Origin of the sequence: Pseudomonas imrae (genome assembly GCF_046352735.2) — a bacterium.
Taxonomy (GTDB): domain Bacteria; phylum Pseudomonadota; class Gammaproteobacteria; order Pseudomonadales; family Pseudomonadaceae; genus Aquipseudomonas; species Aquipseudomonas imrae.
This window is the reverse complement of sequence record NZ_CP110853.2, coordinates 4749735-4976635: the sequence shown is the minus strand read 5'-3', so window position 1 is coordinate 4976635 and position 226901 is coordinate 4749735. Positions and strand designations below refer to the sequence as shown.

Annotated in this window: 216 protein-coding genes, 7 tRNA genes, 3 rRNA genes and 1 pseudogene (2 of these 227 cut by a window edge); 134 read left to right on the top strand and 93 right to left on the bottom strand. The window is 57.9% G+C overall.

Translation table 11 applies throughout. The features are described 5' to 3' along the window. The 4 genes from dgcA to OQ460_RS22700 all read left to right on the top strand — a co-directional run. Positions 1 to 1445, top strand: the 3' portion of a protein-coding gene (gene dgcA / locus OQ460_RS22715; RefSeq protein WP_410019521.1) for a dimethylglycine demethylation protein DgcA. The gene continues 616 nt to the left of window position 1, outside the view; the window shows 1445 of its 2061 coding nt (coding positions 617–2061); its start codon lies off the left edge, out of view; it ends in the stop codon at positions 1443 to 1445. A 103-nt stretch (positions 1446 to 1548) separates the two neighbouring features. Next, on the top strand, positions 1549 to 3489 hold the full coding sequence (dgcB, locus tag OQ460_RS22710) for a dimethylglycine demethylation protein DgcB (RefSeq protein ID WP_410019520.1): 1941 nt from the start codon (positions 1549 to 1551) through the stop codon (positions 3487 to 3489). Next, positions 3489 to 4709 carry an electron transfer flavoprotein subunit alpha/FixB family protein gene (locus OQ460_RS22705; protein ID WP_410019519.1) on the top strand — a complete coding sequence of 407 codons (1221 nt, stop codon included), beginning with the start codon at positions 3489 to 3491 and terminating at the stop codon, positions 4707 to 4709. Before dgcB ends, OQ460_RS22705 begins: the two co-directional genes overlap by 1 nt. Before the next feature lie 15 nt (positions 4710 to 4724). After that, a complete protein-coding gene (locus tag OQ460_RS22700) occupies positions 4725 to 5495 on the top strand; it encodes an electron transfer flavoprotein subunit beta (protein ID WP_410019518.1) in 771 nt (256 codons plus the stop codon). A gap of 178 nt (positions 5496 to 5673) precedes the next feature. On the opposite strand, the gene OQ460_RS22695 is transcribed toward OQ460_RS22700, so the two are convergent. The 5 genes from OQ460_RS22695 to gbcA form a co-directional block, all read right to left on the bottom strand. Beyond that, complete coding sequence (locus OQ460_RS22695) at positions 5674 to 6063, bottom strand: hypothetical protein (protein ID WP_410019517.1); 390 nt, start codon at positions 6061 to 6063, stop codon at positions 5674 to 5676. Then, a complete protein-coding gene (locus OQ460_RS22690; RefSeq protein ID WP_410019516.1) occupies positions 6060 to 6536 on the bottom strand; it encodes a hypothetical protein in 477 nt (158 codons plus the stop codon). The genes OQ460_RS22695 and OQ460_RS22690 overlap by 4 nt, the downstream gene beginning before the upstream one ends. A gap of 4 nt (positions 6537 to 6540) precedes the next feature. After that, on the bottom strand, positions 6541 to 6933 hold the full coding sequence (locus tag OQ460_RS22685; protein ID WP_410019515.1) for a hypothetical protein: 393 nt from the start codon (positions 6931 to 6933) through the stop codon (positions 6541 to 6543). Beyond that, positions 6930 to 8333 carry a PAAR domain-containing protein gene (locus OQ460_RS22680; RefSeq protein ID WP_410019514.1) on the bottom strand — a complete coding sequence of 468 codons (1404 nt, stop codon included), beginning with the start codon at positions 8331 to 8333 and terminating at the stop codon, positions 6930 to 6932. The genes OQ460_RS22685 and OQ460_RS22680 overlap by 4 nt, the downstream gene beginning before the upstream one ends. Positions 8334 to 9280: 947 nt before the next feature. Continuing rightward, positions 9281 to 10576 (bottom strand): glycine-betaine demethylase subunit GbcA, encoded by a 1296-nt coding sequence (gene gbcA, locus OQ460_RS22675; RefSeq protein ID WP_410019513.1) that lies wholly within the window; start codon positions 10574 to 10576, stop codon positions 9281 to 9283. Positions 10577 to 10858: 282 nt separating this feature from the next. Between gbcA and gbcB the strand changes: the two genes are divergently transcribed. After that, positions 10859 to 11959: a glycine-betaine demethylase subunit GbcB gene (gbcB, locus tag OQ460_RS22670; protein ID WP_410019512.1), complete on the top strand. Its 1101-nt coding sequence runs from the start codon at positions 10859 to 10861 to the stop codon at positions 11957 to 11959. Here gbcB and OQ460_RS22665 read toward each other — a convergent pair. After that, positions 11956 to 12783: a nitrilase-related carbon-nitrogen hydrolase gene (locus OQ460_RS22665; protein WP_410019511.1), complete on the bottom strand. Its 828-nt coding sequence runs from the start codon at positions 12781 to 12783 to the stop codon at positions 11956 to 11958. The two genes, gbcB and OQ460_RS22665, sit on opposite strands and share 4 nt — an antisense overlap. After that, entirely contained in the window at positions 12780 to 14225 is a 1446-nt protein-coding gene (locus OQ460_RS22660; protein ID WP_410019510.1) for a purine-cytosine permease family protein, read from the bottom strand. The genes OQ460_RS22665 and OQ460_RS22660 overlap by 4 nt, the downstream gene beginning before the upstream one ends. A gap of 266 nt (positions 14226 to 14491) precedes the next feature. On the opposite strand from OQ460_RS22660, the gene OQ460_RS22655 reads away from it, so the two are divergent. Further along, complete coding sequence (locus OQ460_RS22655) at positions 14492 to 16309, top strand: flavin monoamine oxidase family protein (protein ID WP_410019509.1); 1818 nt, start codon at positions 14492 to 14494, stop codon at positions 16307 to 16309. Positions 16310 to 16364: 55 nt separating this feature from the next. On the opposite strand, the gene OQ460_RS22650 is transcribed toward OQ460_RS22655, so the two are convergent. Then, a complete protein-coding gene (locus OQ460_RS22650) occupies positions 16365 to 17405 on the bottom strand; it encodes a threonine aldolase family protein (RefSeq protein WP_410019508.1) in 1041 nt (346 codons plus the stop codon). 90 nt (positions 17406 to 17495) lie between these two features. On the opposite strand from OQ460_RS22650, the gene OQ460_RS22645 reads away from it, so the two are divergent. The 9 genes from OQ460_RS22645 to OQ460_RS22605 all read left to right on the top strand — a co-directional run bounded on the left by OQ460_RS22645 (position 17496) and on the right by OQ460_RS22605 (position 28150). Then, positions 17496 to 18224: a TraX family protein gene (locus OQ460_RS22645; protein WP_410019507.1), complete on the top strand. Its 729-nt coding sequence runs from the start codon at positions 17496 to 17498 to the stop codon at positions 18222 to 18224. 171 nt (positions 18225 to 18395) lie between these two features. Then, positions 18396 to 19649, top strand: coding sequence for a serine hydroxymethyltransferase (gene glyA / locus OQ460_RS22640; RefSeq protein ID WP_410019506.1), 1254 nt, complete (start codon positions 18396 to 18398; stop codon positions 19647 to 19649). 22 nt (positions 19650 to 19671) lie between these two features. Beyond that, positions 19672 to 20922, top strand: coding sequence for a sarcosine oxidase subunit beta (locus tag OQ460_RS22635; protein WP_410019505.1), 1251 nt, complete (start codon positions 19672 to 19674; stop codon positions 20920 to 20922). Between the two features lie 14 nt (positions 20923 to 20936). After that, the gene (locus OQ460_RS22630) at positions 20937 to 21239 is read left to right on the top strand and encodes a sarcosine oxidase subunit delta (protein ID WP_410019504.1); all 303 of its coding nucleotides are present in this window, start codon (positions 20937 to 20939) and stop codon (positions 21237 to 21239) included. Further along, complete coding sequence (locus OQ460_RS22625) at positions 21236 to 24253, top strand: sarcosine oxidase subunit alpha (RefSeq protein WP_410019503.1); 3018 nt, start codon at positions 21236 to 21238, stop codon at positions 24251 to 24253. The genes OQ460_RS22630 and OQ460_RS22625 overlap by 4 nt, the downstream gene beginning before the upstream one ends. A 124-nt stretch (positions 24254 to 24377) precedes the next feature. Next, a complete protein-coding gene (locus OQ460_RS22620) occupies positions 24378 to 25010 on the top strand; it encodes a sarcosine oxidase subunit gamma (protein WP_410019502.1) in 633 nt (210 codons plus the stop codon). Positions 25011 to 25202: 192 nt separating this feature from the next. Further along, entirely contained in the window at positions 25203 to 26060 is an 858-nt protein-coding gene (purU, locus tag OQ460_RS22615; protein ID WP_410019501.1) for a formyltetrahydrofolate deformylase, read from the top strand. A gap of 167 nt (positions 26061 to 26227) precedes the next feature. After that, positions 26228 to 27427 (top strand): formaldehyde dehydrogenase, glutathione-independent, encoded by a 1200-nt coding sequence (gene fdhA / locus OQ460_RS22610; protein WP_410019500.1) that lies wholly within the window; start codon positions 26228 to 26230, stop codon positions 27425 to 27427. A 153-nt stretch (positions 27428 to 27580) separates the two neighbouring features. After that, positions 27581 to 28150, top strand: coding sequence for a DUF2780 domain-containing protein (locus OQ460_RS22605; RefSeq protein ID WP_410019499.1), 570 nt, complete (start codon positions 27581 to 27583; stop codon positions 28148 to 28150). Here the strand turns inward: OQ460_RS22605 and OQ460_RS22600 are convergent. Beyond that, the gene (locus OQ460_RS22600; RefSeq protein ID WP_410019498.1) at positions 28147 to 29034 is read right to left on the bottom strand and encodes an acyltransferase; all 888 of its coding nucleotides are present in this window, start codon (positions 29032 to 29034) and stop codon (positions 28147 to 28149) included. The two genes, OQ460_RS22605 and OQ460_RS22600, sit on opposite strands and share 4 nt — an antisense overlap. A gap of 175 nt (positions 29035 to 29209) precedes the next feature. On the opposite strand from OQ460_RS22600, the gene OQ460_RS22595 reads away from it, so the two are divergent. From OQ460_RS22595 to creD, 4 genes are read left to right on the top strand one after another with little or no spacing between them, the layout of a single operon-like run. Further along, a complete protein-coding gene (locus tag OQ460_RS22595) occupies positions 29210 to 29710 on the top strand; it encodes an ATP-dependent zinc protease (protein ID WP_410019497.1) in 501 nt (166 codons plus the stop codon). A gap of 59 nt (positions 29711 to 29769) precedes the next feature. Continuing rightward, positions 29770 to 30447, top strand: coding sequence for a two-component system response regulator CreB (gene creB, locus OQ460_RS22590; RefSeq protein ID WP_410019496.1), 678 nt, complete (start codon positions 29770 to 29772; stop codon positions 30445 to 30447). Then, complete coding sequence (creC, locus tag OQ460_RS22585; RefSeq protein ID WP_410019495.1) at positions 30447 to 31886, top strand: two-component system sensor histidine kinase CreC; 1440 nt, start codon at positions 30447 to 30449, stop codon at positions 31884 to 31886. The genes creB and creC overlap by 1 nt, the downstream gene beginning before the upstream one ends. Positions 31887 to 31938: 52 nt before the next feature. Continuing rightward, positions 31939 to 33315, top strand: a complete 1377-nt coding sequence (gene creD, locus OQ460_RS22580; RefSeq protein ID WP_410019494.1) for a cell envelope integrity protein CreD — start codon at positions 31939 to 31941, stop codon at positions 33313 to 33315. Between the two features lie 82 nt (positions 33316 to 33397). Here the strand turns inward: creD and OQ460_RS22575 are convergent, their stop codons facing one another. From OQ460_RS22575 to OQ460_RS22545, 7 genes are all read right to left on the bottom strand, one after another. Next, positions 33398 to 33598, bottom strand: coding sequence for a hypothetical protein (locus OQ460_RS22575; RefSeq protein ID WP_410019493.1), 201 nt, complete (start codon positions 33596 to 33598; stop codon positions 33398 to 33400). Continuing rightward, on the bottom strand, positions 33595 to 34698 hold the full coding sequence (locus OQ460_RS22570) for a PepSY-associated TM helix domain-containing protein (protein WP_410019492.1): 1104 nt from the start codon (positions 34696 to 34698) through the stop codon (positions 33595 to 33597). The genes OQ460_RS22575 and OQ460_RS22570 overlap by 4 nt, the downstream gene beginning before the upstream one ends. A gap of 72 nt (positions 34699 to 34770) precedes the next feature. Further along, on the bottom strand, positions 34771 to 37200 hold the full coding sequence (locus OQ460_RS22565) for a TonB-dependent siderophore receptor (protein ID WP_410019491.1): 2430 nt from the start codon (positions 37198 to 37200) through the stop codon (positions 34771 to 34773). Between the two features lie 149 nt (positions 37201 to 37349). Further along, positions 37350 to 38318, bottom strand: coding sequence for a FecR domain-containing protein (locus tag OQ460_RS22560; protein WP_410019490.1), 969 nt, complete (start codon positions 38316 to 38318; stop codon positions 37350 to 37352). Further along, positions 38315 to 38833, bottom strand: coding sequence for an RNA polymerase sigma factor (locus tag OQ460_RS22555; protein WP_410019489.1), 519 nt, complete (start codon positions 38831 to 38833; stop codon positions 38315 to 38317). Before OQ460_RS22555 ends, OQ460_RS22560 begins: the two co-directional genes overlap by 4 nt. A 103-nt stretch (positions 38834 to 38936) precedes the next feature. Further along, on the bottom strand, positions 38937 to 39644 hold the full coding sequence (locus OQ460_RS22550; RefSeq protein ID WP_410019488.1) for a PolC-type DNA polymerase III: 708 nt from the start codon (positions 39642 to 39644) through the stop codon (positions 38937 to 38939). Further along, positions 39641 to 41575 (bottom strand): putative nucleotidyltransferase substrate binding domain-containing protein, encoded by a 1935-nt coding sequence (locus OQ460_RS22545; protein WP_410019487.1) that lies wholly within the window; start codon positions 41573 to 41575, stop codon positions 39641 to 39643. Before OQ460_RS22545 ends, OQ460_RS22550 begins: the two co-directional genes overlap by 4 nt. A 246-nt stretch (positions 41576 to 41821) precedes the next feature. Between OQ460_RS22545 and OQ460_RS22540 the strand changes: the two genes are divergently transcribed. Next, positions 41822 to 42268 (top strand): response regulator, encoded by a 447-nt coding sequence (locus tag OQ460_RS22540; protein ID WP_410019486.1) that lies wholly within the window; start codon positions 41822 to 41824, stop codon positions 42266 to 42268. A 98-nt stretch (positions 42269 to 42366) separates the two neighbouring features. Here the strand turns inward: OQ460_RS22540 and OQ460_RS22535 are convergent, their stop codons facing one another. Beyond that, on the bottom strand, positions 42367 to 44544 hold the full coding sequence (locus OQ460_RS22535) for a malate synthase G (RefSeq protein ID WP_410019485.1): 2178 nt from the start codon (positions 44542 to 44544) through the stop codon (positions 42367 to 42369). Positions 44545 to 44965: 421 nt separating this feature from the next. Between OQ460_RS22535 and OQ460_RS22530 the strand changes: the two genes are divergently transcribed. Next, on the top strand, positions 44966 to 45478 hold the full coding sequence (locus OQ460_RS22530; protein ID WP_410019484.1) for a glycine cleavage system protein R: 513 nt from the start codon (positions 44966 to 44968) through the stop codon (positions 45476 to 45478). 222 nt (positions 45479 to 45700) lie between these two features. Here the strand turns inward: OQ460_RS22530 and rarD are convergent, their stop codons facing one another. The 5 genes from rarD to OQ460_RS22505 form a co-directional block, all read right to left on the bottom strand. Beyond that, on the bottom strand, positions 45701 to 46585 hold the full coding sequence (rarD, locus tag OQ460_RS22525) for an EamA family transporter RarD (RefSeq protein WP_410019483.1): 885 nt from the start codon (positions 46583 to 46585) through the stop codon (positions 45701 to 45703). Between the two features lie 61 nt (positions 46586 to 46646). Then, positions 46647 to 47621, bottom strand: a complete 975-nt coding sequence (locus tag OQ460_RS22520; protein ID WP_017138020.1) for a serine/threonine protein kinase — start codon at positions 47619 to 47621, stop codon at positions 46647 to 46649. 178 nt (positions 47622 to 47799) lie between these two features. Then, positions 47800 to 49704 carry a PhoX family protein gene (locus OQ460_RS22515; protein ID WP_410019482.1) on the bottom strand — a complete coding sequence of 635 codons (1905 nt, stop codon included), beginning with the start codon at positions 49702 to 49704 and terminating at the stop codon, positions 47800 to 47802. 78 nt (positions 49705 to 49782) lie between these two features. After that, positions 49783 to 50547: a TOBE domain-containing protein gene (locus OQ460_RS22510; RefSeq protein WP_410019481.1), complete on the bottom strand. Its 765-nt coding sequence runs from the start codon at positions 50545 to 50547 to the stop codon at positions 49783 to 49785. A 64-nt stretch (positions 50548 to 50611) separates the two neighbouring features. Next, positions 50612 to 51349, bottom strand: coding sequence for a ComF family protein (locus OQ460_RS22505; RefSeq protein ID WP_410019480.1), 738 nt, complete (start codon positions 51347 to 51349; stop codon positions 50612 to 50614). Between the two features lie 92 nt (positions 51350 to 51441). Between OQ460_RS22505 and bioB the strand changes: the two genes are divergently transcribed. The 9 genes from bioB (at position 51442) to OQ460_RS22460 (ending at position 62399) form a co-directional block, all read left to right on the top strand. Further along, positions 51442 to 52497, top strand: coding sequence for a biotin synthase BioB (gene bioB, locus OQ460_RS22500; RefSeq protein WP_410019479.1), 1056 nt, complete (start codon positions 51442 to 51444; stop codon positions 52495 to 52497). An 83-nt stretch (positions 52498 to 52580) separates the two neighbouring features. Then, positions 52581 to 53759 carry an 8-amino-7-oxononanoate synthase gene (gene bioF, locus OQ460_RS22495; RefSeq protein WP_410019478.1) on the top strand — a complete coding sequence of 393 codons (1179 nt, stop codon included), beginning with the start codon at positions 52581 to 52583 and terminating at the stop codon, positions 53757 to 53759. After that, entirely contained in the window at positions 53752 to 54483 is a 732-nt protein-coding gene (locus tag OQ460_RS22490) for an alpha/beta fold hydrolase (protein ID WP_410019477.1), read from the top strand. The genes bioF and OQ460_RS22490 overlap by 8 nt, the downstream gene beginning before the upstream one ends. Then, entirely contained in the window at positions 54476 to 55288 is an 813-nt protein-coding gene (bioC, locus tag OQ460_RS22485) for a malonyl-ACP O-methyltransferase BioC (protein ID WP_410019476.1), read from the top strand. Before OQ460_RS22490 ends, bioC begins: the two co-directional genes overlap by 8 nt. Beyond that, the gene (bioD, locus tag OQ460_RS22480) at positions 55285 to 55965 is read left to right on the top strand and encodes a dethiobiotin synthase (protein ID WP_410019475.1); all 681 of its coding nucleotides are present in this window, start codon (positions 55285 to 55287) and stop codon (positions 55963 to 55965) included. The genes bioC and bioD overlap by 4 nt, the downstream gene beginning before the upstream one ends. A gap of 107 nt (positions 55966 to 56072) precedes the next feature. Then, on the top strand, positions 56073 to 56354 hold the full coding sequence (locus OQ460_RS22475) for a pyrroloquinoline quinone biosynthesis protein PqqE (RefSeq protein ID WP_410019474.1): 282 nt from the start codon (positions 56073 to 56075) through the stop codon (positions 56352 to 56354). Positions 56355 to 56670: 316 nt separating this feature from the next. Beyond that, the gene (locus OQ460_RS22470; protein ID WP_410019473.1) at positions 56671 to 58476 is read left to right on the top strand and encodes a phenylacyl-CoA dehydrogenase; all 1806 of its coding nucleotides are present in this window, start codon (positions 56671 to 56673) and stop codon (positions 58474 to 58476) included. A gap of 231 nt (positions 58477 to 58707) precedes the next feature. Next, on the top strand, positions 58708 to 60492 hold the full coding sequence (locus OQ460_RS22465) for an acyl-CoA dehydrogenase C-terminal domain-containing protein (RefSeq protein ID WP_410019472.1): 1785 nt from the start codon (positions 58708 to 58710) through the stop codon (positions 60490 to 60492). 128 nt (positions 60493 to 60620) lie between these two features. Continuing rightward, positions 60621 to 62399, top strand: coding sequence for an acyl-CoA dehydrogenase C-terminal domain-containing protein (locus OQ460_RS22460; RefSeq protein ID WP_410019471.1), 1779 nt, complete (start codon positions 60621 to 60623; stop codon positions 62397 to 62399). Between the two features lie 226 nt (positions 62400 to 62625). Here the strand turns inward: OQ460_RS22460 and OQ460_RS22455 are convergent, their stop codons facing one another. Then, entirely contained in the window at positions 62626 to 63546 is a 921-nt protein-coding gene (locus tag OQ460_RS22455; protein ID WP_410019470.1) for a LysR family transcriptional regulator, read from the bottom strand. Positions 63547 to 63764: 218 nt separating this feature from the next. Between OQ460_RS22455 and OQ460_RS22450 the strand changes: the two genes are divergently transcribed. Both OQ460_RS22450 and OQ460_RS22445 read left to right on the top strand, forming a co-directional pair. Beyond that, positions 63765 to 65045, top strand: coding sequence for an aspartate aminotransferase family protein (locus OQ460_RS22450; RefSeq protein ID WP_410019469.1), 1281 nt, complete (start codon positions 63765 to 63767; stop codon positions 65043 to 65045). 225 nt (positions 65046 to 65270) lie between these two features. After that, a complete protein-coding gene (locus tag OQ460_RS22445; protein WP_214997315.1) occupies positions 65271 to 65429 on the top strand; it encodes a YqaE/Pmp3 family membrane protein in 159 nt (52 codons plus the stop codon). A gap of 4 nt (positions 65430 to 65433) precedes the next feature. Here OQ460_RS22445 and pqqE read toward each other — a convergent pair whose 3' ends face one another. From pqqE to OQ460_RS22390, 11 genes are all read right to left on the bottom strand, one after another. Beyond that, positions 65434 to 66615, bottom strand: a complete 1182-nt coding sequence (gene pqqE / locus OQ460_RS22440) for a pyrroloquinoline quinone biosynthesis protein PqqE (protein ID WP_410019468.1) — start codon at positions 66613 to 66615, stop codon at positions 65434 to 65436. Beyond that, positions 66557 to 66832 (bottom strand): pyrroloquinoline quinone biosynthesis peptide chaperone PqqD, encoded by a 276-nt coding sequence (pqqD, locus tag OQ460_RS22435; RefSeq protein WP_410019467.1) that lies wholly within the window; start codon positions 66830 to 66832, stop codon positions 66557 to 66559. Before pqqD ends, pqqE begins: the two co-directional genes overlap by 59 nt. Continuing rightward, entirely contained in the window at positions 66829 to 67581 is a 753-nt protein-coding gene (gene pqqC / locus OQ460_RS22430) for a pyrroloquinoline-quinone synthase PqqC (protein WP_410019466.1), read from the bottom strand. The genes pqqD and pqqC overlap by 4 nt, the downstream gene beginning before the upstream one ends. Before the next feature lie 10 nt (positions 67582 to 67591). Then, a complete protein-coding gene (pqqB, locus tag OQ460_RS22425) occupies positions 67592 to 68503 on the bottom strand; it encodes a pyrroloquinoline quinone biosynthesis protein PqqB (RefSeq protein WP_410019465.1) in 912 nt (303 codons plus the stop codon). Positions 68504 to 68577: 74 nt separating this feature from the next. Next, entirely contained in the window at positions 68578 to 68652 is a 75-nt protein-coding gene (gene pqqA / locus OQ460_RS22420; RefSeq protein WP_003194766.1) for a pyrroloquinoline quinone precursor peptide PqqA, read from the bottom strand. A gap of 159 nt (positions 68653 to 68811) precedes the next feature. Next, positions 68812 to 71238 carry a pyrroloquinoline quinone biosynthesis protein PqqF gene (pqqF, locus tag OQ460_RS22415; RefSeq protein ID WP_410019464.1) on the bottom strand — a complete coding sequence of 809 codons (2427 nt, stop codon included), beginning with the start codon at positions 71236 to 71238 and terminating at the stop codon, positions 68812 to 68814. A gap of 48 nt (positions 71239 to 71286) precedes the next feature. Beyond that, the gene (locus OQ460_RS22410) at positions 71287 to 72081 is read right to left on the bottom strand and encodes a carbon-nitrogen hydrolase family protein (RefSeq protein ID WP_410019463.1); all 795 of its coding nucleotides are present in this window, start codon (positions 72079 to 72081) and stop codon (positions 71287 to 71289) included. Between the two features lie 12 nt (positions 72082 to 72093). Then, positions 72094 to 73785, bottom strand: a complete 1692-nt coding sequence (locus tag OQ460_RS22405; RefSeq protein WP_410019462.1) for a flavin monoamine oxidase family protein — start codon at positions 73783 to 73785, stop codon at positions 72094 to 72096. Positions 73786 to 73930: 145 nt separating this feature from the next. Then, positions 73931 to 74392, bottom strand: coding sequence for an Lrp/AsnC family transcriptional regulator (locus tag OQ460_RS22400; RefSeq protein ID WP_410019461.1), 462 nt, complete (start codon positions 74390 to 74392; stop codon positions 73931 to 73933). Between the two features lie 719 nt (positions 74393 to 75111). Continuing rightward, positions 75112 to 76212, bottom strand: coding sequence for a hypothetical protein (locus OQ460_RS22395; protein ID WP_410019460.1), 1101 nt, complete (start codon positions 76210 to 76212; stop codon positions 75112 to 75114). Between the two features lie 2 nt (positions 76213 to 76214). Further along, on the bottom strand, positions 76215 to 77093 hold the full coding sequence (locus OQ460_RS22390) for a hypothetical protein (protein WP_410019459.1): 879 nt from the start codon (positions 77091 to 77093) through the stop codon (positions 76215 to 76217). A gap of 849 nt (positions 77094 to 77942) precedes the next feature. Here OQ460_RS22390 and OQ460_RS22385 point away from each other — a divergent pair. Both OQ460_RS22385 and OQ460_RS22380 read left to right on the top strand, forming a co-directional pair. Then, on the top strand, positions 77943 to 79421 hold the full coding sequence (locus OQ460_RS22385) for an McrB family protein (RefSeq protein ID WP_410019458.1): 1479 nt from the start codon (positions 77943 to 77945) through the stop codon (positions 79419 to 79421). 17 nt (positions 79422 to 79438) lie between these two features. Then, the gene (locus OQ460_RS22380; RefSeq protein ID WP_410019457.1) at positions 79439 to 80704 is read left to right on the top strand and encodes an McrC family protein; all 1266 of its coding nucleotides are present in this window, start codon (positions 79439 to 79441) and stop codon (positions 80702 to 80704) included. Here OQ460_RS22380 and OQ460_RS22375 read toward each other — a convergent pair. The 10 genes from OQ460_RS22375 to OQ460_RS22330 form a co-directional block, all read right to left on the bottom strand. After that, the gene (locus OQ460_RS22375) at positions 80693 to 81295 is read right to left on the bottom strand and encodes a very short patch repair endonuclease (RefSeq protein WP_410022085.1); all 603 of its coding nucleotides are present in this window, start codon (positions 81293 to 81295) and stop codon (positions 80693 to 80695) included. The genes OQ460_RS22380 and OQ460_RS22375 overlap by 12 nt on opposite strands. Next, positions 81267 to 83684, bottom strand: coding sequence for a DNA cytosine methyltransferase (locus OQ460_RS22370; protein WP_410019456.1), 2418 nt, complete (start codon positions 83682 to 83684; stop codon positions 81267 to 81269). Before OQ460_RS22370 ends, OQ460_RS22375 begins: the two co-directional genes overlap by 29 nt. Before the next feature lie 268 nt (positions 83685 to 83952). Continuing rightward, positions 83953 to 84534 (bottom strand): plasmid mobilization relaxosome protein MobC, encoded by a 582-nt coding sequence (gene mobC / locus OQ460_RS22365; protein ID WP_410019455.1) that lies wholly within the window; start codon positions 84532 to 84534, stop codon positions 83953 to 83955. Between the two features lie 421 nt (positions 84535 to 84955). Continuing rightward, positions 84956 to 85216: an antitoxin VbhA family protein gene (locus OQ460_RS22360; protein ID WP_410019454.1), complete on the bottom strand. Its 261-nt coding sequence runs from the start codon at positions 85214 to 85216 to the stop codon at positions 84956 to 84958. Positions 85217 to 86399: 1183 nt separating this feature from the next. Further along, positions 86400 to 87476, bottom strand: coding sequence for a type IV secretion system protein (locus OQ460_RS22355; RefSeq protein WP_410019453.1), 1077 nt, complete (start codon positions 87474 to 87476; stop codon positions 86400 to 86402). A gap of 1 nt (position 87477) precedes the next feature. Next, positions 87478 to 87750 (bottom strand): EexN family lipoprotein, encoded by a 273-nt coding sequence (locus OQ460_RS22350; protein ID WP_410019452.1) that lies wholly within the window; start codon positions 87748 to 87750, stop codon positions 87478 to 87480. Continuing rightward, entirely contained in the window at positions 87747 to 88133 is a 387-nt protein-coding gene (locus OQ460_RS22345; RefSeq protein ID WP_410019451.1) for a hypothetical protein, read from the bottom strand. Before OQ460_RS22345 ends, OQ460_RS22350 begins: the two co-directional genes overlap by 4 nt. A gap of 243 nt (positions 88134 to 88376) precedes the next feature. After that, positions 88377 to 88631 carry a hypothetical protein gene (locus OQ460_RS22340; RefSeq protein WP_410019450.1) on the bottom strand — a complete coding sequence of 85 codons (255 nt, stop codon included), beginning with the start codon at positions 88629 to 88631 and terminating at the stop codon, positions 88377 to 88379. Between the two features lie 32 nt (positions 88632 to 88663). After that, positions 88664 to 89437 carry a helix-turn-helix domain-containing protein gene (locus OQ460_RS22335; RefSeq protein ID WP_410019449.1) on the bottom strand — a complete coding sequence of 258 codons (774 nt, stop codon included), beginning with the start codon at positions 89435 to 89437 and terminating at the stop codon, positions 88664 to 88666. Further along, entirely contained in the window at positions 89434 to 89676 is a 243-nt protein-coding gene (locus OQ460_RS22330; protein WP_410019448.1) for a plasmid-related protein, read from the bottom strand. The genes OQ460_RS22335 and OQ460_RS22330 overlap by 4 nt, the downstream gene beginning before the upstream one ends. Positions 89677 to 90204: 528 nt before the next feature. On the opposite strand from OQ460_RS22330, the gene OQ460_RS22325 reads away from it, so the two are divergent. The 3 genes from OQ460_RS22325 (at position 90205) to OQ460_RS22315 (ending at position 92518) form a co-directional block, all read left to right on the top strand. Then, positions 90205 to 90984 carry a GNAT family N-acetyltransferase gene (locus OQ460_RS22325; protein WP_410019447.1) on the top strand — a complete coding sequence of 260 codons (780 nt, stop codon included), beginning with the start codon at positions 90205 to 90207 and terminating at the stop codon, positions 90982 to 90984. 354 nt (positions 90985 to 91338) lie between these two features. Beyond that, on the top strand, positions 91339 to 91863 hold the full coding sequence (locus OQ460_RS22320; protein WP_410019446.1) for a hypothetical protein: 525 nt from the start codon (positions 91339 to 91341) through the stop codon (positions 91861 to 91863). 145 nt (positions 91864 to 92008) lie between these two features. Further along, complete coding sequence (locus OQ460_RS22315; RefSeq protein WP_410019445.1) at positions 92009 to 92518, top strand: hypothetical protein; 510 nt, start codon at positions 92009 to 92011, stop codon at positions 92516 to 92518. A 342-nt stretch (positions 92519 to 92860) separates the two neighbouring features. Here OQ460_RS22315 and OQ460_RS22310 read toward each other — a convergent pair whose 3' ends face one another. The 5 genes from OQ460_RS22310 to rpsU all read right to left on the bottom strand — a co-directional run bounded on the left by OQ460_RS22310 (position 92861) and on the right by rpsU (position 98859). After that, the gene (locus OQ460_RS22310; RefSeq protein ID WP_410019444.1) at positions 92861 to 93925 is read right to left on the bottom strand and encodes a site-specific integrase; all 1065 of its coding nucleotides are present in this window, start codon (positions 93923 to 93925) and stop codon (positions 92861 to 92863) included. A 125-nt stretch (positions 93926 to 94050) separates the two neighbouring features. Continuing rightward, positions 94051 to 94127: transfer RNA gene (locus OQ460_RS22305), tRNA-Ile, on the bottom strand. Positions 94128 to 94320: 193 nt separating this feature from the next. After that, positions 94321 to 96171 carry an RNA polymerase sigma factor RpoD gene (gene rpoD / locus OQ460_RS22300; protein WP_410019443.1) on the bottom strand — a complete coding sequence of 617 codons (1851 nt, stop codon included), beginning with the start codon at positions 96169 to 96171 and terminating at the stop codon, positions 94321 to 94323. Between the two features lie 67 nt (positions 96172 to 96238). Continuing rightward, entirely contained in the window at positions 96239 to 98197 is a 1959-nt protein-coding gene (dnaG, locus tag OQ460_RS22295; RefSeq protein WP_410019442.1) for a DNA primase, read from the bottom strand. 446 nt (positions 98198 to 98643) lie between these two features. Beyond that, positions 98644 to 98859, bottom strand: a complete 216-nt coding sequence (gene rpsU / locus OQ460_RS22290) for a 30S ribosomal protein S21 (protein ID WP_002551877.1) — start codon at positions 98857 to 98859, stop codon at positions 98644 to 98646. Positions 98860 to 99062: 203 nt separating this feature from the next. On the opposite strand from rpsU, the gene tsaD reads away from it, so the two are divergent. Beyond that, the gene (tsaD, locus tag OQ460_RS22285) at positions 99063 to 100088 is read left to right on the top strand and encodes a tRNA (adenosine(37)-N6)-threonylcarbamoyltransferase complex transferase subunit TsaD (RefSeq protein ID WP_410019441.1); all 1026 of its coding nucleotides are present in this window, start codon (positions 99063 to 99065) and stop codon (positions 100086 to 100088) included. Between the two features lie 34 nt (positions 100089 to 100122). Here tsaD and plsY read toward each other — a convergent pair whose 3' ends face one another. Further along, positions 100123 to 100692 carry a glycerol-3-phosphate 1-O-acyltransferase PlsY gene (plsY, locus tag OQ460_RS22280; RefSeq protein ID WP_410019440.1) on the bottom strand — a complete coding sequence of 190 codons (570 nt, stop codon included), beginning with the start codon at positions 100690 to 100692 and terminating at the stop codon, positions 100123 to 100125. A gap of 73 nt (positions 100693 to 100765) precedes the next feature. Here plsY and folB point away from each other — a divergent pair, with 73 nt between their 5' ends. Then, the gene (gene folB / locus OQ460_RS22275) at positions 100766 to 101119 is read left to right on the top strand and encodes a dihydroneopterin aldolase (protein ID WP_410019439.1); all 354 of its coding nucleotides are present in this window, start codon (positions 100766 to 100768) and stop codon (positions 101117 to 101119) included. Continuing rightward, on the top strand, positions 101110 to 101652 hold the full coding sequence (folK, locus tag OQ460_RS22270; protein WP_410019438.1) for a 2-amino-4-hydroxy-6-hydroxymethyldihydropteridine diphosphokinase: 543 nt from the start codon (positions 101110 to 101112) through the stop codon (positions 101650 to 101652). The genes folB and folK overlap by 10 nt, the downstream gene beginning before the upstream one ends. A gap of 29 nt (positions 101653 to 101681) precedes the next feature. On the opposite strand, the gene OQ460_RS22265 is transcribed toward folK, so the two are convergent. The 11 genes from OQ460_RS22265 to OQ460_RS22215 form a co-directional block, all read right to left on the bottom strand. Next, positions 101682 to 102911, bottom strand: coding sequence for a multifunctional CCA addition/repair protein (locus tag OQ460_RS22265; RefSeq protein ID WP_410019437.1), 1230 nt, complete (start codon positions 102909 to 102911; stop codon positions 101682 to 101684). A gap of 63 nt (positions 102912 to 102974) precedes the next feature. Beyond that, the gene (locus tag OQ460_RS22260) at positions 102975 to 104537 is read right to left on the bottom strand and encodes a SpoVR family protein (RefSeq protein ID WP_410019436.1); all 1563 of its coding nucleotides are present in this window, start codon (positions 104535 to 104537) and stop codon (positions 102975 to 102977) included. Further along, positions 104534 to 105805 carry a YeaH/YhbH family protein gene (locus tag OQ460_RS22255; protein WP_410019435.1) on the bottom strand — a complete coding sequence of 424 codons (1272 nt, stop codon included), beginning with the start codon at positions 105803 to 105805 and terminating at the stop codon, positions 104534 to 104536. The genes OQ460_RS22260 and OQ460_RS22255 overlap by 4 nt, the downstream gene beginning before the upstream one ends. Positions 105806 to 105941: 136 nt before the next feature. After that, positions 105942 to 107864: a PrkA family serine protein kinase gene (locus tag OQ460_RS22250; protein WP_410019434.1), complete on the bottom strand. Its 1923-nt coding sequence runs from the start codon at positions 107862 to 107864 to the stop codon at positions 105942 to 105944. 285 nt (positions 107865 to 108149) lie between these two features. Continuing rightward, complete coding sequence (gene glpE, locus OQ460_RS22245; protein WP_410019433.1) at positions 108150 to 108479, bottom strand: thiosulfate sulfurtransferase GlpE; 330 nt, start codon at positions 108477 to 108479, stop codon at positions 108150 to 108152. A 33-nt stretch (positions 108480 to 108512) separates the two neighbouring features. Next, a complete protein-coding gene (locus OQ460_RS22240) occupies positions 108513 to 109364 on the bottom strand; it encodes a symmetrical bis(5'-nucleosyl)-tetraphosphatase (RefSeq protein WP_410019432.1) in 852 nt (283 codons plus the stop codon). Continuing rightward, complete coding sequence (gene apaG / locus OQ460_RS22235; protein WP_410019431.1) at positions 109364 to 109744, bottom strand: Co2+/Mg2+ efflux protein ApaG; 381 nt, start codon at positions 109742 to 109744, stop codon at positions 109364 to 109366. Before apaG ends, OQ460_RS22240 begins: the two co-directional genes overlap by 1 nt. 184 nt (positions 109745 to 109928) lie before the next feature. Then, positions 109929 to 110741: a 16S rRNA (adenine(1518)-N(6)/adenine(1519)-N(6))-dimethyltransferase RsmA gene (rsmA, locus tag OQ460_RS22230; protein WP_339531977.1), complete on the bottom strand. Its 813-nt coding sequence runs from the start codon at positions 110739 to 110741 to the stop codon at positions 109929 to 109931. Beyond that, positions 110738 to 111727: a 4-hydroxythreonine-4-phosphate dehydrogenase PdxA gene (gene pdxA / locus OQ460_RS22225; protein ID WP_410019430.1), complete on the bottom strand. Its 990-nt coding sequence runs from the start codon at positions 111725 to 111727 to the stop codon at positions 110738 to 110740. Before pdxA ends, rsmA begins: the two co-directional genes overlap by 4 nt. Next, positions 111724 to 113064: a peptidylprolyl isomerase gene (locus tag OQ460_RS22220; protein ID WP_410019429.1), complete on the bottom strand. Its 1341-nt coding sequence runs from the start codon at positions 113062 to 113064 to the stop codon at positions 111724 to 111726. The genes pdxA and OQ460_RS22220 overlap by 4 nt, the downstream gene beginning before the upstream one ends. Further along, on the bottom strand, positions 113039 to 115810 hold the full coding sequence (locus OQ460_RS22215) for an LPS-assembly protein LptD (RefSeq protein ID WP_410019428.1): 2772 nt from the start codon (positions 115808 to 115810) through the stop codon (positions 113039 to 113041). Before OQ460_RS22215 ends, OQ460_RS22220 begins: the two co-directional genes overlap by 26 nt. 130 nt (positions 115811 to 115940) lie before the next feature. On the opposite strand from OQ460_RS22215, the gene OQ460_RS22210 reads away from it, so the two are divergent. The 3 genes from OQ460_RS22210 to OQ460_RS22200 are packed head-to-tail and all read left to right on the top strand — an operon-like array spanning position 115941 to position 118406. Next, entirely contained in the window at positions 115941 to 116966 is a 1026-nt protein-coding gene (locus OQ460_RS22210; protein ID WP_410019427.1) for an aminoglycoside phosphotransferase family protein, read from the top strand. Continuing rightward, entirely contained in the window at positions 116963 to 117637 is a 675-nt protein-coding gene (gene murU, locus OQ460_RS22205; RefSeq protein ID WP_410019426.1) for an N-acetylmuramate alpha-1-phosphate uridylyltransferase MurU, read from the top strand. The genes OQ460_RS22210 and murU overlap by 4 nt, the downstream gene beginning before the upstream one ends. Before the next feature lies 1 nt (position 117638). Beyond that, on the top strand, positions 117639 to 118406 hold the full coding sequence (locus OQ460_RS22200; protein WP_410019425.1) for a DnaJ domain-containing protein: 768 nt from the start codon (positions 117639 to 117641) through the stop codon (positions 118404 to 118406). A gap of 20 nt (positions 118407 to 118426) precedes the next feature. Here the strand turns inward: OQ460_RS22200 and OQ460_RS22195 are convergent, their stop codons facing one another. Next, positions 118427 to 119398: an alpha/beta hydrolase family protein gene (locus OQ460_RS22195; protein ID WP_410019424.1), complete on the bottom strand. Its 972-nt coding sequence runs from the start codon at positions 119396 to 119398 to the stop codon at positions 118427 to 118429. Between the two features lie 77 nt (positions 119399 to 119475). Here OQ460_RS22195 and OQ460_RS22190 point away from each other — a divergent pair, with 77 nt between their 5' ends. From OQ460_RS22190 to trpE, 10 genes are all read left to right on the top strand, one after another. Continuing rightward, entirely contained in the window at positions 119476 to 121866 is a 2391-nt protein-coding gene (locus OQ460_RS22190) for a PAS domain-containing sensor histidine kinase (protein WP_410019423.1), read from the top strand. Positions 121867 to 121887: 21 nt separating this feature from the next. Continuing rightward, positions 121888 to 122517: a response regulator gene (locus OQ460_RS22185; protein WP_410019422.1), complete on the top strand. Its 630-nt coding sequence runs from the start codon at positions 121888 to 121890 to the stop codon at positions 122515 to 122517. A gap of 225 nt (positions 122518 to 122742) precedes the next feature. Then, on the top strand, positions 122743 to 123855 hold the full coding sequence (locus OQ460_RS22180) for an ABC transporter ATP-binding protein (protein ID WP_410019421.1): 1113 nt from the start codon (positions 122743 to 122745) through the stop codon (positions 123853 to 123855). A 45-nt stretch (positions 123856 to 123900) separates the two neighbouring features. Then, positions 123901 to 124941, top strand: a complete 1041-nt coding sequence (locus tag OQ460_RS22175) for an ABC transporter substrate-binding protein (protein WP_410019420.1) — start codon at positions 123901 to 123903, stop codon at positions 124939 to 124941. 165 nt (positions 124942 to 125106) lie between these two features. Beyond that, positions 125107 to 126354 (top strand): ABC transporter permease, encoded by a 1248-nt coding sequence (locus OQ460_RS22170; protein ID WP_410019419.1) that lies wholly within the window; start codon positions 125107 to 125109, stop codon positions 126352 to 126354. A 12-nt stretch (positions 126355 to 126366) separates the two neighbouring features. Beyond that, positions 126367 to 127191: an ABC transporter permease gene (locus OQ460_RS22165; RefSeq protein WP_410019418.1), complete on the top strand. Its 825-nt coding sequence runs from the start codon at positions 126367 to 126369 to the stop codon at positions 127189 to 127191. A gap of 86 nt (positions 127192 to 127277) precedes the next feature. Beyond that, positions 127278 to 128426: an iron-containing alcohol dehydrogenase gene (locus OQ460_RS22160; RefSeq protein WP_410019417.1), complete on the top strand. Its 1149-nt coding sequence runs from the start codon at positions 127278 to 127280 to the stop codon at positions 128424 to 128426. 84 nt (positions 128427 to 128510) lie between these two features. Then, entirely contained in the window at positions 128511 to 129185 is a 675-nt protein-coding gene (gene rpe / locus OQ460_RS22155; protein ID WP_410019416.1) for a ribulose-phosphate 3-epimerase, read from the top strand. After that, entirely contained in the window at positions 129182 to 130000 is an 819-nt protein-coding gene (locus OQ460_RS22150) for a phosphoglycolate phosphatase (RefSeq protein ID WP_410019415.1), read from the top strand. Before rpe ends, OQ460_RS22150 begins: the two co-directional genes overlap by 4 nt. Before the next feature lie 68 nt (positions 130001 to 130068). Next, positions 130069 to 131550 (top strand): anthranilate synthase component I, encoded by a 1482-nt coding sequence (gene trpE / locus OQ460_RS22145; RefSeq protein WP_410019414.1) that lies wholly within the window; start codon positions 130069 to 130071, stop codon positions 131548 to 131550. 63 nt (positions 131551 to 131613) lie between these two features. Here the strand turns inward: trpE and estP are convergent, their stop codons facing one another. Beyond that, positions 131614 to 133554 carry an esterase EstP gene (gene estP, locus OQ460_RS22140; protein ID WP_410019413.1) on the bottom strand — a complete coding sequence of 647 codons (1941 nt, stop codon included), beginning with the start codon at positions 133552 to 133554 and terminating at the stop codon, positions 131614 to 131616. Positions 133555 to 133977: 423 nt separating this feature from the next. Here estP and OQ460_RS22135 point away from each other — a divergent pair, with 423 nt between their 5' ends. The 4 genes from OQ460_RS22135 to OQ460_RS22120 are packed head-to-tail and all read left to right on the top strand — an operon-like array spanning position 133978 to position 137161. Further along, on the top strand, positions 133978 to 134571 hold the full coding sequence (locus OQ460_RS22135; RefSeq protein ID WP_410019412.1) for an aminodeoxychorismate/anthranilate synthase component II: 594 nt from the start codon (positions 133978 to 133980) through the stop codon (positions 134569 to 134571). Positions 134572 to 134580: 9 nt separating this feature from the next. Then, complete coding sequence (trpD, locus tag OQ460_RS22130) at positions 134581 to 135630, top strand: anthranilate phosphoribosyltransferase (RefSeq protein ID WP_410019411.1); 1050 nt, start codon at positions 134581 to 134583, stop codon at positions 135628 to 135630. Next, positions 135627 to 136463, top strand: a complete 837-nt coding sequence (trpC, locus tag OQ460_RS22125) for an indole-3-glycerol phosphate synthase TrpC (RefSeq protein WP_410019410.1) — start codon at positions 135627 to 135629, stop codon at positions 136461 to 136463. Before trpD ends, trpC begins: the two co-directional genes overlap by 4 nt. Before the next feature lie 2 nt (positions 136464 to 136465). Continuing rightward, the gene (locus tag OQ460_RS22120) at positions 136466 to 137161 is read left to right on the top strand and encodes a lipoyl protein ligase domain-containing protein (protein ID WP_410019409.1); all 696 of its coding nucleotides are present in this window, start codon (positions 136466 to 136468) and stop codon (positions 137159 to 137161) included. Here OQ460_RS22120 and crp read toward each other — a convergent pair. Next, positions 137158 to 137802, bottom strand: a complete 645-nt coding sequence (gene crp / locus OQ460_RS22115) for a cAMP-activated global transcriptional regulator CRP (RefSeq protein WP_410019408.1) — start codon at positions 137800 to 137802, stop codon at positions 137158 to 137160. The genes OQ460_RS22120 and crp overlap by 4 nt on opposite strands. A gap of 254 nt (positions 137803 to 138056) precedes the next feature. Between crp and OQ460_RS22110 the strand changes: the two genes are divergently transcribed. Continuing rightward, a complete protein-coding gene (locus OQ460_RS22110; protein ID WP_003194686.1) occupies positions 138057 to 138479 on the top strand; it encodes an OsmC family protein in 423 nt (140 codons plus the stop codon). 64 nt (positions 138480 to 138543) lie between these two features. On the opposite strand, the gene coq7 is transcribed toward OQ460_RS22110, so the two are convergent. The 6 genes from coq7 to hemJ all read right to left on the bottom strand — a co-directional run bounded on the left by coq7 (position 138544) and on the right by hemJ (position 143050). Further along, positions 138544 to 139191 carry a 2-polyprenyl-3-methyl-6-methoxy-1,4-benzoquinone monooxygenase gene (coq7, locus tag OQ460_RS22105; protein WP_410019407.1) on the bottom strand — a complete coding sequence of 216 codons (648 nt, stop codon included), beginning with the start codon at positions 139189 to 139191 and terminating at the stop codon, positions 138544 to 138546. A gap of 126 nt (positions 139192 to 139317) precedes the next feature. Further along, positions 139318 to 139656 carry a histidine triad nucleotide-binding protein gene (locus OQ460_RS22100; RefSeq protein WP_410019406.1) on the bottom strand — a complete coding sequence of 113 codons (339 nt, stop codon included), beginning with the start codon at positions 139654 to 139656 and terminating at the stop codon, positions 139318 to 139320. Positions 139657 to 139728: 72 nt separating this feature from the next. Beyond that, positions 139729 to 140517: an SDR family NAD(P)-dependent oxidoreductase gene (locus OQ460_RS22095; protein ID WP_410019405.1), complete on the bottom strand. Its 789-nt coding sequence runs from the start codon at positions 140515 to 140517 to the stop codon at positions 139729 to 139731. A 63-nt stretch (positions 140518 to 140580) separates the two neighbouring features. Continuing rightward, positions 140581 to 141534: a DUF805 domain-containing protein gene (locus OQ460_RS22090; protein ID WP_410019404.1), complete on the bottom strand. Its 954-nt coding sequence runs from the start codon at positions 141532 to 141534 to the stop codon at positions 140581 to 140583. An 83-nt stretch (positions 141535 to 141617) separates the two neighbouring features. Then, entirely contained in the window at positions 141618 to 142586 is a 969-nt protein-coding gene (locus tag OQ460_RS22085; RefSeq protein WP_410019403.1) for an NAD(P)H-dependent flavin oxidoreductase, read from the bottom strand. A 35-nt stretch (positions 142587 to 142621) separates the two neighbouring features. Then, a complete protein-coding gene (gene hemJ / locus OQ460_RS22080; RefSeq protein WP_410019402.1) occupies positions 142622 to 143050 on the bottom strand; it encodes a protoporphyrinogen oxidase HemJ in 429 nt (142 codons plus the stop codon). Positions 143051 to 143185: 135 nt separating this feature from the next. Between hemJ and argC the strand changes: the two genes are divergently transcribed. Both argC and erpA read left to right on the top strand, forming a co-directional pair. Beyond that, on the top strand, positions 143186 to 144220 hold the full coding sequence (gene argC, locus OQ460_RS22075) for an N-acetyl-gamma-glutamyl-phosphate reductase (RefSeq protein WP_410019401.1): 1035 nt from the start codon (positions 143186 to 143188) through the stop codon (positions 144218 to 144220). Between the two features lie 163 nt (positions 144221 to 144383). Then, a complete protein-coding gene (erpA, locus tag OQ460_RS22070; RefSeq protein WP_003176443.1) occupies positions 144384 to 144734 on the top strand; it encodes an iron-sulfur cluster insertion protein ErpA in 351 nt (116 codons plus the stop codon). A 67-nt stretch (positions 144735 to 144801) separates the two neighbouring features. Here erpA and OQ460_RS22065 read toward each other — a convergent pair whose 3' ends face one another. Together OQ460_RS22065 and OQ460_RS22060 are read right to left on the bottom strand one after the other, a co-directional pair. After that, a complete protein-coding gene (locus OQ460_RS22065; RefSeq protein ID WP_410019400.1) occupies positions 144802 to 145893 on the bottom strand; it encodes an anhydro-N-acetylmuramic acid kinase in 1092 nt (363 codons plus the stop codon). 3 nt (positions 145894 to 145896) lie between these two features. Further along, positions 145897 to 147306 carry a peptidoglycan DD-metalloendopeptidase family protein gene (locus tag OQ460_RS22060; protein ID WP_410022084.1) on the bottom strand — a complete coding sequence of 470 codons (1410 nt, stop codon included), beginning with the start codon at positions 147304 to 147306 and terminating at the stop codon, positions 145897 to 145899. 210 nt (positions 147307 to 147516) lie between these two features. On the opposite strand from OQ460_RS22060, the gene tyrS reads away from it, so the two are divergent. From tyrS to bfr, 55 genes are all read left to right on the top strand, one after another. After that, positions 147517 to 148716: a tyrosine--tRNA ligase gene (gene tyrS, locus OQ460_RS22055; RefSeq protein WP_410019399.1), complete on the top strand. Its 1200-nt coding sequence runs from the start codon at positions 147517 to 147519 to the stop codon at positions 148714 to 148716. 552 nt (positions 148717 to 149268) lie between these two features. Continuing rightward, positions 149269 to 150805 (top strand): 16S ribosomal RNA (locus tag OQ460_RS22050). A 125-nt stretch (positions 150806 to 150930) separates the two neighbouring features. Further along, a tRNA-Ile gene (locus OQ460_RS22045) sits at positions 150931 to 151007 on the top strand. 28 nt (positions 151008 to 151035) lie between these two features. After that, positions 151036 to 151111: transfer RNA gene (locus OQ460_RS22040), tRNA-Ala, on the top strand. Between the two features lie 225 nt (positions 151112 to 151336). After that, positions 151337 to 154230: ribosomal RNA gene (locus OQ460_RS22035) — 23S ribosomal RNA — on the top strand. Positions 154231 to 154386: 156 nt separating this feature from the next. Continuing rightward, positions 154387 to 154502 (top strand): 5S ribosomal RNA (gene rrf / locus OQ460_RS22030). The 16S, 23S and 5S rRNA genes sit together here with 2 tRNA genes alongside, the layout of an rRNA operon. 199 nt (positions 154503 to 154701) lie before the next feature. Next, positions 154702 to 155661 (top strand): bifunctional biotin--[acetyl-CoA-carboxylase] ligase/biotin operon repressor BirA, encoded by a 960-nt coding sequence (gene birA, locus OQ460_RS22025; RefSeq protein ID WP_410019398.1) that lies wholly within the window; start codon positions 154702 to 154704, stop codon positions 155659 to 155661. Further along, entirely contained in the window at positions 155651 to 156400 is a 750-nt protein-coding gene (locus OQ460_RS22020) for a pantothenate kinase (protein WP_410019397.1), read from the top strand. Before birA ends, OQ460_RS22020 begins: the two co-directional genes overlap by 11 nt. Positions 156401 to 156407: 7 nt before the next feature. Beyond that, positions 156408 to 156854: a hypothetical protein gene (locus tag OQ460_RS22015; protein ID WP_410019396.1), complete on the top strand. Its 447-nt coding sequence runs from the start codon at positions 156408 to 156410 to the stop codon at positions 156852 to 156854. A 142-nt stretch (positions 156855 to 156996) separates the two neighbouring features. Then, a tRNA-Tyr gene (locus tag OQ460_RS22010) sits at positions 156997 to 157081 on the top strand. A 24-nt stretch (positions 157082 to 157105) separates the two neighbouring features. Then, positions 157106 to 157179 (top strand) — tRNA-Gly (locus tag OQ460_RS22005). Between the two features lie 26 nt (positions 157180 to 157205). Beyond that, a tRNA-Thr gene (locus OQ460_RS22000) sits at positions 157206 to 157281 on the top strand. A 160-nt stretch (positions 157282 to 157441) separates the two neighbouring features. Continuing rightward, positions 157442 to 157517: transfer RNA gene (locus tag OQ460_RS21995), tRNA-Trp, on the top strand. 45 nt (positions 157518 to 157562) lie between these two features. Further along, positions 157563 to 157931 carry a preprotein translocase subunit SecE gene (gene secE / locus OQ460_RS21990; protein WP_076952596.1) on the top strand — a complete coding sequence of 123 codons (369 nt, stop codon included), beginning with the start codon at positions 157563 to 157565 and terminating at the stop codon, positions 157929 to 157931. 9 nt (positions 157932 to 157940) lie between these two features. Continuing rightward, positions 157941 to 158474, top strand: a complete 534-nt coding sequence (gene nusG, locus OQ460_RS21985; protein WP_003176436.1) for a transcription termination/antitermination protein NusG — start codon at positions 157941 to 157943, stop codon at positions 158472 to 158474. 117 nt (positions 158475 to 158591) lie between these two features. Then, positions 158592 to 159023, top strand: a complete 432-nt coding sequence (gene rplK / locus OQ460_RS21980; protein ID WP_003176435.1) for a 50S ribosomal protein L11 — start codon at positions 158592 to 158594, stop codon at positions 159021 to 159023. Continuing rightward, the gene (gene rplA / locus OQ460_RS21975) at positions 159023 to 159718 is read left to right on the top strand and encodes a 50S ribosomal protein L1 (protein ID WP_003232403.1); all 696 of its coding nucleotides are present in this window, start codon (positions 159023 to 159025) and stop codon (positions 159716 to 159718) included. The genes rplK and rplA overlap by 1 nt, the downstream gene beginning before the upstream one ends. A 199-nt stretch (positions 159719 to 159917) precedes the next feature. Further along, on the top strand, positions 159918 to 160418 hold the full coding sequence (rplJ, locus tag OQ460_RS21970) for a 50S ribosomal protein L10 (protein ID WP_003176433.1): 501 nt from the start codon (positions 159918 to 159920) through the stop codon (positions 160416 to 160418). 78 nt (positions 160419 to 160496) lie between these two features. After that, entirely contained in the window at positions 160497 to 160862 is a 366-nt protein-coding gene (rplL, locus tag OQ460_RS21965; RefSeq protein WP_410019395.1) for a 50S ribosomal protein L7/L12, read from the top strand. A 219-nt stretch (positions 160863 to 161081) separates the two neighbouring features. Further along, complete coding sequence (gene rpoB / locus OQ460_RS21960) at positions 161082 to 165155, top strand: DNA-directed RNA polymerase subunit beta (protein WP_122540638.1); 4074 nt, start codon at positions 161082 to 161084, stop codon at positions 165153 to 165155. Between the two features lie 64 nt (positions 165156 to 165219). Continuing rightward, entirely contained in the window at positions 165220 to 169419 is a 4200-nt protein-coding gene (gene rpoC / locus OQ460_RS21955) for a DNA-directed RNA polymerase subunit beta' (protein WP_410019394.1), read from the top strand. Positions 169420 to 169635: 216 nt separating this feature from the next. Then, complete coding sequence (gene rpsL, locus OQ460_RS21950; protein WP_002555494.1) at positions 169636 to 170007, top strand: 30S ribosomal protein S12; 372 nt, start codon at positions 169636 to 169638, stop codon at positions 170005 to 170007. Positions 170008 to 170126: 119 nt separating this feature from the next. Further along, a complete protein-coding gene (gene rpsG, locus OQ460_RS21945) occupies positions 170127 to 170597 on the top strand; it encodes a 30S ribosomal protein S7 (RefSeq protein ID WP_002555493.1) in 471 nt (156 codons plus the stop codon). Between the two features lie 30 nt (positions 170598 to 170627). Beyond that, a complete protein-coding gene (gene fusA / locus OQ460_RS21940; RefSeq protein ID WP_410019393.1) occupies positions 170628 to 172733 on the top strand; it encodes an elongation factor G in 2106 nt (701 codons plus the stop codon). A 30-nt stretch (positions 172734 to 172763) separates the two neighbouring features. Next, complete coding sequence (tuf, locus tag OQ460_RS21935; RefSeq protein WP_003176426.1) at positions 172764 to 173957, top strand: elongation factor Tu; 1194 nt, start codon at positions 172764 to 172766, stop codon at positions 173955 to 173957. Between the two features lie 158 nt (positions 173958 to 174115). Next, positions 174116 to 174427 carry a 30S ribosomal protein S10 gene (gene rpsJ, locus OQ460_RS21930; protein WP_003186070.1) on the top strand — a complete coding sequence of 104 codons (312 nt, stop codon included), beginning with the start codon at positions 174116 to 174118 and terminating at the stop codon, positions 174425 to 174427. An 81-nt stretch (positions 174428 to 174508) separates the two neighbouring features. Beyond that, positions 174509 to 175144 (top strand): 50S ribosomal protein L3, encoded by a 636-nt coding sequence (gene rplC, locus OQ460_RS21925; RefSeq protein ID WP_003194649.1) that lies wholly within the window; start codon positions 174509 to 174511, stop codon positions 175142 to 175144. A gap of 12 nt (positions 175145 to 175156) precedes the next feature. Next, positions 175157 to 175759: a 50S ribosomal protein L4 gene (rplD, locus tag OQ460_RS21920; RefSeq protein WP_003210082.1), complete on the top strand. Its 603-nt coding sequence runs from the start codon at positions 175157 to 175159 to the stop codon at positions 175757 to 175759. Then, the gene (gene rplW / locus OQ460_RS21915; protein ID WP_002555488.1) at positions 175756 to 176055 is read left to right on the top strand and encodes a 50S ribosomal protein L23; all 300 of its coding nucleotides are present in this window, start codon (positions 175756 to 175758) and stop codon (positions 176053 to 176055) included. The genes rplD and rplW overlap by 4 nt, the downstream gene beginning before the upstream one ends. A gap of 14 nt (positions 176056 to 176069) precedes the next feature. Then, on the top strand, positions 176070 to 176894 hold the full coding sequence (gene rplB, locus OQ460_RS21910; protein ID WP_003176423.1) for a 50S ribosomal protein L2: 825 nt from the start codon (positions 176070 to 176072) through the stop codon (positions 176892 to 176894). 16 nt (positions 176895 to 176910) lie between these two features. Continuing rightward, a complete protein-coding gene (gene rpsS / locus OQ460_RS21905) occupies positions 176911 to 177186 on the top strand; it encodes a 30S ribosomal protein S19 (RefSeq protein ID WP_002555486.1) in 276 nt (91 codons plus the stop codon). Positions 177187 to 177197: 11 nt separating this feature from the next. After that, a complete protein-coding gene (gene rplV / locus OQ460_RS21900; RefSeq protein ID WP_003103908.1) occupies positions 177198 to 177530 on the top strand; it encodes a 50S ribosomal protein L22 in 333 nt (110 codons plus the stop codon). A 13-nt stretch (positions 177531 to 177543) separates the two neighbouring features. Then, entirely contained in the window at positions 177544 to 178230 is a 687-nt protein-coding gene (rpsC, locus tag OQ460_RS21895; protein WP_003176422.1) for a 30S ribosomal protein S3, read from the top strand. A 12-nt stretch (positions 178231 to 178242) separates the two neighbouring features. After that, positions 178243 to 178656 carry a 50S ribosomal protein L16 gene (gene rplP / locus OQ460_RS21890; RefSeq protein ID WP_021209374.1) on the top strand — a complete coding sequence of 138 codons (414 nt, stop codon included), beginning with the start codon at positions 178243 to 178245 and terminating at the stop codon, positions 178654 to 178656. Continuing rightward, positions 178656 to 178847 (top strand): 50S ribosomal protein L29, encoded by a 192-nt coding sequence (rpmC, locus tag OQ460_RS21885; protein ID WP_002555481.1) that lies wholly within the window; start codon positions 178656 to 178658, stop codon positions 178845 to 178847. Before rplP ends, rpmC begins: the two co-directional genes overlap by 1 nt. Positions 178848 to 178849: 2 nt before the next feature. Then, entirely contained in the window at positions 178850 to 179116 is a 267-nt protein-coding gene (rpsQ, locus tag OQ460_RS21880; protein WP_003176419.1) for a 30S ribosomal protein S17, read from the top strand. Between the two features lie 23 nt (positions 179117 to 179139). Next, positions 179140 to 179508 carry a 50S ribosomal protein L14 gene (rplN, locus tag OQ460_RS21875; protein ID WP_002555479.1) on the top strand — a complete coding sequence of 123 codons (369 nt, stop codon included), beginning with the start codon at positions 179140 to 179142 and terminating at the stop codon, positions 179506 to 179508. A gap of 11 nt (positions 179509 to 179519) precedes the next feature. Further along, positions 179520 to 179834, top strand: coding sequence for a 50S ribosomal protein L24 (gene rplX / locus OQ460_RS21870; protein WP_029299388.1), 315 nt, complete (start codon positions 179520 to 179522; stop codon positions 179832 to 179834). A gap of 20 nt (positions 179835 to 179854) precedes the next feature. Then, complete coding sequence (gene rplE, locus OQ460_RS21865) at positions 179855 to 180394, top strand: 50S ribosomal protein L5 (protein ID WP_410019392.1); 540 nt, start codon at positions 179855 to 179857, stop codon at positions 180392 to 180394. A gap of 13 nt (positions 180395 to 180407) precedes the next feature. Further along, positions 180408 to 180713, top strand: coding sequence for a 30S ribosomal protein S14 (gene rpsN, locus OQ460_RS21860; RefSeq protein ID WP_003176414.1), 306 nt, complete (start codon positions 180408 to 180410; stop codon positions 180711 to 180713). A 208-nt stretch (positions 180714 to 180921) separates the two neighbouring features. Next, positions 180922 to 181314 (top strand): 30S ribosomal protein S8, encoded by a 393-nt coding sequence (gene rpsH / locus OQ460_RS21855; RefSeq protein WP_010566853.1) that lies wholly within the window; start codon positions 180922 to 180924, stop codon positions 181312 to 181314. Positions 181315 to 181326: 12 nt separating this feature from the next. Further along, positions 181327 to 181860: a 50S ribosomal protein L6 gene (gene rplF, locus OQ460_RS21850; protein ID WP_003176412.1), complete on the top strand. Its 534-nt coding sequence runs from the start codon at positions 181327 to 181329 to the stop codon at positions 181858 to 181860. A gap of 10 nt (positions 181861 to 181870) precedes the next feature. Next, entirely contained in the window at positions 181871 to 182221 is a 351-nt protein-coding gene (rplR, locus tag OQ460_RS21845) for a 50S ribosomal protein L18 (protein WP_003186037.1), read from the top strand. Positions 182222 to 182224: 3 nt separating this feature from the next. Beyond that, complete coding sequence (rpsE, locus tag OQ460_RS21840; protein WP_003176409.1) at positions 182225 to 182725, top strand: 30S ribosomal protein S5; 501 nt, start codon at positions 182225 to 182227, stop codon at positions 182723 to 182725. A gap of 2 nt (positions 182726 to 182727) precedes the next feature. Beyond that, positions 182728 to 182904, top strand: a complete 177-nt coding sequence (rpmD, locus tag OQ460_RS21835; protein WP_028621547.1) for a 50S ribosomal protein L30 — start codon at positions 182728 to 182730, stop codon at positions 182902 to 182904. 3 nt (positions 182905 to 182907) lie between these two features. Further along, the gene (rplO, locus tag OQ460_RS21830; RefSeq protein WP_003176407.1) at positions 182908 to 183345 is read left to right on the top strand and encodes a 50S ribosomal protein L15; all 438 of its coding nucleotides are present in this window, start codon (positions 182908 to 182910) and stop codon (positions 183343 to 183345) included. Further along, the gene (secY, locus tag OQ460_RS21825; RefSeq protein WP_084379729.1) at positions 183346 to 184674 is read left to right on the top strand and encodes a preprotein translocase subunit SecY; all 1329 of its coding nucleotides are present in this window, start codon (positions 183346 to 183348) and stop codon (positions 184672 to 184674) included. It begins immediately after the preceding gene. Between the two features lie 27 nt (positions 184675 to 184701). Then, positions 184702 to 184818: a 50S ribosomal protein L36 gene (rpmJ, locus tag OQ460_RS21820; RefSeq protein WP_002555468.1), complete on the top strand. Its 117-nt coding sequence runs from the start codon at positions 184702 to 184704 to the stop codon at positions 184816 to 184818. A gap of 129 nt (positions 184819 to 184947) precedes the next feature. Next, the gene (rpsM, locus tag OQ460_RS21815; protein WP_003194635.1) at positions 184948 to 185304 is read left to right on the top strand and encodes a 30S ribosomal protein S13; all 357 of its coding nucleotides are present in this window, start codon (positions 184948 to 184950) and stop codon (positions 185302 to 185304) included. 30 nt (positions 185305 to 185334) lie between these two features. Next, positions 185335 to 185724 (top strand): 30S ribosomal protein S11, encoded by a 390-nt coding sequence (gene rpsK / locus OQ460_RS21810; RefSeq protein ID WP_002555466.1) that lies wholly within the window; start codon positions 185335 to 185337, stop codon positions 185722 to 185724. An 18-nt stretch (positions 185725 to 185742) separates the two neighbouring features. Continuing rightward, positions 185743 to 186363 carry a 30S ribosomal protein S4 gene (gene rpsD / locus OQ460_RS21805; protein WP_410019391.1) on the top strand — a complete coding sequence of 207 codons (621 nt, stop codon included), beginning with the start codon at positions 185743 to 185745 and terminating at the stop codon, positions 186361 to 186363. A 22-nt stretch (positions 186364 to 186385) separates the two neighbouring features. Then, on the top strand, positions 186386 to 187387 hold the full coding sequence (locus tag OQ460_RS21800; RefSeq protein WP_003176403.1) for a DNA-directed RNA polymerase subunit alpha: 1002 nt from the start codon (positions 186386 to 186388) through the stop codon (positions 187385 to 187387). A 41-nt stretch (positions 187388 to 187428) separates the two neighbouring features. After that, positions 187429 to 187815, top strand: a complete 387-nt coding sequence (gene rplQ, locus OQ460_RS21795; RefSeq protein WP_003176402.1) for a 50S ribosomal protein L17 — start codon at positions 187429 to 187431, stop codon at positions 187813 to 187815. A 236-nt stretch (positions 187816 to 188051) separates the two neighbouring features. Then, a complete protein-coding gene (locus OQ460_RS21790) occupies positions 188052 to 189500 on the top strand; it encodes a catalase (RefSeq protein ID WP_410019390.1) in 1449 nt (482 codons plus the stop codon). 155 nt (positions 189501 to 189655) lie between these two features. Continuing rightward, positions 189656 to 190120: a bacterioferritin gene (gene bfr, locus OQ460_RS21785; RefSeq protein WP_339530084.1), complete on the top strand. Its 465-nt coding sequence runs from the start codon at positions 189656 to 189658 to the stop codon at positions 190118 to 190120. 68 nt (positions 190121 to 190188) lie between these two features. On the opposite strand, the gene uvrA is transcribed toward bfr, so the two are convergent. Next, positions 190189 to 193023, bottom strand: a complete 2835-nt coding sequence (uvrA, locus tag OQ460_RS21780) for an excinuclease ABC subunit UvrA (RefSeq protein ID WP_410019389.1) — start codon at positions 193021 to 193023, stop codon at positions 190189 to 190191. A 178-nt stretch (positions 193024 to 193201) separates the two neighbouring features. Between uvrA and OQ460_RS21775 the strand changes: the two genes are divergently transcribed. Together OQ460_RS21775 and OQ460_RS21770 are read left to right on the top strand one after the other, a co-directional pair. After that, on the top strand, positions 193202 to 194596 hold the full coding sequence (locus tag OQ460_RS21775) for an MFS transporter (protein WP_410019388.1): 1395 nt from the start codon (positions 193202 to 193204) through the stop codon (positions 194594 to 194596). Positions 194597 to 194605: 9 nt separating this feature from the next. Continuing rightward, positions 194606 to 195121 carry a single-stranded DNA-binding protein gene (locus OQ460_RS21770; RefSeq protein WP_410019387.1) on the top strand — a complete coding sequence of 172 codons (516 nt, stop codon included), beginning with the start codon at positions 194606 to 194608 and terminating at the stop codon, positions 195119 to 195121. 66 nt (positions 195122 to 195187) lie between these two features. Here OQ460_RS21770 and OQ460_RS21765 read toward each other — a convergent pair whose 3' ends face one another. Continuing rightward, a complete protein-coding gene (locus OQ460_RS21765) occupies positions 195188 to 196012 on the bottom strand; it encodes an alpha/beta fold hydrolase (protein ID WP_410019386.1) in 825 nt (274 codons plus the stop codon). A 314-nt stretch (positions 196013 to 196326) separates the two neighbouring features. Between OQ460_RS21765 and tam the strand changes: the two genes are divergently transcribed. Continuing rightward, entirely contained in the window at positions 196327 to 197088 is a 762-nt protein-coding gene (gene tam, locus OQ460_RS21760; RefSeq protein ID WP_410019385.1) for a trans-aconitate 2-methyltransferase, read from the top strand. Between the two features lie 13 nt (positions 197089 to 197101). On the opposite strand, the gene OQ460_RS21755 is transcribed toward tam, so the two are convergent. Beyond that, positions 197102 to 197662, bottom strand: coding sequence for a cysteine hydrolase family protein (locus OQ460_RS21755; protein WP_410019384.1), 561 nt, complete (start codon positions 197660 to 197662; stop codon positions 197102 to 197104). A gap of 96 nt (positions 197663 to 197758) precedes the next feature. Here OQ460_RS21755 and OQ460_RS21750 point away from each other — a divergent pair, with 96 nt between their 5' ends. The 3 genes from OQ460_RS21750 to OQ460_RS21740 all read left to right on the top strand — a co-directional run bounded on the left by OQ460_RS21750 (position 197759) and on the right by OQ460_RS21740 (position 200790). Continuing rightward, the gene (locus tag OQ460_RS21750) at positions 197759 to 198751 is read left to right on the top strand and encodes a GlxA family transcriptional regulator (protein ID WP_410019383.1); all 993 of its coding nucleotides are present in this window, start codon (positions 197759 to 197761) and stop codon (positions 198749 to 198751) included. Positions 198752 to 198932: 181 nt separating this feature from the next. After that, complete coding sequence (locus OQ460_RS21745) at positions 198933 to 200042, top strand: DUF3182 family protein (protein ID WP_410019382.1); 1110 nt, start codon at positions 198933 to 198935, stop codon at positions 200040 to 200042. After that, on the top strand, positions 200032 to 200790 hold the full coding sequence (locus OQ460_RS21740; protein ID WP_410019381.1) for an alpha/beta hydrolase family protein: 759 nt from the start codon (positions 200032 to 200034) through the stop codon (positions 200788 to 200790). The genes OQ460_RS21745 and OQ460_RS21740 overlap by 11 nt, the downstream gene beginning before the upstream one ends. On the opposite strand, the gene OQ460_RS21735 is transcribed toward OQ460_RS21740, so the two are convergent. From OQ460_RS21735 to OQ460_RS21720, 4 genes and pseudogenes are all read right to left on the bottom strand, one after another. Beyond that, the gene (locus OQ460_RS21735) at positions 200791 to 201762 is read right to left on the bottom strand and encodes a lysylphosphatidylglycerol synthase domain-containing protein (RefSeq protein WP_410019380.1); all 972 of its coding nucleotides are present in this window, start codon (positions 201760 to 201762) and stop codon (positions 200791 to 200793) included. Then, positions 201759 to 203045 (bottom strand): cardiolipin synthase ClsB, encoded by a 1287-nt coding sequence (clsB, locus tag OQ460_RS21730; RefSeq protein WP_410019379.1) that lies wholly within the window; start codon positions 203043 to 203045, stop codon positions 201759 to 201761. Before clsB ends, OQ460_RS21735 begins: the two co-directional genes overlap by 4 nt. Continuing rightward, a complete protein-coding gene (locus tag OQ460_RS21725; RefSeq protein ID WP_410019378.1) occupies positions 203042 to 203806 on the bottom strand; it encodes an endonuclease/exonuclease/phosphatase family protein in 765 nt (254 codons plus the stop codon). Before OQ460_RS21725 ends, clsB begins: the two co-directional genes overlap by 4 nt. A 205-nt stretch (positions 203807 to 204011) precedes the next feature. Next, a pseudogene (locus OQ460_RS21720) lies at positions 204012 to 204180 on the bottom strand (DUF72 domain-containing protein); the annotation flags it as partial. Between the two features lie 611 nt (positions 204181 to 204791). Here OQ460_RS21720 and OQ460_RS21715 point away from each other — a divergent pair. Further along, positions 204792 to 205679 carry a sugar nucleotide-binding protein gene (locus OQ460_RS21715; RefSeq protein WP_410019377.1) on the top strand — a complete coding sequence of 296 codons (888 nt, stop codon included), beginning with the start codon at positions 204792 to 204794 and terminating at the stop codon, positions 205677 to 205679. Positions 205680 to 205777: 98 nt separating this feature from the next. On the opposite strand, the gene OQ460_RS21710 is transcribed toward OQ460_RS21715, so the two are convergent. The 5 genes from OQ460_RS21710 to OQ460_RS21690 form a co-directional block, all read right to left on the bottom strand. Then, on the bottom strand, positions 205778 to 206476 hold the full coding sequence (locus OQ460_RS21710) for an OmpW/AlkL family protein (protein WP_410019376.1): 699 nt from the start codon (positions 206474 to 206476) through the stop codon (positions 205778 to 205780). 116 nt (positions 206477 to 206592) lie between these two features. Next, on the bottom strand, positions 206593 to 207111 hold the full coding sequence (locus OQ460_RS21705; protein WP_410019375.1) for a DUF3299 domain-containing protein: 519 nt from the start codon (positions 207109 to 207111) through the stop codon (positions 206593 to 206595). Between the two features lie 11 nt (positions 207112 to 207122). After that, positions 207123 to 208388 (bottom strand): ABC transporter permease, encoded by a 1266-nt coding sequence (locus OQ460_RS21700; RefSeq protein WP_410019374.1) that lies wholly within the window; start codon positions 208386 to 208388, stop codon positions 207123 to 207125. A gap of 1 nt (position 208389) precedes the next feature. Continuing rightward, positions 208390 to 209100: an ABC transporter ATP-binding protein gene (locus OQ460_RS21695; RefSeq protein WP_410019373.1), complete on the bottom strand. Its 711-nt coding sequence runs from the start codon at positions 209098 to 209100 to the stop codon at positions 208390 to 208392. Positions 209101 to 209106: 6 nt separating this feature from the next. Continuing rightward, positions 209107 to 209718, bottom strand: coding sequence for a DUF2796 domain-containing protein (locus OQ460_RS21690; protein ID WP_410019372.1), 612 nt, complete (start codon positions 209716 to 209718; stop codon positions 209107 to 209109). 137 nt (positions 209719 to 209855) lie between these two features. Here OQ460_RS21690 and OQ460_RS21685 point away from each other — a divergent pair, with 137 nt between their 5' ends. Continuing rightward, positions 209856 to 210203 (top strand): hypothetical protein, encoded by a 348-nt coding sequence (locus OQ460_RS21685; protein WP_410019371.1) that lies wholly within the window; start codon positions 209856 to 209858, stop codon positions 210201 to 210203. A gap of 3 nt (positions 210204 to 210206) precedes the next feature. Here the strand turns inward: OQ460_RS21685 and trxA are convergent, their stop codons facing one another. The 3 genes from trxA to OQ460_RS21670 are packed head-to-tail and all read right to left on the bottom strand — an operon-like array spanning position 210207 to position 212243. After that, complete coding sequence (trxA, locus tag OQ460_RS21680) at positions 210207 to 211079, bottom strand: thioredoxin (protein WP_410019370.1); 873 nt, start codon at positions 211077 to 211079, stop codon at positions 210207 to 210209. A 31-nt stretch (positions 211080 to 211110) separates the two neighbouring features. Then, positions 211111 to 211791: a class I SAM-dependent methyltransferase gene (locus OQ460_RS21675; RefSeq protein WP_410019369.1), complete on the bottom strand. Its 681-nt coding sequence runs from the start codon at positions 211789 to 211791 to the stop codon at positions 211111 to 211113. Continuing rightward, the gene (locus OQ460_RS21670) at positions 211788 to 212243 is read right to left on the bottom strand and encodes a YbaY family lipoprotein (protein WP_410019368.1); all 456 of its coding nucleotides are present in this window, start codon (positions 212241 to 212243) and stop codon (positions 211788 to 211790) included. The genes OQ460_RS21675 and OQ460_RS21670 overlap by 4 nt, the downstream gene beginning before the upstream one ends. Positions 212244 to 212383: 140 nt before the next feature. Here OQ460_RS21670 and nrdR point away from each other — a divergent pair, with 140 nt between their 5' ends. The 11 genes from nrdR (at position 212384) to OQ460_RS21615 (ending at position 220560) form a co-directional block, all read left to right on the top strand. Next, entirely contained in the window at positions 212384 to 212848 is a 465-nt protein-coding gene (gene nrdR, locus OQ460_RS21665) for a transcriptional regulator NrdR (RefSeq protein WP_410019367.1), read from the top strand. Then, entirely contained in the window at positions 212845 to 213981 is a 1137-nt protein-coding gene (gene ribD, locus OQ460_RS21660; RefSeq protein WP_410019366.1) for a bifunctional diaminohydroxyphosphoribosylaminopyrimidine deaminase/5-amino-6-(5-phosphoribosylamino)uracil reductase RibD, read from the top strand. The genes nrdR and ribD overlap by 4 nt, the downstream gene beginning before the upstream one ends. Before the next feature lie 34 nt (positions 213982 to 214015). Continuing rightward, a complete protein-coding gene (locus tag OQ460_RS21655; protein WP_120734218.1) occupies positions 214016 to 214678 on the top strand; it encodes a riboflavin synthase in 663 nt (220 codons plus the stop codon). Positions 214679 to 214693: 15 nt separating this feature from the next. Beyond that, a complete protein-coding gene (gene ribBA, locus OQ460_RS21650) occupies positions 214694 to 215785 on the top strand; it encodes a bifunctional 3,4-dihydroxy-2-butanone-4-phosphate synthase/GTP cyclohydrolase II (protein WP_410019365.1) in 1092 nt (363 codons plus the stop codon). Positions 215786 to 215875: 90 nt separating this feature from the next. Further along, a complete protein-coding gene (gene ribE, locus OQ460_RS21645; protein ID WP_048724761.1) occupies positions 215876 to 216352 on the top strand; it encodes a 6,7-dimethyl-8-ribityllumazine synthase in 477 nt (158 codons plus the stop codon). Next, entirely contained in the window at positions 216349 to 216849 is a 501-nt protein-coding gene (gene nusB / locus OQ460_RS21640; protein ID WP_410019364.1) for a transcription antitermination factor NusB, read from the top strand. The genes ribE and nusB overlap by 4 nt, the downstream gene beginning before the upstream one ends. Before the next feature lie 18 nt (positions 216850 to 216867). Next, on the top strand, positions 216868 to 217833 hold the full coding sequence (thiL, locus tag OQ460_RS21635) for a thiamine-phosphate kinase (protein WP_410019363.1): 966 nt from the start codon (positions 216868 to 216870) through the stop codon (positions 217831 to 217833). 38 nt (positions 217834 to 217871) lie between these two features. Next, positions 217872 to 218600, top strand: a complete 729-nt coding sequence (locus OQ460_RS21630) for a substrate-binding periplasmic protein (RefSeq protein ID WP_410019362.1) — start codon at positions 217872 to 217874, stop codon at positions 218598 to 218600. A 129-nt stretch (positions 218601 to 218729) separates the two neighbouring features. Further along, the gene (gene ribA, locus OQ460_RS21625; RefSeq protein WP_410019361.1) at positions 218730 to 219347 is read left to right on the top strand and encodes a GTP cyclohydrolase II; all 618 of its coding nucleotides are present in this window, start codon (positions 218730 to 218732) and stop codon (positions 219345 to 219347) included. Continuing rightward, on the top strand, positions 219344 to 219763 hold the full coding sequence (locus OQ460_RS21620) for an MFS transporter (protein WP_410019360.1): 420 nt from the start codon (positions 219344 to 219346) through the stop codon (positions 219761 to 219763). Before ribA ends, OQ460_RS21620 begins: the two co-directional genes overlap by 4 nt. Beyond that, positions 219763 to 220560 carry a cobalamin-binding protein gene (locus OQ460_RS21615; RefSeq protein ID WP_410019359.1) on the top strand — a complete coding sequence of 266 codons (798 nt, stop codon included), beginning with the start codon at positions 219763 to 219765 and terminating at the stop codon, positions 220558 to 220560. The genes OQ460_RS21620 and OQ460_RS21615 overlap by 1 nt, the downstream gene beginning before the upstream one ends. 3 nt (positions 220561 to 220563) lie before the next feature. On the opposite strand, the gene OQ460_RS21610 is transcribed toward OQ460_RS21615, so the two are convergent. From OQ460_RS21610 to OQ460_RS21585, 6 genes are all read right to left on the bottom strand, one after another. Beyond that, on the bottom strand, positions 220564 to 222450 hold the full coding sequence (locus tag OQ460_RS21610; protein ID WP_410019358.1) for a TonB-dependent receptor domain-containing protein: 1887 nt from the start codon (positions 222448 to 222450) through the stop codon (positions 220564 to 220566). A 146-nt stretch (positions 222451 to 222596) separates the two neighbouring features. Then, entirely contained in the window at positions 222597 to 224495 is a 1899-nt protein-coding gene (gene dxs, locus OQ460_RS21605) for a 1-deoxy-D-xylulose-5-phosphate synthase (protein WP_410019357.1), read from the bottom strand. 110 nt (positions 224496 to 224605) lie between these two features. Next, positions 224606 to 225493, bottom strand: coding sequence for a farnesyl diphosphate synthase (locus tag OQ460_RS21600; protein WP_410019356.1), 888 nt, complete (start codon positions 225491 to 225493; stop codon positions 224606 to 224608). Then, a complete protein-coding gene (locus OQ460_RS21595) occupies positions 225490 to 225732 on the bottom strand; it encodes an exodeoxyribonuclease VII small subunit (RefSeq protein ID WP_410019355.1) in 243 nt (80 codons plus the stop codon). The genes OQ460_RS21600 and OQ460_RS21595 overlap by 4 nt, the downstream gene beginning before the upstream one ends. Positions 225733 to 225919: 187 nt before the next feature. Continuing rightward, positions 225920 to 226648 carry an SDR family oxidoreductase gene (locus tag OQ460_RS21590; RefSeq protein ID WP_410019354.1) on the bottom strand — a complete coding sequence of 243 codons (729 nt, stop codon included), beginning with the start codon at positions 226646 to 226648 and terminating at the stop codon, positions 225920 to 225922. A gap of 200 nt (positions 226649 to 226848) precedes the next feature. Continuing rightward, positions 226849 to 226901, bottom strand: partial view of a LacI family DNA-binding transcriptional regulator gene (locus tag OQ460_RS21585; RefSeq protein ID WP_410019353.1) — the final stretch only. 946 nt of this gene lie beyond the right edge of the window; the window shows 53 of its 999 coding nt (coding positions 947–999); its start codon lies off the right edge, out of view; the stop codon is at positions 226849 to 226851.

The following is a 226901-nucleotide window of genomic DNA, read 5'->3' as shown; positions in this document are numbered from 1 at the left end:
TGTTGAAGGCCGTACGTGCCGAGGTCGGTGATGACTTTTGCGTGGGCATGCGCCTGTGCGGCGACGAGTTCCATCCGGATGGCCTGTCCCACGAGGACATGAAACAGATCGCCAAGTACTACGACGACACCGGCATGCTGGACTTCATCGGCGTGGTTGGTTCGGGTTGCGACACCCACAACACCCTGGCCAACGTCATCCCGAACATGAGCTATCCACCGGAGCCGTTCCTGCACCTGGCGGCGGGGATCAAGGAAGTGGTCAAGGTCCCGGTGCTGCACGCGCAGAACATCAAGGACCCGAACCAGGCCACCCGTATCCTCGAAGGTGGCTACGTGGACATGGTCGGCATGACCCGCGCTCACATCGCCGACCCGCACCTGATCGCCAAGATCAAGATGGGCCAGATCGACCAGATCAAACAGTGCGTGGGCGCCAACTACTGCATCGACCGGCAGTACCAGGGGCTGGACGTGTTGTGCATCCAGAACGCCGCGACCTCCCGTGAATACATGGGCGTGCCGCACATCATCGAAAAAACCACCGGGATCAAACGCAAGGTGGTGGTGGTCGGCGCCGGCCCGGCAGGGATGGAAGCCGCACGCGTGGCCGCCGAGCGCGGGCATGAAGTGACCTTGTTCGAGAAAAAGGAATTTATCGGCGGGCAGATCACCACGGCGTCCAAGGCCCCGCAACGCGACCAGATCGCCGGTATCACCCGCTGGTACCAATTGGAGCTGGCGCGCTTGAAAGTTGACCTGCGCCTTGGCGTGGCGGCAGACGCGGCGACCATCCTCGATGTGCATCCGGATGTGGTGGTGCTGGCCGTCGGCGGGCACCCGTTCATTGAGCAGAACGAACACTGGGGCGCGGCCGAAGGGCTGGTGGTCAGCAGTTGGGATGTGCTCGACGGCAAGGTGGCACCGGGCAAGAACGTGCTGGTCTACGACACGATTTGTGAGTTCACCGGTATGTCCGTGGCCGACTTCCTTGCAGACAAGGGTTGCCAGGTCGAAATCGTCACCGACGACATCAAGCCGGGCGTGGCCGTGGGCGGAACCTCGTTCCCTACCTACTACCGCAGCATGTACCCCAAGGAAGTGATCATGACCGGCGACATGATGCTGGAGAAGGTCTATCGCGAGGGCGACAAGTTGGTGGCGGTGCTGGAGAACGAATACACCGGTGCCCAGGAAGAGCGGGTTGTCGATCAAGTGGTGGTCGAGAACGGCGTGCGCCCGGATGAAGAGATCTACTATGCGCTCAAGCCGGGCTCGCGCAACAAGGGGCAGATCGACGTCGAAGCCTTGTTTGCGATCAAGCCGCAACCGTGCCTGAGCGAGCCGGGCGAGGGGTACTTGCTGTTTCGCATCGGCGACTGCGTGGCGCAGCGAAACACCCACGCCGCGATCTATGACGCCCTGCGCCTGTGCAAGGATTTTTAAGAACAGTCGCAAGCGGCAAGCTTCAAGCTGCAAGAAAGAGCAATGGGTAACCGGCTTTGACTTGCCGCTTTTAGCTTGAGGCTTGCCGCTTGAGGTCACCTCAATGTTGAACACCCTTCTTCCCATCCTGCTGTTTGCTGCCCTGGGCCTTTCCGTCCTCGGCGCACTGCGCCGGGTGAACATGTGGCGCCGCGGCCGCGCGTCCAAAGTCGACCTTCTCGGCGGCCTGCTGGCCATGCCCAAGCGCTACATGGTTGACCTGCACCATGTGGTCGCCCGCGACAAATACATCGCCAATACCCACGTCGCCACGGCGTTGGGCTTTGTGTTGTCGGCGCTGCTGGCGATCCTGGTGCACGGCTTTGGCCTGCACAATCGCCTTCTTGGTTATGGGCTATTGCTGGCATCGGTGTTGATGTTTGTCGGCGCCACGTTCGTGTATTTGCGCCGCCGCAATCCACCGCCGCGCCTGTCGAAAGGCCCGTGGATGCGCCTGCCGAAAAGCCTGATGGCGTTCTCTGTGAGTTTTTTCCTGGTGACCTTGCCGGTGGCCGGGATTCTGCCGGCGGACTTCGGTGGCTGGCTGCTCGCCGCGTTATTGAGTGTGGGTGTGCTGTGGGGCGTGTCGGAAATGTTCTTCGGCATGACCTGGGGCGGCCCGATGAAGCACGCCTTTGCCGGGGCCTTGCACCTGGCCTGGCACCGCCGCGCGGAGCGCTTTGGCGGTGGCCGCTCCACCGGTTTGAAAGCGCTGGACCTGACCGACAAAAGCGCACCGCTGGGTGTCGAAAAGCCCAAGGACTTCACCTGGAATCAACTGCTGGGCTTCGACGCATGCGTGCAATGCGGCAAGTGCGAAGCCGCGTGCCCGGCGTTCGCCGCCGGCCAACCGCTGAACCCGAAAAAACTGATTCAGGACATGGTGGTTGGCCTGGCGGGTGGCACCGATGCGAAGTTCGCCGGGAGCCCTTATCCAGGCAAGCCGGTGGGCGAGCACAGCGGCAATCCGCACCAGCCGATCGTCAACGGCCTGGTGGACGCCGAAACCCTGTGGTCCTGCACCACCTGTCGAGCCTGTGTGGAAGAGTGCCCAATGATGATCGAGCACGTCGATGCGATCGTCGACATGCGCCGCCATCTGACCCTGGAAAAAGGCGCAACCCCGAACAAGGGCGCTGAAGTCCTGGAAAACCTGATCGCCACTGACAACCCCGGTGGCTTTGCACCGGGCGGGCGGATGAACTGGGCGGCGGATTTGAACCTGAGTCTACTCAGTGACAAGAAAACCACCGACGTGCTGTTCTGGGTCGGCGATGGTGCGTTCGACATGCGCAACCAGCGCACCTTGCGAGCTTTCGTCAAAGTGCTGAAGGCGGCCAAGGTCGATTTCGCCGTACTTGGCCTGGAAGAGCGTGACAGCGGCGACGTCGCCCGGCGTCTGGGCGATGAAGCGACGTTCCAACTGCTGGCGACACGTAATATCCAGACCCTGGCCAAATACAGCTTCAAGCGCATTGTCACCTGCGACCCCCATAGTTTTCATGTGTTGAAAAACGAATACGGCGCTTTTGACGGCAACTACCTCGTGCAGCATCACAGCACTTACATGGCTGAGTTGATCGGCGCTGGCGCACTGAATCTGGGCCAGCACAAAGGCAACAGCGTGACCTATCACGACCCGTGCTACCTGGGCCGCTACAACGGTGAGTACCAGGCACCGCGTGACGTGCTGCGGGCGCTGGGTATCGAGGTCAGGGAAATGCAGCGCTCGGGTTTCCGCTCGCGCTGTTGTGGTGGCGGTGGCGGTGCGCCAATCACCGATATTCCCGGCAAGCAACGGATCCCCGATATGCGCATGGACGATATCCGCGAGACCGGCGCTGAATTGGTGGCCGTGGGGTGCCCGCAATGTACGGCGATGCTTGAGGGGGTGGTCGAACCGCGCCCTTTGATCAAGGACATTGCCGAGTTGGTGGCGGACGCGTTGCTCGAAGATGCCGTCGCCAGCACATCCACCAAACGCGAACCTGCGGAGGTGCATTGATGAGCGACATTATCCGCCGCGACCCACGGGCCGAATGGATCGCCCGTAACCGCCTGCATCCGCTGCACGCGGCCATGCAGCCGGTACAGCACAGCTGGATGGGACCTAACGGCATCGTGCGCAAAAATGTACATGGCGTCGGTTTTATCGGCCCCAATGGCATCAAACGCATTGATCGCAGCGGCGCCCAGCAAGGCGGTGCGGCCAAGCGTGTGGCAGCGGCGCAGGTGCAACTTCCGTTGCATCAGATTGCGACCCCGGCGTTCTACATCAACGTGGTGCCGGACATGGTCGGCGGTCGCCTGAGCAGTCACGACCGTGACTTGCTCGGCCTGGCCCGACAGCTGGCGGGCAGCGATGGCGCGGTGCTGGCCGTGGTGTTCGGCGAGCATAAGGAAAGCGCCTTCGACACAGCTGGCGTGGACCGCCTGCTGGTGCTCGACGGGCAGGCCTATGACGGTTATTCACCGGAACAGCGGGTCCAGGGCTTGCGGGCTGTGGATAACCAGTTCCACCCACGGCATTGGCTACTGCCGGACAGTCGCAGCGGCGGCGGTGAACTGGGCCGACGTTTTGCGGCCAGCATCAAGGAGCGGCCCGCCACCCGCGTGTGGCAGGTCAAGGGCCAGGAGTGCATTGGCCGTGCCGGCGCGGGGCAGGAGGATTTGGTGCGCACGCTGCCGCGAATGATCCTGGCGGCGGTGGAGTGCGCGGATCCGGTCAGCGACACCCGCCACGAAGTATTGCCCGTGGAGTTATCCACAGCCCAGGCGCGCAGCTTGCCGCGTATCGAGGATCTGGGTGCCGTGGCGGTGGATCCGGGAGCGGTTCCGATGGCCGAAGCCGAGTTTATTTTCTCCGGTGGCAACGGCGTCAAGGATTGGGATTTGTTCCACAAGACCGCCGCCGCCCTGGGCGCAACCGAAGGTGCATCGCGGGTTGCGGTGGACGATGGCTTCATGGCACGCGATCGTCAGGTTGGCGCCAGTGGCACCTGGGTCACGGCCCGGGTGTATGTGGCCGTGGGGATTTCCGGGGCGATCCAACACCTGCAAGGCATTGGTGCCTGCGACAAGGTGGTGGCGATCAACCTTGATCCGGGGTGCGACATGATCAAGCGTGCCGACCTGTCGGTGATTGGCGAAAGTGCCGCGATTCTGCAAGCCTTGGTCACGGCGGTCGAAACCTACCGCAACGGCGCCACGCGCGATGCGGCTTAAGCAAAGGATATAGCCATGACGACCAATGTAATCAGCCTGGTGTCCATCGGCGCCCACCCGACTTCCGGCCGGCCACGTCGTGCCGACCAGGATGCGCGTGCGGTGGAGCTGGGTTTGCAGCTGGCTGGGGATAACCTGCAAGTGCTGCACGCCGGCGACATTGCCGAACCGACCCTGCGCGCCTACCTGGGCATGGGGCTTGCGCAACTGTATGTGCTGGAACAACCAGAGGGCGCCGACGCCTTGCCGGTACTCAGCGATTACTTGCGCGGCTCCGAGACCCAGGTCGTCCTCACCGGCAGCCAGGCGGAAACCGGTGAAGGTTCGGGGATGTTGCCGTTCCTGTTGGCCGAGCAGTTGGGTTGGCCGCTGATTGTTGGCCTGGCCCAGGTGGAATCCATCGACGCAGGCTTGGCCCATGTGCTGCAAGCCTTGCCACGCGGTCAGCGGCGCCGCTTGAAGGTGCGCTTGCCGTTTGTAGCCACGGTGGACAACGCGGCCCCCAAACCTCGGCAAAGTGCGTATGGCCCGGCCCGGCGTGGCGTGCTGGAGGCTCATGAAGTGCAGGTGATGGAGGACGAGTTACTCACAGGCGCCATACTGCAGCCGGCCAAGCCCCGGCCCAAGCGCTTGAAGGTGATCAAGGCCAAAAGTGGTGCTGATCGGATGAAGGCTGCAACGGCCAAGGCCAGTGGCGGCGGTGGGCAAGTACTCAAGGGGGTGAGTGCCGAAGAGGGGGCTCAGGCGATCCTCAAGCTGTTGATCGAGGAGGGGGTGGTTCGCTGATTGCCAGCAAACGATGACTTTTCCATCTGCTGTTCTGTATTGGGGCAGCACGCCTGATCGCCTGCTCATGGCTGGTATACCCCGGAATCTGCTTGGTGCACCGGTCTTGGCCCAGTGATGTACCAGGTCACGGCTGGAAGGTTTGAGGACTGTTTCAATCTGGAGCGTAATCATCTAGTCATCTGAACTTCAGCAGTACAGCTACGGCGGCCATCCAAGAAAAGGCAACGATCTTCATCGTGATATCGATGATCAGAAAGCGTTTCAGATGAGGAGGGAAGTTTTCAAGATCGGCAGAGTTTACATCTCCCATTTGGATGTAGGCCTTCGGCCATATCACCATCCCAGTGATTGTTGCTATCTCGAGAAGGGACCAAATCAATCCTCGCTTGCCCAGGCTCGATCCCCAAAGATAAATATAACGGCTGTTTTTCAAGGCATCCTTCATAGCGTCCAAGTGGCGGCGGCTCAGGTATAGGCTGTATAAAATGCTTGCAAGCCCGAGCAAACCCGGGCCACCGGTAATAATGACTGCAAGCCAAGGCGACCAAGTGTCGATACTGGTCACGGCTGAATAAGTTCGTAGACTTTGTCACCCATGTATTCGCCACCCATACCACCAAGAGTTGTACCCACCCAAGCGCCAGTCCCAATTAAAGCCGCCACACACACAACCCCTCCTAAACCCGTAGAAACGCCAAGCGCTACGCAGATTGAACCGCTGGCAGACTTGGCCATTCCTCCTGCTAAAGTTCCGCCAATGGTGGACATGCCAAACTTCCCCCCTTCCGTAAACCTGACCCTCGTACAAGCCTCCCCGGAATCCCCATTACACACCTGCGCAATCGCCAGCAACGACGACACCCCACCCACCCCAATTCCGATATACCCGCCAGTCTTCATGTACTTCTGCGCACGACCGATCGCCTCCACATGACCTGCATACCCCGGAATCTGCCCCGATGCACCGGCCTTGTCCCAGTGATGTACCAGGTCAAGACTGGAAGGCTTGAGGACTGTTTCAATTTGGAGCGCAATCATCTAGTTATTTGAACTTCAGCAGTACAGCTACAGCGGCCATCCAGGCCAAGGAGGTGAGCATGAGCGTTATATTGACGATCAGATGCCGTTTCAGGTGAGGCGGGAAGTTTTCAAGATCGACAGGGTTTACATTTCCAATGTGGATATCGGCCCTAGGCCACACGACCATCCCTGCGATTTTGGCTATTTCATAGAGGGACCACAACAAGCCCCGTTTCCCCAGACTTGGGCCCCAAAGATAAATATAACGGCTGTTCTTCAAGGCATCCTTTATGGCGTCCAGATGGCAGCGGCTTAGGTACAGACTATATGCAATGCCAGCAACTGCGAGCAGGCCTGGGATACCGCCGACAATCCAGAAAGCTAACCAAGACTTCCAGAACTCCTCAGTCATCATGGAAAACTCTTTTCGTACAGTATCTCACCGGCCATTTCGCCGCCCTTCTCACCGACGGTCGTACCTCCCCATGCGCCCGTCCCAACTAAGGCTGCGACACATACTACCCCCGCGATACCGGTAGAGATGCCAAGTGCCAGGCAGATCGGAGCACTGGCAATTCCGCCTGCCCAGCCACCCACAATACCACCAGCAGTAGACAAGCCGAACTTACCCCCTTCAGTAAACTTCACTCTCTTACAAGCCTCCCCGGAGTTCCCATTACACACCTGCTCAATCGCCAGCAACGACGACACCCCACCCACCCCAATTCCGATATACCCGCCAGTCTTCATGTACTTCTGCGCACGACCGATCGCCTCCACATGCCCGGCATACCCCGGAATCTGCCCCGGCGCACCGGCCTTGTCCCAGTGATGCACCAGGCTCTTGCTGGAAATACCCAGCGCTGTTTTCAACTTCGGGTGATCGCCGAAAGTTGTCTGGCCACGCAGGCGGGTGGAGTTCAGCAGGTGGGCGTCCAGCTGTTTGAACAGGTGCTGGCGATCGGCGAAGAATTGCGCTGATTTGAGATGACCGTGCCGGCGATAGTTTTCCTGATGCAAGCGCTCCATGGCCTGGAGCGTGTCGCGCAGGTTGGCCAGGTGCTTTTCCATCATCACGGCGCTGACGCCCAGCCAGGTCGAACCCTGGCCGGAAAAGCTGGCGATTTCGGCAGCGTGCCGATGCAGGAAGTCAGCCTCCTCTGGCGTGAGGGGCGCGAGGGTTGCCTCGACTTGCTGGGCGGCCTGCATCAGCTGTGCTTCCTGGTAGGTACAGGAAGTGTTTCGGGGATCGCCGAGCACGATCATCGAGCCGGCTTTTACATCGCCAATCTTCGGGTTGAGCGCGTAAAACTTGCTCATCACACTTGGATCAGGCACAGGAAAAAGCATGGCCTCCAGTGCTTCGCGGGGCATGCTTTTGGAGGGCACGTAGAAGCCCGGTTCCTCGCCTTGCACGTCCGTGAACGTGAATGGTGCTGGGTTGTTTGGTGCTGTGTAGGAAGTCGCAACCGGGCGGCTGGTTCGGGTTGGCGGAGCCGGCTCAGCGGCACGTCCGGTGGATTGCGATGAATAACCTTCATTGCTGTAGCTGACGGTGAATACCGACGGAATCAGTTGGGCCCGACACGGGCAACTGCTGAAGCTGTCCAGCGTGCCAGCCATATGCCGGCCATGACTGCTTATATGGGAAATGCCGCCGAGAATCGTATACGCCTGCCCGTCCTTCCCACAGGTAACCCGGTCTCCTTCGCACGCATGAAGCAGGCCATAGAGACTGACCCTGTTGTCACCCTCCAGAACTTCGCCACCGCAGCTGGTTTTGTCACCCCGGCCAATGAAATACCCTGTATCCATCCGTGCGTCTCTCCAGTTCGCAAGCCAATTAGCGGAACTGGAGATGAAACGACGGGGGACGCGCCCGTCACAAGCCCACGGGCTGGGTTGTCAGTGATGAAAAGGAAGGTTCATCCAGAGGCATCTACCGGTGTCCTACGGCGCTGTCTTACTGCGTAAAGACGCATTTGAATCAGCTATGGAAAGACAGCGGAACGTTGTAGTCCGCACGAGCCAAACGCCTGCAGGCACCACTGAGATCAGATACACACTGTATTACCCACAATCTCTGTTGGCGCATCTGTGGATAACCTGTTCGCGGCTCTTTGCATCCCAGGAAAACAAAGGCCTGCAGCCCGCTGTACGAAAAACCACCAACCTAACTTGCGGTTTTTGCTCAAATTTTCCTGTGGAAAAAGCAAAAACGCGATTTCGACTTGCCCCCAAAGTCTGTTGGCGCTTCTGTGGATAAGATGTTTGCTATCCGCTACAGGCCATGTATACAAAGGCTTTCAGTCGATTGATCAAAATATGCTCAATATTGCTCATTCAGCGCAAAAGTCTCTTCAACGCCTCGATTTTGCTTGGTTTCAGCAGGTTTTCCACAGAGCGGCCGAAGTTGCCCCCAAAGTCTGTTGGTGCTTCTGTGGATAAGGTGTTTGCGCTCCGCTGTAGGCCATATAAAACGTGGCGTACGAGCTTTAGATCAAAAAATGATCAGGTGAGAATGAAATTGAGGTTTTTGAATAAGTCACGGATTTTCTTGGTTTTATTTCGAGAGCGAACCGTACTTGCCCACAATTGCTGTGGGTGGCTCTGTGGATAAGTTGTTGGGTAAAGGCTGGGAGCGTGAATACCAGAGGGTTTGCGAGCTATAGGATGTTTTTTGTACAGCGCAACCCTGAGTGTGGGAACGGGCTTGCTCCCACACAAGCCCGTTCCCACATTTTTGGTCGGCGGTGGGTCAGTTATTCGTGTGCGGCCACGCCCTTGAGGTATGGCGCTGGCTCGGCCCCCAGGTTGTTGAGCATCCGCTCGCTGTACCAATCAACGAAATTCACCACGCCAAATTCGTAGGTCTTGGAGTACGGACCGGGTTGGTAAGCGGTGGAGTTGATTCCGCGCTGGTTCTCTTCGGCCAGGCGACGGTCCTGGTCGTTGGTGGCGTCCCACACCTGACGCATGCGCTCCACGTCGTAGTCCACACCTTCCACGGCATCCTTGTGCACGATCCATTTGGTGGTGACCATGGTTTCCTGGGCGCTGAGCGGCCAAACGGTGAAGACGATGATGTGATCGCCCATGCAGTGGTTCCACGAATGGGGCAGGTGCAGGATGCGCATCGAGCCCAGGTCCGGGTTTTTGATCCGGCCCATGAGTTTCTGGCAGCCTTGCTTGCCGTCGAGAGTCATCGACACGGTGCCCTTGAGCAGCGGCATACGTACGATGCGGTTGCGCAGGCCGAAGCTGGCGTGGGCGTACGGGATTTTTTCAGCATCCCAGGCGGCGGCTGAGGCGGCCACGTGGTCCTTGAAAGCCTGGTCGGCGCGGGGGTCGGTAACGTCGTCCCACTCCAGCAGGGTTTTCAGCAACTCGGGGTGTGAGGCGTTGCAGTGGTAGCACTCGCGGTTGTTTTCCAGCACCAGCTTCCAGTTGGCCTTTTCGAACAAGGTGGTTTGAATCGCCACCTTGGTGTTCTCCATGTCATACGGTTCCATGTAATGCTTCAACGTCGACAGAAAGTCATCGATCGCCGGCGGGTTCTCGGCCAGGCTGATAAAGATATAGCCACCGGCGGTCTTCACGTTCACCGGCTTGAGGCCGTATTGCTTCATGTCGAAGTCGGCACCCATCTCGGTGCCGGCGAACAGCAGGCGACCGTCCAGTTCGTAGGTCCACTGGTGATAGTGGCAAACCAGTTTGGCGACCTTGCCCTTGTCGCTGGTACACAAGCGCGAACCACGGTGGCGGCAGACGTTGTGGAACGCGTGAACCACGCCTTCGGCACCACGGATCACGATGATCGGGTTCTTGCCCACTTGCAGGGTCAGGTAGTTGCCCTTGGTGGGGATTTCGCAGGTCATGCCGGCGATCAACCACTCTTTCTGGAAGATCTCCTGCATATCGATATCGAACAGCCGCTCATCAGAGTAAAACGGCTGGGGCAGGGAAAAGGTGCGCTCGCGCTCTTGCAGCATCTGCGCGGTGGCCTTGCGTGCGGGTTCCAGCGGATCGCCCAGGCTTAAAGTTGCGGTGACGTCCATCGTGTGTGTCCTCAAGGCCATTCTGTGTGGCCGGGATAAGTGGCTACGGTTAGTGCAATGCAAGGCGTAAAGAAAGCGTCATTGTTGGCTGCGAGTGTGGGCCCGGCGTTGCCCGTAACCTTGTCCATGAGCGACATGGCCCACTCTGTTCCCGACGCGCAACCCCCTTGGTACAGGGGCTGGTCGCGATAAGTATGTGAATGTCGCAGATAGGTAAATGGCAGGTGTAAGCCTTACGCAGAATCGCCAGCATAAAGCCGACGTACGGCCGTGGAGAACAGCATGTCCAACAGTTTCCTGAATCCGGTCACCACCCAGACCTGGGTCAATGGTCGGCACATTGTCCGTTGCGTCAAAGTTATCCAGGAAACCTGGGATGTGCGCACCTTTTGCTTTATGGCCGACCAGCCGATCCTGTTCTTTTTCAAGCCCGGGCAATTCGTCACCCTGGAGCTGGAAATCGAAGGCCAGCCGATCATGCGTTCCTACACGATTTCCAGTTCGCCGTCGGTGCCCTACAGCTTCTCGGTGACCATCAAGCGTGTGCCCGGCGGCAAGGTGTCCAACTGGCTGCACGATACGTTGCTTGAAGGGCAAGAGTTGGCGGTACACGGGCCGGTGGGATTGTTCAATGCCATCGACTTCAGCCATCCGAAAGTGCTGTACCTCAGCGGTGGCGTCGGTATTACGCCGGTGATGTCCATGGCGCGCTGGTATTACGACACCAACGCGAATGTCGACATGGTGTTTGTCCACAGTGCTCGCTCACCCAAAGACATCATCTACCACCGCGAGTTGGAGCATATGGCGTCGCGGATCGATAACTTCAGCCTGCACCTGATCTGCGAAAAGCATGGGCTGGGCGAACCATGGGCCGGTTATCGGGGGTATCTGAACCAGAAAATGCTCGAACTGATGGTGCCGGATTTCTTGGAGCGGGAAGTTTTCTGCTGCGGCCCTACGCCGTATATGAACGCGGTCAAGCGCCTGCTGGAAGCCAATGGTTTCGACATGAGCCGCTACCACGAGGAATCCTTTGGCGCGACACCACCAGAAGCCCGTGCCGATGCGGTGGAGCAAGCGGAACAAGCGGCGGATGCACCGGAAATCGACTTGGCGGATTTGCATCAGGTGGAGTTCATTTCGTCGGGCAAGAGCATCCGCGTGGCACCGGGCGAAACTGTCCATGCCGCCGCCGCCAAGCTTGGCCTGCTGATCCCCAAAGCCTGCGGCATGGGCATTTGCGGCACCTGCAAAGTGATGAAACTAGGCGGCGAAGTGGAGATGGAGCACAACGGCGGGATCACCGAGGAAGATGAAGCCGAGGGTTACATCCTGTCGTGCTGCAGCGTGCCGAAGGGTGATGTGCGGATTGAGTTTTAAGGCGAGGGCAAGTAAAGCCCAGGGCGCCGGTCCTGATGCACGTGGTTATGTGCGCTGATGTACTTGTCCCTGGCCTGCGCCAGGGGCAGGTCGGCCACCAGTCGCTGCTCATGTCGATGGGCGTTGCCGCCCGCCTGTGGATAACCGTCGGCATCGACTATCACCGAGCCGCCCACCCAGTCGATGCCGCGTTCTTCGCCATGGCGGTCGCAGGCGGCGATAAACATGCGGTTGACCGCCGCATTGGCCTGGACCCGCACGATTTCCCCTGGTCGCTCGCTGGCCGGGCGCGGCGCATCCGGCCAGTTCACCGGGGCACATAGCAGCTCGGCACCGGCCAGCGCAGGCAATCGCACCCATTCGGGCAGCTCCAGGTCGTAGCAGATAACCATGGCGATACGCCCGACAGCCGTTTGCACCACGGGTGGCGGCGCGGTGCCGGGGGTGAAGATCAGTTTTTCACGGTTCCACAGGTGGGCCTTGCGGTACACCGTCAAGCGGCCTTCGGGCTCGACCAGCGCAGCGCTGTTGGCGACTTGCCCATCGTCCAGGCGTTCGCAAAAACCGCCAACGATGATGATATCGAGCTCTGCCGCCAGGCTTTTCCACAGGCTGAGCGTCGGGCCATCCAATGCCTCGGACAGTTCGAACGCTTCCTGGCGATCCTTGAACACATAGCCGCTTTGCATCAGTTCCGGTAACACCACCACCTGCGCGCCCAGCATCGCGGCGTCATTGATGGCCCTGGCGCCAAGGTTGCGATTGTGTTCGGTCTCCCCAAGGCGAGGCGCCAATTGTTGGCACACAACCCTTACGGTGCTCATTGCGCGGATCCTTCCAGAATGGCCTCGCTGGCGATAATGGCCCGACGTTCGGCATCACGGTCGAGGTTGCGGCTCATCAAGCAGTAGAGGCTTGCGGAAACGGCCAGGCCGACAACAAATGCTACATCGGCACCCCCGAGTGCCACGGCAACCGGACCTTGATAGAAGCTCAACGACATGAACGGCACCATTGCCAGCAACCCCATGCAATAGGCAACCAGGCCCGCGCAACCCCATTGGCCATAGATTCCGCCGGCATTGAAGATGTCACTGATTGCGTATTGGCCTTTGCGTACTACATAGAAGTCCGCCAGGTTCACCGCTGTCCAGGGCACGAGGAAGTACAGCATCAGCAGCACGAAGGTGTTGAAGCTATCCAGGTAGCTATCGGGAATACTCAGGGCGATCATGAAGATCACCGCCGCCACCAGGCCGATACCAATGATGCGACTCTTGAGCCGTGGCTGGATCTTCACAAAGCCGTCGATGGCGCTGATACCAGTGAGCATGGCGCCATAGCAATTGACTGCCATGATGCCGATCAGCGCAGGCACTGCAATCAGTACGGTAAAAGTGCCAAAGCCCGGAATCACCTGGTTGCCCACGGCGCGCACACTGCCGATGGCGTCGGGAGAGGGCAGGGCGGAGGCGAGGAATGCACCCAGGGACATCAACCACAAGGCCGAGCCGGCGGCGCCCAGATACGTCCAGAAGATCACGCTGCGCGATGGGGTTTTATGCGGCAGATAACGTGAGTAATCGGAGACATAGACGGCATAGCTGATTTGATAGCCGGCAGCGGCGCTGAGCTGGATCAGAAACGCCGACCAGGAAAAGTGCGCATCGGCCACCGCCGCATCGGCAGACAGGCTTATCAGCGCCGAGACGGTGAGTATGGCGAACACGCTGATCATCACGTAGGTCAGCCAGCGTTGCACGGTGTGCAACAGATCGTGGCCGACCACCGCGATGACCACCGCCAGGATGATCATCAAGGCATACCATGGCGCCCGGTTCCCGGGCAGGACGGTATTGATGGCGTCGGTGGCCAGGATCACGTTGAACACATTGAAGCCGATGTACACAAAAACCACCGCGATGAACGGCACGATCGCCCCGCGCAAGCCGAATTGGGCGCGCGACTGAATCATCTGCGGCAAGCCCATGCGCGGACCCTGGTTGGCATGGAAGGCCATGGCAAAGGTGCCCAGGCCCACTCCGATGACAATCGCCAGGATTGAATACACCAGGCTCAGGCCCAGCGCTGCACCGGTGAACCCGGTGACCATGGTGGTCAGGACAAAGTTACCGGTGAACCAGAAAGGCCCCTGGTGCCAGACTTTGCCATGGCGCTCGTTGCGCGGGACATAGTCAATGGAGCGGGTCTCGATCTTCAGGCCGGTTGCGACGGGGGAAGTCGTTTCTTGAGAAGGCGCGTTCATAGGTTCACGGTTGTTTTTATAGTGATTGAATAACGGAGCATCGGGTAAGTGTTGGGCTTATTGAATCGTGATCTATAAATAATTACTTCAGACTTTCCTTAAGTAAGCCGACGCCGTGCAAACAGCCATCAGCCCCGGTGTGCTTATTTCGAAGCGATGTATCCGCAGCCGGGCTCATCTTCTACCCTGAGTATCGAACCGTCGCTGTCACCTTTAGCCTTGTATTGAAGGGTGGACTTTTTTCCCTCTTTGCAAGGATGCCTGTCATGTCGGCTGTTCCCTCTCGTGTGAGAAATGCTTCCCGGTTGTTGACCCTCGGGGTTACAGCACTGATTCCGGATTTTCCCTTTCATTACGCCAACTACCTGCAAAAGGCGCGGGTTTCGAATTCGGCGTTGGCCCATATCGACCCTTGTGCCTACGGTAAACAAGTGCTGATTGTCGGTGCCGGCGTTGCGGGCCTGGTCGCGGCTTATGAAGCAATGCGCATGGGCTTGCGTCCGGTGGTAGTCGAGGCCTCCGACCGCATGGGCGGCAGGCTCTATTCCCGCGTGGTAGGCGACGTTGGTGATCCTGAAAACAGTGTGATCTGTGAACTGGGAGCCATGCGCTTTCCCAAGTCGGGCAAGGCCCTGATGCACTACTTCGACAAGGTAGGCATGACAGCCAATTCGACCGACTTTCCCAACCCCGGCGCACCGGTGACGGCCAGTACGGTGGTCGATTACAACAACCAGCAAACCTACTACGAAGGCGATGACCTGCCTGCCAACTACGAGGACATTGAACATAAATTCTTCGACGTATTTCTTGAAATCGACCCCATCCGGTTTACCGAAATGGAGCAGGCGATGTCTGAAGGCCGCATCGACCAGGCGCTGATCAAGTCGATCTGGAACGCCATCCTGGAGGAGGGCTGGGATAACCTGAGCTTCTTTTCCGCCATGGTCGAGAAGGCGGGATGGAGCCGCGCAGATATCGATCTGTTCGGCCAGATAGGTTTTGGGACGGGTGGCTGGAACACGGACTATCCCAATTGCTTCTTGGAAGTGTTGCGGGTTTTGTACACGGGCCTGGATACCAACCATCTCTTGATGTACGACGGTTCTGCCGAACTCCCCAGGCGTTTGTGGAGCCAATCACCGCAAGCCCTGGGTGACTCGATGGCGCACTGGCCTGCTGGTGCCACGGTAAAAAGTCTCAGCGAAGAGGTCATCGGCAGTCCCTTCAATCAGGAAGTGCGACAGGTCGAACGCCAGGCCGATGGCAGCTTCAAGGTGCTTATCCATAACAACGTTTCGGGGCTGGACACCTGCCACAGCTTTGAAAGTGTGGTCTACACCCCGCACGTACGGATTCTCGACAAGTTTCGCTACATGAGCGGCAAGGACCGGTTGGCGGCCATGGACAGCCTGTTGTCCCGGCCAACCTGGGAAGCGGTGATGTACACCCATTACATGCAGTCGGCGAAGATATTCGCGGCGACGCAGACGTCATTCTGGAAGGAGACCGGGCCTGATGGGCACTACAAGATGAGCGTCACCTTGTCCGACCGTATCACGCGTGGCACCTATCTGTTGGATTACTCGGGCAGCACGGGAGCCCACAAAGGCAGTGGCCTGTTTCTTTCCTATACCTGGAATGATGACAGCCTGAAGTTCCTGGGCGATCGTTCGGCTCCATTGCCGACGCATGTCGACCTCTGTACTTCGTTATTGGATGAAGTGTACCGAGACTCGGACCTGAACCTGGCTTCGCATTTCGCAAGCCCGGACCCGTTTGTAGAGATCAATTGGGAAGAGCAGCCGTTTTTCCTGTGTGCCTTCAAAATGAATCTGCCGGGGCAATATGAATATCAGCGCAGGTTGTTTTCGCAGTTTATGAGCGGGGTCGACGAGGGCAGTCCGGACGGTTTTATTCTGGCCGGGGACGATGTGTCCTGGACGGGAGGCTGGGCCGAAGGGGCGGTGACGACCGCGTTGAATGCGGTGAACAAATTGGCGGTCAGATTTGCGGGCGGGGCCTACGATCAAAACCCGGGGCCCATCGATCAATGGGAGCAGCTCAAGCCCATGCCACTTTGAGTGGGTGGATCCAACAGAATGCCTGCTATCGCGGGCATTCTGTTGCGGCGAGCGATCAAGCGCCCATCACTTCCCGGATGTCTGCCGCCAGTTCCCGCACGCGGGCCTCTTCGGTGTCCCATGCACACATGAAACGTGCGCCACCTTTGCCGATAAATGTGTAGAAGCGCCAGCCTTTGGCCGTCAGCGCGGCGATGGCCGGCTCCGAGAGTTGCAGGAATACGCCGTTGGCCTGCACCGGAAACATCAATTCCACGCCGGGGATATCCGCCACCAGGCTGCTCAGCAGTTGGGCGCAGTGGTTGGCGTGGCGTGCGTGTTTGAGCCAGGCGTCGTTTTCCAGCAGGCCCACCCACGGGGCCGACAAGAAGCGCATTTTCGACGCTAGCTGGCCGGCCTGTTTGCAGCGATAGTCGAAGTCTTCGGCCAGTTTGTGGTTGAAGAACAGGATCGCTTCGCCGACGGCCATGCCGTTTTTTGTACCGCCAAAGCACAGTACGTCCACGCCCGCCTTCCAGGTCAGGTCCGCCGGCGAGCACCCGAGGAATGCGCAGGCGTTGGAGAAACGCGCGCCGTCCATGTGCAGGTTCAGGCCCAGTTCCTTGCAGGTGGCGCTGATGGCGCGGATTTCTTCTGGGGTGTACACGCTGCCGACTTCGGTGGCCTGGGTCAGGGTCACCACGCGGGGCTTGGGGTAGTGGATATCCTGGCGCTTGAGGGCGATCTCGCGGATTGATTCGGGGGTCAGCTTGCCGTTTTCGGTACGCGCGGTGAGCAGCTTGGAGCCGTTGGAGAAAAACTCCGGCGCGCCGCATTCGTCGGTTTCGACGTGGGCAGTTTCCGAGCAAATCACGCTATGGTAGCTCTGGCACAGTGAAGACAGGGCCAGGGAGTTTGCGGCGGTGCCGTTGAAGGCGAAGAATACTTCGCAATCGGTTTCGAACAGTTTGCGGAAACCGTCGGCGGCGCGGTGGGTCCATTCATCATCGCCATAGGCGCGTTGATGGCCCTGGTTGGCGAGTTCCATGGCAGCCCAGGCCTCCGGGCAGATGCCGGAATAGTTGTCACTGGCGAATTGTTGGCTCTTGTCGGTCATGGCCCGTTCCTGTGGTCGATGTTGGTGCGCACTTTAACCAAGAATGTCTGGCGCACGCACGTACTGTAAATGCAAAGTCGTTGGGGAATTATGCACGGTACTGAAACGATGCCTGTCGGACGTGTCCGTGATGGCGCTTTGGATTTGCTGAAATGGCTGGCGCTGCTGTGCATGGTGCTCGATCACCTGCGCTATGTCGGCTTGAGCCTCGATGGGCTGTATGTCCCTGGCCGGCTGGCGTTCCCGTGGTTTTGCCTGGCGATTGCGGCCAATTTGCAGCGGGTCGCAAACGCGCCCGTGAACGGTCGATGGCGGTACCTGGGGTGGTTGCTGCTGTTCAGTCTGATCAGTGAAGTACCGTACCGGATGTTTATCGCCGATGCCGATACGTTGAACGTGCTGCCGACCCTGGCCCTGGGCTTGCTCGTTGCGCGGGGTTGGCAGCAGAAGGCGATTTTTGACAGAGGATTGGCGCTGATTGCCGTGACAGTGGCCGCTGTATTCTCCACACAGCTGATGTTCGGTTTTTTCGGCGTATTGCTGCCGCTGGCCATGCTGTTGGTGTTCAGTCGCCCCTGGTACTTCAGTGTGGTACCGGGGTTGGTGTGTGTGGCTGCCAATCAATGGCAGATGTTGCTCAATAGCGCCAACGGCGTGGCGCTGTCGGGGTTGGCGATGTGCCTGATTGCGCCTTTGGCCGGGTTGGTCTTATTGCGACATGGCAAAAACGCCTCGCCCCCGGCCATGCGCCGCTGGGCCTATGCCCTTTACCCGCTGCATTTCCTGCTGTTGCTAGTGGTACGCCAAATCACCATCTAACCCCTTGTGGGAGCAAGCCCGCTCTCACATTTGTTCTGTGGCGCTCGTGCAATGTCGTAAACGCACCTTTGCGTGGCGTCCGTAGGCATTTGACCTGTCTGCGCCAGCCCTACCATCGCATCAAAGGGCCCTGCACGGGCCTCAACAATACGAAAGGCTGGGAGAGACGCGATGTTCAGCAAACAAGACCAGATCCAGGGATATGACGACGCACTGCTGGCGGCGATGAATGCCGAGGAGCAGCGTCAGGAAGATCATATCGAGCTGATCGCGTCGGAGAACTACACCAGCAAGCGCGTCATGGAGGCCCAAGGCAGCGGCCTCACCAACAAATACGCCGAAGGCTACCCGGGCAAGCGCTACTACGGCGGCTGTGAGCACGTGGACAAGGTTGAAGCCCTGGCCATCGAGCGCGCCAAGCAGCTGTTCGGTGCCGATTACGCCAACGTCCAGCCGCATTCGGGCTCATCCGCCAACAGCGCGGTGTACCTGGCCCTGCTGCAAGCCGGTGACACCATCCTCGGCATGAGCCTGGCCCACGGCGGCCACCTGACCCACGGCGCCAAGGTGTCGTCTTCGGGCAAGCTGTACAACGCAGTGCAATATGGGATCAATACCGACACCGGCCTGATCGACTACGACGAAGTCGAGCGCCTGGCCGTCGAGCACCAGCCGAAGATGGTCGTTGCCGGTTTCTCCGCCTATTCCAAGACCCTGGATTTCCCGCGCTTCCGCCAGATTGCCGACAAGGTCGGTGCGCTGCTGTTCGTCGACATGGCCCACGTCGCCGGCCTGGTCGCCGCCGGCCTGTACCCGAACCCGCTGCCATATGCCGACGTGGTCACCACCACCACCCACAAGACCCTGCGCGGTCCACGTGGCGGGCTGATCCTGGCCAAGGCCAACGAAGAGATTGAAAAGAAGCTCAACGCTGCGGTATTCCCCGGCGCCCAGGGCGGCCCGCTGATGCACGTGATCGCTGGCAAGGCGGTGTGCTTCAAGGAAGCCCAGGAACCCGGCTTCAAGGTCTATCAGCAACAGGTGATCGATAACGCCCAGGCCATGGCCGGCGTGTTTATCCAGCGCGGCTACGATGTAGTGTCCGGCGGTACCGATAACCATCTGTTCCTGGTCAGCCTGATTCGTCAGGGCCTTACCGGCAAAGAGGCGGACGCCGCCCTCGGTCGTGCGCACATCACCGTCAACAAGAACGCGGTGCCCAATGACCCGCAGTCGCCGTTCGTGACCTCGGGCCTGCGCATCGGTACGCCGGCGGTGACCACCCGTGGTTTCAAAGTGGCGCAGTGCATCGAGCTGGCTGGCTGGATCTGCGACATCCTCGACAACCTCGGCGATGCCGATGTCGAGGCCAATGTGGCCAAGCATGTGTCCGCCCTGTGCGCTGATTTCCCGGTTTATCGCTGAGCGCGGTTTTGGAGTAATGACTATGCAACGCTACTCAGGTTTCGGCCTCTTCAAGCACTCACTCAGCCATCATGAAAACTGGCAGCGCATGTGGCGTACGCCCACGCCGAAAAAGGTCTACGACGTGGTCATCGTCGGCGGTGGCGGGCATGGTCTGGCTACCGCTTACTACTTGGCCAAAGAGCACGGCATCACTAATGTGGCCGTGGTCGAGAAAGGTTGGCTGGGTGGTGGTAACACCGCGCGCAACACCACTATCGTTCGATCCAACTACCTGTGGGACGAATCGGCGCACCTTTACGAACATGCGATGAAACTGTGGGAAGGCCTGTCCCAGGACCTGAACTACAACGTGATGTTCTCCCAGCGCGGCGTCTACAACTTGTGCCACACCCTGCAGGATATTCGCGATTCCGAGCGACGCGTCAGCGCCAACCGCCTCAATGGTGTCGATGGCGAACTGCTCAATGCCCAGCAAGTGGCCGATGAGATTCCCTACCTCGACTGCTCGAAAAACACTCGCTACCCGGTCCTTGGCGCCACCGTGCAACGGCGCGGCGGTGTGGCCCGTCACGATGCCGTGGCCTGGGGCTTTGCCCGTGCGGCTGACGCACTCGGCGTGGACCTGATCCAGCAGACCGAGGTCATCGGTTTTCGCAAGGAAAACGGCGTGTGCATCGGCGTGGAAACCAACAAGGGTTTTATCGGCGCCAAGCGCGTCGGTGTGGTGACGGCGGGTAACTCCGGGCATATGGCCGGGCTTGCGGGTTTCCGCCTGCCGATCGAATCCCACCCGCTGCAAGCGTTGGTGTCGGAGCCGATCAAGCCGATTATCGACAGTGTGATCATGTCCAACGCCGTACACGGCTACATCAGCCAGTCGGACAAGGGCGACCTGGTCATCGGTGCCGGTATCGACGGTTACAACGGCTACGGCCAGCGCGGCTCGTACCCGGTGATCGAGCACACCATCCAGGCCATCGTCGAGATGTTCCCGGTGCTCTCGCGGGTGCGCATGAACCGCCAATGGGGCGGCATCGTCGACACCACGCCGGATGCCTGCCCGATCATCTCCAAGACGCCGGTGCCAAATATGTTCTTCAACTGCGGTTGGGGCACCGGTGGCTTCAAGGCCACGCCGGGCTCGGGCAACGTGTTTGCCGCCAGCCTGGCCAAGGGTGAAATGCACCCGCTGGCCGCACCTTTTTCCATCGACCGTTTCCACAACGGTGCGTTGATCGACGAACACGGCGCTGCGGCTGTCGCCCACTAACAGGAGAAATTCCTATGTTGCATATCTTCTGTCCTCACTGTGGCGAACTGCGCTCCGAAGAGGAATTCCACGCTTCCGGCCAGGCGCATATTCCGCGTCCGCTGGACCCCAATGCCTGCACAGATGAAGAGTGGGGCGACTACATGTTCTTTCGCGACAACCCCCGCGGCCTGCATCACGAGTTGTGGATCCATGCCGCCGGTTGCCGCCAGTATTTCAACGCCACCCGCGACACCGTCACCTACGAAATTCTTGAAACCTACAAGATTGGCACCCAGCCGCAATTCACCGCCAAGGCTTCTGGAGAGAAGGTATGAGCCAGATCAATCGCCTGTCCAACGGTGGCCGGATCGACCGTAATAAAGTCCTGACCTTCACCTTCAACGGCCAGAGCTACAAAGGCTATGAAGGCGACACTCTGGCTGCTGCCTTGCTGGCCAACGGCGTCGACATTATTGGTCGTAGCTTCAAATACTCGCGTCCACGGGGCATCTTTGCCGCCGGTGCCGAGGAGCCGAACGCGGTGCTGCAGATCGGCGCCACTGAAGCCACCCAGATTCCCAACGTGCGCGCTACGCAGCAGGCGTTGTATCAGGGCCTGGTTGCCACCAGCACCAACGGCTGGCCGAGCGTCAACAACGACATGATGGGCATTCTCGGCAAAGTCGGCGGCAAGCTGATGCCACCGGGTTTCTACTACAAAACCTTCATGTACCCGCAATCGTTCTGGATGACCTACGAGAAGTACATTCGCAAGGCCGCCGGGCTGGGTCGCTCACCGACTGAAAACGATCCGGACACTTACGACAACTTCAACCGTCACTGCGACGTGCTGGTAGTCGGCGCCGGCCCTGCCGGCCTGGCTGCTGCACTCGCGGCCGCGCGCAGCGGTGCCCGGGTAGTCATTGCCGATGAGCAGGAAGAGTTCGGCGGTTCGCTGCTGGACTCCCGCGAAAGCCTCGACGGCAAGCCTGCCACCGAATGGGTCGCCAGCGTGATCGCTGAGCTCAAGGCCCTGCCGGACGTGGTGCTGCTGCCCCGCGCCACCGTCAATGGCTATCACGATCATAATTTTTTGACCATTCACGAGCGCCTCACCGATCACCTCGGTGACCGTGCGCCGATTGGCGTGGTGCGTCAGCGTATTCATCGCGTACGTGCCAAGCGCGTAGTGCTGGCGACCGGTGCGTGCGAACGTCCGCTGGTGTACGGCAACAACGATGTGCCGGGCAACATGCTCGCGGGTGCGGTCTCCACTTACGTGCGTCGCTACGGCGTGGCACCGGGCAAGAAACTGGTGTTGTCGACCAACAACGACCATGCCTACCGTGTTGCGTTGGACTGGTTCGACGCCGGCCTTTCAGTGGTCGCCGTCGCCGATGCACGCCACAACCCGCGTGGCGCGCTGGTGGAAGAGGCCCGCGCCAAAGGTATTCGCATCCTCACCGGCAGCGCCGTGATCGAGGCGCGTGGCAGCAAGCACGTGACCGGCGTGCGCGTCGCTGCGATTGATGTCAAGGCCCATAAAGTCACCAGCCCCGGCGAGTGGCTGGACTGCGACCTGGTAGCCAGTTCCGGCGGCTACAGTCCGGTGGTCCACCTTGCCTCGCACCTGGGCGGCAAGCCGACCTGGCGTGAAGACATTCTGGGTTTCGTACCGGGCGAAGCACCACAGAAACGTGTGTGCGTCGGTGGCATCAATGGCGTGTACGGCCTCGGTGATTCCTTGGCAGACGGTTTTGAGGGCGGCGTGCGCGCGGCCAGCGAAGCCGGTTTTGCACCAGTAGAGGGTGTGCTGCCCAAAGCCTTGAGCCGTCTGGAGGAGCCAACTCTGGCGCTGTTCCAGGTGCCGCATGAAAAAACCACGGCACGGGCGCCCAAGCAATTTGTCGACCTGCAGAACGACGTGACCGCCGCGGCTATCGAGCTGGCGACCCGTGAAGGTTTTGAGTCGGTGGAACACGTCAAACGCTACACTGCGCTGGGCTTCGGCACTGACCAGGGCAAGTTGGGCAACGTCAACGGCCTGGCCATTGCCGCCCGATCCCTGAACGTGACCATCCCGCAGATGGGCACCACCATGTTCCGTCCCAACTACACGCCGGTAACCTTCGGCGCGATTGCAGGGCGTCACTGTGGGCATATCTTCGAGCCGGTGCGCTACACCGCACTGCAAGCCTGGCACGTGAAAAACGGCGCCGAGTTTGAAGACGTCGGCCAGTGGAAGCGCCCCTGGTACTTCCCGCGCAACGGTGAAGACCTGCATGCCGCGGTCAAACGCGAATGCCTGGCAGTGCGCGACAGCGTCGGCCTGCTGGACGCCTCGACCCTCGGCAAGATTGATATCCAGGGTCCGGATGCCCGCGAGTTTCTCAACCGCATCTACAGCAACGCCTGGACCAAGCTCGACGTGGGCAAGGCCCGCTACGGCCTGATGTGCAAGGAAGATGGCATGGTGTTCGACGACGGCGTCACTGCCTGTCTGGCCGACAACCACTTCCTGATGACCACCACCACTGGCGGCGCGGCGCGTGTGTTGCAGTGGCTGGAAATCTATCAGCAGACCGAATGGCCGGACCTCAAGGTGTACTTCACCTCGGTCACTGACCACTGGGCGACGATGACGTTGTCCGGGCCCAACAGCCGCAAGCTGTTGAGCGAAGTCACCGACATCGACCTGGACAAGGACGGCTTCCCGTTCATGACCTGGAAAGAAGGCCTGGTGGGCGGTGTACCGGCGCGCGTGTTCCGCATCTCGTTTACCGGCGAACTGTCATACGAAGTCAACGTGCAGGCCGACTACGCCATGGGCGTGCTGGAACAGATCGTCGAAGCCGGCAAAAAGTACAACCTGACCCCGTACGGCACCGAGACCATGCACGTACTGCGGGCCGAGAAGGGCTTCATCATTGTCGGGCAAGACACCGATGGTTCGATGACCCCGGACGACTTGAACATGGGTTGGTGTGTGGGTCGCACCAAGCCGTTCTCGTGGATTGGCTGGCGCGGGATGAACCGCGAAGACTGTGTGCGTGAAGAACGCAAGCAGCTTGTGGGTCTCAAGCCGATTGATCCGAAGGTGTGGCTGCCGGAAGGCGCGCAGTTGGTGTTCGATCCGAAGCAGACGATCCCGATGAAGATGGTGGGTCACGTCACCTCAAGTTATGCGCACAACTCCCTGGGCTATTCGTTTGCGATGGCGGTGGTCAAGGGCGGCTTGAAGCGTATCGGCGAACGGGTGTTTTCGCCGCAGGCAGATGGCAGCGTGATCGAGGCAGAGATTGTTTCCTCGGTGTTCTTCGACCCGAAAGGTGAGCGGCAGAACATCTGATAGATCGAGTCGCGGCCATCGCGAGCAAGCACGCTCCCACAGGTGAATGCATTTCAAAATGTGGGAGGGGGCTTGCTCCCGATGGCGCCAGTAGCCGCACAACAGAATTCAGGAAAGGTGCTTTATGACAGCAGCCAATGTTTACCAACAACGCCCCACCACCGGCGCCAAGGCCGAGTCGTCGTTGCACCATGCCGACCTCGCCAGCCTGGTGGGCAAGGGTCGCAAGAACGCTGGCGTGACCGTGCGTGAAAAGAAACTCCTCGGCCACCTCACTATCCGTGGCGATGGCCATGACGCCGCATTCTGCGCCGGTGTGCACAAGGCCCTGGGAATCGAACTTCCCGGCGCCCTGGCAGTAATCGTCAAAGACCAAACCAGCCTGCAATGGCTCGGCCCGGATGAGTGGTTGCTGATCGTCCCCGGCGGTGAAGAATTCGCCGCCGAAAAAAGCCTGCGTGAAGCCCTGGGTGAGTTGCATATCCAGATCGTCAATGTCAGCGGTGGACAGCAGATTCTCGAACTCAGTGGCCCGAACGTACGCGACGTGCTGATGAAGTCCACCAGCTACGACGTGCACCCCGACAACTTCCCGGTGGGCAAGGCGGTGGGCACGGTGTTCGCCAAGTCGCAATTGGTAATCCGCCATACCGCTGAAGACACCTGGGAACTGCTGATTCGTCGCAGCTTCTCGGATTACTGGTGGTTGTGGTTGCAGGATGCCTCGGCCGAATTTGGGTTGAGCGTCCAAGCCTGAGGGCCAACCCTCTCCCCGGAGGGCATAGGGGGCTGATCTCGGTCGTTTTCCAGGCTTGAGTTCGACTCGATATTGCAGGTTGCAGCATAAAGACCGAACACCTCGGTCAGTCCCCTCGCCCCTCTGGGGAGAGGGTTAGGGTGAGGGGGCGATCCCCCTGACACCCCATCGTATTCAAGGAGCCACCGCATCATGAGCCGCGCACCTGATACATGGATCTTGACCGCCGACTGCCCCAGCGTGCTCGGCACGGTGGACGCGGTCACTCGCTACCTGTTCGAACAGGGCTGCTACGTCACCGAACACCATTCCTTTGATGATCGGCTCTCGGGCCGTTTCTTCATTCGCGTGGAGTTCCGTCAGCCCGACGGTTTCGATGAACAGGCGTTCCGCGATGGCCTGGCCACGCGTGGTGAAGCTTTCGGGATGATCTTCGAACTTGTCGCGCCGAACTACCGGCCAAAAGTGGTGATCATGGTCTCCAAGGCCGATCACTGCCTGAATGATCTGCTCTACCGCCAGCGCATCGGCCAACTGTCGATGGACGTGGTCGCGGTGGTGTCCAACCACCCAGATCTCAAACCCTTGGCCGACTGGCATCAGATTCCCTACTACCACTTTCCCCTCGACCCCAACGACAAACCGTCCCAGGAACGTCAGGTATGGCAAGTGGTGGAAGACACCGGCGCCGAACTGGTGATCCTTGCGCGCTACATGCAAGTGCTGTCGCCGGAGCTGTGCCGCAAGCTCGACGGCAAGGCCATCAACATCCACCACTCGTTGCTGCCGGGGTTCAAGGGCGCCAAGCCGTATCACCAGGCCTACAACAAGGGTGTGAAACTGGTGGGCGCCACCGCGCATTACATCAATAACGACCTGGATGAAGGCCCGATCATCGCCCAGGGCGTGGAGGTGGTGGATCACAGCCACTACCCCGAGGATCTGATCGCCAAGGGGCGGGATATTGAAGGGCTGACATTGGCTCGTGCGGTGGGGTATCACATCGAGCGGCGGGTTTTCTTGAATGCCAATCGGACGGTGGTGCTCTGACTGCCAAGCCCCTCCCACAGGGAAACGCACTCCAAAATGTGGGAGGGGGCTTGCTCCCGATGAGGCCATCAGCAACAACACAAGCAACAGCATCTGTACCCGAGCACTTAACGCGCTGCCACCCAAGAGGCAACGCGGTTCCATAAAAACAACAGCGAGGTGAAAGCATGTCTGGTAATCGTGGTGTCGTGTATCTGGGCAACGGCCAGGTCGAAGTACAGAAAATCGACTATCCAAAAATGCAGGACCCCCGGGGCAGGAAGATTGAACACGGCGTTATCCTGCGCGTGGTTTCCACCAACATCTGCGGCTCCGACCAACACATGGTGCGCGGTCGCACCACCGCCCAGACCGGCCTGGTGCTGGGGCACGAAATTACCGGTGAAGTCATCGAGAAGGGCAGCGACGTCGAGAACCTGAAAATCGGTGACCTGGTCTCGGTGCCGTTCAACGTCGCCTGCGGGCGTTGCCGCTCCTGCAAGGAAATGCACACCGGCGTGTGCCTGAGCGTCAACCCGGCGCGACCAGGCGGTGCCTATGGTTACGTCGATATGGGCGACTGGACCGGCGGCCAGGCGGAATACGCGTTGGTGCCTTACGCCGACTTCAACCTGTTGAAACTGCCGGATCGCGACAAGGCCATGGAGAAGATCCGTGACCTGACCTGCCTCTCCGATATCCTTCCCACCGGCTACCACGGTGCAGTGACTGCAGGCGTAGGCCCAGGCAGCACCGTCTACATTGCCGGCGCCGGCCCTGTCGGCCTGGCCGCTGCGGCTTCGGCGCGGCTGTTGGGGGCGGCGGTGGTGATCATCGGCGACGTCAACCCGATCCGCCTGGCCCACGCCAAGGCCCAGGGTTTTGAAATTGCCGACCTGTCCAACGACACCCCGTTGCACGAACAGATCGCTGCACTGTTGGGCGAGCCGGAAGTCGATTGCGCCGTTGACGCGGTTGGCTTCGAAGCGCGTGGTCATGGGCATGAAGGCGTCAAGGCTGAAGCTCCGGCCACCGTGCTCAACTCGCTGATGGGCGTGGTGCGCGTGGCGGGCAAGATCGGTATCCCGGGCCTGTATGTGACCGAAGATCCTGGCGCTGTCGACGCTGCCGCGAAAATGGGCAGCCTGAGCATTCGCTTTGGCCTGGGCTGGGCCAAGTCCCACAGCTTCCACACCGGCCAGACCCCGGTGATGAAGTACAACCGCCAACTGATGCAGGCGATCATGTGGGATCGCATCAATATTGCCGAGATCGTAGGGGTGCAGGTGATCAGCCTGGATGACGCGCCACGTGGCTACGGCGAATTCGATGCCGGTGTACCGAAGAAATTTGTGATCGATCCACACAAGCTGTTCAGCGCGGCATAAGCGCAGGCCAGGCAAATGGGCGACCCTTGGGTCGCCCATTTGCGTTTGGCGCCGTGTGGCCGGGTTTTCTGAACTAATCTGCCACCGGGAACAATGCACGGGGGAGCCAGTCCAACGCCTGCTTTAGCTCTCCTATTTCTCGAGGTTGCATTCATGAAGATTTCACGCGGTTTTGCCTTGTCCTGCTTGCTGAGCGTGGCGGCCGGCCCGGCGTTCGCAGCGGGCTTCAGCCTGGGTGACGTAGCCAATGCCGTTTCCGGTGCCCAAGGTAACAACAAAGCGGCAGCCGCAGCGCCGACCACCGAAACCGCCGGTTTGTTGAGTGCCCTGACATCACAGCTGAACGTCACCCCCGAGCAGGCCGTGGGCGGCACCGGCGCCATGCTGGGGCTGGCCAAGAACCAATTGGGTGGCGGTGATTATTCGCAGCTGACCAAGAACGTACCAGGCCTGGACAAGCTCGCAGGCGGTAACGCCCTTGGCAGCCTCGGGGCACTGAGTGGCGTGCTTGGCCAGGAAGGCGGCAGCAAGATTTCGGGCTTGGATGGCCTGTTGGGTAACGTGAAGACCACCAATGACCTGAACACCGCGTTCAGTGCGCTGGGTATGGACAGTGGCATGGTCGGCAAGTTTGCCCCGGTGATCCTCCAGTACCTGGGCGGCCAGGGTGCCGACAGCTCCCTGTTGGGCAAGCTGGCCCAGGCCTGGGGCACCGGCAGCTAAATGTGCCCGGCGCGCAGTGCTTCGATGCGCGCATCCTTCTCCATCCAGAGCTGGTTGACCCAGTTCTGGACGGTCTGGCGAAATGCCGGATCGTTTTCGTAATCCCCCTGCCACAACGCTGGATCCAGCTCGCGGGTGCGGATATCGACGATCACGCGGGGCACCGCGCCGCTGATCAAATCCCAGAAACCCGGAATCCTGTCCTGTGGATAAACCACGGTGACATCGAGGATCGCGTCCAGCTGTTCGCCCATCGCCGCCAGCACGAACGCCACGCCGCCAGCCTTGGGCTTGAGCAGGCGGGTGAAGGGTGAGTCTTGTTGCGTGCGCTTGGCTTCGGTAAAGCGCGTGCCTTCCAGGTAATTGACCACGGTCACCGGCTGGCGCTTGAACAGCTCGCAGGCTTGCTTGGTGATTTTCAGGTCTTGCCCCGCCAGTTCCGGATGCCGGGCCAGGAACGCCTTGGTGTAGCGCTTCATGAACGGGTAATCCAGCGCCCACCAGGCCAACCCCAGGAAGGGTACCCAGATCAGTTCCTTTTTCAGGAAGAACTTGAAGAACGGCGTACGTCGGTTGAGGGTCTGGATCAGCGCCGGGATATCGACCCAGGATTGGTGATTGCTGATCACCAGGTATGAAGTGTCGCTGCGCAGGCCATCGCCGCCACGGATGTCCCATTGGGTGGGGATGCACAGGGCGAAGATCAGCTTGTCGATTTCGGCCCAGGTTTCGGCGATCCACATCACCGCTCCCGAGGCATGGTCACGCCAGCGCCCGGGCGCCACCAGCTTGAGCAGGGCGAACACCATCAGCGGGCCGATCAGGATTAGCGTGTTGAGCAACAGCAGCAGTGTGACGAAACAGCCGGTGAGCAGGCGGCGCATAAGTAACTCTTGAAAACGGTTGGGCTGGCCATGATAAGCAGCTTGAGTCTAGAGGCCAAATCGCAAATCGCCTGACGAATGTTTCACTTTGTGTTGGGTATGCTGGGCAAAGATCCAACTTTGGGCTGCGTTTGCAGTCTAGTATTTGCCTACTTACTTCAAGGAAACCTCAGACGTGAAATCCCTCCTTGCCCTGTTATCTCTCGTCGCCTTGCCGATCATGGCCGCCGAGCCCACCTTGTACGGGCGCTACGAATACATCCAGTTGCCGGAAATCGGTGAAACCTTCAAGGCCAAGATGGACACCGGCGCGCTGACGGCTTCGCTGTCGGCCCGGGACATCGAAACCTTCACCCGCGATGGCGAGGATTGGGTACGTTTTCGCCTCAGTGACAAGGGTGCGAGCAACAAGGTTTATGAACACAAGGTCGCGCGCATCAGCAAGATCAAGAACCGTGCCGACGAAGAAGACGAAAAAGATGACGTGAGCGTGGCCAAGCGCCCGGTGGTGGAACTGGAGATGTGCCTGGGCAAGGTCAAGCGTACGGTGGAGGTCAACCTCACTGACCGCAGCAGTTTCAACTATCCGCTATTGATCGGCGCCAAGGCGCTGCGCGAGTTCGATGCGGCCGTGAACCCGGCCCGTCGTTACACGGCTGATAAGCCCGACTGCTGATTGACGCGCAATGAGGCATGGGGCACCGTTCACCTTTGCCTCCCCTGTGCCAGGACGCCATGCCTCATATCCTGATTGTCGAAGACGAAGCGGCAATAGCCGACACGTTGGTTTTTGCCCTGCAGGGCGAAGGCTTCACCACAACTTGGCTGACCCTGGGCCAGGGCGCGCTGGAACATCAGCGCCAGACACCCGCCGACTTGATCATCCTCGACATCGGCTTGCCGGACATCAGCGGGTTTGAAACCTGCAAGCAACTGCGCCGTTTCACCGAAGTGCCGGTGATGTTCCTCAGTGCCCGGGATGCTGAAATTGATCGCGTGGTGGGCCTGGAGATCGGCGCCGACGATTATGTAGTCAAGCCCTTCAGCCCACGTGAAGTGGCGGCGCGGGTAAAGGCGATCCTCAAGCGTGTTTCACCCGTCGTGGCCCCAGGCGGCACCGGCCTGTTCCAGGTGGACCCGGAGCGGGTACAGATCCAGTATCGCGGCCAGGCCCTGAACCTTACCCGTCATGAATTCCGCTTGCTCAACTGCCTGCTGGAGCAACCCGAGCGGGTGTTCAGCCGCGAACAGTTGCTGGATGCGGTGGGCGTGCCCGCCGATGCCGGTTACGAGCGCAATATCGACAGCCACATCAAGAGCCTGCGCAGCAAGTTGCGTGGCGTCGCCCTGCATGCCGAGCCGATCCAGACCCACCGGGGCCTGGGTTACAGCTACAGCCCGAGCCACGCCTGATGCGCCTGGGGTTGCGGATATTCCTGGTGTACGCGCTGTTTATCGGCTTGACCGGCTATTTTGTGCTGAACACGGTGATGAAGGAGATTCGCCCCGGCGTGCGCCAATCCACCGAGGAAACCCTGGTGGACACCGCCAACCTGCTGGCCGAAGTCCTGCGTGACGACGTCCGGAACGGCACCCTGGGCCAGAGCCACTGGCCGACCATGCTCAAGGCTTACGGGGAGAGACAGCCGGGTGCGACCATCTGGGGCCTGGCAAAGAATCAGGTCAACCATCGCATCTATGTCACCGACGCCAAGGGTATCGTGCTGCTCGATTCCAGCGGCGCGGCGCTGGGCCAGGATTATTCGAAATGGAACGATGTCTACCTGACCCTGCGCGGTGAATACGGTGCACGTTCGACCCGCAGCAATGCCGAAGATCCGGCCTCGTCGGTGATGCACGTCGGTGCGCCGATCCGCGATAACGGGCAGATCATCGGCGTGGTCACCGTGGCCAAGCCCAACAGTTCGCTGCAACCCTATGTCGACCGCACCGAACGCCGTTTGCTGTGGTACGGCGCCGGGCTGGTGGCGCTGGGGTTGCTGCTGGGGGCGTTGTTGTCGTGGTGGTTGAGTGTCGCGCTGCACCGCCTGACCACTTACGCACAGGCGGTCAGCGAAGGCCGGCGTGCCGAGTTGCCGCACTATCGCGGCGGTGAGCTTGAGCAACTGTCCACGGCGGTGGAACACATGCGCACGCAACTGGAGGGCAAGGCCTACGTCGAACGTTACGTGCATACCCTGACCCACGAGCTGAAAAGCCCGCTGGCGGCGATTCGCGGTGCGGCGGAGCTGTTGCAGGGGCAGATGACCCCGGCCCAGCAGCAACGGTTTGTCGGCAATATCGCCAGTGAAAGTGCGCGTTTGCAGCAGTTGATCGAGCGTTTGTTGAACCTGGCCCAGGTCGAGCAGCGCCAGGGCCTGGAGCAGCAAATTGCAGTGCCTTTGGCCGCCTTGGTGGATGAAGTGCTCAAGGCGCAGTGCGCGCGGATCGAACAGGCCGGCTTGCAGATCGAGTGCTTGATCGATGCCGACGTGAAACTGTTTGGCGAACCTTTCCTGCTGCGCCAGGCCTTGGGCAATCTGCTGGAAAATGCCCTGGATTTCACCCCGCCGGGCGGCACCTTGCGTTTCAGCGTCCAGGTGCAGCGCAAGGATGTACATGTCAGTCTGTTCAACCAGGCCGAAGCGATTCCCGAATACGCCTTGCCGCGACTGACCGAGCGTTTCTATTCCTTGCCGCGTCCGGCCAATGGTCGCAAGAGCACGGGCCTGGGCCTGAATTTTGTCGAAGAAGTCGTGAAGTTACACGGCGGCTCATTGCAGATCGGCAACGTGCCCGGTGGCGTGCAGGTTGTGCTGCATCTCCACACAGTCTCCACATTGCCCTCATAAATTACCCACAGTCGGCTCGCAGACTCTCCCTCATCAAAACAGGGAGAGACCCATGAACCGCAGCCTGCTATTCAAACTGGGCGCTATCGCGCTGCTGATCCTGCTGTTGCTGATTCCGTTGCTGATGATCGACGGCATCATCAATGAACGCCAGCAACTGCGCGACGGCGTATTGATGGACATTGCCCGCAGCTCCAGCTACAGCCAGCAGGTGAGCGGGCCGGTGATGGTGGTGCCGTACCGCAAGACCGTGCGTGAGTGGAAACTCAACGAAAAGCTCAACAAGCGCTACGAGGAAACCCGCGAGGTGCGCGGGCGTCTGTACTTCCTGCCGGAGCACTTTGAACTCGACGGCCAGGTGCAGACCGAACTGCGAGCGCGGGGGATTTATCAGGCACGGCTGTTCCATGCCGACAACCGCATCAGCGGTCGTTTTGTGTTGCCGGAACAGTTGGGCATCAAGGAGAACTTTGCCGACTACCAGTTTGACCCGGCGTTTCTGGCAGTGGGCATCAGCGACATCCGTGGCATCGAAAATGCCCTGACGCTGGAACTGGGCAGCCAGCGCCTGGAGTTCACCCCAGGTACGCAAACCCCATGGCTGGGTGAAGGCGTGAGTGTGCAACTGCCGGTGCTCGACAGCAAAAAACCGGCATCGCTGGATTTTGCCTTCGACCTGCGCCTGCAAGGCACCGAACAGTTGCAAGTGTTGCCGGTGGGCAAGACCAGTCAGGTCAAGCTGACGTCCAACTGGCCTCATCCCAGCTTTGTCGGCAACTTCCTGCCGGCCCAGCGTGAAATCACTGATCAAGGCTTCAGCGCCAACTGGCAGACCTCGTTTTTCTCCACCAACCTGGAAGAGGCCTTGCGCGGCTGCCTGTCGGAACGTGGCTGTGAGGATTTCAACGGACGCAGCTTTGGCGTGAACTTTATCGACCCGGTGGACCAGTACCTCAAGAGCGATCGGGCGATCAAATATGCGCTGTTGTTTATCGCCCTGACATTCGCCGGATTTTTCCTCTTCGAGGTGCTCAAGAGCCTGGCTGTACACCCGATCCAGTACGCGCTGGTGGGGGTCGCCCTGGCGTTTTTCTACCTGCTGCTGTTGTCGTTGTCCGAACACTTAGGCTTCGCCCTGGCGTACCTGATATCGGCCAGTGCCTGCGTGTTGTTGATTGGCTTTTATGTCTGCCATGTCCTGCGCAGTGTCGTCCATGGCTTGGGATTTTCAGCGGGGCTGGCGGCGTTGTATGGCTTGCTGTACGGGTTGTTGAGCGCCGAGGATTACGCGTTGCTGATGGGCTCGCTGCTGCTGTTCGGCCTGTTGGGTACGGTGATGGTGCTGACACGCAAACTGGATTGGTACGGGGTAGGCAAACGCAAGGCCGCCGCACCGCTGGAGCCAGGCCTGGAGGCGGCGCATGAGTAGGTCGCTGGGGTTGCGCGAGGACCGGCAGATAAGAACGCGTCTGGTGGCGCAGATTGTTGCGTTGTTCCCCCTGCCACCTGCCTTAAGGCTTAAACCGTCGGCTGGGTCGCTTGCTGCGCAATGCCCATGTTCCAATAGCCACGGGTATGCCCAGGCCGATCCAGCTCAATGAATCCCACAACCCATCCCCCAGCAGCGCGGCGAACAGACCCGCCGCGCTCAGCACACCAATGGCCAGCGGCACCCCGAACACCTTCCAGAAACTCGACTGCCGGGGCTTCATGCCTTGGCCGCCTTGCGTCGCACCAGCCACAGGTATACGCCGCTACCCAGCACGATAATGGTCAACACATCGAGCACCGCCCAGAGGATTTTCATTGGCATGCCGCCGTAGTCGCCAAAGTGCAGGGGCTGGGACATGCCCATGGCATCCAGGTACCACGGTCGTTCGCCGACGGCGGTCACTTGCAGGTTGCTGGCGTCGATCAGTACTGGAGTCAGCAGGTGTGAAGTCAGGTGGGTGCTGCCCTTCATGAAGACGGCGTAGTGGTGCTCGCTGGAAAAGCGCGTGCCGGGGAAGGCGATAAAGTCCGGTGTCATGCCGGGCGCAGCCTGTTCGGCAATCTTCAGCAGGGTAGTGGCGGGGGCGCGTGAGGTCAGCGGCGCGGCATTTTTGTAAGGCGCGACCATCGCCGTAAGGCTGTCACTGCGCCAGGCGGCGATAATCAGGTCCGCGCTGGCGCTGATCACGCCGGTGACCCCCACCACCAGTGCCCAGGTCAGCGTGACCACACCGATCAGGTTATGCAGGTCAAGCCAGCGCAGGCGTGTGGATTTGTCCTGGCGTACGGTGGCGAATTTCAGGCGGCGCATGAACGGCAGGTACAACACCGTGCCGGAGATAATCGCCAGTACAAACAACAGGCCCATGAACGCCAGCAGCAATTTGCCCGGCAGACCGGCGAACATGTCTACATGCAGACGCAGCAGGAACATCGTCAAGCCGCCATTGGCCGACGGCATCTCCACGCTCTCCCCGGTGCGGGCGTCGAGCATGAACGTGTGGGACGAGTTGGGCTCGGTACCCGCGGTGGCCGCCATGATCGCGATCACGCCGTTCTTGTCATCCTCGTCCCAGGCCAGGTACTGCATGGCCTCACCGGGTCGATGAGCCAGCGCTGCGCTCACCAGTTGTTCGAGATTGAGTTGCGGCGTATCGGCTGGCATCTGCTTGAGTTCGGGCTCGTTGCCCAGCAGGTGATCGATCTCGTGGTGAAAGATCAGCGGCAACCCGGTGAGGGCCAGCATCAGCAGGAATACGGTGCAGATGAGGCTGGTCCACGTGTGGATAAAGGACCAGCGACGGATGGTTTTGCTTTTCATTTCATAGCCTTCAGACAAGCCAAAGCCGCCCTTGTGGGACGGCCTGGTTGTGGAGCAGGTCAGCTCAGCGCGTTACCACTGATAGGTGGCACTGGCGACGACGCTGCGTTGGTCGCCGTAGTAGCAATAGAAGCCATCGCAGGTCGAAATGTAATCCTTGTCGAACAGATTGGTGGCGTTCAGTTTCACCGATGCGCCCTTGAGGCTGTTGTCCAGGCGGCCGAGGTCGTAGTGTACGGCGGCATCGAAAACGGTGTTGGCATCGGCCTTGCCCAGCCAGGTGTTGCCTTGGTCGCCATACGTATTGCCGGTGTAGCGGGCACCAAAACCGATGCCGAAACCGTCCAATACGCCGTCGTGCCAGGTGTAGTCGGTCCACAGGCTGGCCTTCTGGTTAGGCATCAGTTGCAAGCGGTTGCCCTTGTAGTCACCTTTTTGCACCTCGGACTTGGCCAGGGTATAGGCCGCGATAACTTTCAGGTTCTCGGTCACGTCCGACACTGCTTCCAGCTCCAGGCCTTTGACCTTGACTTCGCCTGTCTGATTAGTGACCGGGATGCTGCCAGCGATGGTGGTGGTCACCAGTACATTTTTCTGGGTCAGATCATAGACAGCAGCGCTCAACAGAGTGTTTGAGCCGGGTGGCTGATACTTGATCCCCAGTTCCCACTGCTTGCCTTCGGTGGGTTTGTAGGATTCGGTAGGCGACGCGTTGGCGTTGCTCGCTGGCTGGAACGATTCGGCGTAAGAGATATATGGCACGAAGCCCGAATCGAACACGTAGCTCAGCGCTGCGTTGCCACTGAAATTCTTGTTGCGGTCGGTGTTCGTCGCGTCGTTCTTGTTGAAGTAAGTGGTGCTCTGATGCACCCAGTCTTCACGACCGCCGAGGGTCAGGCGCCAATGATCCAGGGCCATCTGGTCCTGCACGTAGAGGCCGGTCTGCACAGTTTTCTGGTTGTAGTCGTAGAACGCCGTCGAGCGGTCCGGACGTACTATCGGTTGGCCGTAGATGGGGTTGTTGATGTTGGTTGTCAGCCCGTCACCGAAAATCGAGGTGTAGGTGGTATCGGTGCGTTGATGATCCAGGCCGATCAACAGGGTGTGGGTGATATCGCCAGTGGCGAAGTCAGCCTGGAAGTTGTTGTCGACTGCGAACTGGCCGATAGCCTCGTCAGCATTGGTCGATGTGCGGCCAACGTTGCCTTCGGCGTCGACCGTGGTGAACGGATATGCACCCACGGTCAATTGCTGGAAGGACAGTTCTGATTTGGTATAGCGCAGGTTCTGACGGAACTGCCAGGTGTCGTTGAAGCGATGCTCGAAGGCATAGCCCAGTGCGTAGTAGGTGCGGTCGTAGAACTCGTAGTCCGGGTCGCCCAGGTTCTTGTGGTGCGAGATGTCGCCCAGCGGCGATTTGATCTTGGTGCCCTGTATCGGCAGGAATTGGCTGGTAGCGCCGGTATCGTCGCGGGTGAACTGCGAGAGCAAGGTCAGCTGGGTATCGGTATTGATGTTCCAGGTCAGGCTGGGGGCAATGTTGTAGCGCTTGTTGTCGATATGATCGACCTGGGTGCCAGCGTCGCGCACCACGCCGCTGATGCCGTAGAGAAACTGGCCTTCATCGTCGATCTTGCCGGTGCTGGCAAAGTTTATCTGGCGGTAGTTGTCACTGCCGTACTGAGCTTGGATGGCATGGCTGGATTCGGCGCTGGGGCGTCGGCTGACCATATCCAGCAAACCGCCTGGTGGTGTCTGGCCGTAGACAGACGAGGCTGGGCCGCGCAGCAGTGCAATACGGTCCAGATTCCAGGTTTCCGCTTTAGGGTTGGCGTATACGCCTCGAGGCAGAGGCAGCCCATCGAGAAACTGGGTGGGCTCGAAGCCGCGTACACGCATCCAGTCGTAGCGGGTGTCGCTGCCGTAGCTGGCAGAAACAATCCCCGGCATGTAGCGAACGGCGTCATCGAGGTTCTGGACGTTGCGGTCCTGCATCTGCTGGCGGGTGGTAATGGAGATGGAACGCGGTGCTTCTACCAATGCAGTGTCAGTCTTGCTCCCCGCTGCCGTACGCGTGGCGACATAACCCTCCACCGGTCCCCATGCGCTTTCATAGCTACCTTGGCCCGTGATGTTGGTTGCCGGCAGTGCTACCACGCCATCCGGAATTGCCATCAGGCTGAACGTGCCGGCGCTGCTTTGTTCCAGTTGCAGGCCGGTACCGCGCAACGCCTCTCGCAGGGCTTGCGGTGCATCGAACTGGCCCTGGACCGGGGCCGAGGTCTTGCCGGCCGCCAGCGCTGGATTGAGGGTCAGCGCCAGGCCGGCCTGGCTGGCGATCTGGTTCAGGGTGCTGGCCAATGGCGCGGCGGGCAGATTGTAGGCACGCACGCTGGACGCTTGTTCGGCGGCGATCAACTGGGTGCTGACCAGCGGGGCGCTGAGAGCAATGGCCACGGCTAACAGGCTGGGGCGCAACAAGGTGTCTAGCGTGCGGGACATAGGGCGGCTCCTGAATGGAAATATTTCTCAATTGCCTGTGTGCCGGACGAGAATCAAAAAGTGATAGGGCGGGGTGGAAATATTTTCTTGCCTGGGTATTTTTGCTGGTTTTCAGGGCCGCATCGCGAGCAAGCCATACACCACAGAGCTCAAGGCCTTGGGCTGACCGTCACCCACCACGGCGTGCGCTGCTGGATCTGCACCGGCAAGGTCGGCAACAGCGCATTCAGCGCCATATCCGTGTCATGCAGCGGAAAGCTGCCGGTGATTCGCAGGTCCGCCAATTGCGGGTCGAGCCGCAGATAGCCACTGCGATAGCGCCCCAACTCTGCAATCACATCCCCCAGCCGCGCGTTGTCCACCACCAGCATGCCGCGGGTCCAGGCATCGGTGCCGGCGGTAACAGCCTGCAGCGGATCGAGGCCGTCACTGCGCATCAATACTTGCTGGCCTTGCTTGTAGATCTGTTCCCGATGCAGCGCCTCTGGTTGGGCGGCGACGGCAGACTGCAACACGCTCAGCCGCGTGCCGTTGTCCTCGCGTCTGACGATAAAGCGCGTACCCAGGGCCCGCAGGCTGCCTTCGCGGGTTTCGACGATAAACGGGCGGCTGTCGTCGTGGCCGGTCTCGATAAGGATTTCGCCTTCTTGCAGCACGATCAGCCGGCGCTTGTCGTCAAAGCGCACATCAATCGCGCTGTGGGTATTGAGGTTGATCAGCGTACCGTCCGCCAGCCGCAGCGTGCGCTGTTCGCCGGTGGCCGTGCGTTGGTCGGCCAACCAATAGTTGATGGGCAAGTAACGTTGGCCGGCAAACGCTACGAGGCCGCAGACCAGCACCACACTGGCCAGGCCGCTGCCGAGCTTGCGCACCCGCTGGCGGATACTCGCGCGCGGCTGCAGCAAGGCCGCGCGCACCGGGCCTGACGCGACGCTGAAGCGTTGGTCGAGCATGCTCAATTGGTGCCAGGCACGGGCGTGCTCTTCGTCACTGGTCAGCCATTTGTCGAATTCAGCGCACGCCGCCAGGTTGCCATCCCCGGAATCCAGCGTCAGTTGCCAGGCGATGGCGGCATCGAGCACTCGCGCCGAAACCGGTTTGCAACTGATCTGGCTCACAGCGGCTCGCCATACAAGGCGACGTAGCACTGGCGGATGCCCTGGGCCAGGTATTGCCGCACCCTGGGTACAGACACGCCCAGGCGTTGGGCAATTTCGGCGTGGCCCAAGCCATCGAGGCGGTTATAGAGGAATGCCGCACGGGCCTTGCTGGAAAGTTTGCCGAGCAGGCGGTCGATGGCCTTGAGATCTTCGAGGATCAATTGCTGTGCTTCCGGCGAGGGGTGTTCGTTCTCCGGGATCAGCATCAGTTCGCTGAGGTAGGCCTGCTCCAGTGCGGCGCGCCGGAAGTAGTCGAACAGCAGGCCCTTGGCGATGGCCACCAGAAATGCCCGGGGCTCGCGCGGTGCATGCAGCTGTTCTCGCCCAAGCAGGCGCATGAACGTGTCCTGGCTCAGGTCTTCGGCCCGGCTCGGACACGCCACGTTGCGCCGCAGCCAAGCCAGCAGCCAGCCGCGATGGTCACGATACAACGCGCCAACAAGCTCACCGTGGGGACTTTGGGCTGACGACAAGGCATCACCATCGAGAATTTTAAACTAACGAGAATTATTCGCGATTGTGTCAGAGGTGAGCGGCGGGCGCAATTGGCGTTGGTCGGTTGCACGCCCGCAGGCTTCAGAAGACCGGGGCCTGCTGGCGCCGTTTCCGTTGGTTCAAGCGCTGTTGCAGCGCGAGGGGGCTGTCGATGTGTTGCTGGCGGGCGCGACTGAACAGAATCAAACTCAGCTCTGCCGTCGCCAGGGCGTCGGCGCTGGCATGATGGCGCTCGCCTACTTGCAGGTTGAAATGGTTGGTCCAGTCATCCAGGCCTGCTTCACGGATATTGGCCTGTGGGCACAGCAGTGGCGCCAGGTCGGCCACGTCGAGAAACGTGTGCGCCAGGCGATAGCCCAGACTGTCCTTGAGCGCGCGGCCGAGCATGTGTTGGTCGAAAGGTGCATGGAACGCCAGCAACGGGCTGTCACCGACGAACGCCATGAAGTCGAGCAACGCCTCCACCGGATCGCAACCGGCGGCAATGGCGCTGGGGCCCAGGCCGTGGATCAGTACGCTGGGGCCAAGCTTGGTGTCGGTGCGGTGCAAAGTGCGTTCGAACTGCTGGGAGAAATCGATGGCACCGTCCTCGATGACCACGGCGCCAATCGACAGCACCTGATCGCGATTGAGGTTCAAGCCGCTGGTCTCCAGGTCCAGCACTACCCAGCGTTGCGCGCGCAGCGAGCCCTCGCCCAGCGGTTGAGGTTCAGGCAATTGTTGCAGGCGAGTCTGTTGTGTGGCGTTCAATCCTGGCCGCGAAGGGCGTAGCCATCGGAATAGATTCACAACTGATACCTCAAGGCCAGGCTGCTTTGCAGGCGTTGGGCCTGGCGCAGGGATTCGCGCAGGATGCGACGGTCCAGGTGGTTGAGGCTATCGGGATCGACCCGGTTGGAATAAGGCTGGTTCTCCCGGGTTTGCAGTTGATGCTGTTGCATGCGGGTCTGCTGGATAAAGTTGTAAGCCTCTTCATAGGCGGCACCATCCAGGCGCTCGATTACCTCTTTGGCCACCAATTGCTGCAAACGCTCAAGCGTGTTGTTAGTGGCGATACCGTTGGCCAGGGCCAGCAGGCGCGCGCCATCGACAAATGGCGTGAGGCCTTGCACTTTGAGGTCCAGGGTGGCTTTGTCGCCGCCTTTGCGCGACAGCACAAAATCGCGGAAACGCCCCACCGGTGGCCGCTGTCGCAAGGCATTTTCGGCCAGCATGCGCTGGAACAGGCGATTGTCCGCGACCTGGTCAAGAATCCCCTGGCGCAGTTGCTCGCAACCTTGTTCATCGCCCCAGACGACCCGCAGGTCGAAGTAGATGCTGGAGCCGAGCAGGTTCTGCGGGGTCGCTTCGCGAATAAACGCGGCAAAACGCCCGGCCCACTCGGCGCGGGACAGGCACAGCTCGGGGTTGCCGGCCATGATGTTGCCCTTGCACAGGGTAAAACCACACAACGCCAGGCTCTGGTTGATCTGTTGCGCCAGCGGCAACAGGCGTGCGCGAATTTCCGAGGCCTCGGCCGCATCCCGGGCTTCAAACACAATGCCGTTGTCCTGGTCGGTGTGCAGCGTCTGCTCGCGGCGCCCTTCGCTGCCGAAACACAGCCAACTGAAAGGAACGCCGGGATCACCATTCTCCGCCAGGGTCAGTTCGATGACCCGGCACACCGTGTGATCGTTGAGCAGGGTGATGATGTGGGTGATCTGGGTCGAGGACGCGCCATGGGCCAGCATGCGCTCCACCAACTGACCGATCTCGCCACGGATCGCCACCAGGTTGTCGATGCGCGGTGCGTTGCGGATGGTCCGAGCCAGATGGACAAGATCGACCCGTTGCAGGGAAAACAGATCACGCTCGGACACCACGCCACACAGGCGCCGGTCTTTGACCAGGCACACATGGGCGATGTGTCGTTCGGTCATCGCAATAGCGGCGTCGAAGGCGCTGTGGTCCGGGCTCAGGAAGAAGGGCGCCTGAGTCATATGGCCTTCAATGGCCTGATTGAAATCATTGGCACCGTCGGCCACAACCTGGCGTAGGTCCCGCAGGGTGAAAATCCCCAGGGGCGCCTTGTGTTGATCCACCACCACGATGCTGCCGACTTGTTGCTCGTGCATCAGCGTGACCGCTTCACGCAGCGGTGTCAGGGGGCTGCACGTTACAGGGTGGCGCATGGCCAGCTCGCCCAGGCGGGTATTCAACGAGTATTGGGTTCCCAGGGTTTCCACGGCTTTTTGCTGGACTTGCTGGTTGACCTGATCCAGCAGGCTGCTGACCCCGCGCAAGGCGAAGTCGCGAAATGCTCCAGACAGCGCAAACAGCTTGATAAAGGCTGGCTTGTTCAGTTGCAGGCAAAAAGTGTCCTGCGCTGCCAGGTGTTCGGTCCGGGTGGCTCGCTCGCCCAGTAGCGCCGCCAGCGGAAAGCATTCGCCGGTGGTGATTTCAAAAGTGGTTTGGGTGCCGCCGTTGGCCGAATGCGGGCGCTCGCCGACGACACGTCCCTGCTTGACGATATAGAAGTGTTCTACCGGGCCTGACGAGGGTTTGAGAATGCTCTCGCCGGGGCCGTAGAAGCGCAATTGGCACTGTTCCACCAAAAATGCCAGGTGGGCGTACTCCATTTGGTTGAACGGTGGGAAGCGTTGAAGGAACTGCAGGGTGCCGTGAATGTTCTGCAATACCGCAGTTTTTCCTGCCTGGGTGAAAGCATCAGCTTTACTCATAACCATGACCGCAGTTTTTTGTCGTTATCGTCCTGCATGGTCGACTTCTACGGGCGCAGTGCCCATTGGACGTAAGTCTAGGTAGCTACGTAACGGTATGTGACTAAGGAAAAGCCTTACATGAATATCGTCCAGACTCCGTAGAGCGCCCACTAGGAAAACTTTCCGACGAAGTGCACATTGAGCGCCCTTGCGCTGATGTCTGACGTCTGAGCTGGGAGATTGTTGAAAACTGCCGAGAAACGTATGTCCGACCACGATATTTTGAGTGATGACGAGCGCGAGGCGCTGAGTGCCGTGATGCTCGAGGCCGATTTACCGCCACAACGCGTTTTGATCGTGGATGACGACAAGGACGCGCGGGATCTGTTGGCAGAGATGCTTCGGTTGTACGGTATTCGCTGCATGACCGCCGCCAATGGTGAGGAGGCGTGGGCACTGTTGAACGCCAGCAGCGCCATCGGTTTGTTGATCACCGACTTGCGCATGGAGCCCAGCGATGGCCTGGACTTGATTCGCAAGGTACGCAGTTCCCAGCGAGCAGCCTTGCCGATCATTGTTGTATCTGGCGATGCCGAAGCGCCAGACGTGATCGATGCCATGCATTTGAGCGTGGTGGATTTCATGCTCAAGCCACTTGATAGCAATATATTGGCGAAGATGGTCAAGCGCGAACTGGGGTTGTCCCGCTGATCCTATGGTGAATGTGCCGGCTTGCTGCCGATAGCGCCAGTCAAATCACCATGAAGCCTAAGAAAAAGCCCCGATCTCTCGATCAGGGCTTTTTTCATTTACAGGCCATTCCTGGCCTTGAACTCCCGACGCCGACGGTGCAACACCGGCTCGGTATACCCATTCGGCTGCTTCGTCCCTTCAATCACCAACTCCACCGCGGCCTGGAACGCGATGTTGCTGTCGAAATCCGGCGCCAGCGGGCGATACAGCGCATCCCCGGCGTTCTGGCGATCCACCACCGGCGCCATGCGCTTGAGACTTTCCAGCACCTGGGCTTCGTTGACGATGCCATGGCGCAGCCAGTTGGCAATGTGCTGGCTGGAAATACGCAGGGTGGCGCGGTCTTCCATCAGGCCGATATCGTTGATGTCCGGCACTTTCGAACAACCCACGCCCTGGTCGATCCAGCGCACCACATAACCGAGGATGCCCTGGGCGTTGTTGTCCAGTTCGTTGCGGATTTCTTCGTCAGACCAATCGGCGTTGCTGGCCAGAGGAATGGTCAGGATATCGTCCACCGAGGCCCGCTCGCGCTTGGCCAGTTCAGCCTGGCGGGCGAACACGTCGACCTTGTGGTAGTGCAGCGCGTGCAGCGCGGCCGCGGTCGGCGACGGTACCCAGGCGGTGTTGGCGCCAGCCAGCGGGTGAGCGATCTTCTGCTCGAGCATCGCTGCCATCAGGTCGGGCATGGCCCACATGCCTTTACCGATCTGTGCACGGCCTTGCAGGCCGGTGCTCAAACCGATATCGACGTTCCAGTTCTCGTAGGCGCCAATCCACTTTTCAGCTTTCATCGCGGCCTTGCGCACCATCGCGCCGGCTTCCATGGACGTGTGGATTTCGTCGCCGGTACGGTCGAGGAAACCGGTGTTGATGAACACCACGCGTTCGCTGGCGGCCTTGATGCAGGCCTTGAGGTTGACCGTAGTGCGGCGCTCCTCGTCCATGATCCCTACTTTCAGGGTGTGGCGCGGCAGGTTCAGCACGTCTTCGATACGCCCGAACAGTTCGTTGGTGAACGCTGCTTCTTCGGGGCCGTGCATTTTCGGTTTGACGATGTAGACCGAACCGGTGCGGCTGTTCTTGCGGGTGTTGTTGCCGTTGAGGCTGTGAATCGCCGCGAGGCTGGTGACCAGGCCGTCGAGGATGCCTTCCGGCACTTCGTCACCATGGCTGTCGAGGATCGCGTCGATGGTCATCAGGTGACCGACGTTACGCACGAACAGCAGCGAACGGCCGTGCAGAGTCACGTCCTGGCCATCCACGCCGGTGTAGACGCGGTCGGCATTCATGGTGCGGGTGAAGGTCTTGCCGCCCTTGGCCACTTCTTCAGCCAGGTCGCCCTTCATCAGGCCGAGCCAGTTGCGATAGATCACCACTTTGTCATCGGCATCGACGGCGGCGACGGAGTCTTCGCAGTCCATGATGGTGGTCAGTGCGGCTTCCATCAGGATGTCTTTGACACCGGCGGCATCGGTCTGGCCGATCGGGGTGCTGGCGTCGATCTGGATTTCAAAATGCAGGCCGTGGTTTTTCAGCAGGATCGCAATCGGTTGGGCGGCGTCGCCCTGCAAGCCGATCAACTGGGCGTCGTCACGCAGGCCGCTGTTGCTGCCGCCTTTGAGGCTGACGATAAGCTTGCCGTCGACAACCTTGTAGCCCGTCGAATCAGCATGACTGCCGGCGCTCAACGGTGCGGCTTCATCGAGGAAGGCGCGGGCGAAGGCGATGACCTTGTCGCCACGCACTTTGTTGTAGCCCTGGCCTTTCTCGGCACCGTCGGCTTCGCTGATGGCGTCGGTGCCATACAGCGCGTCGTACAGTGAGCCCCAGCGGGCATTGGAGGCGTTGAGGGCAAAGCGTGCGTTCATCACCGGCACCACCAACTGCGGACCGGCCATGCGGGCAATCTCGTCATCGACGTTTTGTGTCGTCGCCTGGAAATCCGCCGCTTCTGGCAGCAGGTATCCGATGTCTTGCAGGAAGGCTTTGTAGGCCACCGCGTCGTGGGCCTGGCCGGCGTGAGTCTGGTGCCAGGTATCGATCCGCGCTTGAAAATCGTCGCGTTTGGCGAGTAGGGCTTTGTTCTTCGGTGCCAGGTCGTGGATGACCTTGTCGGCACCGGCCCAGAACTGGTCGGCCGTCAGGCCGGTACCGGGAATGGCTTCGTTGTTCACGAAGTCGAACAGGACTTTGGCGACCTGCAGGCCACCGACTTGAACGTGTTCAGTCATTGCTTGCCTCACTCTGCGGAGCTTAATTCGCTTTTCAGCTTTTCAATTTACCAATGAAGCCTTTGGCCATTTAAACCACAAACCCTGGGCACCAGTACATGCCAAAAGATGGCGGCTGGGTGGTTCCAATCAACGGCGCAAGGCTGGCTGACGGGGTGTTCGGGGTTATGAAGGCGCCAGGGCAGACATCGACCTAACGTTATGTAGTGTGCGCTGCGGCATACTACATGATGAGTTGCGGTTGTGAAAATTAGACTAAATACGTCGTTTAGCGACCCACTTTGGTCGTACGGTCACAGCGAAGTATTGGATGTTCTCAAAAAACTGTTGGATTGTTCCAGATAAATCTAAAAATGGTACACGATTTGTTTTCGTGGGAACCTGCGTCCACCTTGTAGGCTGAACTCCAGAGGACTGTGCCATGGACCATCTCGTACTCACGATCATCGCCGCCGACAAACCAGGTCTGGTTGAGCGCATCGCCCAGTGCATTGCCGGGCAGGGCGGAAACTGGCTGGAAAGTCGCATGGCCCACATGGCCGGGCAGTTTGCCGGGATCCTGCGGGTGAGCGTTCCGGCGGAAAGCCGGCAGGCACTGATGGACGCGCTGGAAGACCTGTCCACCCACGGCATTCGTGTGCTGGTGGGGGAAAGCAGCGCCGGGCTGCCTGGGGCCAGCAAACCTATCCTGATGACGCTGGTGGGCAATGACCGGCCCGGTATTGTGCGTGAAATCACCGCGCTGTTAAGCAAGCAGGGTGTCAACCTTGAGCGCCTCAATACCGATGTGCACACGGCACCCATGAGTGGTGATCCGCTGTTTCGTGCCGAAGCTGTGTTAGCCGTGCCAGCGACATTGACCCTGGATACGCTGCAAGCCGCATTGGAAACCCTGGCGGATGACTTGATGGTTGAACTGCGCGGCGAGGAATAACTGTCCACAAGGTTGTTCATGCAAATCTTGCATGGGCCTGTGGATAAGCTGTAGAGACCCCGCGCCAGGCCACGTCAGCCGTGGCTTTCCGGTATTTGAACAAAAAACGAGCAATTTCAAATACTTGTGCACAAACCCCGGGGATCCGGCAGTGGATAACCTTGGGATGAAACCCTGCAAGCCACGCGGGCCGTGACTTGCAAGGTTTTGTACGTTATTTGATCAGCGTTTACGCAAACTCAGCCATGCGTCAATGCTGTACACCGCCAGACCGACCCAGATAAACACAAAGGCCACCAGGCTGCTGGGGCTCATGTGCTCGTCGAACAGCAGAACCGCTTGCAGCAGCACCAAGGTGGGCGCCAGATACTGCAGAAAACCCAGGGTGGTGTATGGCAAATGCCGCGCCGCTGCGTTGAAACACACCAGTGGGACCAGCGTCACCGGCCCCGCCGCGACCAGCCACCAAGCTTCGGAGGTACTCCAGAACGCCATATTGGCGCTATGGGCGTTGGGATTGAGCAACACCCACGCCAACGCAATCGGCACCAGCATCCAGGTTTCCACCACAAGGCCCGGCAGCGCCTTGACCGGCGCTTGCTTGCGGATTAGGCCATAGAAGCCAAACGTCAGCGCCAGCACCAGCGATACCCAGGGCAAGCTGCCGACCTGCCACACTTGTTGCGCAACGCCCACCGCCGCCAGCCCGACCGCCACCCATTGCAGGCGACGCAGGCGCTCACCGAGGATCAGCATGCCCAGCAATACATTGATCAGCGGGTTGATGTAGTAACCCAGGCTGGCTTCGAGCATGCGCCCGCTGTTCACCGACCACACGTAGGTCAGCCAGTTTCCCGCGATCAACGAGCCGCTGAGTGCCAGGATCGCCAGGCGCTTGGGGTTGTCCCGCAGTTCGCGCCACCAGCCGGGGTGTTTCCAGACCAGCAACAGCAGGCCGCCGAACAGCGCCGACCACAACACACGGTGGACGATGATTTCTGCGGCCGGCACGCTGGCGATGGCTTTGAAGTAGAGCGGGAACAGACCCCAGATGATGTAGGCGCTCAGGCCCAATATGTACCCGCGGCGGGGGTTGGCGGCTTGCATGCAGAGTCCTTGCTTAGGCAGCTAACAAAGCCGTGATTGTAAGTAAATTTTTCGAGAACGGTCAGAACAGTTTCAGCGGTTCTTCATTGAGTGCCGACAATTGTTCACGCAGCGCCAACACCTGGTCGCCCCAATACCGCTCGCTGCCAAACCAGGGGAAGCTGTGGGGGAACGCCGGGTCATCCCAGCGCCGTGCCAGCCAGGCGCTGTAATGCATCAGACGCAGGGCGCGCAAGGGTTCGATCAGTGCCAGTTCGCGAGGGTCGAAGTCGTGAAACTCCTGATAGCCATCCATCAGCTCGGACAGTTGCCCCAGGCATTCCTGGCGATCACCGGCAAGCATCATCCACAAGTCTTGAACCGCCGGCCCCATGCGGCAATCGTCAAGATCGACGATGTGGAACATCTCGTCGCGGCACATCATGTTGCCGGGGTGGCAATCGCCGTGCATGCGGATGTTCTTGTGCGGCGTAGCCTTGTAGACCTCTTCCACGCGCTTGAGCAGATCGCGGGCCACGGACTCATAGGCAGGCAGCAGGCTCTTGGGAATGAAATTGCCTTCGAGCAATGTGTTCAGGGAATCGTGGCCAAAGTTCTTGACCCCCAGCGCCTCGCGATGTTCGAACGGGCGGGTAGAGCCGACAGCGTGCAAGCGCCCGAGCAATTGCCCAAGGCGGTACAACTGATCGAGATTGCCCGGCTCCGGCGCCCGACCACCGCGGCGAGGGAACAGGGTGAAACGGAAACCTGCGTGCTCGAACAGGCTTTCACCGTTATGAATCATCGGCGCGACCACCGGGACTTCGCACTCGGCCAGTTCAAAAGTGAAGCGGTGCTCTTCGAGGATTGCCTCGTTGGTCCAGCGCTGAGGGCGGTAGAACTTGGCGATCAGCGGTTCGGAGTCTTCGATGCCTACTTGATACACGCGATTTTCGTAGCTGTTAAGCGCCAGAACGCGAGCGTCGCTGAGAAAGCCGATGCTTTCGACAGCGTCGAGTACCAGGTCAGGGGTCAGTGTTTCAAACGGATGGGCCATGCGAACTCCTGCGCGCAGCAGGGCGCCGCGTCCGGCCGGGTATGGTAACGCACAAGGCTTGAGATAGGGGGCGGCTGTGGAATTGCTATCGGGAGCAAGCCCCCTCCCACCTTCGATCGCACTCCTGCAGGATATATGCGGTCAGGGGTGGTGCGGGCTTGCTCGCGATGGCGGCCTATCAGGCGCCGACGATCCCGCCATCCTCGCGCCGAATCGCCATTACTGATGAACGTGGCTTACCGTTGGGCAGATGCTCCGGAAAGGTCGAGTTCCCGGTATCGCCCGGATGCTGGATCCCCACAAACAGTGTCTTCTGGTCTGGCGAAAAACTGATGCCCGTCACCTCGCAGGCCACAGGCCCCACCATGAACCGGCGAATTTCGCCGGTGCTTGGGTCGGCACAGAGCATCTGGTTATTGCCCATGCCGGCAAAGTCGCCGCTGTTGCTGTAGTCGCCGTCGGTGAGGATCCACAGGCGCCCGGCTTTATCGAAACCCAGGCCATCGGGGCTGTTGAACATGTTCTGTGGGTTGATGTTGGACGAACCGCCCTTGGCGCTGCCCGCGTGTACGCCAGGGTTTCCGGCCACCACAAACAAGTCCCAGGTAAAATCCGACGCGCCGTGATCATCGGCGTTGGCTTTCCAGCGCAAAATCTGCCCGTAGACGTTTTTCTCGCGTGGGTTGGGGCCGCCGACCGGTTGGCCGTCTTCACCGCGCTTGGCGTTGTTGGTCAGGGTGCAATAGACCTGGCCGTCGGTGGGGCTGACGACGATCCATTCCGGCCGGTCCATGCGCGTGGCTTTCACTACGCTGGCGGCCAGGCGCGCATGGATCAACACCTCGGCCTGGCTGGCGAAACCGCTGCTGGCATCAATACCGTTCTTGCCAAAGCTCAGCTCGACCCATTGACCCTGACCCTTGGGATGGTCGGTATTGCCATCGCCAGCGTCAAAGATCGCCACGTACAACGTGCCGTGGTCCAGCAGGTCTTTATTGGCCTTGGGGTCCTGATGATTGATCTTGTCGCGGCTGATGAATTTGTAGATGAACTCGCCACGTTCGTCGTCGCCCATGTAAACCACTGCATGGCCGCCACGGGTTTCGGCCAGGGCCGCGTTTTCATGTTTGAAACGGCCCAGGGCGGTGCGCTTGACCGGTGTGGATTGCGGGTCGAACGGATCGATTTCCACCACCCAACCATGGCGATTGAGTTCGTTGGGGGTCTTCGCGATATCGAAGCGCGGGTCGTATTGATGCCAGTTGATCTCTTTGCTGGCAGCCACCACGCCATAGCGTTTTTGCGCGGCGTCGAAATTCTGTTGTGGGTCGCTGCTGCCAAAACAGTCAGTGAAGTTCTCTTCGCAGGTCAGGTAAGTGCCCCAGGGCGTCATGCCGTTGGCGCAGTTCTGGAAGGTACCGAGGACATGCTTGCCGGACGTGTCGGCGCTGGTCTTCATCCAGGCATGGCCTGCAGCCGGGCCACTCAGGCGGGTTGGCGAGTTGCCGTGGATGCGTCGGTTGTAGCCCGAGTCCTGAACGAACTGCCAGGTGTCGCCCTGGCGTTTGACTTCGATCACCGACACGCCTTCGCTGGCCTGGGCCTTGTGTACTTCTTCGGCGGACTGCGGCATGCCGCCGTGGGCGTACAGGTAGCGGTAGTTGGTGTATTCGTTATTGATGGCCATCAACGCGCGGTTATCGTCGCCGGGGAAGGCAAACAGGCTCATGCCGTCGTTGTTGTCGCCAAATTGCAGTTCCTGGGCCTTGGCCGTGCCGTTGCCGCTCGGGTCGAAGGCCGGGCCACCCTTGTGCAGTGGCTGGCCCCAACTGATCAATACCGAAGCGATGTAGCCAGGCGGCAGGGTGACGGTGTCGGTGGTGGCGGCGGCAATGCTGGCAAAGCCCAGCAGCGGGCTGTTGGTGGCGGCATTGACACCGGTGGCGAGGGCGCTGCGGCTCAGCAGATTGCCGCCCAGGAACATCGCGGCACCGCACAGGGCGCCAGCGCCGATAAAGCGGCGGCGAGTGAGGCCGACTATCTCTTCCAAGTCTGTGGCTTGGTTTTCTTCTAATAGATTCATCTCAGGCTCCTCAGTGTTTTTGCACACACCTTAAGGAGCGGTTATGACGAAACGATTGCAGTTGGATGAAAGCGGTGATTACGCAGGGATGCCCAGCAGCACATTGCTGGGAGCAAACTGCAGGCGAAGAGTGCCTCCTTCGCAGGTGCCCAGGGCCGCAAGCCGTTGGGGCGAGGCCAGTGCGCAGAGTACCTGGCCGTTAGACAGGTTGATGCGCACTTCGCTGGGACCGTCGTCGGCCTCGAGAATGGCTTCGACCTGGCCACTCATACAGTTATAGCCAGGCGTTGCCGGTTCGTGGGTGGCAATAAGGTCCAGCCAACCGGCCTTGATCAACGCCACGACTTGTGTGCCGATTTCCAGCTCCAGGCGCAACGTGCTGTCATGGGTAATTTGCGCCTCCAGAGTCAAGCCAGCAGCCAGCTCCAGGCGGATCAGGTCGTTATGGCCATGGCTGTCGATGGCGACAACCTGGCCATGCAGTTGGTTGCGCGCACTGGTGCGCAACATCAGGCGACCCAACAGATTGAAGTCGCCGGCATCTTCTGCCGCTTCCAGTACCTGAGCCTGCAGGGTTTGCAGGCGCTGATAAAGACGCAGTACCCGTTCACCTTCTGCCGACAAGCGTGCGCCACCACCACCCTTGCCTCCCACGCTGCGTTCGACCAAGGGTTTTTGCGCCAGGTTGTTCAGTTCATCGATGGCGTCCCATGCGGCCTTGTAGCTCAAGCCGGCACTCTTCGCTGCGCGAGTGATGGAACCCTGCTCGGCGATGTGTTGCAGCAGGGCAATGCGCTGGGGGCGACGGACGATGTGTTGGCTCAACAGTGTGGGTAGAGACATGGCAAACGGTTACACGCAGGCTTGGAATGCAGGAACGTTGCGGGCAGGCCGCGCTGGAGTCAAGTCAGGTGCCCGGTTTGGGGGTGCGCGCCAGGCAATACACGTCCACCTGTCGGGCGCCGGCTTGCATCAACAGGCGCGCCAGGCTGTGGGCGGTGGCACCGGTGGTCAACACGTCGTCCACCAGGGCCAGGTGCTGGCCTTGGACCTGGGTATCGGGAGCCAGGGTGAAGGCGTTGCGCAGGTTGCGTTTGCGGGTCTTGGCGTCCAGCTCCTGCTGGGCGACTGTTTCATGGGGGCGTAACAGCAAATGCTCGTCGACCGGCACATTCAGGTCTTTGCTCAGCCAGCGAGCGAGCATGCAGGCCTGGTTATAGCCGCGCTGGCGCAGGCGCTTGCCGGCCATCGGTACGGGCAACAGGCAGTCGGGGTGCAGCAGCTCGGTGGTTTCGAAGCGATCTTGCAAGTATTGCCCCAGCAGGTTTGCCAACAAGTGTCCGAGCGGCCATCTGCCCTGGTGTTTGAACCGGCTGATCAGGCTGTCCACCGGAAAACTGTAGGTCCAGGGCGCCAGCACCCGTGTGAACGCAGGGGGCGACTTCTGGCATTGACCGCAGACCAGGTCGTTCATCGGCAGGGGCAGGGCGCAGACTTCACAATGATCTATCAGCCACGGCAATTCGATTTCGCAAAGGTTGCACAGGGCCGGGGAGGCGTCGGTGATTTCATCGCATAGTAAACAGTGTTGATTGTTTTTTAACCAGATGTAAACCTCGTGTTCGTGGTCAGGTTGACAGTCCATGAATCTTCCTTAAATATGCCGAGCATCCGTGTCGTACCTGTGGGTATTGCCCTTCCCACAGCGTTTGCCCAAGCATAATCAAGGAATCCCCCATGAGCGCCAGCATCACTGCCACTCTGCGTCACGACTGGACTTTGGCCGAAGTCAAAGCACTGTTCGTACAGCCATTCAACGACCTGTTGTTCCAGGCGCAGACCGTGCACCGCGCGCATTTCGATGCCAACCGGGTTCAGGTTTCCACCCTGTTGTCGATCAAGACCGGCGCTTGCCCGGAAGATTGCAAATATTGTCCGCAGTCGGGCCACTACAACACTGGCCTGGAAAAAGAAAAGCTGATGGAAGTACAGAAGGTCCTCGAAGAGGCCGCTCGCGCCAAGGCTATCGGCTCGACGCGTTTCTGCATGGGTGCGGCCTGGAAACACCCTTCGGCCAAAGACATGCCCTACGTGTTGCAGATGGTCAAAGGCGTAAAGGCCATGGGCCTGGAAACCTGCATGACGCTCGGTCGTCTCGACCAGGATCAGACGCAAGCTTTGGCCCAGGCCGGCCTCGACTACTACAACCACAACCTCGATACCTCGCCGGAGTTCTACACCAGCATCATCACCACCCGCACTTACAGCGAGCGTCTGCAAACCCTGGCGTATGTGCGTGATTCGGGGATGAAGATCTGTTCCGGCGGGATCCTCGGCATGGGTGAGTCCCTGGACGACCGCGCCAACCTGCTGATCCAGTTGGCCAACCTGCCAGAGCATCCGGAGTCGGTGCCGATCAACATGCTGGTGAAAGTGGCCGGCACGCCCCTGGAGAATGCCGACGATATCGACCCGTTCGACTTCATCCGCATGCTGGCCGTGGCGCGCATCCTGATGCCGCAGTCCCATGTGCGATTGTCTGCGGGCCGCGAAGCGATGAACGAGCAGATGCAGGCCCTGGCGTTCTTTGCCGGCGCCAACTCGATTTTCTACGGCGACAAGTTGCTGACCACCGCCAACCCGCAGGCGGACAAGGACATGCAACTGTTCTCGCGGCTGGGGATCCTGCCGGAGGCGCGCGAAGAGCACGCTGATGAAGTCCACCAGGCGGCGATTGAGCAGGCGCTGGTCGAGCAGCAGAGCAGCGAGCAGTTCTATAACGCTTCCGTCTGATTGAAATGCAATTCAAATGTGGGAGCGAGCAAGCCCGCTCTCACATTTTTGACCGAGTTCAATTCGTCAACTCCGAGGCCAGCATGTCTTTCGATCTCGCCGCGCGCCTCGCTGCCCGCCGTAAGGAACACCTCTATCGCCAGCGCCCGCTGCTGCAAAGCCCCCAGGGCCCGCAAGTGGTGGTGGATGGCCAGCCGTTGTTGGCCTTTTGCAATAACGACTACCTGGGCCTGGCCAATCATCCGCAGGTGATCGAGGCCTGGCGCGCCGGTGCATCCCGCTGGGGCGTGGGCGGTGGGGCGTCGCATTTGGTCATCGGCCACAGCACGCCGCATCACGCATTGGAAGAAGCCCTGGCCGACTTTACCGGTCGTCCTCGCGCGCTACTGTTCAGTACCGGTTACATGGCCAATCTCGGCGTGGTCACCGCGCTGGCAGGGCAGGGCGATACGGTGCTGCAAGACCGTCTTAACCATGCCTCGCTGCTGGATGCCGGTTTGTTGTCCGGTGCGCGTTTCAATCGTTACCTGCACAACGACGCCGCCAGCCTGGCCAAGCGTCTTGAAAAAGCCACCGGCAATACCCTGGTGGTGACCGATGGCGTGTTCAGCATGGACGGCGACCTCGCCGACCTGCCCGCCCTGGCCCGTGAAGCCCGGGCCAAAGACGCGTGGCTGATGGTCGATGACGCCCACGGCTTCGGCACGCTGGGCGTCAATGGCGGCGGCATCGTCGAACATTTCGGCTTGGGCCTGGAGGATGTGCCGGTATTGGTCGGCACCCTGGGCAAGGCGTTCGGGACGGCGGGTGCCTTTGTTGCTGGCAGCGAAGAGCTGATCGAAAGCCTGATCCAGTTCGCCCGTCCCTACATCTACACCACCAGCCAGCCTCCGGCCCAGGCCTGCGCGACCCTGAAAAGCCTTGAATTGCTGCGCACCGAACACTGGCGCCGTGAGCATTTGAATACGCTTATCCGCCAGTTCCGCCGGGGCGCCGAGCAGATCGGCCTGGAATTGATGGACAGCTTCACGCCGATCCAGCCGATCATGGTCGGCGACAGTGGCCGGGCGATCCGCGTGTCGCAGATGTTGCGCGAGCGGGGGTTGATGGTGACGGCAATCCGCCCGCCCACCGTGCCCGCCGGCACTGCGCGTTTGCGGGTGACCTTGTCGGCGGCCCATAGTAAGGCCCAGGTGCAGCTATTGTTAAACGCATTGGACGAGTGTTTGCACTTGACAGGCCAGGAGCCCGACCATGCGTGATCGATTGATACTGCTCCCCGGCTGGGGGCTTGGCGTATCGCCGCTGGAGCCTTTGGCCGCCGCCTTGCGTGGGTTGGATGAACACTTGCGGGTGGATATCGAACCGCTGCCAGAACTGGATTCCAGCGACCTCGAAGAATGGCTCGATGAACTCGACGCGACCTTGCCGGACAACGCCTGGCTCGGTGGCTGGTCCCTGGGCGGGATGCTTGCGTGCGAGCTGGCTGCGCGTCGTGGCGAGCGCTGCTGTGGTTTGCTGACCCTGGCCAGCAATCCGTGTTTTGTCGCCCATGATGGCTGGCCATGCGCGATGCCTGCCCAAACATTCGACGCGTTTCTTGCCGGATGCCACGCCGATTCCCAAGTCACCCTGAAGCGCTTCGGCCTGTTGTGTGGCAAAGGCGCCGCGGACTCGCGAGGCCTTGCGCGCTTGTTGGTCAGTGGTGCGCCGAATACGCCTTCCAGCGCCTTGAAGCACGGCCTGGATTTGCTCGCCCAACTCGACACCCGCGAAGCCTTGCTGGCCTACCGCGGCCCGCAGTTGCATTTGTTCGCCGCAATGGACGAGCTGGTACCGGCCGAAGCCGCCGGTGCATTGCTCAAACTTTTGCCCGACATTGAAGTCGGCCTGATCGAACAGGCCGGCCACGCCTTTCTTCTGGAAGACCCCCACTGTGTGGCGGGGGCAATCCAGGCTTTTTTGCATGAGTGCGGTGATGACTGATTTATCCCATCCTCCCCTGCCAGGAGGACTGCCTGACAAGCGCCAGGTGGCTGCGTCTTTTTCCCGGGCGGCATCGAGCTATGACAGCGTTGCAGCGCTGCAGCGCGACGTGGGTGGTGAGTTGCTCTGGCGCTTGCCTTCTGGTTTCTTGCCACGCCGTTGGCTGGATCTGGGCTGCGGCACCGGCTATTTCAGTCGTGCGTTGCACACCGCGTTTCCACAGGGGCAGGGCGTGGCGCTGGATATTGCCGAAGGCATGCTCAACCACGCGCGTCCCTTGGGGGGCGCCGAGCATTTTGTCGCCGGCGATGCCGAGTGCATGCCGCTGCAGGATGGTTGTTGCCAGCTGATCTTCTCCAGCCTGGCCGTGCAGTGGTGCGCCGATTTTGCATCGGTGCTCAGTGAAGCGCGTCGGGTCTTGCAGCCCGGTGGCGTGATGGCGTTTGCCAGCCTGTGTGTCGGTACCCTGGACGAACTGCGCGAAAGCTGGCGGGCGGCCGATGGCATGGTTCACGTCAATCGCTTTCGACCGTTCAGTACTTATCAACAGCTGTGCGCAGCCAGCGAACTGCGCGTGGTGAGTTTGGAAAAACGTGCTCACATCGTGTATTACCCGGATGTGCGCAGCCTGACCCATGAATTGAAAGCTCTGGGTGCGCACAATCTGAACCCAGGGCGCCCTGGCGGCTTGACCGGGCGCGCGCGAATTGTTGCATTGGTTCAAGCCTACGAGCAGTACCGCCAGGCCCGGGGCCTGCCGGCAACTTATCAAGTGGTGTACGGCGTGCTGGAGAAACCGCTATGAGTGCTGCTTATTTCATCACCGGTACCGATACCGATGTCGGCAAGACCACGATCGCAGCCGGGCTGCTGCATGCTGCTCGGCAGGCTGGCAGAAGCACCGCAGCCGGCAAGCCGGTAGCCTCGGGCTGCGAAATGACGCCCCAAGGCCTGCGCAACGCCGATGCCCTGGCCTTGCTGGCCGAGTGCTCATTGCCGCTGACTTATGCCCAGGTCAACCCGCTGGCATTCGAGCCGGCCATTGCGCCTCATCTGGCTGCGCGCGAAGCCAGGGTGGCGCTGACTGTGCAAGCCTTGTTGAAACCGATGCAGCAGATCCTCGACAAACACGCCGATTTCACCTTGATCGAAGGTGCGGGCGGTTGGCGTGTGCCGCTGGCCGATCAGGACAACCTGTCGGACCTGGCCAAGGCATTGCGGTTGCCGGTGATCCTCGTAGTGGGCGTACGCCTGGGGTGTATCAATCATGCGTTGCTGAGCGCCGAAGCCATCGCCCGGGACGGTCTGCCGTTGGCCGGTTGGGTAGCCAATATCATCGACCCCAAGACCTCTCGCCTGGAAGAAAACCTCGCGACCCTCGCCGAGCGGCTGCCAGCGCCTTGCCTGGGGCGGGTGCCGAGGCTCAAGCAACCCCGTGCCGAGGCGGTGGCCGGTTATTTGCTACTGGACCTGCTTGATTAGTTTTGCCTAGAGAAAAGGCATTGTGCCATTAGTGTTTTTGACGGGCCTTTTGCTAGGTTGTCTGCTTCAATGAGGGTTCACGATTGATTGCAAGGCAGGTTCGCGCGATGGAAATCTCTGGAAGCAGCGCCTTTTATTCGGGCCTGAGCAGCATTCAGTCCGGGCAAAGCCGTGTCGACCAGGCCGCCGGCAAGATCGCCAGCGCTGCCACTACCCAGCCGTCGGATGCGCAGATCGATCGTCTTCGCGCCAACGACCGCGCCCAGCCTTCCAACTCGGCCAGCAATATGGTCGAAATGGCCGAAGGCAAGTTTCAGGTGGAACTGGGCGTAAAAATCGCCAAGGCTTCCGACGAAATGCTCGGGACCTTGATCGACACCTACGCCTGATCCCCTCCCTTCTTTTTGTAGGAACGAGCTTGCTCGCGAAGAACGCCATGGCGCCGTGTTTATTCTGAATGCATGCGTCATCGGTAACGTTTTCGCGAGCAGCTGCGCTCCTACGCAGCTTTCAATTCTGGAATTTGATGCGGCATTGCGCTGCAGGCCCCGTCACGGCTGTGGTTGACCCATGTCATGACAAACGGCATCTGAAGGGCGCTTGACAAGGATTGGTCGTAAACGTATGTTTCAAACAACTGTTTGACCGCTACAACAAATCCACGCGGTTGTTCATTCCAGGATTCATCAGCAGAGGTTTATCGCTATGCCTGACTACAAGGCCCCCTTGCGTGATATTCGCTTCGTTCGTGACGAACTGCTCGGCTACGAAGCGCACTATCAGAGCCTGCCGGCTTGCCAGGACGCTACCCCGGACATGGTTGACGCCATTCTCGAAGAAGGCGCCAAGTTCTGTGAGCAAGTGCTGGCACCGTTGAACCGCGTGGGCGACATCGAAGGGTGCACCTGGAGCGAGTCAGGCGTTAAAACCCCTACAGGCTTCAAAGAAGCCTACAAACAATTCGTCGAAGGCGGCTGGCCCAGCCTGGCACACGATGTTGCACACGGCGGTCAAGGTCTGCCGGAGTCCCTGGGTCTGGCTGTCAGCGAAATGGTCGGCGAAGCCAACTGGTCGTGGGGCATGTACCCAGGCCTGTCCCATGGCGCGATGAACACGATTTCCGAGCATGGTACGCCGGAGCAGCAAGACGCCTACCTGACCAAGCTGGTATCGGGCGAATGGACCGGCACCATGTGCCTGACCGAGCCACACTGCGGTACCGACCTGGGCATGCTGCGCACCAAGGCCGAGCCTCAGGCTGATGGTTCCTACAAGGTTTCCGGAACCAAGATCTTCATCTCGGCCGGTGAGCACGACATGGCCGACAACATCGTCCACATCGTGCTGGCCCGCCTGCCGGATGCACCGGCTGGTACCAAAGGCATTTCGCTGTTTATCGTGCCCAAATTCCTGCCTAACGCCGATGGATCGGTGGGTGAGCGCAACGCTGTGTTCTGTGGCTCCCTGGAGCACAAGATGGGGATCCACGGTAACGCCACCTGCGTGATGAACTTCGACGCTGCCACCGGTTTCCTGATCGGCCCGGCGAACAAAGGCCTGAACTGCATGTTCACCTTTATGAATACCGCTCGCCTGGGCACTGCGCTGCAAGGCCTGTCCCACGCCGAGATCGGTTTCCAGGGTGGCCTGAAATATGCCCGTGACCGCCTGCAGATGCGTTCGCTGACGGGCCCCAAAGCGCCAGACAAGGCTGCCGACCCGATCATCGTACACCCCGACGTGCGACGTATGCTGTTGACCATGAAAGCCTTCGCCGAAGGTAACCGTGCGATGGTGTACTTCACTGCCAAGCAAGTGGACGTGGTCAAGTACGGCACCGACGAAGAAGCCAAGAAACAGGCTGACGCGCTGCTGGCCTTCATGACGCCGATCGCCAAGGCGTTCATGACCGAAGTCGGTTTTGAGTCCGCCAACCACGGCGTGCAAATCTACGGTGGCCACGGCTTTATCGCCGAGTGGGGCATGGAGCAGAACGTTCGCGACAGCCGCATCTCGATGTTGTACGAAGGCACCACCGGTATTCAGGCGCTGGACTTGCTCGGTCGTAAAGTGCTGATGACCCAGGGCGAAGCGCTCAAGGGCTTCACCAAGATCGTCCACAAGTTCTGCCAGGCCAATGAAGGCAACGAGGCGGTCAGCGAGTTTGTTGCACCACTGGCTGCACTGAACAAGGAATGGGGCGAGTTGACCATGAAGGTCGGCATGGCTGCCATGAAGGACCGCGAAGAAGTCGGCGCTGCTTCGGTGGACTACCTGATGTACTCCGGTTATGCCTGCCTGGCGTACTTCTGGGCCGACATGGCGCGTGTGGCCGCCGAAAAACTGGCTGCCGGCACCAGCGAAGAAGGTTTCTACACCGCCAAACTGCAGACGGCGCGCTTCTACTTCCAGCGCATCCTGCCGCGTACCCGCACTCACGTCGCGACCATGCTCTCAGGTGCCAACAACCTGATGGACATGAAAGAAGAGAACTTCGACCTGGGTTACTAAGCCCTGGCAGGTTCGCCCTAAAAACCGCCGCTCTTTCGGGAGTGGCGGTTTTTTTTGCACGAAAAATGGCCTTTCGCAATGAGCTTAACGGTCTGCCGGGCCGATGCGTGCATGCAGTGTCTGGCCAACGCTGCGGGTTGAGTGATGGTGCTTCATTCAGCGGCTGTACAGTGATTGTCCAGGTTGATGGGCGGCACTAGGTTGTAGCCATCTGCCGCCGGAGATATCACCATGCCCGACTATAAAGCTCCCCTGCGCGACATGCGCTTTCTGATCGATCACGTCTTTGATTTTCATGGCCACTACACAGGCCTGGGTGCTACCGAAGCCAGCCCCGACATGGTCAATGCGATTCTCGAAGAAGGCGCCAGGTTCTGCGAAAACGTCCTGTCACCGTTGAACCGTTCCGGTGATGAGGAGGGCTGCCATTTCGACAACGGTGTAGTGACCACGCCCAAGGGCTTCAAGCAAGCATTTGCGCAATACGTCGAAGGCGGCTGGCATGGTCTCGCCGCAGACCCGGCCTATGGCGGACAGGGCTTGCCGTCGTCCCTGGGCCTGGTGCTGAGCGAGATGATCGGCTCCAGCAACACGTCCTGGGGCATGTACCCAGGCCTGACCCACGGCGCCATGTCGGCGATTCATACCCATGGCAGCCAGGCACAGAAAGACATCTATTTGACCAAACTGACTGCCGGCCAATGGACAGGCACCATGTGCCTGACCGAAGCCCATTGCGGTACAGATCTGGGCATCATCAAGACCCGCGCCGTGCCTCAGGCCAATGGCAGCTACGCGGTGACCGGCAGCAAGATCTTCATCTCGGCCGGCGAGCACGACATGAGTGAAAACATTATCCACCTAGTGCTGGCCAAGTTGCCGGATGCGCCGGCCGGGACCAAAGGGATTTCGCTGTTTATCGTGCCCAAGTTTTTACCCGACACGGGCGAGCGCAACGGTGTGAGCTGTGGTTCCATCGAGCACAAGATGGGGATCAAGGCGTCTGCCACCTGCGTGCTGAACTTCGATGGCGCCGAAGGTTATTTGATCGGTGAGGCGAACAAGGGCCTCAACTGCATGTTCACCATGATGAACCACGCACGCCTGGGCACCGGCATGCAGGGGCTGTGCCTGGGTGAGGCAAGCTTCCAGGGCGCGATCAAATACGCCAATGATCGCTTGCAGATGCGCTCCCTGACCGGTGCCAAGGCGCCGGAAAAACCCGCCGACCCCATCATCGTGCATCCCGACGTGCGGCGCATGTTGCTGACCATGAAGGCCTTCAATGAAGGCAATCGCGCGCTGACCTATTTCACTGCGCAACTGCTGGACACCGCGCACCTGGGGACCGAGCCGGCGCAACGTCAGGAAGCCGAGGACCTGCTGGCGTTCCTCACGCCGATCTGCAAGGCGTTCATGACCGAGACCGGTCTGGAAGTCACCAACCACGGCATGCAGGTGTTTGGCGGCCACGGTTTTATTCGCGAATGGGGCATGGAACAGTTGGTCCGCGATTGTCGGATTGCGCCGATCTATGAGGGCACAAACGGCATCCAGGCCTTGGATCTGCTGGGGCGTAAAGTGCTGGGAAGTCAGGGCAAGTTGTTGCGCGGCTTCACCCGGATCGTGCATAGGTTCTGCGCCGCCAACGCCGATCATCCGCAACTCAAGGCCCAGGTGGCGCATCTCGATGAGCTGAATCAGCAATGGGGCGACCTGACCGTCAAGGTTGGCACGGCAGCCATGAAAAACCCCGATGAGGTTGGCGCAGCAGCCCTCGATTATTTGATGTACAGCGGCTATATCATTCTCGGCTACCTGTGGCTGCGCATGGCGCTGGTCGCTCAGGTACAGATAGACAGCGGCAGCGGCGATGCTGACTACGCCCGTGGCAAGCTGGCCACGTGTGAGTTTTACTTCAAGCGCTTGCTACCGCGCACCGCAGCACATCGGGCGGCAGTGGAGGCGGGCAGCGACTGCTTGATGAGCTTGCCGGCAGAGCTGTTTGCGCTATGAATGATGTGACTGAAAAATACCTGCCAGTCACAAGCAGACCCTATGTGTCGCAAAAGTTGTTCGGTTACACTCGGGCTTTGTGAAATCGATACTACCGAATCAATTTTAACGTTCTCATGAGGTTTGCCATGGCTGACTACAAAGCGCCGCTGCGCGATATGCGCTTCGTCCTCAACGAAGTATTCGAGGTTGCCAAGTTGTGGGCTCAACTGCCGGCCCTGGCAGACACCGTCGACGCTGAGACCGTCGAGGCGATTCTTGAAGAAGCCGGCAAAGTCACTGCCAAGACCATCGCGCCGCTGAGCCGTGGTGGCGACGAAGAAGGTTGCCGCTGGGACAACGGCGTCGTCACGACGCCTACCGGGTTCCAACAAGCTTATAAAACCTATGCCGAAGGTGGCTGGGTGGGTGTGGGTGGCGACCCGACCTATGGCGGCATGGGCATGCCCAAGGCGGTCTCGGCTCAGGTCGAAGAAATGATCAACTCCTCGGGCCTGGCGTTTGGTCTGTACCCGATGCTGACTTCCGGCGCATGCGTGTCGATCAACACCCACGCCAGCGAGGAGCTGAAAGCCACTTATCTGCCGAATATGTACTCCGGAGTGTGGGCCGGTTCCATGTGCCTTACCGAGCCTCACGCCGGTACCGACCTGGGGATCATCCGCACCAAGGCCGAGCCGCAGGCAGACGGGTCCTACAAGGTCAGCGGCACCAAGATCTTTATCACCGGTGGCGAACACGACCTTACCGAGAACATTATCCACCTGGTGCTGGCCAAGCTGCCGGATGCACCGGCGGGTCCCAAGGGTATCTCGTTGTTCCTGGTGCCCAAGTTCCTGATCAATGCCGACGGCAGCCTTGGCGCGCGTAACCCGGTGACCTGTGGTTCCATCGAGCACAAGATGGGTATCCAGGCCTCGGCGACCTGCGTCATGAACTTCGACGAAGCAATCGGCTACCTGGTGGGCGAACCGAACCGTGGCCTGGCAGCGATGTTCACCATGATGAACTACGAGCGCCTGGGTGTTGGTATCCAGGGGCTGGCCTCCGGCGAGCGCTCCTATCAGAACGCGATCGAATACGCCCGCGATCGTGTGCAAAGCCGCTCGCCGACCGGTGCCAAGGCCAAGGACAAGATCGCTGACCCGATCATCGTGCACCCTGATGTGCGCCGCATGCTGTTGACCATGAAGGCCGCGAACGAAGGTGGTCGTGCGTTCTCCACCTACGTGGCGATGCAATTGGACACCGCCAAGTTCAGCGAAGACGCGGCCACCCGCAAGCGTGCGGATGACCTGGTGGCGCTGCTGACCCCTGTAGCCAAGGCCTTCCTGACCGACCTGGGCCTGGAAACCACGGTTCACGGCCAGCAGGTCTTCGGCGGCCACGGTTACATCCGCGAATGGGGCCAGGAGCAACTGGTTCGTGACGTGCGCATCACCCAGATTTACGAAGGCACCAACGGCATTCAGGCCCTGGACCTGGTGGGGCGCAAGGTCGTGGGCAGTGGTGGGGCGTTCTATAACCTGTTCGCCGACGAGATTCGCCATTTCATCGCCACCTCCAGTGCCGACCTGGCTGAGTTCACCAAGCCGCTGAGCGCAGCAGTGGATGATCTTGACGTGCTGACCGCCTGGGTATTGGACCGCGCCAAGAGCAACCCGAATGAAATCGGTGCGGCCTCGGTGGAATACCTGCATGCGTTTGGCTACATGGCATACGCCTACATGTGGGCACTGATGGCCAAGGCAGCCTTGGGGAAAGAGGCCCAGGAGGATTTCTACGCCAGCAAGCTGGGCACCGCGCGCTTCTATTTTGCCCGTCTGCTGCCGCGTATCCACTCCCTGAGTGCCTCGGTCAAGGCTGGCAGCGAGTCGTTGTATTTGCTGGACGAAGCGCAGTTCTAATGTGAGAAGGCTCTGTAAGCATTCTCTTACATGACGTGCTGCTATTCGTCCTCTATCGCCAGATTGGATCCACGGCTAATCTACTTCACATGGACGTCGCGCAGGAAGCGCAAAGCAACAACACGGACACGTAGGATTCTGCCAGGGTGGCGGAGTGAAATGGATGTCAGGGAAACAGTCTGCAAAGCCCCGCTTCGGCGGGGTTTTCTTTTGCCTGCGAAAAAGTTCAGGCCTGCCCGTCCAGTGGCGGCATCGGCCCATGTGGGCCATTCATCACGCCTTCGAGCAAGGTACGCAACAACTCCAGTGTTGCTTGTTGGCGCTGCACGTCCCGGCACACCAACCCTACTTTCAACGGCACCCTTGGTTCACTCAGCGGCTTCCATAACAGCGCCTGGTTGCTGTGCTCGTCCTGAGACCGACCGGGCAGTACGGTTGCGAGTCTGGTATGAGGCAGGCTGTCGAGAATCCCGACCATGGTATTGAGCTCAGCCTGAACCTGCGGTCGGCGTCCGAGATTGGCCAGTTGCGCTTGCCAGATTTGCCGGACCTGAAACTCTTCGCCCAGCAACAGCATGGGCAGTTCAGCGGCTTGCTTGAGGGACACCTTCTTGAATTCGCGCAGTGGGTGCTCAGCCGGGATGACAACCCTCAGCTCATCTTCGTACAGCAAAACGCCGTGCAAGCCTGGCTGGCGTGGCGGCAGATAACTGATGCCGATATCCAGCGAACCATTGAGCAAGCGTCGTTCGATCTCAAGGCCGGTCAGCTCGTAGATTTGCACAACGAGGTGTGGTTGGGCTTTGCGTACACGCTCCAACATTTGCGGGACCAGGCTCGTATGCACGGTTTGCAGTACGCCGATGGCCAAGGTCCGCAAGGCCTGGCCCTTGAAGTTGCGCAAGGCTTCGACTGCCTGTTGCATGCCATCGAGCAGTGGCAGTGCATGGTTGTACAGCGTGTGGGCGGCCAAAGTCGGCAACAGTCGCTTGCTGCTGCGTTCGAACAGGCTCACATCCAGGTTCTGTTCGAGCTGGCGGATCTGTTGCGAAAGGGCCGGCTGTGAGATCGACAGGCGCTCGGCGGCGCGACCGACATGGCCTTCCTCATACACCGCGACGAAATAACGCAGTTGCTTGAAATCCATAAGTAGTTCTTATCGAAAAAGCTGCAAAATCGAAATGGCTGTGCGCCCCGCAAGCGCCTAGTCTAGCGCCTAATCACACGGCTTACAGGGCCAGATCGCGCGATGAACAGCGTTTACGACGACAGTGTTTGCATAGGCAATGCAGAAAACCTTCGGGGCGGCGCCCATAAACAATCGGTTGCCAAGAGGCGCTTGTTATGGCGGGTGGGTCCTTGGTCATGAACCTGTTCAAACTGCGTCGTCCAAGTCCCAGCCTTGATGATCTGATACTGGATGCCAAACCTGCAATTTTGCGTGATGAGCTTTCCACTCAGTGCCTGATGCCCAGCGTGGAGCGCCCTCCCCACGTATTCGTGCGCGGTCAGGGTTCCTGGTTATGGGATAGCGATGATCGCGCTTATCTCGACTTTTCCCAGGGCGGTGCTGCCAATAGCTTGGGGCACAGCCCGTCGGTTTTGGTCCGCGCCCTGGCAGACCAGGCCCAGGCGCTGATCAACCCTGGAAACGGCTTGCACAATCGCGCTCAACTGAACCTGGCCGACCGTTTGTGCCGCAGCACTGGCAGCGACCAGGCCTACTTGCTCAACAGCGGCGCGCAAGCCTGTGAAGCAGCGATTAAATTGGCGCGTAAATGGGGTCAACTGCATCGCGGGGGTGCCTATAGCATCATCACCGCTCGCAACGCATGTCACGGTCGCAGCCTTGGCGTCATGTCGGCGTCGGTGCGTGCTCGGGAGAACCGTTTCGAACCGCAGTTGCCTGGCTTCAGTCACGTTCAGTTCAACGATTTGCCTGCGTTGCATGCAGCGGTGGATGCGCAGACCGTGGCGATCATGCTTGAGCCGATCCAGAGTGAGGCCGGAGTCATACCGGCAACCGAACACTACCTCAAGGGCGTAGAACGGCTGTGCCGCGAACTGGGAATCCTGCTGATCCTTGACGAGGTGCAGACCGGCATCGGTCGCTGCGGCACCGTGCTTGCCGAACAGCGTTATGGTGTGCGCGCTGACATCATCACCCTCGGCAAAGGCTTGGGCGGCGGTGTGCCGTTGGCAGCATTGCTGGCCCGGGGCAACGCCTGTTGTTTTGAGCTGGGTGAGTTGGAAGGCACCCATCACGGCAACGCCCTGATGGCCGCCGCCGGGGTCGCCGTGCTCGATACCGTGTTGGATAGCCACCTGCTTGAGCATGTGCGTGATAACGGCCGGTACCTGGGCGAAGGCCTGGCGTGCCTTGCGCGCCGCCACGGCCAGGGCGAGCTGCGCGGCCAAGGCCTGCTGTGGGGCTTGTCGTTGTCAGATGATTCGGCAGATGCGGTAGTAAAGGCAGCACTCTACGAAGGCTTGATCCTCAACGCCCCGCAACCCGACTGCTTGCGCTTCACCCCGGCGCTGACCGTCAGCAAGAGCAATATCGACGAAATGCTCCTGCGCCTTACGCGCGCTTTCGCCCGCGTCCACGCCGCCCAGTTGCAATGCCGCAAGGGCATCGCTGTTTAATCCCGTACTTCTGAACCGTCTCGCGGTCTACGCGGCGCCTCCAGTCTGGTTTGTTTGGCTGGGGGCGTTTTTTTGTCTCGAGGGTTTTCAGCATGCACAAACGAGGCTGGAAATCCTTGCCTGACGGTAAAGATGGCCCCGTGCCAGATTCCACTGAACCCTCACGACGACTCAAGGTCGATTAGCTGTACGGCTCACACGAGCCGATTTTTCGGAGCGCAACCCATGGATATCATTCGTATCATCATCGCTATTCTGGTGCCGCCGCTGGGTGTGTTTTTGCAAGTGGGTTTTGGCGGCGCGTTCTGGCTCAATATCCTGTTGACCCTGTGCGGATATATCCCGGGCATCGTGCATGCGGTGTATATCATCGCCAAGCGCTGAGTCGTCAGCCTTTGGCAATCAGCCGTGAGTTTCGCTCATTGCGAAAGGCTAGCTGCTCTATGGTCTGGGTGGCGCGTTCGGCCTCTTCCCGCGCTTGCAGGATGATGCCGTGCTGTTCGGACTTGCTGCACACAGGGTCGGCATTACTGGCGTCACCGGTCAGCATGAATGCCTGGCAACGGCAGCCGCCAAAATCCTTTTCTTTCTCGTCGCAGGAACGGCACGGCTCGGGCATCCAGTCGTAACCGCGAAAGCGGTTGAAGCCAAACGAGTCGTACCAGATGTGTTGCATCGTGTGATCGCGAACATTAGGAAATTGCACCGGCATCTGTCGGGCGCCGTGGCAGGGTAGCGCGGTGCCGTCCGGCGTCACGGTAAGAAAAATACTGCCCCAGCCGTTCATGCAGGCTTTTGGGCGTTCTTCATAGTAATCCGGCGTGACGAAGATCAGTTTGCACGGATGGCCTTCGGCTTCCAGTTTGGCGCGGTACTCATTGGTGATGCGTTCGGCGCGGGTCAGTTGTTCCTGGGTCGGCAACAGCCCGGCACGATTTAGCTGTGCCCAGCCGTAAAACTGGCACGTGGCGAGTTCGACAAAATCCGCTTCAAGCGCGATACACAGCTCGATGATGCGGTCGATCTTGTCGATATTGTGCCGATGGGTGACGAAGTTCAGCACCATCGGATAGCCATGGGCTTTTACTGCTCGGGCCATTTCCAGCTTTTGCGCGAAGGCCTTTTTTGAGCCGGCCAGCAGGTTATTCACCTGTTCGTCGCTGGCCTGGAAACTGATCTGGATGTGGTCCAGTCCGGCTTTTTTGAAGTCGCTGATTTTTTGCTCGGTGAGGCCGATACCGGAGGTGATCAGGTTGGTGTAGAACCCCAACTTGCGGGCTTCGCCAATCAGTTTGGCGAGATCCTGGCGTACCAGCGGCTCACCGCCGGAAAAGCCCAGTTGTGCAGCTCCCATCTCCCGCGCTTCACGAAACACTTTGATCCATTGTTCGGTGCTCAGCTCTTTGCCCTGCTCGGCAAAATCCAGGGGGTTGGAGCAATACGGGCATTGCAGCGGGCAGCGATAGGTCAGCTCGGCGAGCAACCATAGCGGCAGGCCAATCTCAGGCTTTTCAGGCAAGGGTGATCCAGTGCTCGGCACGGGCGACCTCCATGAATTGCTCGATGTCATCACCAAGTTCGGGCACGCCGGGAAATTGCTTCTCCAGCTCACCAATAATGGCCGCCACATCGCGTTCGCCATCGATCAAGCCGCCAATCAGCGCGGCACTGTCGTTGAGTTTGATCATGCCTTCGGGGTAAAGCAGTACGTGGCCTTTTTGCGCCGGTTCGTATTGGTAGCGATAGCCCTGGCGCCAGATCGGTTTTTTGCTGCGGTCGAAACTCATAGGGTGATCCCTTTATGCCAGACCCGTTGCTCGGTCACGCTGTGGTAGGGCGGACGGTTCAGTTCGTAGGCCATGCTCATCGCATCGAGCATGCTCCAAAGGATGTCCAGTTTGAACTGCAGAATCTCCAGCATCCGCTCCTGGCTTTCGCGGTTGGTGTAGTGCTGCAAGGTGATGGCCAGCCCATGTTCGACATCACGTCGAGCCTGGCCCAGACGGGTACGGAAGTACTCGTAGCCTGCAGGGTTGATCCACGGGTAATGCTGGGGCCAGTTGTCGAGCCGCGATTGGTGGATCTGCGGCGCGAACAGCTCGGTCAGCGAGCTGCTGGCCGCTTCTTGCCAACTGGCGCGGCGCGCGAAATTGACATAGGCGTCGACAGCGAAGCGCACGCCGGGCAGTACCAATTCCTGAGAGCGCAGTTGATCCGGGTCCAGGCCAACCGCTTCGCCCAGGCGCAGCCAGGCTTCGATACCCCCGTCTTCGCCGGGAGCACCGTCGTGGTCGAGCAAGCGTTGGATCCATTCGCGGCGAATTTCACGGTCCGGACAGTTGGCCAGGATCGCCGCGTCCTTCAGGGGAATGTTGACCTGATAATAGAAGCGATTGGCGACCCAGCCCTGGATCTGCTCGCGGGTGGCGCGGCCTTCATACATCGCCACATGGTAGGGGTGATGGATATGGTAGAAAGCGCCCTTGGCCCGCAAGGCCTGTTCAAATTCAGCGGGAGTCAGCGGTTTTTCGGTCATGGGTTCGCTCCTACAACTCAATGCTCATGCCATCGTAGGCCACTTCAACATTTCGTCGTGCCAGTTCGGCGCGCTCGGCTGAGTCTTCGTCGAGAATCGGGTTGGTGTTGTTAATGTGGATAAGCACCTTGCGCTGCTTTGGCAGCTGCTCAAGCACTTCCAGCATGCCGCCGGGGCCATTTTGTGCCAGATGGCCCATCTCACGACCGGTTCGGGTGCCGACGCCGCGACGTTGCATTTCGTCGTCGTCCCACATCGTACCGTCCACCAGCAGGCAATCACTGTCAGCCATGATCTTCAGCAGTGGCTGGTCCACCTTGCCCAGGCCTGGGGCGTAGAACAATTTGCCGCCGGTGCGCAGGTCTTCGACGATCAAACCGATGTTGTCGCCTGGATGCGGGTCGAAGCGGTGGGGCGAGTAGGGCGGTGCTGCGCTGCGCAGTGGCAGTGGGGTGAACCGCAAGTTGGGGCAGGCGGCAATGGTGAAGCTTGCGTCCAACTCGATGCGGTTCCAGTTCAGGCCGCCGTTCCAGTGAGTCAGCATGGTGAATAACGGGAAGCCGGTGCTCAGGTCCTCGTGGACCATGTCGGTGCACCACACTTGATGCGGACAGCCTTCACGCAGGCTTAGCAGGCCGGTGGTGTGGTCGATCTGGCTGTCCATCAGAATGATTGCGCTGATACCGGTATCGCGCAGGTGGCGACCGGGCTGCATCGGCGCAAAGCTTTGCAGTTGGGCACGGATATCCGGCGAGGCGTTGCACAATACCCAGTTCACCCCGTCGTCGGAAATAGCGATGGACGACTGGGTGCGCGCATGGGCGCGCAAGCTGCCATCGCGAAAACCTGCGCAGTTCACGCAGTTGCAGTTCCACTGTGGGAAACCGCCACCGGCGGCGGAACCTAGAATCTGGACAAACATCGCCGCTCCTTTACGCAAGGCTCAAAATAAAACGCCCCGGCGAGCCGAGGCGTTGCAAAGCAATACAAAGCCAATCAGCGGCTGGCAAAGTACATGGTGACTTCAAAGCCGATACGCAGATCAGTGTAAGCAGGTTTGGACCAAGTCATATTCATACTCCTACGAAGGGATGGGACGTTTACTACCAACTAATACATATAGTCCATCTCCAACCGGAGATGTTCAGATGCGTGCGTGGGAATGTTACGCAATTATCGCTGAGTTAGCGCTGTCTCGACAGAAAAAGCCTGTTGCAGCATCGGCAATGATCAGCTCGGCGTGAGCCATGAACCAGCTACGGGCGCTCCGTTGGCGACGCAGCGCCAGCCGCCTGCAGCTTGGTTGAGTTGTTGTGCGCCGCTCAGCAGATCCTGGCGGGTACAGGTTTGGATCGCTTGGTTAAGCTGCTCCAGATAATCCGACCGATGGCCTGCCAGTTGTGCCTGCCAGAGTAGCTCGGCAGCTTGGGTGGTGGGTAGCGCTTGTGCTTCGAGCTGCCGGGCCAGGACCAGATTGCCCAGGTCTTCATGAGCACCGATCAGGTCGGGCAGTTGCTTGAGGAATGCCTGTATATGTCCGAGTACGTCTTCACGCGCCATGTGGGGCGATTGCGCGCCAAATAGCAGGCCGGTCTGTCCGTTGAACTGTCGGATGCCGCTGAATACTGCGTAACCCACTTGCCGCTCGACCCGTAGGTGCTGATAGAACGGCGCCTGGATTATGTGCGCTAGCAGTCGCCAGCGAGCTTCATCGGCCAGGGTTTGGGTCGGCGCGGGGCAAAACAGTAACAGCGCGGTGTCGCTGGAATCGGTGCTCACTTCATGCCAGAGGTGTTGGCCGCAGATGGGCATGGGAGTGCTTTCAAGGGTTGCAGGCTGCCCCGGCAGACGCGCTGCCGCCTGTTTGATGGCCAGTTCACAAGCGGTGGGCAGGCCTGCTGCAAAACCCTGCCATCGCGCGTTTGACCACATACCAGGCAGGTCGTCGAGATTCGTGGGAGCCTTGTCAGGCAACGTTCCGGCACAACAGGCAGGCAGTGCCTTGAGCAGCTCACGGATTGCAATCATTGGCGCTGGGCTGGGCAGTATTTCCTGCCATAGGTTTGTGTCGGGCTGGGCAAGGCTCTGGGCGAGCTGCTCCACTACGGCAGGTATCGGTTCATGAGCCCCGATCATTTTCACCAGCCAGTCAGTGCCCACTGTTTCGAAGGACAATGTGATGCCGGCCTGGCGGGCATTTTCGCGCAGTGGTTGAAGGGTATTTGCCAGGCGCGTGAAAAAATCTCCCTGCAGGGTGCAATCCAGTCGCCAGTGCAGATAGAGCGCGCCTTCCTCGCTGTCGTCGGGCAAGACGTGGCTGAACGTCAGGGACGACAGGTCCCGTCTGCCGCGCGAGCGATCCTGGGCAAAGGTGCGCAAGCCGCGATGGGCGCTGGTCTGGCCACGAATCAGTCCTGCGTGTGGTGCTTTGGCGGCCGGCTGCAAAAACGGGTTGTTGGGGGCAAGCTGCCAACTGATTTTGGCGGGAGCCAGGCGCAGTGAGTCCAGCAACGTCTTGAGCGCACGGCAGTGCTCATCGGACAACCGTGGCTCTAGCTGTTCACTGTCTTGTCGCGCCAATGCCAGGGCGCCGTTGATCTGTTGCTGGCGAGCGATCAACAGTGCGTACTCATTGCGCAGGGCAGCCCAATCGCTGTGTGCGAAAAAGCTTAGCCAGTCGTACAACATTGCTTCAATCGATGCAGCCTGCTGCGGCCCGTCGTTCGCCAAGGTCACGTCGACTTCCAACAGTGCCTGCCCGGCAAACTGATAAAGCACTTTCGCTTCCAGTGCTGTCGCCCATTGTCGTGTTTTCAACTGTGCAAGCAGACCGCCAGGGGCCGATGCATTGAGCCAGGTGCAGAGAAAATCCAGCGCTTCACGCGGGGCGTTGCAGGCGATGAGCTGATGCAGGCGCTGCCTGGCCACGTATTGATAGCCGGATTGGCCGCTGTTCAGCAGGGCCGGCGGCGCTGCCTGCAGGCGCCTCGCTCCTGATCGGAGTCCGGCGCCGAATTGCTCGGCCAAGGCTTGCAGCTCGTCCAGGGACTGCGTGCCAGCGAGGCTCAAGAACATTTGGCCGCTCTGATAAAACTCCCCATAAAACTCACGCAGCGATTGCTGGAAGTCTGTACGCGGTACCGGCAAAGTCTCGCGATTGCCGGCGTGAAAACCGCGCAACGGATGATCTGCCGCCAAGCCTTCCAGCATCGCTCGCTGGTGTTGCGCCTGGGCATCCTGGGACCAGGCGATAAATTCCGCTTGCAGCACCTCACGTTCACGCAACTGGTCATCCATGTCCAGGCGCGGATGAGCCAGCATATCGCCCAGACGCTCCAGGGCATCGGCGAAGTTCGACGCGGGCACTTCACAGAAAAAGTCGGTGGTGCGCTCACGGGTACTGGCATTGACCTGTCCGCCATGGCGTTGCACGAACGCCATCAGCCCTTCGCTTGTCGCAAAGCGCTCGGTGCCGAGAAACAGCAGATGTTCAAGAAAGTGCGCCAGGCCCGGCCAGGCCAAGGGCGCGTCATGACTTCCAGCCGCGACCCGCAAGACCGCCGCACAACGTTTGAGACGTGGCGCATGGCGTAGGGAAACCCGCAGGCCATTGGCCAGGGTGAGTTGACGATAATGAGGGTGGGCCGGCGCGGGCATGGGCACTTCCAGAGCGTAGGAAGCGCCTATGCTAGCAAACCTGCCGGATCAGGGTTTGTGAAGCGCGCTGTAGAGCTCGGGACGCCGGTCTTGCAGATAGTGATTGGCGGCACGGGCGCCAGTGATCGACTGACGCTCCAGAGTGCCAATGATCAATGCTTCATCCAGGCCGGCCAAGGCGACTCGCTCACCATTGGGTGCGGCAATGCTGCTTTGCCCGCAGTATTGAATCTCGTTTTCGTGCCCGCAGTAATTGGCATAGGCCACGTAACACTGGTTTTCAAAGGCCCGTGCCCGTACGGTGACGTCGGCGACAAAGTCGAATGGCACCATATTGGCGGTTGGTACCAGAATCAGATCCGCGCCGGCCAGGGCCAGGCGACGGGCGTTCTCCGGGAACTCCAGGTCGTAGCAGATAAGAAAGCCGAGTCTCCAGCCGTTCAACTCAACGATGGGACAGTCGTCATTCCCGGCACTGAACATCGAGCGATCGAGATCGCCGAACAGATGGGTCTTGCGGTAATTGCACAGGCGCTGGCCGGTGGCGTCTATCAACTGCACGGCGTTGTAGATCTGCCCGTCCTCGGCTCGTTCCGGGTAACCGTAAAGGATCGCCAGCCCACGGCTTTTTGCCAGGTCGCAAATGTACTGCGCAGACTTGCCATCCGCAGATTCCGCCAGGGCGCCCACTGCCTCAAAGCCGATGTTGTAGCCAGTCAGGAACATCTCCGGCAACACCAGCAAATCCACGTCGCCGGCTTCAAGCGCTATCTGGCGCAGGCGCTGGAGATTGGCTTCTACGTCCAGTGGCAAAGGCGGACATTGGTACAAGGCGACGCGCATGGTTCGGCTTCCTTATTCGGCCAGGGCAATCGGTCCGATGTCGTCGAATACATCCCCCGGCCCCGGGTTCTCTGGGGGAGTGCTGCCGCCGAAGTGAGTCATGATTCCCCACACCGCGTTCAGCGAGGTTTGCACCGCGCCTTCGACCCACGCAGGGGTCCAGGACACGTCGTCACCGGCGATGAAAATCCCTTTTTGCTCTGCCGGCATGTCTTTTTGCATGAAGTGCGCATACATCCGTTGGTTATAACGGTAATGACCCGGCAACGCACCTTTGAACGCCCCGAGGAAGTGCGGATCGGCTTCCCATGAAACAGTGATCGGGTCGCCAATGATGCGCGCGGCAATGTCGACTTTCGGATAGATTTTTTTCAGTGCGTCGAGGGCTAGCTTTACACGCTTTTCGATGGGTTGCGGAAGCATTTTCAGGGCGTCGCTCATCCAGGAATAGGACAGGCAGATAACCCCCGGTTTGTCGTCGCCGTTATCGAACAGGTACGTGCCGCGGGTCAGGCGGTCGGTCAGGGTCATGCTCATCAAATCGCGACCGGTCTCGGGATCCTTGTCCTTCCAGAATGGCCGGTCGACCATGACAAAGGTCTTGGACGATTGCATGTAGCGTGTGCGGTCCAGGGCCATCCACATTTTTTGCGAGAACAGGGTTTCGTCGCATTCGATCTGGGTGGTCAGCAGCCAGCTTTGGCAAGTGGTCAGGACGGCCGCGTACTCCCGCGTATCGCCGTAGTTATCGGTGACTGCGAAACGGCCATCGGCGGCGTGGGCGATCCGCTTGACCCCGGCCCGTGGCGCGCCGTGGTGCAGCGAACTCAGGCTGGTGCCTTCCGGCCAGTGGGCACAGCGCTCAGGAACGTGGCGCCAGATGCCCATGGGCACCTGCGCCACGCCGCCTACCACCAGATGCTGGTGATCGTCGCAGTTGGTCATCACCACGCGGAAGATTTCCAGCATTGAGTTGGGGAAATCCGAATCCCAGCCACCGGTTCCGAAACCTACCTGGCCGAACACCTCGCGGTGATGAAACGACAGCTTGGCGAACGCCTTTGAAGTGGCGACGAAATCGTAGAAGGTGCGGTCGTCCCACAACGGAACCAGCTTGTTCCACAGCTCTTTGAGGCGTGGTACGTCGCGATCGCGGATCGCTTGCTGGATATCGCCAAACTGCGACCCGGCTTCCAGGGCGTCGGCCCAGGCGTCGGCCACTTCCTGGAACAGTGCGGGAAGGTCGGATAGTTTCTGTGCGTAGTGAGTCTGGCCTTCCAGGTCGATCACGGTGCTGCCGGACGCCTGGGTCAGCGGGTTGGGGAAGGGTTTGGTCTCCAGGCCCAGCTTGTCCACATAGTGGTAAAACGCTGTGGAAGACACTGGAAAGCGCATGCCGCCTAGCTCTGCGATGATGCCTTCGGCTCCTTCAAAAGTTTGGGAGCGCAGGCGTCCGCCCATTTTCGAGGCTTCATAGACCACGGGCTTGAGGCCCAGCTTCATCAGCTCATAGGCTGCCACCAACCCGGCGATCCCAGCACCGACAATCGCCACTTCCGCGCCATGGTTGGCAGCAGGAATACTGCCCAGTCCTGCAGGATGCTCGATCCAGTCATCGAAGGCGAACGGGAAGTCCGGGCCGAAGATAGTGATGGGCTTTTTACCGTCTGCAGGGTGGCGATTGTTTTTGTTAGTGGTGTTCATGGCAAACCTTGCTGGCTACTCGAGGGGCACGACCCGAGGAGTATAGGAAAAGATGGCTGCCATTCTAGGGAGCGTTGCGCTCGTTAATAAGACGCAATGTGTCGTCGTATTGGATTGTTTTTAGTCAAAGTGACGAAGCTGGCGATCAGATTGGGTGTCCACGATCCAATTTGTTACTGAGGATGATCGAAGTAGTGGTTTTCTCCACACCATCGACACTGCCAATCTGGTCCAGCAACTGATCAAGTTGTTCCGGTGAGTCGGTGCGCAACCACGCCACATAATCGAACTCGCCGCTGACCGCGCACAACTGCTGAACCTGAGCCATGGCACTGAGACGCCGCAATACTTCCTTACCCGAGCGCGGTTGTACCGTAATCCCCACATACGCCTGCAACCCTCCATCCACCACACGCTGGCCGAGGCGCACACCGTAGCCAGTGATTACCTGGGTCTTTTCCAGGCGGGCCAGGCGTGACGTGACTGTGGTACGCGCGATGCCCAATTGCCGGGCAAGCATGGCAACGCTTTCGCGGGCATTGATCTGCAGGGCCGCGATCAACTGGCGGTCGATTTCATCGAGGACGGGAGGGCGGATGGCAGGCAATGTGGTCTCCGGCGTGAACATCAATGGGAGAGCATGTTACAGGCTCATGATTGATGGTGCTGGATCTCGCTCGACTATATGTATTGGTGTGAACTGGCGGCCCAAAGGGCGAGAAGTGAAGCGCTGGATCTATTTCAGGAACACAAAAGCCGCGCAATGCGCGGCTTTCAAGTTGGTGGGCCCAGTAGGACTCGAACCTACGACCAAGGGATTATGAGTTGCTGGGCGATCTGATATGCCTAGAGAAATCATTCGTAAGTGAACGTAGCTTGGCATAGCTGGAAGCCCCGTAGTTACTAGTGTTGAGCGTAATTTTGAGAAGGTTGCTCAAGCTGAGTACTGTACCGTGGTTGTACTGATTTGCAGCGTATTGGTCTTGCTCGAATTGAATTTTTTGCTAGGTCCGATTCTTGTTCTGATCCATACCGATCGGTTATGGCATTTACGTTGGCCGGACCGCATTTCAAGTCATTCTTCTCTTTACTGAGACGCGCAGGTGTCGGACCGTACCTCTGATACTGGAATCGTGGCCTGTTCCCTATTTTTCCTCTGCGCCCGTGTTACGCATGTATATCACCTTCCCTGCGAAGGATGATTGGGCGAACTGATTTTTTGAGATATTGCGTGTCCCGTAAGCCACCCTAGAATGGCGTGGCTGACTAAGTTGCAGTTGTGAATAAGCGGAACCATATGAAAGCAATTAGAACTTTCTTATTAGGTTAATAAAGAACCTCGATTTTAAGGCTTTTGAATGCGAGTTCTTCAATGCTAGGTAACAGCGAAAGGGCTGCTGAGTTGGCGTCTGAAAATTGCTCATAGATTACGCTTGAAGTTCCACCGTGTGCAATAGAGCAACGCAATTTATAAAATCGCAAAACTGCTTTGCGCCAAAGATCACGGTGCCCATAAAGATCTTTGTCGTCACGTGCGTTATTGTCGATCGCCTCAATAAATTTATTGTTTACTTGAATAAGTGATTCAAAATCAGTGTTGAATTTAAGAAACTCGCCTTGCATGGCTAGTGTTTCTGAAAGCGTAAGGAGTTGCTGGACTTCGCTTGATACGCTTTTTTGCGCTGTGGCTATTGCGGTTTTCGCGTCAAAGTCAAAGCTGGCATTGAGTATGCGTTTGATGTTGTTGAGGTATGCGTTCTCAAGTATTCGGTAGAAAGATAGGCAGCGCCATTTTGGATTGGTCTCTGATATAGCTTCAAAAATCAGACGCGACTGGGTTTCTGAGTAATCCGCCGCATCATTACGAAGAGTCACCCCTGCGGCTGAGTCTTTCAAGGTCGCTTGAACAGACGACACGGGTAGATCTGCGTGCTTTAATGAAAATAACGCCGCGAGCAAACGCAGTAGTGGTACCGAATCTAAACTTTGTGGAATTGCAATTACAGCTTTTCCTGATAAGGCTGCGCGCCAATTTATAACGGGCACGCCGTCCTTATTGCCCCACTGATTATGAATCGGTCCACGAGAGTCAATTGCAGTCCAGAATATTAAGTTCTCGAGGCCCGTAACTGGATTTATGATTTCGTTCCTGTCAAAGAAGCCAATTAGAACAGGAAGGGGGCAACTCTCGACTATGAATTCTAAAAAACCCAGTCGAGGCGATTCAGTCTGCTCTACCAGCTCTATTGTGTAGCTTTGCAGATTAGCCAGCGATTGCTGGGCTAATAGTCGGCTGTCTTGACTTTCTAAAAGTCCATCTAGGACATTCAGGTCCTCCTCCTCATCTAGTTTGATGATTAAATCTTGCGCAGTTGCGCCTTCTGGTAAATTTGCAATTGCTCGTAGTTCCTCAGATAGATAAGTCATTTTTAATCTCGCGCTGCCCCAATACGCCAGCACTCATTCATGTCCGTGTCGGCTGCGCCTCTAATAAATTCCTTAAATGCGCTGAATATCATGTCACGGGTGGCGACCCCCACGTTTGTTTTGCTGGCGTCGATACCCTGTCGTAGGCTTTCGAATGTATTCAGTCCCAGCGCGTCACGAGCATCCACCCTTGCGGAATTTAAGAGACTTCTGAGAGCGGGCCAAACTCGTGGAGATAGGGTTTCGTTTCTCTCCAGCGCGCCAACAGCAGCGGCTATACCTAACAGTACGGTTTCATTTCCCAAAAATTGAAGGTTATCTACGCCAAGCGCAACGTCGAGTTGTACGATCCAAGAAACGAGTTGACTGAACCCGTCTTCGTCAACAGGTTGAGGCGTCAAGCTGTCAGCGACGCTGTGGCCTAGTACTTCAATAGCTGACTCCGCCAGTAGTTCCTCCATTACTGAGTTTCTCAGATCCAAGTTCGGTTGGCCTTGCAGCCACGCTTGAAAGGCCTGCGCGAGTTTTGCTAACTGAAATTGTCCTGGTTGCGATCTGCGACGGGTGTCGGAGGCTCGAAAGATTGTTAGGTCTTGAACAGACTGAAGGTCATCGACCAGCTTAGAACTGAGAACCTCTACCTGATGCTTAACAGACATTGGACGTTGTCCTGCGTTGAGTAGCAGCATTCGGTAGGCGATGGCCCCGAAGGGGATATTTATCCAAAGCTCTAAACGTATTTCGCGCTCTAGGAACAAAGTGCGGGCGGCCCCTTCCATTTCATTCATCGTCTGGCGAATTGCGTTAGTTCGCTGTAATCCGTCGATGATATATACGTCTGCGCTTTGGATAGCCGTAAGCTGTGCGGAAAGCGCGGGCATATCTTGTCCCAAGTAAATCTGTTCAAGCGGACTATTTAATATGACTTTTACCGCGAGGACAATCGGAGGTAGTACGCAGCCTCGTTTTAGGTCACTTCTGAGCGTTGCGTACGCTTTCGTGCCTTTTATGATTGATCGCTGTATCTGAAGATTGCTCTCTGCTCCCTCTGTTAATTCAAGAAAGTATTCGTATGTGCATTTTGCGGTAACACAGTAAGAGTTAAGTCGGTCGTCTCGATCTAACGCGAACGCTGTAAGTGTCATGTAATATTTTCTCTGGAAAGTGATATGAGGGGTTGGAGTTTGTATGGTCAGAGCCCACTTTAAATTCAAGAGATCGTAGACGATAGGCGATCGCTTTGTCACGGATTGTTGCATAGTCGAATGCAACAGGTCTTTTTCTGGGACGGCAAGAGGAAATTACGTCTCTCATTCTCTAGCCCTATCCACGGTTCTGCGTAATTGTGGCGACGTTAAATTCATATCACGACTTTTTTTGTGTCCAAGAACACGCTCGATGGTGAATGGGCCGCCATCCGGTGGCGAGGCATACAAGCAGCAGGATACCCAGTTCTCGGGGCCTGCAACGCGCAGTCATAACGTCTGCAACCAATGTGCAGGTCTGCACCTTGGATCCTGAGCGAAATCTAGCGTAATTGAGCGAACCTGGTTAGGGTGCTTGCCAGTGAACTGGTCCAGTCATGAAGCTGCGTTGGAGTGCTGCCCCCTAGGTACCTCTCAAGTGGTGTGATTCGCGATCAGGGACGGTTTACGGTGGTGTTAGCTCCGAGCCCTTATCACCGTTCTCAATGCTCATACGGATGGAGAGTTGCATTGTCGAGCCCCACGATGAAAATCTTGTACGGTCCGCCTGGTACAGGGAAAACCTGGCAAGCAGCCAGGGAGGCTGTGAGAGCAATTGAGCCTGCCCATTACGCCCTTGCAATACAGGACGCTGATCCGGCCGAGGCACTGCGACAGTTACACGAGCGCTTGGTCACTGAAGGTAGGATCCTTTGGGTCACTTTCCATCCTAGCTACTCATATGAAGACTTTGTTGAAGGTTATAGGCCAGTTGTCGATGATGCTGGACAGCTTGCTTATCGCGTGATCGATGGCCCATTCAAGTCTCTCTGCCTGCGTGCGCGCTTTGAAACAGATCTGCAGATTGGTGATCAGTTGACGAACGGATCTGGAGGGGCTGCAGGTGTTGTAGTTGGAAAAGATGCCGGTGGCTGGGTTGTGCGCGTCACAACCCAGCGCTCAGATAAAGTGGCTAGCTCGATAGATAAATATGTGCCGCGATTTGTAGTGGACCGCATATTAGCTATGGGGCTTCCCCCGCAAATATTTTCTATTCCTGGTAACGGGAGTCATGAGTTAGCGGAGTATGGAATCGATCCTAATGATCGAGATGTCCCTGAGCCCCAGGAGGGTGATACGGCAACAACTCGCGGTGGGTCTGTAATTCGAAAAATTGTCGCTGCGCGTACTGGAATGTTTTCAAGCTCAGACCTGAGTAACTCCGCTCACATTGGCTCAGTCGTTCGGCGACTAAGTACTCTGCAGGAAGAAACACCCGGAGCGGGCAGCCCGGTCGCACTTGTTATCGACGAGATTAACCGGGCAGAGCCATCGAGGGTGTTTGGCGAGCTGCTAACATTGCTGGAGGTGGATAAGCGCGAAGGACAGCCTGAGGCGAAGCAGATATGGCTCCCTTACTCCAAGAAGCTTTTCTCGGTGCCTGCAAATGTGTCGATCATCGGAACGATGAATACAGTTGATCGCTCGCTGACCGCTTTAGACTTTGCAATGAGGCGTCGGTTCGAGTTCACGCACGTTCCAGCACAGCCGGAACTCGTGCCCGATAGTTATGGCGATGTGAATACTCGTGCACTATTGCAGCGGATCAACAATCGCGTAGCGATGTTGCTCGGTAGCGGATATGAGTTTGGGCATGCTTTCCTGATGCAGGAAAAACTCGATGCTACCTGTTCTTCTATGCATTGGGTAGTAGAGCCAGATGGCCAGCTTCGCGTGTTGGCTCATGTAATGAGAGCAAATGTCCTACCGACGCTAGCTGAGTACCTCCATGGCGACTGGAGCAAGATTCGAGCAATTGCGGGCGAGTCTCGTGATGGGGTTGAAATTATTTCGCTCTTTGAGTCTCCCCCCGTGGACCCTCAGTTCATGAGCCGATTACCTGATGACTATGAAACCTTTGAGGCTACATCCTTAACATTTGCACATTGGTGGGATCCGAGCGGTACTGACTGGGATGGTGGGCGATTCCTTCGCTTTATTACTGCATTGTCAGCAGGCAACTAATCCAAGGAGAGACTCTTTTGCCTGAAGTAACCACTTGGGAAGGAATGCCTATTCCTCTCCCTCCTGATGTAGATCCACGTTGGTTTACAGACCGACTGATGCGGCTTACTGAGTCAGCACCTTTTACAGCCTTTCGCTGGAAGAGGGGGGGCTTGCACGCCGCAGAAGTTGTCGGTTGTATTCAAATAGGCCGTTTTCGAATCAATATTCTACCCAAGCTTGATACATTTGAACCTAATCGTGATAAGTCGTTTTTATTGAATCTTTTACGCTCTGCTGGGTATCTTAGCTCTCTGCATCAAGGTACGGCAAACGTCCGTGCAGAAAATTTAGATCCATTAGAGGCAATGATTTCTGAAGTTGCGATGGGGATGGTCCGTGCTCTGCGTGAGGGTTACCCTAGGCGATATGAACAAGCGTGCGAAGAGTCACCGGTTATAAGGGGGAGGATTGACTTTACGCGACTCTCTACTCGTCTGCCGGGGACTGCTATTGTACCTATTCGACACTCCCCTTTAAGTATGAATAATCAGCTCGCCGAAGTTATTAAGGGGATAGCAAGCTTCTTACATCAAATTACTCGTAGCGGTGTTAATCGCCAAACGCTAGGGGTGGTTCTTGCCAGCCTTTCCCTGGTGAGTGATAAAGTAGTCAGTGTTGCTCAACTCGACGCCCTAGTACTCTCTCGGTATGAGATGCATTGGTCTGATACGTTGGCAGTAGGTCGATTACTATTGAGTGGACAGTCGCCAGATCCAACGTTCGGTGGGCGTAATAAAGCATTTTCGTTACTTTTTCCTATGCAGCATCTCTACGAGCGTGCGTTAAGGAAAATTCTTGCTAGAGTTATTGATGGCACTGGGCTGGCTGTCAGCTCTCGTACCAAATCTTTATTCTTATTCAGAGATGCGAAAGATGCGTCGGGAGTTGTCCGGCTGCGACCGGACTATGTTTTCAGTCGTTCAGATGTACCAGTTGCTATTGCTGATGCAAAGTGGAAACGTGTGAGTGTGGACGGCGCTGCACACGGTATAAAGCGGGAAGATTTTTATCAGATACATGCGTACTTGGTGCGGTATAAGGTTTCTGCGGCTATTATCCTTGTTCCCAAGGCTCCCTGGATGCCTGAGAAGTGGATTAAGAGCTATCTTGATTCGGACACAAATGCTCAAGTGCATTTAATCGGGGTGGACGTCGAGGGCTTGGTTAGTCGTGGATTTGAGGCGAAAAGTGCGAGCTACAAGTTTCTTACTGAAATGCTAGGCAGCGTTCTACCTGCGTGAAGTCGGATTTTTTGCTTTTCTTGGTCGGACCTCTTGATAAGCGGTCCGTTCAGAAGTCAGATATCCAATATTCCACCGTTCTAAACTTCCCTCGGAGCTGACTGGTTCTACCTTCATTACCATTGCTCGGTCCCTGAATGGGGTGGATGGATCAAAAAAAGTATTTTCAACCTGTGTCACTACTTGGGATAGAGCAGACTCCACTTCATGTTCCCAGAATCGTAAGACACGCCAACCGCTTTCGATCAGGGCAACGGTTTGTTTGCGGTCTCGCATGGTGTTTGAGACTAACTTTTCCGACCAAAACTCAAATCTTGTGCGTGGCATAACATAGTGCTGTGGGCAACCGTGCCAAAAGCAACCGTCTACGAATACCACTAGTTTTCGCGAGGTGAACACAATGTCGGGGCGTGTCCCCTCTACTTTGAAGTTTACTCGGAATCGGAACCCCCTGTGCCATAGTGTTTTGCGCAGTAGTATTTCAGGGGCAGTATCCCGCCCTCTGATTTTCGACATGTTGGAACTACGAGAGAGGTCTGGGCCCAGATCTCTCTGCGAGTTCTTAGCTGATGACAAGCTGTTCTGGTTCATTGGCAGGTGAGGCATCAGACAGTCTTTTTGATCGAGGTGCTATTATTTCTTTGGACAGAACCTGTGCGACCCGCTGCGCAAACTGCATGCTAAGTAGGGGCGGCACCGCGTTCCCAACGACCCGGAAACCATCTACAAGACCAACACTTCCGAACCTGTAGTCATCAGGGAAGGACTGTACTCGGGCAGCCTCCCGGACAGATAGCGTGCGAGGAAGAGTGGGGTGGACAAATGCATAGGTGTCTTTCGCCATATGGCTGACGATAGTCTTGGAGGGTTGCGCGGGGTCCATGCGAGACAACCAGTCACCATGCGCACCCTCACGCTTGCGAAGGTAGGTTGTTGTTAGTAGGTGATGTTGAAGTTCGCCGGGTTGGGGTGGAATGCTTTCTAATAATAGGCGAAGACTTAATGAGCCATCTGCGGATGCTAATAGCTCGCTGACGTCATCATCAGAGATCCCAAGGCGGGCGGCTAGGTCAGGGGAGGCTTTGAGTTCATCATTGAGTTTCGTCAGCACCGTTGCTATTCGCTGAAGAGTAGGTGACTCATCGCAGCGATAATCCATCCAGCGCTTTCCAGGCCCCATAAGCGAGAAGAACGCTTCATCATCACGTCGTGGTGGGCGTGCAAGGTGTGCATCGACAACCGCTCCTCGAAATGCCCAAGCTCGGTAGATATCACTTGATAGATCGTGCGCTGTGGGTTCATTGCGTTGTGGGTGATGAGGTTTTTTGAGGGTGGCCTCTTGCACTTCCTGATTGCTGAAGTTGGGTGCGGGCAGCTCCTCCAGTGCTACTTGCAAAGGAACGGGGCTACGTCGTTGCAGTGAAAGGCACCAAGATGCAGCGTCTGAGCTTGAAAGAATTTTACTCAGTTCTTTTCTCACGCCAGCCATCACAAAGCGCTCACGCGCCTGGGGCACTGCATGCTGTGAGGCTACAACAATTTTTCGCGACACCGCATAACCGAGGCCTCGTTCTGATACTGATTCGATTGCTTCGGCCAGAATGTCGGCCGCGTCGAATTCGATGCCTTCTGCTTTGACTACCGCTTGGAAGTGACGCACATTTTCAAACAGGAACACTTTGGGGGCGAGCGCTGCGACAAAGAGTACATACTGATGCATCAACTGGTTTCGACTATCAACAGAGTCCTCGTCCTCATGGACATGGACACTTTGCTCTTTGAGGCTGCGAATTTTACCTCGACCGATTCTGCTGAACCCCTGGCAAGGAGGGCCTCCCAGCAACACAGTTACCTGCCTCCCATCTTCGTAAATTGTCTTGAGTTTTGCCTGGATAGAAGGGGTTTCGAAGAAGGACCTTCTGACAGCTTCTCGTGTGGCTCTCCATTCTATCCACAAGGATTTGACAGCCCGCATTGAGGGGCCTTCGAGGAAGTCCATGAATTTGTCTATTCTTTCTGCGGCAGATGCGAGCTGGCCGCGTCCGGCACCACTGGCACGATTCGTCAACTTTCCGGCCTCAGCATCCCAGAGTTTCCTCATACCTGAGCGGCACGAACGTAGGAGCTTATCGTCTAGCGGTGCATCGAAAGGTTTGACTACGTCCAAGATATCCCCATCATTGTGCCAAATAAGTGGGCCAACTTTAGGGTAGGAGCCGCCGCTCGACGGTAATTTTGTGGCGTTGTGAAAACCTGAGACAGAGGTTTGACCTAGTGCTGCAGTTCCAAGTTTTTTGATTGCAGAAATGTAGTCTGGGCGAACTCTTTGAGCGTACAGGTCTTCTAGAAAGTCTTGGTCGAGTTCTCTAAGCATCTTTCTAAGGCCTGGTATTCCTCCATTGCCCAGATTGGAAAGCTCTTTGGCCAACACAGCATCACCGGTAGACCGGGCTAGGTGATCTAAGTAGTAACCCTGGATTTCGGCTTCGCTCATAAAGTCGGTTATGTCGCTTTGCCTGGCTATAGGCAGGTCCCCCGACGGTGATGGATGATTATCATTGAAGACGCGCACCATTGGCGCCTCAATATCCAGCGCCATTGCCACACGATATACCCGGCCACCGTCAAAACGTTCGAAGCCTAGCGACATCCCGCCGCAGCCACAAAAAAGATCAACTACATTCAAAGGCTTTTGAGGCGCTATAGATAAGGTATCCATACCCTCAATAGGAGGGCGCGGTGATAAAAATGCTTCCTCCGTATCGTTGCGCTGTTTTGGAACGGACTGCACATTGTTTAGAGGCTGTCCCCCTTCCAGCCAGAGTCGGTACTTTGCCATCGAATCGCTGCGGACATACTCGCCGGAGAGATGTCGTTCCATAGCGGAGGAACCGATACCAATGGCCGCTGCTGCTGCTTGCAGGCTCAGATTCTGTGCCTGGATTTTCTGGCGGATCTTAATGAGGGTGGGATTGATCATAGAGCTCAACATAGAAATTCAAAGGCATGGGGCAAGACATGCGGGATGGTGACGATGATACAGGAAGGTCTCAGGAGCTGCCCTGTACCTGTGCCGGTTTGGCGATGGATGACGGGGTTTGATCGTTTCCTAGCATTGCCCTCGGAGCCATTGCTTAACATGTGAGCGGTGCTCGTCGGGTTTCAAGAATTGAAGGCGGATCGGTACTTTTAGCAGGGCCAAGCCAGCCTTGCGAATCAATGACTTCTATTTGTCGGACGTTGCTTTTCTAACTTGCTGAGACAATTTTCCACCGACTCAAGCTTGCGTCTTGGAGCTTAGAAACCGCTTCGGTATGGCTGTAGATATAGTCAGAAAGGCGTTTTATTTCCTTCGCAGAGAGTCCCTCACCAATGCCTTCATTCAGTTTTTTTGCTATCTGATTCAGGTTTCTACCAATGGATCGAAGCTGTCCCGATGAGTCCCAAAGGGCTTTTGTGGCCTCCATCGTGAACTGGGGCTGGTTGGTCAAGCTGGCTCGAACGCAATTGATTACCCAGCGTTGAGGAGAGCATGCCTCGGCCTCTGAGCGTGCCACGATCTCATGGTGTTCACTTGGTGTGAATCGGACCTCAAACCGTTGTTTCGGGCCTTCGTCGGGCTCGCCTGCGATTTGCCCTGATATCCATTCTTTAACCTCAGGGGGCAATTCATCTTGAATGGCGTAGCGCATTAGGGCTCGGATCATGCCGTGCTGTGAGCAGCCTTTTTTCTCGCAGTGCGCTTCCCATTCCGATTTCAGGTCGGCCGGTATGCGTACACGGTATACGGCACTATCCCTTGTGGCACCGATGCTAGCTTTGCGCGGCATGTGAATTCCTCTTTCGAAATCAACGACTGATCATGCCTGTAGTGAACCACAGTTCACCGGCTAACGCCTATCCTGCACTAGATCTCCACCCGCTTTAGTTCTTGTTCATGAACAAGCTTTCGTGGGAGGAGGGCAATGACGGATTCAAATCTGAGGGTTGCAGAGTGGGTCTCTTTCACGGTGCCGCAGGGAGCATTCAACGCGTTACGGGATGCGTCAGAACAGGGTGTTCTCTCTTCGGTTCTAACTGCGTAGGTCGATCTTGCTGGATCGTCCGTAACAGAGTGTTGTGCGCACATTGTTCCGGCGGTTGGCCTATCCTGCACTAGATATCCATGTGCTTGAATTCTTGTTCATGAACAAGCTTTTTCGGTCCGATGCGTGCTCCTGCAATGAAAGTTTGGGCGTTTGTGGGAGTCACTCAATGGGAATTTTCGTTCCGCGAGGTAGCTACAAATTCCTCCAGATCAATCTCACCGCTGATGTAACGCTCGCCGAGGCGTTTCATATCGTCTGTGATTTCAAATGCAGACAGGTTTGCTGAGGCATTGGCAAAGGCGACGGCCTCCCTTCGCTTACTCCGCTCAGCCTCCGAGAGTTGGGATACCTTGGGGTGGTCAACTCCGGCTGAAATCTCCATGTTGCTTTGATGTTGCGCGGTTTTTTGGTCGTCTGAAGTCATAGTGGTTCCTGATGATTTTTAAGAATTCCTGATTATTTAAATGATAGCGGTTTGAGCCAGTGTCAGATGCGCGCGATCTTGGCTGGCCCTTACGAGCACGAAAGCTCGCATGTGCGAAAAAACACCAAGATTTTTGCTGGATGTGGTGTCAAGGGCGGCAACGGAGGCCGCATGCGGAGCGGCGCCGAAGGCGAGCACCGAACGGGTGAGGATGACGGGCGTAGCCGTACCCTTGACTCCACAGGAAGCACTCAGCCTATCGCTAAGGGTAGGTCAAGGGCTCCGCCCGCCGTGCCTGCCCCGCAGCCAGTCCGGCAAGTTCGGACACGGGATGCAACCGAAGGGGTTGCCCAAGCGGAGCGCGGAGCTTTAAGGCCGGTGTTCAAACATTTCCATCGTTTGGATTACTGACCGGTGCAAGCGTCTTCTCCGGTGCCTTACTGGGGAGAACCTCGGTTAGACTAGTGGTTCTTCAAGGAAGCTTTTCAAAGGAGTGAATCGGTGCAAACCAACCAGACCGTCAGTTGCCCACATTGCATGAACAACGTTCCATGGGGCGCCTCAGTTTGTAGAGGCGGTCATGCTGAAATTTCCTATGGCACCCCTCGGGCAAGTATCGTCGTTTTCATTATCGTTTCGGTGACAGCAGGCTGGTATGCGGCGAAGCTCGTTCACGATCACCTGTCTACCAATTCGACAGTGTTGTGGGTTGTTTTCGGGATTGTCTTCGCACTGGTAGGCGTTCTTTCCATAAAGATCTGTAAGCGCCTTTATACCGGCAGGACCTGGTTTCGACGGATCTACCGGACCAAGTGACCATCCGTCCCGGGATGGGTTTGCACGTATGAGTCATCAAGACAAGAACGCTGAAATTGTCTTGTTTTTGCGATTAGTTCATTAGATTCATAGTGTTAGCGCTCTTCCATATCCCATCCCCCCGCCCTTCCCGCAAGCGGGAAGGGAGCGAGTCGCCCTCTGTCGTCAAGGGTGCAGGGGAGGCCTACGGCCTTGATCCCCTGCGCCCATGACTTGAGCGTTGGTCGCTTCTGCCGCGTCAAGGGGCCGAGTCCTCGTCGCTTCGCTCCTGCGGGCCGCACCTACCCCTTGACCCGCCATACGCTTGTTGAAGGTGCTCAGAAAAAGACCCCGTCGAAACGAGGTCTGGTCAGTCTTGCGTCAGGGGCTACTGATTTACTTTGCCCCCTTTAGCACTTCCCCAGTTTTTGCCCATGTTCTGCATGACGTGCTGTCGGTACGCTGGATTCCAGGCTGTATTGCCAGCTGCCAGGTGGTTTAAGCGTCCGGCTGTGACCATCTGACCCGACTGCATGTCACGGCGCGTTGACTGTCTGTTGAGGCCCTTGGTGATTGGTGCCATGGCGCCGTTTGCGATTCCGCGCAAGGTCAGTGCCGCACTCGATATACCTCCTGCAAGGCCTCCTGCAACGCCATGGGCTTGATACATCATGTAGAGCACGACGATGGTTGTAACCAGTAGCTCCAGGAACGTTGCGATTGGGTAATCGGCTGGGTTTGCCAATATGCTGGCAGTTATCGAGGAAAAGTATTTGATCCCAAAGCTGAGCACCGTACTAACCAGTGCCGTTTGCATGATGTAAGTGATGACCTGGGCAAACCAGCTATCGAACCACTTGGACGTGAACTGTCCAAACAGCAGCATCATGATGAAGACTGGCCCGATTCCGAGCATGATCGACAGCATGCCTTTTGCGACAATAATCATAGCTCCTGCCGGAACTGCGATGAGCAGCGTAGCGGCATAGACGATCAGGGCGTTCAGCCCATCCCACATAATCATTCCGATTTCATAGGAGTGGCGTTGTCCCATTTTCGACAACATGTCTGCACCGATCTGCCAGCCGTCTGACATTGCATTGTCGATGACCTGGAAAACCGAGTCTGAGGTTGATGGGTCACTCGTCGCTGTGAAGGCGGCCGTTACTCCTGTTTCAAGCCCACTCAATGCCTCTACTACCCATGACATGTACGTGTCGGCGTTCATGGCCAACCCGCTGATGAGTAGGAATTTCCCGCAGGTTTTGAAAAAGTGAGAGGCCGACTGCTCAATCGTTCCGGTGATCATCATGTAGCCGACCATCGTCAAATATAGCGTCCCGCCTATCGTCACGGTGAGCGTGAAATCCTCAATCACTCGGCTCGAAGTGATGCTGATGAACGTATGAAGGGTTTGATCCATTGACCCTCCGATCCATTCAAATATTCCTGTTTTGGTCGCCATTCTATTTTCCCTGAGAAGAGAAATTCATCGGTTCACGCTGCTTGTACTCACGATTCTCAAGCACCAATGCGTTGGCGGCAGTTTTGGCGTTGACGCAGTTTGGTGTCAGAGCAAGCTCGCCAGGGTTTGCCTTGCACCTTTCCAGAACCTTAAGTCTTTCAGGCGCGTTTGCTTTGTACCAATCAACCGTCTGCACGGGCTCTTGTTTGCCGCAGCCTGAGAGGATGGCAGTGACGATCATTAGGGACGCGGAGGTAGTCAGGAGGGATTTCATTTTTCTTCCTTGGATTGAATGACGTTGAGGGTCCGTTCAGCGCTTGCTGGTTTTGCAATATCGACTTTGTCGGTGTCCATGGTAAATGCTAATTCGGTCGCATCAATGATTTGCATTGCTGCCACAGTGCGCAGCACGCTTTCCCGGGTGCCTGCCCAGCTACCGGCAAGCCGGTGAAGGGAATTGTTCAGAATGGTGATAGATGCTCCAAGGCTACCGGCAGCCAGGATTACGCCCAGCAAAGGAGGTATCGGGGCTGATTGACGTGGAAGGGTTATGTCAAACCAGTCAAGGAATGCCATCGAGAACGGCACCAATGCGAGGACAGCAGCCATGATGTCCCGCTGGAGTAGTGCAGGTGCGCGCCGTGAGAGTTCACGCATAAAGCCTATCCTATCAGCGCATATCCAAAATCTACGTATGGATATGATCAGGAATGTGCTTAGGACGAGCATTGGAAGGTAAACATATGAAATCATTGTAGTACTCCATCGAGTATGTCCGGATGTCGGTGTGTGTATCCTGTTCTCAGGTGCTTACAGTGTTTAGCTGTAAAGAAGACGGAGATAAAAGTATTGGTTTTGACCCGTTGGCTGTAATTGGTGTTTGATTGTTGACTCCTATGGCTAGGACCAAAGCCTCCGGTCGACCATGATTTGGTCGGAAATATAGGGGATATTTGCTAGCTCATCCAATGCCATCTCTACCGTCCTGAAAAAAAACTGACGGTTCTCTTCATCGGTAATGGTGTGGTCAATTACTCCATCGAAAACGCTGAGTGCAAATCCGTTTTTGTAGTGGGCGCGTAAAATGACTTGAATGTTGCCAGTTCTTTCCAAGCTATCGCAGTAGTTCTCAAGTTGCTTAAAGTGAAGTGACATTGTGATTTTCCTTGCTGTTGTGGTAGAGCCATTTATTGATTTGAAGGTTTGATCAGTGTTTTTCTTTTTAGAATTTCCAGGGCGCTTGCACCAATTTCACTTCGAGGTTTTAACTCTTTCACCTCTTCAGTGGCGCGTTTGTTGGATGTTGGCTCGGGCTTGCTCGGTTTTGCTAGAGGACAGAAATTACCCTTTTTATAGTTATTGATTAGTCCGTAGAACCATCTTGAGGATGTTCCTTTGATTCTTCCGGCGCTTAACGCTGCTGCCAGTTCGTCAAGCATTAATTGAGCGTCTTGGTGTGGCACATCCTGAAGAAGCTTGATGATCCACACGCGGTCACTGGCTTTTAGCCTTGCCGGATATTGCAGCTCATCCTCAGTTCGTTGTTGTATTTCTATTGTTGGTTCTGTTGGTAGTTCTTGGGATGGCACCGCTATGTCATCCCCTGTGTGACTCGCTGCTGTCTGGGGCCGGGGTGTCATGGATGTCGTCCTCCCCATGACAGCATTGTCAGTGGGGGGTAAGGCCGTTAGCGCGGCAATACATATGAAATATCTATTCGTCGTCTGGCCGCCATCGTTACGATATTCTTTTTGAATAGTTAGTAGACCCGCCCGTTCAAATTGCTTAATTTGACGCTGAACTGTTCTGGAAGAAATAAGGCAAGAGCTTGCTATGGTTTTTATTTTGGGCCAGCACTTCCCCGTTTCGTCCGCATACCTCACTAATTCAAGCATTATGAGTTTTTCGGTAGGAGAGCCAAATCGACGTGCCCATACCAAGTTGTTAATCGTGTAGCTCATTGCAGACTGTCCTGAGAATTCACCTCAATATCTAAGTTCAGCGCGTCATTTATTTGCATTGTCCTAAAATATACGCGGCGGCCGATCCGTATCATTGCAGGTTTGAGTTTTCGAGAAATGTCGGTGTCTGAATATAAAGAGACCCTTACTCCATCAGGCGAGCGGCCTAGTAGGGTCGCAATATCTGGGATGCTCATCAGCGGGCCAAAACGATTAAGTAGATACTCTTCAGTTGTCATGTGTAAGTTCGCAGTTTTTGGAGAAGGTTTGCGAATTCTTGAGGGGGATTGGCGTATTGTCAAACCGGCTGGCGCGTCGAAACTACCAATATATAGTGTCTTGGTTGACTGCTTTATGCGTCTTGGTAGTCTTAAATTGGGTATGTTGGTTTTGAAGTTGATCGGTGGCTTTCTGATAAGGCCTATATGTAACGGGTGTTTGCTAGCGTTTTTTTGGTTTTTCTATGATGCGACTATAAAATAGTCGCATTTTTTTCACGATTTCTTACAAGAACTGAGTCACCTTGAGATTTTGTCCAGCTTATCCACCAGATCCTCAGCTCGAAGATGCCCGCACGGGCGAGCGGCGCTGATGCGTTGGATAGAAGAGGAGATATCCAGGCTCAAAGCGCGTGGAGCCCCAAGTGGTGAAGCGGCAACGATGGAGCTTGGATTGTCGTAATGGGCTTGGCTTGGTGAAGAGTAGGAAAATTCGACCAATCCCCATGGGTTGGACTGTCAAGCCCGCTTAAATAACTCGGAGGGATTATGGAAAAGACCAAGAAAATGAAGGGAAGTGTCCGCATGGCGGTGGATGCCGATCTCCCACTCATCCAGGAATGGTTAAGGCGCGAGGCGCGCAATGGGCATGGGTTCATCAACAATTGGGGCATGATTCAGAAAGCGTGCGCCGAAAAGCGGATGACGGTCTTTATTGGTGCGGAAGGACCGGTTGGTTTTCTCACATACGGTATTTCACACGATACTATCTTGCAGACGAAAAGCAGTTGTCAGCAGCGCGGGATTGGACGGGCACTTGTTGAGCATGCCATTCGTAAGGAAGAGGCACTTAACAACACTGTGCTCGTTGTTCAATGCGAACCACGTAGCTCCGTGGAGTTCTGGTCACAAATGGGTTTTGAGGTACACAGGGATGCTGGAAATTTAAAGCATCAAAGGTCAATCTACATGCAACGCCTTTCGAAGTTGGCTCACGCGCACGTTCGGGGCGATGCCTTGGAGATGGTCACTGTGTGCGTTTACCCCGAGAGCGCTCTGTATTCGAAAGAGCAGGTAAAGCCTGATCGTGTGCATTACGTGATGGCTAAATTCGACGAAGAAACGCGCTCGCTTGAATTGGCGCATCGCGTTTCTGTCGCTCACGAGCGCATTCTGAAAGATCCGGTTGTTGAAGTCAGCTGGGGTGGCTTCGAGATCGTCAAGGGCAAAGTCAAGCATGAACAGGCGAGAGCTATCGGATTTAGGGTCACGCCGAACTGCTGTGGTTGGTATCTGGATGTCATCACTCTCAACGAAATCGAGCTCTAACTTCTTGCTGAACGGATCAAGGAAAAAACATTTCCAAGCCCCTTGATGAAGCAGTGATCAATGCTTGGGGATTTGCTTCTGAGCATGGTAGACACATCCGAGAGGGCCGGGGACCTAGCATCGCTGACGCTGAGCTCATTGTTGGTCTGAGTGCATCGCTGGGTAATTATCTGATCAAAATATCAAAAGAAGCTCCGTAGATGGATGCCATGCCACGCATGAAAAGACATGTATTTGCGCCCAGGTTCACCACAAAGGCCGTCTTAATAATTAGCCGTTGATCATTAAGGTGTAGATGCGCCACCAATAAAGTGACACAGTGTCACCTTGCTCGTGACATAGGCGGATTTGACGATGATCGAAGATGATGATTTTCCGAGCGAAAAGCTGGATACGGCGGTGCTGGTCGATACCTTGCGCGAGGATTTGGACGAATTGAATTGGACGCCCGCAGCGCTAATGGATCGGATGAGATCGCTTGGCGACTATCGTTCACCCGCAACAATTTTGCGCGGGATCAATAGGGCCTTGGAGGGTCAGATAAGACCCTCCGGCGAGTTATTGGCGCTTGTGCGCCAAGCAGTTCGCTTCAAACGGCGCCTACAACGCACCTTCGAGGGCACGACTTGGGCGGAGCTGGGCGACGGCTCGCACACGGCGGAGGTGGGGGAGTTTCGCGTCACCTTGGTACCGCGGAGCAAAGGTCGCTGGCACATCCTAGTTGTGCACGAAAAGGGATACTGCGCACCTTATCCGCGTTGGCAGGACACCTTGGAAGCTGCGAAACACATGGCGTTCATTACACTAGACAACGCGCAGAACTGGCTGCACGAGTGCGCGGAAGAGCAGGCGAGCGAGGCGGCGAAGGAGCGTTCGTGAAACACCTGTAAACACGATCTCATGTTTAATCCTCAAAATAGATACCGCCGACTAACCTCCAAGTCCAGCCGTCAACGTTGGGCTTAACCCGTAGGAGGCGAGCACTTTCGTGCTCTCTGGCCTGAACAGGGAAACGCCTCATCAAATGGATATTCCAAACGCTGCTAGTGAACAGAAGCAGAGACTGTATGAACGCCTCTACGTCGCCGCCGAGGATCTAGGGCTTGCGCGCCAATATGCCCAACATCTACTGAAAAAAGGCTGGCACTCAGCGCCTTGGGAACGTCGGGGCTCTATCTACATGCAGCAATCCGCATTTGTTACGGCACTCGTTGTTAGCTACGCGAGGGCATTCACCAAAAGCTACGGATGGCCGCCTCTTCCTGAAAGTGTTTTACCTGATAATCAAGGCGCGAAAGCTCTGCATAAGCGGCTGATGGACCTTCGTCATGAGGTGTACGCGCATTCGGACAGCAAGCACCATAAAGTCCAGCCTTGGCGCATAGATTCTAAGGCGCTCACCGATATACGCGGCGCACCATTCTGGCGTTTTTCGAAGGGTGAATGTGAGCTGATTACGGAGTTGATTGATGAAATTCGAAAGCTGCTCTTACCGAAGATAACCATCATGCGGGCCGAAATTGCTGAGGCATAGGAAAGAGGCCGGTACAGCCGGGAAGTAGAAACAGCACGGAAAAGTCTGTATAGCCGCCACTTTGAATCGCCCCTGATTTCATAGACGCATTCAATTGTCTGACTTTTGCCAATTAGCCAGTTCTGAATGACGGAAGCGGGTCGGAAGTCGCCTGACCCGACCGGCGGCTTTTGGCCGATTGCTGCGGGCCACGACCAACAGCACTGCGCAGCTCTCTGCCGATCATGGTCACGAAGCGTGCTGGTCAAAATGCAATCAGTTGGTCAAGTGGAGGGCAATTTCGCATGCATAAAAGGTCCGAAGGTGCGGGGGGCAAAAACCCTCCGTCTTAAACTGATAAGCTTAAGTGGCAGGTCTCGTTATTTTGTCCAGTTTACTGACGAGGTCTTCAGCTCGAAGATGCGTGTAACGCTTGAGCATCTGCATCGACTTATGACCACTGATGGCCGAAACCTCTTGATCTGATAACCCGCCTTCGACAAGACGACTTACGGCTTCATGACGCAGGTCATGAAACCTAAAGTCAGGTAGATCGAGCTTCTTCTTCAACTGACCCCAAATTTTCGTGAAGGTGTACGGCCGACGCTTCCCGTCCTTTCCGGGTTCACCGAAAAACACCAGATTGCAGTCGATTGGCCGCACCGGGTTGTCCATCGCGGCTTTTAATACTTCAGTGGCGCGCTTGCTCAGTGGAACGGTTCGGGAGCCGTCGTTCTTCGTGTCTGAGAGACGTATGACACGCTTTGCCAAGTCTATCTGAGGTCGTCGCAGGGATGAGATCTCAGACGAGCGCATACCCGTTTCTAGGGCGATGCAAACAATCCAACCCAGCATAGGATTGCTATGCCGATTTACGGCCGCGAGCAATAGGCGTTCTTCCTCCGGCGATAGCCTCCGGTCACGGCCATCCCCAGGGCTCGGCTTCCGGATGCTCAGCACTGGGTTGAACGTCAGACCCAAACCCCACTCCTGAATCGCTACCGTGTACAGGTGGCTCAATAAGGCCAGTTCGAGGCGCACGGTGTTGTTGCTGATGGTCCCACCACGGCTAGGTTCGTTCAGGCGCTTGTCACGATAGCCGGCGATGATTTCAGCGGAGAGGGCAGCCATGGAGTATTTGCCCAGGTGCTCGATGAGTTTCTTGGCTTTCGAGGTTTCGCCACGCTGAGTGGTGGGCTTCTTGGTGGGGGTTATGTCGCTTAGGTAGCGCTTGAGTGCAGCTTCTAGCGTCATTTTCTCCGAGCCGCTACGCCGGATGTACACGCCGCGCACCATTTCTTCTTCGGTACGGCGAGACCAGTCCTCCGCATCACGCTTTGTGCGGAAGGTTTTGGCGACAGTGGGCCAGCCATTTTTACGAATAAGTGCCTTCCAGGTGCCGGAAGGAGTTTTGACGAGAGTAGCCATGAGAGGGTGCTCCTAGGCGGCTGGCGAACCAGCACTGTACCTAAATTGTACCCTTGGACCATAGGACTGTGTCTGAAGTGGTTCCGCCAGAAACACAATAGCCGCGCAGTGCGCGGCTTTGAGTATGGTGGGCCCAGTAGGACTCGAACCTACGACCAAGGGATTATGAGTCCCCTGCTCTAACCAACTGAGCTATAGGCCCTCAGTAGGCCGCGGATTATAACGATGGTTTCTCTACTGTGCCATCCGAAAAATCCGAATGAGCCATACGAAGGGAGGACGGGGGCGCCCTGTATGTATGCGGCGTCCTTCCTACCCATGATTTGTGGGGTATGTTAAGCAGGGAGTTTGATCTGCACAAAGCAAAACCCCCGGCAGGGCCGGGGGTTTTGTTATCACTCGTCGAGGAAGGAGCGCAAATGCTCGCTTCTAGTCGGGTGGCGCAACTTGCGCAACGCCTTGGCTTCGATCTGACGGATCCGCTCGCGGGTCACGTCAAACTGCTTACCGACTTCCTCAAGGGTGTGGTCGGTATTCATGTCGATGCCGAAACGCATGCGCAGTACCTTGGCTTCACGGGCAGTGAGGCCGGAGAGTACGTCGCGGGTCGCTTCCTTAAGGCTCTCAACAGTGGCGACATCGATTGGTGACTGCATGGTCGAGTCTTCGATGAAGTCACCCAGGTGGGAGTCTTCGTCATCACCAATCGGGGTTTCCATGGAGATCGGCTCTTTAGCGATCTTCAATACCTTGCGGATTTTATCCTCAGGCATTTCCATGCGTTCGCCCAGCTCTTCCGGGGTCGGTTCGCGCCCCATTTCCTGCAACATCTGCCGGGAAATACGGTTGAGCTTGTTGATGGTCTCGATCATGTGCACCGGAATACGGATGGTGCGGGCCTGGTCGGCAATCGAGCGAGTGATCGCCTGACGGATCCACCAAGTGGCATAAGTCGAGAACTTGTAGCCGCGACGGTATTCGAACTTGTCCACCGCTTTCATCAAGCCGATGTTGCCTTCCTGGATCAGGTCGAGGAACTGCAGGCCACGGTTGGTGTACTTCTTGGCGATGGAGATCACCAGACGCAAGTTCGCTTCAACCATCTCTTTCTTCGCGCGGCGGGCCTTGGCCTCACCGATCGACATGCGACGGTTGATGTCCTTGATCTCGGCAATCGTCAGACCGGTTTCGGTCTGCAATGCAGTCAGCTTCTGCTGGCAACGAACGATATCGGCCTGGAAGCGACCGATGGCTTCAGCGTATTTGCTTTTGCCTTTGGCCAGTGCTTCGGTCCAGCTTTCGTCAACTTCGTTGCCCGGGAACTGGCGCAGAAAGTCGGTACGCGGCATGCGCGCATCACGGACACAGAGCTGCATGATCGCACGCTCTTGTGCGCGCAGACGCTCAAGAGCGCTACGGACTCGCTCAACCAGGCCTTCGAATTGCTTCGGCACCAGTTTGATCGGCATGAACAGCTCAGCCAGGGCCAGCAGCTCGGCGGTTGCCTGCTTGCTGCCACGACCGTGCTTCTTCAGTGCCTTGCGAGCCAGCTCCATTTGATCAGAAACAGCACCAAAACGCTGGGCTGCGATGACCGGATCCGGACCGCTTTCGACTTCTTCTTCGTCATCGCCGCTGGCTTCAGCGTCGTCGTCTTCGGAATCGTCGTCCGCCTTGGCGGCTTTCGGGTCGACAGGCGGTGGCACTTCTGCCGCTGGTGGCGTAATGCCGTCGTCCGGGTCGATATAACCGCTCAGGACATCGGACAGGCGACCACCTTCGGTGGTAACACGGGTGTACTCGGAGAGAATGTGGTCAACCGTGCCAGGGAAGTGCGCGATAGCGCCCATCACTTCACGGATGCCCTCTTCGATACGCTTGGCGATTTCGATTTCGCCTTCACGTGTCAGCAGCTCTACCGTACCCATTTCACGCATATACATGCGCACAGGGTCGGTGGTACGACCGATATCGGTCTCCACTGCAGCCAGCGCGGCAGCAGCTTCTTCAGCGGCGGCCTCGTCGGTATCGGCGTCGGCCAGCATAAGGGAATCCTTATCTGGCGCAGCTTCGAATACGTTGATCCCCATGTCGTTAATCATGCGGATGATGTCTTCCACCTGTTCCGGATCTGAAATATCCTCCGGCAGGTGGTCGTTGACCTCCGCGTAAGTCAGGTAACCCTGCTCACGACCTAGGACGATCAACTCTTTGATACGAGACTGCTGTTGCGCTTTTCCGGACATAACACCCTATCCACTGAAGGTCTTGGCGGGCAAAAAACAAGCCGAGGATTATACCCGAGCTATGACCTCACACGCCAGCTGAGGTCGGGTTTGATGCGGAAACATTGCGATTTAAAAGGTCGCGCAGTTGATTTTTCTCTTCGGCAGTCAGTTCGCCCTGACGTGCTTTACGAAGAAGTTGTTCCAGATTTCGCTCGCGTTGGCGGGCGACAAGACTAGTAATGGTGTCGAAAAACTGTTGTTCAAGGTTATCGCCATCAATAAGCCATTCCTTTTCCGCCAACGCCTTCAGCAGGCGGCCCTGTTCGGTGCCGTGCCAGCGTGCAATCAGCTGGAACGAGTTTAGCTTAGGATTCTTCTGCACGGCTTCGAGCAGTGCCACCAGCAGCTGTGTATTAGTGTGGTCTTCAGCCGCAAAGTGCCCGGCATCTTCGACCTTTTGTGCCAGTTGCGGATGGTGCAAAAGGGTACGCAGGGCGGCCATGGTCGGTGGTTCTACAGCAGCTGGGACGCGCGGTCCGCGAGGTTCGTCACCGTTGCCGCGCTTGCCGTTCTTGTCCCAGGGCTTTTTGTCCCATTTCTTGCCACCGGCCCCAGGTTTCTTCGGTGTCCATTCCTGCTGAGGCGCGTAGGCTTCCTGCGGCTGGTGAAAGTCCGAATAGTCCGGCATGGCATCGTAATCGATGCCGGGGTCGTAAGCGGGTGGCGCGTCTTGCGGCGCCCTGTGCACCAACTGGCTGACCGCTTCGCCGCTCAGCCCGGTGATTTCCAGCAGGCGCTGGCGCATCAGGGCTTTCAGGTTGGCACCGGGTACCTTATCGATCAGCGGCGCGGCGAGGGTGGCCATATGGGCCTTGCCTTCAAGCGAGCGTGGGTCGGCCTCTTCGGTCAATTGCTGGAAAAAATAATCGGCCAGCGGTTGTGCGTGCTGGTTGATACGCGCGCGGAATGCATCTGTGCCTTCGGAGCGAACCAGGGTGTCCGGATCCTCGCCTTCGGGCAGGAACAGAAAGCGTGCGCGGCGCCCATCCTGAAGGCTCGACAACGTCGCCTCAAGGGCGCGCCAGGCGGCATTTCGGCCCGCCTGGTCGCCATCGAAGCAGAACAGAACATTAGGCACGATGCGAAACAGGCGCTTCAAGTGTTCTTCGCTGGTCGCCGTGCCGAGGGTTGCCACCGCATTGCGCAAGCCTTGCTGGGCAAGGGCGATGACGTCCATATAGCCCTCAACCACAATGATTTCGTCGAGGTTGCGATTGTTCTTGCGCGCTTCGAACAGGCCGTAGAGTTCCTGGCCCTTGTGAAACACCGGGGTTTCCGGTGAGTTCAGGTATTTGGGCTTGTCGTCGCCCAGTACTCGACCACCAAAGGCGATGATGCGACCGCGACTGTCGCGGATTGGAAACATCACCCGGTCGCGGAAGCGGTCGTAGCGCTTGCCGGTCTCGGCGTTTTCCACCAATAGGCCGGCGTCGATCATGGCTTTTTGCTGCAGGGTGTCGCTGCTCAGGTGCTTGTACAGGTTGTCCCAGCCGGGCGGGGCAAACCCGAGGCCGAAGTCACGGGCGATTTCCCCGGTCAGGCCTCGGCCCTTGAGATAGTCCACGGCAGCCCTGCGCTGTGGATGGCTTTTAAGGGCCTGGCGATAGAAGTCGGCGGCGGCAGTGAGCAGCGGGTATAGCGGCGAATCGGTGGGTTGGCGCGGCTTGTGCGGGCGGCCACTTTCTTCCCGGGGAATTTCCATGCCGGCGGCTTTTGCCAGTTCCTCGACGGCCTGGGGGAAATCCAGGTTGTCGTGGTCCATGATGAAGCCGAGAGCATTGCCGCCCGCGCCACAGCCGAAGCAATAGTAGAACTGCTTGTCGGGGCTGACGCTGAATGACGGGGTTTTTTCTTTATGGAACGGGCAGCAGGCAGTGTAGTTCTTGCCGGCTTTCTTCATTTGCAGGCGCGAGCTGACAACATCGACGATGTCGGTGCGGTTCAGAAGGTCGTCAATAAAGCTCTGGGGAATTAGCCCGGCCATGGCGTTCTCGTCATCACTGCGTATAAATGAGGGCCCGTGACATACTCAAGGCGCACATATCGGCGGCTCGACCATCTGTCGTCTGCTTGGGCTTCAGGAAGTGTATCTGTCGAACATTCACTGACGTTAGTTCCAATCAGCCTTCGACGTATTTGAAAGTATTGCCCTGGAGTCCGGTCACGACCAACGCTGGCCTCGGAAGCTCATTCTGGGCACAGTCGACCTGTTGATCGCCTGTCTGGAAATTAAGGTGTGCTCGTCAGTAGCCTTGTTAGGCTCGTCAGAAGAGACGTGCACTGCTGGCAAAAAGCCAGGTCTGACGTGTAAAGCGGTTTGTCGCGGTCGCGTGTGCGGCGTTGACGGTGAAGCATCAAGCGATATCCGCAAATGCCAATAGCCCGGCTGAGGGCCGGGCTTGGCAGAAGCTTGCTACGAACGTCTGTGGATTAGTACAGACGAACGGCGCGGCGCTGCTCGCGCTGAACTTTCTTGGCGTGACGCTTAACAGCGGCTGCTGCTTTGCGCTTACGCTCAGAAGTTGGCTTCTCATAAAATTCGCGGCTACGAACTTCAGCCAGAACACCGGCTTTTTCGCAGGAGCGCTTGAAACGACGCAGAGCTACGTCGAAGGGTTCGTTCTCTTTTACTTTGACGGCTGGCATCCAGAGCTACCTTCTTTCATTACCGGGAATCAACGTTCTCGTCGCAAAAAATTCGCGGCTGAGGTCGTCGGTTTTTAAGGGTTGCGGATGTTAACCCCTCATTGCCCGGAATGCAAAGCCTCTGATCGAAAACCGCTAGTCGGGAGAGGGAGTGGCGACTATTATGCGCGCCTTCGAATTCAGCCGCTACAAGGCGCAAACCCATGCTAGTTCTGGGCTTAGAAACCTCCTGCGACGAAACCGGTGTCGCACTTTACGACAGTGAACGCGGGCTTTTGGCCGATGCACTGTTCAGTCAGATCGACTTGCACCGCGCCTATGGTGGCGTGGTGCCAGAGCTGGCCAGCCGTGACCATGTCAAACGCATGCTGCCCTTGATTCGTCAGGTGTTGGACGAAGCCGGTTGTGTGGCCACAGAGATTGATGCCATTGCCTATACCGCGGGCCCTGGGCTGGTCGGAGCCCTGCTTGTGGGGGCTTCCTGTGCTCAGGCGCTGGCGTTCGCCTGGGGTATCCCGGCCCTGGGTGTGCACCATATGGAAGGCCATTTATTGGCGCCCATGCTGGAAGAAAACCCACCGCAGTTCCCGTTCGTCGCTTTGTTGGTTTCGGGGGGGCATACGCAACTGGTTCAAGTCGACGGAATCGGTCAATACACGCTTCTGGGCGAAACTTTGGACGATGCTGCCGGTGAAGCATTCGACAAGACCGCGAAGATGATGGATCTCAACTATCCCGGTGGTCCGGAAATCGCGCGCCTGGCTGAAAAAGGCGTGACGGGTCGCTACACCTTCCCGCGCCCAATGTGTGATCGACCGGGTCTGATGTTCAGTTTCAGCGGCTTGAAAACCTTCGCGCTGAACACCTGGCAGCAGAGCGTCAGTGCCGGAGACGACAGCGAGCAAGCCCGTTGCGACATCTCTCTGGCGTTCCAGCAAGCCGTGGTAGAGACTTTGACCATCAAGTGCAAGCGGGCGTTGAAGCAGGCGGGCATGAAGCGCCTGGTGATCGCGGGCGGTGTCAGCGCCAACCGCGCGTTGCGCGTGTCGCTTGAGAAAATGCTCGGAGATATGAAAGGTGACGTATTTTACGCACGGCCTGAGTTCTGCACCGATAACGGCGCAATGATTGCCTTCGCCGGGTGTCAGCGGCTGCAGGCGGGGCAGCAGGAAAGCCTGGCCATCAGCGTGCAGGCGCGCTGGCCGATGGAGCAGTTGTCGCCGTTGTAAGCCGGCGCACGTGAATCGTGTTCATCGGATGTATTTAAAAATGCCGTTCGCGCCCGGCAAACAGGTCGCGTAAATTGCCCCGGTGGCGCCAGACGATCAGCAAGGTGAGTACGCTCATCGGTACCAGCGCTGCGGGCTCTTGCCAGGCCAGCAATGGCAGGGTCAGCGGCGTGGCGATCAGCGCTGCCAGGGAGCTGGTGCGGGTCAGGTAGAACGTCAGTAGCCACGCGACCACGGCCAGTAGGGCGGCGGGAGGATAGATACCCAGCAACATGCCTGCTGCCGTGGCGACGCCCTTGCCACCGCGAAAGCGGAAGTACAGCGGGAACAGATGGCCGAGAACTGCGCAAACGCCTACCCAGGCCTGTTGTTGCAGGGAAAGGCCGGTGAGATTGGCGATCAGTACTGGCAGCAGGCCTTTGCAGACGTCGCCCAGCAGCGTCAGGACGGCCATTTTTTTACCGGCCAGGCGCAACATATTGGTGGCGCCAGCATTGCCTGAGCCACCCATTCGAGGGTCGGGGCTTCCCGTCAGGCGGCTGAGCAAGATGGCAAAGGACAGAGAGCCGAGCAGGTAGGCGAGGGTTGCCAGTAACCAAAACATGCTAACTATTCCGGGCGAGGACGCCTGATTCTAACGGGGCATCGCGCCCTTGTCGTGCTGTGGAGAAGAGTGCTTGGACAGAGTGTTTATCGAAGGCCTGGAAGTCGACACCGTGATCGGGGCCTACGACTGGGAGCGAGGTATCCGGCAATGCTTGCGTCTGGATCTGAGTTTTGCCTGGGATAACCGTCCGGCGGCCGCCGGTGATGACCTGAACCTGGCGCTCGATTACGCCAGCGTCTGCGTACGTATCCAGGCATTCGCCGCGCAAGCACAGTTCCAGTTGGTGGAAACTTTCGCTGAACGCCTGGCCGAAGTGTTGATGAGTGAGTTCCAGATTCCCTGGCTGCACCTCAAATTGACCAAGCCCGGTGCCGTCCCGGCAGCCAAAGGCGTGGGCGTGGAGATCGAGCGCGGATGTCGCTAACTCAGGTTTATCTTGGTCTTGGCAGTAATATCGAACGTGAATCCCATTTGCGTGCGGGCCTCGATGCGCTGGCGGGTTTTTTGACGGATCTGCGTTGCTCGGCCGTGTTCGAAAGTCAGCCGGTGGGTATCAAGAGCGGACCTTTCTTCAATCTGGTGGTCTCGGCGTATACCGACTTGTCTTTGAAAGAGTTGGATCGCCGGTTGAAGCTCATTGAAGCCGACAACGGTCGCTACGCGCCGGATCGCAAGGGGCTGCCTCTGGATATCGATGTGCTGCTGTATGGCGATCTGAACGGTGATTTCGAGGGGTTGGTGCTGCCTCGGGCCGAAATATTGAAGAATGCCTTTGTGTTGTGGCCGCTGTCGTTGATGGCGCCGGAGCGGTTGCATCCTCAAGCAGGCAAGACGTTTACTGCGCTGTGGCGGGATGCACAGATTGATCAGGTCCTGGCGCCCGTGCCGTTCGAGTGGCGCGACCAGCAACTGACGCCTGCCCACCTCTTGGGGCGAGTGTGCTCGCGAAAAGCGTGAGAGTACCGCGTTAACCCGCAAGCCCGTTCCTACAGTGGGTGTTGTTCCTTGTAGGCCTTCAGGGCTTTGAGCCGTTCACGCTTGAGCGCTTCGCCCAGTTCAGGGCCCTTGAAACCCTTCTCCAGCAGCGGCGCCACGGCAACGCTCCGTGCTACTAACGCAGCTGCGCGTAAATAATCCGCCTGTGGATAACTTCTCTGCTCAAGGCCCTTGCGTCCTCGTGCGTCCATTTCGCATGCAACGATAAACTCTTCAAAGCGCTGTGGCCGGCGATAAACGTCAAAACTGTGCAGCAATTCCAGCAGAGTCGAAGCCTTGAGCTCCAGTGCCCGATGGCCGTGGGTGTGATATTCACCCATCAGCAGCGCCAAGTCCTGACAGTCTTTCGGCACCTTGAAGCGCTCACTGACCGCTTGGATCAGCCTCAAGCCCTTCTGCTCGTGGGCAATATGCCGAGGTAACTTATCCACAGGTGTGAGGCCCTTGCCCAAATCATGCAGCAGACAGGCCCAGCGCACGGTCAGGGGTTGGCCGTGGAGAGCGGCCTGCTCCAGCACGCTCAGGGTGTGGATGCCGGTGTCAATTTCGGGATGATGAGCCTCGGGTTGTGGTACGCCGAACAAGGTGTCAACTTCGGGCATCAGGATTTTCAGGGCGTGGCAATCGCGCAGTACCTGGATAAACACTTGTGGTTGATCTTCCATCAGCGCGCGGGAGATTTCCTTCCAGCTACGCTCCGGTGTCAGGGCTTCCAACTCTGCGGAATCACTCAGCTGGCGCATCAATTCCAGGGTTTCGGGGGCAATGCTGAAACCGAGACCCGCATAGCGTGCGGCGAACCGCGCGACCCGCAACACTCGCAAGGGATCTTCGGCGAATGCCGGGGAAACATGGCGTAAAATACGGTCTTTCAGGTCACGCTGGCCGTTGTATGGATCGGACAGGTTGCCGTCGTCGTCCTCGGCTATCGCGTTGATGGTCAGGTCGCGACGGATCAGGTCTTCTTCGAGCGTGACTTCGGGGCTTGCGTGAAACACAAAGCCGCCATAACCGCGACCGCTCTTGCGCTCAGTGCGGGCGAGGGCATATTCGTCGCCGTTTTTCGGGTCCAGGAAAACCGGAAAGTCAGAGCCCACGGGCTTGTAGCCCATGGCGAGCATTTCCTCGGCGGTGGCGCCGACCACGACCCGGTCGATATCGGTAACGGGAATCCCCAGCAGGCGATCACGCACCGCTCCGCCAACTTTGTAGATTTGCATGAAAAAGCCTCCAATGGCCCTACAGGATAACGCCTGTGTCCGGCCAATGGAGGCTTCGCCGCGTCAAAGGTGGATGACGGCCAGGTCCAGGCGCCCGTATTCGTTATCACTGTGCTCACTGCGAGGCGGTACGTGATGGGTTTTCATCACCTGGTCGCCTTGCAGCGTCTCAAGATGGATATCAAACCCCCACAGTCGGTGCAGATGCTTGAGGACCTCATCTGTGGAGTCGCCCAAGGGTTTGCGGTCGTGTTGTTGGTGACGCAGGGTCAGTGAGCGATCACCGCGCACGTCAATGCTGTAGATCTGCACATTTGGTTCGCGGTTGCCGAGGTTGTACTGGGCGGCCAGGGTTTCGCGGATCGTACGATAGCCGCCTTCATCATGAATCGCAGGCACCAGCAGGTCATCCTTGAGATCGTCATCCAGAATGCTGAACAGCTTGAGATCGCGTATCACCTGGGGCGATAGGTATTGCAGGATGAAACTTTCGTCCTTGAAACTGCTCATGGCGAACTTGATCGTTGATAGCCAATCGCTTCCGGCGATTTCCGGGAACCAGCGGCGGTCTTCTTCGGTGGGGTGCTCGCACATGCGACGAATGTCCCGATACATGGCGAAACCCAGGGCATAGGGGTTGATGCCGTTGTAGTACGGGCTGTCGAAGCCGGGCTGAAAGACCACGCTGGTGTGGGACGTGAGGAATTCCATCATGAAACCGTCAGTCACCAGGCCTTCGTCGTACAGGTCGTTCATCAGGGTGTAATGCCAGAACGTTGCCCAGCCCTCATTCATTACCTGGGTCTGACGCTGTGGATAAAAGTACTGGGCAATCTTGCGCACGATCCGCACGATCTCGCGCTGCCAGGGTTCCAGCAGCGGTGCGTGTTTCTCGATGAAGTACAAGATGTTTTCCTGGGGTTCGGCGGGAAAGCGCGCGTTGTCCTTGTCACTGTTCTTGTCGGCGCGTTTGGGGATCGTGCGCCACAGGTCATTGATCTGTTTTTGCAGATGCTCTTCGCGTTCCTTCTGACGCAGGCGTTCTTCCTCGGCAGAAATCGGATACGGGCGCTTGTAACGGTCCACGCCGTAATTCATCAGGGCATGGCAGGAGTCCAGCAGGTCCTCCACCGCATCGATCCCATGGCGCTCTTCGCACTGCATGATGTACTGCTTGGCAAACACCAGGTAATCAATGATAGAGCTTGCATCGGTCCAGGTGCGAAACAGGTAGTTACCCTTGAAGAAACTGTTGTGTCCATAACAGGCGTGTGCAACTACCAGTGCTTGCATGCAGATGGTGTTTTCTTCCATCAGGTAGGCGATGCAGGGGTCGGAGTTGATGACAATTTCGTAGGCCAGGCCCATCTGGCCGCGACTGTAGGACTTTTCGGTGCTGAGGAAGTGCTTGCCGTAGGACCAGTGGTGATAGCCCAAGGGCATACCCACCGAAGCGTAGGCGTCCATCATTTGTTCGGCGGTAATCACTTCGATCTGGTTGGGGTAGGTATCCAGGGCATATCCGGCCGCAATCCGGCTGATTTCCCGGTCGTAGGCCTGGATCAGTTCGAAGGTCCATTCAGACCCCGTGGATATGGGTTGGCGCTTATTCTCTTTGGCGGTCATGTCACTAACCTGCGCTGGAAGAGTTCACGGAAGACCGGGTAAATATCCCCGGCCGAGACCAGTTGTTGCTGGGCAAAGGTATCGGCGAAGGCTTCGCCGATACGTTCGTATTCAAACCATAGGGCCTGATGCTCGCGCGGGGTTATCTCCACGTACGTGTAGTACTGCACGTACGGCATGATCTGGTTGATCAGCAGGTCGCGACAGATAGGGGAGTCGTCGTTCCAGTTGTCGCCATCGGAGGCCTGGGCAGCGTAGATGTTCCATTCGTTGGCCGGATAACGTTCGGCCATGATCTCCTGCATCAACTTCAGGGCGCTGGAAACGATGGTGCCGCCGGTTTCCCGTGAGTAGAAGAACTCCTCTTCGTCGACCTCGCGGGCGCTGGTGTGATGGCGGATAAACACTACGTCTATTTTGTCGTAGTTACGCTTGAGAAACAGATACAGGAGGATGAAGAAGCGTTTGGCAATGTCTTTGGTCGCCTGGGTCATGGAGCCGGAAACGTCCATCAGGCAAAACATCACGGCCTTCGAGCTGGGGTTGGGCTGCTTGACCAGCAGGTTGTATTTCAGGTCGAACGTGTCTAGGAACGGCACCCGATGAATGCGCGCGCTGAGTTTCTCTATTTCTGCCTCGATCTCCTGTATATCGCCGAAGTTGTCCGGCTCATCGCGTTTTAAGCGAGCCAACTCTTCCTTGGCGTCTCTCAGTTTGGCGCGGCTGCTGCCCGACAGGGCAATGCGCCGCGCATGGGCGGAGCGCAATGTGCGGATGATGTTGATCCGTGAAGGATTGCCTTCGTTACTGATCCCCGCCCGTACGGTTTTGAAGGTATCGGTGCCGGTCAGGTTGCGCTTGATCAGGTTGGGTAGCTCCAGGTCCTCGAACATGAACTCGAGGAATTCTTCCTGGGTAATCTGGAAGACGAACTCATCCATGCCTTCGCCGGAATTGCCGGCTTTGCCTGGACCTTTGCCGCCGCCACCGCCTTGGGGCCGCTGGATATGTTCGCCGGTGGTGAACTCTTTGTTTCCCGGATGAACCACTGTCTGCTTGCCGCCTCTGCCATGGTGCAGCACGGGCTCATCTATGTCCCGTCCGGGAATGCTGATCTGCTCGCCGTGCTCCATATCGGTAATGGAACGACGGCTGACGGCCTCTTCGACAGCCTTTTTGATGTGCTCGCGGTAGCGCCGCAGGAAACGCTGGCGGTTTACCGTGCTCTTGTTCTTGCCATTGAGACGTCGGTCGATCACATAGCTCATGGGGAGCCCTCCGGGCAGCTTCAAGTTACAAGCTTCAAGCGCCAAGCTGGAAGCTTAAAGACAAGCGGTCGGCTGCCAGGACCCAGGTGAACCTCTCGGTGCGCCTGGGGCCTGCGGCGTTTCGCTTGTCGCTGCCTTACTGCGATTTTCTGACTCGCAGGTACCACTCGGAAAGCAAGCGCACCTGTTTGTCGGTATAGCCGCGTTCGACCATGCGTGTGACGAAGTCGTTGTGTTTTTGCTGATCCTCCTTGCTGGCCTTGGCGTTGAAGCTGATGACCGGCAGCAGATCCTCTGTGTTGGAGAACATTTTCTTCTCGATGACTACGCGCAGCTTCTCGTAGCTGAGCCAGGTCGGGTTCTTGCCGTTGTTGTTGGCCCGTGCGCGCAGGACGAAGTTGACGATCTCGTTGCGGAAATCCTTCGGATTGCTGATTCCCGCGGGTTTTTCGATTTTTTCCAGCTCTTCGTTGAGCGCCACCCGATTGAGAATTTCGCCGGTTTCCGGGTCGCGATATTCCTGGTCCTGAATCCAGAAGTCGGCGTACAGCACGTAGCGGTCGAAGATGTTTTGCCCATATTCGCTGTAGGACTCCAGGTACGCCGTCTGGATTTCCTTGCCGATGAACTCGATGTAGCGCGGCGCCAGGTACTCCTTGAGGAAACGCAGGTAGCGTTCGCGGGTTTCGGCCTGGAACTGTTCCTGTTCGATCTGCTGCTCCAGTACATAAAGCAGGTGGACCGGGTTGGCGGCGATCTCGTGCGGGTCGAAGTTGAATACTTTGGACAGGATCTTGAATGCAAAGCGCGTAGACAGGCCATTCATGCCTTCATCAACCCCTGCCGTATCGCGGTACTCCTGGATCGATTTGGCCTTGGGATCGGTGTCCTTGAGGTTTTCACCGTCGTAGACACGCATCTTCGAGTAGATATTGGAGTTTTCCGGCTCCTTGAGGCGCGACAGCACAGTGAACTGGGCGAGCATTTTCAAGGTATCTGGCGCGCAATGAGCCTTGGCCAGGGAGCTGTTGAACAGCAATTTGTCGTAGATCTTGATTTCATCGCTGACTCGCAGGCAGTACGGCACCTTGACGATATAGATACGGTCGATGAAGGCTTCGTTGTTCTTGTTGTTGCGGAAGGTGTGCCATTCCGATTCGTTGGAGTGAGCCAGCAGGATCCCGGTGAATGGTATCGCCCCCAGGCCCTCCGTACTGTTGTAATTGCCTTCCTGGGTTGCGGTGAGCAGTGGGTGCAGCACCTTGATCGGCGCCTTGAACATCTCCACGAACTCCATCAGGCCCTGGTTGGCCCGGCACAATGCGCCCGAGTAGCTGTAGGCATCCGCATCGTTCTGCGGGAACTCTTCCAGTTTGCGGATATCGACCTTGCCCACCAGCGCCGAGATATCCTGGTTGTTCTCATCGCCAGGCTCGGTCTTGGCCACACCGACCTGGTTGAGAATCGACGGATACAGCTTCACCACGCGGAATTGGCTGATATCGCCACCAAACTCGGAAAGTCGCTTGGTGGCCCAGGGCGACATGATGGTGTTGAGGTAGCGTCGTGGGATGCCGAAGTCTTCTTCGAGGATTGCACCATCTTCCGTGGCGTTAAACAGACCCAGGGGCGACTCGAAGACAGGGGAACCCTTGATCGCGTAGAAAGGCACCTTCTCGATCAGTTGCTTGAGCTTTTCGGCCAGGGACGATTTACCACCGCCAACGGGGCCAAGCAGGTAGAGGATCTGTTTCTTCTCCTCCAGGCCTTGGGCCGCATGGCGGAAGTAGGAGACGATCTGATCAATGCATTCCTCCATGCCGTGGAAGTCTTCAAAGGCCGGGTAGCGACGGATAACCTTGTTGGAGAAAATCCGCGACAGGCGCGAATTGTTGGAGGTATCCACCAGCTCTGGCTCGCCGATCGCCAGTAGCAGCCGTTCGGCGGCAGACGCATAGGTGCCTCGGTCCTTTTTGCACAGCTCGAGATACTCTTGAAGCGTGAGTTCTTCCTGTTGTGTGGACTCGAAGCGTTGTTGGAAGTGGCTAAAGATACTCATGACGTCGTCACCTCGCTCGATACGTGGAGCCGACGCCGGATCAATCAGTCGATGCTGGCAGCCACTGGCGTTGACCGTGGCTGTTTTCCCCCCAGAACACCCTGGAAACGCTACCGATGACCCGCACGCCGGTGTACCGGCTCTCCCCTGTTTTGGATGGCCTGCGCTTAAGGATAGTTCGGAATCCAGGAGGTCAAGGCGAGATGCGTAATTAGTTTGGGCGCACCGTTCGTCAGAAACGGCGCTAGCCCAAGCGTCACGCGGGATGGCGGGGGGTGAAAAAAATTATCGCGAATCGCCCGAGGCAATTTCCGTCGGGTAAGTCGTACGCCACAACTCAAAGCCGCCATCCAGGCTGTAGACATCGCTGAAGCCCTGGCTGACCAGATACGCCGCTGCGCTCTGGCTGGAGTTGCCGTGGTAGCAGGCCACGATCAGCGGTGCATCGAGGTCGGCGGCGCGGATGAAATCGGCGATGCTGTGATTGTCCAGGTGGCGAGCGCCGGTGATATGGGCTGCGGCATAGGTGGCCGGGTCACGGATATCGACGACGACAGCACCTTGTTCGCGCAGTGCCTGGGCCTGTTCGGGAGGGATACGCTTGAATTCGCTCATGACGGGTTCCTGGGGCCGGCTCGAAAGCGCCGTTTAGCGCTTTGCCGCGGCCTGCTGCTGTTCGTAGGTGAGGGTGTCGCACTGGCAGTCCAGGCGTTCACCCGTATCGATGTTCATCAAGGTCATGCTGCCGCCCCAGACACATCCGGTATCGAGGGCGAATACTCCAGGTTCATCGCATTTGCCTTCAAGGGCTGCCCAGTGCCCGAAGATGATCTTCGTCTCACGGGTCTTGCGCTCCTTGTGCTCGAACCAGGGTTTGTAGCCGGGCAGGGCGGTGTCGGCACCTTCCTTGCTCTTGAGGTCGAGCTTGCCGTCGGCGGTGCAGAAACGCATGCGGGTAAAGTAGTTGGTGATGACCCTCAGGCGCGCGACGCCGCTCAGGTCGTTGTCCCACTTCACCGGTTCGTTGCCATACATGCCGTCCAGATAGGTCGTGAACAGATTGTCATCCGCCAGGGCCGCTTCGACTTCGTTGGCGCACTTGAGGGCTTTTTTCAGCGTCCACTGGGGCGGGATGCCTGCATGAACCAGCACGGTGTCACGGCTTTCATCGTAATGCATGAGTTTCTGTCGGCGCAGCCAGTCAAGCAGCTCGGCGCGATCGGGGGCCTCGAGGATTTCCCGCAGTGTATCGCCTTTTTTGAGACGCTCGATGTTATTGCCGGCCGCCAATAGATGCAGGTCGTGGTTGCCCAGCACACACACCAAGGCATCGCGCATGCGATACAGGAAGCGCAGGGTTTCCAGTGAGTTCGGGCCACGGTTGACCAGGTCGCCCACCAGCCAGAGGCGATCCTTGGCTGGGTCGAAGGCTACCCGATCCAGTAGGCGCCTGAGCGGTTCCAGGCAGCCTTGCAGGTCGCCGACGGCGTATGTCGCCATCAGTGCAGGGCTCCAGGCACCGCCAGGCGGAAGGGGGCGATGATGGCGTCGAAATGCTTGCCATCGTCGGCGAGCATTTGATAGCTGCCTTGCATATTGCCCACGCGCGATGCCATTACCGTGCCGCTGCTGTAGGTATGGCTTTGGCCGGGGTCGATATGCGGTTGTTGGCCGACGACGCCGTTGCCGCGGACTTCTTCTACCTGGCCATCGCCATCGGTGATGACCCAGTGGCGAGATAGTAGCCGGGCCGGCTCCGTACCGCTGTTCTTCACGGTGACCGTGTAGGCGAAGGCGAAGCGGTTCTGTTCGGGTTGTGATTGTTCCGCCAGAAAGCGGGTGACGACGCTGACGTCGATCTGATAACGAGGATCGGACATGCAAGAGGCCTTAAAAGCGGAGGGCAGCAGATACGGTTCAGTCTAGGCCAAGAGCAGGGCACTAGGCCAGACATGTAGTCATGCAGGCCTGCCAGATGAAAAAGTTCTCTCGGTGGGGCACGGCTCAATGTGGGAGCGGGTTTGCTCCCACATTTTAGATCGCGTCGAGTTACTGCCCTACGCCTTATTCCGCTGCCGGCGCTGGCTGGATAGCGAGTTGATCGGCCAGGCGCACGAACGCTGCCAGATCCAGTTGCTCGGGGCGCAGGCTGCCATCGACGCCAGCCGCTTCGATCTCGGCATTGCTGAGCAAGGCTTTGAGGGTGTTGCGCAAGGTTTTGCGCCGCTGGTTGAAGGCTTCACGGACCACACGCTCAAGCAGCCGATGATCCTTGGCCGGGTGCGGCAGGACTGCGTGAGGTACCAGGCGCACGATGGCTGAGTCGACTTTGGGCGGCGGGTTGAATGCGCCCGGGCCGACGTTGAACAGATGCTCGACCCGGCAATGGTACTGAACCATGATCGACAGGCGACCCCAGTCGCCGCCGCCAGGACCGGCTGCCAGGCGTTCGACCACTTCCTTCTGCAACATGAAGTGCATGTCGCGGATGATTCCAGCGTTGTTCAACAGATGGAAGATCAGTGGCGTGGAAATGTTGTAAGGCAGGTTGCCAACCACCCGCAGGCTGTTTGGCGCAGCATTCAGGCTGGTGAAGTCGAACTTCAACGCGTCGCCCTGGTGCAGGTTGAAGTTAGGCTTGCCGGCGAACTGCTGGTTGAGAATCGGGATCAGGTCCTTGTCCAGCTCCACCACGTCCAGTTGGCCGCCGCTGTTGAGCAGGCCTTGGGTCAGTGCTCCCTGGCCAGGGCCGATTTCCAGCAGGCGATCTTCGGGTTTGGCATGGATGGAGCGCAGGATGCGATCGATAACGCCAGCGTCGTGCAGGAAGTTTTGCCCGAAACGCTTGCGCGCACGGTGTTGGTAATGCTCGGTCATATACGGGTCTCGGCCATCTGATAGGCGGTTTCCAGGGCCACGTGCAAGCTGCCGGTGTCGATTTGTCCGCTGCCAGCCAGATCCAGGGCAGTGCCATGGTCGACGGAGGTGCGGATGATCGGCAGACCGAGTGTCACGTTGACGGCGGCGCCGAAGCCTTTGTACTTCAGCACGGGCAGGCCCTGGTCATGGTACATCGCCAGCACTGCGTCGCAGTGCTCCAGATATTTGGGGGTAAACAGAGTGTCGGCGGGCAGTGGACCACGCAGGTCCATGCCTTCGTTGCGCAGGCGCTCTAGTGTTGGTTCGATAGTGTCAATTTCTTCGTGGCCCAGGTGCCCGCCTTCCCCGGCGTGGGGGTTGAGGCCGCACACCAGTATTCGCGGTTGGGCGATGCCGAATTTCTGTTGCAGGTCGGCGTGCAGGATGCGCGTTACACGCTCCAGGCGCTCAGAGGTGATCGCATCGGCGACGTCGCGCAGCGGCAGGTGTGTGGTCACCAAGGCAACCCGCAGCCCCCGTGTGGCGAGCATCATCACGACCTGAGCGGTGTGGGTCAGTTCGGCAAGGAACTCGGTGTGCCCGGAGAAGGTGATACCTGACTCGTTGATCACGCCTTTGTGTACTGGCGCGGTAATCATGCCGGCGAAGTCGCCGTCGATGCAGCCTTGCCCGGCACGGGTCAGGGTTTGCAGGACAAATGCAGCGTTGGCCGTGTCCAGTTGCCCGGCGATGACCTTCGCTTGAAGCGGGGTATCCCACACATAGAGACTGCCCGCCGGTGCTGGCAATTCGGGCCAGTTGCCGGGCGCCACGTCCAGCAGATCGACAGCCACTCCCAATTGTGCGGCCCGCTCAAGGAGCAGGTCGCGGCTGGTAATGGCAATCAGGGGATGAGGCTGGGGATGCGAGGCGAGCAGCAGGCACAGGTCTGGACCAATGCCGGCCGGCTCGCCGGGTGTCACCGCGAAACGCTGGGGTTTCACTGCTCTGCCTGATCGGTGCCTGTTTGCTCGGCGCCTGGCAGCTTGTTTTCCACGTAGGCTTCATCACGGATCTGACGCAGCCAGGTTTGCAGCTCTTCGTCGTACTTGCGGTTACGCAGCACGTTCATTGCCTGTTGCTCGCGGGCCTGGCTGGTGTTGTCGGTGGCGCGACGGCCAAGGACTTCCAGCACATGCCAGCCGTATTGAGTCTTGAACGGTTTGGACAGCGTGCCTTGGGCTGTATCGGCCATCACTTGCTGGAACTCGGGCACCAAGGCCCTTGGATCGATCCAGTTCAGGTCGCCGCCATTGAGGGCAGAGCCCGGGTCTTCCGAAAAGCTTTTGGCCAGGGTGGCGAAGTCCTCACCGCTTTCGATGCGGTCATAGATCTTCTGGGCCAATTCCTTGGTTTGCGCTTCGGTGCGGATTTCGCTTGGCTTGACCAGGATGTGCCGGACATGCACTTCGTCTTTCAGCGAAGTCTCGCCACCGCGACGTTCCAGCAGTTTGAGAATGATGAAGCCACCTGGCGTGCGAGCCGGCTGAGTAATGCCGCCGACTTCCATGGCGCTCAACTCACGGTCGAACGGTGGGGGCAGTTGAGCAGCTTTACGCCAGCCCATGTCGCCGCCTTCCAGGGCGTTGTCGCTGCCGGATTGGGCAATCGCCATTTGGGCGAAGTCAGCACCGCCTTTCAAACGCTCGTAGATCGCCTGGGTTTTGGCAGCCGCCGCGTTAAGTTGCTCGGCGTTGGCGCTGTCCGGTGTCGGGATCAGGATGTTGGCCAGGTGCAGTTCTTCGGAAAGCTGCATCTTACCCAGGTCCGAGGCCAGGAAGTTCTTCACTTCCTGTTCGGAAACCTGCACGCGTTCGGCCACACGGCGCTGACGGACACGGCTGATGATCATTTCGCGGCGGATCTGGTCGCGAGCGTCCTCGTAGGACAAGCCATCACGGGCCAGGGCGGCGCGGAACTGGTCAATGCTCATGTTGTTGCGTTGAGCAATGGTGCCGACAGCCTGGTTCAGCTCTTCGTCAGAGATGCGGATGCCGGAGCGTTCGCCAATCTGCAGCTGCAGGTTTTCGACGATCAGGCGTTCCAGGACCTGCTGATCCAGCACGCTGGTAGGCGGCACGCCACCGCCACGCTTGGCGATGGTTTGCTGGACTTCCTTGACGCGGTTGTCCAGTTGGCTCTGCATGATCACGTCGTTATCGACAATGGCCACTACCTTGTCCAGCGGTTGAACGGCAGCGTGTGCCGTTGCCGTACCGAGGAACAGCGCGCCCAGCATCAGCGGGCGCAGACAATCAGAAAGCTTGATCTTCACGTTCACGATAACCTTGGATGCCTTTGTCGAGGAAGCTCTCTACCTTGGCGCCAGTCAGGCCGCCAAGTCCTTTCAGGACAATTTGGAAGAAGAGCCCGTGGTCGCCTTTTTCGTTAAGCGGGGCGAGCTGGGTGTATTCGTCGTTGGAGACCCAATAACGGTTGATCACGCGCAGTTTCCAGCAGCAGTTGTCGTATTCGAAACCACCGAAGGCTTCCAGGGTACGGTTGCGTGCGTAGTCATACTGCCAGCGGGTGATCAGGTTCCACTGCGGGATGATCGGCCACATCATCGAGAAGTCGTGTTGCTGGATTTTGTAGTAATCCTTCACGTAGTTCGGCTGACCTTCCCGACCGTAGTCGCCGCCAAACTGCCATTGCCCCGTCAGTTGGTTGTAGATCACCTGGTCATTGCGATAGCGATAACCAACGTTGATAACCTTGTTCGGGTTGTCTTCCGGCTGGTAGTGGAACATTGCGCTGCCCGAACGTGGGCTGTGGCTGTCAGGGTCCCAGTTGTAGTCGGCAGTGGCGCGCCAGTCGCGGTTGAAGCGGAACTCGTAGTCCAGGGCGATTGGCGAGACATTCGCCTGCGCGTCGGCGCGGTTGGCGGCAACGACGCCTGGCAATTGGACTTCACGATCCTTGAAGTACAAGGCCTGGCCGATGGCCACGCGCTGACGCTCAAAGCCGTTTTCTTCAATCCAGCGGCTGGTCAGGCCGAACGACAGTTTGTTTTCGTCGCCGACGCGGTCGCCGCCCGAGAAGCGGTTGTCACGGAACAGCGAGGCGTAGCTGAAGGTTGTTTCGCTGGTGTCGAACACTGGGATGTCGGACTGGTCTTTCTCGGGAACGTAGAGATAGAACAGGCGCGGTTCCAGGGTTTGATTGTAGTTTTTGCCGAACCACTGGGTGGCGCGATCGAAGTAGAGCCCGCTGTCGATACTGGCAATCGGAACAGCGCGGTCCTGGGAGCTGTTGAACTCGGTGCCGGCGGTGAGGCTGTTCTTGCCCTTGCTGTCCAGGTCAAGATCGTACTTGGTGTAGACATACTTGAGCTTCGGCGTGATATAGCCGTAGCTCGCGTTCATCGGCAGCGAAATGCTCGGCGCCAGGCTCAGTCGGGTGCCGTTGGCACGATTCAACCCTCGAACGTTTTCATCCAGGCGAAGCGACGTCAGGCCGTTTTCATCCGTAAAGTTGCCCGTCTCAAGATCACGATCAAAGCGCACGGCTTCGGTCTGGTAATCGAAGTTCAAGCCACCTGGGTGGTACGGCAGCGAACCGTTGAAGGTGATCTGCGGCAAGCGGTTGTACGGGGTGATCTGGGAAATCGTCGCCAGCTTGTAGGCCTGGGCATTCAGGCGGGCGGTGTAGTTGTCACCGCGATAGCTGATTGCACCCTGCTGGTTCAGGAAGTCCCGGCTTTCAACGCCGATCTGATCGGTTTTCAGGTCCTGGAAGTAGTACGGATCGCTGATGTCGGTGTAGTCGACTTCAGTCAGTACCCGCGAATTCAGGCCGCCCTTGTGCTGCCAGTTAAGCATCCAACGGGTTTTTTCGTAGTCGGTCTGCTTGCTGCGCTCGTCGTTGTCGTCGTTCAGGTAGGCGCCGCCGAACTGGCCTTCGCTGGACTTGGTGAGGTAGCGGAATTCGCCTTCCATCAACAGCCCGCGCTTGGTCATGTACTGCGGATACAACGTGGCGTCATAGTTGGGCGCCAGGTTGAAGTAGTACGGCGTAACCAATGTAAAGCCGGTTTCGCTGCCAGTGCTGAAGCTTGGCGGCAGGAAGCCTGACTGACGACGGTCGTCGATCGGGAAGTAGATATACGGGGTGTACAGGATCGGAATGTTCTTGACCCGCAACGTCGCGTTGGTGGCGGTACCGAAACCGGTCGCCGGGTTCAACGTGATGTTGTTGCCGCGCAGTTGCCAGGCATTGCTGTCCGGCTCACAGGTGGTGTACGTACCGTCCTTGAGGCGGATGATCGCGTTTTCGGCACGCTTGGCGTACAGCGCGTTACCGCGGATGCGCTTTTTGTGCATGACGTATTCGGCGTTGTCGATCTGGGCCGCACCGGTGTCCAACTGGACTTCGGCACGGTCGCCGACGATCAGCGCGCCGTTGTCGCGCAGGCGGACCTTGCCGCTCAGCTCGCCACGGTTCTCGGCCTGATACAGATTGGCCTCGTCGGCCTCGATCTGCATGCTGCCCTGGCGCATGACCACGTCACCGGCCAGGGATGCGATCTGTTGCTCCTGCTCGTAACGAGAGGCTTTTGCGCCGATGAAGGTCGGTGCATCGCTCTTGTCGGTCTTGTCGTGCATGCCGGGACGCATTGGCTCGATGTACGCACCGGCGCAATAAGGGCCGGTTTCAGCCAGTTGCGCGGCGGTGAGCTTCTCGCGAGGGACCCAGTCCAGGTGGCTGTAGTCGGCGCTGCGTGAACGCAGGCCGCGGCCCTTGGATTCGGTGACCAGCTTGGTCTTGGGCTCGGCCTCGGCGCCAGCGGCCTCGCCTTGCGGCGTGCCGTTGGCGGAGCTGACGGCGCTGCCGTCATGCACCGGGCGCGGTGGCAGTGGGGCTGCGCTGGTTTTCGGCGCACAATCCCAGGCACCCGAAGCAGAGACGGAGCAGTCATACTGCTCCGCGGCGACCACGAATGAGGTGGCGAAGGGTTGCATGGCCAGCAGACTGCCGGTTACCAGCAACGGAAATTTTCTACGAAACGCGGGGGATTTCAATGCCATCTTATTAGTCCGGGCTTCCTGCGTGCCATCTGCCCGCGGTGTGGGCCGCACGCCTCTCGATGGTCTGAAAAAGATGCGTGATAATAAAGCATGACCCGCTTGACGGCTAGCGCCGTCGGAGACCCTTGTAATGCCCGACCAAGATCTACGTTTGCAATACCTGAAAGTCTGGCTTGATGAGCAGTTACCTATCCTTTTCAATGCGCAAGACTGGGGCTCCGTACCCCCGGCCACATTGACCGCGGCCAGCAGTGACGCGAGTTTCAGGCGCTATTTTCGCTGGGAAGGCGGTGGCCGCAGTTTCGTCGTGATGGACGCTCCACCCCCCCAGGAAAACTGCAAACCTTTCGTCGATATTGCGCAAATGCTGGCGAAATCAGGAATAAATGTTCCACAAATTTATGCCGAAGATTTGCCGCGAGGCTTTCTTTTGCTCAATGACCTGGGCAGAAAAACCTATCTGGACGTGATTGACGACAAAAATGCCGATCAATTGTTTGCCGATGCCATCGACGCTTTGCTGGCATTCCAGCAGTTGCCCATGGACGCTCCGCTGCCCAGTTACGACGAGGCCTTGCTGCGCCGGGAATTGGAGCTGTTCCCCGAGTGGTATGTGCGTCGGCACCTGGGCATTGAGTTCGACGAGCAGCAGGCGCAGCAATGGCAGCGTGCCAGTACCTTGCTGATAAACAGCGCCCTGGCCCAGCCCAAGGTTCTGGTACACCGCGATTACATGCCGCGCAACCTGATGATCAGCGAGCCGAACCCCGGTGTGCTGGATTTCCAGGATGCGGTCTACGGCCCGGTCACCTACGACATCACCTGCCTGTTCAAGGATGCATTCCTCAGTTGGCCCCAGGCTCGCGTGCGGGAGTGGCAGCGTGGTTATTGGGAGCGTGCTGGCCAATTGGGTATTGCGGTGCAGGCAGATTTTGAAGATTTCCTGCGGGCCAGCGACCTGATGGGCGTTCAGCGTCACCTCAAGGTGATCGGTATCTTTGCGCGCATTTGCCATCGTGATGGCAAGCCGCGCTACCTGGCGGATGTGCCGCGTTTCTTCGCCTATATAGAGACAGTGCTCGCGGATCGTGCGGAACTGGCCGATTTGGCTGAGTTGCTGGCGAGCCTGCGCCAGCCAGCAGAGGTTGTTGTATGAAGGCGATGATTCTGGCAGCGGGCAAGGGCGAGCGGATGCGCCCGCTGACCCTGCATACCCCCAAGCCGCTGGTTCAGGCCGGCGGCAAGCGCTTGATCGAATATCACCTGGAGGCGCTGGCCAAGGCCGGCTTCACCGATATCGTCATCAACCATGCCTGGCTTGGCCAGCAGATTGAAAGTTACCTGGGGGACGGTGCGCAGTTCGGCTTGCGGATCCGCTACTCCGCCGAGGGTGAGCCGCTGGAAACCGGTGGCGGGATCTTCAAGGCGTTGCCGCTGCTGGGGGACGCGCCGTTTCTGCTGGTCAATGGCGACATCTGGACCGATTACGACTTCGCCCGCTTGAAACAGCCGCTGCAAGGCCTTGCGCACTTGGTGATGGTCGATAACCCGGCTCACCACCCGTCGGGGGGCGATTTCTACATTGAGGATGGGATTGTTCATGATGCCGCCGTCGGTGCCGATAACCTGACCTTTAGTGGCATTTCAGTATTGCATCCCAAGCTGTTCGAAGGGTGCAGTGCCGGTGCCTTCAAGCTCGCGCCATTGTTGCGTGCGGCGATGAGCAAAGGGCAAGTGACGGGAGAGCGCATGGACGGACGCTGGATTGATGTCGGTACGCTGGAGCGGTTGGCGCAAGTCGAAGTCCTGCTGACTGCGGAGCAGTAAGATGCTGTGGCCAGGGACTCTGATTGGCGCCGGGGCGGGTTTTGCCATCGCCAGTATTCCAGGGGCCATGCTCGGCGCGTTGCTGGGCCAGGCATTGGATCGGCGTTTGCAACTGCACAGTTGGGCACAACTGCGTGAGCGCCTGGGCGGTCGTGCGGCATTGCGCAACGATGAATTATTGTTCGTGTTGCTGGGTCGCCTGGCCAAGAGCAACGGTCGGGTAGTGGACGGGCATATCCAGCAGGCGCGGGTGGAAATGCGCTCGCTGGACATGGCCGAACCGGCCCAGCGGCGGGCAATTGCGGCGTTTAATCGCGGCAAGTCGGGATCCGACCGGGTGCACCCTTACCTGCGGCTGCTCAAGGCCCAGCCTCATGCGGCAGAAGGCGTGTTGCGCGCTTGCTGGCGTATGGTCTGGGCCGATGGCAAGGCCAGCACCGCCGAACGTGAATTGATCGTACTGTGGGGAAAGTGGCTGGGGTGGACGCCACAACAAGTCCAGGCACTGGCCCGCGATTACGAGCCTGAACGCAAGCCGCTGGCCAATCCTGGCGGGGCCTACCAGCAAGCGCTGCAGACTCTCGGGGTGACAGCCACCACGGAGCCTGCCGCGATCAAGCGTGCCTATCGGCGATTGCTCAGCCGCCATCATCCGGACAAGGTTGCGGGCAATGGCGCGAGCCCTGCGCAAGTGCGCGAGGCGACGGAAAAAACCCGCGAGCTGCATAGTGCGTATGCAGTGATTCGGGAGCGGCGGGATCTGCGCTAGGATTTTGCCGGCGCGAGCGCCTACATAGGTTGCGGGCTCAACCAGCCGCGGATTCGTCGAGAGAGCTGTTCCTGGCCGGCGGGACTGTTGCCTGGCAAGGCATGCAACGACACCTGATGGTAGTTGTCATTTTTCAAGCGCTTGCTGGCTTGGGAGCGCTCCCGCGCATTCTTGCTTGCCGAGGCGCCATCCTGGTAGAAAAAATCAGCAGTCGCCAATTTCAGGGCCGGCGCCAACTGTTGCAGGGGCGGAGTGCGTCCCGTAGGTGTCTGGGGCGCAACCATGATGAACTTCTGCACTTGAGTAGGTTGTTTTTCGCTCAGGTAGCGAGCCGCCCACCAGGCACCTGTGCCATGCCCAAGCAGCACCACGCTGCGGGCATTCTGGGTCTGTGCATAGGCGACGGCAGCATCGATGCGCGCGAAAATCCGTGTGGCGTCGGTTTTGTCATGCTCATCGGCGCCGGCCACTACCGCCGGATCGGTGCCATCGGCTTCGGCGCTGGCCGCTTGCTCGATGGGTTTGGGCGCTGCGTCGGTGGCATCTTGGGAGCTGCTATCCACGGCAGCATCGGGCGCTTCGATGGTTCGCGCAGGGAGCGTGTCCAGGCCCAGGTCCGGCAGTGTCAGGCTGAGGCTGCTCCAGGCCGCGTCCGGTAGCTTTTGCCGCAAAGGCCCGATTGCCTGCGGCCAGTCAGCTGTTTCCCCGGCACCCGGGACGATAATCACCACACCCGCTGCTTCGGCGCTGTTGGCTGGTTTCCACAGTGCCAGGAAAGAATCATCGCCAGCCTGCAGCTGTTGCTGTTCCTGTTGCGGAACTTGCCGCTCCAGGGCACGGGCTTCTTCCTGGCTGCGCTCGGGCAGAGCCTGGCGCTCGGCAGTTTTTTGCGTGGTGAGCGGTGCAGTGTCTGCGGCATGGGCATAAAAGGTGCTGGTAAACATGAGCGACAGGCACAATGCTGGCAGTGTCGAACGGTGAGGAAAGAGCATCGTGGATTTCCGGCCAGAAGTGATTCCGGCAGCCTAATGGGTTGGTCAGTATTTGTCAGTGAAGTGAGATGTGAATCATGATTTTTCGCTGCCTGCTGGTTATCGGCTGTCTGTGCTTGTCCTTGATGGCGCGCGGCGCGCCCGGGTCTGTCATGCCCCACGCGGTGCTCAATGCACAACAGCGCGAGTGGCTGGCCGAACACCCGCAATTGCGGGTCGGGGTGATATTGCAGGCCCCTTATGCGCAGTACGACAGGCGTTCACAGCATTTATCCGGGGCCAGCGTGGAGCTGATGCAGTCGTTGGCCAAAGTGCTGAACATTCAGTTGATCTGGCGTCATTTTTCCAGCCTGGAGCAGTTGGATGCCGCCGTACGCAATCATGAGATCGACCTGGCCCCCGGGCTGCTGCAGACCCCGGCCGGTTTGCGCCTTTGGTCGTTTTCCGACCCGTATATGCGTATTCCCCAGCACATTGTAGGCGCGCGTGAAGGCGGTGGCGCGGTCGACCTGGAAAACCTCGACGAGCGATCCCGGGTCGCCGTGCGCATGCCCAGCGCCGTGGCCGATTACTTGCGCAGCAATTACCCCGGCCTCAACGTGCAAGGTGTGCCACTGGAGCGTCAGGCGCTACAGCTGGTGTTGAGCCAGCAAGCTCGTTATGCGGTGATTGACCAGGCGCAGTTGAGCCGTTTGTTTGCCGAGCCTGAGTTCGCCGGGTTGGCAGTGGTCGGCGATATCGGCTTCCCGCAACTGCTGCGGGTAGCCACGCGCCGCGACTGGCCGCAATTGGCCGCCATCATGGAAAGCGCCCTGCAGGCGATCCCGGCCCGTGAACTGGATCAATTGCATGTCCGCTGGCTGCAACCCAAGTACCCGCGCCTGGCGGACTCTGCGGGGTTCTGGCAAAACCTGAGCTTGTTACTGGGTGTTTTGTTGCTGGCCTGCGCGGCGATTGTAGTGTGGCTGCGTCGTCATCAAAGGGCTCTGGAGCAGGAGCTGTTGGCCACACGCGAAGAAAGCGCTGCCCGAGCTGCCGGCGCCGAGGCGTTGCGCCTGACGCAGTTTTCGATTGATCAAAGCACTGTCGGAATCCTTTGGGTCAATTGGGACAGCCATGTGCGTTACGCCAACGTTGCTGCCGAGGCCATGCTCGGCTATGCCCCCGGCGCACTGATCGAGCGGCCGCTGATCGAATTCGAGCCCAACTTGAGCATGGACCGCTGGCTCAACCTGTGGAAGCGTGCCCGCGCCAGTGAAGACGGGCCTCAGAGTTTTGCCACGCAATGCCTGCGGGCTGATGGCAGTCTGCTACCCACGGATGTCTCCCTGAGTTTCCTACGCTTTGCCGGGGGAGAATACCTGGTGGTTTATCTCAATGACGTCACTGAGCGGCGCCGGGCATTGGCGGCACTGCAGGAAAGTGAAGCGCGCCTGCAAGGGATCGCGGCCAATGTGCCAGGTCTGGTGTTCCGCCTGGAGCGAGCGCCCGCCAGTGACGATATCGAGTTCGCCTATATCAGCGAAGGCAGTGAGCGTCTGGTGGGCTATGCCCCTGCGGTGCTCAAGCATCATGACGTGGGGATCCGCAGCCTTGTGCATCCTGATGACCGAGCCAGTTATCACCGCACCCAGGACCAGGCCATCGACACTGAAAGCAACTGGTCGTGGCAAGGACGCATCCTGACGCGTCACGGTGAACAGCGCTGGGCTGATATCAAGGCCGTCACCCGCCGTCAGGAAGATGGCTCGGTGGTGTGGGACGGAATTGTCTGGGACGTCAGCGAAAGTAAGCGTATCGAATTGGAACTGGACGCCTCGCGTGCGCAATTGCGCGAGCTGTCAGCTCACCTGGAGACCGTACGCGAGGAAGAGAAGGCGCGGATCGCCCGTGAAGTACACGACGAATTGGGGCAGATGCTCACCGTGCTCAAGCTGGAAACCTCGATGTGTGAGCTGGCGTATGCACAGCTTGACCCTGGCCTGCACGAGCGTTTGAACAGCATGAAGCGCCTGATCGCCCAACTGTTCCAATTGGTCCGCGATGTTGCCACCGCGTTGCGCCCGCCGATTCTCGATGCCGGGATCGCCTCGGCCATCGAGTGGCAGGCGCGACGCTTTGAGGCGCGCACACAGATTCCTTGTCTGGTACGGGTGCCGGATAACCTGCCAATGCTCAGCGATGGCAAGGCCATCGGCCTGTTTCGTATCCTGCAAGAGGCGCTGACCAATGTCATGCGTCATGCCCAGGCGCATACTGTCGAGCTGACCCTAATTGTGGAAGGTTCTGACTTGCGGTTGAGCATCAGCGACGACGGTGTCGGTTTTGTCCCCGCGCCAGGTCGTCCAGTGTCGTTTGGCCTGGTGGGCATGCGCGAGCGCGTGCTGATCATGGGCGGGCAATTGTTCCTGGACAGCGAACCGGGTGAGGGCACCACCCTGAGTGTGACGGTGCCGTTGGATGCATAACTACAAAAAGAGGAAAACCCCGTGATCCGCGTACTGGTAGCCGAAGACCACACCATTGTCCGTGAAGGCATCAAGCAATTGATCGGACTGGCCAAGGACCTGTTGGTGGTGGGCGAGGCGGGCAACGGCGAGCAACTGTTGGATGCCTTGCGCCACACCGCCTGCGAGGTGGTGTTGCTGGACATATCGATGCCGGGTGTCAACGGGCTGGAAGCCATTGCGCGGATTCGAGCGCTGAACAATCCGCCGGCGATCCTGGTGCTGTCCATGCACGACGAGGCACAAATGGCCGCCCGGGCGTTGAAGGTCGGTGCCGCTGGCTATGCCACCAAGGACAGCGACCCCGCGCTCTTGCTGACGGCTATCCGCAAGGTGGCGGCGGGCGGGCGCTATATCGACCCGGACCTGGCCGACCGCATGGTCTTTGAAGTCGGCCTCACCGACGCAAGGCCCCTGCATTCGCTATTGTCGGAGCGTGAGTTCTCGGTATTCGAACGCCTGGCCCAAGGCGCCAACGTCAATGAGATCGCCCAGCAACTGGCCCTGAGCAGCAAGACCATCAGCACCCACAAGGCGCGGTTGATGCAGAAACTCAATATCACGTCTCTGGCGGAACTGGTGAAGTACGCAATGGAGCACAAACTGCTGTAGGGCCGTATCTATTTGCGACATCACCCTAATACCGCCGGACCCATTCTTGCAGCTTGTTGCTTGAAACTTGCCACTGCACTGTCCCATGCCCGCCATCCGTGTAGGGCAATCCTTACCCCAAACCTTCCAGCACGCTGATGTGAATCTCTCCTGCACCCCGATTTCCGGGGGCTTGCCCCTGGACTACGCTGGCCTCACAGCAGTCCAAAACAAAAAGGTGCAGGTATGAACGAGGTGGATTCAAATGATGTGCTGGTCAGCTTTCGTGGTGTGCAAAAGAGCTACGACGGCGAGAACCTGATCGTCAAAGACCTCAACCTGGACATTCGCAAAGGCGAATTCCTGACCCTGCTGGGCCCTTCCGGTTCGGGCAAGACCACCAGCCTGATGATGCTCGCCGGCTTCGAAACGCCGACTGCCGGTGAGATCCAGTTGGCCGGACGCTCCATCAACAACGTGCCACCACACAAGCGCGACATCGGCATGGTGTTCCAGAACTATGCGCTGTTCCCCCATATGACTGTGGCCGAAAACCTGGCGTTTCCGCTGTCGGTGCGCGGCCTGAGCAAGACCGACGTCAGCGAGCGAGTCAAACGCGTACTGAGCATGGTCCAGCTCGACGCCTTTGCCCAACGCTACCCGGCGCAACTTTCGGGTGGGCAGCAACAACGGGTGGCCCTGGCCCGGGCATTGGTGTTCGAACCACAACTGGTGTTGATGGACGAGCCCCTGGGTGCCCTCGACAAACAGCTGCGCGAGCACATGCAGATGGAGATCAAGCACCTGCACCAGCGCCTTGGCGTGACGGTGGTCTATGTAACCCACGATCAGGGCGAAGCACTGACCATGTCCGACCGGGTCGCAGTGTTCCACCAGGGCGAAATCCAGCAGATTGCCCCGCCGCGCACTTTGTATGAAGAACCGAAAAACACCTTCGTCGCCAACTTCATCGGCGAGAACAACCGCCTTAACGGCCGTTTGCACAGCCACACCGGTGAGCGTTGCGTGGTCGAGTTGGCGCGAGGCGAGAAGGTCGAGGCGCTGGCGGTGAATGTCGGCCAGATCGGCGGTCCGGTCACCCTGTCGGTACGTCCGGAACGGGTCAGTCTCAATGGCTCCAGCGAGAGCTGCGTCAACCGCTTTTCCGGGCGGGTTGCGGAATTTATCTACTTGGGCGACCACGTGCGGGTGCGTCTGGAGGTCTGCGGCAAAGGCGACTTTTTTGTGAAACAACCGATCGCCGAGCTGGACCCGGCGTTGACGGTTGGTGATGTGGTACCGATTGGCTGGCAAGTCGAGCACATTCGCGCACTCGACCCACTTCTAGAGGCGAATTGATCGCCCCCTGGCTTCATCCAACCCTGCACGTGGAGAGAACAAGAAATGTTGAGAACCCTGAAATTGACTGCTTTGGCCATCGGCCTGGCGGGTGTTTCACAGGCTATGGCCGCTCAAGACCTGACGGTGGTGTCGTTCGGCGGCGCAAACAAGGCAGCCCAGGTCAAGGCCTTCTATACGCCGTGGGAAAGCGCAGGTAACGGCAAGATCATCGCAGGCGAATACAACGGCGAAATGGCCAAGGTCAAAGCCATGGTCGATACCAAGAGTGTGTCCTGGAGCTTGGTGGAGGTCGAATCCCCGGAACTGTCCCGCGGCTGTGACGAAGGCATGTTCGAAGAGTTGGACCCGGCGCTGTTTGGCAACACCGAAGATTATGTGAAGGGCGCAATCCAGCCCTGCGGTGTGGGCTTTTTCGTCTGGTCGACCGTTATGGCGTACAACGCCGACAAGCTGAAAACTGCGCCGACCAGTTGGGCGGATTTCTGGGACACCAAACAGTTCCCCGGCAAGCGCGGCTTGCGCAAAGGCGCCAAGTACACCCTGGAATTTGCCTTGATGGCGGACGGCGTCGCGCCCAAGGACGTTTACAAAGTCCTCGCCAGCAAAGAGGGCCAGGATCGTGCCTTCAAGAAACTCGATGAACTCAAACCGTCGATTCAATGGTGGGAAGCCGGCGCCCAGCCGCCGCAATACCTGGCATCGGGCGATGTGGTCATGAGCTCGGCTTATAACGGCCGGATCGCCGCCGTGCAGAAAGAGAGCAACCTGCAAGTTGTGTGGAACGGCGGCATCTATGACTTTGATGCCTGGGCTATTCCAAAAGGCCTGGACAAGGACCGTGCAGAAGCGGCGAAGAAGTTCATCGCTTTCTCGGTGGCGCCACAGCAGCAGAAGACCTATTCGGAAAACATCGCCTACGGCCCGGCCAACACCCAGGCCGTGCCGTTGCTGGCCAAGGAAGTCCTGAAAGATATGCCGACCGCCCCGCAAAACATCGCCAACCAGGTGCAGATCGACGTCAGCTTCTGGGCGGACAACGGCGAGCAACTGGAACAGCGTTTCAACTCTTGGGCGGCCAAGTAATACGCCTCACTGCATAACTCCTTGTGGGAGCGGGCTTGCTCGCGACAGCGGTGTATCAGTCATACATAAGTCAGCTGACACGTCGCCATCGCGAGCAAGCCCGCTTCCACAGGGGATCAGCTGTGTTTTGCAGATTGCATTCATGTTGTAGAACCGGAGTTTGCCATGGCCATCGCCGTTCCCTCGAACGAGGTCACCACACCCAACCTGAAGCAGCGCCTGGCGCGTGCCGAACGGCTTAATCGCTGGAAGGCCCAAGCGTTGATTGCACCTTTGGTGGTGTTTTTGCTGCTGGTGTTTCTGGTGCCGATCGTTGCGCTGCTTTACAAAAGTGTCGGCAACCCGGAAGTGGTGGCTGGCTTGCCGCGTACTGTGGTCGCGGTCACGGCCTGGGATGGTCGGGGCTTGCCTGGTGAACCGGTGTACCAGGCCATCAGCGAAGACCTGGGCGAGGCGCGGAAAAACCAGACTCTGGGCGATCTGTCCAAACGCTTGAACATGGAGTTGGCCGGCTATCGCAGCCTGCTGACCAAAACCGCACGGGCGCTGCCGTTTACCCAAGCTCCGGCCTCTTATAAAGACGCGCTGGAAAACCTTGATGAGCGCTGGGGCGACCCGGCGTATTGGCAGGCGATCCGTCGCAACACCAGTACCTTAACGCCTTACTACTTGCTGGCGGCGGTCGATCATCGTATCGACGACCTCGGTGAGGTGGCCCCCGCGACCCCGGACCAGGCGATCTACCTCGATATCTTTGTCCGCACGTTCTGGATGGGCCTGGTGATCACCGTCTGTTGCCTGTTGCTGGCGTATCCACTGGCCTACTTGCTGGCCAACTTGCCGGCCCGACAAAGCAACCTGCTGATGATCCTGGTCCTGCTGCCGTTCTGGACGTCAGTGCTGGTGCGTGTGGCCGCGTGGATTGTGCTGCTGCAATCCGGAGGACTGATCAACGGCGCACTGATGAGCCTGGGCATTATCGATAGGCCCCTGGAGCTGGTCTTCAACCGTATGGGGGTCTACATCTCCATGGTGCATATCTTGCTGCCGTTCATGATTTTGCCGATCTACAGCGTGATGAAGGGGATTTCACCGACCTACATGCGTGCGGCAATTTCCCTGGGCTGCCACCCGTTTGTCAGCTTCTGGCGGGTGTATTTCCCGCAGACCTATGCCGGCGTCGGCGCCGGTTGTCTGTTGGTGTTCATCCTGGCGATCGGGTACTACATCACCCCGGCATTGCTGGGCAGCCCGAACGATCAGATGGTCAGCTATTTCGTGGCGTTCTACACCAACACCAGCATTAACTGGGGCATGGCCACGGCACTGGGCGGCTTGCTGCTGCTGGCCACGGTCGTGCTGTATCTGATCTACAACTGGCTGGTGGGCGCCAGCCGCCTGCGCCTGAGCTGAGGAGTCCTTGAGATGCTGAGCCCCTACATGTCACCCGTTGAGCGGGTCTGGTTCTACAGCTTGCGGATACTCTGCGGCTTGATCCTGCTGTTCCTGATCCTTCCGGTGCTGGTGATCATTCCATTGTCGTTCAATTCCGGGAGCTTCCTGGTGTATCCGCTGCAGGGTTTTTCGCTGCAGTGGTATCAGGACTTCTTTGCTTCGGCGGAATGGATGCGCGCCCTGAAGAACAGCATCATCGTTGCGCCCGCCGCCACGGTGCTGGCGATGGTGTTTGGCACGCTGGCAGCGATTGGCTTGACCCGTGGCAACTTCCCCGGCAAGGCGCTGGTGATGGCGCTGGTGATTTCGCCGATGGTGGTGCCGGTGGTGATTATCGGGGTGGCGAGTTACCTGTTCTTTGCGCCGCTGGGGCTGGGTAACAGCTTCTTTTCTTTGATCGTGGTACATGCGGTGCTGGGCGTGCCGTTCGTGATCATCACGGTGTCTGCGACGTTGCAGGGCTTCAACCATAACCTGGTACGCGCCGCCGCCAGCCTGGGAGCCTCGCCGTTGACGGCCTTTCGCCGCGTGACATTGCCGTTGATCGCGCCCGGTGTCATCAGCGGGGCTTTGTTTGCTTTCGCCACTTCGTTCGATGAGGTGGTCGTCACGCTGTTCCTTGCCGGCCCTGAACAAGCGACCTTGCCTCGGCAGATGTTCAGCGGTATCCGCGAAAACCTCAGTCCGACCATTGCCGCGGCGGCGACCTTGCTGATTGCTTTCTCGGTAGTGCTGCTGCTGACCCTGGAGTGGCTGCGCGGGCGTAGCGAGAAGCTGCGTACGGCACCGGTCTGACCACCATTGAGATGCTGAATGGCAGACAACCCTGAATTCGAAGCTACTCTTGTGCCAGCCCCCCAAACTTAGAAGAGGTTGCGCACATGAGTACTTCCTCATTCAAGATCGCCCATAAACTGCTCACCGGCCCAGGTGCGATCGAGCAACTGGCTGATGAGCTGACGCGACTGGATGTCGATAACCCGTTGATTGTCACCGATGCGGCGTTGGTCCAATCGGGCACCGTGCAATTGGCGCTGGCGCAGTTGGGCGAGCGTACCTACGAGATTTTCGACCGGGTGCTCCCCGACCCGGAAATCTCGATTGTCGAAGATTGCATGCAGGTCTACCGCGAAGGCGGGCATGACGGCCTGATTGGCCTGGGTGGCGGTAGCGCCATTGATATTGCCAAGAGTGTGGCGGCCTACGCGGGTTATCACGGTGCCCTGGCGGACCTGTTCGGCGTCGATCAGGTGCCGCGCAAGGGACCGCCGTTGATCGCTATTCCCACCACGGCTGGTACCGGTTCGGAAGTCACCAATGTGGCGATTCTTTCGGACAAGGCCGCGCAGTTGAAAAAAGGCATTGTCAGCGACTACTTGCTGCCGGATGTCGCGCTGATCAGCCCGCAGATGACCCTGACCTGCCCACGCAGTGTGACCGCCGCCAGCGGCGTGGATGCCTTGGTGCACGCCATCGAGTCTTACCTGTCGCTTAACGCCTCGCCGATTACCGATGCCTTGGCCATTGGCGCGATCAAACTGATCGCCAAGGCATTGCCCAAGGCTTATGCCAACCCACTCAATTTGCCGGCACGTGACGACATGGCAACCGCCAGCCTGATGGCGGGCATGGCTTTCGGCAATGCCGGGGTGGGCGCAGTGCATGCCTTGGCCTACCCGCTGGGCGGGCGCTTCAATATCGCCCATGGCGTCAGCAATGCCTTGCTGCTGCCCTACGTGATGCAGTGGAACAAGCTGGCGTGTGTCGAGCGCATGCAGGAAATTGCCCAGGCCATGGGCGTGAATGTCAGCGGCTTGAGTGTCAATGATGCTGCCGACCAGGCCGTGGAGGCCATGGCGCGACTGTGTGCCGCAGTTGAAATTCCCGTGGGCATGCGCAGTTTTGGCGTCCCCGAAGAGGCCATCCCGGCCATGGCGTTAGAAGCCGCGGGCATCGAGCGCTTGATGCGCAACAATCCACGCCAGCTCAGTGCGGCGGATATCGAGAAAATCTATCGCGCTGCCTACTAGCCATTGAGTAGGGTCACGGTGTGCGCAGCAAAGCATGAGGTATACAATGCGCGCCATCGTGATTTAGCTCAGAAAAGGTGCGTCATGCAGCCCTTCGTTATTGCTCCATCGATCCTCTCTGCCGACTTCGCCCGCCTGGGTGAGGAAGTGGACAATGTATTGGCCGCCGGTGCCGACTTCGTTCACTTCGATGTCATGGATAACCACTATGTGCCGAACCTGACTATTGGCCCGATGGTGTGCGCGGCCCTGCGCAAATACGGGGTAACCGCGCCTATCGATGTGCACCTGATGGTCAGCCCTGTAGACCGCATCATTGGTGACTTTATCGAAGCCGGCGCGACCTACATTACCTTCCACCCGGAAGCCACGCTGCATATCGATCGTTCCCTTCAGTTGATCCGCGAGGGCGGTTGCAAGGCCGGCCTGGTGTTCAACCCGGCGACCCCGCTGGACACGCTCAAGTACGTGATGGACAAGGTCGACATGGTCTTGCTGATGAGCGTCAACCCAGGCTTTGGCGGGCAGAAGTTTATCCCTGGCACCCTCGACAAACTGCGCGAAGCCCGTGCCCTGATCGATGCTTGCGGCCGGGATATCCGCCTGGAGATCGACGGCGGGGTCAACGTCAATAACATTCGTGAGATCGCTGCCGCGGGTGCCGACACTTTTGTTGCAGGTTCGGCGATCTTCAATACGCCTGACTATCAGGAAGTGATCGGCAAAATGCGTGCAGAGCTGGCGCTGGCACGTCCATGAGTGGTTTTGAGCAGCTGTTCCCCGGCAAATTGCCTCGGTTGGTGATGTTCGATCTGGACGGCACCTTGATCGACTCGGTGCCGGACCTGGCGGCTGCAGTGGATGATATGTTGCTCAAGCTGGGGCGTGCACCTGCGGGTGTCGCATCGGTACGCAATTGGGTGGGCAACGGTGTGCAGATGCTGGTGCGCCGGGCCCTGGCCAACCATATCGATGCCGCAGGCGTCGATGAAGTCGAGGCTGAGCGCGCCCTGGAACTGTTCAACGCTGCCTATGAAAGTGGCCACGAATTGACCGTGGTTTACCCCGGCGTGCGCGACACGCTCAAATGGCTGCACAAACAGGGCGTGGAAATGGCCTTGATCACCAACAAGCCGGAACGTTTCGTCGCGCCGCTGTTGGATCAGATGAAGATCGGCCGTTACTTCCGCTGGATCATCGGCGGCGATACCCTGCCCCAGAAGAAACCCGATCCGGCTGCGTTGTTCTTCGTGATGAAAATGGCCAACATCCCGGCGTCCCAGTCGCTGTTTGTCGGCGACTCACGTAGTGACGTACTGGCGGCGAAAGCGGCAGGGGTCAAGTGCGTGGCCTTGAGTTATGGCTATAACCATGGCCGGCCGATTGCCGAGGAGTCGCCGGCGCTGGTTATTGATGACCTTCGGCTGCTAATCCCCGGTTGCTTGGGAACGGGCGCTGAGATAACGTTGCCTGACGCTGTTCCATCCCCTTCTGGAAACTCCATCGTGGTGGTCACTCGCAAACTCTGGATGAAAGTCATCAAGGCCCTGGCCCGCTGGCGTTGGCGCGCCTGACCGATCCTGGCCGCGCTGCGGCACGTTTGCATACCTGACCGTTAGACCCTCAAGCCACGAGGCACCCCATGATCCGCGAAGAATTCCTGCGTTTGGCCGCTGCCGGCTACAACCGTATTCCCCTGGCCTGCGAAACCCTGGCCGACTTCGATACACCGCTGTCGATCTACCTGAAACTGGCCGACGAGCCCAACTCCTATCTGTTGGAGTCGGTCCAGGGCGGCGAGAAGTGGGGGCGTTATTCGATCATCGGGCTACCGTGCCGCACGGTGCTGCGGGTGCATGACCATCACGTCAGCATCAGCCACGATGGCGTCGAAATCGAAAGTCATGATGTAGAAGATCCGCTGGCGTTCGTCGAAGCCTTCAAGGCTCGCTACAACGTGCCGACCATTGCCGGGCTGCCGCGTTTTAACGGCGGCCTCGTGGGTTATTTCGGTTACGACTGCGTGCGGTATGTGGAGCAACGCCTCGGTAAATGCCCGAACCCCGACCCGCTGGGCGTGCCGGACATTTTGTTGATGGTTTCCGACGCGGTGGTGGTGTTCGATAACCTTGCCGGCAAGATGCACGCGATTGTCCTGGCCGACCCTTCCCGGGCCGACGCTTTCGAGCAGGGCCAGGCCAGCCTCGAAGCGCTGCTGGATAAATTGCGCCAACCGATCACGCCGCGTCGCGGCCTGGACCTCAGTCGCCCGCCGGCGGCAGATCCGGTATTCCGCTCCAGCTTTACCCAGGATGACTACGAGCGCGCGGTCGATACCATCAAGGAATATATCCTGGCCGGTGACTGCATGCAGGTAGTGCCGTCGCAACGCATGTCCATAGACTTCAAGGCTGCACCGATTGATTTGTATCGAGCGCTGCGTTGCTTCAACCCGACCCCATACATGTACTTCTTTAACTTTGGTGACTTCCATGTAGTGGGCAGTTCGCCGGAAGTACTGGTGCGCGTTGAAGATAACCTGATCACCGTGCGCCCGATTGCCGGTACGCGCCCACGGGGGGCGACCGAAGAGGCGGACCTGGCGCTGGAAGAAGACTTGCTGTCGGACGACAAGGAGATTGCCGAGCACCTGATGTTGATCGACCTGGGACGCAACGATACCGGGCGCGTCTCGGAAATCGGCTCGGTGAAGCTCACCGAGAAAATGGTGATCGAGCGGTACTCCAACGTGATGCATATAGTGTCCAACGTCACCGGCGAGCTGAAGGCTGGCCTGACGGCGATGGATGCGTTACGGGCGATTCTGCCTGCGGGGACTTTGTCGGGCGCACCGAAGATTCGCGCGATGGAAATCATTGATGAGTTGGAGCCGGTCAAGCGGGGTGTCTACGGCGGCGCTGTGGGTTATTTCGCCTGGAACGGCAACATGGACACCGCCATTGCGATCCGCACGGCGGTGATCAAGGACGGTGAACTGCACGTGCAGGCCGGTGGCGGGATTGTTGCCGACTCGGTGCCGGCCCTTGAGTGGGAAGAAACCCTGAACAAGCGTCGGGCGATGTTCCGGGCGGTTGCACTGGCCGAGCAGACGCCGCAGGACTGAAACTAAATGCAGGTCAAAATGTGGGAGCGAGCAAGCCCGTTCCCACATTGGCCAGTGGTTGGGCTAGAAGTCCAGGCTCACGCCGACATTGATCCCTTGCTGGGTCAGGTTGTCATCCTTTCTGACGTTATAGGCAGCGTTCAGCGCCAGTTCCTTCGTCAATTTGTGGCTGAGCCCCAGGCTCAGCCGATCCGAGTTGCTGCGCGGCGTATACCCATCCAGTTTGAAATCGATCCCCGGCACACTGTTGAGCGCAATGTTCACCCGCTGGGTATCGTTTTCGAACTCATGCTCGTGGGCCACTTCGGCAAATACCTGGGTTTGTGGTGTGAGGCGGTAACTGCCCTGAAGACCCAGGCCAAGTCGTTTGGAGTCGCGCTGTTGGTCATCGAACGTCAGGGCTGTGGAGCGGCTGTCTTTTTCTGAGTAACCCTCGACTTCGACCCGCGAGTAATCGGCACTGAGGAACGGTGACAGGTGCCATTCGCTGCCCGGTTGGGCAATGTCATACCCGACCCGGCCGCTCAAGGACCACAGCCAGCCGTCGGTATCGCCTTTTTCCGCACCTTCGCTGACGCCCAGGGCAAACTTGCGCTTGAGGCTGTCGAAGTCCAGCTTGCCAGCGCTCAACGCTGCGTCTGCCCACCAGTGGTTTTGCTGATACTGGGCAAATGCGGTGCCGATGTAGCTGTTGAGCTTGTAGTCCGAGTCGCTGGCGCCGGCTTCAAGGACCTGACGGTAGAAGCCCGCCGCTACGCCCACGCGCCAGGCTTCGTTGAGTCGGTAGCTACCGCCAATGTTCAGGTTATAGCCGCTACCGTCGCCCTTGGCGCCACTGCTTTGTTGATCAAAATCCAGGTGCTGGCCACCGCCGGCGACAATGGCGCGCCATTGGCCCTCGGCTTGCCAGTTGCCCGTATCCGCTTGCCATTGATTGCGCAGTTCGTCCTGATGGGCGCGCAAAGTGCCTTGAGCCATTTCCGGCAACAGGCTCACTTCCCAGGGGGCGGCCAACAAGGAATAGGCATAGTCGGCAATCAGGCGTTGCCCGGCTTCGGTGGGGTGGACCGAGTCGTTGTAGATCAGCTTGGTCGGGTCTGGATCAGTACCGCCGATGCCATAGATGGGGTTGGCTGTGCAGCCGTTGCCGCTGAAGCAGGTGCCGGTAAGATTCTGCCCGGTGGCCAGACCAAAGCGGCCTGGGTCGGCGAAGGTTTCATTGAGCAACAGCGGGATATTCAGCGGGATAACCTGGGCGTCGACTTGCGATAAACGTTGCACCAGCGCCTGATTGAACAGGTCGCTCAAGGCACTGCTCGCCGCTTGCGCTGGAGTGCCGTTGATGGCCGGGGTCAGCCCCAGGTCGGGCAGCATCCAGACCATGATGTAGCGTGCGCCGGCCTGTTGCAGGGCCTGGGCGCTATCGGCCAGGCGTGCGCCGGCGGCGACGGCTTGCGTCGGGCTTTGGACCAGGCCTTGCAAGAAGTCGTTGCCGCCACCGGAAAGAAAATACAGCGCATTGGAGTCTGCTCGCCCGCCGTTGGCGGGCAGGTAACCCTCCCGGCTGCGCAGCACGGTGCCGGCGCCAGGGTTGCCGGGTGGAATGGCCGTGTTGGATACCGAGGTGATGGAATCAAGAATGTTATCGGTACGGTAGCCGCCCACCGCCCAGTTGTTACCGTCCGGTAGACCTTGGGCTGCACGCGTCACAGAGGTGGAAGCGTTCAGGTCATTGGGCGTAACCCCAAGCTTGGCGCCCAGTAATGTAGAGGACACTAGGGCGAAGTTCTCTGTCCCGTTGTTCAGGTAGGTGGGCCCGGTGCGGTTGGTAAAGCGCAGCGAGGCACCCGCGACGCCGCCAGCGTCAGGGAACTGGCCGGCGTCGGCCAGGCTGTCGCCGAAAACCACCATGGTCGAATAGGGCGAGGGTGCCGCAATCGCCTGGCTACAGGCCAATGAGAGAAGGCAACCGGCAAGCGGTACAAAGAGCGCTGGTCTGAGCATGAAGTCGTCCATCTAATTGTTTTTGGTATAGGCAGCAAAAACCTTAGCAAAGTATTCCTGCTTTTCTTCCACGGAAAATCGCTTTCGACGGCAAATAACCGGCGGGACGTTTCTCCCGTATTTGCTGCTCCATATTGCACCGCTGCCGAGGCTACGTTACTGTGCCTGAACGTATGAACGAGACCCTTCCCGTGTTGATCATCAGCAAACTCTTGATGCGAGTAGTCAAGGCACACGCCCGTTGGCGTTGGCGCGCCTAACTTTTCTTTGCCGGCCCGGCCGGACCTGTACCGATTTGCCTTCTTCACCTTTGTTTGATGCCCCTTGCCGGCTTACCCCGGCAACCGGAAAGTGCGTCTGGCAGCGGGTAGTTCCTGGAAGGCCATCATTAGAAGTCAGTGAATTCAAGAGGTTTGAACCCGCATGTTGCTGATGATTGATAACTACGACTCTTTTACCTACAACGTTGTGCAATACCTGGGCGAGCTCGGTGCCGAGGTCAAGGTGGTGCGCAACGATGAAATGACGGTGGCCCAGATCGCCGCGCTGAACCCGGAGCGGATTGTGGTTTCCCCAGGCCCCTGTACGCCGACCGAAGCCGGGATTTCCCTGGAAGCTATCAAGTTCTTTGCCGGCAAGCTGCCGATTCTCGGTGTTTGCCTGGGCCATCAATCCATCGGCCAGGCGTTTGGCGGTGACGTGGTTCGTGCTCGTCAGGTGATGCATGGCAAGACCAGCCCGGTGTTCCATCATGATCTAGGTGTGTTTCAGGGCCTGAACCGGCCGGTGACGGTGACCCGCTACCATTCGCTGGTGGTCAAGCGCGAAACCCTGCCCGAATGCCTCGAGCTGACGGCCTGGACCCAATTGGAAGACGGCTCGGTCGACGAGATCATGGGCCTGCGGCACAAAACACTGAATGTCGAAGGGGTGCAGTTTCACCCTGAATCGATCCTGACCGAGCAGGGCTACGAGCTGTTCGCTAATTTTCTCAAACAGAGCGGCGGCACGCGCTAAGGACTTTCCATGGATATCAAGACTGCCCTGAGCCGTATCGTCGGCCATCTGGACCTGAGCACTGCGGAAATGAGCGACGTCATGCGCGAAATCATGACCGGTCAATGCAGCGACGCGCAGATTGGCGCCTTTATGATGGCCATGCGCATGAAGAGCGAGAGCATCGATGAAATTGTCGGCGCCGTCTCGGTGATGCGTGAGCTGGCGGACAAGGTCGAGCTCAAGACCCTCGACGGTGTGGTCGATGTAGTCGGCACCGGCGGCGACGGTGCGAATATCTTCAATGTGTCCACGGCCTCATCTTTTGTGGTGGCGGCAGCGGGCTGTACTGTGGCCAAGCACGGTAACCGTGCCGTATCGGGTAAAAGCGGCAGTGCCGACCTGCTGGAGGCGGCAGGGATCTACCTGAACCTGACGCCGACGCAAGTGGCGCGCTGCATCGATAACGTCGGTATCGGCTTCATGTTTGCCCAATCCCATCATGGTGCCATGAAGCACGCGGCTGGACCGCGCAAGGATCTTGGCCTGCGCACCCTGTTCAACATGCTCGGCCCGCTTACGAATCCGGCCGGCGTGAAGCATCAGGTGGTGGGTGTATTCAGCCAGGCGCTGTGCCGCCCATTGGCTGAAGTCTTGCAGCGCTTGGGCAGCAAGCATGTACTGGTGGTCCATTCCAAGGATGGCCTGGACGAGTTCAGCCTGGCGGCACCGACCTTTGTGGCGGAATTGAAGAATGATCAGGTCACCGAGTATTGGGTCGAACCTGAAGATCTGGGCATGAAGAGCCAGAGCTTGCACGGTTTGGCGGTGGAAAGCCCGGAGGCCTCTCTTGAGCTGATACGCGATGCCCTGGGACGTCGCAAGACCGAAAACGGCCAGAAAGCTGCAGAGATGATTGTTTTGAATGCGGGCGCGGCACTTTACGCGGCCGACCACGCCTATAGTCTTAAGGAAGGCGTCGCCTTGGCCCATGATGCCTTGCACACTGGGCTGGCTCGCGAAAAGCTCGAAGAGCTGGGAGCATTCACCGCTGTATTCAAGATGGAGAACGAAGGATGAGTGTTCCAACAATCCTGGAAAAAATCCTCGCCCGCAAAGCCGAAGAAGTGGCCGAGCGCAATGCGCGCGTAAGCCTGGCAGAGCTGGAAAACCTGGCGAAAAGCGCAGATGCGCCACGGGGCTTTGCCAATGCCTTGATTGCACAGGCCAAGCTCAAGCAACCAGCGGTGATTGCTGAAATCAAAAAGGCTTCGCCAAGCAAAGGCGTGATCCGTGAAAACTTCGTTCCTGCCGAGATTGCGCAGAGCTACGAGAAGGGCGGGGCGACCTGTCTTTCGGTGCTGACCGATGTCGATTACTTCCAGGGATCCGACCTCTACCTGCAGCAAGCGCGCGCTGCGTGCAAGCTGCCGGTGATCCGCAAGGACTTCATGGTCGACCCGTACCAGATCGTCGAGGCGCGGGCGCTGGGCGCTGACTGCGTGCTGCTGATCGTCTCCGCCCTGGATGATGTGAAGATGGCCGAACTGGCATCCGTGGCTAAAAGTGTAGGTTTGGACGTGCTGGTCGAAGTCCACGATGGCGAGGAACTGGAACGCGCACTGAAAACCCTCGATACACCATTGGTCGGCATCAATAACCGCAACCTGCATACCTTTGAAGTCAGCCTCGAAAATACCCTCGACCTGTTGCCGCGTATTCCCCGTGACCGGCTGGTGATCACCGAGAGCGGGATCGTCAATCGTGCCGATGTGGAGCTGATGGAAATCAGCGGTGTGTACTCGTTCCTGGTGGGCGAAACCTTTATGCGCGCCGAGAGCCCGGGTGCTGAGTTGCAGCGTCTGTTTTTTCCGGAGCGTGGTGTTCCGGTGACCGGTTCGACGCTGGATTGATCATGACCCTGCCTATTGCAATGACGGTCGAAGCCGGTTTGCAGGCTGAACAGGATTTGTTGACCGCCGTGTGTGCGGGTGAACAAGCCTTCGGACTGCTGTTCTGGCAACCGTGCGATCAGGCATTGGTCATGCCCAGGCGCTTGAGTCGCCTGCCTGCCTTTGAAGCAGCCAGCCAGGTCTCGGCCGATCACGGTTGGCCAGTTTTGCTAAGGGAAACCGGCGGCGAGCCCGTGCCGCAATCGGCGGCCACGGTCAATATTGCGCTGGTCTACGCGCCACCGCGCAGCGAGGGCGATCAGGGGCGAATCGAAACCGGGTACCAGCGGCTGTGCCAGCCAATCTGCGATTTGCTCATCGAGTTGGGTGGTGATGCGTCCGTGGGAGAAATCGACGGTGCGTTTTGCGACGGTCGTTACAACGTCAATCTCGACGGTCGCAAAATGGTCGGCACTGCGCAACGCTGGCGTCAGAGTGGTGGTCGGCCGGTAGGCCTGGTGCATGGTGCGCTGTTGCTGGATGGCGATCGCGTCGAGTTGATTGCGGCGGTCAATCGCTTCAATGAGGCGTGTGGCCTTGAGCAACGGGTTCGTGCCGAAAGTCATATCGCCCTGCATGAAGCCTTTGCTGCGCCAGATGCGATTGGTCGGCTCGACACGCTGTACCGGAAAATGCTCGCGAGCTTCCTGGCGCTTTAACGTGTACCAAACACCACCATGGTCTTGCCTTTGACGTGAACCAGGTTGCGCTCTTCCAGGTCTTTGAGCACCCGTCCGACCATCTCCCGTGAACAACCGACAATACGCCCGATTTCCTGGCGCGTGACCTTGATTTGCATGCCGTCCGGATGAGTCATTGCGTCTGGCTGCTTGCACAGTTCAAGCAGGCAGCGGGCGACTCGTCCGGTGACGTCGAAGAACGCCAGGTCACCGACCTTGCGCGTAGTGTCACGCAGGCGCTGCGCGATCTGGCCACTCAAGGCGTACAGAATGTCCGGATCCTGCTGGGATAATTCGCGGAATTTGGTGTAGCTGATCTCAGCGACTTCGCACTCTATCTTGGCGCGTACCCAGGCACTGCGCTCTTGTTCCTTCCCGGCCTGCTCGAACAATCCCAGCTCACCAAAGAAATCACCGACGTTGAGGTAGGCGATGATCATCTCGCGACCGTCTTCATCCTCGATCAGGATCGTCACAGAGCCCTTGATAATGAAGAACAGCGTCTCGGAGCGCTCACCTGCACAGATGATGTTGTGCTTGGCCGGGTAGCGTCGGCGCTGACAATGCGTAAGTAACTTGTCGAGGTTCTTGATTTTCAACGTGGGAGTAATAGCAACCATGGTTGTATCCCGAAAAAACTGCACGGTGTGGTAGGACTTGTATTTTTTATCGAGCGCAATCAACGGTCGCACAATGCCAAGCAGTCGCTGGCAGTGCGTCATTGATTTGGCGCCAGCTTAACAGACACATTCTGACTCGATCAGGGAATTTACCTCTCAATCGGGGGAGGCCTCGTTGCGCTTGAGGCTAAGCGCTGTGCTTTCAAGGCCCTGTGCTAAGCTGGTGGCCCTTTTTTTACAGTGGAGTCTGGGCGATGAAGGCACGCATCCAATGGGCGGGCGAAGCCATGTTCCTCGGTGAGTCGGGTAGTGGCCACGTAGTGGTCATGGACGGCCCGCCGGAAGCCGGTGGCCGTAATCTGGGCGTTCGACCTATGGAAATGCTCCTGCTGGGCGTCGGCGGTTGCAGCAATTTCGATGTGGTCAGCATCCTGAAGAAATCCCGCCAGGCGGTGGAAAGTTGCGAGGCTTTTCTTGAAGCCGAGCGTGCTACTGAAGACCCAAAGGTATTTACCAAGATCCACATGCATTTTGTGGTCAAGGGGAGGGCGTTGAAGGAGGCTCAGGTCAAGCGTGCCATCGAGCTGTCGGCAGAGAAGTATTGCTCGGCCTCGATCATGCTCGGTGCAGCCGGTGTGGTCATTACTCATGATTACGAAATCATTGAGTTGGGTTGACTGACCGATTTTCAGGCAAAAAGAAAGGGTGCCTTTAGAGCACCCTTCTTTTTTGCCCCATCGATCAGATGCGGTATGTACTTTTGGTCATGACTTTGGCCATGAGGCTCATGCCGAACTTGACCGGCGCCGGGAAGCGGAATCCGCCTGCATCCAGCGCGCTCTCTGCGTGATGCTCTTCATCAATGCGCATCTGTTCAAGAATCGCCCGGGATTTTTCGTCTTCGGCCGGTAGTTGCGCCAAATGCTCATTGAGGTGCTTGCAGACCTGATGTTCAGTCGCTGCCACAAAACCGAGGCTGACCTTGTCGCTGATCAGTCCGGCAGCTGCACCTATGCCAAATGACAAACCGTAGAATAGTGGGTTCAACACGCTTGGGTGGCTACCCAACTCGCGGATACGTTGTTCACACCAGGCCAGGTGGTCGATCTCTTCCTCGGCGGCATGCTCCATGGCTGCGCGTATTTGTGGCAGCTTGGCAGTCAGGGCCTGTCCCTGATACAGCGCCTGCGCACAGACCTCACCGGTATGGTTGATACGCATCAGGCCCGCGACATGACGGGTCTCAGTTTCGCTCATTTGCACTTCGGGTTGCACGATGGCTGGCGAGGGACGGTGCGGCTGGCCACTGAAAGGCAACAATGTGCGCATAGCGGTGTCGGCTTGTAGTAACAGGCGATCGATCGGCGAGTAGTGACGTTGGGTAGTCATGCTGACCTCCGGAAAAAATCTCGGCGGCCAGTTTACCGCAACAGAAGGCAAAGCGTTTGCGTTGGGTCAGGATCGTGGTGATTTCTGCAGGAACTGTGCACACAGTACCTGCAGATACCCGGCATATCAGCCCGGCGGCCACATCATCTGGCGTTGCCCCAGTACATGCATATGAATGTGATAGACGGTCTGCCCGCCGTCTTCATTGCAATTCATCACCACGCGAAAGCCTTTTTCACAGCCTTGTTCCACGGCCAGGCGTTGGGCAGTGAACAAAATATGTCCAGCCAGGGCCTTGTCGTCTTCGGTCAGGTCATTAAGCGTGCGGATGGGTTTTTTCGGGATGACCAGAAAATGTACCGGCGCTTGTGGGGCGATGTCGTGAAAGGCCAGGACCTGATCGTCCTCATAGATGATCTTCGCAGGTATTTCTCTGTTGATGATCTTGGTGAACAGAGTATCCACAGCTGTTTCTCCGTATTGAAAGTGCAGGCTGAGTGTACTGCATGCACACAGCCCTTGGTGTGTCGGCCAATATCAGCGAGGGCAATAGGCCTTGTTGATCATTCCGGCGATCTTGCGGGTCAGCCAGCGTGGGCTCACACGAGGGCTGAACGCCAGCCAGCGGTTTCGGCGCCCCGGGACAATGATGGCTTTGTTCTTTTCCAGAGCTCGCACGGTGTAGAGCGCGACTTCTTCAGGGCTCATCAGTTGCTGGCTGCGGTCGAGCCTGGCGGTATCCATATGTGCGCTGGCGAAGAAGGAGGTGCGCGTCGGGCCGGGGCAGAGGGCCGAAACCTTGATCCCGCAGGTTTTCAGTTCTTCGCGCAGCCCCTCGGTGAAATGCAGCACATAGGCTTTGCTGGCGTAGTAGGTACTCATCCACGGCCCGGGTTGAAAGGCGGCGACCGAAGCGACGTTGAGGATCTGCCCGCCGCCTTGCAGGGCCATGGAATTGCCAAGGGCATGACACATGCGGGTCAACGCCAGAATGTTGACCTCCATCAAGTCCTGCTCGGTCATCCAGTCCTGAGCCAAAAACGGTCCGCTGGTGCCGATGCCGGCGCAGTTGACCAGCAAATCGATCTGTCGCTCGCCTTCTTCCAGTTCCAGCAAAAAGCCGGACAGCCGCAACGGCTCTCCGAGGTCGCAGGCCCGAAACAGCACTTCGACCCCAAAACGTTGGGTCAGCTCAATGGCAATACTTTCCAACTGATCACGCTGGCGGGCCACCAGAATCAAGCTGCGACCACGACGGGCCAGTGCTTCGGCCAGGGCCAGGCCGATGCCGCTGGAGGCACCGGTGATCAGAGCGTAACGGGTCATGCATTTCTCCATCGCAACACCGCCGCGCCTGTGACAAAGGCATCACAGGCGCGGCGTGTTTCTTCATTCTTGCGCAGAGTCTACAGGTTCGGCCGCTTCATCAGCACTTTGCACATCTTCTTCACCAACGATAGCGCCCTGGGCAGCCTCGTCGTCGGTGGTCATGGAGCTGCTTTCATAGCTGCTGTCCACGTTACCTTCCAACTCGTCGAGCATACCGGTCAGGCCCGAGAGCAGGACGGCGGAGAACAGCAGCGGGATCAGTGCCAGCCACATGACGGCCAGTACTTTTACAGAGGTGCTGTTACGTGGCGGCGGCGCGCCATATTGGTTGGCGCCATTGTTGCCTGGCAGCACCATCAGCAGGATCGGGAAAATACTCCCAACGAATGGCACCAGATTGAGGAACCACAGCCAACCGGACCAGCCCAGGTCATGCAAGCGTTGCACGGTAATCTGCACACTGACCCAGACAAATGCAACAGCAAGGGCGAACCCCACAAGGCCGCCGAGTACCATAGCTATCGTGGAGGAAACTGCCGCGATACCCAGGCCAACGGTGAATACAGCGCCCACAACGGCGAGCATCACCAGCGTTAGCACTAGCGTCCAGGCCAGAAAACGCAGTCGGCCGATACGTCCGTTGACGGTGAAGACTTTCAGCGTCGAGAACTCTGGCAGGTCTTCACCCACTGCAGCGCGGGGTGGCGCGTAGGGTGATGTTGCCGAACTGGTGCTTTCGGAGTGGGTTTCGTGTGTCTCGGCCAGATTGAAGGCGACCGGTGTTTCGGCTTCGATACGTGCCTCAATCCCGGTATTGCTCAGCGCTTCAAGATAGGTTTGGGCGTCTGCGTGAGACAGGTCGCGTTTGAGTGCGACCGGGCGCCCGGTAAATAGCTTTTCAATGGCTTCGACATTGCTTTTGAACAGCTCGGCGAGGTTCAGCTTGGCTGTGCTGGCTTCTACACCAGGCCGCAATGCGCCATCAAACACAATCTTGAAACGGTTGTCGCTCATGCGGGCATCCTTGTCACTTGAATAGGAAGGTGTCGCCAGTATAAATGCCTGCCCCGATCGACAGGCTAAGGATTGCTGCTCAATCAGCGCGGCCAACGCGTCGACAGTTGTACCGAGCTTTCGAGCGCCTTGCGGTATTCGGCATCCAGTCGGGCGACTAGTTCATCCACGCCGGGTAGGTCTGTTATCTCGCCGACGCCTTGGCCTGCCGACCATACGGTCTTCCAGGCTTTGGCCTCGTCGCTCAGAGGTTTTAGCTTGGAGCCGAAATTGACTTCGCCCTTGCCTTGCAAGGCAGCAAGGTCGAAACCGGCGTTTTCCAGGCTTTGGCGCATAAAGCTCGCGGGTACCCCGGAAACGGCGGGAGTGTGCACGATATCTGCGGCGCGCGACGTCAGCAGCATCTCTTTATAGGCCTGCGGAGCGTGGCTTTCGGTGGTGCCGATAAAACGCGTACCGAAATAGGCGAGGTCTGCCCCGAGCAGTTGCGCCGCGAGGATCTCGTGTCCGTGGTTCAGGCAGCCGGCCAGCAGGAGGGTTTTGTCGAAGAACTGGCGAATTTCGGCGATAAGCGAAAAGGGACTCCAGGTGCCAGCGTGGCCACCAGCGCCTGCCGCCACGGCAATCAGGCCATCAACACCTGCTTCGGCGGCTTTCTCTGCGTGGCGCCTTGTGGTTACGTCGTGAAAGACCAGCCCACCGTAACTGTGTACGGCGTCCACCAACTCTTTCACCGCACCCAGGCTGGTGATGACAATAGGCACCTTGTGCTCGACGCAAATCGCCAGGTCGGCCTCCAGGCGTGGGTTGCTGTTATGCACAATCAGGTTGACCGCGTACGGTGCAGGGTTGTCGAGCAGTTTCAGGCCCGCCTCGATTTCTTCCAGCCAGGCTTTGAAACCGCTGCTTTCGCGCTGGTTGAGGGCGGGGAAACTTCCGACCACGCCGTTGCGGCAGCAGGCCAGGACCAATTGTGGGTTGGAGATCAGGAACATCGGCGCCGCCACTACAGGCAGACGCAAACGTTGTTCAAGCAAAGCGGGCAACGACATTGGAAGTACCCCGTATAGAGTGCAACTGATGAGAGTTAAAACGGTTTTACGACGACCAAAATTACGATAGCCAGCAATATCAAAACTGGCACTTCATTGAACCAGCGATAAAAGACATGGCTGCGGGTGTTTTCGCCACGTGCGAAGCGTTTTACCTGCGCGCCGCACATGTGGTGGTAGCCGATCAGGAGTACTACCAGAGTCAGCTTGGCGTGCATCCAGCCGCCTTGGCTGAACACGCTTGGGTTGAGGCTGATCAGCCAGATGCCAAATACCAGCGTGGCGAGCATTGCCGGCAGCATGATGCCGCGGTACAGCTTGCGCTGCATGATGCAGAAACGTTCCTTGCTGATGCTGTCTTCGCTTTGGGTGTGGTAAACGAACAAGCGTGGTAGGTAAAACAGTCCGGCAAACCAGCAGACCATGCTGATGATGTGAAAGGCTTTGATCCATAGATAGAGCATTCTAGTTATTCCCAGGTTCACGGTAACCGGAGATAGTAGAGCTTAGAGCGCCCGCACGTCACCTTGGCGGTTGTCGCAGAACGATACGGCCCCTATTATCGACGGCTTTCCAGTGGGTTCGTTGAGGGCATGTTTATGGTCAAGGTCGGTATCGTCGGCGGCACGGGTTACACCGGTGTCGAATTGCTGCGTCTGCTGGCTCAGCACCCGCAGGCAGAGGTGGTGGTTATCACCTCCCGATCCGAGGCCGGGATGGCCGTTGCCGATATGTATCCCAATCTGCGCGGTCATTACGACGGCCTGGCGTTCAGCGTTCCAGATATCCATACCCTGGGGGCGTGCGATGTAGTGTTCTTTGCGACACCTCACGGCGTTGCTCACGCCCTGGCGGGTGACTTGTTGGCTGCCGGAACTAAAGTGATTGACCTATCCGCGGACTTCCGTCTGCAGGATGCAGATGAGTGGGCCAAGTGGTACGGCCAGCCCCACGGTGCTCCGCAACTGCTTGAAGAGGCGGTTTATGGCCTGCCGGAAGTCAATCGCGCGCAAATCAGGCAGGCGCGCTTGATTGCGGTGCCGGGCTGCTACCCAACCGCTACGCAACTGGGCTTTTTGCCCCTGTTGGAGGCCGGGCTGGCAGATACTTCGCGCTTGATTGCTGACTGCAAGTCGGGTGTCAGCGGTGCTGGCCGTGGTGCGGCAGTGGGATCTTTGTACTCCGAGACCTCGGAAAGCATGAAGGCTTATGCGGTTAAAGGGCATCGCCACCTGCCTGAAATTCGCCAAGGCCTGCGCCGTGCGGCAGGCCAGGATGTGGGCCTGACGTTCGTGCCGCATCTGACTCCGATGATTCGTGGGATTCACTCGACGCTGTACGCAACCGTTGTAGATCGTTCGGTCGATCTGCAAGCGCTGTTTGAAAAGCGTTATGCCAACGAGCCGTTCGTCGATGTGATGCCCGCCGGCAGCCACCCGGAAACCCGCAGCGTGCGCGGCGCCAACGTGTGCCGTATCGCTGTGCATCGTCCGCAGGATGGTGACTTGGTGGTTGTACTTTCGGTCATCGACAACCTCGTCAAGGGTGCATCGGGCCAGGCTGTACAGAATATGAATATCCTGTTCGGGCTTGATGAGAAGCTGGGTTTGTCTCACGCAGGCATGATGCCGTAAGGTAATTGCAGCTATACAAAAGGCCCGTTGATCGGGCCTTTTGTATTTTTAATGGCTGCTGCGTTGATTGATATACCGTAACAATAGTTGACCGCTTTTCTAGGAGAAGCGGATAATGATCGCCATTACGCATATGGCGGCGTTACGCCGGGAGATTATTGGCATGAGCGTTGAATCCTTCACCCCCACGGCTTTGCAATTCACCCACGGTGCCGCGCACAAGGTGAAGAGCCTGGTCGATGAAGAGGGTAATGATCGCTTGAAGCTGCGCGTATTTGTTACGGGCGGTGGTTGTTCCGGGTTCCAGTATGGTTTCACCTTCGATGAAGATGTGGCCGATGACGACACCATCGTTGAGCGCGAGGGCGTCAGCCTGGTTGTGGACCCAATGAGCTTCCAGTACTTGGCGGGCGCAGAGGTGGATTACCAGGAAGGTTTGGAAGGCTCGCGCTTTGTGATCAAGAATCCGAACGCCACTACTACGTGTGGTTGCGGTTCGTCGTTCTCTATCTGATCAGTATCAGATTGGGCAAAACGCCGCACGGCTCTCAGGAATCGTGCGGCGTTTTGCTATTTGCGGCTCAGGCGGGGTAGATAGCACCAAGTACGCGCAGGCCGCGCGCGCCGGTCACGCTTGGACGATTGGCGCAGATACCTTCAAGGCAGCAATGGGCCAGCCAGGCGAAGGCCATGGCCTCAACCCAGTCGGGCTCAACCCCGTGGGTGGCAGTGCTGCTGACGCGTGTGGCGGGCAGCATGGCGCTGAGGCGGCTCATCAATGCCGTGTTATGGGCGCCTCCGCCGCAAACCAATAGCGTTTCGGTCTGCTTTTGTGCAGCTTGCAGCGACTCGACGATGGTCAGTGCCGTGAGTTCCAGTAGTGTGGCTTGAACGTCTTGAGGCTCGAAGTGGGCAAGCCGAGCAAGATGACGCTTCAGCCAAGGCAGGTTGAAGACTTCGCGACCGGTGCTTTTTGGGCCCTGGGTGCTGAAGAAGGGGTCGCTGAGCAGTGCCTTGAGCAGCGTGGGTTCGACCTTCCCGCCGGCCGCCCACTGGCCGCCACGGTCAAAGCTTTCGCCGCGATTGAGGTGAATCCAGGCATCCAGCAGGACGTTGCCTGGGCCACAGTCAAAGCCGGCGACAGGCTTTGCGGTTTCGATCAGGCTGAGGTTGCTGAAACCGCCGACATTCAGTACTGCGTGGTTGCCGCTGTGTTCGCCGAACAGGGCTTCATGAAATGCGGGGACCAGTGGCGCGCCCTGGCCTCCAGCAGCCACATCGCGGCTGCGAAAGTCACTGACGACAGTTATATCGGTCAGCTCGGTCAGTAATGCTGGGTTCCCGATCTGCACGGTAAAACCGCGTGCAGGTTCGTGGCGAATGGTCTGCCCATGACTGCCAATGGCCCGTATGTCGTGAGGGGCAAGCCCCTGCTGTTCAAGCAATGTGCGAATCCCCTGGGCGGCAAGTGTTACCCAGTTTTGCTGGGCAATTGCCGAACGGGCAATCTCATCCTGGCCGCTGCTGCACAGGCCCAGCAATTCGACACGCAGAGGTTCGGGCATGGGGATGTAGTGAGTGGCGATCAGCTTGATCGCCGGGTCCTGCTGGATCAGCGCAATGTCCAGGCCATCAAGGCTGGTCCCGGACATCACTCCTATATAAAGCGGCATGACTCAGCGCTTCGCCGAGGCCAGCATGGTCGCTCGTTCCTGGTCCATGCGTGCCATCAATGGTTGGCTTTGTTGCATGAACCGAGCGCGCTCGCCTTTGGCTATTGGATCGGCCATGGGGAGTTTTTGACCCAGTGGGTCGACATGCACGCCATTGACCTGGAACTCATAATGCAAGTGCGGTCCGGTAGAGAGGCCGGTTGTCCCGATATACCCGATTATCTGGCCTTGCTTGACGCTGCCGCCCGTCTTCACACCTTTGGCAAAACCTTGCATATGGCCATACAGCGTGCGGTAGCTATTGCCGTGCTGGATGATGACAGTATTGCCGTAACCCCCGCGGCGACCGGCCAGCAGAACCTTTCCATCGCCGGCGGCCTTGATGGGAGTGCCGCGCGGTGCTGCATAATCCACGCCTTTATGGGCACGAATTTTGTTCAGAATTGGGTGCTTGCGGCCCATGGAGAAACGCGAGCTAATACGAGCGAAGTCCACTGGGGTGCGAATGAAGGCTTTACGCATGCTATTGCCGCTGGCGGTGTAGTAGCTGCTGTTGCCTTGTTTGTTGGTGTAGCGCACCGCTGTGTAGGTCTTGCCGCGGTTGGTGAAACGCGCTGACAGAATGTTGCCGGTGCCGACAACCTTGCCATTGGCCATCTTCTGTTCGTAGATCACATCAAATTCATCGCCTTGGCGGATGTCCTGGGCGAAATCGATGTCGTAGCCAAACACGCTTGCCATGTCCATGGTCAGGCTATGAGGCAGGCCTGCGCGTGCTGCGGATTGCGAAAGGGAGCTGTTGATCACGCCGTGGACGTAGGCAGAGCGTACTGCGGGCTTGGTGGTAACGCGATTGAAGACAAAGCCCTTGGCGCCTTTGGTCAGGCTGATGCTTTCCAGGTCGTTGAGATTGGTGTGCAAGGTGGTCAACTGGCCATCCGGGCTCAGTTCGAAGTTGAGCTTTTGGCCGCGCTTGAGTCGAGTGAACTGCTTGGCTCGCTTATCGCTGGCCAGTGCGTCATTAACGGCCGCGGCCGGAAGGCCGACTTTTTCAAAGAGTGTTGACAGCGTGTCGCCTTTGGCCACCGTCACTTCGCGGTGTGCCGGAGCTCTCGCGACCTCGGGGGCAGGAGCCGCCTGGGCGGTTTCGGTGTTTTCCTTGGCGCCTTCAATCTGTGCGAACGGGGATTCGGCGGTTTCAATTGTGGCTTGTTGAGCGTCGGAAGCGTCTTGATCTTGTGTCAGTTGTTCAATCGGGCTATCCAAATCAAGCGTCAGGGTCGTTCGTTTGGCTTCTACGTCGCTGGAAGGGAATACCAGAAGTGCCAGGCTGAGAAGGGCGGCGATACCACTTGCAGCGAGCAGGTGGGTCTTCGGGTAAAGCGGTGGCGCTTTAGACGGTTCAGTGGTCATAGGTAATTTTGACTTTGAAAAGATGAAATGGAAAAGATGAATGACATGATGAAGATGAAATAACTGTATAAAATATAACCAAATCATCTGTGGTGCAAGCTTGCGAACGCTGGGCTTGCCGAATGGTGTCCGTTTGCAGGGCAAAACTTGTAATTAGTCCCTGATCTTGTATGGTTGGTTCCCTTTGAATCTGAGCCTTGCGGGTCTGTTATGAAGTCGGTTGAAGAGCAGCTAGCGCTGATCAAACGTGGTGCGGAAGAACTGTTGGTCGAGGCCGAGCTGATTGAGAAGCTCAAGCGTGGCCAACCCCTGCGTATTAAGGCTGGCTTTGATCCTACTGCGCCGGATCTGCACCTGGGTCACACCGTGCTTATTAATAAGCTGCGTCAGTTCCAGGAGCTGGGACATCAGGTGATCTTCCTTATAGGTGACTTTACCGGGATGATCGGTGATCCGAGTGGCAAAAGCACCACGCGTCCGCCGCTGACTCGTGAGCAGGTTCTCGATAACGCCGAGACCTATAAGGCTCAGGTTTTCAAAATCCTCGATCCGGCCAAGACTGAAGTCGCCTTCAACTCCACCTGGATGGATCAGATGGGGCCGGCGGACTTTATTCGGTTGACCTCTCAGTACACCGTTGCGCGCATGCTTGAGCGGGATGATTTCGACAAGCGTTACTCCACCAATCAACCGATTGCGATCCATGAGTTCCTGTACCCGTTGGTGCAAGGTTATGACTCGGTGGCGTTGCGGGCGGATGTGGAGCTGGGTGGTACGGATCAGAAATTCAATCTGCTGATGGGGCGTGAGCTGCAGCGTTCATATGGCCAGGAGGCCCAGTGCATCCTGACCATGCCGTTGCTCGAAGGATTGGATGGCGTCAAGAAGATGTCCAAGTCCCTGGGTAACTACGTTGGTATCCAGGAAGCGCCGGGTGTCATGTATGGCAAGCTGGTCTCCATCCCTGATGCATTGATGTGGCGTTACTTTGAGCTGCTTAGCTTTCGTTCGATGGATGAGATCAATGCGCTACGTGCCGATGTCGAGGCGGGAGCCAATCCGCGAGACGTCAAGATCAAGCTGGCCGAAGAAATTGTTGCGCGCTTCCATGGTGAAGAGGCTGCGGCCAATGCTCACCGTGCTGCAGGCAATCGTATGAAAGACGGTGAACTGCCAGATGATCTTCCTGAGGTCGAGTTGACCGCCGGCGAGGCGATGCCAATTGCTGCTGTCCTTAATAAGGCGGGCTTGGTAAAGAACTCTGCCGTTGCGCGTGACCTGTTGGGATCTGGCGGTGTGCGTGTAGATGGTGAGGTAGTGGATCGCACTTTTATGTACGAGCTGGGCGCGACGCATGTTTGCCAGGCTGGGAAGAAGGCATTTGCGCGTATTACGCTTAAATCGGAATAAACCTGAAATTAACTGTTGACGGCGATTTATATCTGTCTATAATTCGCCCCACTTCCGGCGCAGTCGAAACGGAAAACTCCTTGGTAAACAAAGAGTTATGCGGAATTCGACAGCGACCTGCTTCAGATCATCGAAGCCTGGAAGGAGTTGGTAGAGCAAGGTTGTTTGGCTCTATTAACGGTTCGATCTTCTCGGTCGAAAGCGGAGAAAAAGAGGTGTTGACAGCAGCGTGTAACGCTGTAGAATTCGCCTCCCGCTAACGAGAGATCGGAAGCGCAAGTGGTTGAAGTTGCAGAGGAAACTTTGAAAACTTCTTAAAATAACCGCTTGACAGCAACAGAGGCTGCTGTAGAATGCGCGCCTCGGTTGAGACGAAAGATCTTAACCAACCGCTCTTTAACAACTGAATCAAGCAATTCGTGTGGGTGCTTGTGGAGTCAGACTGATAGTCAACAAGATTATCAGCATCACAAGTTACTCCGCGAGAAATCAAAGATGTAACCAACGATTGCTGAGCCAAGTTTAGGGTTTCTTAAAAACCCAAAGATGTTTGAACTGAAGAGTTTGATCATGGCTCAGATTGAACGCTGGCGGCAGGCCTAACACATGCAAGTCGAGCGGTAGAGAGAAGCTTGCTTCTCTTGAGAGCGGCGGACGGGTGAGTAATGCCTAGGAATCTGCCTGGTAGTGGGGGATAACGTTCGGAAACGGACGCTAATACCGCATACGTCCTACGGGAGAAAGCAGGGGACCTTCGGGCCTTGCGCTATCAGATGAGCCTAGGTCGGATTAGCTAGTTGGTGGGGTAATGGCTCACCAAGGCGACGATCCGTAACTGGTCTGAGAGGATGATCAGTCACACTGGAACTGAGACACGGTCCAGACTCCTACGGGAGGCAGCAGTGGGGAATATTGGACAATGGGCGAAAGCCTGATCCAGCCATGCCGCGTGTGTGAAGAAGGTCTTCGGATTGTAAAGCACTTTAAGTTGGGAGGAAGGGTTGTAGATTAATACTCTGCAATTTTGACGTTACCGACAGAATAAGCACCGGCTAACTCTGTGCCAGCAGCCGCGGTAATACAGAGGGTGCAAGCGTTAATCGGAATTACTGGGCGTAAAGCGCGCGTAGGTGGTTTGTTAAGTTGGATGTGAAATCCCCGGGCTCAACCTGGGAACTGCATTCAAAACTGACTGACTAGAGTATGGTAGAGGGTGGTGGAATTTCCTGTGTAGCGGTGAAATGCGTAGATATAGGAAGGAACACCAGTGGCGAAGGCGACCACCTGGACTGATACTGACACTGAGGTGCGAAAGCGTGGGGAGCAAACAGGATTAGATACCCTGGTAGTCCACGCCGTAAACGATGTCAACTAGCCGTTGGGAGCCTTGAGCTCTTAGTGGCGCAGCTAACGCATTAAGTTGACCGCCTGGGGAGTACGGCCGCAAGGTTAAAACTCAAATGAATTGACGGGGGCCCGCACAAGCGGTGGAGCATGTGGTTTAATTCGAAGCAACGCGAAGAACCTTACCAGGCCTTGACATCCAATGAACTTTCTAGAGATAGATTGGTGCCTTCGGGAACATTGAGACAGGTGCTGCATGGCTGTCGTCAGCTCGTGTCGTGAGATGTTGGGTTAAGTCCCGTAACGAGCGCAACCCTTGTCCTTAGTTACCAGCACGTCATGGTGGGCACTCTAAGGAGACTGCCGGTGACAAACCGGAGGAAGGTGGGGATGACGTCAAGTCATCATGGCCCTTACGGCCTGGGCTACACACGTGCTACAATGGTCGGTACAGAGGGTTGCCAAGCCGCGAGGTGGAGCTAATCCCACAAAACCGATCGTAGTCCGGATCGCAGTCTGCAACTCGACTGCGTGAAGTCGGAATCGCTAGTAATCGCGAATCAGAATGTCGCGGTGAATACGTTCCCGGGCCTTGTACACACCGCCCGTCACACCATGGGAGTGGGTTGCACCAGAAGTAGCTAGTCTAACCTTCGGGAGGACGGTTACCACGGTGTGATTCATGACTGGGGTGAAGTCGTAACAAGGTAGCCGTAGGGGAACCTGCGGCTGGATCACCTCCTTAATCGACGACATCAGCTGCTCCATAAGTTCCCACACGAATTGCTTGATTCATTGAAGAAGACGATAGAAGCAGCTTCAAGCTTTAAGCTACAAGCTTCAAGTTTGATTGCGTAACGCATCAAAATTGGGTCTGTAGCTCAGTTGGTTAGAGCGCACCCCTGATAAGGGTGAGGTCGGCAGTTCGAATCTGCCCAGACCCACCAATTTTAGTGTCGCAACCCGTTAAAAAGCGGGGCCATAGCTCAGCTGGGAGAGCGCCTGCCTTGCACGCAGGAGGTCAACGGTTCGATCCCGTTTGGCTCCACCATTAACTGCTTCTACTTGTTAGAGTTTAGAAATGAATATTCTTAAGCGAATATTGATTTCTAGTCTTTGATTAGATCGTTCTTTAAAAATTTGGGTATGTGATAGAAAGATAGACTGGACGTTACTTTCACTGGTAACGGATCAGGCTAAGGTAAAATTTGTGAGTAATTGCGAATTTTCGGCGAATGTTGTCTTCACAGTATAACCAGATTGCTTGGGGTTATATGGTCAAGTGAAGAAGCGCATACGGTGGATGCCTTGGCAGTCAGAGGCGATGAAAGACGTGGTAGCCTGCGAAAAGCTTCGGGGAGTCGGCAAACAGACTTTGATCCGGAGATGTCTGAATGGGGGAACCCAGCCATCATAAGATGGTTATCTTGTACTGAATACATAGGTGCAAGAGGCGAACCAGGGGAACTGAAACATCTAAGTACCCTGAGGAAAAGAAATCAACCGAGATTCCCTTAGTAGTGGCGAGCGAACGGGGACTAGCCCTTAAGTGGTTTTGAGATTAGCGGAACGCTCTGGAAAGTGCGGCCATAGTGGGTGATAGCCCTGTACGCGAAAATCTCTTAGTCATGAAATCGAGTAGGACGGAGCACGAGAAACTTTGTCTGAATATGGGGGGACCATCCTCCAAGGCTAAATACTACTGACTGACCGATAGTGAACTAGTACCGTGAGGGAAAGGCGAAAAGAACCCCGGAGAGGGGAGTGAAATAGATCCTGAAACCGTATGCGTACAAGCAGTGGGAGCCCACTTTGTTGGGTGACTGCGTACCTTTTGTATAATGGGTCAGCGACTTATTTTCAGTGGCGAGCTTAACCGAATAGGGGAGGCGTAGCGAAAGCGAGTCTTAATAGGGCGTCTAGTCGCTGGGAATAGACCCGAAACCGGGCGATCTATCCATGGGCAGGTTGAAGGTTGGGTAACACTAACTGGAGGACCGAACCGACTACCGTTGAAAAGTTAGCGGATGACCTGTGGATCGGAGTGAAAGGCTAATCAAGCTCGGAGATAGCTGGTTCTCCTCGAAAGCTATTTAGGTAGCGCCTCATGTATCACTGTAGGGGGTAGAGCACTGTTTCGGCTAGGGGGTCATCCCGACTTACCAAACCGATGCAAACTCCGAATACCTACAAGTGCCGAGCATGGGAGACACACGGCGGGTGCTAACGTCCGTCGTGAAAAGGGAAACAACCCAGACCGTCAGCTAAGGTCCCAAAGTTATGGTTAAGTGGGAAACGATGTGGGAAGGCTTAGACAGCTAGGAGGTTGGCTTAGAAGCAGCCACCCTTTAAAGAAAGCGTAATAGCTCACTAGTCGAGTCGGCCTGCGCGGAAGATGTAACGGGGCTCAAACCATACACCGAAGCTACGGGTATCATCTTAGGATGATGCGGTAGAGGAGCGTTCTGTAAGCCTGTGAAGGTGAGTTGAGAAGCTTGCTGGAGGTATCAGAAGTGCGAATGCTGACATGAGTAACGACAATGGGTGTGAAAAACACCCACGCCGAAAGACCAAGGTTTCCTGCGCAACGTTAATCGACGCAGGGTTAGTCGGTCCCTAAGGCGAGGCTGAAAAGCGTAGTCGATGGAAAACAGGTTAATATTCCTGTACTTCTGGTTATTGCGATGGAGGGACGGAGAAGGCTAGGCCAGCTTGGCGTTGGTTGTCCAAGTTTAAGGTGGTAGGCTGGAATCTTAGGTAAATCCGGGATTCTAAGGCCGAGAGCTGATGACGAGTCATCTTTTAGATGACGAAGTGGTTGATGCCATGCTTCCAAGAAAAGCTTCTAAGCTTCAGGTAACCAGGAACCGTACCCCAAACCGACACAGGTGGTTGGGTAGAGAATACCAAGGCGCTTGAGAGAACTCGGGTGAAGGAACTAGGCAAAATGGCACCGTAACTTCGGGAGAAGGTGCGCCGGTGAGGGTGAAGGACTTGCTCCGTAAGCTCATGCCGGTCGAAGATACCAGGCCGCTGCGACTGTTTATTAAAAACACAGCACTCTGCAAACACGAAAGTGGACGTATAGGGTGTGACGCCTGCCCGGTGCCGGAAGGTTAATTGATGGGGTTAGCTAACGCGAAGCTCTTGATCGAAGCCCCGGTAAACGGCGGCCGTAACTATAACGGTCCTAAGGTAGCGAAATTCCTTGTCGGGTAAGTTCCGACCTGCACGAATGGCGTAACGATGGCGGCGCTGTCTCCACCCGAGACTCAGTGAAATTGAAATCGCTGTGAAGATGCAGTGTATCCGCGGCTAGACGGAAAGACCCCGTGAACCTTTACTATAGCTTTGCACTGGACTTTGAATTTGCTTGTGTAGGATAGGTGGGAGGCTTTGAAGCGTGGACGCCAGTTCGCGTGGAGCCAACCTTGAAATACCACCCTGGCAACTTTGAGGTTCTAACTCAGGTCCGTTATCCGGATCGAGGACAGTGTATGGTGGGTAGTTTGACTGGGGCGGTCTCCTCCTAAAGAGTAACGGAGGAGTACGAAGGTGCGCTCAGACCGGTCGGAAATCGGTCGTAGAGTATAAAGGCAAAAGCGCGCTTGACTGCGAGACAGACACGTCGAGCAGGTACGAAAGTAGGTCTTAGTGATCCGGTGGTTCTGTATGGAAGGGCCATCGCTCAACGGATAAAAGGTACTCCGGGGATAACAGGCTGATACCGCCCAAGAGTTCATATCGACGGCGGTGTTTGGCACCTCGATGTCGGCTCATCACATCCTGGGGCTGAAGCCGGTCCCAAGGGTATGGCTGTTCGCCATTTAAAGTGGTACGCGAGCTGGGTTTAGAACGTCGTGAGACAGTTCGGTCCCTATCTGCCGTGGACGTTTGAGATTTGAGAGGGGCTGCTCCTAGTACGAGAGGACCGGAGTGGACGAACCTCTGGTGTTCCGGTTGTCACGCCAGTGGCATTGCCGGGTAGCTATGTTCGGAATAGATAACCGCTGAAAGCATCTAAGCGGGAAACTAGCCTCAAGATGAGATCTCACTGGAACCTTGAGTTCCCTGAAGGGCCGTCGAAGACTACGACGTTGATAGGTTGGGTGTGTAAGCGCTGTGAGGCGTTGAGCTAACCAATACTAATTGCCCGTGAGGCTTGACCATATAACACCCAAGCAATTTGAGTACTCGAAAGAGCATCAGATTGCGGTGTGTGAAGACGATACAAACCGAAAGTTTGCGCTCACAAAACACCGAACGCTGTCACATACCCAATTTGCTGAAGCGAGGCCATCTGGTCACGACTCAGTACCCGAATTTCTTGACGACCATAGAGCATTGGAACCACCTGATCCCATCCCGAACTCAGTAGTGAAACGATGCATCGCCGATGGTAGTGTGGGGTTTCCCCATGTGAGAGTAGGTCATCGTCAAGATTAAATTCCGAAACCCCATTTGCGAAAGCAGATGGGGTTTTGTTTTGGACGGTCGAAAAGTGCGGCGGTTGCCTTCAAGCCGCTGAAAAGTGGCAATTGGTGGCCAACTGTAGCGCTCTTCAATACTAAAACCTGGCCTTTCTATGCAATGACCCTCCGCATGGCTATCATGCGTGCCTTATTGTGAGGCGATACTTGCATGCTGACGTTGTTAAAGCTTCTGAAAGATGGCCGATTCCATTCCGGAGAGGCGCTTGGTGCTGCCCTGGGCATCAGTCGCAGCGCTGTATGGAAGCAGCTCCAGCATCTTGAGGCCGAGTTGAATCTACCTATCCATAAGGTTCGGGGTAAGGGTTATCAACTGGCGTCCCCGCTGATCCTGCTGGATGCGGACGAAATCCTGACGAGTACGCCTTCTTCGGATTGGCCTGTCCACATATCTGAGTCCATTGACTCCACTAATGCCGAAGCTCTACGTCTTATTGGCGAGGGTCAGGCTGCGCCGTTCCTGGTGCTCGCAGAGCAGCAAACGGCCGGCAGGGGAAGGCGTGGGCGCAACTGGGTGAGCCCTTTTGCTCAGAATATCTATTACAGCCTTGTCTTGCGCATCGAAGGTGGTTTGCGGCAGTTGGAGGGCCTGAGTCTGGTTGTCGGTTTGGCGGTTATGCAGGCGCTCCGGGCCTCTGGGGTGCAGAATGCGGGCCTGAAATGGCCAAATGACGTTTTGGTGGGGCAGAAGAAGATTGCCGGTATCCTGCTGGAGTTGGTGGGAGATCCTGCGGATATTTGTCACGTTGTCCTGGGTATAGGTATCAACGTGAACATGCGCAACGCGGTGGATGTCGATCAGCAATGGACTTCCGTGCAGCTTGAAACTGGCGCTCCGGTGAATCGTAATCAATTGGTGGCGCACCTGGGGGGGCAGTTAAAAGACTATCTGGATCGGCATAGGGTCTATGGCTTCGCTGCGCTCCAAAAGGAGTGGGAGTTGAATCACCTTTGGCAGGGGCGGTCGGCGTCTATCATCGCAGGACTTAATCAAATTGACGGAGTGGTGCTGGGTGTCGATGGTCAGGGTGCGCTGCGTTTGAGTGTGGACGGTGTTGAAACAATATTCAGCGGTGGTGAGCTAAGTCTGAGGTTGCGTGATGATTCTTGAGCTCGACTGTGGGAATAGTTTTATCAAGTGGCGCGTACTTGACTCAATTACGGCAGCTACCCGTGTAGAAGGTATTGCCGAGTCGGACGCTGCATTGATTGCGAGTCTGGTCGCGGCTCCTGGTATGGTGCTGACGCGTTGCCGTCTTGTAAGTGTTCGGGCTCCTGAGGAAACCGCAAAACTGGTCGATGCTCTGGTGCTAGCGTTCAACGTTACTGTCTCGTGTGCTGCGCCTGCGCGACAGATGGGGGGAGTGCGTAACGGCTATGGAGATTTTGAACGTCTTGGTCTCGATCGTTGGTTGGCAATGCTGGGTGGTTTTAAGCTAGCGTCGGGTGCCTGCCTGGTGCTCGACTTTGGTACGGCGGCAACTGCGGATTTTATTGCCGCGGATGGCGAACATCTAGGTGGCTTCATTTGTCCTGGGTTGCCGCTAATGCGCAACCAACTGCGAACGCACACGCGCAGGATTCGCTACAACGATGAGGCTGCCGAGCAAGCACTAGAGTGCCTGCGTCCTGGCCGCACAACCGTTGAGGCGGTAGAGCGGGGCTGCACGCTGATGTTGAGGGGGTTTGTGTTAACGCAGCTGGAGGTGGCTCGAAGCTATTGGGGGGAGGATTTCACAGTGTTCCTGACGGGGGGGGATGCCGGTTTGGTGTCGGCCGTTGTGCCGCAGGCAGAGCTTGTTCCGGATCTGGTTTTCGTCGGTTTGGCTATGGCGTGCCCTTTATCCTGAGGTCTCTATGCGTTGGTTGTTCCTGTTACTGCTCGTTCTCAATATCTTTTATTACGTATGGCACCAGCAAGAAGCCCCGTTGCGCGCGAAGGATGTAACGCCGTTGTCGCTCTATCGCGGGCCCCAGCAGGATATCCGGTTGCTGAGTGAGTCTGCTGACGCGATGGTGCGCCGCGATAGATCCAGGGCTCCAGGAGGGCAAGACAGCTGCCTGTATATTGGCGGCTTTGCCAGCCAGAATGATGCGCAGTTTGTAGAGCAGCGGCTGATCAGCCTCGATATCAGGGTCAAAATGCTTCCGTTGGTCAAATCCGGTGTCTCGACATTTTGGCTGCGCGTAGCGCCTGAAAGCAGGCAATTGGCGGACGATCTGCCCTTTGAAAGCCTTGCTAACGAATTCAATGAGTTAAAACATAAAATAATGCCGTGTGAGGGCATTGCAACTGTCGAATAGTTTGCATAGAATGGCGCCCGCTTCGCAGTGATGACCTCTTGAGGGAAATGCTATGAAGCACCGTCAACGCAGCTAACCTCATATTTTTAATGAGAAAATGCTTGACAGAAGGTCGGCGTGATGTAAAATGCCGGCTCGCTTAGGAGGGGTTCCCGAGCGGCCAAAGGGATCAGACTGTAAATCTGACGTCTACGACTTCGAAGGTTCGAATCCTTCCCCCTCCACCATTTTTAGCGTGAGCTGCAAGCTCCGCGGGTATAGTTTAATGGTAGAACCTCAGCCTTCCAAGCTGATGATGCGGGTTCGATTCCCGCTACCCGCTCCATGCTTGCAGGTTGTGCGCGTTGTTTTGCTCTTGTAGCTCAGTTGGTAGAGCACACCCTTGGTAAGGGTGAGGTCAGCGGTTCAAATCCGCTCAAGAGCTCCATATAACAAGGCAGATATGCAAATATCTGCCTTTGTTTTAACAGCTGTCTCGGCTTGTTTTTGTTCTGCCTGGCTTCATGTTGGGTGATTTCAAGTCTATTGGGGTTGGTTGTTGTAAAGTCTTTTTCAGGCCTGCATAATGGTCGGCCTGATTTTGTTTTAGGTCAGTAGCTCAATTGGCAGAGCGACGGTCTCCAAAACCGTAGGTTGGGGGTTCGATTCCCTCCTGACCTGCCAGATTCACTTGGTGTGTCTGGCTTTCTTTTCACAGGATCTTCATAGATGACTCCTAAGGCTGAAGCTCAAAGCTCTCGTTTCGATCTGGTAAAGTGGCTCGCTGTCGTCGCTTTGGTGGTCGTGGGCGTTGTTGGCAACCAGTATTATTCTGCTTCGCCGATCCTGTACCGTGTGCTCGCTTTGCTCGCTCTTGCTGCTGTAGCTGCCTTTATAGGTCTGCAGACTGCCAAGGGCAAGTCTTTCGCAGTGCTGGTTAAGGAGGCTCGCACCGAGATCCGTAAAGTCGTTTGGCCGACTCGCCAAGAAACCACGCAGACCACGTTGATTGTTGTGGCTGTTGTTCTGGTTATGGCGTTGCTGTTGTGGGGGCTTGACTCCCTGCTCGGCTGGCTTGTTTCCTTGATTGTTGGCTAAGGGTGTCCCGTGGCTAAGCGTTGGTACGTTGTGCATGCTTACTCGGGTTACGAGAAGCATGTCATGCGCTCTTTGCTAGAGCGCGTAAAGCTGGCAGGCATGGAAGATGGCTTCGGCGAAATTCTGGTTCCCACTGAAGAAGTGGTTGAAATGCGGAATGGCCAGAAGCGCAAAAGCGAACGCAAGTTCTTCCCTGGCTATGTGCTGGTACAGATGGACATGAATGAGGGTACTTGGCACTTGGTCAAGGACACTCCTCGCGTCATGGGCTTTATCGGTGGTACTGCTGATAAACCTGCGCCGATTACCGACAAGGAAGCAGAAGCTATTCTGCGCCGTGTTGCTGACGGTAGTGACAAGCCGAAGCCGAAGACGTTGTTCGAGCCTGGTGAGGTTGTTCGTGTTACCGATGGTCCGTTTGCTGATTTCAACGGTACTGTCGAAGAGGTTAACTACGAAAAGAGCCGGATCCAAGTGGCTGTGCTCATTTTCGGACGCTCTACTCCGGTAGAGTTGGAGTTCAGCCAGGTCGAGAAGGTCTAGCTGGAAACGCATCCCAACCCCGCAGCCCAAGGCTGTGGGGTTTTGTCGTCACTGGGATAAACGCGCAAGTAACCGGGGAGCCTTTCGAGGCGCTTGAACCCGTAATTGGAGTGCCTCATGGCCAAGAAGATTACCGCTTACATCAAGCTGCAAGTGAAGGCCGCTCAGGCCAACCCAAGCCCACCCGTCGGTCCAGCTCTGGGTCAGCACGGCGTGAACATCATGGAGTTCTGCAAAGCCTTCAACGCCCGTACTCAGGGTCTTGAGCCAGGTCTGCCGACTCCAGTGATCATCACTGTATACAGCGACCGTAGCTTCACTTTCGAAACCAAGTCGACCCCGGCTTCGGTTCTGTTGAAGAAAGCTGCTGGTCTGACCAGCGGTTCCGCTCGTCCTAACACCGTTAAGGTTGGCACCGTAACTCGTGCTCAGCTGGAAGAAATCGCGAAAACCAAAAACGCGGATCTGACTGCAGCTGATATGGATGCAGCCGTGCGTACCATCGCCGGTTCTGCTCGTAGCATGGGCCTTAACGTGGAGGGTGTGTAATGGCTAAGCTGACCAAGCGCCAAAAGGCTATCGCCGGCAAAATCGAAGCAGGCAAGGCCTACAACTTTGTAGACGCCGCTGCTCTGCTGACCGAGCTGTCGACTGTCAAGTTCAGCGAGTCCGTTGACGTTGCTGTAAACCTGGGTGTTGACCCACGTAAATCCGACCAGGTCGTTCGTAGCGCTACTGTGCTGCCACACGGTACTGGCAAGACTGTACGTGTTGCTGTCTTCACCCAAGGCCCTGCAGCTGAAGCTGCTCTGGCCGCCGGCGCCGATCGCGTTGGCATGGACGACCTGGCTGCCGAAATGAAAGGCGGCGACCTGAACTACGACGTTGTTATTGCTTCCCCGGATGCAATGCGCGTTGTAGGTCAGTTGGGTCAGATCCTCGGTCCACGTGGCCTGATGCCTAACCCTAAAGTCGGCACCGTAACTCCAGACGTAGCTACCGCGGTTAAAAACGCCAAGGCTGGTCAGGTTCGTTATCGCACCGACAAAAACGGCATCATTCACACTTCCGTTGGCAAAGTCGGCTTTGACGCCGTCAAGCTGAAGGAAAACGTTGAAGCCCTGATCGCTGATCTGAAGCGTATCAAGCCAGCTTCTTCGAAAGGTATCTACGTCAAGCGCGTTACCCTGAGCACCACTATGGGCCCAGGTCTGGTCATCGACCAGGGTTCGCTGGACGTATAAGACACAGGTTGGCGCAAGTGATTGCGCCAATTGAAAAATTGGGGTCCCTGCCTGGCGGGGGCTATCCAAGACCGTAGGCGACGCAAGTCTTAAACCATCAAGCCTACGCAGATGGTGCTCCCGGTTCCTTACCGAATCAGACACCAAAACGACATCCGGCCTAGGCCAGATGAAACGGTAACAAGCAGGAGTTAAACCCGTGGCAATTAATCTCGAAGACAAGAAGGCCATCGTCGCTGAAGTCAACGAGGCTGCCAAAGCTGCTCTGTCCGCTGTCGTGGCTGATGCCCGTGGTGTGACAGTAGGCGCTATGACCGGACTCCGTAAAGAGGCTCGTGAAGCTGGCGTATACGTACGTGTTGTACGTAACACCCTGCTCAAGCGCGCTGTTGCTGACACTGAATACAGTGTCCTCAACGACGTGTTCACCGGCCCGACTCTGATCGCGTTCTCCAAGGACCATCCAGGCGCTGCTGCCCGTTTGTTCAAGGAATTCGCCAAGAGTCAGGATAAGTTCGAGATCAAGGCAGCTGCGTTCGAGGGCAAGTTCCTCGCAGCTAACCAAATCGACGTACTGGCAACACTGCCGACCCGTAACGAAGCTATTTCGCAGCTGATGAGCGTGATTCAAGGCGCTACCAGCAAGCTGGCTCGTACTCTGGCTGCAGTTCGCGAGCAAAAAGAAGCTGCCGCAGCCTAAGGCTGAGCATTTTCTCTCGCGTATTTTTGTTTATTTCGATGGCCGCGTAGGCCGTCCCCCAATTCAGGAAATACAGCAATGTCTATCTCCCAAGACGATATCCTCAACGCCGTAGCTGAAATGTCGGTTCTGCAGGTTGTTGAGCTGATCAAAGCTTTCGAAGAAAAATTCGGCGTTTCCGCTGCCGCTGCTTCGGCTGGTCCAGCAGTTGCTGCTGTTGCTGCTGAAGAGCAAACCGAATTCAACGTCATGCTGCTGGAAGCTGGCGAGAAGAAAGTAAACGTGATCAAGGCAGTACGTGAACTGACCGGTCTGGGCCTGAAAGAAGCCAAGGCAGTAGTTGACGGTGCTCCTGCCCAGGTTCTGGAAGCAGTGTCGAAAGACGCAGCTGAAAAAGCCAAAGCTACTCTGGAAGAAGCAGGCGCTAAAGTCGAGCTGAAGTAAGCATCGACCTTGCGTCTCCAGCCCAAGCGTTAAGCTGAAGGCTGATGGCTGGTGGCTCTTGCCACCGGCCTTTTTCCGTTCTTGGCTGTCGACTCGGTCGCCGCCATTAACGCGCTGTAGCCACCCGATGCGGTGGTGCAAACCATGGGGTTTGCAAGATTTTCTGGCTGCTCCCGTCGGGAGGGCCAAACAAGCAGGTGACCAAGCTGGGGAACGCTGATGGCTTACTCATATACTGAGAAAAAACGTATCCGCAAGGACTTTAGCAAGTTGCCGGACGTCATGGATGTCCCGTACCTTCTGGCTATCCAGCTGGATTCGTATCGTGAATTCTTGCAGGCGGGAGCGACCAAAGATCAGTTCCGCGACGTGGGCCTGCATGCGGCCTTCAAATCCGTTTTCCCGATCATCAGCTACTCCGGCAATGCTGCGCTGGAGTACGTCGGTTATCGCCTGGGCGAACCGGCATTTGATGTCAAAGAATGCGTGTTGCGCGGTGTTACGTACGCCGTACCTTTGCGGGTAAAAGTCCGTCTGATCATTTTCGACAAAGAATCGTCGAACAAAGCGATCAAGGACATCAAAGAGCAAGAAGTCTACATGGGCGAAATCCCGTTGATGACTGAAAACGGTACCTTCGTTATCAACGGTACCGAGCGTGTTATCGTTTCCCAGCTGCACCGTTCCCCGGGCGTGTTCTTCGACCACGACCGCGGCAAGACGCACAGCTCCGGCAAGCTCCTGTACTCCGCGCGGATCATTCCGTACCGCGGCTCGTGGTTGGACTTCGAGTTCGACCCGAAAGACTGTGTGTTCGTACGTATCGACCGTCGTCGCAAGCTGCCGGCTTCGGTATTGCTGCGCGCGCTCGGCTACACCACTGAACAAGTGCTGGATGCTTTCTACACCACCAACGTGTTCAGCCTGAAGGATGAAACCCTCAGCCTGGAGCTGATCGCATCGCGTCTGCGTGGTGAAATTGCCGTCTTGGACATTCAAGACGAAAATGGCAAGGTCATCGTTGAAGCTGGTCGTCGTATTACTGCGCGCCATATCAACCAGATCGAAAAAGCCGGTATCAAGTCGCTGGAAGTGCCTCTGGACTACGTCCTGGGTCGCACTACCGCCAAGGTCATCGTTCACCCGGCCACAGGCGAGATCCTGGCTGAGTGCAACACCGAGCTGAACACCGAAATCCTGGCAAAGATCGCCAAGGCCCAGGTTGTTCGCATCGAGACTCTGTACACCAACGACATCGACTGCGGTCCGTTCGTTTCCGACACCTTGAAGATCGACTCCACCAGCAACCAATTGGAAGCGCTGGTCGAGATCTATCGCATGATGCGTCCTGGCGAGCCACCAACCAAAGACGCTGCCGAGACCCTGTTCAACAACCTGTTCTTCAGCCCTGAGCGCTATGACCTGTCTGCGGTCGGCCGGATGAAGTTCAACCGTCGTATCGGTCGTACCGAGATCGAAGGTTCGGGCGTGCTGTGCAAGGAAGACATCGTTGCGGTCCTCAAGACCCTGGTGGACATCCGTAACGGCAAAGGCATTGTCGATGACATCGACCACCTGGGTAACCGTCGTGTTCGCTGCGTAGGCGAAATGGCCGAGAACCAGTTCCGCGTTGGCCTGGTACGTGTTGAGCGTGCGGTCAAAGAGCGTCTGTCGATGGCCGAAAGCGAAGGCCTGATGCCGCAAGACCTGATCAACGCCAAGCCAGTGGCTGCGGCGGTGAAAGAGTTCTTCGGCTCCAGCCAGCTCTCGCAGTTCATGGACCAGAACAACCCGCTCTCCGAGATCACCCACAAGCGCCGTGTATCCGCACTGGGCCCGGGCGGTCTGACTCGTGAGCGTGCTGGCTTTGAAGTTCGGGACGTACACCCGACGCACTACGGTCGTGTTTGCCCGATCGAAACGCCGGAAGGTCCGAACATCGGTCTGATCAACTCACTGGCCGCTTATGCGCGCACCAACCAGTACGGCTTCCTCGAGAGCCCGTACCGCGTGGTGAAAGACGCCCTGGTCACCGACGAGATCGTATTCCTGTCCGCCATCGAAGAAGCTGATCACGTGATCGCTCAGGCTTCGGCCACGATGAACGACAAGAAAGTCCTGATCGACGAGCTGGTAGCTGTTCGTCACTTGAACGAGTTCACCGTCAAGGCGCCGGAAGACGTCACCTTGATGGACGTTTCGCCGAAGCAGGTTGTTTCGGTGGCAGCGTCGTTGATCCCGTTCCTGGAACACGATGACGCCAACCGTGCGTTGATGGGTTCCAACATGCAGCGTCAAGCTGTACCAACCCTGCGCGCTGACAAGCCGCTGGTAGGTACCGGCATGGAGCGTAACGTAGCCCGTGACTCCGGCGTTTGCGTCGTGGCTCGTCGTGGTGGCGTGATCGACTCCGTTGATGCCAGCCGTATCGTGGTTCGTGTTGCCGATGACGAAGTTGAAACTGGCGAAGCCGGTGTCGATATCTACAACCTGACCAAATACACCCGCTCGAACCAGAACACCTGCATCAACCAGCGTCCGCTGGTGAGCAAGGGTGATCGCGTTCAGCGTAGCGACATCATGGCCGACGGCCCGTCCACCGACATGGGTGAACTGGCACTGGGTCAGAACATGCGTATCGCGTTCATGGCATGGAACGGCTTCAACTTCGAAGACTCCATCTGCCTGTCCGAGCGTGTTGTTCAAGAAGACCGCTTTACCACGATCCACATCCAGGAACTGACCTGTGTGGCACGTGATACCAAGCTTGGGCCAGAGGAGATCACTGCAGACATCCCGAACGTGGGTGAGGCTGCACTGAACAAGCTGGACGAAGCCGGTATCGTTTACGTAGGTGCTGAAGTCGGCGCTGGCGACATCCTGGTTGGTAAGGTCACTCCGAAAGGCGAGACCCAACTGACTCCGGAAGAGAAGCTGTTGCGTGCGATCTTCGGTGAAAAAGCCAGCGACGTTAAAGACACTTCCCTGCGTGTACCTACTGGTACCAAGGGTACTGTCATCGACGTACAGGTCTTCACCCGTGACGGCGTCGAGCGTGATGCTCGTGCACTGTCCATCGAGAAGACCCAGCTCGACGAGATCCGCAAGGACCTGAACGAAGAGTTCCGTATCGTTGAAGGCGCGACCTTCGAACGTCTGCGTTCCGCCCTGGTAGGTCACAAGGCCGAAGGCGGTGCAGGCCTGAAGAAAGGTCAGGACATCACCGACGAAGTTCTCGACGGTCTTGAGCACGGCCAGTGGTTCAAACTGCGCATGGCTGAAGATGCTCTGAACGAGCAGCTCGAGAAGGCTCAGGCCTACATCGTCGATCGTCGCCGTCTGCTGGACGACAAGTTCGAAGACAAGAAGCGCAAACTGCAGCAGGGCGATGACCTGGCTCCAGGCGTGCTGAAAATCGTCAAGGTTTACCTGGCAATCCGTCGCCGCATCCAGCCGGGCGACAAAATGGCCGGTCGTCACGGTAACAAGGGTGTGGTCTCCGTGATCATGCCGGTTGAAGACATGCCGCACGATGCCAATGGCACCCCGGTCGACGTCGTCCTCAACCCGTTGGGCGTACCTTCGCGTATGAACGTTGGCCAGATCCTTGAAACCCACCTGGGCCTCGCAGCCAAAGGTCTGGGCGAGAAGATCAACCGTATGATCGAAGAGCAGCGCAAGGTCGCAGACCTGCGTAAGTTCCTGCACGAGATCTACAACGAGATCGGCGGTCGCAACGAAGAGCTGGACACCTTCTCTGACCAGGAAATCCTGGATCTGGCGAAGAACCTGCGCGGCGGCGTTCCAATGGCTACCCCGGTTTTCGACGGTGCCAAGGAAAGCGAAATCAAGGCCATGCTGAAACTGGCAGACCTGCCAGAAAGCGGCCAGATGCAGCTGTTCGACGGCCGTACCGGCAACAAGTTCGAGCGCCCGGTTACTGTTGGCTACATGTACATGCTGAAGCTGAACCACTTGGTAGACGACAAGATGCACGCTCGTTCTACCGGTTCGTACAGCCTGGTTACCCAGCAGCCGCTGGGTGGTAAGGCTCAGTTCGGTGGTCAGCGTTTCGGGGAGATGGAGGTCTGGGCACTGGAAGCATACGGTGCTGCATACACTCTGCAAGAAATGCTCACAGTGAAGTCGGACGATGTGAACGGCCGGACCAAGATGTACAAAAACATCGTGGACGGCGATCACCGTATGGAGCCGGGCATGCCCGAGTCCTTCAACGTGTTGATCAAAGAAATTCGTTCCCTCGGCATCGATATCGATCTGGAAACCGAATAACACGTGACGCGAATCGAGAGCGGGGCCGTTTGGCCCGCTCTCTGCTCCGCCAGGAGGAAAGGCCTTGAAAGACCTACTGAATTTGCTGAAAAACCAGGGTCAAGTCGAAGAGTTCGACGCCATCCGTATTGGATTGGCATCGCCTGAGATGATCCGTTCGTGGTCGTTCGGTGAAGTTAAAAAACCGGAAACCATCAACTACCGTACGTTCAAGCCTGAGCGTGACGGCCTGTTCTGTGCCAAGATCTTTGGCCCGGTAAAGGACTACGAGTGCCTGTGCGGTAAGTACAAGCGCTTGAAGCATCGTGGTGTGATCTGCGAGAAGTGCGGCGTTGAAGTTGCACTGGCCAAGGTTCGTCGTGAGCGCATGGCGCACATCGAGCTGGCTTCGCCGGTTGCCCACATCTGGTTCCTGAAATCGCTGCCGTCCCGTATCGGCTTGCTGATGGACATGACCCTGCGTGATATCGAGCGTGTTCTCTACTTCGAGAGCTATGTCGTTATCGATCCAGGCATGACCACCCTTGAAAAAGGTCAGCTGCTGAACGACGAGCAGTACTTCGAAGCGCTGGAAGAGTTCGGTGATGATTTCGATGCCCGCATGGGTGCCGAAGCTGTCCGCGAGCTGCTGCACGCTATCGACCTGGAGCACGAGATTGGCCGTCTGCGCGAAGAAATTCCGCAAACCAACTCCGAAACCAAGATCAAGAAGCTGTCCAAGCGTCTGAAGTTGATGGAAGCCTTCCAGGGTTCCGGCAACTTGCCAGAGTGGATGGTGCTGACCGTTCTGCCGGTACTGCCGCCAGACCTGCGTCCGCTGGTACCGTTGGACGGTGGTCGTTTCGCGACGTCCGACCTCAACGACCTGTATCGCCGCGTGATCAACCGTAACAACCGCTTGAAGCGCCTGCTTGACCTGTCCGCTCCGGACATCATCGTGCGCAACGAAAAGCGTATGTTGCAGGAAGCTGTCGATGCCTTGCTCGACAACGGTCGTCGTGGCCGCGCTATCACCGGTTCCAACAAGCGTCCTCTGAAATCCCTGGCTGACATGATCAAGGGTAAGCAAGGTCGTTTCCGTCAGAACTTGCTCGGTAAGCGCGTTGACTACTCCGGTCGTTCGGTAATTACCGTAGGCCCGACCCTGCGTCTGCATCAGTGCGGTCTGCCTAAGAAGATGGCTCTTGAGCTGTTCAAGCCGTTCATCTTCGGCAAGCTGGAAATGCGCGGTCTCGCGACCACCATCAAAGCCGCCAAGAAGATGGTCGAGCGCGAACTGCCAGAGGTTTGGGACGTTCTCGCTGAAGTGATCCGCGAACACCCGGTTCTCCTCAACCGTGCACCGACCCTTCACCGTCTGGGTATCCAGGCGTTTGAACCGGTACTGATCGAAGGCAAGGCTATCCAGCTGCACCCTCTGGTCTGTGCTGCGTACAACGCCGACTTCGACGGCGACCAAATGGCCGTGCACGTACCGCTGACACTGGAAGCCCAGTTGGAAGCGCGTGCGTTGATGATGTCGACCAACAACATTCTGTCGCCAGCCAACGGTGAGCCAATCATCGTTCCGTCGCAGGACGTTGTATTGGGCCTGTACTACATGACCCGTGAAGCGATCAACGCCAAAGGCGAAGGTCGTGTGTTCGCTGACTTGCAGGAAGTTGACCGTGTGTTCCGTGCCGGCGAAGCCGCACTGCACGCCAAGGTCAAGGTGCGGATCAACGAAACCGTCAACGACCGTGACGGCGGCAGCGTGAGCAACACCCGTATTGTCGATACCACTGTCGGCCGTGCGTTGTTGTATCAGGTTGTGCCAAAAGGTCTGTCGTACGACGTCGTCAACCTGCCGATGAAGAAAAAGGCGATCTCCAAACTGATCAACCAGTGCTACCGCGTGGTTGGTTTGAAAGAGACCGTGATCTTCGCTGATCAGTTGATGTACACCGGTTTTGCTTATTCGACTATTTCCGGCGTTTCCATCGGTGTTAACGACTTCGTTATCCCGGATGAAAAAGCCCGCATCATCAGTGCTGCCACTGACGAAGTGAAAGAGATCGAAAGTCAGTACGCCTCAGGCCTGGTAACCCAGGGCGAGAAGTACAACAAAGTGATCGACCTTTGGTCCAAGGCCAACGACGAAGTTTCCAAGGCGATGATGGCCAACCTCTCGAAAGAGAAAGTCATCGACCGTCACGGCGACGAAGTTGACCAGGAATCCTTCAACTCGATGTACATGATGGCCGACTCGGGCGCACGGGGTTCTGCGGCGCAGATCCGTCAGCTCGCCGGTATGCGAGGCCTGATGGCCAAGCCGGACGGTTCCATCATTGAAACGCCGATTACCGCGAACTTCCGTGAAGGTTTGAGCGTACTTCAGTACTTCATCTCCACTCACGGTGCTCGTAAAGGTCTGGCGGATACCGCGTTGAAAACCGCTAACTCCGGTTACCTGACACGTCGTCTGGTAGACGTTGCACAAGATCTGGTAGTTACCGAGATCGATTGCGGCACCGAGCATGGCCTGCTGATGACTCCGCACATTGAAGGCGGTGACGTTGTAGAGCCACTGGGTGAGCGCGTATTGGGTCGTGTTATTGCCCGTGACGTATTCAAGCCAGGCACCGAGGAAGTTATCGTTCCTGCGGGTACTCTGGTAGATGAAAAGTGGGTCGAGTTCATCGAGCTCAACAGCATCGACGAAGTGATCGTTCGCTCGCCGATCAGCTGCGAAACCCGCTACGGCATTTGTGCCAAGTGCTATGGCCGTGACTTGGCTCGTGGTCACCAGGTAAACATCGGTGAAGCTGTCGGCGTTATCGCTGCCCAGTCCATCGGTGAGCCGGGTACCCAGCTGACCATGCGTACGTTCCACATTGGTGGTGCGGCAAGCCGGACCTCCGCAGCTGACAGCGTTCAGGTGAAGAATGGCGGTACCGTCCGTCTGCACAATCTGAAGCACGTTGAGCGAGTGGATGGCCACCTGGTTGCTGTATCCCGTTCCGGTGAGCTGGCAATCGCTGATGACTTCGGTCGTGAGCGTGAGCGTTACAAGCTGCCGTACGGTGCTGTGATTTCGGTTAAAGAAGGTGACAAGGTCGACGCTGGCGCAATCGTGGCCAAGTGGGATCCGCACACTCACCCAATCGTTACCGAAATGAAAGGTACCGTGACCTACGTGGGCATGGAAGAAGGCATCACGATCAAGCGTCAGACTGACGAATTGACCGGTATGACCAACATTGAAGTCCTCGACGCCAAAGATCGTCCAGCTGCCGGTAAAGACATCCGTCCTGCCGTGAAGATGGTCGATGACAACGGCAAGGATCTGTTGCTGCCAGGCACTGACGTAATTGCTCAGTACTTCCTGCCAGCTAACGCCCTCGTCGGTGTAGCGGATGGTGCGAAGATCGCGATCGGTGATGTTATCGCGCGTATCCCGCAAGAAACTTCGAAGACTCGTGACATCACCGGTGGTCTGCCGCGTGTTGCCGACTTGTTCGAAGCTCGTCGTCCGAAAGAAGCGTCGATTCTGGCTGAAGTCAGCGGCACCATCGCGTTCGGTAAAGAGACCAAGGGCAAGCGCCGTCTGGTCATTACCCCGAACGACGGTAGCGATCCGTATGAAGAGCTGATTCCGAAGTGGCGTCACCTGAACGTGTTCGAAGGCGAACAGGTAAACCGCGGCGAAGTTATCTCCGATGGTCCAAGCGATCCACACGACATCCTGCGTCTGCTGGGTGTGAGTGCGCTGGCCAAGTACATCGTTAACGAGATCCAGGACGTTTACCGCCTGCAAGGCGTGAAGATCAACGATAAGCACATCGAGACCATCCTGCGTCAGATGCTGCGTAAAGTTGAAATCGCTGAATCCGGCGATTCCAGTTTCATCAAGGGCGACCAGATGGAACTGACTCACGTACTGGTGGAAAACGAGCGCCTGACGAACGAAGAGAAATTCGTTTCCAAGTTCACTCGCGTGTTGCTGGGTATCACCAAGGCGTCGTTGTCGACTGAGTCGTTCATCTCGGCGGCCTCCTTCCAGGAGACCACTCGCGTACTGACCGAAGCAGCGGTAACCGGCAAGCGCGATTACCTGCGCGGCCTGAAAGAAAACGTGGTTGTGGGTCGTTTGATCCCGGCCGGTACCGGTTTGGCCTACCACAGCGAGCGCAAGCGCCGCCGTGAAGCCGACAAGCCGTTGCGCGTGAGCGCCAGTGAAGTGGAAGCTGCACTGACCGAAGCGCTGAACTCTAGCGGTAACTGAGTTCTGCGATAAATAAGACCGGGCCCTGGCAGCCCCATTCGTCGGATCGAGGCATTTTTGTTCCGGTTCGATGAGAGGGGACGTCGGGGCCTTGCCTTGACTGGGGGCAAGATCCTCTTTAGACTCTTGTACCCCTAAATTTGGCGGGAATTCGTTCCTGCCATTTTGCTTTTCTTGTAAGACAATAGCGTCGCAAGACAACAGTGGAGCTAGTAGATGGCAACTATCAACCAGCTGGTACGTCAGCCGCGTAAGCGTATCGTCGAGAAATCCGACGTGCCTGCGCTGCAGAACTGCCCGCAACGTCGTGGCGTATGCACTCGTGTGTATACCACCACGCCGAAAAAACCTAACTCGGCACTGCGTAAAGTATGCCGTGTGCGTCTGACCAACGGTTTCGAGGTTTCCTCGTACATCGGCGGTGAAGGCCACAACCTGCAAGAGCACAGCGTGGTACTGATCCGCGGCGGTCGTGTAAAAGACTTGCCAGGTGTTCGTTATCACACCGTACGCGGCTCCTTGGATACTTCCGGCGTTAAAGGTCGTAACCAGGGTCGTTCGAAGTACGGTACCAAGAAGCCTAAGTAGTAGCGGCTTTTTGTAAAAACTGAATCATCTTATTTTCTGAGTCGATAAGAGTAAGGTCGGAGGCGTCCCGCAAGGGCACCGATTCCGAACGAACCTGAAGACCGTTTGAGGGCTTATCCATGCCAAGAAGACGCGTAGCAGCCAAGCGCGAAGTGCTTGACGATCCAAAATACGGAAGCCAAATCCTGGCCAAGTTCATGAACCACGTGATGGAAAGCGGCAAAAAAGCCGTTGCCGAGCGTATCGTTTATGGCGCGCTGGAGAAGGTTAAAGAACGCAAGAACAGCGACCCCCTGGAAATCTTCGAGAAAGCTCTCGACGCCATCGCTCCGCTGGTCGAAGTGAAGTCGCGCCGTGTAGGCGGTGCTACTTACCAGGTTCCGGTTGAAGTTCGTCCGTCCCGTCGTAACGCTCTGGCAATGCGCTGGTTGGTAGACTTCGCCCGTAAGCGCGGCGAGAAGTCTATGGCTCTGCGTTTGGCCGGCGAGCTGTTGGACGCTGCTGAAGGTAAAGGTGCTGCTGTTAAGAAGCGTGAAGACGTGCACCGTATGGCTGAAGCTAACAAAGCTTTCTCGCACTACCGCTTCTAAATCCAGCGTCACTAATTTTGCGAGGGCTTTATGGCTCGTACTACACCGATTAACCGCTACCGTAACATTGGTATCGTTGCTCACGTGGATGCTGGTAAAACCACCACCACCGAGCGCGTCCTTTTTTACACTGGCAAAAGCCACAAGATGGGCGAGGTGCATGACGGCGCCGCGACCACAGACTGGATGGTGCAGGAGCAGGAGCGTGGTATTACCATTACTTCTGCTGCTATCACCGCCTTCTGGAAAGGCTCCGAGAAGCAGTACAAAGACGAGCACCGCTTCAACGTTATCGATACTCCGGGTCACGTAGACTTCACCATTGAAGTTGAGCGTTCCCTGCGCGTACTCGACGGCGCTGTCGTTGTGTTCTGTGGTACCTCGGGTGTTGAGCCTCAGTCGGAAACCGTATGGCGTCAAGCCAACAAATACGGCGTTCCACGTCTTGTTTACGTAAACAAGATGGACCGTGCTGGTGCGAACTTCCTGCGCGTGATCGGTCAGATCAAGCAGCGTCTGGGTCACACCCCGGTGCCAATCCAGTTGGCTATCGGTTCCGAAGACAATTTCCAGGGCCAGATCGATCTGCTGACCATGGAAGCTGTTTACTGGAACGATTCTGACAAGGGTATGGTTCCTGTTCGCAAGCCTATCCCTGCCGAGCTGCAGGAACTGGCTGACGAATGGCGCAACAACATGGTTGAAGCTGCGGCTGAAGCCAACGAAGAGCTGATGAACAAGTACCTCGAAGGTGAAGAACTCACCAACGTGGAAATCAAGGCCGCTCTGCGTCAGCGTACTATCGCTGGTGAGATCGTCTTGGCTGTTTGCGGTTCCTCGTTCAAGAACAAGGGCGTTCCCCTGGTTCTCGATGCTGTGATCGACTACCTGCCGGCACCAGTTGATATTCCTGCCATCAAGGGTACTGACCCGGATGACGAGACTATCGAGCTGGAGCGTCATGCAGACGACGCAGAACCGTTCTCCGCTCTGGCATTTAAAATTGCCACTGACCCATTCGTGGGTACCTTGACCTTCGTCCGTGTTTACTCGGGCGTGTTGAACTCCGGCGACGGCGTGATCAACTCGGTCAAGGGCAAGAAAGAGCGTGTGGGTCGTATGGTGCAGATGCACGCAAACGCCCGCGAAGAGATCAAGGAAGTGCGCGCTGGTGACATCGCGGCCTTGATCGGCATGAAGGACGTCACCACTGGTGAAACCTTGTGCAACGCTGATAAGCCAATCATCCTGGTTCGCATGGACTTCCCGGAGCCGGTTATTTCGGTTGCCGTTGAGCCTAAGACCAAGGATGACCAGGAAAAAATGGGTATCGCTCTGGGCAAGCTTGCTCAGGAAGATCCATCTTTCCGTGTCAAGACTGATGAAGAGACTGGTCAAACGATCATCTCCGGCATGGGCGAGCTTCACCTGGACATCCTGGTTGACCGGATGCGCCGTGAGTTCAACGTCGAAGCCAACATCGGTAAGCCTCAGGTTTCCTATCGTGAGCGCATCACGAAGAACTGTGAAATCGAAGGCAAGTTCGTTCGTCAGTCCGGCGGTCGTGGTCAGTTCGGTCACTGCTGGATCCGTTTTGCTCCTGCTGACGAAGGTCAGGAAGGTCTGCAATTCGTGAACGAAGTAGTTGGTGGTGTTGTTCCTAAGGAATACATCCCGGCTATCCAGAAGGGTATCGAAGAGCAGATGAAGAACGGTGTTGTTGCCGGCTATCCGCTGATCGGCCTGAAAGCAACCGTTTTTGACGGTTCTTACCACGACGTCGACTCCAACGAGATGGCGTTTAAGGTGGCTGCTTCCATGGCAACCAAGCAACTGGCCCAAAAGGGCGGTGGTGAGTTGCTTGAGCCAATCATGGCGGTAGAAGTTGTTACACCTGAAGACTATATGGGTGATGTCATGGGCGACCTTAACCGTCGTCGCGGCATGATCTTGGGTATGGAAGATACGGTTTCCGGCAAAGTGATTCGCGCCGAGGTTCCGTTGGGTGAGATGTTCGGTTATGCGACCGACGTTCGCTCCATGTCCCAGGGTCGCGCAAGCTACTCTATGGAATTCAAAAAATACAACACAGCTCCGGCGCACATCGCTGAAACTGTATCCAAAAAACAAGGCTGATTCAGTCCTTTAGGCAAGGAGTTAATTGTCGTGGCTAAAGAAAAATTTGATCGTTCCCTACCGCACGTCAACGTTGGCACCATTGGTCACGTTGACCACGGTAAAACCACTCTGACTGCTGCTCTGACTCGCGTTTGCTCCGAAGTATTCGGTTCTGCAATCGTTGATTTCGATAAAATCGACAGCGCGCCAGAAGAAAAAGCTCGTGGTATCACCATCAACACCGCCCACGTTGAATACAACTCGCTGATCCGTCACTACGCTCACGTCGACTGCCCAGGTCACGCTGACTATGTGAAGAACATGATCACTGGTGCTGCCCAGATGGACGGCGCGATCCTGGTTTGCTCGGCCGCTGATGGTCCGATGCCACAAACCCGTGAGCACATCCTGCTGTCCCGCCAGGTTGGCGTTCCGTACATCGTGGTTTACCTGAACAAGGCTGACCTGGTAGACGACGCTGAGCTGCTGGAACTGGTTGAGATGGAAGTGCGCGATCTGCTGAGCACTTACGACTTCCCAGGCGACGACACTCCGATCATCATCGGTTCTGCTCGTATGGCTCTGGAAGGCAAAGATGATAACGAAATGGGCACCACGTCCGTTCGTAAACTGGTTGAGACTCTGGATAGCTACATCCCAGATCCAGTTCGTGTTATCGACAAGCCGTTCCTGATGCCAATCGAAGACGTATTCTCGATCTCCGGTCGCGGTACTGTTGTAACTGGTCGTATCGAGCGCGGTATCGTCAAGGTTCAGGATCCACTGGAAATCGTTGGTCTGCGTGACACTACCGTCACCACCTGCACCGGTGTTGAAATGTTCCGTAAACTGCTCGACGAAGGTCGTGCTGGCGAGAACTGCGGCGTTCTGCTGCGTGGTACCAAGCGTGACGACGTTGAGCGTGGCCAGGTTCTGGTTAAGCCGGGTTCGGTTAAGCCGCACACCAAGTTCGAAGCTGAAGTGTACGTGCTGAGCAAAGAAGAAGGCGGTCGTCACACTCCGTTCTTCAAAGGCTATCGTCCACAGTTCTACTTCCGTACTACTGACGTGACTGGTAACTGCGAGCTGCCGGAAGGCGTTGAAATGGTAATGCCAGGCGACAACATCAAAATGGTTGTTACCCTGATCAAAACCATCGCAATGGAAGATGGTCTGCGTTTCGCCATTCGCGAAGGCGGCCGTACCGTTGGTGCTGGCGTTGTAGCTAAAATCATCGAGTAATTATCTCTTCTGAGATAGCTCTATGTTTTGAGAAGGCCCCCGCTCAGCGGGGGCCTTTTTTATTGGGTTGACACCTATCAGGGGCGTCTATAGAATTGCGCCTCCTTTTAACGGGCGTATTGCGCTCGCTGGGAATAGCAGCCGGAGTCTGAAATCCAATGCAAAATCAGCAAATCCGTATCAGGTTGAAGGCTTTTGACCATCGCCTGATCGACCAATCCACCCAGGAAATCGTGGAAACCGCGAAACGTACTGGTGCTCAAGTGCGTGGTCCAATTCCACTGCCTACCCGTAAAGAGCGGTTCACCGTTCTGGTCTCCCCGCACGTCAACAAAGACGCGCGTGACCAGTACGAGATCCGTACTCATAAGCGCGTTCTGGACATCGTCCAGCCAACGGATAAAACCGTTGATGCACTTATGAAGCTTGATCTGGCGGCCGGTGTGGAAGTACAGATCAGCCTCGGCTAAGACTTGGGTCTTAGTCGTGTAACGCTCTGAAATGGGCGGCCATAGCGGGTGAAAGCCCCGTACACTCATGAGGTTTACAACATGACTATTGGTGTAGTCGGTCGTAAATGCGGTATGACCCGTATTTTCACCGAAGAAGGTGTCTCCATTCCGGTCACGGTCATTGAGATCGAGCCGAATCGCGTCACCCAGTTCAAAACTGAAGAAACCGATGGCTATCGTGCAGTGCAAGTCACTGTCGGCGAGCGTCGTGCTTCGCGTGTGACTGCTGCTCAAGCAGGTCACTTCGCTAAAGCAAACGTTGCAGCTGGTCGTACTGTCATGGAGTTCCGTCTTGAAGACGGCGACTACCAGGCTGGCGATCTGATCAACGCTGAAATCTTCGCCGCTGGTCAACTGGTTGATGTAACCGGTCAGTCCAAGGGTAAAGGCTTCCAGGGTACGATCAAGCGTTGGAATTTCCGTGGCCAAGACAACACTCACGGTAACTCCGTTTCCCACCGCGTCCCGGGCTCTATTGGCCAGTGCCAGACTCCTGGTCGTGTATTCAAGGGCAAAAAAATGTCCGGTCATATGGGCGCTGAGCGCGTGACCGTGCAGTCCCTCGAAGTAGTGCGCGTCGACGCTGAACGCAATCTGTTGTTGGTCAAGGGTGCTGTTCCTGGCGCTACTGGCGGCAACCTGGTTGTACGTCCAGCGGCCAAGGCTCGCGGTTAAGGGGAAGCTGACATGCAATTAAATGTAAATGACGCTCAAGCGATCGAAGTTTCCGAACTGACATTTGGCGGCGAATTCAACGAGACGCTCGTTCACCAAGCAGTCGTGGCCTACATGGCCGGCGGCCGTCAAGGTAGCAAGCAGCAAAAGACCCGTTCCGACGTTCGTGGTGGCGGTAAGCGCCCTTGGCGTCAGAAAGGTACTGGCCGTGCTCGTGCCGGTACTATCCGTAGCCCAATCTGGCGTGGCGGCGGTACCACTTTCGCAGCGCGTCCACAGGATCACACTCAGAAGCTCAACAAGAAGATGTATCGCGCAGCTCTGCGCTCCATCCTTGCTGAACTCGTGCGTACTGATCGTCTGGTCGTGGTTCAGGACTTCGCTGTTGAAGCGCCGAAAACCAAAGATCTGCTGAACAAGCTGAACGGCATGGGCCTGACTGACGTCCTGATCGTGTCCGAAGCTGTTGATCAGAACCTGTACCTGGCTGCTCGTAACCTGCCACACGTTGATGTGCGTGACGTGCAAGGTTCCGATCCAGTTAGTCTGATCGCATACGACAAGGTGTTGATCACCGTGTCGGCCGTGAAGAAATTCGAGGAGCTGCTGGGATGAACCAGGAACGCGTATTTAAAGTTCTGCTTGGCCCGCACGTTTCCGAAAAGGCTACGGTTCTGGCTGACAAGAAAGGCCAGTTCGTTTTCAAGGTTGCAACTGACGCAACCAAGCTGGAAATCAAGAAGGCCGTCGAAAGCCTGTTCAGCGTGAAAGTAGAGCGTGTTACTACCCTGAATGTTCTGGGTAAGAGCAAGCGCACTGCTCGCGGTCTGGGCAAGCGTAATGACTGGAAGAAGGCAGTTATCTCCCTTCAGCCAGGCCAAGATCTCGATTTCAGCAGCAGTGCTGAGTAAGGAAGGGGTGCATCATGGCAATCGTTAAATGCAAACCGACTTCCCCTGGCCGCCGTTTTGTGGTCAAGGTGGTCAACCAGGAGCTGCATAAAGGCGCTCCTCACGCACCGCTGCTCGAGAAGAAATCGAAGACTGGTGGTCGTAACAACAATGGTCGCATTACCACTCGTCACATCGGTGGTGGCCATAAGCAGCATTATCGTCTGGTCGATTTCCGTCGCAACGACAAAGATGGCATCTCTGCCACTGTCGAGCGTATCGAATACGATCCAAACCGTACTGCTCACATCGCTCTGCTGCTGTACGCAGATGGCGAGCGTCGCTACATCATCGCGCCTAAAGGCGTGAGTGCTGGCGACCAGCTGATCGCAGGTGCCTTGGCGCCGATCAAGCCGGGCAACGCTCTGCAACTGCGTAACATTCCAGTTGGTAGCACCGTACACGGCATCGAATTGAAGCCAGGTAAAGGCGCGCAAATCGCTCGTTCCGCTGGTGCTTCGGCTCAGCTGATCGCTCGTGAGGGTGTCTATGTGACCCTGCGCCTGCGTTCTGGTGAGATGCGTAAAGTGCTGGCTGAGTGCCGCGCGACCCTGGGTGAAGTCTCGAACTCCGAGCACAGCCTGCGTTCGCTGGGTAAAGCTGGTGCCAAACGCTGGCGTGGCGTTCGCCCAACCGTTCGTGGTGTTGCCATGAACCCGGTTGACCACCCACACGGTGGTGGTGAAGGTCGTACCTCTGGTGGTCGTCATCCGGTATCGCCATGGGGCTTCCCGACTAAGGGCGCGAAGACTCGTGGTAATAAGCGTACCGACAAAATGATCGTCCGTCGTCGCAAGTAAATAGAGGGATACGACAGTGCCACGTTCTCTGAAAAAAGGTCCTTTTATTGATCTTCACCTACTGAAGAAGATCGAAGTGGCGGCGGAAAAGAACGATCGCAAACCAGTTAAGACCTGGTCGCGTCGTTCGATGATCCTGCCACAAATGGTCGGTTTGACCATCGCAGTACACAACGGTCGTCAACACGTCCCGGTTCTCGTTAACGAAGACATGGTCGGCCACAAACTAGGCGAGTTTGCCGGTACCCGCACTTATCGTGGGCACGTGGCAGACAAGAAAGCCAAGCGTTAAGGGGTAAGGAAATGGAAGTAGCCGCTAAGTTGTCGGGCGCTCGAATCTCCGCCCAGAAAGCCCGCTTGGTCGCCGACCAGATCCGCGGGAAGAAGGTGGGCGAAGCGCTCAACCTGTTGGCTTTCAGCAGTAAGAAAGCCGCCGAGATCATGAAGAAAGTGCTGGAGTCGGCCGTAGCCAACGCCGAGCATAACGAAGGCGCAGACGTTGATGACCTGAAGGTCAGCACCGTTTTCGTCAACGAAGGGCGTTCGCTGAAGCGCATCATGCCACGTGCCAAAGGCCGTGCTGATCGCATCGTCAAGCGGTCTTGCCATATCACTGTCAAGGTTGCTGACAAGTAACGGAGTCGAAGAGATGGGTCAGAAAGTACATCCCATTGGCATTCGCCTGGGAATCGTCAAGGAGCACACCTCCGTCTGGTACGCAGACGGTCGGACTTATGCGGACTATTTGTTCGCTGATCTGAAGGTGCGTGAGTATCTCCAAGACAAACTAAAAAGCGCGTCCGTAAGCCGTATCGATATCCATCGTCCGGCCCAAACTGCACGTATCACCATCCACACCGCTCGTCCAGGTATCGTTATCGGGAAGAAAGGTGAAGATGTTGAGAAACTGCGTCAGGACCTGACCAAGCAAATGGGTGTGCCTGTGCACATCAATATCGAAGAGATCCGCAAGCCGGAGCTCGACGGTATGCTGGTTGCGCAGAGCGTAGCTCAGCAGCTGGAGCGCCGTGTAATGTTCCGTCGCGCTATGAAGCGCGCAGTACAGAACGCCATGCGCATTGGTGCCAAAGGCATCAAAATCCAAGTGAGCGGTCGTCTCGGCGGTGCTGAAATCGCACGTACTGAATGGTATCGCGAAGGTCGTGTGCCACTGCACACCCTGCGTGCCGACATCGACTATGCCAACTACGAAGCTCACACCACTTACGGTGTGATCGGTGTAAAGGTTTGGATCTTCAAAGGCGAAGTAATTGGTGGTCGCCAAGAAGAGCTGAAGCCACAAGCACCAGCGCCTCGTAAAAAAGCTGCTAAGTAAGGGGTACGCCAAATGTTGCAACCTAAGCGTACGAAGTTCCGCAAGCAGATGACAGGCCACAACCGTGGTCTGGCTCAGCGCGGTAGCAAAGTCAGCTTCGGCGAGTTCGCGCTGAAGTCTGTAGCTCGTGGTCGTCTCACCGCTCGTCAGATCGAGTCAGCGCGTCGTGCACTGACCCGTCACGTAAAACGTGGCGGCAAGATCTGGATCCGTGTATTCCCGGACAAGCCTGTAACCAAGAAACCACTCGAAGTTCGGATGGGTAAAGGTAAGGGTAACGTGGAGTACTGGGTTGCCCAGATTCAGCCAGGCAAAGTCCTGTATGAAATCGAGGGTGTTTCTGAAGAGCTGGCGCGTGAGGCTTTCGCCCTGGCTGCTGCAAAGCTGCCGCTCGCCACCTCCTTTGTTAAACGGACGGTGATGTGATGAAAGCGAATGAACTTCGTGAAAAATCCGCACAGCAGCTGAACGAGCAACTGCTCGGCTTGCTGCGCGACCAGTTCAATCTGCGTATGCAGAAAGCAACTGGCCAGTTGGGGCAGTCTCATCTGCTCTCGCAAGTTAAGCGTGACATTGCTCGCGTGAAGACTGTGCTCAACCAGCAGGCAGGTAAGTGATCATGGCTGAAGCCGAAAAGACTGTCCGTACGCTGACTGGCCGTGTTGTCAGCGACAAGATGGACAAAACCATCACCGTTTTGATCGAGCGTCGCGTTAAGCACCCGATCTACGGTAAATACGTTAAGCGTTCGACTAAGCTGCACGCGCACGACGAAACCAATCAGTGCCACATCGGCGACAAAGTCACTATTCGTGAAACTCGTCCGTTGGCCAAGACCAAGTCTTGGGCGCTGGTTGATGTTCTCGAACGCGCTGTGGAAGTCTAAGGACTAGGGGTCGGAGAAATTATATGATTCAGACTCAATCCATGCTCGATGTGGCCGATAACAGCGGCGCTCGCCGTGTTATGTGCATCAAGGTGCTGGGTGGCTCCCATCGTCGTTACGCTGGTATCGGTGACATCATCAAAGTTACCGTGAAGGAAGCAATTCCTCGCGGTAAAGTGAAAAAAGGCCAGGTGATGACTGCTGTTGTAGTCCGCACTCGCCACGGCGTACGCCGTGCAGATGGCTCCATTATCCGCTTTGATGGCAACGCTGCTGTTCTTCTGAACAACAAGCAAGAGCCGATCGGCACCCGTATCTTTGGGCCAGTGACCCGTGAACTTCGTACTGAGAAGTTCATGAAGATCGTCTCGCTCGCCCCAGAAGTGCTGTAAGGAGATCCGACATGCAAAAGATTCGTCGTGACGACGAGATCATCGTGATCGCCGGCAAAGACAAGGGTAAGCGCGGTAAGGTGCTTAAGGTTCTCGCTGACGACCGTCTGGTCATTGGTGGTTTGAACCTGGTTAAGCGTCATACCAAGCCTAACCCGGCGTCGGGCGTACAAGGCGGTATCGTCGAGAAAGAAGCGCCACTGCACGCTTCCAACGTTGCCATTTTCAACGGCGAAACCAACAAGGCTGACCGCGTTGGTTTCAAAGTAGAAGACGGCAAGAAAATTCGTGTCTTCAAGTCGACCCAAAAAGCGGTTGATGCTTGAACACTGCTAGGTAGAAGACCATGGCACGACTACAAGAGATTTACCGGAAGGAAATCGCTCCCAAGCTTAAGGAAGAACTTAAGCTCGGGAACGTGATGGAAGTTCCGCGCGTTACCAAAATCACCCTGAACATGGGTCTGGGCGAAGCGATCGGCGACAAAAAAGTCATCGAGCACGCTGTTGCTGACCTGGAAAAGATCACCGGCCAGAAAGTCATTGTGACCTACGCTCGGAAATCCATCGCTGGCTTTAAAGTCCGTGAAGGTTGGCCGATCGGCGTCAAAGTGACCCTGCGTCGCGAGCGTATGTACGAATTCCTGGATCGTCTGCTGTCGATCTCCCTGCCTCGGGTCCGCGACTTCCGCGGCCTGAATGCCAAGTCCTTCGATGGTCGTGGTAACTACAGCATGGGCGTGAAAGAGCAGATCATCTTCCCGGAAATCGACTACGACAAGATCGATGCTCTCCGCGGTCTGGACATCACCCTGACCACCACTGCCAAGAACGATGATGAAGGCCGCGCTCTGCTGCGTGCGTTCAAATTCCCGTTCCGCAACTGATTGGAGTAGGACCATGGCCAAGATGAGCATGAAAAACCGCGAGCTGAAGCGTCAGCTCACGGTTGCCAAGTACGCCAAGAAGCGTGCAGCACTGAAAGCTATCATCGTTGATCTGAACGCAAGTCCAGAAGCGCGTTGGGAAGCTACAGTTGCTCTGCAGAAGCAGCCACGTGACGCAAGCGCTTCGCGCATGCGTAACCGCTGCCGCCTGACCGGTCGTCCACACGGCGTTTACCGCAAGTTCGGCCTCGGCCGTAACAAACTGCGTGAAGCGGCAATGCGTGGTGACGTACCAGGTCTGGTTAAAGCTAGCTGGTAAGTACTTTCGAAGTCCAGGCGGCCAGGATCGCAAGATACTGACCGCCGGTGGCCTAGAATCTGGAACAAGCCCCTTTTGGGGCTTGTTTCATTTCTGCAGTGTGTCTAAAATACGCGGCTCGCCTGAGCCCGTGTTTTTTATGCTCGGAGATTCTCGGCGACATATGTAGCCGCAAGGCTAATTTTTTTGTATTAGGAGCGTCTAGCCCATGAGTATGCAGGACCCGTTAGCGGACATGCTAACTCGTATCCGTAATGCCCAGATGGCTGAAAAGTCCGTCGTAAGCATGCCATCTTCCAAGTTGAAGGTAGCTGTTGCCAAAGTCCTGAAAGACGAAGGCTACATTGCGGGTTATCAGATCAGCAGCGAAACCAAGCCACTGCTGTCCATCGAGCTGAAGTACTTCGAAGGCCGTTCGGTCATCGAGGAAGTGAAGCGCGTTAGCCGTCCAGGCCTGCGTCAGTACAAGTCCGCTGAGGATCTGCCGAAAGTTCGTGGCGGTCTTGGCGTGTCTATCGTCTCCACCAACAAAGGTGTGATGACGGATCGTGCTGCGCGCGCTGCCGGTGTCGGCGGCGAAGTTCTTTGCACTGTGTTCTAAGGGGGGATAAGCATGTCTCGCGTCGCTAAGAACCCCGTTAAGCTGCCAGCCGGTGTCGAAGTCAAATTCGCAGGCCAACAGCTTTCGGTGAAGGGTGCCAAGGGTACTCTTGAACTGAACATCCATTCGTCCGTTGAGATCGTTGAAGAAGCTGGTGAGCTGCGTTTCGCTGCTCGCAATGGCGATCAACAAACTCGCGCAATGGCCGGTACCACGCGTGCGTTGGTAAACAACATGGTCCAAGGCGTAAGCCAAGGCTTCGAGCGTAAGCTCCAGCTGGTCGGTGTTGGTTACAAAGCGCAAGCAAAAGGCACGGTTTTGAACCTGGCCCTTGGCTTCTCGCACCCAGTGGATTACGAACTGCCGGAAGGCATCACCGCTGAGACTCCTAGCCAGACCGATATCCTGATCAAGGGCATCGATAAGCAGCTAGTAGGTCAAGTGGCCGCTGAGATCCGCGACTTCCGTCCACCAGAGCCGTACAAAGGCAAAGGTGTGCGCTACGCGGACGAAGTCGTCCGTCGTAAAGAAGCCAAGAAGAAGTAGGGCATAGCAAATGACCGACAAAAAAGTTACTCGACTGCGTCGCGCTCGCAAAGCACGCCTGAAAATGCACGAACTCGAAGTCGTGCGTCTCTGCGTGTTCCGCTCGTCGCAGCACATCTACGCCCAGGTCATCTCGGCCGACGGCAACAAAGTCCTGGCAAGCGCCTCGACTTTGGATAAAGAACTGCGTGATGGTGCCACTGGCAACATCGACGCGGCCACTAAGGTTGGCCAGCTGGTCGCTACGCGTGCTAAGGCCGCTGGCGTCTCGCAAGTGGCTTTCGACCGCTCTGGCTTCAAGTACCACGGTCGCGTTAAAGCGCTGGCTGATGCTGCTCGTGAAGCTGGGCTGGAGTTCTAAGTTATGTCAAATAACGACCAAAAGCGCGACGAAGGCTACATTGAGAAGCTGGTTCAAGTTAACCGCGTAGCCAAAACCGTTAAAGGCGGCCGTATCTTCACTTTCACCGCGTTGACCGTGGTTGGTGATGGTAAAGGGCGTGTTGGCTTCGGCCGTGGCAAGTCACGTGAAGTGCCTGCCGCGATCCAGAAGGCAATGGAAGCTGCTCGTCGCAACATGATTCAAGTTGATCTGAACGGCACCACGCTGCAGTACGCAATGAAGTCTGCCCATGGCGCTTCGAAGGTGTACATGCAGCCTGCTTCTGAAGGTACCGGTATCATCGCTGGCGGCGCTATGCGTGCTGTCCTCGAAGTTGCTGGCGTCCAGAACGTTCTGGCCAAGTGCTACGGCTCGACTAACCCGGTAAACGTGGTTCACGCCACTTTCAAGGGTCTGAAAGCCATGCAATCTCCTGAGTCCATTGCCGCCAAGCGTGGCTTGACTGTCAAGGAGATCTTCTGATCATGGCTACCGTTAAAGTAACGCTGATCAAAAGCATGACCGGTCGCATCCCTAACCACAAATTGTGCGTTAAGGGTTTGGGTCTGCGTCGCATCGGTCACACTGTAGAAGTAGTTGATACTCCCGAGAATCGCGGGATGATCAACAAGGCTTACTACATGCTGCGTGTCGAGGGTTAATCGATGAAACTCAATGATCTGAGTCCAGCGCCGGGTTCCCGTCGCGAAAAGCATCGTCCGGGCCGTGGTATCGGTAGCGGTTTGGGGAAGACTGGTGGCCGTGGCCACAAAGGTCAAACCTCCCGCTCCGGTGGTACCATCGCTCCAGGCTTTGAAGGCGGTCAACAGCCGCTGCATCGTCGCCTGCCTAAGTTCGGTTTCGTATCCCTGAAAGCCATGGACCGCGCAGAAGTGCGTCTGTCCGAGCTGGCTAAAGTGGAAGGCGACATCGTTACTGTGCAGACCCTGAAAGATGCCAACGTGATCAACGTCAACGTACAGCGTGTGAAAATCATGTTGTCCGGTGAAGTGACTCGCGCTGTCACTATCGGCAAGGGAATCGGCGCCACCAAGGGTGCGCGTTCGGCTATCGAAGCAGCTGGCGGCAAGTTCGAGGAATAAATGGCTAAGCAAGGTGCTCTCTCAGCGCTCGGCAAAGGCGGTATGTCTGAACTTTGGGCTCGTCTGCGTTTTCTGTTCCTGGCGATTATCGTCTACCGAATAGGCGCACACATCCCGGTTCCAGGTATCAACCCGGACCGACTCGCAGACCTGTTTCGACAGAATGAGGGGACCATTCTTAGCTTGTTCAACATGTTTTCCGGCGGCGCGCTGGAACGGATGAGCATCTTTGCATTGGGGATCATGCCGTACATCTCGGCATCGATCATCATGCAGCTGATGACCGCCGTGAGCCCGCAGTTGGAGCAGTTGAAGAAGGAAGGTGAGGCTGGCCGTCGCAAGATTAGCCAGTACACCCGCTACCTCACTGTCGCTCTTGCTCTTGTCCAGGCTATTGGCATGTCCATAGGCCTGGCAGGGCAGGGCGTAGCGTTCACTGGTGACTTTGGCTTCCATTTCGTTGCGGTAACCACGTTTGTGGCTGGTGCGATGTTCATGATGTGGCTGGGTGAGCAGATTACTGAGCGTGGAGTTGGCAACGGTATCTCGATGTTGATTTTCGCAGGTATCGTCGCCGGTCTTCCGAGGGCAATCGGGCAGTCTTTCGAGTCTGCGCGTCAGGGTGATATTAATATCTTTGCTCTGGTTGCCATCGGTCTGCTGGCAGTAGCGATTATCGGTTTTGTGGTGTTCATTGAGCGTGGTCAGCGTCGTATAGCTGTTCACTACGCCAAGCGTCAGCAGGGCCGTAAGGTGTTTGCTGCGCAGACTAGCCATTTGCCTTTGAAAGTGAACATGGCCGGCGTTATTCCGGCCATTTTCGCAAGCAGCATTTTGCTGTTCCCGGCTTCGCTGGGGGCCTGGTTCGGTCAGTCTGATGGTCTGGGCTGGCTGCAGGACCTCTCGCAGTCAATCGCTCCTGGTCAGCCGTTGAATATTCTGCTGTTTAGTGCAGGGATTATTTTCTTCTGCTTCTTCTATACGGCGTTGATGTTCAATCCGAAAGACGTAGCGGAAAACCTGAAGAAGTCCGGTGCCTTTATTCCGGGTATCCGTCCAGGCGAACAGTCGGCGCGCTACATTGATGGCGTTTTGACTCGTTTGACCTTGTTCGGTGCTCTTTATATGACGGCCGTATGCTTGCTTCCCCAGTTCCTGGTGGTTGCAGCAAACGTTCCGTTCTACCTTGGCGGGACCTCGTTGCTGATCGTGGTCGTGGTTGTGATGGACTTCATGTCCCAAGTACAATCGCACCTCGTTTCGCACCAGTACGAATCCCTGATGAAGAAAGCCAACCTGAAGGGTTACGGCAGCGGCATGTTGCGCTGAGTACCCATAAGGTTCGAGGAGTTGGTGATGAAAGTTCGTGCATCGGTGAAAAAGCTGTGCCGTAACTGCAAGATTATTCGCCGCGAAGGTGTTGTTCGAGTAATTTGCAGCGCGGAACCGCGTCACAAACAGCGCCAAGGCTGAGTGTGATCCGCTTGAAGCCCGGTAGCTAGTGCGCTACCGGGTTGATTATTTGTTATTACAGCGATATTATCTCGCGCCCTATTTCTTGGCTTCCGGGGCGTAGGTAGCTGTCAATTGGAGTCCCACTGAATGGCCCGTATTGCAGGCGTTAACATTCCAGATAACAAGCACACTGTTATCTCGCTGACCTACATCTATGGTGTTGGTCGCACTACTGCGCAGAAAATTTGCGCAGTTGCTGGGGTAAACCCAGCCGCTAAGATCAAGGATCTGAGCGACGAGCAGATTGAACAGCTGCGTGGCGAAGTGGCGAAGTTCACCACTGAAGGTGACCTGCGTCGCGAAATCAACATGAAAATCAAGCGTTTGATGGACCTCGGTTGCTATCGCGGTCTGCGTCATCGTCGTGGTCTTCCAGTGCGCGGTCAGCGTACCAAGACTAACGCGCGTACCCGTAAAGGTCCGCGTAAGCCGATCCGCAAGTAATCGCCCCAGCGAATCGACAGGAAAATTATCATGGCAAAACCTGCTGCTCGTCCTCGTAAAAAAGTTAAAAAGACAGTGGTTGATGGCATCGCCCACATCCATGCTTCTTTTAACAACACCATCGTGACCATCACCGACCGTCAAGGTAACGCGCTTTCTTGGGCTACCTCCGGTGGTTCGGGTTTCCGCGGTTCCCGCAAGTCCACCCCGTTTGCTGCTCAAGTAGCTGCTGAACGTGCTGGTCAAGCTGCGCTGGAATATGGCCTGAAAAACCTCGACGTTAACGTCAAGGGCCCAGGTCCAGGTCGTGAGTCTGCTGTCCGTGCATTGAACGGCTGTGGCTATAAGATCGCCAGCATCACCGACGTGACGCCTATCCCGCACAACGGGTGCCGTCCGCCGAAGAAGCGCCGCGTGTAATCCAGGAGATCGTAAAGAATGGCTCGTTACATTGGTCCAAAATGCAAACTCGCTCGTCGCGAAGGCACCGATCTCTTCCTGAAGAGCGGCGTGCGCGCGATCGAATCGAAGTGCAACATTGAAGCAGCACCTGGTATCCACGGCCAACGCCGCGGTCGCCAGTCCGACTACGGCACCCAACTGCGTGAAAAGCAGAAGGTCCGTCGTATCTACGGCGTTCTCGAGCGTCAATTCAGCGGCTACTACAAAGCAGCAGCTGGCAAGAAAGGTGCAACCGGTGAAAACCTGCTGCAACTGCTCGAATGCCGTCTGGACAACGTTGTATACCGTATGGGCTTCGGTTCTACTCGTGCCGAGTCCCGTCAGTTGGTATCGCATAAGTCGATCAGCGTTAACGGTCAGACCGTAAACGTACCGTCCTACCAGATTCGTGCTGGTGACGTGGTTGCTGTTCGCGAGAAAGCAAAAAATCAACTTCGCATTGTCCAAGCTCTCGATCTGTGTGCCCAACGTGGCCGCGTAGAATGGGTAGAAGTAGACACTGAGAAGAAGTCGGGCGTTTTCAAGAACGTTCCAGCTCGCAGTGATCTGTCCGCCGACATCAACGAAAGCCTGATTGTCGAGCTCTACTCCAAGTAAGGGCTAGAAAATAGGTGCATCCATGCAGATTTCGGTAAATGAGTTCCTGACACCCCGCCACATTGATGTGCAGGTTGTCAGTCCAACCCGCGCCAAGATCACTCTCGAGCCTCTCGAGCGTGGTTTTGGCCACACCCTGGGCAACGCGCTGCGCCGCATCCTGTTGTCCTCAATGCCCGGCTGTGCAGTAGTCGAGGCCGAGATTGACGGTGTACTCCACGAGTACAGCGCCATCGAAGGTGTACAGGAAGACGTAATTGAAATCCTGTTGAACCTTAAAGGTCTGGCTATCAAGCTGCACGGTCGTGACGAAGTTACGCTGACCTTGTCGAAGAAGGGTTCGGGGGTGGTTACCGCTGCCGATATTCAGCTGGATCATGATGTCGAGATCGTTAACCCCGATCACGTAATCGCTAACCTGGCGTCTAACGGCGCCCTGAACATGAAGCTCACCGTAGCTCGTGGTCGTGGTTATGAACCGGCCGACTCGCGTCAGAGCGATGAAGACGAAAGCCGCAGCATTGGTCGCTTGCAGCTTGACTCTTCGTTCAGCCCGGTTCGCCGTATCGCATACGTGGTAGAAAACGCCCGTGTCGAACAGCGTACTAACCTGGACAAGCTGGTTATTGATCTGGAAACCAACGGTACTCTGGACCCTGAAGAGGCTATCCGCCGCGCTGCAACCATCCTGCAACAGCAGCTGGCTGCGTTCGTCGATCTCAAAGGTGACAGCGAACCAGTGGTAATCGAGCAGGAAGACGAGATCGATCCGATCCTGCTTCGCCCGGTTGACGATCTGGAACTGACTGTACGTTCGGCTAACTGCCTTAAGGCGGAAAACATTTACTACATCGGTGACCTGATTCAGCGTACCGAAGTAGAACTGTTGAAGACTCCGAACCTGGGCAAGAAATCCTTGACTGAAATCAAGGACGTTCTGGCCTCCCGCGGTCTGTCCCTCGGCATGCGCCTCGACAACTGGCCGCCTGCAAGTCTTAAGAAGGACGACAAGGCGACTGCCTGATCGTCGTAATCACCGAACGTGAGTTTGGTAAGGAATGAACCATGCGTCATCGTAAAAGTGGTCGTCACCTGAGCCGTACCAGCTCGCACCGCAAGGCCATGTTCCAGAACATGGCGGTGTCGCTGTTCGAGCACGAGCTGATCAAAACTACACTGCCGAAAGCTAAAGAACTGCGTCGCGTTGCTGAGCCGCTGATCACTTTGGCCAAGACAGACAGCCTGGCTAACCGCCGTCTGGCTTTCGACCGTACTCGTTCGAAAGCTATCGTTGGTAAGCTCTTCAACGACCTGGGCAAGCGTTACGCTACCCGTGAGGGTGGCTACCTGCGCATCCTCAAGTGCGGCTTCCGCGCTGGCGACAACGCTCCTATGGCGTACGTCGAGTTGGTTGATCGTGCTACTGCTGGCGAAGCTGTATCTGCCGAGTAAGACGACAGTCTGCAACGAAGAACCGGGCCTAGTGCCCGGTTTTTTGTGGCCGTAAAGAAAGTTGGCGGTTTTTAAGTCGACCTTTAGATCCAAAGCAGCTATCTGCTGGAAAGGTTCGTTAGTTATTCTCTATCAAAGCTCATGATTTAATGAATTTGATGACGTCATCTTGATGGTCAATACTCCCACCAAGCCGATTAGCCGGCAGTTCCAAGACTGACCTGAGGAGATTGAGCATGAGCCAGAACAAAACCCTTACCACCGCCAGCGGCGCGCCTGTTGCAGATAACCAGAACTCCCGTTCCGCCGGCCCCCGCGGCCCGTTGTTGCTCGACGATTTTCATCTGATCGAGAAGCTTGCCCATTTCAACCGTGAAAACATCCCGGAGCGTCGTGTACACGCCAAAGGCTCGGGTGCCTACGGTACGTTCACTGTCACCAAAGACATCACTCAATACACCAGCGCCAAGTTGTTTGAGTCCGTGGGTAAGCAAACGCCGACTTTTCTGCGTTTCTCTACCGTAGGGGGTGAGCGCGGCTCGGCAGACACTGAGCGAGACCCGCGGGGCTTCGCTTTGAAGTTCTATACCGAAGAAGGCAATTGGGACATTGTTGGTAATAACACTCCGGTGTTCTTTATCCGCGACCCGCTGAAATTCCCCGATTTTATCCATACCCAAAAACGCCTTCCTCAGAGCAATTTGAAAAGCGCGCAGATGATGTGGGACTTCTGGTCGCACTCCCCTGAGGCGCTGCATCAGGTCACCATTCTGTTTTCGGACCGTGGCATCCCGGACGGCTACCGCCACATGCACGGCTTTGGCAGCCACACTTACAGCTTGATCAACGCCAGCGGCGAGCGTCACTGGGTGAAATGGCATTACAAGACCAAGCAAGGCATCAAGAACCTGACGCCGGCAGACGCAGCGCGCCTGGCAGGTACTGATCCCGATTACGCCCAGCGTGATCTGTTTGGCGCCATTGAGCGCGGCGATTTCCCGAAATGGCGTGTGTGCATTCAGATCATGAGCGAGGCTCAGGCCAACGCTCATTACGAGAACCCGTTCGACGTGACCAAAACCTGGTCGCAAAAAGAGTTTCCGTTGATTGAGGTCGGTGAGTTGGAGTTGAACCGTAACCCGCTCAATTACTTCGCTGAAGTCGAGCAGGCGGCGTTTGGCCCGAGCAACATGGTTCCTGGTGTCGGTCTTTCTCCGGACCGCATGCTGCAAGGTCGCGTGTTTGCGTACGCGGATGCTCACCGCTACCGCGTCGGCACCAATCACCAGCAATTGCCGGTAAATGCCCCTCGCAGCCCGGTCAACAGCTATCAGCGCGACGGGTCCATGGCATTTGGCAATAACGGCGGCGCGGCTCCGAACTACGAGCCCAACAGCTACGCCGATGCACCGAAACAGGCTGGGCAATACGCTGAGCCAGCCTTGGCACTTAGCGGCGTGGCTGATCGTTACGATCACCGCGAGGATTCCGACTACTACAGCCACGCCGGGGCACTGTTTCGCTTGATGAATGATGAGCAGAAAGCGCTGCTGATCAACAACATCGCCGGTGCGATGGATGGTGTTTCAAGCGACGTGGTCCAGCGTCAATTGCAACACTTTCTCAAGGCCGATCAGGCTTATGGAGAAGGAATCGCAAAAGCACTGGGTGTATCGCTTAACTAACTCTAAGTGATAAGCAGAACCGCCCTCATTTGGGCGGTTTTTGCGTTATTTCGGCTGCTTTTCTCTGAAAATCTTCGCTTTTCTGCCGTTCATCCCGTGACCTGAAAGTCAGCATGGTTCAAACTACAGACTTTCAAGCAGGGAGATTCAGGGCGATGCAAGGTCACCCCGACGTAATCGATTATCTCAACACGTTGCTGACGGGCGAACTGGCAGCTCGTGACCAATATTTCATTCACTCGCGGATGTACGAGGACTGGGGTTTCACTGAGCTCTACGAGCGTATCAATCACGAAATGGAAGAAGAGGCTCAGCACGCCGATGCGCTGATGCGCCGTATCCTGATGCTCGAAGGCACGCCGCGCATGCGTCCCGACGACTTGGATACCGGTAGTACCGTGCCGGAGATGTTGGCCGCTGACCTGCGTCTGGAGTACAAAGTCCGTGCAGCCCTGTGCAAAGGCATCGAGTTGTGCGAGCAGCACAATGACTATGTCACCCGGGAAATCCTGCGGGTCCAATTGAACGACACCGAAGAGGATCACACCTATTGGCTGGAAAAGCAGTTGGGTCTGATCAAGCTGGTCGGCCTGGAGAATTACCTGCAATCGCAGTTCTGACTCCGTCAGCGACAAAAAAGCCCCTGTCACCGAGAAGTGACAGGGGCTTTTTCGTAGGCGCGTTAAAATCAGGCCTTGTCGCGCTCCAGCAGTGGCTTGAGGTAATAACCGGTATGAGATTGTGACATCTCGGCGACTTGCTCCGGTGTACCCACCGCAATGATCTGGCCACCCTTGGAGCCGCCTTCCGGGCCAAGGTCTACCAGCCAGTCGGCAGTCTTGATTACGTCCAGGTTGTGCTCGATGACAACGACTGTATTACCGTGGTCGCGCAAGCGATGCAGCACATCCAGCAGTTGCTGAATATCCGCGAAGTGCAGACCTGTGGTTGGCTCATCAAGGATGTACAGGGTTTTACCAGTGTCACGTTTGGACAGCTCACGAGACAGCTTCACTCGCTGGGCTTCACCGCCGGAGAGCGTTGTCGCCGATTGCCCGAGCTTGATGTATGAAAGGCCAACATCCATCAGCGTTTGCAGCTTACGCGCCAGCGCCGGAACCGCATCAAAAAACACCCGGGCTTCCTCGATGGTCATTTCGAGGGTTTCGTGGATGTTCTTGCCCTTGTACTTGATTTCCAGGGTTTCACGGTTATAACGCTTGCTCTTGCACACATCGCACGGCACATAGATGTCCGGCAGAAAGTGCATCTCCACTTTAATCAGGCCATCGCCCTGGCAAGCCTCACAGCGCCCGCCCTTGACGTTGAACGAGAAGCGGCCTGGCCCATAGCCGCGCGAGCGCGACTCCGGCACTCCGGCAAACAGCTCGCGAATCGGGGTGAACAGGCCAGTGTAGGTTGCCGGGTTCGAGCGCGGCGTCCGCCCAATCGGGCTCTGGTCGATGTCGACCACCTTGTCCAAGTGCTCCAGACCTTTGATGCTGTCGTGAGCGGCGGCTTCCAGGGTGGTCGCGCCATTCAGGGCCGTGGCGCTTAACGGATACAACGTGTTGTTGATCAGCGTCGATTTGCCGGAGCCAGATACGCCGGTCACACAGGTCAACAGTCCAAGCGGAATCTCAAGGTCGACATTGCGCAGATTGTTACCGCGTGCGCCCTTGAGGTGCAGGGCCAGTTTCTTGTTGCGCGGGGTACGCTTGGCCGGCACGGCGATTTTTACCCGACCGGATAGATATTTACCGGTCAGCGAGTCTGGATGGGCCATGACTTCGGCGGGAGTGCCTTCTGCCACGATATTACCGCCGTGCACGCCCGCGCCAGGACCGATGTCTACCACATAGTCCGCCAGGCGAATGGCGTCTTCATCGTGTTCGACCACGATCACCGTGTTACCGATGTCCCGCAGGTGTTTCAGCGTGCCCAGCAGGCGATCGTTGTCGCGCTGGTGCAGGCCAATGGACGGCTCGTCGAGAATGTAGAGCACGCCTACCAGGCCTGCGCCGATCTGGCTGGCCAGACGGATACGTTGTGCCTCGCCGCCGGAAAGGGTATCTGCGCTGCGGTCCAGCGAGAGATAGTCCAGGCCGACATTGACCAGGAACTGCAAGCGCTCACGGATCTCCTTGAGGATCTTGTCGGCAATCTCTCCACGGCGTCCGGTCAGCTTGAGTACGCCGAAGTAGTCGCACGCATCGCCGATCGGCAGGTTGGTCACCGCCGGCAGGGTTTTTTCACCGACCCACACATGCCGCGCCTCGCGACGCAGGCGGGTGCCCCGGCAATCCGGGCAGGGTTGTGTGCTGAGGAACTTGGCCAGCTCTTCACGTACGCTGGCCGACTCGGTTTCGCGGTAGCGTCGCTCCAGGTTCGGTACGATGCCTTCGAACGGGTGCGAGCGTTTGATGATATCGCCTCGGTCGTTCAGGTATTTGAAGTCGACGTTCTGTGAGCCGCTGCCATGCAGGATGACTTTCTGCTGCTCTGCCGGGAGTTCCTTGAAGGGTACTTCCAGGCTGAACTTATAGTGCGAGGCCAGTGAGCCGAGCATTTGGAAGTAATAGACGTTACGCCTGTCCCAGCCGCGTATCGCGCCTTCGGCCAGGGTCAGTTCACCATTGACCAGGCGTTTGATGTCGAAGAACTGCTTAACCCCCAGGCCATCGCAGGTCGGGCAGGCGCCCGCCGGGTTGTTGAAGGAAAACAGCTTGGGTTCGAGCTCGCTGATGGCATGGCCGCAGATCGGGCAAGCGAAACGCGCGGAGAAGATGATTTCTTCGCCGGGCTCGTCGTCCATCGGCGCCACGAGGGCGATACCGTCCGCCAGTTTCAGCGCAGTCTCGAACGACTCGGCCAAACGCTGTTGCAGGTCTGCACGTACCTTGAAACGGTCGACCACCACATCAATGGTGTGTTTCTTCTGCTTGTCCAGCTTCGGGGCTTCGTCCAGCTCATAGAGCTTGCCGTTGATCCGTGCCCGCACAAAACCTTGTGCACGCAGCTCTTCAAAAACCGAAAGGTGCTCGCCCTTGCGCTCGCGAATCACTGGCGCCAACAGCATCAGCTTGGCGCCTTCGGGCTGGGCCAGCACCAGGTCGACCATCTGGCTGACGGTCTGGGCCTCCAATGGGATGTCGTGATCCGGGCAGCGGGGAATGCCGACGCGGGCATACAGCAGGCGCAGGTAGTCGTAGATCTCGGTAATGGTGCCGACGGTGGAGCGCGGGTTGTGCGACGTGGATTTCTGTTCGATGGAAATCGCCGGCGACAGTCCCTCGATGGTGTCGACGTCAGGTTTCTCCATCATCGACAGGAACTGGCGGGCGTAGGCCGACAGCGATTCCACGTAGCGGCGTTGCCCTTCGGCATACAGGGTATCAAAGGCCAGGGACGACTTGCCGGACCCAGACAAGCCGGTGATGACGATCAGTTTGTCCCGAGGCAGGGTCAGGTCGATATTCTTCAGGTTGTGGGTTCTAGCCCCACGAATCAGGATCTTGTCCAAGATGGCCTCGCACGGCGGGCGTAAATAATGCAGGAGTATACGGCTAAAGACTGGATGAATATACACTGTCAAATTGCCGGGCGCAGCCTTACATGAAACCTGCGCGGCAAAGCGCCGCATATACCCTCTCAATCGATGGGACTGGTAGAATCGCCGCCGGTTCACACGAGGTTTTTCCATGCACGATCCCCACAGCGAACGCATGAGTAGCGGCGAGACCCGAGCGGCAAGCGGTCTGGCCCTGGTGTTCGCGTTCCGTATGCTTGGCATGTTCATGGTGTTGCCGGTACTGGCGACCTATGGAATGGATCTCGCAGGAGCGACCCCCGCACTGATCGGCCTGGCCATTGGTGCCTATGGCCTGACCCAGGCGATTTTCCAGATTCCGTTCGGGATCATTTCCGACCGTATCGGCCGGCGGCCGGTGATCTACCTTGGGCTGATCGTCTTTGCCCTGGGCAGCGTGCTTGCGGCCCAGTCCGACTCGATCTGGGGCGTGATTGCCGGGCGTATCCTACAAGGTGCCGGGGCGATTTCCGCAGCGGTCATGGCGCTGCTGTCCGATCTGACCCGAGAACAACATCGCACCAAGGCGATGGCCATGATCGGTATGACCATCGGCCTGTCGTTCGCCGTGGCTATGGTAGTTGGCCCGCTGTTGACGCGTGCTTTCGGCTTGCACGGGTTGTTCCTGGTCACGGGCGGCATGGCATTGTTCGGTATCGTGATCGTTGCGTTTATGGTGCCGCGCTCCACAGGGACATTGCAGCACCGTGAGTCCGGTGTCGCCCGACAAGCCCTGTTGCCCACCCTCAAGCATGCAGACCTGCTGCGCCTGGATTTGGGTATCTTCGTATTACACGCGATGTTGATGTGCAGCTTCGTCGCATTGCCCCTGGCCCTGGTTGAAAAAGCCGGGTTGCCCAAGGAGCAGCACTGGTGGGTGTACCTCACCGCGCTGCTGGTTTCGTTCTTTGCCATGATCCCGTTCATCATCTATGGCGAGAAGAAACGCAAAATGAAACGAGTTCTGCTGGGCGCCGTCGCGACATTGATGCTCACTGAGCTATTCTTCTGGCAGTTCGGCGACAGCCTGCGGGCACTGGTAATCGGCACGGTGGTGTTTTTCACCGCGTTCAACCTGCTGGAGGCTTCGTTGCCTTCGCTGATCAGTAAAGTTTCACCGGCAGGTGGCAAGGGCACGGCGATGGGGGTGTATTCCACCAGCCAGTTCCTTGGCTCTGCACTGGGCGGCATCATGGGGGGCTGGATGTTCCAGCATGGCGGTTTGTCGGTTGTGTTCCTGGGATGCGCAGGTCTGGCTGCCCTCTGGCTGGCCTTTGCTGTTACCATGCGCGAACCTCCCTATGTGACGAGTCTGCGCTTGCCGTTATCGCCCGAAGCGATGCGTGAAGCTGGCCTGGCCGAGCGCCTCAAGGCCGTTACCGGGGTTACCGATGCCGTGGTTGTCGCTGAAGAAGTCGCCATCTACATCAAACTAGACACCGAATTATTGGATCGCGCGACGCTCGAGCAACTGGTCAACCCAGTGCCGACAGCGCGCCCAGCTTAGGAGAACGTTATGGCCCGTGGGGTTAACAAAGTCATATTGGTCGGTACATGCGGCCAGGATCCCGAAGTTCGCTACTTGCCTAACGGTAATGCCGTGACCAACCTGAGTCTGGCGACCAGCGAGCAGTGGACCGACAAGCAAACCGGCCAGAAGGTCGAGAAAACCGAATGGCACCGGGTGTCGATGTTCGGCAAGGTGGCAGAAATCGCCGGTGAGTACCTGCGCAAGGGTTCGCAGGTCTACATCGAAGGCAAGCTGCAAACCCGCGAGTGGGAAAAAGACGGCATCAAACGCTACACCACGGAAATCGTGGTCGACATGCAAGGCACCATGCAACTGCTGGGCGGCCGTCCACAAGGCGACCAACAAGGCCAGGGCGGCATGTCCAACGCGGCACCACGTCCACAGCAGTCCCGTCCGCAGCCAAGCCAGCAGCCACAGCGTGAGTCGCGTCCAGCGCCACAACAGGCCGCGCCGCAGCCGGCCGCAGACTTCGATAGCTTTGATGACGATATTCCGTTCTGAGCCATCAGTGACACGCATCACAAAACCGCGGCGCCGACAGGCGGCGCGGTTTTTTTTCGCCCTCAGCTAATACTGCGCAAAACTCAGCATATCCGTGTTGATTCTGTTTTTGTGGGTGTCCGTCAATCCGTGCGGGCCGCCTGAATACACCCGTAACTGTGCATGAGGAATCAATCGTTTGCTTTCCAGGGCTGAAGCCCGGATAGGCACGATTTGATCATCACCGCCATGGATGATGAGAGTGGGCATAGTGAACTGGCCCAAATCCTCTCGAAAATCGGTTTCCGAAAAGGCCTTGATGCTGTCGTAGGTGTTTTTGTGCCCGCCCATCATGCCTTGCATCCAGAATGAGTTGATCAGACCTTGCGAGGCGGCGGCCCCTGGGCGATTGAAGCCAAAGAAAGGGCCGCTGGCCAGATCCAGATAGAGCTGGGAGCGGTTGGCAATGGAGTCAGCACGCATCCCGTTGAAGACCTCGATGGGAGTGCCGCTGGGGTTAGTGTCCGTTTCCAGCATCAAGGGGGTCACGGCGCAGATCAGCCCCGCCTTGGCTATACGCGCGGTGCCATGACGAGCGATGTAACGTGCCACCTCGCCACCTCCGGTGGAAAAGCCGAAGAGAATCACATTGTACAGATCCAGGTGTTCGATTAACTGCGCCAAGTCGTCGGCATAATGGTCCATATCATTGCCTTCCCACGGCTGGCTTGAGCGGCCATGGCCCCGACGGTCATGGGCGATGGCGCGAAAGCCGTTGCTGGCGAAGTGCAGCATCTGCGATTCCCAACTGTCACTGTTCAACGGCCAGCCGTGGCAAAACACAACGGGCTGTCCGCTGCCCCAATCCTTGTAATAAAGATCAATGCCTTCACGAGTTTTCAGATATGGCATGACGTAGCTCCTGTGAAAAGACGACCATTTGTCTACTGGCAGCCAGAAAAATCGTCCGTGGACACTACGCTGGCAACGGCTTCAGCGATTATCGGCAGGCTAAAAAGCCGCGAGGATCAACAGAAATGTTAGCCGGGTTTTGCGAGCGTGCAGCAAGTCAGTGTGTCGTGATCAGTGCAGTATCAATCACCCGAAGTCACCAGGGCTGAGCATCAAAGATGTAGTGCCTACACACGGGCGCGGATCTCTGGATTTGTCCTTGTCGCTCACACAATTTAGGCTGTAGCCAATCTCCAAAAACAAGGAAAGCGGTAATGACCTGGTCCGCCAAGCAGTATTCGACGTTCGAACAACAGCGTACCCGGCCGGTGCGGGACCTGGTTGCGGCGATCCCGGAGATGGACGTGCGCAACGCGGTCGACCTGGGCTGTGGCCCTGGTAACTCCACTCAAGTCCTGGCGCAGCGTTTCCCCAGTGCAACAGTGACCGGCCTGGACAGCTCGGATGACATGCTGGTCAGCGCACGCGACAGGTTGCCCGCGCTCCACTTCGAACTGGCCGACATCGGCACCTGGACGCCGTCACAAAAAGTTGATGTGATCCTCGCCAACGCTTCGCTGCAGTGGCTGCCGGATCACGGCACGCTGTATCCGCACCTGGTCAACCAACTGGCGCCCGCCGGCGTATTGGCCGTGCAAACGCCGGATAACCTCAACGAGCCTGCCCACGCGTTGGCGCGTGAAGTGGCAGCGGACGTTCGTTGGGTGGATAAAATCGGTGCGGTCGAACACAACGTGCGCCACACCGCGAGCTATTACTTCGAGCTGCTTGGCCGGCACTGCGAAACCGTCGACGTATGGCGTACCACCTATCATCATCCGCTCAATGACCATGGTGCGGTGGTGGAGTGGTTCAAGGCGTCGGCATTGCGACCGTTCCTGGCGCCGCTGGACGACACTGAAAAAAGCGCATTTCTCGACGCCTACCTGGCGCGAATCACCGAGGCCTATCCAGCCCTGGCCGACGGCAAGGTGTTGTTGCCGTTTCCGCGCCTGTTCATCATCGCCACCCGCTGAAGTAGCGGGCGGGTCAGTCCGCTGCTTGAGCCCGGTTGAACTCGTCGGCAGACACCACGCTTGCATAACCAAAGGCCAATGAGGCCATGTAGGCACCGTGCACCTGGGCGGCGGGGATGGTCATGCCATTGAACTCCAGGTCCCGCGTGGCGCACGCGTCGTGGATGACGGTGACCTTGTAGCCCATATCTGCCGCAGCCCTTACCACGCCATCGATGCACATGTGGCTCATGCTGCCGACCACCACCAACTCAGTGATGCTGCGTTGCTCCAGCAGTTCGCGCAGGTTGGTCGCGCGAAACGCATTCACGGAGTGTTTAAGCACTACAGGCTCATTGTTTTCGTTCAACACTTTGGGGTGCAAATGCGCGCCTTCCGAGCCTGGGGTGAAGAAGGGCGCCTCGTCGGATTCGAACTCGTGGCGCACGTGAATCACCGTGTCGCCGGCCTGGCGAAAAGTCTGGAGCAGTTGCTGCGCCTTGTCTGCCGCCGCCTCCACGCCGTCAAGCGGCCACTTGCCTTGGGGGAAGTAGTCGTTCTGGATATCGATTAGGATGAGTGCTTGCTTGGCCATGTAGAGGGTCTCGTGATGGGTTGATGCGTCCAGTATCGTGCCTGGCGCGTGGCTCGGGGATTGGCCACACCGACAATAACAGGGGGAAAACTGACAATGGCTGCGGAGCGTGCAGTTGTCGAGTTGGGCGTGCTGATTTATAGCGGCGCGCAGATGGCAGCGGTGCATGGCTTGACCGACCTGTTTGGCGTCGCCAATCGCATTGGCGCCGAATATCAGGTCGAGCAGTTGCCGCTGCTGCGGGTCAGCCACTGGCAGGTTGAGGCCGGTGGTTTGCCTCAGCGCGTATTTGCCAGCCACCCGGGTGCGGATGTGCCTCTGACGGCGATTCTGGTTCCTCCGGCGATCGGCGAGTTCTCCGAGCAGCAGGCTCCGCCGGCGCTGTTGCAATGGCTGCGCGAGCAGCATGCGGGCGGCGCGGTGTTGGGGGGCGTGTGCATCGGCTCGATCATGCTGGCACGCAGCGGCCTGTTGGATGGGCGCTGCGCTACCACCCATTGGGCGTCGGCTGAGTCATTTGCCGTGCGTTTTCCGGCGGTTCGCCTGGAGGCGGATAAGCCGATTGTCGATGATGGCGACCTGATCACCACCGCCGGGTTGATGGCGTGGTCCGAATTGGGCCTGCGCCTGGTGGAACGCTTGCTGGGCCCCAGCATCGCCGCCAGTACCGCGCGTTTTCTGGTGATCGAGCACCGCGACAGTGCCAGCCAGTGCGGCAGTAATTTTGCGCCGATCCTCAATCACGGTGATGGCGCGATTCTCAGGGTCCAGCATTGGCTGCAAGGCAGTGGCGCGGTGGATGTCTCGGTGCCGGAAATGGCGCGGCAGGCCGGTTTGGAAGAGCGCACTTTTTTGCGCCGTTTCCGTTGCGCTACCGGGCTCAAGCCCACCGAGTACTGCCAACACCTGCGAGTAGGTAAAGCGCGGCAGATGCTGGAGTTCACCAACTCAACCATTGATCACATTGCCTGGACCGTGGGTTATCAGGACCCGAGTGCCTTCCGCGCGCTCTTCAAGAAAGTCGCCGGCTTTACTCCCAGTGATTACCGCCATCGTTTTGGCGCAAACTCTGCTGGCATCAGGAATTGAATCGAGGATCGTGCAAAATGCAGCCTCGTCTCAGGCGCGTCGTGCATAACCAAGCAGGCCAGAGGCCATTACCAGGTACTTATCTAGCTGATTTACAAAAACTTCATCTTTCTTCATCCAGCTTGGCCTGATCCCTGCACCTTCATCCCCTACACACTGGCTGGATCGCCAAGGGGGCCGCATGAACTCCAATCACCCCAAAAAAGTCGTCGTCGCCTATTCGGTTTGCCCGACTGCGCCTCTCCATGACGTGAACACCAATATCAAACTCGCCCGCTGGCTGGCGCAAATCCTCGGGCTTGAGTACAGCGGCAGCTACAACCCGCAATTGCATGCCAATCCAGACGTGTACCTGGTGCCGACCCAGACCCTTGTGGGTCCGGCCCAGGCGCTGTCCCTGGGCGTCAAGGGGCCGGAGGACCTGTGGGGTGGGTATGTCGATCATGATTTCATTTGCACCAAGGCTATCAGCCATGGCCTGGGCAGCCTCGATGCGATTGCTCCCGAGGGGTGGTCGTCGGAGTTTTCCGAGAAAGTGCGCGCGGTGGTGCTGGATGGGGTCAGCGTATTTGCATGGGAAGACGCGCGTGATGCAGCCGAACAGATGCTGTATGGCGGGCCGATTCGCCTGAAGCCGGTGCATGCCTGCGCCGGGCGGGGTCAGGAGGTGATCCGCAGCCTTGACGAATTCGATGGGGTACTTGCCCGACCCGATGCCGCACGGCTGTTCGGCGCAGGCGTCGTGCTGGAGCAGGATCTGCGAGAAGTGGTGACCCACAGCGTCGGGCAGAGCTTCATTGGCGGTCATGTCCTCAGTTATTGCGGTAAACAATTCCTCACCGAGGACGGGCAGGGTGAAACCGTCTATGGCGGTTCCGAACTGCTGGTGGTCCAGGGCTACTACGAAAATTTGCTGGCCCTTGAGTTGCCGGATGACGTGCGTTTGGCCATCACCCAGGCGCAGGTGTTCGATAACGCGGCAGATGAGGCCTATCCTGGCTTCTACGCTTCGCGGCGCAACTACGACATCGCCCAAGGCCTGGACAATAAGGGGCATCCGCGCAGCGGTGTGCTGGAGCAATCCTGGCGCATTGGCGGGGCCAGCAGTGCCGAAATCGCGGCGCTGCAGAGCTTCATCGACAGCCCTGGGCAAACGGCGGTTTATGCGTCATCTGTAGAAACCTATATCGAAAAGCCTTTGCCCGTCGATGCGATTGAGGTTTATCGAGGGCCGGCACACAACAGCGACTTTCTTCTCAAGTATGTAACGGTCAAATCCTATGACGGCTAGAAGTGAAACCATCACTATCGAAATCGACGATGAGCAGATGAACGGGACGTTCCTCAGTCCCAAATCGAAAGTCCCGGGCGTACTGTTTGTACACGGCTGGGGCGGCAGCCAGGAGCGAGACCTGGAGCGGGCCAAGGGCATTGCCGGGCTGGGCTGCGTGTGCCTGACTTTCGATCTGCGTGGGCATGCCGACAATGGCATCGCATTGTCGCGGGTCACCCGTGAGGACAATCTACGCGACCTGCTGGCGGCCTACGATCGATTGCTGGCGCACCCTGCCATCGATACGTCGGCGGTAGCGGTGGTGGGCACCAGCTATGGCGGTTATCTGGCCGCGATCCTCACCTCCCTGCGCCCGGTGCGCTGGCTGGCGTTGCGGGTACCGGCCCTGTACCGCGACGAGAAATGGCACACGCCCAAGCGCGACCTGGATAAGGCCGATCTGCTCGATTACCGCGGCACGCTGGTAAACGCCCAGACCAACCGCGCGCTCCACGCGTGTGCAGCATTTACCGGTGATGTGCTGATTGTCGAGTCGGAAACCGATGACCATGTACCCCACGCCACCATCATGAGTTATCGAGCCGCCTGCCAGCAGACCCATTCCCTGACGCACCGGATCATCGACGGCGCCGACCATTCGCTGAGCGACCCGGTGTCACAGCAGGCCTACACCTCGATCCTCGTGAGCTGGGTGACCGAAATGGTGGTGGGCGAGCGGTTAAGCATTATCCAGTCCCAGGATTGATCAAGAGGATGTTTTCTTCACCCGCAATGCCTTGGCCTTGGCTTCCACGCCCAGATACATCACCAGCGCTACCAGCAGCGGCAAGATAAAGTAGATCGCCCGATAGGCAATCAAGCCCGCCAGCAAGCTGCCCCGCGACGCTTCATGTTGCAGCAAGGCAATAAACACCGCTTCCAGCACACCGAGCCCGGCGGGAATATGCGTGACCACCCCGGCAATGCTGCTGATCAACAACACGCCCAATACCACCGGATACTCCAGGTTCCTGGGCAGCAAGGTAAAGATCACTGCCGCCATCAGCGACCAGTTCAACGCGCCGAGGGCCAATTGCAACAGGGCCATGCGCAAGGATGGCAAGCTGATTTCGATGCCGCGTACCGACCATGCCCGGCGCCGGGAAAAGCGGCAGGCTGCCAGGTAAGCCAGGCTGACCAGCACCAACAAGGCGCCCACCCCTTGCAATGCACCGCTGCTGAGCTTCCATCCAGGCGGCAGTGTGACCATACCGCTGCTGAACACTGCGCCGGCTAGGGCCATGTAGCCAAACCAATTGGTGGCCAGGCTCAAGCCAAGGATTTTCGCGATATTGCTGTTGCTCACGCCCAGTCGCGAATACAGCCGATAGCGCATGGCAATCCCGCCAACCCAGGCACTGAGGTTGAGGTTGAACGCGTAGCTGATGATCCCCACCGGCAAAATCTGCTTCCAGCGCAATGGCTGGCGAATATAGGTGCGACTGATTAGGTCGAAGCACGCATACACCAGGAAACTGCACAATGTCAGCCCGGCCGCGATCAACAAGGTGCGCAACTTGAAGTCGGCAAGGGTGGCAAACACTTCGCTCCAGTCGATACGCCGGGCAAGCAGGGTGAACAGCACGATCAGCAGCAGGAAGAACGCAATGGTCAGGGGTTTCTTCCAGCGCTTAAGGAAACCGGATGTGCTGTTGTCGGTTATTTGGACTTGGCTCATGGTTCCTCGCTCTTGGCCGGTTGGACAAAGGGTTTCAAGCGTGGTTTATGCGCCGGCAGCCCACCTATCCATGCCGGAAAGTGCCGCAGTACGTGGAACACCAGAAAGCCCACGGTGACCCGCCATAACCAGCCGCGCGGGGTTCGGTTTTCCGGCATGGTCTTGCAATGGTTCCGGCTCAGCGTTTCAAGGCGTTGGAACAACTGTTGATTGAACTTGCGGTCGCGAATCAGCACGTTGGCTTCCAGGTTCAACGCCAGGCTCAGCGGGTCAAGATTGCTCGAACCCACGGTGCTCCACTCGTCATCTACCAGCGCTACCTTGCCGTGCAGCGGCCGCTGGCAATATTCGTGGATGACTACGCCATCCTTGAGCAGATAGTCGTAGAGCATGCGCGCGGCCAACTTGGCCATCATTACGTCAGGTTGACCTTGCAGGATCAGCTGTACGTGAACACCGCGCCGAGCGGCATTGCGGATCTCGCGCAGCAAGCGATAGCCGGGGAAGAAGTAGGCGTTGGCGATCACTATCCGCTGCTGCGCTTTGCTTAGCGCCTGCAGATAAGCGTCTTCAATATCGGAACGGTGCTGCAGGTTGTCGCGGTAGATCAGCCGCACCAGGCCGTCACCTTCCGCGGTTGCCCATAGCCCCAGCCGGTGCCCGCGACGGCGCCAGCCGCGTCGCGTGCGGGCCTGACGGCCGCTTTGTGCCAGGGCAAAGTGGTGCAGGTCGGCCACCGCCGGACCGATGATCTGCACCGCATAGTCCTGCTTGGCCTCGGGGCCGAAGTCTTCCAGGTGATCGGCGGAAAAGTTGATTCCGCCGATAAACGCCACAGTGGCATCCACCACCACGATCTTGCGGTGCAGGCGACGGAACCAGTTGGTGCGAATGCCCAGGGTCTTGGAGGCGGGATCGAACATCTGCACCGTTACCCCAGCTGCCGCCAGTTGCCCGAGAAAACCAGGACTCAGTTCGCCGCAACCGAAGCCGTCGAGGCTGACCAGCACTTTTACTCCGCGTTGCGCCGCTTCTATCAAAATGTCTTGCAGCTCAACACCGACCTTGTCCTCAAACAGAATAAAGGTCTCCAGCAGGATTTCCTGACGCGCCTGGCGCAGTGCTTCGAATACCTTGGGAAAGTACTCCTCGCCGTTTTCCAGCAGCTCAATCCGGTTGCCCGGCTGCCAGCCATAGTCCAGCTCGCGGGCCTGGGCGGCGTCCGGCGGCAGATCGGTGGCGATGTGTTCCACGCTGACTTTTCCCAGGGGCGCACCGTTCATAGTTCGATCTCCACCGACAAGGGCGCGTGGTCCGACAGATGAGACCAGGGATGGACGCTCAGAACCTGCGGCTGATGAGCCTTGACGTTGCGCACATAGATGCGGTCCAGCCTGAGCAGTGGCAGACGTGCGGGGAAGGTTCGCGCATGTTTACCGTGGGCCTGTACAAACACCTCGTGCAGGCCTGCGTGGCTGAGGTCGGCCTGCTGGCGCCAGTCATTGAAGTCACCGGCGACGATCAATGGCGCGTCCTCGGGAATTTCGCGGATGCGCTCGGTCAGCAGCTTCAATTGCTTGCGGCGATGAACCTCGCGCAATCCCAGGTGTACGCAAATAACATGCAGATCCTTCGTGTGGCCGGGCAACCGCAGCACACAATGCAGCAAGCCACGGCTTTCATGGCCGCTTTGTGACACGTCGAGGTTGTCATGCTGGATGATCTGGAACTTCGACAGCAGCGCATTGCCATGATCACCATGGGGGTACACCGCATTCCGGCCGTAGGCGAATTGTGGCCAGATGCTGTCGGCGAGGAATTCATACTGGGGCATGCTCGGCCAGTTGCTGTAGCGCTTTGGATGATGCTCATGCGTGCCGTGGATTTCCTGCAGGAACACCACGTCGGCCGCCACGCTGCGCACCGCTTCGCGCAACTCCGGCAGGATGAAGCGCCGATTGAGGGCGGTGAACCCCTTGTGGGTGTTCACCGTCAGCACTCTGAAACGGGTGATGGTATCGGGTACCTGTTCAGGCACTGTCATGGCAAGACCCCCGGCCCTGGCAAAATTCCGGGCTGTGTGGCCAGGCCCTTGTCCAGGCCAAAGCGTTGCAGGCGCTGGCGTGCATCAAAAGGTGCACGAACCTTGATCTCGTTATCGAAATAGCAAAATACCTCCCGATTTTTACGCTCCCGGGGCATGTGCTGCGCGAGAAGGGCGGCCTGATGGGTGTCGGCGTACCACTGGGCATAGCGCTGCGGCGTTTGCAGTGCATAGAACGAACCGTTGATCTCAATGCTGTTGACCGCCCCTGAGGCAAATTGCAACTCGTGCCTTTGAGTCAGCCCCTCGGGATAGAAATCCCCCCGCCAGGGCTTGTAGCGCCAGCCGCAAATGCCGATGTGAATCGCGGTCATGGTTGCTCCTGTGAGTGCTGAGGGACATGACGAGTGTTTTAGGGGGACTGTGATTTTTTAAAGAAAGTTTCGACGGCCCTACGGACGGTATCTCTCCAAAGAGCAGCTCCGGCGACCAGGCGCACGTGGGGAACGATCACGGCCCAACCCCGTCAGTTCCTTACAGACCCTTTGCAAAGGACCACGCAGTGTTGCTGAACTTAAAGACTGCTTTGCATGCTCGGCATGCTGCTGTTCTGCGGAAATGGCGCCCTGCAAGCCGCCGAGCTCGCATCAGAGCCCGGGGCCCCGGCCAAGCCGGAATTATTAGTAGAGGGGCCTGCTCGGGGCCATCAGCTCCAGCATCGACGACGTGCAGCGGCTCTAGGCGCTGCTCGGGTACCTGATTCCCTACACCCTACCGGCGTTGATATGCGTGATCGTCATGTTCAATGTCGGCCACAGGCGCGCGGCACCAGTGGCCGAGAAGGGTGGCGCGCCACAAGGCACTTTATGAGTGACGGTTGCGCTACAAACCCGCAAAATGCAACGATCTGGAAAATACCCACGGCACGGCTCATCAGCCTGTCGATAACAGCCATCGTTCCAAACAGACCGGGCCTGCTCAATCTATGCGAATGCGCCTTATGTTACTGGGTGGCGGGAATGCCCTTGGGCAGGCGCTGATTCGCCTCGGTGCAGAGGAAGACATCGGCTTCCTCGCCCCGCGCCCACCCCAGGACGGCTGGGATGCCGCCAGCCTTACCCAGTTGCTCGACGACACCCGTCCTGACGCCTTGATCAACCTCGCCTATTATTTCGACTGGTTCCAGGCGGAAGCGGTCAACGAGACCCGCTTGGCCGGGCAGGAGATGGCCGTCGAACGGCTGGCCGAACTGTGTCAGCACCACAACATCACCTTGTTGCAGCCCTCCAGCTATCGGGTGTTCGACGGCTCGCGCGCCACGGCCTATAGCGAAAAGGACGAACCTGTGCCGTTGGGCCTGCGTGGGCAGGCGTTATGGCGGATCGAGCAGAGCGTGCGCGCCACCTGCCCGCAGCACGTACTGTTGCGTTTTGGCTGGTTGCTCGATGACAGCGTCGACGGCAAGCTGGGACGTTTCCTGGCGCGTGCCGAAAAACTTGAGCAGTTGCTGCTGGCCGATGATCGACGGGGCAATCCAACGCCAGTGGACGATGCGGCACGGGTGATTATTTCGGTACTCAAACAGCTCGATTGCGCCGCGCCCTTGTGGGGTACTTACCACTACGCCGGCCAGGAGGCCACGACGCCGGTGGCCCTCGGCCAGGCGATCCTCACCGAAGCACGCAATTTTCATGCGCTGGCGGTCGAGTCCCCAACGCCTCAGGCGCACGCCGCGCGGCCAGACGCCGCGGATGAACCGCAACATGCGGTGTTGGCCTGCAAGAAGATCCTGCACACCTTTGGCATCAAGCCGCGGGCGTGGCGCGCAGGTTTACCGGCGTTGCTTGACCGCTTCTACCGCCACGGCCAATAAAAAAGGCGGCTGGTTCAGGTAATGCCAGCCCGCTCCCACAGGCGTTTGCCTAAATGGCTGGCATTACCTGAACCAGGCGCCTTTTTAAGGGACTGGCTTTAGAACTTGTAGCCAATACCCACCATGTAAACCATCGGATCAACATCCACATTGACCTTGGCACGAGTGCCTGCGGCCAGGGCATTGTTGTCGACGGTGGCTTTGGTGCTGATATCGATATAGCGCGCCTGGGCGTTGATCAGCCACTTGTCGTTGATCATGTAGTCCATACCGATCTGCGCGGCCCAGCCCCAAGAGTTTTCTGCCTTGAAATTGCTGAAACCGGCTTGCTCGGCGCGGCTGCCGACGTGTTCGTCGTAGATCCAGGTGTAGTTGATACCAGCACCGACATACGGCTGGAACGCTGACTTGCTGTCCAGCGGGTAGTACACGACGCTCAAGGTTGGCGGCAGGTGCTTGAGGGAGCCGAGCTTGCCGTTGGCGGCGCCCAGGGCGGTGTTCTTGAGCTTCACGTCATGCTCGAACGGCGTGGCCGCCAGCAGTTCGATACCAATGTGGTTGGTGAGCATGTACGCAAAGTTCAGGCCCAGTTGGGTGTCGCTGCTCATGGTCGCCTTGCCGCCCAGGTTGGCACCGGCCAGCGGGCCCTGGTCAACCTTGACGCTGCCGCTGTCGGCTTTCGGGTTGACGGTGATTGCGCCAGCGCGAACCAGAATGTCGCCCGCTTCGAAGGCATGGGCGAGTGGGGCGCTGAGTGCAAGCGCGAAGAGGGAGGCGCTGAGCAGTGACTTGTGCATGGGGGACTCCAAAGGACGTTTTTAGTTGGCTGTGTCCAATGGTAAAGATCGCCGGGCTTGAGCTTTTGACTCAGCTCAATGAAATAGCAGGCTAATGAAAATTGGCGATTGCCGGCTTACTCCGGCAATTCGTAGACATAGATTTTCTCGGCGTCCATCTGATAACCGGCGTCCGCCAGTTCGCTGGTGGACGGCTTGACCAGCATCTTGCCTTCGATCCAGTACGGCTGGTACAGCTCTTCAAGTTTCACGCCGATTTCGCTTTTGACATGCACGATCTGGTTCGACGGCGGCGGCGGTACGTGGATACAGGCGCCGAAATACGGCACCAGCAGAAACTCCGTGGTGCGGCCTTCTTCGCTGACTTCCAGCGGCACGATGTAGCCCGGCAAGCGAATATGCTGGCCGTCGAGCTTCTGCACCACCGGCGCGTTGGGCATATCCTGCTTGGCCGCGGGGGCGGCTTCGGCGGCCAGCGCATCAGCCAAGTTCGACAGGTCATGCAGAGGTTTCATGTTGGGGATTTCGGGTACGGCGTCCGGCGGGATCATTTCCTGCCACGACAGGTCCCTCGGCTCTGCGGCCCAAGTAGGCAGGGCCACCAGCATTAACAGGGCGAACAGCAAGCGGCGCATCGAAAACGTCCTCATAAACGCACGGACAGGCCATCGGCCAGGGATTGTCGGTAGGCGCGCCATGCCGGCACGCTGCCCATCAGCAGGGCGGCGATGAGAATAGCGCCCAACAGCGTCCATTCATATTGGCTTGGCAGCGCAAGCGGCAAGTCCAGGCCATAGTTGGCCTGCAGGTACCCACGGGATGCGGCGATGCACACATACAACAGCGCGACGCCAGCCACCACGCCGGACAGTGCCAGGGCGAAGGCTTCGAAAACCAGCAGGGTCGCGATATGCCAGGGCCGTGCGCCGACCGAGCGCAGGATCGCCATCTCCCTGCGGCGCTCGTTGAGGCTGGTGAGGATTGCCGTGAGCATGCCGATCAAACCGGTCAGTACGACAAACAACGAAATCACGAACAGCGCTTTTTCGGCGGTGCCCATCATGCTCCACAGCTCTTGCAAGGCCACGCCCGGCAGGATCGCCAGCATGGGTTCGCCGCGAAACTCGTTGATCTCGCGCTGCAGGGCAAAGGTCGAAATCTTGTTGTTCAAGCCCAGCATGAACGCGGTAATCGCCTGGGGCGCGAGGTCCATATTGCGCGCCTGATCGGCACTGATGCGGCCTTTGCCCTGGGCCGGGACGCCGTTATGCCAATCGACATGAATCGCTTCCATGCCGCCCAGGCTGATATGCAGCGTGCGATCCACCGGAGTGCCGGTGCGCTGGAGAATGCCGACGACAGTGAAGGGCTTGTCGTCGTGCTTGACCAGGCTCACCACCGCAACGCCGTGGGCCAGCACCAGTTTGTCGCCGAGTTTGTAATGCAACGCATCGGCCACTTCGGCGCCGAGCACCACTTCGAAAGGATCGGTGGCAAAGGCGCGGCCACTGGCCAGTTGCAGGTTCTGCTTGCGCCCGTATTGGTAGTGTTCGAAGTAGGATTGGTTGGTGCCCATTACCCGATAACCGCGATGGGAGTCACCGAGGGAAATCGGAATCGCCCATTTCACCCGAGGGTTGGCGGCGAAGTGCTCGAAGCTGTCCCAGCGAATATTGTTGGTGGCATTGCCGATGCGAAACACCGAATACAACAGCAGATTGACCGAGCCTGAGCGGGCGCCGACGATCAGGTCGGTACCGCTGATGGTGCTGGAGAAGCTGGCACGGGCTTCGGTACGCACACGCTCTACTGCCAGCAGCAGGCAGACCGAGAGGGCGATGGCGAACGCGGTGAGGATCGCGGTAAAACGACGGTTAGCCAGGCTGGCCATGGCTAGACGAAACAAATACATCTCAGACCTCGAGCGGTGTGGCGGCGCGATTGAGTTCGGCCAGCGACAAGTTGCGGTCGAACAGTGGCGCCAGGCTCTGGTCATGGCTGACGAACAACAGGCTGGCTCCGGCTTCGCGGCACTCGGCGAACAGTAGCTTAATGAAAGCTTCCCGCGCGTCGTAGTCCAGGGCCGAGGTGGGCTCGTCGGCAATCACCAGCTCCGGCTGGCCGATCAGCGCGCGGGCGGCGGCGACACGTTGTTGCTGGCCGATGGACAGCGAGTCGGCGCGGCGCTCCAGCAAGTCCGGATTTTTCAGACCCAGGTGCGCCAGCAGGGTCGCGGCGGCCTGATCGACGCTGCCGTGCCGCTGGATCGCCCGTTGCGCACGCAACTTGGAGAAATGACACGGTAGTTCGACGTTCTCGCGTACCGAGAGAAACGGCAGCAGGTTGAACTGCTGGAAAATGTAGCCGGTGTGGTCCACGCGAAAACGATCCCGTGCACCGGCCGACAGCTCGCTCAGCTCTTGGCCCAGCAGGCGGATACTGCCGGCGGTGGGCTTCTGCACACCGCCCAGGAGCCCCAGCAAGGTGGTTTTGCCACTGCCGCTGGGGCCCTTGAGGAACAGGGTTTCTCCCGGTTCCAGGCGAAATGCCGGAATATCCAGCAACTGTGGGTGACCGGGCCAGTTGAAAGCCAGGTCGGACAGTTCGATCAGTGCTTGGGTCATGTGAACTCAGAACTTGAGGGTGGCAGCGGCGCCCGTTGCTTCAACACCCTGCTGGCCGTTCGGGCTGATCAGTTGTACCTGAATTTTCTGGGTGGCGGGGAAGGTCTTGAAGATGTTCGCCAGATCCAGGTTTTTCAATGCGCCTGGTGTTGCGCAGGTGAACTGGTAATGGGCGTGGATTTCACTGTGGTCGTGATCATGATCGTGGGCGGCAACGCCTTTGCCATCGGTGGCATGGTCGTGATCGTCATGATCCGCAGCGGGTTTGTCGCCAAACAACGGGCTGTTGAGCTTCTGGGCGTTGATCACACAGCCGGCGGCCTGGGGCAGGCTGAACAACGCCAGCGGTTGTTCCAGTTGTTTACGGGCGGCGGCGACCTTGGCTTTGTCGGCATCGGTGCTGGCCTGGTGCTCAAACCCCACAAGGTTCATGGCCGGGCTTTCCAGTTCCAGCTCCAGGGTCTGGCCATCGAGCACCGCATTAAGACGGCCGACGCCGTGCTCGTGGGCACCGAGGCTGCCGTGCTCATGGTCGTGATCATGGTCATGTTCGTCAGCGGCCTGGGCGATGGCCAATGGCAACAGGGCAAACGGCAAGGCGAGCAACAGGCGGCGCATAGCGAAACTCCAATGATAGAAATGAAGGTTATGTTATGTGATCTTATAACAAAAGTATCGAGAGTTTGACCGGCTGCTTGGCGTTGCGCAAGGCGCGTGGGAGCATGTTCGTCAGAAAAAAACCTGGAGGACGAGCAATGTTGCGAATTCGTGGAACCATCGGCGAGCTGCCCGTGGACTTGACCCTGGAGCTCGACGACGCAGATTGGGCACGCCTGGGGACGCAATTACAAACGGCCGCGCCGGCCAGCGTTGAGCCTGTAGCCGCGCCGTCGCCGGTCAGCCAGGACAACCACCAGTGGCAGGCCGCCCAGGACTTGCTGTGCAAGGCGGGACAGCTCACGGGGCTGCAATTGTCCGATCAGCTGGAGCAGTTGACGGGCAGCGCTGCGGCGGGCAAGCGCTTGTTGGTGCGCCTGCGCCATAGCGTGAAGGTCAAAGTGACCAGCGGCGGTGATACGCCGCTTTATCAGTGGGTCGGATAGCGCTTAGTACAGCGCGGCAAACAACTTGCGGCGATATATCGTGACCAGCGGGTGATCATTGCCGAGCAATTCGAAGACTTGCAGCAAGGTCTTGTGGGGCAGGCCTTCGCTGTAGCTGCGGTTGCGGATGAACAGCTTGAGCAAGCCTTCCAGCGCGGCCTCGTACTGCTGGCGCGCCAGTTGCTGAATGGTCAATTGATAAGCGGCTTCGTCGTCCTGCGGGTCTTGCGCCAGGCGGCTTTTCAAGTCGGCGGCGTCCGGCAAGTCGGCAGCCTGGCGCAGGAAAGTGATCTGCGCCTTGGCGCCGGCCAGGGCGGCCTTGTGATCGTCGCTTTTGACGGCATCGAGTACGGCTTGCGCTTCACTCAGCTCACCGCGCTCGGCCAGGCAACGTGCATAGAGAATCAGCGCGGCGGCGTTGGTATTGTCTTCCCCGAGCAAGGTCACGAGTACAGCCTCGGCATCGCTGATGCGGCCTTCGGTAAACAGCGCCTGGGCCTGTTCCAGCGGGTCGGCTGCTGCAGGTGGTGGCATTTGCACATGAGGTTCCAGCATCGCCCGTACCGCCGACTCCGGTTGCGCACCGGCAAAGCCGTCCACCGGCTGGCCATCCTTGAACAGCACTACCGTCGGCAGGCTGCGAATGCCAAAGCGCGCGACAATGTCCTGCTCGGCTTCGCAATCGACCTTGGCCAGCAACAGTTCGCCCTGATAACTCTCGGCAATCTGTGCCAGCAACGGCATCAGCGCCTTGCACGGCGCGCACCATTCGGCCCAGAAATCCACCAGGACCGGCTTGTGGAAGGAGTTTTCGATGACCGCCTGGTCGAAGGTGGCAGTCGTGGCGTCAAAGATGTACGGCGTGGACTCACTCATGGGGCATCTCGAAGAAAGCGGAATGGGGCAACTATAAGGGCTGGCGGAGCTGGCTGAAAGCGCGTCGCGAATGATACAGACTCACCTTGCGAAACTCCCAGGGCTCGGCCAGGTCCGGCAAGGTCAAGGCGTCAAGAATGCCCAGGCGCCGATAGTCCGGGTGCTGGAAATCCCGCACCCGCGAATCGGCGACCAACGCTTGTTGCCCGCGCGTGAGGAAGTGATCCAGCAGCGGCAGGTTTGCCCGGTCATACAGCACATCGGCGACCAGGATCAGATCAAAGCGATCCGCTTCGGCAAAAAAGTCGGCGGAGTAACCCAGCGTCACGTCGTTGAGCTGCGCGTTCGCCCGGCAGGCGGCCAGCGCCAGGGGATCAAGGTCACAGGCCACCACTTCCAGAGCGCCGGCTTTAGCCGCGGCTATGGCGGCAACCCCGGAGCCCGCACCGAAATCCAGCACCCGCTTGCCCGCTACCCACTCCGGATGGGCCGCCAGGTACCGCGCCAGCGCCAGGCCGCTGGCCCAGCAGAAGCTCCAGTAGGGCGGCTCATGCAAAATTCGCCGGGTTTCCTCGGGGCTGAAGGCGCGGTCCATGTTATCGGCGTCCAGCAGCCATAATGACAGTTCGGTATCAGGCAACGGGCAGGCCACCAGTTGCGCGTCGCCGATCAACTCACTCAAGGCACGTTGCAGGTCCAGCGGTGGCGTCATGGCGCACGGACGAGTTGCAATGGCCCGGTGGTCTGGGTGATTGCCTGCTGGATACGCACGGCCGGCAAGTGCAGGATCAACTGCCCGGACTGGCTGGCGCGACCGCGCAGTTCAACGCGCCCGCCGGTTGGAAAGGCCTGGGGGTTGAAGCGCAGGCGGAAGGCCAACGGCTTGTTATTGCCGATCAACACGCTACTGGCCAGCAGTTGTTGCGGTCGGTCGCGTTCGTCGATCACCAGCAACGCCAGCTCGACTTCGGCGCCCGCCGGCACGCCATTGAGTGTGCCACTGACTTCGCGCTGATGCGCCGGCAGCGGCCCGAGTTCTTCCTGCCCGGGAATTTTTTTCTGTTGTTGGGGCGTCGGTTGAGGGGCGGCGGGTTTTGGCGCTTCGCTGCTGCAGGCGACCAGAAGGCTGAGAACAGTCAGTAAAACGAGCGGTCGTAGCGGCATGTACGGCTCCAAAAGCGGGAAAGATCCATGATCAAAAGATAAACAAACATAATGATCAGCCTATATACCGTAAAGGCTATGGCTTGTCTTGCCACGGGGATGCGCTACCATGGCCCTCCCATTTTTTGTTGCCTGCCACCATGCACTGTCCCTTCTGCGGTGCCAACGACACCAAGGTCATTGACTCGCGTCTGGTCGCCGAGGGCGATCAGGTACGTCGCCGGCGCGAATGCCTGGCCTGCGGTGAACGTTTCACCACCTTCGAAACCGCCGAACTGGTGTTGCCGCGCCTGATTAAATCCGACGGCAGCCGCCAGCCTTTCGACGAAGACAAACTGCGCGCCGGTATGCAGCGCGCCCTGGAAAAACGCCCGGTGAGTGTCGAGCGGCTGGAGGCAGCGCTGGTGCATATCAAGCACAAGCTGCGTGCGACCGGCGAGCGCGAGGTCAAGTCCCTGGTGGTTGGAGAACTGGTGATGAGCGAGCTGCAAAAGCTCGATGAAGTCGCCTATATCCGTTTTGCCTCGGTGTATCGACGCTTCCAGGACCTCAACGAGTTCCGCGAAGAGATCGACCGCCTGGCCCGTGAGCCGGTCAAAGAATGAATTCACTGTCTGCTGAGCAAGCGACCCTCGACGCGCACTACATGGCGCGAGCCCTGGAACTGGCGCGCAAGGGCCTGTACACCACTCATCCTAACCCTCGGGTAGGTTGCGTGATCGTGCGTGACGGGCAGGTAATCGGTGAAGGCTGGCACGTTCGCACCGGCGAACCACATGCCGAAGTCCATGCCCTGCGCGCAGCCGGCAATCTTGCCCGTGGCGCGACCGCCTATGTGACGCTGGAGCCGTGCAGTCATCATGGCCACACACCGCCGTGTGCCGATGCCTTGATCAACGCCGGTGTTGGCCGCGTGGTGGCGGCGATGCAGGACCCCAATCCGGAAGTCGCCGGGCGTGGTCTGCAGCGCCTGGCCCAGGCCGGGATCGTGGTTCGCAGTGGCGTGCTCGAAAGCGATGCGCGCGCGCTCAACCAGGGGTTTATCAAACGTATGGAGCACGGTCTGCCGTTTGTGCGCGTCAAGCTGGCGATGAGCCTGGACGGTCGCACGGCCATGGCCAGCGGTGAGAGCCAGTGGATCACCGGCCCGGCGGCACGCGCCAACGTGCAACGTCTGCGCGCCCAGGCCAGCGTGGTGCTGACCGGTGCCGACACGGTATTGGCCGATGGCGCGCGCTTGACCGTGCGCGCGGCCGAGTTGGGATTGGATGAAGAGACCACCGCGCTGGCCATGTCCCGGTCACCGCTGCGCGTGTTGATCGACGGCCGCCTGCGGGTACCGCTCAACGCGCCGTTCTTCAAGGCCGGCCCGGCGTTGGTGATCACCTGCGTGACGCCCGACAATCAATACCCCACGGGCCCCGAATGCCTGGTGGTGCCGGGCATTGAAGGCCAAGTGGATCTGCGTTCGGCATTGGTCGCCCTGGCGGGCCGTGGCGTCAACGAAGTGCTGGTGGAAGCCGGCCCGAGCCTGGCGGGTGCGCTGGCCCAGCAGGGCCTGGTGGACGAATACGTGATATTCGTCGCGGGCAAGTTCCTCGGCTCTGCTGCCCGGCCTTTGCTGGACTGGCCGCTTGAGAAGCTCGCGGACGGGCCCCAACTCAAGATCACTGAAATGCGCGCTGTAGGCGACGACTGGCGAGTCACTGCCATTCCTATGCCATCAGCGGGCGTATAATTCCCGGCCTGCGCCGAGCCCCCAGGAGGACTGCATGTTCACCGGCATTATCGAATCCATCGGCAGCATCCGCGCCATGACCCCCAAAGGCGGCGATGTACGCCTGCTGGTTGAAACCGGCAAGCTCGACCTCGGCGACGTCAAGCTGGGCGACAGTATCGCCGTCAGCGGCGTGTGCCTGACCGTCGTCGAGTTGCCGGGCAACGGCTTCGCCGCCGATGTCAGCCGCGAAACCCTGGACTGCACGGCGATGAATGACCTCAAGGCCGGCAGCCCGGTCAACCTGGAAAAAGCCCTGACGCCGACCACCCGCCTGGGCGGGCACCTGGTCAGTGGTCACGTCGACGGGGTTGGCGAAGTGGTGGCGCGCAGCGAGAACGCGCGCGCCGTGGAATTCCGCATCCGTGCGCCGAAAGAACTGGCCAAGTACATCGCCCACAAAGGCTCGATCACCGTCGACGGCACCAGCCTGACCGTGAACGCCGTCAATGGCGCCGAATTCGAACTGACCATCATTCCCCACACCCTGAGCGAAACCATCATGGCGTCTTATCAGCCAGGTCGCCGGGTGAACCTGGAAGTGGACTTGCTTGCCCGTTACCTGGAGCGCCTTCTGCTGGGCGAAAAGGCCGCAGAGCCTGCAGCCGGTAACATTACCGAAAGTTTTCTGGCCGCTAACGGCTACCTGAAATCCTGACCAAGGGGGTGCCGCGTGGCGCTCAATAGCATCGAAGAACTGGTTGAAGACATCCGCCAAGGCAAGATGGTCATCCTCATGGATGACGAAGACCGCGAAAACGAGGGCGACCTGATCATGGCCGCCGAGCTGTGCCAGCCTGAACACATCAACTTCATGGCCAAGCACGCCCGTGGCCTGATCTGCATGCCCATGAGCCGCGAGCGCTGCGAACTGCTCAAGCTGCCGTTGATGGCGCCACGCAATGGTTCGGGGTTTGGCACCAAGTTCACCGTATCGATCGAAGCCACCACCGGCGTAACCACCGGTATCTCTGCCGCCGACCGCGCCCGCACCGTGCAGGCAGCTGCCGCCAAGGACGCCAAGGCCGAAGATATCGTCAGCCCTGGCCATATCTTCCCGCTGATGGCCCAGCCGGGCGGCACCCTGGCCCGCGCCGGTCACACTGAAGCCGCGTGCGACCTGGCGCGCATGGCCGGGTTCGAGCCGAGCGGGGTGATCTGCGAAGTGATGAACGACGACGGCACCATGGCCCGTCGCACCGAGCTTGAAGCGTTTGCCGCTGAGCATGGCATCAAGATCGGCACCATCGCCGACCTGATTCACTATCGGATGATCCACGAACGTACCGTTCAGCGGATTGCCGAGCAGCCGCTGGACAGCGAACTGGGGCAGTTCAACCTGGTGACCTACCGTGACTCGGTGGAAGGCGACGTGCATATGGCCCTGACCCTGGGCAATATCTGCGCCGAAGAACCGACCCTGGTTCGCGTGCACAACATGGACCCGCTGCGTGACCTGCTGATGGTCAAGCAGCCTGGGCGTTGGAGCCTGCGCGCCGCGATGGCTGCGGTTTCCGCGGCGGGAAGTGGTGTGGTGCTGCTGCTGGGCAACCCGGTCGATGGTGACGTGTTGCTGGCCCATATCCGCGAAACCGCTGACCAGGTGCCGGTGAAAAAACCGACCACCTACAGCATCGTCGGTGCCGGTTCGCAGATCCTGCGGGACCTGGGCGTGCGCAAAATGCGCCTGATGAGCGCACCGATGAAATTTAATGCGATATCCGGTTTCGATCTGGAAGTAGTAGAATACGTGCCCTCCGAATAAAACCCGGCGTTTTTCGCCCCTTGTTCGCGGTTCAAATATCACTAAGGGGCGCGTCATACACGCGTCCCGGCTCTTTAAGAGATTTGTCGAATGACCCTGAAGACCATCGAAGGTACCTTCATCGCCCCCAAAGGCCGCTACGCCCTGGTGGTTGGCCGCTTCAACAGCTTCGTGGTTGAAAGCCTGGTAAGCGGTGCCGTGGACGCCCTGGTTCGCCACGGTGTGAGCGAAAGCGATATCACGATTATCCGTGCCCCTGGCGCCTTCGAAATTCCACTGGTTGCGCAGAAAGTTGCCCAACAAGGCGAATACGCGGCGATCATCGCCCTGGGCGCGGTCATTCGTGGCGGTACCCCGCACTTTGAATACGTGGCTGGCGAATGCACCAAGGGCCTGTCCCAGGTTTCCATGGAGTTCGGCGTGCCCGTGGCCTTTGGCGTGCTGACCGTAGACTCCATCGAACAAGCGATCGAGCGCTCCGGCACCAAGGCCGGTAACAAAGGCGCTGAAGCTGCCTTGTCCGCCCTGGAAATGGTCAGCCTGCTGTCGCAGTTGGAGGCCAAGTGATTAGCGACGAGAGCGATCGTTTCAACCCACGCGAGCCACGTCCTGCAGACGCCGGCAAACCTTCCAAGCAGGAAAAGCGTCGCGCTGCACGTCAGTTGGCGACCCAGGCCCTGTACCAGCGCCACCTGGCGGGTACCTCGCTGAATGAAATCGAAGCGCAGTTTCGCGTCGATAATGACTTCACCTTCGCTGACCTGCCGTACTTCCATGACATCCTGCACGGTGTGCATGCCCATCTGACCGAGATCGACACGGCCCTGGCGCCATGCCTGGACTTGACCATCGACGAGCTGGACCCGGTTGAACTGTGCGTGATGCGCCTGTCTACCTGGGAACTGCTCAAGCGCGTTGACGTGCCGTACCGCGTGGTGATCAACGAAGGCATCGAACTGGCGAAAGTCTATGGTTCGACCGACGGTCACAAGTTCGTCAACGGCGTGCTCGACAAGCTGGCCCCGCGCCTGCGTGAAGCCGAAGTGAAGGCGTACAAGCGCTGATTCGCGCTTGAGTCCCCGATGGGCGAGTTCGAGCTGATCCGTAAGTACTTCGCCGCCGCGCCCTGTGCGCAGGGCGGCGAAGGCATTGCGCTGGGGATTGGCGACGACTGCGCCTTGCTGGCGCTCCCGGTTGGGGAGCAACTGGCAGTTTCCACCGATACCCTGGTGGCCGGCGTGCATTTTGCCGACCCCTGCGATCCTTTCCTGCTTGGCCAGCGCTCGCTGGCTGTGGCGGTCAGCGATTTGGCGGCCATGGGCGCCAACCCGCTTGCCTTTACCCTTGCACTCACCACGCCCACGGTCTCGGCCGATTGGCTGCAACGCTATGCCCAGGGTTTGAACGCCATGGCCCAGCGCTGTGGCATTGGCCTGGTGGGCGGTGACACCACGCGGGGCCCGCTGAGCCTGACTCTCACGGTGTTCGGTCGGGTGCCGAGTGGCCAGGCCTTGACCCGCGGCGGCGCACAACCGGGTGATGTGCTGTGTGTCGGCGGTGATCTGGGCAACGCTGCCGGCGCCTTGCCCCTGGTACTGAGCCAGCGCACCGCGCCGTCTGCCATTGCCGAGCTGCTGCTGGCCCATTACTGGTCGCCGCAACCGCAATTGGCTTTGGGGCTGGCCTTGCGGGGCAAGGCCACTTCAGCCATGGATATTTCCGATGGCCTGCTGGCCGACAGCGGGCATATTGCCAAGGCTTCAGTGGTTCGCCTGGTGATCGAGCAACAACGACTACCCTTGTCTGCACAGTTGCTGGCGTTTCTCGGCGAACAGGAGGCACAGTCTGCGGCGTTGAGCGGTGGTGACGACTATGTACTGTTGTTCACGCTGCCCCCAGTCGAGTTGGCACCGTTGCTGGCCAGCGGCTGGCCGGTAAAGGTGATCGGGCGCGTAGAGCAAGGTCAGGGGGTCGTTCTGGTAGACCACGCCGGGCAGGACATCACTCCGACAAATCGGGGCTACCAACATTTTCACGAGGCACCTTGATACATCCACCCAGCCGTGTTTTACCTGAGGTCGTGGTTATGGTTGTTCGTCACTGGTTGTTGATCCTGCTATGTGGATTGACCGCTTCGGTCCGGGCCGACGACGCCCCCGTGGCGCCCGGCGAGATTCAACTGGCCAGCGAAACATGGAATGACTACACCAATGCCGATGGCAGCGGACTGGCCTGGGATGTGTTGCGCGAAGTGTTTGAGCCCGTCGGGATCAAGATCGTTATTCGCACCATGACCTACACCCGATCAGTCGGCCTGGCCCGGCGTGGCGAAGTCGACGCCTGGGTCGGTGCCTACCGTGATGAGGCCGAAGGTGTGCTTTACCCGCGCTGGCATTATGATTCCGACCACATCTACGCCCTGGGGCTGGCGAGCAACCCGGCGCCGACCCTGGCGACACTGGGCAGTTATCGTCTGGCCTGGGTGCGCGGTTACAAGTACGAGAAATACCTGCCCAATATTCACCGTTTCAATCAGATCGAGCGTCGTACCGGGATTTTGCCGATGCTGCGGCACGGCAGGGCGGATTTCTACATCGATGCCTTGACCGAAGCGCAATACGTCCTTGGCCAGGCTGCGGACAGATCGACATTCGCGCTCACTCATGTCGCTGAGTTGCGGTTGTTCCTGGGGTTTACCGACAATGCTCGGGGGCGGGCGTTGATGGCCCTGTATGACGAGCGCATGGAGGCACTGGTCGACAGCGGGAAGCTGAAGCCGATCTTCGAGCGCTGGCAGCAGCCGTATCCATTCTGACGCCCATAGATCCAAGACAAAGGCCAATCGAACCGATTGATCTTTATCAGCGATAATTCAGCTTAAGCGTCTGTAGGAACGTGCTGTTACAATGCCCGCCTCTGTGAAATCTGAAATCAGGAGCACACGGTGCCCGTCGCTTTCGTCGCCGCTTCCAAGCTGCCTACCCCTTTTGCCACGTTCACCATGCATGGCTTTCTTGAAGAGGCCACCGGCCGCGAACATGTCGTCCTCAGCCTGGGCGATATCGCTGACGGCGCTCCGGTCCTGGGACGTTTGCACTCCGAGTGCCTGACCGGTGACGCCTTGTTCAGCCAGCGCTGCGACTGTGGCTCGCAACTGGAAGCCGCCTTGCAGGCCATCGCCCGTGAAGGCCGTGGCGTATTGCTGTATTTGCGACAGGAAGGCCGTGGCATTGGTTTGCTGAACAAGATTCGTGCCTACGAGCTGCAAGACGGTGGCGCCGATACCGTGGAAGCCAATGAGCGTCTGGGCTTTGCCGCTGATCAGCGTGACTACGCCATCTGCCTGCCCATGCTTGAACACCTGGGCGTGCAGTCCCTGCGCTTGATGACCAACAACCCGCGCAAGGTCAAGGCCCTGACCGATATGGGCATCACCGTTGCCGAACGTGTGCCGCTGCACACCGGCCACAACCCCCATAACAAGCTCTATCTGGCGACCAAGGCCAGCAAGCTCGACCACATGATGGGTAACGAGCACCAGGGCGAGGCTGATCGGGCGTGACGCGCGGCCAGGTCAAGCGGCGCTTGTCGGTCAACTGGTGGCAATATCTGGCGTTGGCCCTGCTGCCGCTGTTCGTGATCAATCTGGTGTTTGGCAAGGCCGAACCCTTGCTGCCGGTGTTGGCAATGCCGTTTTTCATTGCGGGCACCGCCTCGATGTTTGCCAGCCTGCGTTATTTTCACCCCTATAAACACGCGTTGATCGCCACCGCAAAAGCCCTCGACACCGCCGAAGAGTCCGCGGCCTGGATCACTCTGGCCGCCCGTCGCCGCGCGGCTTTGCTGGTGGCGGCGCTTCCTGCCTGGATCGGTGCGCTGGCAGTGTTTGTCGGCCTGGAAGCGGTGCCGCTGTGCTTGCTGGCGTTGTCGACCCTGGTGTTGTTCTACCTGTACCGCATTCCGCGTCAGTTGGGTTGATGCGCACCTGGCTGGCGGTTCTGTTGCTGGCCGCGAGCGCGTCGGCGATGGCGGTTGAGCGGGTTGTCAGCCTCGCTCCTTCATTATCTGAGATTGTTGTCGAACTGGGCGCTGCCGATCTGCTGGTGGGCGTACTCGACGGAGGCGAACGGCCGGCGGTACTGGCGGGCGTGCAATCGGTCGGGCGTTACGGGCAGTTGGACATGGAGCAACTGCTCAGCCTCAAGCCCGACCTGATACTGCTGTGGCCCGGCAGCGTCGGGCCTGCGCAGCGCGAGCAACTGCAGCGCCTGAACATTCCGGTCTACGTGGCCGAACCCCATAACCTGGAACAACTCGCCAGCCAGATCGAAGCCATCGCCCGGCAGTTGGGGCGCGCCGAGACTGGCCGACAATTGGCCGCGCAGTTGCGCCAGCGCCTCGCCGGGCTGCGTCAGCAGTATCAGCGCGCCGAGCCATTGCGTGTGTTCTACCAAGTGTGGAATCAGCCACTGTATACCGTGGGTGGCGGACAGGTGATCAGTGATGCGCTGAGTGTGTGCGGGGCGCGCAATGTATTCGATGACCTCAAGCTGCCAGCGCCGCAGGTCAGTGTCGAGTCGGTATTGCAGCGCAATCCCGAAGTGATCCTGGCGGCTGACCACCACCAGTTGGCTGCCTGGAGCGCCTGGCCCCAGGTCGCAGCGGTGGCACAAGGGCGCTTGTTGATCATTCCGGATAAGGGGCTGGAACGGCCCAGCGCGCAGATGGTGGAAGCGGTGGCCAGGTTGTGCCGGGTGATTGCCCTGGGTCGTTGAGGCTTAGAGTCGCGGCGTCCAGGTTACCCCGAACATCAGCGCACGACCCTCTTCCCGGTAAGCATATTGTTTGCCTTGGTGCTGATACAGTGCCCGGCTGTAGTTCTTGTCCAGCAAGTTATCGAGCTTGATGTCCAGCTTGATCTCGGGATTGACTGCCCAACTGCCGCGCAGCCCCAATAGCCCGTAACCACCCAGTCGCTGCTGGTTCTTCGGGTCGTCGTAGCTGCTGCTGACCGCTTGCCAACTGGCGCCGACGCCGAATTGGTCGAACTGACGATCCAGGTCCAGGCTCAGGGTGCGTCTGGCGCGACGGGTCAGGGTGTAGCCGTTGTCGCGGTCCCGAGGGTCGATGAGCGCCAGTCCAAGGCTGCTCTGCCAGCCCAGCAGCTCTTGCTTGAGCGCCGCCTCGAAACCATTGATGCGCGCCGACGCTACGTTTTGCGGGCCGTCGCTACCGAACACAATCGCATCCTTGATATCGGTCCGATACAGCGAGGCTTCCAGTCGAGTGGTATCGCTGAGTTGGCTGCGCCACTGCACTTCGTAACTTTTGGAGGTTTCGGGCTTCAGATCCGGGTTGCTGTTTTTAAAGCCATTGTCGTTTGGGTAGTAGAGGTCGTTGAACGTCGGTGCGCGAAAGCCTTCGCTGTAACTCAAGAGCAGATCATTGTCCGGGTTCAGAGGCACAGTGAGCGTGCCGCTCCAACTGTTCTGGCCGCCGAACTGCTGGTTCTGGTCGCGGCGCAGCCCCAGCTCGGTGGAAAATAACTGCCCTTCAAAGCGGTGCTGGATAAACGCTGCACGGTTCCAGCGACTGTCTTCGGCGAATGCTGTGCTGCCGTTGATCTGATCCTCGTACCAGTCGCCGCCCAGAATCAGGCTGTTCTGTGGGTTGAGCACCAGGTCGTTCTGCCAGCTCAGCGAGTTGCGATAGGTGTTGAATACGCTACGGTCGTCACTGAGTTTGTCGAGGGTTTCTTCACGATTTTCGCTGTGGCCCAGCTCTATCCGGGACGTCCATGCCTCGTTCATGCGCGCATCGACATAGCTGCTGACGCCGCTTACGGTGAACTTGCTGTAGGGCTTTTGCTGGAACACCTGATAGTTGGCGTCGTAGCGCCCGAATGGATTGTCGAACTCGCTTTTGCCTCGGTTATCGAGCACATTCAGCCCCGCCTCGATGTCGTCATTGAAGGCATGGCTCAGGCTGAAACTCACCGACTGATTGCGATAGGTATCCCGGTCGCCATCGCTGGGATAGGACGTATGGGTGCGATCGATCCCGTTGCTGTCATCCAGGCTGGCGCCGAGGTTGAAGCGGGTTTGCTCGTTGCCACCGGACAAACCCAGGCTGCGCTCCCAGCTCTGATTGCTGCCAAACCCCATGTGTAAACGCGGTTGCAGGCCGGATTCGCTGCTGCGACGGGTGAAAATCTGGATTACCCCACCTATTGCGTCGCTGCCGTAGATCACCGAGCGCGAACCGCGCAGTACTTCCACGCGCTCGATCTGCTGGATGTTCAGGTGCTGCAGGTTGCTGTCGCCGGAGGTCGAGTTGCCGATGCGTTGCCCGTCCACCAGCACCAGGCTCTGTGCCGACTTGGTGCCGCGAATGTAGATACTGGCGAGGCTGCCGCGCCCGCCAGCCTGTGAGACTTGTACACCGGGCACCCGGTTGAGCAACTCGCTCACGCTGCCTGGTTGCAGGCGATCGATGTCATCGCGGGTGAACACCGTATTGGCTGCGCTGCTGTCATTGCGTGCCTGGACTTGACGGTTGGCGCTGATCACTACATCGGAAAGCTTCAGGGCAGCATCGCGGGTGTCGGCAAGCAAGAGCGGGGCGGGCAACAACAGCAGTGGAAGGGCAACGCGAAGATATTTCATGGGCTGTCCCTGGCTTTCAAGGCAATACAAAACAAAGGTGGGAGCTGGCTGGCCTGCGATTGCGGTGGCACATCCAGCACCGATGTGGACCGCTATCGCGAGCAAGCTCGCTCCCACCATTTGATCCGGGTTCTACCGGGGGCTGGTTACACGCCGAGCAAGGTCATACGCTCGCGCACTGCTGCCTCGATACCGGCTTCGTCCAGCCCGCATTCCGCGAGCATTTGCGCGGGCTTGGCGTGTTCGACATAAGCGTCTGGCAAGCCCAGGTGCAGCACCGACTTGAGAATGTTCTCGCGTGCCAGGAACTCGCTGACGGCCGCGCCGGCACCGCCCATGATGGCGTTTTCTTCGACGGTCACCAGTAACTCATGGCTGCCGGCAATCTCGCGCACCATGGCTTCATCCAGCGGTTTGACGAAACGCATGTCCACCACGGTCGCGTCGATCTTCTCGGCGACTTTCAAGGCTTCGGCCAATTGCACGCCAAACACCAGCAGGGCGACACACTTGCCTTGGCGGCGCAGGATACCCTTGCCAATCTCGATCGGCTCCAGGTCTTTTTCAATCAGCGCATTCGGGCCATTGCCGCGCGGATAACGCACGGCGGCCGGGCCGTTGTACAGGTGGCCGGTGCTGAGCATCTTGCGCAGTTCGTTCTCGTCACTTGGGGTCATCACCAGCATGCCGGGGATGCAGCGCAAGTAGGACAAGTCAAAACTGCCAGCGTGGGTCGGGCCGTCTTCACCCACCAGGCCGGCACGGTCGATGGCGAACAGCACGTCTAGGTTCTGCACCGCCACGTCATGGACCAACTGGTCATAACCCCGCTGCAGGAAAGTGGAATAGATCGCCACCACCGGCTTGGCACCTTCGCAGGCCATGCCGGCCGCAAAGGTCACCGCGTGTTGTTCGGCAATCGCCACGTCGAAGTAGCGCAGCGGGAATTGCTCGCTGAACGCCACCAGGTCGGAGCCTTCCTTCATCGCCGGGGTTATTCCCACCAGGCGCGGATCGGCGGCGGCCATGTCGCACAACCATTCGCCAAACACACCGGAATACTTCGGTCCGCTGGCTTTCTTCGGCGCCGCTGCCGGAGCGTCCAGGGGATCGAGCTTGGTGATGGCGTGATAACCAATCGGGTCGACTTCCGCTGGGGCGAAGCCTTTGCCTTTTTTGGTGACGATATGCAGGAACTGCGGGCCCTTGAGGTCGCGCATGTTGCGCAAGGTAGCGATCAGCGTCGGCAGGTCATGGCCGTCGATAGGCCCGATATAGTTCCAGCCCAACTCCTCGAACAGCGTGCCGGGAACCAACATGCCCTTGGCATATTCTTCGGTACGGCGGGCGATTTCCCACGCGCCGGGCAGACGCGACAGTACTTTTTTGCTGCCTTCGCGCATGCTGGCGTAGGTGCGGCTGGACAGGATCTTGGCCAGGTAATTGGACAAGCCACCGACATTGCGTGAGATCGACATGTCGTTGTCGTTGAGGATCACCAGCATGTTGGCATCCACTTCCGGCGCATGGTTCAGCGCTTCGAATGCCATGCCGGCGGTCAGCGCGCCGTCACCAATCACCGCAATCGCCTTGCGCTCACTGCCTTGCAGGCGGGCGGCAATGGCCATGCCCAGCGCTGCACTGATCGAGGTGCTGGAGTGCCCGACGCCAAAGGTGTCGTACTCGCTCTCGGAGCGGCGCGGGAAGGCGGCAATGCCGTCCTTCTGGCGCAGGCTGGCCATGCGCTCGCGGCGTCCGGTGAGGATCTTGTGCGGATACGCCTGATGGCCTACGTCCCACACCAGCCGGTCGTCCGGGGTGTCGAAGACGTAATGCAGCGCGATGGTCAGCTCGATGACGCCCAGCCCGGCACCGAAATGCCCACCGGTCTGGCCGACCGTGTAGAGCAATTCCAGGCGCAACTCATCGGCCAGGGTTTCCAGCTCGGCTTCACCCAGACGACGCAGGCCGTCCGGCGTGGCAGCACGGTCGAGCAGGGGCGTGGACGGGCGTTTGCGGGGAATCTCTTGAAACGTCGTGGGCATCAGGCGAATCGTTATAGGTATAGAAGAGGCGGCAGTTTACCTCAAGCATCGTCAACTGCCCACGCAGAGCGCCGAACTTGGCTGATATGCGGTCGGGATCAGCGTCGCTGTCAGTGCCGGCGCTCGACGATATATCGCGCCAGGCCACGTAGCGGCTCGGCCGCCGCGTCGAAAGGTCGCAGGGCGTCAAGGGCCAGGTCGCGCAGTTCCAGGGCATAGGCCTTGGCGGCGACCAGGCCGAGCAGCGAAGGGTAGGTCGGCTTGTCGCGGGCAATATCGGCGCCCTGGCGTTTGCCCAGGGTCGCGGTATCGCTTTCAACGTCGAGAATGTCGTCCTGGACCTGGAACGCCAGGCCAATGGCGCGGGCGTAGGTCTGCAGGGCCGCCAGTTGCGCGGCTTCGGCACGCCCGCTGGCCAGGGCGCCGAGTTGCACGGCGGCTTCGATCAGCGCGCCGGTCTTGTGGCGGTGCATATATTCCAGGGCGCGCTGGTCAAGCTTGAGGCCGACCGAGCCCAAATCGATGGCCTGGCCGCCGACCATGCCGGCCGGGCCAGCGGCCATTGCCAGCACCGTAACCATGCGCAAGCGGATCTCGGCGCTGGCATCGCTCAAGCGCGGGTCGAGCAACGCGCTGAACGCCAGGCTCTGCAGACCGTCGCCGGCAAGAATCGCGCAGGCTTCATCAAAGGCTTTATGGGTAGTGGGCTGGCCGCGACGCAGATCGTCGTCGTCCATCGCCGGCAAGTCGTCATGCACCAGGGAATAAGCGTGAATCAACTCCACCGCACAGGCCGCGCCGTTGGCTTGCTCTGCTGCGGCGCCCAATGCCTCGCATGCGGCATAGGCAAGTAAAGGCCGTACGCGTTTGCCGCCGTTCATCACGCTGTAGCGCATGGCTTGATACAGACGCTGCAATTCGGGGCTAGGAGCAATAAACAATGGCTCCAGCGCTGCATTCACCCGTGCCTGGCTGCTGGCTTGATAGGCATCGATCATTCAGGTTGTTCCGCGTCGAAAGGTTCTTCGGCCAACTCCCCGTCACGCTCGAGCAATACCTGGACCTTCTGCTCGGCCTGCGCGAGCGCGCTCTGGCAATCGCGGGTCAGGCCGATGCCTTGCTCGAATGCCGTCAACGAGTCTTCCAGCGACAACTCGCCGTTCTCCAGACGCTCGACCAGGATTTGCAGGTCGGCGAGGGATTGTTCGAAATCGAGTGCAACTTTTTTGCGGGCCATGGCGGCTATTCCGGTTGACGGTAAACGGGCGCGACACTAGCAGATAGGGGGGGGAGGGGCAAATGAGGGTGTGAGTACGCTGGCAAGAAAGTGTCTATGGCTCGGCTGCTCGATGATTGACGTGAGTAAGCCGAACAATGGATTTGTTCGGCTTACTCTGCGGCCAATCCTGCACCTTGGTTTATGCCTACATATCGAAAGCGGAAGGCAGGACAATCATGTCCCGAATGGTCACATGACGCGGGCGGGTCAGTATGTACATCACGGCATCCGCGACTTCACACGGCTCAATCAGGCTGCCGCTCTCTTTGGCTTTTTTCAGGTTTTCTGCGGGCCAATCGGCAAGGAGGGCGCTGATAACCGGGCCGGGGGAGACCGCAGAGACGCGGATCCCCTGTTTATTGACTTGCCGGCGTACCGTTTGCACGAAGCAGTTGATAGCCCACTTGGACGCCGCGTAGACCGGTTCCCACGAAACCGGAAAATGGCCAGCGACCGAGCCGGTCACAATAATGTCGCCGGTCCCGCGCTCAATCATATGTGGCAACACATCGTGAACGTTCTTCATGACCGCATTGATGTTGAGATTCAACATGCGGTCAATGCCCGCCGAGTCGGCTTCAATCAGGTCGCCGCCGATATAGCTGCCGGCATTGGCGTAGAGGATATCGAGCTGCCCGGCTTTCTCCAGCACACCCGAAAGCAAGGTTGCGCAGCTCTGTGGATCCAGTAGATCAATGACCAACGGCATTGCTGCTTCGCCAAGACGCTCGCAGGCTGCTTTAAGCGCTGGTTCGTCCCGATCAATCAATACAACGCGAGCACCGGCGGCAATCATTGCTTCAACCGTTGCCAGACCAATACCCGATGCCGCGCCTGTTACTGCAGCCACTTTGCCTTCAAGTGCGTAAGCCATCAGTGCTCTCCTTTTGAATCTCGCCGATGAGATCATCTTGTTGTTGGAGTGATGTTGACGTTTACATTTTTCAGTCGAAAAAACGTCCACGCAAAGAATGTATAGAGCTGGTCCGATGAATGTCAACGTCTACATTTTTTCGCTGGCGCCTGGCTCTTGCGTCCAGTTTCGCCCAGGCGTCTTCCTGTTTCTGACTCGAATCAGCGCAGCAGTTTGCCTTTGACAGTCATGTCAGCCGAGCGATGGAGCGGGT

Coding starts and splice junctions, on each gene's coding strand:
- bfr (WP_339530084.1), top strand. CDS start 189,656: ATGCAAGGTCACCCCGACGTAATCGATTATCTCAACACGTTGCTGACG.
- rplK (WP_003176435.1), top strand. CDS start 158,592: ATGGCCAAGAAGATTACCGCTTACATCAAGCTGCAAGTGAAGGCCGCT.
- OQ460_RS22685 (WP_410019515.1), bottom strand. CDS start 6,933: ATGATGACTGAGGAGTTCTGGAAGTCTTGGTTAGCTTTCTGGATTGTC.
- OQ460_RS22625 (WP_410019503.1), top strand. CDS start 21,236: ATGAGCCAGATCAATCGCCTGTCCAACGGTGGCCGGATCGACCGTAAT.
- creB (WP_410019496.1), top strand. CDS start 29,770: ATGCCTCATATCCTGATTGTCGAAGACGAAGCGGCAATAGCCGACACG.
- plsY (WP_410019440.1), bottom strand. CDS start 100,692: ATGTTTTGGTTACTGGCAACCCTCGCCTACCTGCTCGGCTCTCTGTCC.
- OQ460_RS21755 (WP_410019384.1), bottom strand. CDS start 197,662: ATGGCCAAGCAAGCACTCATCCTAATCGATATCCAGAACGACTACTTC.
- rplQ (WP_003176402.1), top strand. CDS start 187,429: ATGCGTCATCGTAAAAGTGGTCGTCACCTGAGCCGTACCAGCTCGCAC.
- rpsN (WP_003176414.1), top strand. CDS start 180,408: ATGGCCAAGATGAGCATGAAAAACCGCGAGCTGAAGCGTCAGCTCACG.
- rplF (WP_003176412.1), top strand. CDS start 181,327: ATGTCTCGCGTCGCTAAGAACCCCGTTAAGCTGCCAGCCGGTGTCGAA.
- creC (WP_410019495.1), top strand. CDS start 30,447: ATGCGCCTGGGGTTGCGGATATTCCTGGTGTACGCGCTGTTTATCGGC.
- OQ460_RS21690 (WP_410019372.1), bottom strand. CDS start 209,718: ATGCGCCGCCTGTTGCTCGCCTTGCCGTTTGCCCTGTTGCCATTGGCC.
- glpE (WP_410019433.1), bottom strand. CDS start 108,479: ATGAGCGAATTCAAGCGTATCCCTCCCGAACAGGCCCAGGCACTGCGC.
- estP (WP_410019413.1), bottom strand. CDS start 133,554: ATGCTCAGACCAGCGCTCTTTGTACCGCTTGCCGGTTGCCTTCTCTCA.
- pqqE (WP_410019468.1), bottom strand. CDS start 66,615: ATGACATCGAGCAATTCATGGAGGTCGCCCGTGCCGAGCACTGGATCA.
- OQ460_RS22470 (WP_410019473.1), top strand. CDS start 56,671: ATGCCTGACTACAAGGCCCCCTTGCGTGATATTCGCTTCGTTCGTGAC.
- OQ460_RS22505 (WP_410019480.1), bottom strand. CDS start 51,349: ATGGACTGTCAACCTGACCACGAACACGAGGTTTACATCTGGTTAAAA.
- rpsE (WP_003176409.1), top strand. CDS start 182,225: ATGTCAAATAACGACCAAAAGCGCGACGAAGGCTACATTGAGAAGCTG.
- OQ460_RS22605 (WP_410019499.1), top strand. CDS start 27,581: ATGAAGATTTCACGCGGTTTTGCCTTGTCCTGCTTGCTGAGCGTGGCG.
- OQ460_RS22445 (WP_214997315.1), top strand. CDS start 65,271: ATGGATATCATTCGTATCATCATCGCTATTCTGGTGCCGCCGCTGGGT.
- OQ460_RS22665 (WP_410019511.1), bottom strand. CDS start 12,783: ATGAGCACCGTAAGGGTTGTGTGCCAACAATTGGCGCCTCGCCTTGGG.
- gbcA (WP_410019513.1), bottom strand. CDS start 10,576: ATGGACGTCACCGCAACTTTAAGCCTGGGCGATCCGCTGGAACCCGCA.
- rpsU (WP_002551877.1), bottom strand. CDS start 98,859: ATGCCAGCCGTCAAAGTAAAAGAGAACGAACCCTTCGACGTAGCTCTG.
- OQ460_RS21790 (WP_410019390.1), top strand. CDS start 188,052: ATGAGCCAGAACAAAACCCTTACCACCGCCAGCGGCGCGCCTGTTGCA.
- OQ460_RS21745 (WP_410019382.1), top strand. CDS start 198,933: ATGAACTCCAATCACCCCAAAAAAGTCGTCGTCGCCTATTCGGTTTGC.
- rpoD (WP_410019443.1), bottom strand. CDS start 96,171: ATGTCCGGAAAAGCGCAACAGCAGTCTCGTATCAAAGAGTTGATCGTC.
- OQ460_RS22645 (WP_410019507.1), top strand. CDS start 17,496: ATGCACGGTACTGAAACGATGCCTGTCGGACGTGTCCGTGATGGCGCT.
- OQ460_RS21740 (WP_410019381.1), top strand. CDS start 200,032: ATGACGGCTAGAAGTGAAACCATCACTATCGAAATCGACGATGAGCAG.
- nrdR (WP_410019367.1), top strand. CDS start 212,384: ATGCACTGTCCCTTCTGCGGTGCCAACGACACCAAGGTCATTGACTCG.
- coq7 (WP_410019407.1), bottom strand. CDS start 139,191: ATGACTACCCAACGTCACTACTCGCCGATCGATCGCCTGTTACTACAA.
- hemJ (WP_410019402.1), bottom strand. CDS start 143,050: ATGCTCTATCTATGGATCAAAGCCTTTCACATCATCAGCATGGTCTGC.
- OQ460_RS21705 (WP_410019375.1), bottom strand. CDS start 207,111: ATGCGCCGCTTGCTGTTCGCCCTGTTAATGCTGGTGGCCCTGCCTACT.
- ribD (WP_410019366.1), top strand. CDS start 212,845: ATGAATTCACTGTCTGCTGAGCAAGCGACCCTCGACGCGCACTACATG.
- OQ460_RS22310 (WP_410019444.1), bottom strand. CDS start 93,925: ATGGCTACTCTCGTCAAAACTCCTTCCGGCACCTGGAAGGCACTTATT.
- OQ460_RS22260 (WP_410019436.1), bottom strand. CDS start 104,537: ATGACCGCCAAAGAGAATAAGCGCCAACCCATATCCACGGGGTCTGAA.
- OQ460_RS22240 (WP_410019432.1), bottom strand. CDS start 109,364: ATGGCGACATACGCCGTCGGCGACCTGCAAGGCTGCCTGGAACCGCTC.
- trpE (WP_410019414.1), top strand. CDS start 130,069: ATGATCCGCGAAGAATTCCTGCGTTTGGCCGCTGCCGGCTACAACCGT.
- OQ460_RS22370 (WP_410019456.1), bottom strand. CDS start 83,684: ATGATCAATCCCACCCTCATTAAGATCCGCCAGAAAATCCAGGCACAG.
- OQ460_RS21685 (WP_410019371.1), top strand. CDS start 209,856: ATGTTGCGAATTCGTGGAACCATCGGCGAGCTGCCCGTGGACTTGACC.
- rplV (WP_003103908.1), top strand. CDS start 177,198: ATGGAAGTAGCCGCTAAGTTGTCGGGCGCTCGAATCTCCGCCCAGAAA.
- OQ460_RS21695 (WP_410019373.1), bottom strand. CDS start 209,100: ATGACCCAAGCACTGATCGAACTGTCCGACCTGGCTTTCAACTGGCCC.
- OQ460_RS22465 (WP_410019472.1), top strand. CDS start 58,708: ATGCCCGACTATAAAGCTCCCCTGCGCGACATGCGCTTTCTGATCGAT.
- OQ460_RS22315 (WP_410019445.1), top strand. CDS start 92,009: ATGGATATTCCAAACGCTGCTAGTGAACAGAAGCAGAGACTGTATGAA.
- trpD (WP_410019411.1), top strand. CDS start 134,581: ATGGATATCAAGACTGCCCTGAGCCGTATCGTCGGCCATCTGGACCTG.
- OQ460_RS22600 (WP_410019498.1), bottom strand. CDS start 29,034: ATGCGCCGCCTGCTCACCGGCTGTTTCGTCACACTGCTGCTGTTGCTC.
- rpsK (WP_002555466.1), top strand. CDS start 185,335: ATGGCAAAACCTGCTGCTCGTCCTCGTAAAAAAGTTAAAAAGACAGTG.
- rplL (WP_410019395.1), top strand. CDS start 160,497: ATGTCTATCTCCCAAGACGATATCCTCAACGCCGTAGCTGAAATGTCG.
- OQ460_RS22575 (WP_410019493.1), bottom strand. CDS start 33,598: ATGAAGCCCCGGCAGTCGAGTTTCTGGAAGGTGTTCGGGGTGCCGCTG.
- OQ460_RS22090 (WP_410019404.1), bottom strand. CDS start 141,534: ATGAGCGACAACCGTTTCAAGATTGTGTTTGATGGCGCATTGCGGCCT.
- secY (WP_084379729.1), top strand. CDS start 183,346: ATGGCTAAGCAAGGTGCTCTCTCAGCGCTCGGCAAAGGCGGTATGTCT.
- apaG (WP_410019431.1), bottom strand. CDS start 109,744: ATGTCCGATCCTCGTTATCAGATCGACGTCAGCGTCGTCACCCGCTTT.
- OQ460_RS22255 (WP_410019435.1), bottom strand. CDS start 105,805: ATGAGCTATGTGATCGACCGACGTCTCAATGGCAAGAACAAGAGCACG.
- OQ460_RS22015 (WP_410019396.1), top strand. CDS start 156,408: ATGCGTTGGTTGTTCCTGTTACTGCTCGTTCTCAATATCTTTTATTAC.
- OQ460_RS22020 (WP_410019397.1), top strand. CDS start 155,651: ATGATTCTTGAGCTCGACTGTGGGAATAGTTTTATCAAGTGGCGCGTA.
- OQ460_RS22540 (WP_410019486.1), top strand. CDS start 41,822: ATGTCCGACCACGATATTTTGAGTGATGACGAGCGCGAGGCGCTGAGT.
- rplP (WP_021209374.1), top strand. CDS start 178,243: ATGTTGCAACCTAAGCGTACGAAGTTCCGCAAGCAGATGACAGGCCAC.
- OQ460_RS21775 (WP_410019388.1), top strand. CDS start 193,202: ATGCACGATCCCCACAGCGAACGCATGAGTAGCGGCGAGACCCGAGCG.
- argC (WP_410019401.1), top strand. CDS start 143,186: ATGGTCAAGGTCGGTATCGTCGGCGGCACGGGTTACACCGGTGTCGAA.
- bioC (WP_410019476.1), top strand. CDS start 54,476: ATGACTGATTTATCCCATCCTCCCCTGCCAGGAGGACTGCCTGACAAG.
- OQ460_RS22630 (WP_410019504.1), top strand. CDS start 20,937: ATGTTGCATATCTTCTGTCCTCACTGTGGCGAACTGCGCTCCGAAGAG.
- OQ460_RS22210 (WP_410019427.1), top strand. CDS start 115,941: ATGCCCGACCAAGATCTACGTTTGCAATACCTGAAAGTCTGGCTTGAT.
- OQ460_RS22705 (WP_410019519.1), top strand. CDS start 3,489: ATGAGCGACATTATCCGCCGCGACCCACGGGCCGAATGGATCGCCCGT.
- rsmA (WP_339531977.1), bottom strand. CDS start 110,741: ATGACCGAGCATTACCAACACCGTGCGCGCAAGCGTTTCGGGCAAAAC.
- OQ460_RS22385 (WP_410019458.1), top strand. CDS start 77,943: ATGAAAATCTTGTACGGTCCGCCTGGTACAGGGAAAACCTGGCAAGCA.
- bioD (WP_410019475.1), top strand. CDS start 55,285: ATGAGTGCTGCTTATTTCATCACCGGTACCGATACCGATGTCGGCAAG.
- OQ460_RS22700 (WP_410019518.1), top strand. CDS start 4,725: ATGACGACCAATGTAATCAGCCTGGTGTCCATCGGCGCCCACCCGACT.
- OQ460_RS21770 (WP_410019387.1), top strand. CDS start 194,606: ATGGCCCGTGGGGTTAACAAAGTCATATTGGTCGGTACATGCGGCCAG.
- rpmJ (WP_002555468.1), top strand. CDS start 184,702: ATGAAAGTTCGTGCATCGGTGAAAAAGCTGTGCCGTAACTGCAAGATT.
- OQ460_RS22655 (WP_410019509.1), top strand. CDS start 14,492: ATGTCGGCTGTTCCCTCTCGTGTGAGAAATGCTTCCCGGTTGTTGACC.
- fusA (WP_410019393.1), top strand. CDS start 170,628: ATGGCTCGTACTACACCGATTAACCGCTACCGTAACATTGGTATCGTT.
- OQ460_RS22520 (WP_017138020.1), bottom strand. CDS start 47,621: ATGGCCCATCCGTTTGAAACACTGACCCCTGACCTGGTACTCGACGCT.
- OQ460_RS21595 (WP_410019355.1), bottom strand. CDS start 225,732: ATGGCCCGCAAAAAAGTTGCACTCGATTTCGAACAATCCCTCGCCGAC.
- OQ460_RS22110 (WP_003194686.1), top strand. CDS start 138,057: ATGAAGGCACGCATCCAATGGGCGGGCGAAGCCATGTTCCTCGGTGAG.
- OQ460_RS21765 (WP_410019386.1), bottom strand. CDS start 196,012: ATGCCATATCTGAAAACTCGTGAAGGCATTGATCTTTATTACAAGGAT.
- OQ460_RS22395 (WP_410019460.1), bottom strand. CDS start 76,212: ATGACTTATCTATCTGAGGAACTACGAGCAATTGCAAATTTACCAGAA.
- OQ460_RS22215 (WP_410019428.1), bottom strand. CDS start 115,810: ATGGCATTGAAATCCCCCGCGTTTCGTAGAAAATTTCCGTTGCTGGTA.
- trpC (WP_410019410.1), top strand. CDS start 135,627: ATGAGTGTTCCAACAATCCTGGAAAAAATCCTCGCCCGCAAAGCCGAA.
- purU (WP_410019501.1), top strand. CDS start 25,203: ATGAGCCGCGCACCTGATACATGGATCTTGACCGCCGACTGCCCCAGC.
- tsaD (WP_410019441.1), top strand. CDS start 99,063: ATGCTAGTTCTGGGCTTAGAAACCTCCTGCGACGAAACCGGTGTCGCA.
- OQ460_RS22190 (WP_410019423.1), top strand. CDS start 119,476: ATGATTTTTCGCTGCCTGCTGGTTATCGGCTGTCTGTGCTTGTCCTTG.
- OQ460_RS21630 (WP_410019362.1), top strand. CDS start 217,872: ATGGTTGTTCGTCACTGGTTGTTGATCCTGCTATGTGGATTGACCGCT.
- OQ460_RS22350 (WP_410019452.1), bottom strand. CDS start 87,750: ATGAAATCCCTCCTGACTACCTCCGCGTCCCTAATGATCGTCACTGCC.
- pqqB (WP_410019465.1), bottom strand. CDS start 68,503: ATGTTTGTCCAGATTCTAGGTTCCGCCGCCGGTGGCGGTTTCCCACAG.
- OQ460_RS22065 (WP_410019400.1), bottom strand. CDS start 145,893: ATGCCGCTTTATATAGGAGTGATGTCCGGGACCAGCCTTGATGGCCTG.
- rpsL (WP_002555494.1), top strand. CDS start 169,636: ATGGCAACTATCAACCAGCTGGTACGTCAGCCGCGTAAGCGTATCGTC.
- rplE (WP_410019392.1), top strand. CDS start 179,855: ATGGCACGACTACAAGAGATTTACCGGAAGGAAATCGCTCCCAAGCTT.
- murU (WP_410019426.1), top strand. CDS start 116,963: ATGAAGGCGATGATTCTGGCAGCGGGCAAGGGCGAGCGGATGCGCCCG.
- folK (WP_410019438.1), top strand. CDS start 101,110: ATGTCGCTAACTCAGGTTTATCTTGGTCTTGGCAGTAATATCGAACGT.
- OQ460_RS22570 (WP_410019492.1), bottom strand. CDS start 34,698: ATGAAAAGCAAAACCATCCGTCGCTGGTCCTTTATCCACACGTGGACC.
- OQ460_RS22475 (WP_410019474.1), top strand. CDS start 56,073: ATGGAAATCTCTGGAAGCAGCGCCTTTTATTCGGGCCTGAGCAGCATT.
- rpsM (WP_003194635.1), top strand. CDS start 184,948: ATGGCCCGTATTGCAGGCGTTAACATTCCAGATAACAAGCACACTGTT.
- OQ460_RS21800 (WP_003176403.1), top strand. CDS start 186,386: ATGCAGATTTCGGTAAATGAGTTCCTGACACCCCGCCACATTGATGTG.
- OQ460_RS22650 (WP_410019508.1), bottom strand. CDS start 17,405: ATGACCGACAAGAGCCAACAATTCGCCAGTGACAACTATTCCGGCATC.
- bioF (WP_410019478.1), top strand. CDS start 52,581: ATGTCTTTCGATCTCGCCGCGCGCCTCGCTGCCCGCCGTAAGGAACAC.
- rpsG (WP_002555493.1), top strand. CDS start 170,127: ATGCCAAGAAGACGCGTAGCAGCCAAGCGCGAAGTGCTTGACGATCCA.
- OQ460_RS22170 (WP_410019419.1), top strand. CDS start 125,107: ATGGCCATCGCCGTTCCCTCGAACGAGGTCACCACACCCAACCTGAAG.
- OQ460_RS22620 (WP_410019502.1), top strand. CDS start 24,378: ATGACAGCAGCCAATGTTTACCAACAACGCCCCACCACCGGCGCCAAG.
- OQ460_RS22095 (WP_410019405.1), bottom strand. CDS start 140,517: ATGACCCGTTACGCTCTGATCACCGGTGCCTCCAGCGGCATCGGCCTG.
- rplD (WP_003210082.1), top strand. CDS start 175,157: ATGCAATTAAATGTAAATGACGCTCAAGCGATCGAAGTTTCCGAACTG.
- dxs (WP_410019357.1), bottom strand. CDS start 224,495: ATGCCCACGACGTTTCAAGAGATTCCCCGCAAACGCCCGTCCACGCCC.
- OQ460_RS22455 (WP_410019470.1), bottom strand. CDS start 63,546: ATGGATTTCAAGCAACTGCGTTATTTCGTCGCGGTGTATGAGGAAGGC.
- OQ460_RS22390 (WP_410019459.1), bottom strand. CDS start 77,093: ATGCCCGCGCTTTCCGCACAGCTTACGGCTATCCAAAGCGCAGACGTA.
- rplW (WP_002555488.1), top strand. CDS start 175,756: ATGAACCAGGAACGCGTATTTAAAGTTCTGCTTGGCCCGCACGTTTCC.
- creD (WP_410019494.1), top strand. CDS start 31,939: ATGAACCGCAGCCTGCTATTCAAACTGGGCGCTATCGCGCTGCTGATC.
- OQ460_RS22635 (WP_410019505.1), top strand. CDS start 19,672: ATGCAACGCTACTCAGGTTTCGGCCTCTTCAAGCACTCACTCAGCCAT.
- rplA (WP_003232403.1), top strand. CDS start 159,023: ATGGCTAAGCTGACCAAGCGCCAAAAGGCTATCGCCGGCAAAATCGAA.
- birA (WP_410019398.1), top strand. CDS start 154,702: ATGCTGACGTTGTTAAAGCTTCTGAAAGATGGCCGATTCCATTCCGGA.
- OQ460_RS22545 (WP_410019487.1), bottom strand. CDS start 41,575: ATGAGTAAAGCTGATGCTTTCACCCAGGCAGGAAAAACTGCGGTATTG.
- gbcB (WP_410019512.1), top strand. CDS start 10,859: ATGTCCAACAGTTTCCTGAATCCGGTCACCACCCAGACCTGGGTCAAT.
- OQ460_RS21710 (WP_410019376.1), bottom strand. CDS start 206,476: ATGCACAAGTCACTGCTCAGCGCCTCCCTCTTCGCGCTTGCACTCAGC.
- OQ460_RS22405 (WP_410019462.1), bottom strand. CDS start 73,785: ATGAACACCACTAACAAAAACAATCGCCACCCTGCAGACGGTAAAAAG.
- OQ460_RS22355 (WP_410019453.1), bottom strand. CDS start 87,476: ATGGCGACCAAAACAGGAATATTTGAATGGATCGGAGGGTCAATGGAT.
- OQ460_RS22345 (WP_410019451.1), bottom strand. CDS start 88,133: ATGCGTGAACTCTCACGGCGCGCACCTGCACTACTCCAGCGGGACATC.
- OQ460_RS21590 (WP_410019354.1), bottom strand. CDS start 226,648: ATGGCTTACGCACTTGAAGGCAAAGTGGCTGCAGTAACAGGCGCGGCA.
- OQ460_RS22410 (WP_410019463.1), bottom strand. CDS start 72,081: ATGCGCGTCGCCTTGTACCAATGTCCGCCTTTGCCACTGGACGTAGAA.
- OQ460_RS21610 (WP_410019358.1), bottom strand. CDS start 222,450: ATGAAATATCTTCGCGTTGCCCTTCCACTGCTGTTGTTGCCCGCCCCG.
- dnaG (WP_410019442.1), bottom strand. CDS start 98,197: ATGGCCGGGCTAATTCCCCAGAGCTTTATTGACGACCTTCTGAACCGC.
- OQ460_RS22320 (WP_410019446.1), top strand. CDS start 91,339: ATGATCGAAGATGATGATTTTCCGAGCGAAAAGCTGGATACGGCGGTG.
- OQ460_RS21615 (WP_410019359.1), top strand. CDS start 219,763: ATGCGCACCTGGCTGGCGGTTCTGTTGCTGGCCGCGAGCGCGTCGGCG.
- OQ460_RS22530 (WP_410019484.1), top strand. CDS start 44,966: ATGGACCATCTCGTACTCACGATCATCGCCGCCGACAAACCAGGTCTG.
- OQ460_RS22680 (WP_410019514.1), bottom strand. CDS start 8,333: ATGGATACAGGGTATTTCATTGGCCGGGGTGACAAAACCAGCTGCGGT.
- OQ460_RS22690 (WP_410019516.1), bottom strand. CDS start 6,536: ATGATTGCGCTCCAAATTGAAACAGTCCTCAAGCCTTCCAGTCTTGAC.
- rpsJ (WP_003186070.1), top strand. CDS start 174,116: ATGCAAAATCAGCAAATCCGTATCAGGTTGAAGGCTTTTGACCATCGC.
- OQ460_RS22180 (WP_410019421.1), top strand. CDS start 122,743: ATGAACGAGGTGGATTCAAATGATGTGCTGGTCAGCTTTCGTGGTGTG.
- ribE (WP_048724761.1), top strand. CDS start 215,876: ATGACCCTGAAGACCATCGAAGGTACCTTCATCGCCCCCAAAGGCCGC.
- OQ460_RS22565 (WP_410019491.1), bottom strand. CDS start 37,200: ATGTCCCGCACGCTAGACACCTTGTTGCGCCCCAGCCTGTTAGCCGTG.
- OQ460_RS22535 (WP_410019485.1), bottom strand. CDS start 44,544: ATGACTGAACACGTTCAAGTCGGTGGCCTGCAGGTCGCCAAAGTCCTG.
- trxA (WP_410019370.1), bottom strand. CDS start 211,079: ATGAGTGAGTCCACGCCGTACATCTTTGACGCCACGACTGCCACCTTC.
- OQ460_RS21670 (WP_410019368.1), bottom strand. CDS start 212,243: ATGCCGCTACGACCGCTCGTTTTACTGACTGTTCTCAGCCTTCTGGTC.
- OQ460_RS21675 (WP_410019369.1), bottom strand. CDS start 211,791: ATGACGCCACCGCTGGACCTGCAACGTGCCTTGAGTGAGTTGATCGGC.
- OQ460_RS22515 (WP_410019482.1), bottom strand. CDS start 49,704: ATGAATCTATTAGAAGAAAACCAAGCCACAGACTTGGAAGAGATAGTC.
- OQ460_RS22160 (WP_410019417.1), top strand. CDS start 127,278: ATGAGTACTTCCTCATTCAAGATCGCCCATAAACTGCTCACCGGCCCA.
- pqqC (WP_410019466.1), bottom strand. CDS start 67,581: ATGACCGAAAAACCGCTGACTCCCGCTGAATTTGAACAGGCCTTGCGG.
- rplC (WP_003194649.1), top strand. CDS start 174,509: ATGACTATTGGTGTAGTCGGTCGTAAATGCGGTATGACCCGTATTTTC.
- OQ460_RS22120 (WP_410019409.1), top strand. CDS start 136,466: ATGACCCTGCCTATTGCAATGACGGTCGAAGCCGGTTTGCAGGCTGAA.
- rpoB (WP_122540638.1), top strand. CDS start 161,082: ATGGCTTACTCATATACTGAGAAAAAACGTATCCGCAAGGACTTTAGC.
- OQ460_RS22165 (WP_410019418.1), top strand. CDS start 126,367: ATGCTGAGCCCCTACATGTCACCCGTTGAGCGGGTCTGGTTCTACAGC.
- OQ460_RS21735 (WP_410019380.1), bottom strand. CDS start 201,762: ATGAGCCAAGTCCAAATAACCGACAACAGCACATCCGGTTTCCTTAAG.
- OQ460_RS22340 (WP_410019450.1), bottom strand. CDS start 88,631: ATGTCACTTCACTTTAAGCAACTTGAGAACTACTGCGATAGCTTGGAA.
- OQ460_RS22450 (WP_410019469.1), top strand. CDS start 63,765: ATGAACCTGTTCAAACTGCGTCGTCCAAGTCCCAGCCTTGATGATCTG.
- OQ460_RS21750 (WP_410019383.1), top strand. CDS start 197,759: ATGGCTGCGGAGCGTGCAGTTGTCGAGTTGGGCGTGCTGATTTATAGC.
- rpmD (WP_028621547.1), top strand. CDS start 182,728: ATGGCTACCGTTAAAGTAACGCTGATCAAAAGCATGACCGGTCGCATC.
- dgcB (WP_410019520.1), top strand. CDS start 1,549: ATGTTGAACACCCTTCTTCCCATCCTGCTGTTTGCTGCCCTGGGCCTT.
- rpsH (WP_010566853.1), top strand. CDS start 180,922: ATGAGTATGCAGGACCCGTTAGCGGACATGCTAACTCGTATCCGTAAT.
- OQ460_RS22150 (WP_410019415.1), top strand. CDS start 129,182: ATGAGTGGTTTTGAGCAGCTGTTCCCCGGCAAATTGCCTCGGTTGGTG.
- erpA (WP_003176443.1), top strand. CDS start 144,384: ATGAGCGTTGAATCCTTCACCCCCACGGCTTTGCAATTCACCCACGGT.
- OQ460_RS21600 (WP_410019356.1), bottom strand. CDS start 225,493: ATGATCGATGCCTATCAAGCCAGCAGCCAGGCACGGGTGAATGCAGCG.
- OQ460_RS21725 (WP_410019378.1), bottom strand. CDS start 203,806: ATGACAGTGCCTGAACAGGTACCCGATACCATCACCCGTTTCAGAGTG.
- OQ460_RS22325 (WP_410019447.1), top strand. CDS start 90,205: ATGGAAAAGACCAAGAAAATGAAGGGAAGTGTCCGCATGGCGGTGGAT.
- thiL (WP_410019363.1), top strand. CDS start 216,868: ATGGGCGAGTTCGAGCTGATCCGTAAGTACTTCGCCGCCGCGCCCTGT.
- secE (WP_076952596.1), top strand. CDS start 157,563: ATGACTCCTAAGGCTGAAGCTCAAAGCTCTCGTTTCGATCTGGTAAAG.
- OQ460_RS21700 (WP_410019374.1), bottom strand. CDS start 208,388: ATGTATTTGTTTCGTCTAGCCATGGCCAGCCTGGCTAACCGTCGTTTT.
- rpe (WP_410019416.1), top strand. CDS start 128,511: ATGCAGCCCTTCGTTATTGCTCCATCGATCCTCTCTGCCGACTTCGCC.
- OQ460_RS22460 (WP_410019471.1), top strand. CDS start 60,621: ATGGCTGACTACAAAGCGCCGCTGCGCGATATGCGCTTCGTCCTCAAC.
- OQ460_RS21715 (WP_410019377.1), top strand. CDS start 204,792: ATGCGAATGCGCCTTATGTTACTGGGTGGCGGGAATGCCCTTGGGCAG.
- OQ460_RS22060 (WP_410022084.1), bottom strand. CDS start 147,306: ATGACCACTGAACCGTCTAAAGCGCCACCGCTTTACCCGAAGACCCAC.
- tyrS (WP_410019399.1), top strand. CDS start 147,517: ATGAAGTCGGTTGAAGAGCAGCTAGCGCTGATCAAACGTGGTGCGGAA.
- rplR (WP_003186037.1), top strand. CDS start 181,871: ATGACCGACAAAAAAGTTACTCGACTGCGTCGCGCTCGCAAAGCACGC.
- OQ460_RS21655 (WP_120734218.1), top strand. CDS start 214,016: ATGTTCACCGGCATTATCGAATCCATCGGCAGCATCCGCGCCATGACC.
- OQ460_RS22375 (WP_410022085.1), bottom strand. CDS start 81,295: ATGAACCAGAACAGCTTGTCATCAGCTAAGAACTCGCAGAGAGATCTG.
- mobC (WP_410019455.1), bottom strand. CDS start 84,534: ATGCCGCGCAAAGCTAGCATCGGTGCCACAAGGGATAGTGCCGTATAC.
- OQ460_RS22085 (WP_410019403.1), bottom strand. CDS start 142,586: ATGTCGTTGCCCGCTTTGCTTGAACAACGTTTGCGTCTGCCTGTAGTG.
- OQ460_RS22195 (WP_410019424.1), bottom strand. CDS start 119,398: ATGCTCTTTCCTCACCGTTCGACACTGCCAGCATTGTGCCTGTCGCTC.
- rpsD (WP_410019391.1), top strand. CDS start 185,743: ATGGCTCGTTACATTGGTCCAAAATGCAAACTCGCTCGTCGCGAAGGC.
- OQ460_RS22660 (WP_410019510.1), bottom strand. CDS start 14,225: ATGAACGCGCCTTCTCAAGAAACGACTTCCCCCGTCGCAACCGGCCTG.
- clsB (WP_410019379.1), bottom strand. CDS start 203,045: ATGAACGGTGCGCCCCTGGGAAAAGTCAGCGTGGAACACATCGCCACC.
- rpsQ (WP_003176419.1), top strand. CDS start 178,850: ATGGCTGAAGCCGAAAAGACTGTCCGTACGCTGACTGGCCGTGTTGTC.
- OQ460_RS22490 (WP_410019477.1), top strand. CDS start 53,752: ATGCGTGATCGATTGATACTGCTCCCCGGCTGGGGGCTTGGCGTATCG.
- OQ460_RS22135 (WP_410019412.1), top strand. CDS start 133,978: ATGTTGCTGATGATTGATAACTACGACTCTTTTACCTACAACGTTGTG.
- tam (WP_410019385.1), top strand. CDS start 196,327: ATGACCTGGTCCGCCAAGCAGTATTCGACGTTCGAACAACAGCGTACC.
- OQ460_RS22200 (WP_410019425.1), top strand. CDS start 117,639: ATGCTGTGGCCAGGGACTCTGATTGGCGCCGGGGCGGGTTTTGCCATC.
- OQ460_RS22250 (WP_410019434.1), bottom strand. CDS start 107,864: ATGAGTATCTTTAGCCACTTCCAACAACGCTTCGAGTCCACACAACAG.
- OQ460_RS22330 (WP_410019448.1), bottom strand. CDS start 89,676: ATGACAACTGAAGAGTATCTACTTAATCGTTTTGGCCCGCTGATGAGC.
- OQ460_RS22335 (WP_410019449.1), bottom strand. CDS start 89,437: ATGAGCTACACGATTAACAACTTGGTATGGGCACGTCGATTTGGCTCT.
- pqqD (WP_410019467.1), bottom strand. CDS start 66,832: ATGAGTTTCGACCGCAGCAAAAAACCGATCTGGCGCCAGGGCTATCGC.
- rplN (WP_002555479.1), top strand. CDS start 179,140: ATGATTCAGACTCAATCCATGCTCGATGTGGCCGATAACAGCGGCGCT.
- OQ460_RS22265 (WP_410019437.1), bottom strand. CDS start 102,911: ATGCAAATCTACAAAGTTGGCGGAGCGGTGCGTGATCGCCTGCTGGGG.
- rplB (WP_003176423.1), top strand. CDS start 176,070: ATGGCAATCGTTAAATGCAAACCGACTTCCCCTGGCCGCCGTTTTGTG.
- rplO (WP_003176407.1), top strand. CDS start 182,908: ATGAAACTCAATGATCTGAGTCCAGCGCCGGGTTCCCGTCGCGAAAAG.
- fdhA (WP_410019500.1), top strand. CDS start 26,228: ATGTCTGGTAATCGTGGTGTCGTGTATCTGGGCAACGGCCAGGTCGAA.
- OQ460_RS22510 (WP_410019481.1), bottom strand. CDS start 50,547: ATGTCTCTACCCACACTGTTGAGCCAACACATCGTCCGTCGCCCCCAG.
- pqqF (WP_410019464.1), bottom strand. CDS start 71,238: ATGCCCGCGCCGGCCCACCCTCATTATCGTCAACTCACCCTGGCCAAT.
- rpsC (WP_003176422.1), top strand. CDS start 177,544: ATGGGTCAGAAAGTACATCCCATTGGCATTCGCCTGGGAATCGTCAAG.
- glyA (WP_410019506.1), top strand. CDS start 18,396: ATGTTCAGCAAACAAGACCAGATCCAGGGATATGACGACGCACTGCTG.
- rarD (WP_410019483.1), bottom strand. CDS start 46,585: ATGCAAGCCGCCAACCCCCGCCGCGGGTACATATTGGGCCTGAGCGCC.
- rplX (WP_029299388.1), top strand. CDS start 179,520: ATGCAAAAGATTCGTCGTGACGACGAGATCATCGTGATCGCCGGCAAA.
- bioB (WP_410019479.1), top strand. CDS start 51,442: ATGAGCGCCAGCATCACTGCCACTCTGCGTCACGACTGGACTTTGGCC.
- crp (WP_410019408.1), bottom strand. CDS start 137,802: ATGGTTGCTATTACTCCCACGTTGAAAATCAAGAACCTCGACAAGTTA.
- rpmC (WP_002555481.1), top strand. CDS start 178,656: ATGAAAGCGAATGAACTTCGTGAAAAATCCGCACAGCAGCTGAACGAG.
- OQ460_RS22175 (WP_410019420.1), top strand. CDS start 123,901: ATGTTGAGAACCCTGAAATTGACTGCTTTGGCCATCGGCCTGGCGGGT.
- OQ460_RS22360 (WP_410019454.1), bottom strand. CDS start 85,216: ATGACTTCAGACGACCAAAAAACCGCGCAACATCAAAGCAACATGGAG.